216 protein-coding genes and 1 tRNA gene (2 of these 217 running past the window's edge) are annotated in these 225038 nt (G+C 70.8%); 76 read left to right on the top strand and 141 right to left on the bottom strand.

Annotation, left to right across the window (positions count from 1 at the left end):
* A protein-coding gene (locus tag ACH3VR_RS11680; RefSeq protein ID WP_397556463.1) for a hypothetical protein crosses the window boundary here: on the top strand, nt 1–69 show its 3' portion. The gene continues 1614 nt to the left of window position 1, outside the view; 69 of the gene's 1683 nt are visible here — the last part of the coding sequence; the start codon falls outside the window, past its left edge; its stop codon occupies nt 67–69.
* Here ACH3VR_RS11680 and metE read toward each other — a convergent pair.
* Together metE and ACH3VR_RS11670 are read right to left on the bottom strand one after the other, a co-directional pair.
* Complete coding sequence (metE, locus tag ACH3VR_RS11675; protein ID WP_397556462.1) at nt 66–2390, bottom strand: 5-methyltetrahydropteroyltriglutamate--homocysteine S-methyltransferase; 2325 nt, start codon at nt 2388–2390, stop codon at nt 66–68. The two genes, ACH3VR_RS11680 and metE, sit on opposite strands and share 4 nt — an antisense overlap.
* Nucleotides 2387–3346 (bottom strand): methylenetetrahydrofolate reductase, encoded by a 960-nt coding sequence (locus ACH3VR_RS11670; RefSeq protein WP_397556461.1) that lies wholly within the window; start codon nt 3344–3346, stop codon nt 2387–2389. The genes metE and ACH3VR_RS11670 overlap by 4 nt, the downstream gene beginning before the upstream one ends.
* 269 nt (nt 3347–3615) lie before the next feature.
* Here ACH3VR_RS11670 and ACH3VR_RS11665 point away from each other — a divergent pair, with 269 nt between their 5' ends.
* Nucleotides 3616–5523 (top strand): S9 family peptidase, encoded by a 1908-nt coding sequence (locus ACH3VR_RS11665; RefSeq protein WP_397556460.1) that lies wholly within the window; start codon nt 3616–3618, stop codon nt 5521–5523.
* Here the strand turns inward: ACH3VR_RS11665 and hflX are convergent.
* Entirely contained in the window at nt 5520–7037 is a 1518-nt protein-coding gene (hflX, locus tag ACH3VR_RS11660; RefSeq protein ID WP_397556459.1) for a GTPase HflX, read from the bottom strand. The two genes, ACH3VR_RS11665 and hflX, sit on opposite strands and share 4 nt — an antisense overlap.
* A 186-nt stretch (nt 7038–7223) precedes the next feature.
* On the opposite strand from hflX, the gene ACH3VR_RS11655 reads away from it, so the two are divergent.
* Nucleotides 7224–7865, top strand: a complete 642-nt coding sequence (locus ACH3VR_RS11655) for a class I SAM-dependent methyltransferase (protein WP_397556458.1) — start codon at nt 7224–7226, stop codon at nt 7863–7865.
* Nucleotides 7866–8047: 182 nt separating this feature from the next.
* On the opposite strand, the gene dapF is transcribed toward ACH3VR_RS11655, so the two are convergent.
* Both dapF and ACH3VR_RS11645 read right to left on the bottom strand, forming a co-directional pair.
* The gene (gene dapF / locus ACH3VR_RS11650) at nt 8048–8911 is read right to left on the bottom strand and encodes a diaminopimelate epimerase (protein WP_397556457.1); all 864 of its coding nucleotides are present in this window, start codon (nt 8909–8911) and stop codon (nt 8048–8050) included.
* A 125-nt stretch (nt 8912–9036) separates the two neighbouring features.
* Nucleotides 9037–9417 (bottom strand): nuclear transport factor 2 family protein, encoded by a 381-nt coding sequence (locus tag ACH3VR_RS11645; RefSeq protein ID WP_397556456.1) that lies wholly within the window; start codon nt 9415–9417, stop codon nt 9037–9039.
* 28 nt (nt 9418–9445) lie between these two features.
* Between ACH3VR_RS11645 and ACH3VR_RS11640 the strand changes: the two genes are divergently transcribed.
* Nucleotides 9446–9916, top strand: coding sequence for a MarR family winged helix-turn-helix transcriptional regulator (locus ACH3VR_RS11640; protein WP_397556455.1), 471 nt, complete (start codon nt 9446–9448; stop codon nt 9914–9916).
* A 3-nt stretch (nt 9917–9919) separates the two neighbouring features.
* On the opposite strand, the gene ACH3VR_RS11635 is transcribed toward ACH3VR_RS11640, so the two are convergent.
* The 13 genes from ACH3VR_RS11635 to dapA all read right to left on the bottom strand — a co-directional run bounded on the left by ACH3VR_RS11635 (nt 9920) and on the right by dapA (nt 22972).
* The gene (locus ACH3VR_RS11635; protein ID WP_397556454.1) at nt 9920–10345 is read right to left on the bottom strand and encodes a GNAT family acetyltransferase; all 426 of its coding nucleotides are present in this window, start codon (nt 10343–10345) and stop codon (nt 9920–9922) included.
* Entirely contained in the window at nt 10342–11271 is a 930-nt protein-coding gene (gene miaA / locus ACH3VR_RS11630) for a tRNA (adenosine(37)-N6)-dimethylallyltransferase MiaA (protein WP_397556516.1), read from the bottom strand. Before miaA ends, ACH3VR_RS11635 begins: the two co-directional genes overlap by 4 nt.
* Entirely contained in the window at nt 11268–12833 is a 1566-nt protein-coding gene (miaB, locus tag ACH3VR_RS11625) for a tRNA (N6-isopentenyl adenosine(37)-C2)-methylthiotransferase MiaB (protein ID WP_397556453.1), read from the bottom strand. The genes miaA and miaB overlap by 4 nt, the downstream gene beginning before the upstream one ends.
* 86 nt (nt 12834–12919) lie before the next feature.
* On the bottom strand, nt 12920–13654 hold the full coding sequence (locus ACH3VR_RS11620) for a regulatory protein RecX (protein WP_397556452.1): 735 nt from the start codon (nt 13652–13654) through the stop codon (nt 12920–12922).
* A gap of 60 nt (nt 13655–13714) precedes the next feature.
* Nucleotides 13715–14770: a recombinase RecA gene (gene recA, locus ACH3VR_RS11615; protein ID WP_397556451.1), complete on the bottom strand. Its 1056-nt coding sequence runs from the start codon at nt 14768–14770 to the stop codon at nt 13715–13717.
* 224 nt (nt 14771–14994) lie between these two features.
* Nucleotides 14995–15219 carry a DUF3046 domain-containing protein gene (locus ACH3VR_RS11610; protein ID WP_397556450.1) on the bottom strand — a complete coding sequence of 75 codons (225 nt, stop codon included), beginning with the start codon at nt 15217–15219 and terminating at the stop codon, nt 14995–14997.
* Between the two features lie 21 nt (nt 15220–15240).
* Nucleotides 15241–15558, bottom strand: coding sequence for a helix-turn-helix domain-containing protein (locus ACH3VR_RS11605; protein ID WP_397556449.1), 318 nt, complete (start codon nt 15556–15558; stop codon nt 15241–15243).
* A 176-nt stretch (nt 15559–15734) separates the two neighbouring features.
* Complete coding sequence (locus tag ACH3VR_RS11600) at nt 15735–16250, bottom strand: CinA family protein (protein ID WP_397556515.1); 516 nt, start codon at nt 16248–16250, stop codon at nt 15735–15737.
* 23 nt (nt 16251–16273) lie between these two features.
* On the bottom strand, nt 16274–16852 hold the full coding sequence (pgsA, locus tag ACH3VR_RS11595) for a CDP-diacylglycerol--glycerol-3-phosphate 3-phosphatidyltransferase (protein WP_397556448.1): 579 nt from the start codon (nt 16850–16852) through the stop codon (nt 16274–16276).
* Between the two features lie 111 nt (nt 16853–16963).
* Nucleotides 16964–19654 (bottom strand): FtsK/SpoIIIE family DNA translocase, encoded by a 2691-nt coding sequence (locus tag ACH3VR_RS11590; protein WP_397556447.1) that lies wholly within the window; start codon nt 19652–19654, stop codon nt 16964–16966.
* 48 nt (nt 19655–19702) lie between these two features.
* On the bottom strand, nt 19703–20197 hold the full coding sequence (locus ACH3VR_RS11585) for a GNAT family N-acetyltransferase (RefSeq protein ID WP_397556446.1): 495 nt from the start codon (nt 20195–20197) through the stop codon (nt 19703–19705).
* Between the two features lie 45 nt (nt 20198–20242).
* Complete coding sequence (locus ACH3VR_RS11580; RefSeq protein ID WP_397556445.1) at nt 20243–21919, bottom strand: ribonuclease J; 1677 nt, start codon at nt 21917–21919, stop codon at nt 20243–20245.
* A gap of 75 nt (nt 21920–21994) precedes the next feature.
* On the bottom strand, nt 21995–22972 hold the full coding sequence (gene dapA / locus ACH3VR_RS11575) for a 4-hydroxy-tetrahydrodipicolinate synthase (protein WP_397556444.1): 978 nt from the start codon (nt 22970–22972) through the stop codon (nt 21995–21997).
* Between the two features lie 84 nt (nt 22973–23056).
* Between dapA and ACH3VR_RS11570 the strand changes: the two genes are divergently transcribed.
* Nucleotides 23057–24634, top strand: coding sequence for a Na+/H+ antiporter (locus ACH3VR_RS11570; RefSeq protein WP_397556443.1), 1578 nt, complete (start codon nt 23057–23059; stop codon nt 24632–24634).
* Between the two features lie 34 nt (nt 24635–24668).
* On the opposite strand, the gene ACH3VR_RS11565 is transcribed toward ACH3VR_RS11570, so the two are convergent.
* The gene (locus ACH3VR_RS11565) at nt 24669–25433 is read right to left on the bottom strand and encodes an SDR family NAD(P)-dependent oxidoreductase (RefSeq protein ID WP_397556442.1); all 765 of its coding nucleotides are present in this window, start codon (nt 25431–25433) and stop codon (nt 24669–24671) included.
* A 1-nt stretch (nt 25434) separates the two neighbouring features.
* Nucleotides 25435–26178: an FAD-dependent thymidylate synthase gene (gene thyX, locus ACH3VR_RS11560; RefSeq protein ID WP_397556441.1), complete on the bottom strand. Its 744-nt coding sequence runs from the start codon at nt 26176–26178 to the stop codon at nt 25435–25437.
* A gap of 116 nt (nt 26179–26294) precedes the next feature.
* Between thyX and ACH3VR_RS11555 the strand changes: the two genes are divergently transcribed.
* The 4 genes from ACH3VR_RS11555 (at nt 26295) to ACH3VR_RS11540 (ending at nt 28738) form a co-directional block, all read left to right on the top strand.
* The gene (locus tag ACH3VR_RS11555) at nt 26295–26732 is read left to right on the top strand and encodes a TlpA family protein disulfide reductase (protein WP_397556440.1); all 438 of its coding nucleotides are present in this window, start codon (nt 26295–26297) and stop codon (nt 26730–26732) included.
* On the top strand, nt 26725–27261 hold the full coding sequence (locus tag ACH3VR_RS11550) for a DUF4395 domain-containing protein (protein ID WP_397556439.1): 537 nt from the start codon (nt 26725–26727) through the stop codon (nt 27259–27261). The genes ACH3VR_RS11555 and ACH3VR_RS11550 overlap by 8 nt, the downstream gene beginning before the upstream one ends.
* A 105-nt stretch (nt 27262–27366) precedes the next feature.
* Entirely contained in the window at nt 27367–27792 is a 426-nt protein-coding gene (locus ACH3VR_RS11545; RefSeq protein WP_397556438.1) for an OsmC family peroxiredoxin, read from the top strand.
* A 19-nt stretch (nt 27793–27811) separates the two neighbouring features.
* Complete coding sequence (locus ACH3VR_RS11540) at nt 27812–28738, top strand: TIGR01777 family oxidoreductase (RefSeq protein ID WP_397556514.1); 927 nt, start codon at nt 27812–27814, stop codon at nt 28736–28738.
* A gap of 91 nt (nt 28739–28829) precedes the next feature.
* Here ACH3VR_RS11540 and ACH3VR_RS11535 read toward each other — a convergent pair whose 3' ends face one another.
* Both ACH3VR_RS11535 and ACH3VR_RS11530 read right to left on the bottom strand, forming a co-directional pair.
* Nucleotides 28830–29282, bottom strand: a complete 453-nt coding sequence (locus tag ACH3VR_RS11535; RefSeq protein WP_397556437.1) for a hypothetical protein — start codon at nt 29280–29282, stop codon at nt 28830–28832.
* A complete protein-coding gene (locus tag ACH3VR_RS11530; RefSeq protein WP_397556436.1) occupies nt 29279–30091 on the bottom strand; it encodes a 4-hydroxy-tetrahydrodipicolinate reductase in 813 nt (270 codons plus the stop codon). The genes ACH3VR_RS11535 and ACH3VR_RS11530 overlap by 4 nt, the downstream gene beginning before the upstream one ends.
* A gap of 86 nt (nt 30092–30177) precedes the next feature.
* On the opposite strand from ACH3VR_RS11530, the gene ACH3VR_RS11525 reads away from it, so the two are divergent.
* Nucleotides 30178–30672 carry a GNAT family N-acetyltransferase gene (locus ACH3VR_RS11525; protein ID WP_397556435.1) on the top strand — a complete coding sequence of 165 codons (495 nt, stop codon included), beginning with the start codon at nt 30178–30180 and terminating at the stop codon, nt 30670–30672.
* Between the two features lie 9 nt (nt 30673–30681).
* On the opposite strand, the gene ACH3VR_RS11520 is transcribed toward ACH3VR_RS11525, so the two are convergent.
* The 4 genes from ACH3VR_RS11520 to ACH3VR_RS11505 all read right to left on the bottom strand — a co-directional run bounded on the left by ACH3VR_RS11520 (nt 30682) and on the right by ACH3VR_RS11505 (nt 35964).
* Nucleotides 30682–31641, bottom strand: a complete 960-nt coding sequence (locus ACH3VR_RS11520; RefSeq protein WP_397556434.1) for a quinone oxidoreductase family protein — start codon at nt 31639–31641, stop codon at nt 30682–30684.
* A gap of 34 nt (nt 31642–31675) precedes the next feature.
* Nucleotides 31676–32278, bottom strand: coding sequence for a histidine phosphatase family protein (locus ACH3VR_RS11515; protein ID WP_397556433.1), 603 nt, complete (start codon nt 32276–32278; stop codon nt 31676–31678).
* An 89-nt stretch (nt 32279–32367) separates the two neighbouring features.
* The gene (locus ACH3VR_RS11510; protein WP_397556432.1) at nt 32368–33408 is read right to left on the bottom strand and encodes an aldo/keto reductase; all 1041 of its coding nucleotides are present in this window, start codon (nt 33406–33408) and stop codon (nt 32368–32370) included.
* 276 nt (nt 33409–33684) lie between these two features.
* Nucleotides 33685–35964: a polyribonucleotide nucleotidyltransferase gene (locus ACH3VR_RS11505; protein WP_397556431.1), complete on the bottom strand. Its 2280-nt coding sequence runs from the start codon at nt 35962–35964 to the stop codon at nt 33685–33687.
* Nucleotides 35965–36275: 311 nt separating this feature from the next.
* Between ACH3VR_RS11505 and ACH3VR_RS11500 the strand changes: the two genes are divergently transcribed.
* From ACH3VR_RS11500 to ACH3VR_RS11490, 3 genes are read left to right on the top strand one after another with little or no spacing between them, the layout of a single operon-like run.
* On the top strand, nt 36276–36458 hold the full coding sequence (locus ACH3VR_RS11500; protein ID WP_397556430.1) for a DUF5302 domain-containing protein: 183 nt from the start codon (nt 36276–36278) through the stop codon (nt 36456–36458).
* A 15-nt stretch (nt 36459–36473) separates the two neighbouring features.
* A complete protein-coding gene (locus ACH3VR_RS11495) occupies nt 36474–36641 on the top strand; it encodes a hypothetical protein (protein WP_397556429.1) in 168 nt (55 codons plus the stop codon).
* Nucleotides 36642–36666: 25 nt separating this feature from the next.
* Nucleotides 36667–36846: a hypothetical protein gene (locus ACH3VR_RS11490; protein WP_397556428.1), complete on the top strand. Its 180-nt coding sequence runs from the start codon at nt 36667–36669 to the stop codon at nt 36844–36846.
* Between the two features lie 72 nt (nt 36847–36918).
* On the opposite strand, the gene ACH3VR_RS11485 is transcribed toward ACH3VR_RS11490, so the two are convergent.
* Complete coding sequence (locus tag ACH3VR_RS11485; protein ID WP_397556427.1) at nt 36919–38373, bottom strand: cation:dicarboxylate symporter family transporter; 1455 nt, start codon at nt 38371–38373, stop codon at nt 36919–36921.
* A gap of 174 nt (nt 38374–38547) precedes the next feature.
* Between ACH3VR_RS11485 and ACH3VR_RS11480 the strand changes: the two genes are divergently transcribed.
* Both ACH3VR_RS11480 and ACH3VR_RS11475 read left to right on the top strand, forming a co-directional pair.
* Nucleotides 38548–39807 carry a sensor histidine kinase gene (locus ACH3VR_RS11480; RefSeq protein WP_397556426.1) on the top strand — a complete coding sequence of 420 codons (1260 nt, stop codon included), beginning with the start codon at nt 38548–38550 and terminating at the stop codon, nt 39805–39807.
* A complete protein-coding gene (locus ACH3VR_RS11475) occupies nt 39804–40487 on the top strand; it encodes a response regulator (protein ID WP_397556425.1) in 684 nt (227 codons plus the stop codon). Before ACH3VR_RS11480 ends, ACH3VR_RS11475 begins: the two co-directional genes overlap by 4 nt.
* A 97-nt stretch (nt 40488–40584) precedes the next feature.
* Here the strand turns inward: ACH3VR_RS11475 and ACH3VR_RS11470 are convergent, their stop codons facing one another.
* On the bottom strand, nt 40585–42555 hold the full coding sequence (locus ACH3VR_RS11470) for a glycosyltransferase (RefSeq protein WP_397556424.1): 1971 nt from the start codon (nt 42553–42555) through the stop codon (nt 40585–40587).
* A gap of 139 nt (nt 42556–42694) precedes the next feature.
* On the opposite strand from ACH3VR_RS11470, the gene ACH3VR_RS11465 reads away from it, so the two are divergent.
* Nucleotides 42695–43291 (top strand): DedA family protein, encoded by a 597-nt coding sequence (locus ACH3VR_RS11465; RefSeq protein WP_397556423.1) that lies wholly within the window; start codon nt 42695–42697, stop codon nt 43289–43291.
* 514 nt (nt 43292–43805) lie between these two features.
* Here the strand turns inward: ACH3VR_RS11465 and ACH3VR_RS11460 are convergent.
* Complete coding sequence (locus ACH3VR_RS11460) at nt 43806–44582, bottom strand: fructosamine kinase family protein (RefSeq protein WP_397556422.1); 777 nt, start codon at nt 44580–44582, stop codon at nt 43806–43808.
* A 121-nt stretch (nt 44583–44703) separates the two neighbouring features.
* On the opposite strand from ACH3VR_RS11460, the gene ACH3VR_RS11455 reads away from it, so the two are divergent.
* Nucleotides 44704–45522 (top strand): DNA/RNA non-specific endonuclease, encoded by an 819-nt coding sequence (locus ACH3VR_RS11455; RefSeq protein ID WP_397556421.1) that lies wholly within the window; start codon nt 44704–44706, stop codon nt 45520–45522.
* Nucleotides 45523–45541: 19 nt separating this feature from the next.
* On the opposite strand, the gene ACH3VR_RS11450 is transcribed toward ACH3VR_RS11455, so the two are convergent.
* Nucleotides 45542–46357, bottom strand: a complete 816-nt coding sequence (locus ACH3VR_RS11450; protein ID WP_397556420.1) for an SGNH/GDSL hydrolase family protein — start codon at nt 46355–46357, stop codon at nt 45542–45544.
* Between the two features lie 299 nt (nt 46358–46656).
* Here ACH3VR_RS11450 and ACH3VR_RS11445 point away from each other — a divergent pair, with 299 nt between their 5' ends.
* Nucleotides 46657–47598, top strand: a complete 942-nt coding sequence (locus ACH3VR_RS11445; protein ID WP_397556419.1) for an SMP-30/gluconolactonase/LRE family protein — start codon at nt 46657–46659, stop codon at nt 47596–47598.
* A gap of 48 nt (nt 47599–47646) precedes the next feature.
* Here the strand turns inward: ACH3VR_RS11445 and ACH3VR_RS11440 are convergent, their stop codons facing one another.
* From ACH3VR_RS11440 to ACH3VR_RS11425, 4 genes are all read right to left on the bottom strand, one after another.
* The gene (locus ACH3VR_RS11440; protein WP_397556418.1) at nt 47647–48309 is read right to left on the bottom strand and encodes an FMN reductase; all 663 of its coding nucleotides are present in this window, start codon (nt 48307–48309) and stop codon (nt 47647–47649) included.
* Between the two features lies 1 nt (nt 48310).
* On the bottom strand, nt 48311–49510 hold the full coding sequence (locus ACH3VR_RS11435) for an LLM class flavin-dependent oxidoreductase (protein WP_397556513.1): 1200 nt from the start codon (nt 49508–49510) through the stop codon (nt 48311–48313).
* 128 nt (nt 49511–49638) lie between these two features.
* Nucleotides 49639–50520: an alpha/beta fold hydrolase gene (locus ACH3VR_RS11430; RefSeq protein ID WP_397556417.1), complete on the bottom strand. Its 882-nt coding sequence runs from the start codon at nt 50518–50520 to the stop codon at nt 49639–49641.
* A gap of 12 nt (nt 50521–50532) precedes the next feature.
* On the bottom strand, nt 50533–51984 hold the full coding sequence (locus tag ACH3VR_RS11425) for a carboxylesterase/lipase family protein (RefSeq protein WP_397556416.1): 1452 nt from the start codon (nt 51982–51984) through the stop codon (nt 50533–50535).
* Nucleotides 51985–52057: 73 nt separating this feature from the next.
* On the opposite strand from ACH3VR_RS11425, the gene ACH3VR_RS11420 reads away from it, so the two are divergent.
* Both ACH3VR_RS11420 and ACH3VR_RS11415 read left to right on the top strand, forming a co-directional pair.
* Nucleotides 52058–53230, top strand: coding sequence for an acyltransferase family protein (locus tag ACH3VR_RS11420; RefSeq protein WP_397556415.1), 1173 nt, complete (start codon nt 52058–52060; stop codon nt 53228–53230).
* A gap of 68 nt (nt 53231–53298) precedes the next feature.
* Nucleotides 53299–54321, top strand: coding sequence for an isopenicillin N synthase family dioxygenase (locus ACH3VR_RS11415; protein WP_397556414.1), 1023 nt, complete (start codon nt 53299–53301; stop codon nt 54319–54321).
* Between the two features lie 176 nt (nt 54322–54497).
* Here the strand turns inward: ACH3VR_RS11415 and rpsO are convergent, their stop codons facing one another.
* Nucleotides 54498–54767, bottom strand: coding sequence for a 30S ribosomal protein S15 (rpsO, locus tag ACH3VR_RS11410; RefSeq protein ID WP_397556413.1), 270 nt, complete (start codon nt 54765–54767; stop codon nt 54498–54500).
* A 173-nt stretch (nt 54768–54940) separates the two neighbouring features.
* Here rpsO and ACH3VR_RS11405 point away from each other — a divergent pair, with 173 nt between their 5' ends.
* Both ACH3VR_RS11405 and ACH3VR_RS11400 read left to right on the top strand, forming a co-directional pair.
* The gene (locus tag ACH3VR_RS11405; RefSeq protein WP_397556412.1) at nt 54941–56272 is read left to right on the top strand and encodes an MFS transporter; all 1332 of its coding nucleotides are present in this window, start codon (nt 54941–54943) and stop codon (nt 56270–56272) included.
* 83 nt (nt 56273–56355) lie between these two features.
* Nucleotides 56356–57297, top strand: coding sequence for a DMT family transporter (locus tag ACH3VR_RS11400; RefSeq protein ID WP_397556411.1), 942 nt, complete (start codon nt 56356–56358; stop codon nt 57295–57297).
* A gap of 47 nt (nt 57298–57344) precedes the next feature.
* On the opposite strand, the gene ACH3VR_RS11395 is transcribed toward ACH3VR_RS11400, so the two are convergent.
* Nucleotides 57345–57905, bottom strand: a complete 561-nt coding sequence (locus ACH3VR_RS11395; RefSeq protein WP_397556410.1) for a YceI family protein — start codon at nt 57903–57905, stop codon at nt 57345–57347.
* Nucleotides 57906–58027: 122 nt separating this feature from the next.
* Here ACH3VR_RS11395 and ACH3VR_RS11390 point away from each other — a divergent pair, with 122 nt between their 5' ends.
* The gene (locus ACH3VR_RS11390) at nt 58028–58909 is read left to right on the top strand and encodes a DNA-3-methyladenine glycosylase family protein (RefSeq protein ID WP_397556409.1); all 882 of its coding nucleotides are present in this window, start codon (nt 58028–58030) and stop codon (nt 58907–58909) included.
* Nucleotides 58910–58961: 52 nt separating this feature from the next.
* On the opposite strand, the gene ACH3VR_RS11385 is transcribed toward ACH3VR_RS11390, so the two are convergent.
* Both ACH3VR_RS11385 and ACH3VR_RS11380 read right to left on the bottom strand, forming a co-directional pair.
* Complete coding sequence (locus ACH3VR_RS11385; RefSeq protein WP_397556408.1) at nt 58962–59330, bottom strand: FKBP-type peptidyl-prolyl cis-trans isomerase; 369 nt, start codon at nt 59328–59330, stop codon at nt 58962–58964.
* 179 nt (nt 59331–59509) lie between these two features.
* The gene (locus tag ACH3VR_RS11380; protein WP_397556407.1) at nt 59510–60727 is read right to left on the bottom strand and encodes a PrsW family intramembrane metalloprotease; all 1218 of its coding nucleotides are present in this window, start codon (nt 60725–60727) and stop codon (nt 59510–59512) included.
* 41 nt (nt 60728–60768) lie between these two features.
* On the opposite strand from ACH3VR_RS11380, the gene ACH3VR_RS11375 reads away from it, so the two are divergent.
* Nucleotides 60769–61635 carry a fumarylacetoacetate hydrolase family protein gene (locus ACH3VR_RS11375; RefSeq protein WP_397556406.1) on the top strand — a complete coding sequence of 289 codons (867 nt, stop codon included), beginning with the start codon at nt 60769–60771 and terminating at the stop codon, nt 61633–61635.
* Nucleotides 61636–61703: 68 nt separating this feature from the next.
* Here the strand turns inward: ACH3VR_RS11375 and ACH3VR_RS11370 are convergent, their stop codons facing one another.
* From ACH3VR_RS11370 to ACH3VR_RS11345, 6 genes are all read right to left on the bottom strand, one after another.
* Entirely contained in the window at nt 61704–62171 is a 468-nt protein-coding gene (locus ACH3VR_RS11370) for a DUF4190 domain-containing protein (protein ID WP_397556405.1), read from the bottom strand.
* 152 nt (nt 62172–62323) lie between these two features.
* On the bottom strand, nt 62324–63775 hold the full coding sequence (locus ACH3VR_RS11365) for an aspartate ammonia-lyase (RefSeq protein ID WP_397556404.1): 1452 nt from the start codon (nt 63773–63775) through the stop codon (nt 62324–62326).
* A gap of 141 nt (nt 63776–63916) precedes the next feature.
* Nucleotides 63917–64894: an aldo/keto reductase gene (locus ACH3VR_RS11360; protein ID WP_397556403.1), complete on the bottom strand. Its 978-nt coding sequence runs from the start codon at nt 64892–64894 to the stop codon at nt 63917–63919.
* The gene (locus tag ACH3VR_RS11355; protein ID WP_397556402.1) at nt 64891–65286 is read right to left on the bottom strand and encodes a MerR family transcriptional regulator; all 396 of its coding nucleotides are present in this window, start codon (nt 65284–65286) and stop codon (nt 64891–64893) included. The genes ACH3VR_RS11360 and ACH3VR_RS11355 overlap by 4 nt, the downstream gene beginning before the upstream one ends.
* Nucleotides 65287–65382: 96 nt before the next feature.
* On the bottom strand, nt 65383–66288 hold the full coding sequence (locus tag ACH3VR_RS11350; RefSeq protein WP_397556401.1) for a phosphodiesterase: 906 nt from the start codon (nt 66286–66288) through the stop codon (nt 65383–65385).
* A gap of 10 nt (nt 66289–66298) precedes the next feature.
* The gene (locus tag ACH3VR_RS11345) at nt 66299–69706 is read right to left on the bottom strand and encodes an nSTAND1 domain-containing NTPase (RefSeq protein ID WP_397556400.1); all 3408 of its coding nucleotides are present in this window, start codon (nt 69704–69706) and stop codon (nt 66299–66301) included.
* 245 nt (nt 69707–69951) lie between these two features.
* Between ACH3VR_RS11345 and ACH3VR_RS11340 the strand changes: the two genes are divergently transcribed.
* Nucleotides 69952–70569 carry a hypothetical protein gene (locus ACH3VR_RS11340; RefSeq protein ID WP_397556399.1) on the top strand — a complete coding sequence of 206 codons (618 nt, stop codon included), beginning with the start codon at nt 69952–69954 and terminating at the stop codon, nt 70567–70569.
* A gap of 50 nt (nt 70570–70619) precedes the next feature.
* Here ACH3VR_RS11340 and ACH3VR_RS11335 read toward each other — a convergent pair whose 3' ends face one another.
* Nucleotides 70620–70904, bottom strand: a complete 285-nt coding sequence (locus tag ACH3VR_RS11335) for a peptidase (RefSeq protein ID WP_397556512.1) — start codon at nt 70902–70904, stop codon at nt 70620–70622.
* A 47-nt stretch (nt 70905–70951) separates the two neighbouring features.
* Complete coding sequence (locus ACH3VR_RS11330) at nt 70952–72172, bottom strand: inorganic phosphate transporter (protein WP_397556398.1); 1221 nt, start codon at nt 72170–72172, stop codon at nt 70952–70954.
* A 178-nt stretch (nt 72173–72350) separates the two neighbouring features.
* Here ACH3VR_RS11330 and ACH3VR_RS11325 point away from each other — a divergent pair, with 178 nt between their 5' ends.
* Nucleotides 72351–74480 carry a S9 family peptidase gene (locus ACH3VR_RS11325; protein WP_397556397.1) on the top strand — a complete coding sequence of 710 codons (2130 nt, stop codon included), beginning with the start codon at nt 72351–72353 and terminating at the stop codon, nt 74478–74480.
* A gap of 122 nt (nt 74481–74602) precedes the next feature.
* Here the strand turns inward: ACH3VR_RS11325 and ACH3VR_RS11320 are convergent, their stop codons facing one another.
* The 7 genes from ACH3VR_RS11320 to ACH3VR_RS11290 form a co-directional block, all read right to left on the bottom strand.
* Nucleotides 74603–75457 (bottom strand): hypothetical protein, encoded by an 855-nt coding sequence (locus tag ACH3VR_RS11320; protein ID WP_397556396.1) that lies wholly within the window; start codon nt 75455–75457, stop codon nt 74603–74605.
* 299 nt (nt 75458–75756) lie between these two features.
* A complete protein-coding gene (locus ACH3VR_RS11315) occupies nt 75757–76785 on the bottom strand; it encodes a 6-phosphofructokinase (protein WP_397556395.1) in 1029 nt (342 codons plus the stop codon).
* A gap of 97 nt (nt 76786–76882) precedes the next feature.
* Complete coding sequence (locus ACH3VR_RS11310; protein WP_397556394.1) at nt 76883–77086, bottom strand: hypothetical protein; 204 nt, start codon at nt 77084–77086, stop codon at nt 76883–76885.
* 129 nt (nt 77087–77215) lie between these two features.
* Entirely contained in the window at nt 77216–79384 is a 2169-nt protein-coding gene (locus tag ACH3VR_RS11305; RefSeq protein WP_397556393.1) for a DEAD/DEAH box helicase, read from the bottom strand.
* A 264-nt stretch (nt 79385–79648) separates the two neighbouring features.
* Nucleotides 79649–80551, bottom strand: coding sequence for a glycerophosphodiester phosphodiesterase (locus ACH3VR_RS11300; protein ID WP_397556392.1), 903 nt, complete (start codon nt 80549–80551; stop codon nt 79649–79651).
* A 115-nt stretch (nt 80552–80666) separates the two neighbouring features.
* Nucleotides 80667–81263: a type 2 periplasmic-binding domain-containing protein gene (locus tag ACH3VR_RS11295; RefSeq protein WP_397556391.1), complete on the bottom strand. Its 597-nt coding sequence runs from the start codon at nt 81261–81263 to the stop codon at nt 80667–80669.
* Nucleotides 81260–81583 carry a LysR family transcriptional regulator gene (locus ACH3VR_RS11290; RefSeq protein ID WP_397556390.1) on the bottom strand — a complete coding sequence of 108 codons (324 nt, stop codon included), beginning with the start codon at nt 81581–81583 and terminating at the stop codon, nt 81260–81262. The genes ACH3VR_RS11295 and ACH3VR_RS11290 overlap by 4 nt, the downstream gene beginning before the upstream one ends.
* 155 nt (nt 81584–81738) lie before the next feature.
* On the opposite strand from ACH3VR_RS11290, the gene ACH3VR_RS11285 reads away from it, so the two are divergent.
* Both ACH3VR_RS11285 and ACH3VR_RS11280 read left to right on the top strand, forming a co-directional pair.
* A complete protein-coding gene (locus tag ACH3VR_RS11285; protein WP_397556389.1) occupies nt 81739–82539 on the top strand; it encodes an alpha/beta hydrolase in 801 nt (266 codons plus the stop codon).
* A gap of 1 nt (nt 82540) precedes the next feature.
* Complete coding sequence (locus ACH3VR_RS11280; RefSeq protein ID WP_397556388.1) at nt 82541–83329, top strand: SDR family oxidoreductase; 789 nt, start codon at nt 82541–82543, stop codon at nt 83327–83329.
* 74 nt (nt 83330–83403) lie between these two features.
* Here the strand turns inward: ACH3VR_RS11280 and ACH3VR_RS11275 are convergent, their stop codons facing one another.
* The 11 genes from ACH3VR_RS11275 to ACH3VR_RS11225 form a co-directional block, all read right to left on the bottom strand.
* A complete protein-coding gene (locus tag ACH3VR_RS11275; protein ID WP_397556387.1) occupies nt 83404–84267 on the bottom strand; it encodes an aldehyde dehydrogenase family protein in 864 nt (287 codons plus the stop codon).
* Complete coding sequence (locus ACH3VR_RS11270; protein ID WP_397556386.1) at nt 84267–85706, bottom strand: aldehyde dehydrogenase family protein; 1440 nt, start codon at nt 85704–85706, stop codon at nt 84267–84269. Before ACH3VR_RS11270 ends, ACH3VR_RS11275 begins: the two co-directional genes overlap by 1 nt.
* A gap of 7 nt (nt 85707–85713) precedes the next feature.
* On the bottom strand, nt 85714–86721 hold the full coding sequence (gene deoC, locus ACH3VR_RS11265; protein ID WP_397556385.1) for a deoxyribose-phosphate aldolase: 1008 nt from the start codon (nt 86719–86721) through the stop codon (nt 85714–85716).
* 37 nt (nt 86722–86758) lie between these two features.
* Nucleotides 86759–87127: a hypothetical protein gene (locus ACH3VR_RS11260; protein ID WP_397556384.1), complete on the bottom strand. Its 369-nt coding sequence runs from the start codon at nt 87125–87127 to the stop codon at nt 86759–86761.
* 65 nt (nt 87128–87192) lie between these two features.
* Nucleotides 87193–88158: a bifunctional riboflavin kinase/FAD synthetase gene (locus tag ACH3VR_RS11255; protein WP_397556383.1), complete on the bottom strand. Its 966-nt coding sequence runs from the start codon at nt 88156–88158 to the stop codon at nt 87193–87195.
* Nucleotides 88155–88610, bottom strand: coding sequence for a hypothetical protein (locus ACH3VR_RS11250; protein ID WP_397556382.1), 456 nt, complete (start codon nt 88608–88610; stop codon nt 88155–88157). The genes ACH3VR_RS11255 and ACH3VR_RS11250 overlap by 4 nt, the downstream gene beginning before the upstream one ends.
* 142 nt (nt 88611–88752) lie before the next feature.
* A complete protein-coding gene (locus ACH3VR_RS11245; protein ID WP_396640874.1) occupies nt 88753–89121 on the bottom strand; it encodes a hypothetical protein in 369 nt (122 codons plus the stop codon).
* Nucleotides 89118–90032 carry a tRNA pseudouridine(55) synthase TruB gene (gene truB, locus ACH3VR_RS11240; protein WP_396640873.1) on the bottom strand — a complete coding sequence of 305 codons (915 nt, stop codon included), beginning with the start codon at nt 90030–90032 and terminating at the stop codon, nt 89118–89120. The genes ACH3VR_RS11245 and truB overlap by 4 nt, the downstream gene beginning before the upstream one ends.
* Nucleotides 90032–90715 (bottom strand): nucleoside/nucleotide kinase family protein, encoded by a 684-nt coding sequence (locus ACH3VR_RS11235; RefSeq protein ID WP_396640872.1) that lies wholly within the window; start codon nt 90713–90715, stop codon nt 90032–90034. Before ACH3VR_RS11235 ends, truB begins: the two co-directional genes overlap by 1 nt.
* Before the next feature lie 41 nt (nt 90716–90756).
* Nucleotides 90757–91422 (bottom strand): hypothetical protein, encoded by a 666-nt coding sequence (locus ACH3VR_RS11230; RefSeq protein ID WP_396640871.1) that lies wholly within the window; start codon nt 91420–91422, stop codon nt 90757–90759.
* A gap of 83 nt (nt 91423–91505) precedes the next feature.
* Nucleotides 91506–92171: a hypothetical protein gene (locus ACH3VR_RS11225; RefSeq protein WP_396640870.1), complete on the bottom strand. Its 666-nt coding sequence runs from the start codon at nt 92169–92171 to the stop codon at nt 91506–91508.
* A gap of 168 nt (nt 92172–92339) precedes the next feature.
* Between ACH3VR_RS11225 and ACH3VR_RS11220 the strand changes: the two genes are divergently transcribed.
* Entirely contained in the window at nt 92340–93206 is an 867-nt protein-coding gene (locus ACH3VR_RS11220; protein ID WP_396640869.1) for an HhH-GPD family protein, read from the top strand.
* A 106-nt stretch (nt 93207–93312) separates the two neighbouring features.
* On the opposite strand, the gene rbfA is transcribed toward ACH3VR_RS11220, so the two are convergent.
* The 4 genes from rbfA to nusA form a co-directional block, all read right to left on the bottom strand.
* Nucleotides 93313–93747, bottom strand: coding sequence for a 30S ribosome-binding factor RbfA (rbfA, locus tag ACH3VR_RS11215; protein WP_396640868.1), 435 nt, complete (start codon nt 93745–93747; stop codon nt 93313–93315).
* A gap of 71 nt (nt 93748–93818) precedes the next feature.
* Entirely contained in the window at nt 93819–96713 is a 2895-nt protein-coding gene (infB, locus tag ACH3VR_RS11210; protein WP_397556511.1) for a translation initiation factor IF-2, read from the bottom strand.
* Nucleotides 96714–96788: 75 nt separating this feature from the next.
* A complete protein-coding gene (locus ACH3VR_RS11205) occupies nt 96789–97061 on the bottom strand; it encodes a YlxR family protein (protein ID WP_396640867.1) in 273 nt (90 codons plus the stop codon).
* A 41-nt stretch (nt 97062–97102) separates the two neighbouring features.
* Nucleotides 97103–98089 (bottom strand): transcription termination factor NusA, encoded by a 987-nt coding sequence (nusA, locus tag ACH3VR_RS11200; protein WP_396640866.1) that lies wholly within the window; start codon nt 98087–98089, stop codon nt 97103–97105.
* Between the two features lie 187 nt (nt 98090–98276).
* On the opposite strand from nusA, the gene ACH3VR_RS11195 reads away from it, so the two are divergent.
* Nucleotides 98277–98918 (top strand): acetate uptake transporter family protein, encoded by a 642-nt coding sequence (locus tag ACH3VR_RS11195; protein WP_396640865.1) that lies wholly within the window; start codon nt 98277–98279, stop codon nt 98916–98918.
* Between the two features lie 31 nt (nt 98919–98949).
* Here the strand turns inward: ACH3VR_RS11195 and ACH3VR_RS11190 are convergent, their stop codons facing one another.
* The gene (locus ACH3VR_RS11190; RefSeq protein WP_396640864.1) at nt 98950–100767 is read right to left on the bottom strand and encodes a lipase family protein; all 1818 of its coding nucleotides are present in this window, start codon (nt 100765–100767) and stop codon (nt 98950–98952) included.
* 167 nt (nt 100768–100934) lie between these two features.
* Between ACH3VR_RS11190 and ACH3VR_RS11185 the strand changes: the two genes are divergently transcribed.
* A complete protein-coding gene (locus ACH3VR_RS11185; protein ID WP_396640863.1) occupies nt 100935–101954 on the top strand; it encodes an ion transporter in 1020 nt (339 codons plus the stop codon).
* A 16-nt stretch (nt 101955–101970) separates the two neighbouring features.
* Here the strand turns inward: ACH3VR_RS11185 and ACH3VR_RS11180 are convergent, their stop codons facing one another.
* The 4 genes from ACH3VR_RS11180 to ACH3VR_RS11165 all read right to left on the bottom strand — a co-directional run bounded on the left by ACH3VR_RS11180 (nt 101971) and on the right by ACH3VR_RS11165 (nt 105563).
* The gene (locus ACH3VR_RS11180) at nt 101971–102360 is read right to left on the bottom strand and encodes a type II toxin-antitoxin system VapC family toxin (RefSeq protein ID WP_396640862.1); all 390 of its coding nucleotides are present in this window, start codon (nt 102358–102360) and stop codon (nt 101971–101973) included.
* Nucleotides 102360–102581, bottom strand: a complete 222-nt coding sequence (locus ACH3VR_RS11175; protein ID WP_396640861.1) for a type II toxin-antitoxin system Phd/YefM family antitoxin — start codon at nt 102579–102581, stop codon at nt 102360–102362. The genes ACH3VR_RS11180 and ACH3VR_RS11175 overlap by 1 nt, the downstream gene beginning before the upstream one ends.
* A gap of 78 nt (nt 102582–102659) precedes the next feature.
* Nucleotides 102660–104456, bottom strand: a complete 1797-nt coding sequence (locus ACH3VR_RS11170) for a proline--tRNA ligase (RefSeq protein ID WP_396640860.1) — start codon at nt 104454–104456, stop codon at nt 102660–102662.
* Nucleotides 104457–104516: 60 nt separating this feature from the next.
* Complete coding sequence (locus ACH3VR_RS11165; protein ID WP_396640859.1) at nt 104517–105563, bottom strand: hypothetical protein; 1047 nt, start codon at nt 105561–105563, stop codon at nt 104517–104519.
* Between the two features lie 30 nt (nt 105564–105593).
* Here ACH3VR_RS11165 and ACH3VR_RS11160 point away from each other — a divergent pair, with 30 nt between their 5' ends.
* The gene (locus tag ACH3VR_RS11160; RefSeq protein ID WP_396640858.1) at nt 105594–105953 is read left to right on the top strand and encodes a GntR family transcriptional regulator; all 360 of its coding nucleotides are present in this window, start codon (nt 105594–105596) and stop codon (nt 105951–105953) included.
* A 176-nt stretch (nt 105954–106129) separates the two neighbouring features.
* Complete coding sequence (locus ACH3VR_RS11155; RefSeq protein WP_396640857.1) at nt 106130–106405, top strand: hypothetical protein; 276 nt, start codon at nt 106130–106132, stop codon at nt 106403–106405.
* A gap of 97 nt (nt 106406–106502) precedes the next feature.
* On the opposite strand, the gene ACH3VR_RS11150 is transcribed toward ACH3VR_RS11155, so the two are convergent.
* Both ACH3VR_RS11150 and ispG read right to left on the bottom strand, forming a co-directional pair.
* Nucleotides 106503–107063, bottom strand: a complete 561-nt coding sequence (locus ACH3VR_RS11150) for a pyridoxamine 5'-phosphate oxidase family protein (RefSeq protein WP_396640856.1) — start codon at nt 107061–107063, stop codon at nt 106503–106505.
* A 7-nt stretch (nt 107064–107070) separates the two neighbouring features.
* Nucleotides 107071–108201: a flavodoxin-dependent (E)-4-hydroxy-3-methylbut-2-enyl-diphosphate synthase gene (gene ispG, locus ACH3VR_RS11145; RefSeq protein ID WP_397556510.1), complete on the bottom strand. Its 1131-nt coding sequence runs from the start codon at nt 108199–108201 to the stop codon at nt 107071–107073.
* Between the two features lie 108 nt (nt 108202–108309).
* On the opposite strand from ispG, the gene ACH3VR_RS11140 reads away from it, so the two are divergent.
* Nucleotides 108310–109542, top strand: a complete 1233-nt coding sequence (locus ACH3VR_RS11140; RefSeq protein ID WP_396640855.1) for a low temperature requirement protein A — start codon at nt 108310–108312, stop codon at nt 109540–109542.
* 175 nt (nt 109543–109717) lie between these two features.
* Nucleotides 109718–111637: an anthranilate synthase family protein gene (locus ACH3VR_RS11135; protein WP_396640854.1), complete on the top strand. Its 1920-nt coding sequence runs from the start codon at nt 109718–109720 to the stop codon at nt 111635–111637.
* A gap of 208 nt (nt 111638–111845) precedes the next feature.
* Here the strand turns inward: ACH3VR_RS11135 and ACH3VR_RS11130 are convergent, their stop codons facing one another.
* The 3 genes from ACH3VR_RS11130 to ACH3VR_RS11120 form a co-directional block, all read right to left on the bottom strand.
* Nucleotides 111846–113084, bottom strand: coding sequence for an RNA polymerase sigma factor (locus tag ACH3VR_RS11130; RefSeq protein ID WP_396640853.1), 1239 nt, complete (start codon nt 113082–113084; stop codon nt 111846–111848).
* Nucleotides 113081–113449, bottom strand: a complete 369-nt coding sequence (locus ACH3VR_RS11125; RefSeq protein WP_396640852.1) for a YciI family protein — start codon at nt 113447–113449, stop codon at nt 113081–113083. Before ACH3VR_RS11125 ends, ACH3VR_RS11130 begins: the two co-directional genes overlap by 4 nt.
* 85 nt (nt 113450–113534) lie before the next feature.
* On the bottom strand, nt 113535–114827 hold the full coding sequence (locus tag ACH3VR_RS11120; protein ID WP_396640851.1) for a M50 family metallopeptidase: 1293 nt from the start codon (nt 114825–114827) through the stop codon (nt 113535–113537).
* 74 nt (nt 114828–114901) lie between these two features.
* Here ACH3VR_RS11120 and ACH3VR_RS11115 point away from each other — a divergent pair, with 74 nt between their 5' ends.
* The 5 genes from ACH3VR_RS11115 (at nt 114902) to pflA (ending at nt 121460) form a co-directional block, all read left to right on the top strand.
* Nucleotides 114902–115525, top strand: a complete 624-nt coding sequence (locus tag ACH3VR_RS11115; RefSeq protein WP_396640850.1) for a hypothetical protein — start codon at nt 114902–114904, stop codon at nt 115523–115525.
* Between the two features lie 110 nt (nt 115526–115635).
* Complete coding sequence (locus ACH3VR_RS11110; protein ID WP_396640849.1) at nt 115636–116355, top strand: DUF1775 domain-containing protein; 720 nt, start codon at nt 115636–115638, stop codon at nt 116353–116355.
* A gap of 80 nt (nt 116356–116435) precedes the next feature.
* Nucleotides 116436–118091 carry a Mur ligase family protein gene (locus tag ACH3VR_RS11105; protein WP_396640848.1) on the top strand — a complete coding sequence of 552 codons (1656 nt, stop codon included), beginning with the start codon at nt 116436–116438 and terminating at the stop codon, nt 118089–118091.
* Between the two features lie 181 nt (nt 118092–118272).
* Nucleotides 118273–120552, top strand: a complete 2280-nt coding sequence (gene pflB / locus ACH3VR_RS11100) for a formate C-acetyltransferase (RefSeq protein WP_396640847.1) — start codon at nt 118273–118275, stop codon at nt 120550–120552.
* Nucleotides 120553–120557: 5 nt separating this feature from the next.
* A complete protein-coding gene (gene pflA / locus ACH3VR_RS11095; RefSeq protein WP_396640846.1) occupies nt 120558–121460 on the top strand; it encodes a pyruvate formate-lyase-activating protein in 903 nt (300 codons plus the stop codon).
* A gap of 14 nt (nt 121461–121474) precedes the next feature.
* On the opposite strand, the gene dxr is transcribed toward pflA, so the two are convergent.
* Both dxr and ACH3VR_RS11085 read right to left on the bottom strand, forming a co-directional pair.
* Nucleotides 121475–122560, bottom strand: coding sequence for a 1-deoxy-D-xylulose-5-phosphate reductoisomerase (gene dxr / locus ACH3VR_RS11090; protein WP_396640845.1), 1086 nt, complete (start codon nt 122558–122560; stop codon nt 121475–121477).
* A gap of 63 nt (nt 122561–122623) precedes the next feature.
* Complete coding sequence (locus ACH3VR_RS11085) at nt 122624–123577, bottom strand: FKBP-type peptidyl-prolyl cis-trans isomerase (protein WP_396640844.1); 954 nt, start codon at nt 123575–123577, stop codon at nt 122624–122626.
* Nucleotides 123578–123690: 113 nt separating this feature from the next.
* On the opposite strand from ACH3VR_RS11085, the gene ACH3VR_RS11080 reads away from it, so the two are divergent.
* Nucleotides 123691–124464: a lysophospholipid acyltransferase family protein gene (locus ACH3VR_RS11080; protein ID WP_396640843.1), complete on the top strand. Its 774-nt coding sequence runs from the start codon at nt 123691–123693 to the stop codon at nt 124462–124464.
* Here ACH3VR_RS11080 and ACH3VR_RS11075 read toward each other — a convergent pair whose 3' ends face one another.
* Nucleotides 124465–124950 carry an OsmC family protein gene (locus ACH3VR_RS11075; RefSeq protein WP_396640842.1) on the bottom strand — a complete coding sequence of 162 codons (486 nt, stop codon included), beginning with the start codon at nt 124948–124950 and terminating at the stop codon, nt 124465–124467.
* A 51-nt stretch (nt 124951–125001) separates the two neighbouring features.
* Here ACH3VR_RS11075 and ACH3VR_RS11070 point away from each other — a divergent pair, with 51 nt between their 5' ends.
* Together ACH3VR_RS11070 and ald are read left to right on the top strand one after the other, a co-directional pair.
* Nucleotides 125002–125991, top strand: coding sequence for an asparaginase (locus ACH3VR_RS11070; protein ID WP_396640841.1), 990 nt, complete (start codon nt 125002–125004; stop codon nt 125989–125991).
* A gap of 34 nt (nt 125992–126025) precedes the next feature.
* Nucleotides 126026–127141: an alanine dehydrogenase gene (gene ald / locus ACH3VR_RS11065; RefSeq protein WP_396640840.1), complete on the top strand. Its 1116-nt coding sequence runs from the start codon at nt 126026–126028 to the stop codon at nt 127139–127141.
* 136 nt (nt 127142–127277) lie between these two features.
* Here the strand turns inward: ald and ACH3VR_RS11060 are convergent, their stop codons facing one another.
* From ACH3VR_RS11060 to ACH3VR_RS11030, 7 genes are all read right to left on the bottom strand, one after another.
* A complete protein-coding gene (locus tag ACH3VR_RS11060) occupies nt 127278–128822 on the bottom strand; it encodes an APC family permease (protein ID WP_396640839.1) in 1545 nt (514 codons plus the stop codon).
* Between the two features lie 96 nt (nt 128823–128918).
* Entirely contained in the window at nt 128919–131774 is a 2856-nt protein-coding gene (locus tag ACH3VR_RS11055) for an FtsK/SpoIIIE domain-containing protein (RefSeq protein ID WP_396640838.1), read from the bottom strand.
* Between the two features lie 66 nt (nt 131775–131840).
* Nucleotides 131841–132632 carry a PP2C family protein-serine/threonine phosphatase gene (locus tag ACH3VR_RS11050; protein WP_396640837.1) on the bottom strand — a complete coding sequence of 264 codons (792 nt, stop codon included), beginning with the start codon at nt 132630–132632 and terminating at the stop codon, nt 131841–131843.
* Nucleotides 132633–132683: 51 nt separating this feature from the next.
* Nucleotides 132684–134774 (bottom strand): ABC transporter ATP-binding protein, encoded by a 2091-nt coding sequence (locus ACH3VR_RS11045; RefSeq protein WP_396640836.1) that lies wholly within the window; start codon nt 134772–134774, stop codon nt 132684–132686.
* Complete coding sequence (locus ACH3VR_RS11040; protein ID WP_397556509.1) at nt 134771–136504, bottom strand: ABC transporter ATP-binding protein; 1734 nt, start codon at nt 136502–136504, stop codon at nt 134771–134773. The genes ACH3VR_RS11045 and ACH3VR_RS11040 overlap by 4 nt, the downstream gene beginning before the upstream one ends.
* Nucleotides 136505–136655: 151 nt before the next feature.
* Nucleotides 136656–137636, bottom strand: a complete 981-nt coding sequence (locus ACH3VR_RS11035; protein ID WP_396640835.1) for an aldo/keto reductase — start codon at nt 137634–137636, stop codon at nt 136656–136658.
* A gap of 87 nt (nt 137637–137723) precedes the next feature.
* Nucleotides 137724–138827 (bottom strand): hypothetical protein, encoded by a 1104-nt coding sequence (locus ACH3VR_RS11030; protein WP_396640834.1) that lies wholly within the window; start codon nt 138825–138827, stop codon nt 137724–137726.
* A 173-nt stretch (nt 138828–139000) separates the two neighbouring features.
* Between ACH3VR_RS11030 and ACH3VR_RS11025 the strand changes: the two genes are divergently transcribed.
* A complete protein-coding gene (locus ACH3VR_RS11025) occupies nt 139001–139474 on the top strand; it encodes a DUF4282 domain-containing protein (protein WP_396640833.1) in 474 nt (157 codons plus the stop codon).
* A 9-nt stretch (nt 139475–139483) separates the two neighbouring features.
* Here ACH3VR_RS11025 and ACH3VR_RS11020 read toward each other — a convergent pair whose 3' ends face one another.
* The 13 genes from ACH3VR_RS11020 to prmC form a co-directional block, all read right to left on the bottom strand.
* Nucleotides 139484–140233: a YaaA family protein gene (locus ACH3VR_RS11020; RefSeq protein WP_396640832.1), complete on the bottom strand. Its 750-nt coding sequence runs from the start codon at nt 140231–140233 to the stop codon at nt 139484–139486.
* Nucleotides 140234–140353: 120 nt separating this feature from the next.
* Nucleotides 140354–140614, bottom strand: a complete 261-nt coding sequence (locus tag ACH3VR_RS11015) for a F0F1 ATP synthase subunit epsilon (protein ID WP_396640831.1) — start codon at nt 140612–140614, stop codon at nt 140354–140356.
* Between the two features lies 1 nt (nt 140615).
* Nucleotides 140616–142064: a F0F1 ATP synthase subunit beta gene (gene atpD / locus ACH3VR_RS11010; RefSeq protein ID WP_396640830.1), complete on the bottom strand. Its 1449-nt coding sequence runs from the start codon at nt 142062–142064 to the stop codon at nt 140616–140618.
* A gap of 21 nt (nt 142065–142085) precedes the next feature.
* Nucleotides 142086–142979, bottom strand: a complete 894-nt coding sequence (locus ACH3VR_RS11005) for a F0F1 ATP synthase subunit gamma (RefSeq protein WP_396640829.1) — start codon at nt 142977–142979, stop codon at nt 142086–142088.
* Between the two features lie 21 nt (nt 142980–143000).
* Nucleotides 143001–144644 (bottom strand): F0F1 ATP synthase subunit alpha, encoded by a 1644-nt coding sequence (gene atpA, locus ACH3VR_RS11000; protein WP_396640828.1) that lies wholly within the window; start codon nt 144642–144644, stop codon nt 143001–143003.
* A 75-nt stretch (nt 144645–144719) separates the two neighbouring features.
* A complete protein-coding gene (locus tag ACH3VR_RS10995) occupies nt 144720–145511 on the bottom strand; it encodes a F0F1 ATP synthase subunit delta (RefSeq protein ID WP_396640827.1) in 792 nt (263 codons plus the stop codon).
* Nucleotides 145511–146071: a F0F1 ATP synthase subunit B gene (locus ACH3VR_RS10990; RefSeq protein ID WP_396640826.1), complete on the bottom strand. Its 561-nt coding sequence runs from the start codon at nt 146069–146071 to the stop codon at nt 145511–145513. The genes ACH3VR_RS10995 and ACH3VR_RS10990 overlap by 1 nt, the downstream gene beginning before the upstream one ends.
* Nucleotides 146072–146098: 27 nt before the next feature.
* Nucleotides 146099–146335 (bottom strand): ATP synthase F0 subunit C, encoded by a 237-nt coding sequence (gene atpE, locus ACH3VR_RS10985; RefSeq protein WP_345802015.1) that lies wholly within the window; start codon nt 146333–146335, stop codon nt 146099–146101.
* A gap of 44 nt (nt 146336–146379) precedes the next feature.
* Complete coding sequence (atpB, locus tag ACH3VR_RS10980; RefSeq protein WP_397556508.1) at nt 146380–147189, bottom strand: F0F1 ATP synthase subunit A; 810 nt, start codon at nt 147187–147189, stop codon at nt 146380–146382.
* Between the two features lie 143 nt (nt 147190–147332).
* Nucleotides 147333–147815: a hypothetical protein gene (locus ACH3VR_RS10975; protein ID WP_396640825.1), complete on the bottom strand. Its 483-nt coding sequence runs from the start codon at nt 147813–147815 to the stop codon at nt 147333–147335.
* Nucleotides 147812–148963, bottom strand: a complete 1152-nt coding sequence (locus tag ACH3VR_RS10970) for an MraY family glycosyltransferase (protein WP_396640824.1) — start codon at nt 148961–148963, stop codon at nt 147812–147814. The genes ACH3VR_RS10975 and ACH3VR_RS10970 overlap by 4 nt, the downstream gene beginning before the upstream one ends.
* The gene (locus ACH3VR_RS10965) at nt 148960–149685 is read right to left on the bottom strand and encodes an L-threonylcarbamoyladenylate synthase (protein WP_396640823.1); all 726 of its coding nucleotides are present in this window, start codon (nt 149683–149685) and stop codon (nt 148960–148962) included. The genes ACH3VR_RS10970 and ACH3VR_RS10965 overlap by 4 nt, the downstream gene beginning before the upstream one ends.
* A gap of 36 nt (nt 149686–149721) precedes the next feature.
* A complete protein-coding gene (prmC, locus tag ACH3VR_RS10960) occupies nt 149722–150603 on the bottom strand; it encodes a peptide chain release factor N(5)-glutamine methyltransferase (RefSeq protein WP_396640822.1) in 882 nt (293 codons plus the stop codon).
* A gap of 219 nt (nt 150604–150822) precedes the next feature.
* On the opposite strand from prmC, the gene cysK (ACH3VR_RS10955) reads away from it, so the two are divergent.
* From cysK (ACH3VR_RS10955) to epsC, 3 genes are all read left to right on the top strand, one after another.
* Nucleotides 150823–151761 (top strand): cysteine synthase A, encoded by a 939-nt coding sequence (gene cysK, locus ACH3VR_RS10955; protein WP_396640821.1) that lies wholly within the window; start codon nt 150823–150825, stop codon nt 151759–151761.
* Nucleotides 151762–151848: 87 nt separating this feature from the next.
* Complete coding sequence (gene cysK, locus ACH3VR_RS10950) at nt 151849–152793, top strand: cysteine synthase A (protein ID WP_396640820.1); 945 nt, start codon at nt 151849–151851, stop codon at nt 152791–152793.
* The gene (gene epsC / locus ACH3VR_RS10945) at nt 152790–153368 is read left to right on the top strand and encodes a serine O-acetyltransferase EpsC (protein ID WP_396640819.1); all 579 of its coding nucleotides are present in this window, start codon (nt 152790–152792) and stop codon (nt 153366–153368) included. Before cysK (ACH3VR_RS10950) ends, epsC begins: the two co-directional genes overlap by 4 nt.
* A 158-nt stretch (nt 153369–153526) precedes the next feature.
* Here epsC and ACH3VR_RS10940 read toward each other — a convergent pair whose 3' ends face one another.
* From ACH3VR_RS10940 to ACH3VR_RS10880, 13 genes are all read right to left on the bottom strand, one after another.
* Nucleotides 153527–154081 (bottom strand): P-loop NTPase family protein, encoded by a 555-nt coding sequence (locus ACH3VR_RS10940; RefSeq protein ID WP_396640818.1) that lies wholly within the window; start codon nt 154079–154081, stop codon nt 153527–153529.
* Between the two features lie 3 nt (nt 154082–154084).
* The gene (locus tag ACH3VR_RS10935; protein ID WP_396640817.1) at nt 154085–154486 is read right to left on the bottom strand and encodes a hypothetical protein; all 402 of its coding nucleotides are present in this window, start codon (nt 154484–154486) and stop codon (nt 154085–154087) included.
* 135 nt (nt 154487–154621) lie between these two features.
* The gene (gene prfA, locus ACH3VR_RS10930; protein WP_396640816.1) at nt 154622–155701 is read right to left on the bottom strand and encodes a peptide chain release factor 1; all 1080 of its coding nucleotides are present in this window, start codon (nt 155699–155701) and stop codon (nt 154622–154624) included.
* Nucleotides 155702–155713: 12 nt separating this feature from the next.
* Complete coding sequence (rho, locus tag ACH3VR_RS10925; protein ID WP_396640815.1) at nt 155714–158176, bottom strand: transcription termination factor Rho; 2463 nt, start codon at nt 158174–158176, stop codon at nt 155714–155716.
* Nucleotides 158177–158357: 181 nt separating this feature from the next.
* A complete protein-coding gene (thrB, locus tag ACH3VR_RS10920; RefSeq protein ID WP_396640814.1) occupies nt 158358–159305 on the bottom strand; it encodes a homoserine kinase in 948 nt (315 codons plus the stop codon).
* Entirely contained in the window at nt 159302–160387 is a 1086-nt protein-coding gene (gene thrC / locus ACH3VR_RS10915; protein WP_396640813.1) for a threonine synthase, read from the bottom strand. The genes thrB and thrC overlap by 4 nt, the downstream gene beginning before the upstream one ends.
* 1 nt (nt 160388) lies before the next feature.
* Nucleotides 160389–161705 (bottom strand): homoserine dehydrogenase, encoded by a 1317-nt coding sequence (locus ACH3VR_RS10910; protein WP_396640812.1) that lies wholly within the window; start codon nt 161703–161705, stop codon nt 160389–160391.
* Nucleotides 161702–163153, bottom strand: a complete 1452-nt coding sequence (gene lysA / locus ACH3VR_RS10905; protein WP_396640811.1) for a diaminopimelate decarboxylase — start codon at nt 163151–163153, stop codon at nt 161702–161704. The genes ACH3VR_RS10910 and lysA overlap by 4 nt, the downstream gene beginning before the upstream one ends.
* Nucleotides 163154–163355: 202 nt before the next feature.
* Entirely contained in the window at nt 163356–163616 is a 261-nt protein-coding gene (locus tag ACH3VR_RS10900; protein WP_396640810.1) for a hypothetical protein, read from the bottom strand.
* Between the two features lie 148 nt (nt 163617–163764).
* Entirely contained in the window at nt 163765–164040 is a 276-nt protein-coding gene (locus ACH3VR_RS10895; RefSeq protein WP_396640809.1) for a hypothetical protein, read from the bottom strand.
* An 80-nt stretch (nt 164041–164120) separates the two neighbouring features.
* Nucleotides 164121–164945: an LmeA family phospholipid-binding protein gene (locus ACH3VR_RS10890; RefSeq protein ID WP_396640808.1), complete on the bottom strand. Its 825-nt coding sequence runs from the start codon at nt 164943–164945 to the stop codon at nt 164121–164123.
* 3 nt (nt 164946–164948) lie between these two features.
* Nucleotides 164949–166616, bottom strand: a complete 1668-nt coding sequence (argS, locus tag ACH3VR_RS10885) for an arginine--tRNA ligase (RefSeq protein ID WP_396640807.1) — start codon at nt 166614–166616, stop codon at nt 164949–164951.
* A gap of 137 nt (nt 166617–166753) precedes the next feature.
* Entirely contained in the window at nt 166754–167644 is an 891-nt protein-coding gene (locus tag ACH3VR_RS10880; protein WP_396640806.1) for a transglutaminase-like domain-containing protein, read from the bottom strand.
* Nucleotides 167645–167826: 182 nt separating this feature from the next.
* On the opposite strand from ACH3VR_RS10880, the gene ACH3VR_RS10875 reads away from it, so the two are divergent.
* The 5 genes from ACH3VR_RS10875 to ACH3VR_RS10855 all read left to right on the top strand — a co-directional run bounded on the left by ACH3VR_RS10875 (nt 167827) and on the right by ACH3VR_RS10855 (nt 170833).
* Nucleotides 167827–168615 carry an SGNH/GDSL hydrolase family protein gene (locus ACH3VR_RS10875; RefSeq protein WP_396640805.1) on the top strand — a complete coding sequence of 263 codons (789 nt, stop codon included), beginning with the start codon at nt 167827–167829 and terminating at the stop codon, nt 168613–168615.
* Nucleotides 168616–168659: 44 nt separating this feature from the next.
* A tRNA-Arg gene (locus ACH3VR_RS10870) sits at nt 168660–168732 on the top strand.
* 178 nt (nt 168733–168910) lie between these two features.
* Nucleotides 168911–170020: an OpgC domain-containing protein gene (gene opgC / locus ACH3VR_RS10865; protein ID WP_396640804.1), complete on the top strand. Its 1110-nt coding sequence runs from the start codon at nt 168911–168913 to the stop codon at nt 170018–170020.
* A gap of 25 nt (nt 170021–170045) precedes the next feature.
* Nucleotides 170046–170540, top strand: coding sequence for a GNAT family N-acetyltransferase (locus ACH3VR_RS10860; RefSeq protein ID WP_396640803.1), 495 nt, complete (start codon nt 170046–170048; stop codon nt 170538–170540).
* 32 nt (nt 170541–170572) lie between these two features.
* Entirely contained in the window at nt 170573–170833 is a 261-nt protein-coding gene (locus ACH3VR_RS10855) for a hypothetical protein (RefSeq protein ID WP_396640802.1), read from the top strand.
* Between the two features lie 15 nt (nt 170834–170848).
* On the opposite strand, the gene ACH3VR_RS10850 is transcribed toward ACH3VR_RS10855, so the two are convergent.
* The 5 genes from ACH3VR_RS10850 to ACH3VR_RS10830 all read right to left on the bottom strand — a co-directional run bounded on the left by ACH3VR_RS10850 (nt 170849) and on the right by ACH3VR_RS10830 (nt 175733).
* Nucleotides 170849–171184, bottom strand: a complete 336-nt coding sequence (locus ACH3VR_RS10850; RefSeq protein ID WP_396640801.1) for a hypothetical protein — start codon at nt 171182–171184, stop codon at nt 170849–170851.
* Nucleotides 171185–171709: 525 nt separating this feature from the next.
* Nucleotides 171710–172639 carry a CPBP family intramembrane glutamic endopeptidase gene (locus ACH3VR_RS10845; protein WP_396640800.1) on the bottom strand — a complete coding sequence of 310 codons (930 nt, stop codon included), beginning with the start codon at nt 172637–172639 and terminating at the stop codon, nt 171710–171712.
* Nucleotides 172640–173881: an MFS transporter gene (locus ACH3VR_RS10840; protein WP_397556507.1), complete on the bottom strand. Its 1242-nt coding sequence runs from the start codon at nt 173879–173881 to the stop codon at nt 172640–172642.
* A gap of 104 nt (nt 173882–173985) precedes the next feature.
* Nucleotides 173986–174729 (bottom strand): tRNA (guanosine(46)-N7)-methyltransferase TrmB, encoded by a 744-nt coding sequence (trmB, locus tag ACH3VR_RS10835; RefSeq protein ID WP_396640799.1) that lies wholly within the window; start codon nt 174727–174729, stop codon nt 173986–173988.
* Nucleotides 174730–174899: 170 nt separating this feature from the next.
* Entirely contained in the window at nt 174900–175733 is an 834-nt protein-coding gene (locus ACH3VR_RS10830; RefSeq protein ID WP_396640798.1) for a DUF3097 domain-containing protein, read from the bottom strand.
* Between the two features lie 148 nt (nt 175734–175881).
* On the opposite strand from ACH3VR_RS10830, the gene ACH3VR_RS10825 reads away from it, so the two are divergent.
* From ACH3VR_RS10825 to ACH3VR_RS10810, 4 genes are all read left to right on the top strand, one after another.
* On the top strand, nt 175882–177891 hold the full coding sequence (locus ACH3VR_RS10825) for a TPM domain-containing protein (RefSeq protein ID WP_396640797.1): 2010 nt from the start codon (nt 175882–175884) through the stop codon (nt 177889–177891).
* 77 nt (nt 177892–177968) lie between these two features.
* A complete protein-coding gene (locus tag ACH3VR_RS10820; protein WP_396640796.1) occupies nt 177969–178730 on the top strand; it encodes a PspA/IM30 family protein in 762 nt (253 codons plus the stop codon).
* Nucleotides 178731–178857: 127 nt separating this feature from the next.
* Nucleotides 178858–179679 carry an arginase family protein gene (locus ACH3VR_RS10815; RefSeq protein WP_396640795.1) on the top strand — a complete coding sequence of 274 codons (822 nt, stop codon included), beginning with the start codon at nt 178858–178860 and terminating at the stop codon, nt 179677–179679.
* A gap of 22 nt (nt 179680–179701) precedes the next feature.
* Nucleotides 179702–180166, top strand: coding sequence for a Fe-S oxidoreductase (locus ACH3VR_RS10810; RefSeq protein ID WP_396640794.1), 465 nt, complete (start codon nt 179702–179704; stop codon nt 180164–180166).
* Here ACH3VR_RS10810 and ACH3VR_RS10805 read toward each other — a convergent pair.
* From ACH3VR_RS10805 to ACH3VR_RS10790, 4 genes are read right to left on the bottom strand one after another with little or no spacing between them, the layout of a single operon-like run.
* Nucleotides 180163–180729 (bottom strand): hypothetical protein, encoded by a 567-nt coding sequence (locus ACH3VR_RS10805; protein ID WP_396640793.1) that lies wholly within the window; start codon nt 180727–180729, stop codon nt 180163–180165. The genes ACH3VR_RS10810 and ACH3VR_RS10805 overlap by 4 nt on opposite strands.
* A 49-nt stretch (nt 180730–180778) precedes the next feature.
* The gene (locus ACH3VR_RS10800) at nt 180779–181243 is read right to left on the bottom strand and encodes an SIP domain-containing protein (RefSeq protein ID WP_396640792.1); all 465 of its coding nucleotides are present in this window, start codon (nt 181241–181243) and stop codon (nt 180779–180781) included.
* Nucleotides 181244–181293: 50 nt separating this feature from the next.
* Nucleotides 181294–182013, bottom strand: coding sequence for a tyrosine-protein phosphatase (locus ACH3VR_RS10795; protein WP_396640791.1), 720 nt, complete (start codon nt 182011–182013; stop codon nt 181294–181296).
* A complete protein-coding gene (locus ACH3VR_RS10790) occupies nt 182010–182486 on the bottom strand; it encodes a carboxymuconolactone decarboxylase family protein (RefSeq protein WP_396640790.1) in 477 nt (158 codons plus the stop codon). The genes ACH3VR_RS10795 and ACH3VR_RS10790 overlap by 4 nt, the downstream gene beginning before the upstream one ends.
* A 139-nt stretch (nt 182487–182625) precedes the next feature.
* Between ACH3VR_RS10790 and ACH3VR_RS10785 the strand changes: the two genes are divergently transcribed.
* The 8 genes from ACH3VR_RS10785 (at nt 182626) to ACH3VR_RS10750 (ending at nt 190224) form a co-directional block, all read left to right on the top strand.
* Nucleotides 182626–183564, top strand: coding sequence for an alpha/beta fold hydrolase (locus ACH3VR_RS10785; RefSeq protein WP_396640789.1), 939 nt, complete (start codon nt 182626–182628; stop codon nt 183562–183564).
* Nucleotides 183565–183701: 137 nt separating this feature from the next.
* On the top strand, nt 183702–185210 hold the full coding sequence (locus ACH3VR_RS10780; protein ID WP_396640788.1) for an ABC transporter substrate-binding protein: 1509 nt from the start codon (nt 183702–183704) through the stop codon (nt 185208–185210).
* Nucleotides 185207–186157 (top strand): ABC transporter permease, encoded by a 951-nt coding sequence (locus ACH3VR_RS10775; protein WP_396640787.1) that lies wholly within the window; start codon nt 185207–185209, stop codon nt 186155–186157. The genes ACH3VR_RS10780 and ACH3VR_RS10775 overlap by 4 nt, the downstream gene beginning before the upstream one ends.
* Before the next feature lie 26 nt (nt 186158–186183).
* A complete protein-coding gene (locus ACH3VR_RS10770) occupies nt 186184–187095 on the top strand; it encodes an ABC transporter permease (protein WP_397556506.1) in 912 nt (303 codons plus the stop codon).
* Nucleotides 187092–187880 (top strand): ABC transporter ATP-binding protein, encoded by a 789-nt coding sequence (locus ACH3VR_RS10765; RefSeq protein WP_396640786.1) that lies wholly within the window; start codon nt 187092–187094, stop codon nt 187878–187880. The genes ACH3VR_RS10770 and ACH3VR_RS10765 overlap by 4 nt, the downstream gene beginning before the upstream one ends.
* Nucleotides 187877–188704, top strand: a complete 828-nt coding sequence (locus ACH3VR_RS10760; RefSeq protein ID WP_396640785.1) for an ATP-binding cassette domain-containing protein — start codon at nt 187877–187879, stop codon at nt 188702–188704. The genes ACH3VR_RS10765 and ACH3VR_RS10760 overlap by 4 nt, the downstream gene beginning before the upstream one ends.
* A gap of 130 nt (nt 188705–188834) precedes the next feature.
* Nucleotides 188835–189905, top strand: a complete 1071-nt coding sequence (locus tag ACH3VR_RS10755) for a M4 family metallopeptidase (protein ID WP_396640784.1) — start codon at nt 188835–188837, stop codon at nt 189903–189905.
* Entirely contained in the window at nt 189883–190224 is a 342-nt protein-coding gene (locus tag ACH3VR_RS10750; protein ID WP_396640783.1) for a protealysin inhibitor emfourin, read from the top strand. The genes ACH3VR_RS10755 and ACH3VR_RS10750 overlap by 23 nt, the downstream gene beginning before the upstream one ends.
* A gap of 3 nt (nt 190225–190227) precedes the next feature.
* On the opposite strand, the gene ACH3VR_RS10745 is transcribed toward ACH3VR_RS10750, so the two are convergent.
* The 3 genes from ACH3VR_RS10745 to ACH3VR_RS10735 are packed head-to-tail and all read right to left on the bottom strand — an operon-like array spanning nt 190228 to nt 192056.
* Complete coding sequence (locus ACH3VR_RS10745; RefSeq protein WP_396640782.1) at nt 190228–190836, bottom strand: GNAT family N-acetyltransferase; 609 nt, start codon at nt 190834–190836, stop codon at nt 190228–190230.
* A gap of 10 nt (nt 190837–190846) precedes the next feature.
* Nucleotides 190847–191539 (bottom strand): uracil-DNA glycosylase, encoded by a 693-nt coding sequence (locus ACH3VR_RS10740; protein WP_396640781.1) that lies wholly within the window; start codon nt 191537–191539, stop codon nt 190847–190849.
* A gap of 4 nt (nt 191540–191543) precedes the next feature.
* Nucleotides 191544–192056 carry a phosphoribosyltransferase gene (locus tag ACH3VR_RS10735; protein ID WP_396640780.1) on the bottom strand — a complete coding sequence of 171 codons (513 nt, stop codon included), beginning with the start codon at nt 192054–192056 and terminating at the stop codon, nt 191544–191546.
* 37 nt (nt 192057–192093) lie between these two features.
* Between ACH3VR_RS10735 and ACH3VR_RS10730 the strand changes: the two genes are divergently transcribed.
* Entirely contained in the window at nt 192094–193590 is a 1497-nt protein-coding gene (locus tag ACH3VR_RS10730; RefSeq protein WP_396640779.1) for an MFS transporter, read from the top strand.
* A gap of 203 nt (nt 193591–193793) precedes the next feature.
* Here ACH3VR_RS10730 and ACH3VR_RS10725 read toward each other — a convergent pair whose 3' ends face one another.
* Nucleotides 193794–194660 carry an alanyl-tRNA editing protein gene (locus tag ACH3VR_RS10725; RefSeq protein WP_396640778.1) on the bottom strand — a complete coding sequence of 289 codons (867 nt, stop codon included), beginning with the start codon at nt 194658–194660 and terminating at the stop codon, nt 193794–193796.
* A gap of 6 nt (nt 194661–194666) precedes the next feature.
* Nucleotides 194667–195440 carry an SDR family oxidoreductase gene (locus ACH3VR_RS10720; RefSeq protein ID WP_396640777.1) on the bottom strand — a complete coding sequence of 258 codons (774 nt, stop codon included), beginning with the start codon at nt 195438–195440 and terminating at the stop codon, nt 194667–194669.
* A 148-nt stretch (nt 195441–195588) separates the two neighbouring features.
* Between ACH3VR_RS10720 and ACH3VR_RS10715 the strand changes: the two genes are divergently transcribed.
* Both ACH3VR_RS10715 and ACH3VR_RS10710 read left to right on the top strand, forming a co-directional pair.
* A complete protein-coding gene (locus ACH3VR_RS10715) occupies nt 195589–196911 on the top strand; it encodes a bifunctional o-acetylhomoserine/o-acetylserine sulfhydrylase (protein ID WP_396640776.1) in 1323 nt (440 codons plus the stop codon).
* Nucleotides 196912–197083: 172 nt separating this feature from the next.
* Nucleotides 197084–199423, top strand: coding sequence for a hypothetical protein (locus ACH3VR_RS10710; protein WP_396640775.1), 2340 nt, complete (start codon nt 197084–197086; stop codon nt 199421–199423).
* A 44-nt stretch (nt 199424–199467) separates the two neighbouring features.
* Here the strand turns inward: ACH3VR_RS10710 and ACH3VR_RS10705 are convergent, their stop codons facing one another.
* Entirely contained in the window at nt 199468–199719 is a 252-nt protein-coding gene (locus ACH3VR_RS10705) for a hypothetical protein (protein WP_396640774.1), read from the bottom strand.
* A 220-nt stretch (nt 199720–199939) separates the two neighbouring features.
* Between ACH3VR_RS10705 and ACH3VR_RS10700 the strand changes: the two genes are divergently transcribed.
* Nucleotides 199940–200131: a hypothetical protein gene (locus tag ACH3VR_RS10700; RefSeq protein WP_396640773.1), complete on the top strand. Its 192-nt coding sequence runs from the start codon at nt 199940–199942 to the stop codon at nt 200129–200131.
* A 593-nt stretch (nt 200132–200724) separates the two neighbouring features.
* Here the strand turns inward: ACH3VR_RS10700 and ACH3VR_RS10695 are convergent.
* Complete coding sequence (locus tag ACH3VR_RS10695) at nt 200725–201198, bottom strand: hypothetical protein (RefSeq protein WP_396640772.1); 474 nt, start codon at nt 201196–201198, stop codon at nt 200725–200727.
* 293 nt (nt 201199–201491) lie between these two features.
* On the opposite strand from ACH3VR_RS10695, the gene ACH3VR_RS10690 reads away from it, so the two are divergent.
* The 4 genes from ACH3VR_RS10690 to metX all read left to right on the top strand — a co-directional run bounded on the left by ACH3VR_RS10690 (nt 201492) and on the right by metX (nt 204859).
* Complete coding sequence (locus ACH3VR_RS10690) at nt 201492–201812, top strand: hypothetical protein (protein ID WP_396640771.1); 321 nt, start codon at nt 201492–201494, stop codon at nt 201810–201812.
* Nucleotides 201813–201882: 70 nt separating this feature from the next.
* Nucleotides 201883–202155 (top strand): hypothetical protein, encoded by a 273-nt coding sequence (locus tag ACH3VR_RS10685; RefSeq protein WP_396640770.1) that lies wholly within the window; start codon nt 201883–201885, stop codon nt 202153–202155.
* Between the two features lie 338 nt (nt 202156–202493).
* Nucleotides 202494–203261 (top strand): TIGR02391 family protein, encoded by a 768-nt coding sequence (locus ACH3VR_RS10680; RefSeq protein WP_396640769.1) that lies wholly within the window; start codon nt 202494–202496, stop codon nt 203259–203261.
* Nucleotides 203262–203653: 392 nt separating this feature from the next.
* The gene (metX, locus tag ACH3VR_RS10675; protein WP_396640768.1) at nt 203654–204859 is read left to right on the top strand and encodes a homoserine O-acetyltransferase MetX; all 1206 of its coding nucleotides are present in this window, start codon (nt 203654–203656) and stop codon (nt 204857–204859) included.
* On the opposite strand, the gene ACH3VR_RS10670 is transcribed toward metX, so the two are convergent.
* The 5 genes from ACH3VR_RS10670 to ACH3VR_RS10650 all read right to left on the bottom strand — a co-directional run bounded on the left by ACH3VR_RS10670 (nt 204856) and on the right by ACH3VR_RS10650 (nt 209632).
* Nucleotides 204856–205602 (bottom strand): NUDIX hydrolase, encoded by a 747-nt coding sequence (locus ACH3VR_RS10670; protein ID WP_396640767.1) that lies wholly within the window; start codon nt 205600–205602, stop codon nt 204856–204858. The two genes, metX and ACH3VR_RS10670, sit on opposite strands and share 4 nt — an antisense overlap.
* A gap of 273 nt (nt 205603–205875) precedes the next feature.
* A complete protein-coding gene (locus ACH3VR_RS10665; protein WP_396640766.1) occupies nt 205876–207093 on the bottom strand; it encodes an MFS transporter in 1218 nt (405 codons plus the stop codon).
* Nucleotides 207094–207162: 69 nt separating this feature from the next.
* Entirely contained in the window at nt 207163–207489 is a 327-nt protein-coding gene (locus ACH3VR_RS10660; protein WP_396640765.1) for a thiamine-binding protein, read from the bottom strand.
* A 17-nt stretch (nt 207490–207506) separates the two neighbouring features.
* A complete protein-coding gene (locus ACH3VR_RS10655; RefSeq protein ID WP_396640764.1) occupies nt 207507–208730 on the bottom strand; it encodes a glycosyltransferase 87 family protein in 1224 nt (407 codons plus the stop codon).
* A 74-nt stretch (nt 208731–208804) separates the two neighbouring features.
* Nucleotides 208805–209632, bottom strand: coding sequence for an ADP-dependent NAD(P)H-hydrate dehydratase (locus ACH3VR_RS10650; protein ID WP_396640763.1), 828 nt, complete (start codon nt 209630–209632; stop codon nt 208805–208807).
* A gap of 30 nt (nt 209633–209662) precedes the next feature.
* Here ACH3VR_RS10650 and ACH3VR_RS10645 point away from each other — a divergent pair, with 30 nt between their 5' ends.
* On the top strand, nt 209663–210736 hold the full coding sequence (locus ACH3VR_RS10645; RefSeq protein WP_396640762.1) for an NADH:flavin oxidoreductase/NADH oxidase: 1074 nt from the start codon (nt 209663–209665) through the stop codon (nt 210734–210736).
* 105 nt (nt 210737–210841) lie between these two features.
* On the opposite strand, the gene ACH3VR_RS10640 is transcribed toward ACH3VR_RS10645, so the two are convergent.
* Together ACH3VR_RS10640 and ACH3VR_RS10635 are read right to left on the bottom strand one after the other, a co-directional pair.
* Nucleotides 210842–211900: a hemolysin family protein gene (locus ACH3VR_RS10640; RefSeq protein WP_396640761.1), complete on the bottom strand. Its 1059-nt coding sequence runs from the start codon at nt 211898–211900 to the stop codon at nt 210842–210844.
* Nucleotides 211897–213222 carry a hemolysin family protein gene (locus ACH3VR_RS10635; RefSeq protein ID WP_397556505.1) on the bottom strand — a complete coding sequence of 442 codons (1326 nt, stop codon included), beginning with the start codon at nt 213220–213222 and terminating at the stop codon, nt 211897–211899. Before ACH3VR_RS10635 ends, ACH3VR_RS10640 begins: the two co-directional genes overlap by 4 nt.
* Nucleotides 213223–213439: 217 nt before the next feature.
* Here ACH3VR_RS10635 and ACH3VR_RS10630 point away from each other — a divergent pair, with 217 nt between their 5' ends.
* Nucleotides 213440–214525, top strand: a complete 1086-nt coding sequence (locus ACH3VR_RS10630) for a YihY/virulence factor BrkB family protein (protein ID WP_396640760.1) — start codon at nt 213440–213442, stop codon at nt 214523–214525.
* Here ACH3VR_RS10630 and guaB1 read toward each other — a convergent pair.
* Nucleotides 214515–215978 carry a GMP reductase gene (gene guaB1, locus ACH3VR_RS10625; RefSeq protein WP_397556504.1) on the bottom strand — a complete coding sequence of 488 codons (1464 nt, stop codon included), beginning with the start codon at nt 215976–215978 and terminating at the stop codon, nt 214515–214517. The two genes, ACH3VR_RS10630 and guaB1, sit on opposite strands and share 11 nt — an antisense overlap.
* Before the next feature lie 178 nt (nt 215979–216156).
* Between guaB1 and ACH3VR_RS10620 the strand changes: the two genes are divergently transcribed.
* Complete coding sequence (locus ACH3VR_RS10620) at nt 216157–219882, top strand: multifunctional oxoglutarate decarboxylase/oxoglutarate dehydrogenase thiamine pyrophosphate-binding subunit/dihydrolipoyllysine-residue succinyltransferase subunit (RefSeq protein ID WP_396640759.1); 3726 nt, start codon at nt 216157–216159, stop codon at nt 219880–219882.
* On the opposite strand, the gene ACH3VR_RS10615 is transcribed toward ACH3VR_RS10620, so the two are convergent.
* The 3 genes from ACH3VR_RS10615 to ACH3VR_RS10605 all read right to left on the bottom strand — a co-directional run bounded on the left by ACH3VR_RS10615 (nt 219857) and on the right by ACH3VR_RS10605 (nt 223667).
* Nucleotides 219857–221281 carry an APC family permease gene (locus tag ACH3VR_RS10615; RefSeq protein WP_396640758.1) on the bottom strand — a complete coding sequence of 475 codons (1425 nt, stop codon included), beginning with the start codon at nt 221279–221281 and terminating at the stop codon, nt 219857–219859. The genes ACH3VR_RS10620 and ACH3VR_RS10615 overlap by 26 nt on opposite strands.
* A gap of 230 nt (nt 221282–221511) precedes the next feature.
* A complete protein-coding gene (locus tag ACH3VR_RS10610; RefSeq protein ID WP_396640757.1) occupies nt 221512–223065 on the bottom strand; it encodes a glycerol-3-phosphate dehydrogenase/oxidase in 1554 nt (517 codons plus the stop codon).
* Complete coding sequence (locus ACH3VR_RS10605) at nt 223062–223667, bottom strand: TetR/AcrR family transcriptional regulator (protein ID WP_396640756.1); 606 nt, start codon at nt 223665–223667, stop codon at nt 223062–223064. The genes ACH3VR_RS10610 and ACH3VR_RS10605 overlap by 4 nt, the downstream gene beginning before the upstream one ends.
* 35 nt (nt 223668–223702) lie before the next feature.
* On the opposite strand from ACH3VR_RS10605, the gene ACH3VR_RS10600 reads away from it, so the two are divergent.
* Nucleotides 223703–225038, top strand: partial view of an FAD-binding oxidoreductase gene (locus tag ACH3VR_RS10600; protein ID WP_396640755.1) — the 5' portion only. 287 nt of this gene lie beyond the right edge of the window; the window shows 1336 of its 1623 coding nt (coding positions 1–1336); it begins with the start codon at nt 223703–223705; its stop codon lies off the right edge, out of view.

Raw genomic sequence — 225038 nt, 5'->3', positions numbered from 1 at the left:
CCGGCGGCGACCTCCGAGGAGGGCGCCGCCGAGGCATCCGGGTCTACGAAGACCAAGCCCCGTCGCTAGACCGCGACGCCCACACCCTGCCGCACGAGACGCGTCGCCTCGACGAGATTCTGGAGCGAGGCGACCGTCTCGGGGTAGGCGCGGGTCTTGAGCCCGCAGTCCGGGTTGACCCACACCTGTCGCAGCGGCAGCTCGTCGACGGCGCGGCGCAGGAGGTCGGCGATCTCGGCGACCGACGGCACGCGCGGCGAGTGGATGTCGTACACGCCGGGCCCGATGCCGTGCGTGAAGCCCGACGTCGCGATGTCCGAGATGACCTCGCCGCGGCTGCGGGCCGCCTCGATCGAGGTGACGTCGGCGTCGAGCGCCGCGATGGCGTCGATGACGACCGCGAACTCCGAGTAGCAGAGGTGCGTGTGCACCTGCGTCTCCGGCTGCGCACCCGCGGTCGCGAGGCGGAACGAGTCGACCGACCATTCGAGGTAGGCGGGCTGGTCGCCCTGCTTCAGCGGCAGCAGCTCACGCAGGGCCGGCTCGTCGACCTGGACGATGCCGATGCCGGCCGCCTCGAGGTCGGCGATCTCGTCGCGCAGTGCGAGCGCCACCTGGTTCGCCGTCTCGCCGAGGGGCTGATCGTCGCGCACGAACGACCACGCGAGGATCGTGACGGGACCCGTCAGCATTCCCTTGACCGGCCGGTCGGACAGCGACTGCGCGAACTGCGACCACGTCACCGTGATGGGGGCGGGGCGTGACACGTCGCCCCACAGGATCGACGGGCGCGTCGCGCGCGATCCGTACGACTGCACCCAGCCGTTGCGCGTCACGGCGAATCCGCCGAGGTTCTCGGCGAAATACTGCACCATGTCGTTGCGCTCGGGCTCGCCGTGCACGAGCACGTCGAGTCCCAGTTCCTCCTGCAGCCCGACGACGGCGGCGATCTCGAGGCGCAGCAGCTCCTCGTACTCGGCGGTCGACAGCTCGCCGCGGTCGTGCTGCGCGCGGAACCGGCGGATGTCGCCCGTCTGCGGGAAGGATCCGATCGTCGTGGTCGGCAGCACCGGCAGGTCGAGGGCGGCCTCCTGCGCAGCGAGACGGATCTCGTGGTCGTCGCGCGTGAAGTCGGCGGCGCCCAGCTGCGCCGCGCGGCCCCGCACGGCGCCGTCGCGCACGCCGGGTGCGCCGAGACGGTCGGCGAGGGCGAGGGATGCGGCAGCCATGTCGGCGTCGATCGCCGCGCGTCCTTCGGCGAGGCCGCGCGCGAGCGTCGCGACCTGCGCGACCTTCTGGTCGGCGAAGGCGAGCCACGACACGAGGCGGGTGTCCAGCTCGGGGTCGAGGGCGACGTCGTGCGGGACGTGCTGCAGCGACGTCGAGGTGCCGACGCTCACGCCGCCGGCGAGAGCCGCGAGCTCGCCGAGCTTCGCCCAGGCGGCTTCGAGGTCGCCGCGCCAGATGTTGCGGCCGTCGACGACACCGCCGACGAGCGTCTTGCCCGCGAGTCCGGGCGCGGCCGCCGGCACCGCGCCGCGTGTGAGGTCGAGCGAGAGCGCCTCGACGGGGGCGGCGGCGAGCGCGCGCCACGCAGCGGGGGTCAGCTGGGCGTACGGGGCCGCGACGAGGATCGCGGGACGGTCCGCGGCGGCGCCGAGCACGCCGTAGGCACGCGTCGCAGCAGCGGCGAGTTCGGCGGCATCCACCGGCAGGCTCTCGCTCACGAGCGCGGGCTCGTCGAGCTGCACCCATTCCGCCCCCGCCGTGCGGAGCGAAGCGAGCAGCTCGACGTACGCGGGGAGAAGGTCGTCGAGGCGGTCGAGCGGCGAGAAGCCCGCAGGAGCCGCGTCGGACGCCTTCGAGAGCGCGAGCAGCGTGACGGGCCCGACGACGACGGGACGCGTGACGTAGCCATCGGCGCGCGCCTCGGCGACCTGGCGCGCGAAGCGGTCGGTCGACAGCGCGAAGACGGTCTCGGGTCCGATCTCGGGCACGAGGTAGTGATAGTTCGTGTCGAACCACTTCGTGAGCTCGAGCGGGGCGAGTTCGCCCGCGCCTCGCGCGGCCGTGAAGTACGCCGCGAGGCCAATCGAGCCGTCGGCGTCGCGCAGGTGCGCGAACCGCTCGGGCAGAGCGCCGACGGCGACGGCGGCGTCGAGCACCTGGTCGTAGTACGAGAACGACTCGGGGATCGACGAGTCGTCACGCCCCAGCCCGAGGCCGGCGAGCCGCTCGCGCGTCGCGCTGCGCAGCCCTGCCGTCGTCGCCTCGAGGTCGGCCTGGCCGAGCGCCCCGGCCCAGTGGGCCTCGACGGCGCGCTTGAGCTCGCGGGCGCGCCCGATGCGCGGGTAGCCCAGGATCGTTCCGGTGGGGAAGGAAGTGGTCATCGTGCGACCTCCAGTTCGTAGGGGGTGAGGGCTCCCGCTTCGTGGAGCACCTCGAGGACGGTTTCGTGGTGATTGAACGCGTAGAGATGGATGCCGGGCGCTCCGCCGTCGACGACCTCGCGCACCAGCGTCGCGGCGTGATCGACGCCGACGGCGCGCTGACCCTCGGCGGTCGGCTCCGCCTCGAGCCGGGCGGCAAGGTCGGCGGGAAGCTTCTCGCCGGTCAGCTCGAGCACGCGGTGCAGACGCGCCGAGGAGACGATCGGCATGATCCCCGGCAGGATCGGGATGACGACCCCGGCCGCGCGCGACTCCTCCACGAACCCGAGGTAGTCGTCGGCGTGGAAGAAGAGCTGCGTGATCGCCGAGGTGGCGCCCGCCGCCTGCTTCGCGAGCAGCGCGTCGATGTGCTCGAGCGGGTGCCGCGACCGTGGATGCCCGTTCGGGAATGCGGCGACCGCGACCTCGGCGCGCGGACGCTCCGCGATGCGCGCGGCGACCGGCACGCCCGGGATCGACGCCTCCGTGAACGGCGTGCACTCGGCCTGGGCGCGGTGGATCAGCTGCACGAGCTGCGCGGCCGTCTCGAGGTCGCCGAGGAACTCGTCATCCTCGCTCGACCCCGCCGGCGGGTCGCCGCGCAGCGCGAGGAAGCTCGTGATGCCGGCGTCGAGGAACTCGCGGATGAGCCGCGCCGCACCCTCGTACGTGGTGCCGACGCACGTGAGGTGCGCGAGCGGCTGCACGTCGGTCGTGTCGAGGATGTGGCGGACGAGCTCGAGCGAACGACCGCCGGTCGACCCGCCGGCTCCGTACGTGACGGAGATGAAGCGGGGTCCGGCCGCGGCGAGGTGGCGGATCGTCTCGTGCAGGGCGGCGGTCGCGGCGTCGGTGCGCGGCGGGTAGAGCTCGAACGAGAACGGCACCTGATCGGTGGACGTCGGGTATGCGGGCATGAGCTGCACTTCGGTAGAGGGACGAGGAGGCCGGTCGGCCGCGGCCCGCGCATCCCCCCGAGGAGGGGCGCGGTGTCATCGCGGGCGGGTGCCGGGCTCGGCTGTCGCTCCACCGCCCGGGGGTCAGCCGGGCGACGATTCGACCACGGTAGAGCACTCGGCGGGCGCCAGGCGAGCAGTGTGACGATGTGTGTCGAGGTCGATTGCCGCAAAGGCATATCTCCATAGGGATGCCGAACGACACGGGAACGGGGCGTACGGTGGACGTCATGAGCCGAGAGCTCCCGTTCGGATCCTGGCCCTCTCCCGTCACCGCCGCGGCCGTCTCAGCGGCCTCTCCACGGCTGGACGGCGCCCGTTTCGTGGGCGACGAGATCTGGTGGGGCGAGAGCGTCCCCGAGGAGGGCGCGCGCACGACGGTGCGCCGCAGACAGCCCGGCGGACGCGTGGAGGAGCTGCTGCCGGCGCCGTGGAACGCGCGCTCCCGCGTGCACGAGTACGGCGGCGGGGTGTGGACGGCATCGGATGACGGCATCCTGTACTTCGTCGAGAAGGCCGACCAGCGCATCTGGGCCGTGACCCCCGGCGAGCCGCCCGTGCCGCTCACGCCCCCCGACGACGACGTGCGCTTCGGCGGGCTCACGTGGCAGGAGGGGCGCCTCCTCGCGATCCGAGAGGTGCACGGCACACGTGTGCCGCGACGCGACATCGTCTCGGTCGCGACCACCGGCCACTGGCGCGTCGTGCCGCTGACGGCGCACACCGACTTCGTCGCGCAGCCCGCTCTCTCGCCCGGCGGCCGTCACCTCGCGTGGGTCGCGTGGAACCACCCCGACATGCCGTGGGACCGCACCGAAGTACGGGTCGGCCGCCTCGAGGGCGGCATCGTCGCCGAGTGGACGACCGTGACGAGCGGCACGACATCGGCGCTCCAGCCGACCTGGGTCGACGCCGACGACCTGCTCTACGCCGACGATCCATCGGGTCGCTGGAACATCTGGCGCCTGCGACTGGACTTCGACCTCGACCACGAGGACGTGGCCCCCGCCGACGCCGACACGGGCGGCCCGCTGTGGGTGCTCGGCATGCGCTGGTTCGCGCCCCTCGACGACGGCCGCATCGTCGCGGTGCGCACGAACGGCGCCGATGAGCTCGTCGTGATCGACCCGGACAGCGGCGAAGTCCGCGCGCTCGACGTCGACGTCGTGGCGAACACGACGATCGAAGACGTGTCAGGTGCACGTCTGCTGGTCTCGGGCTCGGGCGCGGCTTCTCCCCCGGCGGTCTGGCTCGTCGACATCGACACGGGCGGAGTCGAACGCATCGCCGGCGCGGACGCGCCCTGGGACGCCGAATGGATGCCGCGCGCCCGCGCCGTCACGATCGACGGCCGCCACGGCCCCGTCCACGCCTTCGACTACCCGCCGACGAATCCCGCCGCGCACGCCCCCGCGGGCGAGCTGCCGCCCTACGTCGTGTTCGTGCACGGCGGACCCACGGGGCATGTCGGGGGCGCAGCATCCGGGAAGGTCGCCTACTTCACGAGCCGCGGCATCGGCGTGCTCGACGTCAATTACGGCGGATCCTCCGGCTACGGGCGCGAATATCGCGAGAGGCTGCGCGGCCAGTGGGGCGTCGTCGACGTCGATGACGTTGCGGCGGCCGCCGCGGGCCTCGCGGCGGAGGGACGGTCCGACGCCGCGCGCCTCGCGATCGAGGGTGGCTCGGCAGGAGGCTGGACCGTGCTCGCGGCCCTCGTCGGCACCGACGTGTTCGCCGCCGGCATCTCGCGCTACGGGGTCGGCGATGCCCGCATGCTCGCCGCCGAGACGCACGACTTCGAGTCGCACTACCTCGACGGGCTCATCGGTCCGCTCCCGCGCGCAGAGAGGCTGTACGTCGAGCGGTCACCGCTCGGCCGCCCGGAGCGATTCCGCGTGCCGGTGCTGCTCCTGCAGGGCTCGGAGGACGAAGTCGTGCCGCCTTCGCAGTCGGAGGCGATCCGCGACGCGCTCGCGGCGCGCGGCATCCGGCACGCGTATGTGCTCTACGACGGCGAGGGCCACGGTTTCCGCAGGTCGGAGACCATCGTGGATGCGCTCGAGAAGGAGGTCGCGTTCCTCGGCGCCGTGTTCGGCTTCGAGACGCCCGACGTGCCGCCGCTCGAGCTCAGCTAGACGCGGAAGGGCGCGAACTCTGCCGCGAGGCGCTCGGACACGTAGGCATGCAGCGCCGTGCCCTCGACCTCGTGCGTCTGCGAGAGGATGTGCCCCGTCTCGTGCGCGGCCGAGATGAGGTCGCCGCGGCCGTAGGGCACGAGCGCCCGCACCTCGACGGCCGGCAGCGGCAGCGCCGCCTCGATCGCCGCCCGCAGCTCCTCGATGCCTTCGCCCGTGCGCGACGAGACGAAGATCGCGTCGGGCTCGAGGCCGCGCAGCAGCATCCGCTCGTCGTCGCTCGCGAGGTCCGCCTTGTTGAACACGACGAGCTCACGCGTGTCGCGCGCGCCCACGTCGCCGATGACATCTCGCACCGTCTTGAGCTGCGCGCCCGGATCGGGATGCGACGCATCCACGACGTGCAGGATGACGTCGGCGTCGCCGACCTCCTCGAGCGTCGACCGGAAGGCCTCGACGAGCTGATGCGGCAGGTTGCGCACGAAGCCGACGGTGTCGGTCAGCGTGTAGACGCGCCCGTCGGTCGTCTCGGAGCGGCGCACCGAGGTGTCGAGGGTCGCGAAGAGGGCGTTCTCGACGAGCACTCCCGCGCGCGTGAGGCGGTTGAGCAGTGACGACTTGCCGGCGTTCGTGTAGCCCGCGATCGCAACGGCAGGGACGGTGTTGCGCTTGCGTTCGGCGCGCTTGGCGTCGCGCGCGGGCGCGAAGTCGCGGATCTGCCGGCGCAGCTGTGCCATCTTCGTGCGGATGCGGCGGCGGTCGAGCTCGATCTTCGTCTCACCGGGACCGCGCGACCCCATGCCCGCGCCGCCGGCGCCGACCTGGCCACCGGCCTGGCGGCTCATCGAGTCACCCCAGCCGCGCAGGCGCGGGAGGAGGTATTCGAGCTGCGCGAGCTCGACCTGCGCCTTGCCCTCGCGGCTCTTGGCGTGCTGGCTGAAGATGTCGAGGATCACGGTCGTGCGGTCGATGACCTTCACCTTCACGACATCCTCGAGCGCGCGACGCTGGCTCGGTGCGAGCTCGGTGTCGGCGATGACGGTATCGGCGCCGACCGACGCGACGATGTCGCGCAGCTCGGCGGCCTTGCCACGGCCCACATAGGTCGCGGGGTCGGGATGCGGGCGGCGCTGCAGCACGCCATCGAGCACGACGGCGCCCGCCGTCTCGGCGAGCGCGGAAAGCTCGCGCAGGGAGTTCTCGGCATCCTCCTGCTCGCCCTGCGGGTGCACGCCGACGAGCACGACGTTCTCGAGACGCAGCTGCCGGTATTCGACCTCGGTGACGTCTTCGAGCTCCGTCGAAAGGCCCGGGACGCGACGCAGGGCGGCACGCTCTTCGCGGTCCCACTGCTCGCCGTCGGTGTCGGCGCGCGAGATCGTCGTCTCGTCCTGAAGCGCCTGCGCAGCACCGAAGACCCGCACCCCCGAGCGTGCGTCCGCACGCGCCAGCACCCGATCCACCGGGTCGACCGGCGTATCTTCGGTGCTCTGAGGTGTGGTGGTATCGGTCATGTCTTCCTTCCGGGATGCCCCTGTCCGGTTACCCTGTCGAACGGGTTGCCAGGCCCCGAGGCAATCCGTAAACTCTACGCTTTTCCGTCGCGGGGAGTTCCCCGCGAGGGCTCGCTGACGCTCGTCGGCGGCTTCGCCGCGCCCCCGCTCCCGCACAGGGAAGCCTCTCCGCTACGCTCATGAGCCATGAGCGGCGACCATTACTTCAGCGCGTCGCCCTCCAGTCCCGAGAACCTCCGTCGCATCCGCGTTCAGCTCGCGGGGCGCGACGTCGAGGTCACGACTGCGCGGGGCGTCTTCAGCCCCGAGCACGTGGACTCGGGCACGGGCGTGCTGCTTGCGAACACTCCCCCGCCGCCCGCCAGCGGACACGTCCTGGACCTCGGCAGCGGCTGGGGACCGATCGCGCTGAGCATCGCGCTCGAGTCGCCGCACGCCACCGTGTGGGCGGTCGACGTCAACGAGCGGGCGCTCGACCTCGTGCGCCGCAACGCCGAGGCGCTCGGCCTCGCCAATGTGAACGCCGCGCTGCCGGATGATGTTCCCGACGACGTGTCGTTCCGCACGATCCGCTCCAACCCGCCCATCCGCGTCGGGAAGCACGAGCTGCACGGCCTGCTGGAGCGCTGGATCCCGCGGCTCGACGAGCGGTCCGACGCGTGGCTCGTCGTGCAGCGCAACCTCGGCTCGGACTCCCTGCAGCGCTGGCTCGCCGCCACGTTCGACGACGGCTACAGCGTGCACCGGGCCGCGACGGGTCGCGGCTTCCGGGTGCTCAAGGTGCGCAGGCACGGCTCGCCGCGCACGGAGCCCTTGCAGCTCCCCTGAGCCTGGGCTTCGGTGGGCGCGAATCGTCGCCTCCGGCGCGCGACGCGACGATTCGGGCCCACTCGACGCCGGCGCGGCCGGGGACGGCGCGCTCAGTGGGCGCAACTCGCCGCCGGGAGGGCGGATGCCGACACATCGCGCCCACTGAAACGCCGAGGTGTCTGGGTGCGGCCTCGCGGCCGTCAGGCGAGCGCGACCTCGCCCGAGAACACGAGCGTCGCCGGGCCTGAGAGGAAGACGTGCGGCTCGCCGCCGACCTGGGCCACGCGCACGCCGAGCCGCCCGCCGGGCACGTCGACGGTCCAGCGGTCGGGGGCGGCCTGACCGGCCCAGTGGCGCACGGCGAGCGCGGAGGCCGCGACGCCCGTTCCGCAGCTCAGCGTCTCGCCGACGCCGCGCTCGAAGACGCGCATGCGGATCGCCCCGACGCCGTCACGCACGAGCGGGTCGGACGGCACGACGAACTCGATGTTCGCGCCGCGCGGCGGCTCGGGCTGCAGCTGCGGCCGCACCGCGAGGTCGAGCCCGTCGAGCTCATCGTCGGCCGGGAGCGCCACCACGACGTGCGGATTCCCGACGTCGATGCCGAGCCCTGGGCGCGGCACCGACAGGCCCCGTGCCCGTACGAGCGTCTCGTCCTCCTCGACGCGGAAACGGCCCAGGTCGACCTCGAACCCCAGCTCGCTGCGCGTCAGCGGCAGCACTCCGTTGCGGGTGCTGACCGGCAGCGAGGCGCCGTCGTCGAGCGTCGCGAGTCCCGTCTCGAGGAGGTAGCGCGTGTAGACGCGGATGCCGTTGCCGCACATCTCGGCCTTCGAGCCGTCGGCGTTGCGGTAGTCCATGAACCACTCCGCAGCCTCGTCGCCCTCGTCGACGGCGGCCGAGCGCACGACGCGGAGCACGCCGTCCCCTCCGATGCCGAAGCGCCGGTCACAGAGCGCGGCGATCTGCTCGTCACTCAGGTCGAGGACGCCGTCGGGGTCGGGCACGATCACGAAGTCGTTGCCCGTGCCGTGACCTTTCGTGAACGGGATGGTCTGCGGCATCCTCCGATTCTACGGAGCGCACGAGTGGTGCGTCCCGTGCCGCATCTCGGCTGCCTCTGACGACACGCCGCGAGAGGGCGTCGGCGCAGCCTCACCAGCCGCACGCAGCCGAGATCCGGGCCAGGTCAGAGCGCGAACGGCTCGTAGCAGTCGTAGGTCTCGTGGGCGACGACGCGATCGCCGCGCACCGTGACGAAGCCCGCCATGTGCGCGACGATCTCGGTCTGACCCACCGTGCCGCGCCACGTCGAGCGGACCGCAGCGCGCTCGCCCTCGACGAGCACCTCATGGATCTCGATCGACTGGGCCGCCAGGCGCGCCTTGCCGGCTTCGAACCCGGCAACGGTCTCGTCGACGGTGCGCACGTGCCCGGAGGGCGAGATCGGGTTGGGCAGCTCGGTGAACACGGCGGAGGGATCCAGGATGCCGCGCAGCTCGTCGGTCGACGACGAGAGGTCGGCGACGATCGCGAAGTAGCGGCGGACGACGTCTTCCGTGCTTGTCATACGCGCGATGATACACAACCATGGTTGTGTGAATGTGAATCCGTCGATCATCGACCTGGTCTCGCTCGCCGGGGGCGCCGTCGACGCGCACGTCGTCCGCGCCCTCGAAGACGCCGGGTACGACGGCCTGCGCGTGCGCCACGGCTACGTCTTCCAGAGGCTCCTCGTCGAGCCGACGAGCATCACGCGGCTCGCGGATGCGCTGGAGGTCTCGCAGCAGGCGATGTCCAAGACCATCGCCGAGCTCGTCGACTTCGGCTACGTCGCGGCATCCCCTGACCCGGCGGACGCGCGGCGTCGTGTGCTCGCGCTCACGGATGCCGGACGCGGGGCCGTGGAGACCGCCCGCCAGGCGCGCAGGAGCCTCGAGGACGCCGTGACGCGCGCCGTCGGCACCGGGAGGCGAGACGATGCGCGCACGGCGCTGGAGGCCCTTCTGGCGACGCTCGGAGTCGGCGGCCGAGTCGGCAGCCGCTCGGTGCCGATACCGGCCGAGTAGAGGTCAGACGTCGGCGATCAGCCGCTTCCCCGTCGCCCACGTGTCGAAGGGCTCGTAGCCGATCGCGTCGTAGAAGCCGCGGGCTCCCTCGTTGTCGGGCCGCACCATGAGCTGCACCTTGGGGCATCCCATCGCGAGGAGTCGAGACTCCGCCTCGGCGACGAGCAGCCGCGCGATCCCCTCGCCGCGGCGCTCGGGCGCCGCTGCGAGATAGTAGAGCCAGCCGCGGTGCCCGTCGTAGCCTGCCATGACCGACCCGACGACCTCGTCGCCGTCGACAGCGACGAGGAAGAGCTCGGGCTGCACGGCGAGCTTGCGCTCGATGTCTCGATGCGGGTCGTTCCACGGGCGCGTGAGACCTGCCGCGTGCCACAGCGCGACGACCGCCTCCGTCTGGGCCGGTGCGAACGGGGTGATCTCGATCGTCATGCGCTCTCCTCCAGCAGCTGCGTACCGGGATGCCCCGGCCCGACCCAGGTCACGTCGGCATAGCGCTTGAACCACGAGACCTGCCGTCGCGCATAGCGTCGCGTGAGCTGCTGCGTCTGCGCGATCGCCTCGCGCTCGGCCAGCTCGCCACGCAGCTGTGCCAGCGCCTGGGCGTACCCGATCGCCCGTCGCGCCGTCAGACCGTGTTCGAGTCCGCGCTCGCGCAGCGCGACCACCTCGTCGAGGAGCCCGTCGCGCCACATTCCCTCGACCCGCTCGTCGAGCCTGCCCACGAGCTCTTCACGCGGCACGCCGACGCCGACGATCCGGGTCTCGGGATGCCAGAGCACCGGCTCGTCGGGAAGCGTCGCGCCATGCGTCTCGGAGCCCTGCTCGAGGACTTCGAGAGCCCGGACGATGCGTCGTCCGTTGCGGGAGTCCATGCGCTCCGCGGCCGCCGGGTCGGCGATGCGAAGACGTTCGAACAGGGGGCCGGGCCCGTGCTCCTCGAGCTCGGCCTCGAGCCGTGCCCGCACCTCGGCGTCGCGTGGCGGGAAGCGGAAGTCGAAGAGCACGCTCGACACGTACAGGCCTGAGCCGCCGACGAGCACGGCATCGGAGCCGCGGTCGTGGATGTCGGTGATCGCCGCGCGGGCGGCATCCTGATACCAGGCGACGGCGGCATCGTCCGTCACGTCGAGGACGTCGAAGAGATGGTGCGGGATGCCGCGCCGATCGCTGACAGGCAGCTTCGCGGTGCCGATGTCCATGCCGCGGTACAGCTGCATCGCGTCGGCGTTGACGATCTCGGCGGAGCGGCCGCGCGCGGCCAGTGCTTCGACGAGGTCGAGCGACAGCGCGGTCTTGCCCGTGCCGGTCGCGCCGACGAGGGCCCAGAGCGCGGGGCTCGCCGCCACAGCGGTCAGACGCCGACGCGCAGCGTGGGCAGACCCAGCGACACGGCGCGCTTGGCTCCCGCTGAGCCTGTCGACGCGTCGGCTGCGGGGGTCGGCACGCCACACGACTCGGCGAGCGACCGATCCCACGCGTCGCCCGCGCGCGTGCGGCGGATGCGCAGCGGCGCACCGTCGGGGGCGTCGGCGAGCAGGTGGAAGGGCGCGGCATGCGTCACGGCGACCGACACGACATCGCCCGGTCGCGGCACGACCGAGCCCGCCGGCACCTCGAAGTGCACGAGACGGTTGTCTTCGGCGCGGCCCGTGAGGCGGTGCGTCTCGGCGTCCTTCTTGCCCTCACCGGTCGACACCAGCACCTCGAGCGCACGGCCGAGCTGCTTCTGGTTCTCTTCGAGCGAGATGCGCTCCTGCAGTGCGATGAGCCGCTCGTAGCGCTCCTGCACGACCGCCTTGGGCACCTGGTCGGGCATCGTCGCGGCGGGTGTGCCCTCGCGGATCGAGTACTGGAAGGTGAAGGCGCTCGAGAATCGGGATGCCTCGACGACGCGCATCGTCTCTTCGAAGTCCTCGTCGGTCTCGCCGGGGAACCCGACGATGATGTCGGTCGTGATGGCGGCGTGCGGCATGCGCTCGCGCACGCGGTCGAGGATGCCGAGGAACCGATCGCTGCGATAGGAGCGGCGCATCGCGCGGAGGATGCGGTCGCTGCCGGACTGCAACGGCATATGCAGCTGCGGCATGACGGCGGGCGTATCGGCCATCGCATCGATGACGTCGTCGGTGAAGGCGGCGGGGTGCGGGCTCGTGAAGCGGATGCGCTCGAGGCCCTCGATCTCGCCCGCGGCGCGGAGGAGCTTGCCGAACGCCTGACGGTCGCCGAACTCCACCCCGTAGGAGTTCACGTTCTGGCCGAGCAGCGTGACCTCGATCGCCCCGTCGTCGACCAGGAGCCGGATCTCGTTCAGGATGTCGCCGGGCCGGCGGTCCTTCTCCTTGCCGCGGAGGCTCGGCACGATGCAGAAGGTGCAGGTGTTGTTGCAGCCGACCGAGATCGACACCCAGCCGCTGTAGATCGAGTCGCGCTTGGTCGGAAGAGTCGACGGGAAGATCTCGAGCGACTCGAGGATCTCGAGCTCGGCCTCGCCGTTGTGCCGCGCACGCTCGAGCAGGCTGGGCAGGGATCCCATGTTGTGCGTGCCGAAGACGACATCGACCCACGGCGCCTTCTGCTGCACGACGTCTTTGTCCATCTGGGCGAGGCAGCCGCCGACGGCGATCTGCATGCCCTCGTGGTGGTCCTTGCGCGACTTCAGGTGCCCGAGGGTGCCGTAGAGCTTTCCGGCCGCGTTGTCGCGGACGGCGCACGTGTTGATCACGACGACGTCGGCCTCTTCACCGAGTTCCGCGCGCACGTAGCCCGCGCTCTCCAGCGAGCCCGAGAGCCGCTCGGAGTCGTGGACGTTCATCTGGCAGCCGAACGTGCGCACCTCGTAGGTGCGCGCGTGCCCGTCGGCAGACGTCGCCGCGGGCGACGGCGCGATGAGCGTCGGGGTGGAGGAGGGGGAAGACATGATGGGGAACATTCTACGATCCGCAACATGCGCGGGGTCTGAGGGCGACCGCCCGATCCGATGCCGTGGACCCCCTCGGACGGGGGTCAGCGGAACCGCACGCCGCTCGACGCGGCCGGACTCTCGTCGAGCGCGATGCGGGCCGCGGTCATCGCGAGCGATCCGCCGTAGCCGCGACGGGCGAGCTGACCCGAAAGCCGGCGCAGCGCGGTGTCGCGGTCGAGGCTGCGCAGCGAGCGGGCCTTGCCCCGGGCGAACTCCAGGGCCCGCTCGAGATCGTCGTCGGGCAGTACCGCCAGTGCCGCGTCGGCGACGTCGCGCGGTATGCCCCGCTTCGCGAGCGTCTGGGCGATCGCCTGACGCCCCTGACCCTTCCGGTCGACCCCCGCGTGTATGAGCTGCTCGGCAAGGGCGGCGTCGTCGAGGTACCCGTAGTCCTCGAGCGACGCCAGCACGTGCTCCACCGCCGCGTCGTCGAGGTCGTGCTCGCGCAGCAGGCTGCGCGCCTCGGCGATCGAGAGCGAGCGGGTGCGGAGCTTCTTCAACAGCGCCTTCTCGGCAAGCTCGACACTCGGCGCCGGGAGCTCGCCGTCAGCCTCGCCCGGCCGGTCGGCCGTCCACATGGGGTGCCATGCGGCACCGTCGACCGCAGTCGCGTCGACGGCGGGAGCCTCGTCGGTCGGCCCGACGGCGTAGACACCGCCCTGCGCAGACTCGTCCCTGGGTTCGCTGGGCGAGTGTTCCGACTGCTCGGGCACCACCCCGCCGAACAGCGGGATCACGGGGGCGAGCGAGTCCTGCTCGCCCCCGTCGTCACGCACAGCTCACCCCGGTTGTTGAGCGCCGTCGAAACACGGTTGTTGAGCGCCGTCGAAACATCATCACGCCGGGCGGCGCTTGGCCAGCTCGTCTTCGGCGGGAGTCTCGGCGGCACCGCGGGGAACGCCGATGCCGAGCTTGGCCTTGATCTTCGTCTCGATGTCGGCCGCGACGTCTTCGTTCTTGAGGAGGAAGTTGCGGGCGTTCTCCTTGCCCTGACCGAGCTGCTCGCCGTCGTACGTGTACCAGGCGCCCGACTTCTTGACGATGGCGTGCTCGACGCCGAAGTCGATGAGGCTGCCCTCGCGCGAGATGCCGACGCCGTACAGGATGTCGAACTCGGCCTGCTTGAAGGGCGGAGCCATCTTGTTCTTGACGACCTTGACGCGGGTGCGGTTGCCCACGGCGTCGGCGCCGTCTTTCAGGGTCTCGATGCGACGGATGTCGAGGCGCACCGACGCGTAGAACTTGAGCGCCTTTCCACCGGCCGTCGTCTCGGGCGAGCCGAAGAACACGCCGATCTTCTCGCGCAGCTGGTTGATGAAGATCATCGTCGTGTTGGTCTGGTTCAGACCACCCGTGAGCTTGCGCAGCGCCTGCGACATGAGGCGCGCCTGCAGACCGACGTGCGAGTCGCCCATCTCGCCCTCGATCTCGGCCTTGGGCACGAGGGCGGCGACGGAGTCGATGACGACGAGGTCGATGGCACCGGAGCGCACGAGCATGTCGGCGATCTCGAGCGCCTGCTCACCCGTATCGGGCTGCGACACGAGCAGCTGGTCGATGTCGACGCCGAGCTTCTGCGCGTAGTCGGGGTCGAGCGCGTGCTCGGCGTCGATGAACGCGGCGATGCCGCCCGCGCGCTGCACGTTGGCGATCGCGTGGAGGGTCAGCGTCGTCTTACCCGACGACTCAGGACCGTAGATCTCGATGATGCGGCCACGCGGCAGGCCGCCGACGCCGAGGGCGACGTCGAGGGCGATGGAGCCGGTGGAGATGACCTCGACCGGGGCACGCTCGTCACTGCCCAGTCGCATGACCGAGCCCTTTCCGAACTGCCGGTCGATCTGTGCGAGGGCCGACTCGAGGGCCTTTTCGCGGTCTACTGCTGAGGGCATGACGTGCTCCTGATGCTCGCGTTCCGTCGCCTGTAGGCTGTCGCGCTCCGCTCCGGGTGGGGCGGATGCTGCGACAAGGCGTGGGTGTCGTTCGACGTGGTCCACGCTAGGGAAGGGCTCCGACATTCGCCTTCGCTCCGCCCGAAGCGGTGGACAAGCACCGTTCGACACCTGCTGTGCAGGAGACTACGCCTCTCTCGAACGCAAGTTCGATGACACGCCGATCAGTGGCGGCGCGGCTCCAGCCGTCCGACACCGTAGCGGCGGTCGAGAGGCACGTCGGCCTCTTCGCACAGCGCGAGCCAGATCTCGCGGGGCGGGATGCCGGCATCCATCGCCTGCTTGGCCGTGCGATCCCCCATCGAGGGCAGCACCAGGTCGGCCATCAGCGCGGCCGCGCGAGGACCGAACTCGGCCTCGACGGCGCGCTCGAACTCACTGCGACGCATGACTGCTGAGAAGAAGAAGCGTCAGCGCAGCGACAGCTCGGCCTGGAAATCGGTGTCGAGACCCGCGAGGTCGTCGGGGACGACGTCGGGGAAGCTCTGCAGGCCCTCGAGGACCGAGATGCGATCGCCCACTTCACGCATGATGGTGGAGATGGGCACGTCGAGCGCGTCGGCGACCGAGGCGAGGATCTCGCTCGACGCCTCCTTCTGACCGCGCTCCACTTCACTGAGATAACCGAGAGCGACACTTGCGCGGCCGGCGACCTGACGAAGGGTGCGACCCTTCTGCAGACGGAGGTCGCGCAACACTTCGCCGATCTCGTGACGAACCAGGATCATGCGGGCCCCCTCTACTCTTTCCGCCGTCATCCGGGTGGATAACAGTACAACACCGGATACGGTCAATCTAATCCCAGGCGCTGGGTAACGGGTGGGAATCGCGGAATGTAACCGACACGAAACCTCGCGCATTCCCGGCGACACACGTTTCCGTCGGAGAACGTGCTGCCCGAGGATTACAGGGCCTCCAGCGCCGTCCGCACGGCACGGCGGACGGTCTCGGCGCGGATCTCGTCGCGCGACCCGGTGAGCTCCAGCGAGTCGACGCGCGTCCCGAGGGGGGTGGCGACGCCGATGTGGACCGTGCCGACGGGCTGCCCGTCGGGCGAGTCGGGGCCGGCGATGCCGGTCGTGGAGATGCCGACGTCGCAGGGCCCGTCATCGAGGCCGAGTCGCATCCGGACGCCCTCGGCCATCTGCCGCGCAACGCGCGGATGGACGGGGCCGTGGGCATCGAGAAGCGTCGGGTCGACGCCGAGCAGCGTGTGCTTGAGCTCCGTCGCGTAGGCCACGATGCCGCCGCGCACGACGGCGGAGGCACCGGGCACCGCGACGAGGGTGGAGACGACGAGGCCGCCGGTCAGCGACTCCGCGATGCCGATCGTCCAGCCGAGCTCGCCCAGCCTGTCGAGGAGGCGCTCGGCGTCGGTGCGCCGATCGCGCTGCAGGGTGATCTCGGCGTCGTCGGGCAGTCCGGTGCCGTTCGATCGGAGCGTCACGCCGCGCGTCCTTCCTTCTTCGCGCGGCCCGCCCGCACTTCGCTCACGACCACGTCGATGCCGCTCGTGATCGTCAGGACGACGGCGATCGTCATGACGACGCCGTTGACCCACCAGATCCAGTCGCCGACGAGCGTCCAGAGGGGAAGGAGGGCCAGCGACAGCGCGACGCCCTGAGCGAGGGTCTTGAGCTTGCCCATCCACGCCGCCGCGAGCACGTGGTCGCTGACGACGACGAACCGGTAGACGGTGATGCCGATCTCGCGGATCAGGACGATGGCCGTGACCCACCACGGGAGCTCGCCGAGGATCGACAGGCCGATGAACGCGAAGCCCGTGAGCACCTTGTCGGCGATCGGGTCGAGGAGCTTGCCGAGGTTCGTGACGATGTCGTTCCGACGCGCGATCCAGCCGTCGATGCCGTCGGTCGCGATCGCGACGATGAAGAGCACGGCCGCCCACCACCGCAGCGGCCCGTCTGCGCCGTCGTCGGCGAGGAGCATCCACAGGAAGACCGGCGCGCAGAGAATGCGGACGATCGTGATGGTGTTCGGCAGCTGCCGCGGGATCGCCATGGCCTGAGCCTACCCGCGCCGTGCGAACCCCTGTGGAAATCCGAGCGCCTCGAAGGCGTCCTCGGCGCAACCTCCTGCGCCCCGCATGCAATTGCCGCGGCCGCAGGCGGATCAGTCCCGTCCGGTCAGGCCCCAGGCATCCTCGTCGCCGTCGCTTTCGACCACCGGGTAGCCCTCGTACTGCGACTCCACGGCGTCGGGGCCGTAGTCGAGAGTCCCCGGGTCGGACGCAGGCGCTGCGGGCGCGGCGACCGGCACATCGTCGCCGCGGAGCCGGGCGAGCACCTCGGGGAGCTGCTCCGGCGTGACGAGCACGTCGCGCGCCTTCGAGCCCTCGGAAGGGCCGACGATCTCGCGGGATTCGAGGAGATCCATGAGGCGCCCCGCCTTCGCGAATCCGACGCGCAGCTTGCGCTGGAGCATCGACGTCGAGCCGAACTGCGTCGAGATGATCTGCTCCGCCGCGGCGAGCAGGAGCTCGAGGTCGTCGCCGATGTCGGCGTCGATCTGCTTCTTCTCGGCTGCCGCCTCGACGTCGTCCCGGTACTCGGGGCGGGCCTGCTGCGTGACGTGCGCGACGACCTTCTCGATCTCCTGCTCGCTCACCCACGCGCCCTGCACGCGCAGCGCCTTGGAGGCGCCCATGGGGAGGAAGAGGCCGTCGCCCTGGCCGATGAGGCGGTCGGCACCGGGCTGGTCGAGGATGACGCGCGAGTCGGTGACGCTCGTGACGGCGAAGGCGAGACGCGACGGGACGTTCGCCTTGATGAGGCCCGTCACGACGTCGACGGACGGGCGCTGCGTCGCGAGCACGAGGTGGATGCCCGATGCGCGGGCGAGCTGCGTGATGCGCACGATCGAGTCCTCGACGTCGCGCGGGGCGACCATCATGAGGTCGGCGAGCTCGTCGACGACGACGAGGAGGTACGGGTAGGGCTTGAGCACGCGCTGGCTGCCCGGCGGCACGTTGACCTCGCCGGCGACGACGGCGCGGTTGAAGTCGTCGATGTGGCGGAAGCCGAACGACGCGAGGTCGTCGTACCGCATGTCCATCTCCTTCACGACCCACTGCAGCGCCTCGGCCGCCTTCTTGGGGTTCGTGATGATGGGAGTGATGAGATGAGGGACGCCCGCGTACGAGGTGAGCTCGACGCGCTTGGGGTCGATGAGCACCATGCGCACGTCGGCCGGCTTCGCCCGCATCAGCAGGCTCGTGATCATCGAGTTGACGAAGCTGGACTTGCCCGAGCCCGTGGATCCCGCGACGAGCAGGTGGGGCATCTTGGCGAGGTTGGCCACGACGTAGCCGCCGCCGACGTCCTTGCCGACGCCGATCGTCATGGGATGCGTCGACTGCTGCGCGGCGGGCGAGCGGAGGATGTCGCCGAGCGTCACGATCTCGCGGTCGGCGTTGGGGATCTCGACGCCGATCGCGCTCTTGCCCGGGATGGGCGCGAGGATGCGCACCTCGTTGGAGGCGACGGCGTAGGCGATGTTGTTCTGGAGGGCCGTGATGCGCTCGACCTTGACGCCGTGCCCCACCTCGATCTCGTACTGCGTCACCGTCGGACCGCGCGAGAAGCCCGTGACGCGCGCGTCGACCTGGAACTGCTCCAGCACGCTCGTGATGGCGCGCACGACCTCGTCGTTGGCCGCCGAGCGCGCCTTGTGCGGGCTGCCGGCCGCGAGCGCGTTGACCGACGGCAGGCGATACGGCGTCGACGGCGACGCGTGCGGCGCGTCGGTGCCGATGCCCGAGAGCCCGGGCAGCTCGCCGTCGATCGCGGCGTCGTCGTCGCGGAGCGCCGTGTCGGCCTTGCGGCCCTTCGGCGCGGGCGCCGCGAGGGCAGCGGCGTCGAAGAGCTCGGTGATCGCGTCGGGCGCCGCGGGCGCCGGCGCCGGCGTCGGCGTCGTGACGGCCTTGTCGAAGCCGCCCTGCGACGAGCCTGGCGGGAGGAGCTCCGTGAGGTCCTGCGAGCCGATCCCGCCTTCGGGATCCTGCTCGCGGCCCGTCTTGTTGCGCCGCCACCAGGGCACCGAGGCCTCGGCGTCGTCCGCAGCCGGGGCGGCCGCGGCCGCCTCGGACCGCTCGGGGCGCTCGTCGCCGAACATCCACGCGTACAGGTCGCCGAGGCGGCGCCCGATGCGGTTGGGCGGCGTCTTGGTGAGGATCAGGATGCTGAGCACGGCCAGCAGTCCGAGCACGATGCACGCGCCGACCTCCGTGAGCAGCATCGCGAGCGGCTCGCCGATCATCCAGCCGAGCACGCCGCCGGCCTGGCTCAGGGCGGGCAGTCCTTCGCGCGGCTGCGGGCGTCCGCCGAGCACGTGGCAGAAGCCCGCGATCGTCAGGACGAAGAGGCCGAAGCCGATGCCGATGCGCCCGTTGTCGTGGACGGAGGAAGGATGCCGGAACAGCCAGCCTGCCAGCAGCATGAGCAGCACGGGGAGCACGAACGCGACGCGGCCGACGAGCGCGCCCGCCGAGTAGGCGCTGATGGTCTGGGCGACCTCGGAGCCGATGAAGAACCACTCCACGACGGCGCCGGCGATCGCCAGCAGCACCAGCAGGAACGGGAAGCCGTCGCGACGCTGGTCCTTCTCGAGCGTCTCTGGCCCGAACGCGCGGAACAGTCCGCCGGTCGCGTGTGCGAGTCCGAGCCACGCCCGTGCGACGACGGGGGGCTTGTCCTGCTCGCCGACGTAACGCTTGGGTGCCGGTTCGGGCTTGCGGGCGCGCGACGACGAGCTCTTCGAGGGCGCGCGACCGTTCGAGGTCGGGCTGCTGGAGCTCCTGGCCATTCCTCCACGGTAGATCGCGTCGCCGACAATCGCGCGGAGCGACTCGGCTCAGCGCAGGCGCTTGACCATCGTGTCGCGCCCGAAGCCGCTCTGCGTGACGGCGAAACCCTCGCTGCGATACAGCGTCACGGCGAAGTTGCCGCGCTCGACGCTGAGGCTGAGGCGGGCGTATCCCTGCGCGCGCGCGTGGTCGCACAGCCGCTGCAGCAGGGCGCGACCGACGCCGTGCGCCCGCCAGATGGGCCGCACGCCGATGATGAGCTCGGGCACGCCGGTGCCGATGTAGCCGAAGCCGGGGTCGCTGCGGGGCAGCATGCGATACCACGCGGCTCCGATCGGCTCGCCGTGCGGATCCAGTGCGACGTACCCGGCGTCGCCCGGCCGCATCCAGCCCGACACGTAGCGGCTGTGCTCGGGGCTCGTCAGCACCTGGTGCCGCGGACGCGCTCCCCCGCTCCTCCAGTTGGCCGCCTCGACGACCATGTCGCCGAGGAAGGCGCCGTCCGACTGGCGAGCCGGGCGGATCTCGAACGAGGAGGGCATGCTCGGATTTTACCGGCGACGCCGGAATCGCCCGTGTCGGGGCTGTTACGCCTCGATGACGAGCGGCACGATCATCGGCCGGCGGCGCAGCGACTGGTTGACCCAGCGGCCGATCGTGCGGCGCACGACCTGCGACAGCGCGTGCTGGTCGCGGACGCCGGACTGCGCGGCCTCGGTCAGCGCCGCGGCGATCTTCGGCTTGACGCTCTCGAACACCGCGTCGTCCTCCGCGAAGCCGCGGGCGTGGATCTCGGGGCCCGAGATGATCTTGCCCGTCGCGGCGTCGACCACGACGATGACAGAGATGAAGCCCTCCTCGCCGAGGATCCGGCGGTCCTTGAGGTCGGCATCCGTGATCTCGCCCACCGTCGAGCCGTCGACGTAGACGAAGCCGAGGTCGAGCTGGCCGACGGCGCGCGCGACGCCGTCCTTGAGGTCGACGACGGTGCCATTCTCGGCGATCAGGGTGCGGTCCTCCCGCACGCCGGTGTCCTGAGCGAGGCGGGCGTTGGCGATGAGGTGCCGGTATTCGCCGTGCACGGGGAGCACGTTGCGGGGCTTGAGGATGTTGTAGCAGTAGAGCAGCTCGCCGGCGGCCGCGTGGCCCGACACATGCACCTTGGCGTTGCCCTTGTGCACGACGTTGGCCCCGTGCTTGGTGAGCCCGTCGATGACGCGGTAGACGGCGTTCTCGTTGCCGGGGATCAGGCTCGAGGCCAGGATCACGGTGTCGCCGGGCCCCGGCTCGATCTCGTGGTCGAGATTGGCCATGCGGCTCAGCACCGCCATCGGCTCGCCCTGCGAACCCGTCGACATGTAGACGATCTGGTCGTCGGGCAGCTCGCGCGCCTTCTTGTAGTCGATCAGGATGTCCTCGGGCACATGGAGGTACCCCAGCTCCTCGGCGATCGACATGTTGCGCACCATGCTCCGGCCGAGGAGCGCGACGCGACGGCCGTGAGCGGCCGCGGCATCCAGCACCTGCTGCACACGGTGCACGTGGCTCGAGAAGCTCGCGACGATGACGCGACGCGGCGCCTTGCCGATCACCTGATCGAGCACGGGACCGATCGACCGCTCGAGAGGCGTGAACCCCGGCACGTCGGCGTTCGTCGAATCGACGAGGAAGAGATCGACGCCCTCTTCCCCGAGGCGCGCGAAGGCACGGAGGTCGGTGAGCCGCCCGTCGAGGGGCAGCTGGTCCATCTTGAAGTCGCCCGTCGCGAGGACCAGCCCCGCGGGCGTGCGGATCGCGACCGCGAGCGCATCGGGGATCGAGTGGTTGACCGCGATGAAGTCGAGCTCGAACGGGTGGAGCTGCTCGCGCTGCCCCTCGGCCACCGTCAGCGTGTACGGCTTGATGCGATGCTCCTTGAGCTTCGCCTCGACGAGGGCGAGCGTGAGGCCCGACCCGACCAGCGGGATGTCGGGCTTGAGGCGCAGAAGGTACGGCACGGCGCCGATGTGGTCCTCGTGGCCGTGCGTCAGCACGACTCCGACGATGTCGTCGAGCCGGTTCTTGATCGGCTCGAAGTCGGGCAGGATCAGGTCGACGCCGGGCTGATGCTCCTCAGGGAAGAGCACGCCGCAGTCGACGACCAGCAGCTTCCCGTCGTATTCGAAGACCGTCATGTTGCGACCGACTTCGCCGAGGCCGCCGAGCGGCGTCACACGGAGCGTGCCCGGCTCGAGGGCGGGCGGGTCGTACACGGTGCTGGGCATGGGTGTCTTCCTCCGGATGCCGCGCACCAACGCGGCGGTCGTGCTCGCCGCGGCTCCGACCGGCCGCGGCGGGCCTCATCTCGTGGTTCCCGAGACCTTGGGCAGCGCGCCGCCGGCGGCGGCGTTGCGATCGGGGCGGAAGTTCGAGAAGTCGGCGCCGGGGACGTCCGTCACGAGCGCGAGCTCGTCCTCGATCTTCGCCGCCTCCCACTCTTCGGGCCCGACCAGCGGCAGCCGCACACGGGGGCTGCCGATGCGGCCGAGGCCGTGCAGGATGTACTTCGCCGACACCGTGCCGGGGACATGGGTCATGACGGCGCGCACGAGCGGCTCGAGCTGCTGGTGCGCCGCGGTCGCGGTCGCGAGATCGCCGGCGTTGACGGCATCCACGATCTGACGGTACGGCTGCGCGGCGATGTTGGCCGTCACGCCGATGAGGCCCGTCGCCCCGATCGCGAGGTGCGGCAGCACGTTGGCGTCGTCGCCCGAGAAGTACATGAGGTCGGTCTGGTTGAGCACGCGGCTCACCTCGCTGAAGTCGCCCTTGGCGTCTTTGATCGCGAGGATGTTGGGGTGCTTCGCGAGGCGCAGGATCGTCTCGTACCGGATCGGCACACCCGTGCGACCGGGGATGTCGTAGAGGATCACCGGAAGGTCGGTCGCATCGGCGACGAGCCGGAAGTGGGTCAGGATGCCCGCCTGCGTCGGCTTGTTGTAGTACGGCGTGACGATCATGATGCCGTCGGCGCCGACCTTCTCGCTCGCCTTGTAGAGCTCGATGGCGTGCGCGGTCTCGTTCGAGCCGCCGCCCGTGATGATCGCGGCGCGGCCGGCCGCGACATCCTTGCCGACCTCGACGAGGCGGATCTTCTCGGCGTCGGTGAGCGTCGAGGTCTCGCCCGTCGTGCCGGTCACGACGATGCCGTCGGCACCCGCCGTGATGACGTCGTCGATGTGCTTCTCGGTCGCGGGCCAGTCGACCTCGCCGTCGGCCGTCATCGGGGTGACGAGCGCGACGAGCACCTGTCCGAAGGGATTGCCCGTGTGCGTCATGCTCTCAGGCTATCGGTCGGGCGGCCCCGCCTCCTCCTCCTGTCGCTACGCTGACGACACACCCCCTGCCCCGAGGAGGTCGTCGTGCTCGCACTCGAAGCAATCGTCGCGATCGGCGCGGCGCTCGTCGCCGCCGCCGTGCTCGCGCCGCGGCTGCGCGTGCCGCTCGCGCTCGTGCAGGTCGTGCTGGGCGTGCTGCTGGGCTTCGTGCCGGCGCTGCGCGATGTGCAGCTGCCCTCCGAAGCCGTGCTGCTGCTCTTCCTCCCCGCGATCCTCTTCTCGGAGAGCCTCACGACATCCCTGCGCGAGAGCCGCCGGTTCGTGCGCGTCATCCTCATCAACGGCACGATCCTCGTCGTCGTGACGGCGTTCGCCGTCGCGGGCGTGGGATGGATGGCCGGGATGCCGTGGGCCATCGCCCTCGTCATGGGGGCCGCGCTCGCCCCGACCGACGCGACGGCGGTCGGCAACCTCGCGGGCGATCTGCCCCTGCGTCAGCGGACCGTCCTGCGCGCCGAGAGCCTCATCAACGACGGCACGGCGCTGGTGATCTACGGCCTCGCCGTCGCCGCCGCCGCAGGCACCGAGGCTCTGACCCCCCTCTCGGTCACATGGGATCTCACCCTCTCGTATGTCGGAGGCGTCGGGATCGGCCTGCTCATCGGGCTCGTCGGAACGTTCCTGCGCCGCATCCCGAACACGCTCGCGAGCAACGTCGGCATGATCGTCACGCCCTTCGCGGCCTTCCTCGCCGCCGAGCTCGTGCACGCATCCGGGGTGCTCGCGGTCGTCGTGTGCGGCCTCCTGATGGCGTGGCGCGGCCCGCGGGTCGCGCGTGCGGAGGCCCGCGACCAGGTCATGTCGTTCTGGACGCTGACCACCTACATCCTCAACGGCGCCCTGTTCGTGCTGATCGGCGTCGAGCTTCAGGTGGTCATGCGCGATCTTCCGGCGAGCGACCTCGGCTTCGGCATCCTGCTCGGAGTCATCGTGTGGCTCGCGCTCGTGGTCGTGCGACTCGTCTTCACGTTCGCGATGACGGGGCTCATCCGCGCACTCGATCGCCGACCGTATCAGCGCACGCTCCGCGCCCCGACCCGCGCCCTCGTGCTCAACGCGTTCGCGGGCTTCCGCGGGGCGGTTTCACTCGCGGCGGCGCTCGCGATCCCGCTCACCGTGATGGACGGCGGCCCGTTCCCGATGCGCGACCTCGTGGTCTTCGTGACGGCCGTCGTCATCGTGCTCACGATCGCCGTGCAGGGCCCGCTCCTCCCTCTCCTCGTGCGCTGGGCGAACCTCCCTTCCGACGATCAGCGCGACGAGCGGCTGCTCGCACAGCGCGAGGCATCCCGCGCCGCCCTCGACGCCCTGCCGCGCCTCGCCGGCGCACTCGGCATCGACGACGAGGTGCGCGACAAGATCGCTCGCGAGACGGAGCGGCACCTCGCGGCGCTCGAAGCCGACGGCGAGACGGAGGAGGGCGTCGAGACCGCCCGCGCGAAGGAGCAGTACGTGCGGCTCCGTCTGGCCGCGATGCAGGTCAAGCGCGACGCCGTGCTGCGGCTTCGCGACGAGCGGCGCATCGACGACACCGTCCTGCGGTCGCTGCAGGCGCAGCTCGACATCGAGGAGATCCGGCTGACGGGACGTCAGGTCGAGTAGCCGCGCCGGCTCGGCCCGAGCCCGCCCGGACCCGTCAGCGCCCGGTGCGTCCGAGCCGGGCCGCGACCGAGTCGGGCAGCACCCGCACGAGCCGTGTGAGCGCCTTGTACCGCGCCGACGGGATCGAGACGGCCTTGCCGCGCGCGGCGTCGCGGAGCGACTCGGAGACGACGTCGGAGGCCTGCAGCCAGAGGAAGTCGGCGATCCCCTCCTGACCGGGCGGGAGACCCGCGCGCTCGTGGAAGTTCGTGTGGGTGAAGCCCGGGCACACGGCCGTCACCGTCACCCCGCGGGGGCCGTACTCGGCGTTCGCCCAGCGGCTGAAGTCGACGACCCAGCGCTTGCACGCGCCGTAGGTCGAGCGCGGCATGAACGCGGAGACCGACGCGACATTGAGGACGCGGCCGCTCCCCCGTTCGAGCATCGGGCCGAGCGCCGCGTGCATGAGCCGCATCGTCACCTCGACGTGCAGCGCGAGGTGCCGCGCCTCGGCCTCGATCCCGTTGCCGGCGAAATCGAGGGGGAGCCCGAAGCCCGCGCTGTTGACGAGCACCTCGATGGGGCGGTCCGGCTCGGTCAGGCGGCGTTCGACCTTCTCACGCTGCCGCCGCTTGAGCAGGTCGGCCTCGAGCACCTCGACCCCGACGCCGAACCGGGCACGCAGCTCGGCGGCGCGCTCGTCGAGCGCGACCCTGTCGCGGGCGACGAGCACGAGGTCGGCGCCGCGGGCGGCGAGCTGACGCGCGTACTCGGCGCCCAGACCCGAGCTCGCGCCCGTGACGAGGGCCGTCCTCACCATGTCAGGGGGCGACGCGGCCGTTGGCGTTGAAGGCGGCGTGCGTGAGAGGCATCCGCTCCCGCCAGAACGTCTCCATCTTCTCGGCGCACATCTCGATCTCGCGCTGCGGGAACGACGGGAAATGCGTCCCCTCCACCTTGGTCCGCAGCGACAGGAAGTTCATGAGCGACCGCGCGTTCAGCGTGACGTACATCGACGAGTAGATGTTGAGCGGCAGGACGATGCGCGCGACCTCCCGCGCGACATCGGCATCGAGCATGCGCTGGTAAGCGGCGAACGCCTGGGTGGATGCCTCGCGCGTCGCGGCGTCGACGGTCTCGAACTGCTCGTCGCTGCCGGGCAGGAACTCGTAGGCGCCGGGCTTGCCGACCTGCACGAGGTTGCGCTCGCGCGCCGGCACATAGAACACGGGGCGCAGCTCGCGGTAACGGCCCGACTCCTCGTTGTACGACGCGATGCGGTGGCGCATGAACTCGCGGAACACGAAGATCGGCGCCTGCACGTAGAAGGTCATCGAGTTGTGCTCGAACGGCGAGCCGTGGCGGTCGCGCATGAGGTAGTTGATGAGGCCGCGATCACGGGCGGTCGCCTCGGTGCCGGCAGCGGCGGCATCCAGCGTCTGCTCGCCCTGCGTCGACACGCGCGCCGCGAAGAGCACGTCGGAGTCGGAGGCGCTCGCTCGCACCAGCTCGACGGTCACATCGCTTCGGAACTCGATCTCGGGAATGTCTGCGGCGTCGCTCACGCCTGCCACCCTACCGATGGTTCGTCGCGTCCCCGCCCGATGGTTTGTTACGGGGCCGGCGTCATACTCACAGCACCCGGGATCCATTCAGGTGAAACGGGTTACGCTGTTCAGTTGTGAATCTGGTAGGGGCCCTGATCGTTCTCGCCGTCTTGCTGACGGCGACGATCGCGCTCGGCGCCTTCCTGCAGTGGCGGCAGAATCGTCCGCAGCGACACATCCCCCACGAGGTCGTGCAGCCCGAGCGTCTCGGCGCCGACGGACTCGGCGAGGTCGCGACTCTGCTCCAGTTCAGCACCGAGCTCTGCGCACGCTGCCCCGGCGTGCACCGCAGGCTCTCAGCCCTCGCCGACGAGCATCCCGGCGTACGGCACCTGGACGTCGATCTCACGCATCGCCCCGACATCGCCAAGCACTTCCACGTGCTCCAGACACCGACGACGCTCATCCTCGACGGCGACGGCGTCGTGCAGACCCGGTTCGGCGGCGTGCCGAATCGCCATGTGCTCGAGCTCGAGCTCAACCGACTGACGGAAGAGGCCGCCAATGTCTAGCACGTCCGCCCCGACAGGCATCGACCCGCGTGGACTGCGCTTCGCCGCGGGCATCACGTCGCTGCTCCTCCTCGTCGACGTGCTGCTCGGACTCACGGGCCTGTCCACCGCGCACACCGCGGAGGGTGGCTGGGCGATCGCGCAGGCCTCCGTCGCCGAGCGTCTCCTCGACCCCGCCTTCCTGCTCCTGCTGGCCACGGCGCTGCTGTTCCTGTGGGGCGTCCTGTCGCCCCGCACGGCCCCCTGGGGCGTGCTCTACCGCGTCGTCGTGCAGCCCCGGCTCGGGCCGCCGGAGGAACTCGAAGACCCGCGCCCGCCGCGGTTCGCGCAGGGCGTGGGCTTCGTCGTGGTGGGCCTCGGCCTCGTCCTCCAGCTGCTCGGCGTGCCCTGGGCCCTGCCGATCGCGGCCGGCGTGGCGTTCGTCGCCGCGTTCCTCAACGCGGCCTTCGGGCTGTGCCTCGGATGCCAGATGTACCTGCTGCTGCAGCGTGTCGGCATCGTCGGCCGGCAGCATCCCGTCGCCGTCTGAGCGGCTCCCACGAGGTGGGCCGAATCCGTTCCCTCGTGTCGGAGCGGCCGTTAGGCTGACCGCGGGGGCCCTGGAGGGTCCTCGCACGCCGACACGGAGGACACGATGAGCGTTACGAGCGAAGCCAGCACCACGTGGAAGGGAACCCTCACCGAGGGAACCGGAGAGGTCGCCCTCGAGAGCTCCAACCAGGGCCCGTTCACGGTGAACTGGAAGGCCCGCAGCGAGGGGTCCACGTCGGTCACGACTCCCGAGGAGCTCATCGCGGCCGCCCACTCGTCGTGCTTCAGCATGGCGTTCTCCGCGGCCCTCACCGAGAACGGCACTCCCCCCGAGAGCATCGAGACGACGGCCTCCGTCACCTTCATCCCCGGCAAGGGCATCACGGGCAGCCACCTCAACGTCGAAGCCGTCGTACCGGGCCTGAGCCCCGAGGACTTCGCGACGCTCGCCGAGAGTGCGAAGAAGGGATGCCCCGTCTCGCAGGCCCTCGCGGGCATCGAGATCACCCTCGAGGCGTCGCTTGCCTGACCCTTCGGGGGAACAGCGGATGCCGCGCCGCGTCGTCGTGGCGGGCGCCTCGGGCTTCATCGGCTCGGCGCTCGTCGCGAGCCTGCGCGCCGACGGCGTCGAAGTGACCAGGCTCGTGCGCCGGGCGCCCCGCGCCGCGGACGAGGTCGAGTGGCTGACGGACGCCGCTCCTCTCGATCCCGGGGTGCTCGAGGGCGCCCAGGCCGTGGTCGGGCTCAACGGGGCGAGCGTCGGTCGCTTCCCGTGGACGGCCGCGTACAAGCACACGCTCGTATGGTCGCGGATCACGCCGACGCAGGTGCTCGCGCGCGCCGTGCGGGAGCTGGGGCCGGATGCTCCGGCTTTCGTCTCCGCGTCCGCGGTCGGCTACTACGGCGCGACACCCCGCGGCGTGCAGACCGAGCGCTCGCCGCGCGGCGAATCGTTCCTCGCCGATCTCTGCGGCGAGTGGGAAGGGGCGGCCCTCGCAGCCGGCCCGGCGACGCGCGTGGCGCTGCTGCGCACGGCGCCGATCGTGCACCCCGAAGGCGTGCTGAAGCCGCTCGTCCTGCTGACGAAGCTCGGAGTGAGCGGACCGATCGGAACGGGAACGCAGCTCTGGCCGTGGATCTCGCTCGACGACGAGATCGCTGCGATCCGGCACGTCATCGATCGCGACATCGAGGGGCCGGTCAACCTCACGGGGCCCACGCCGGCGCACGCCAACGACCTCGGATTCGCCCTTGCGATGCGGCTCAATCGGCCGTACCTCGTGCGCGCGCCCGAGTGGGGACTGCGGCTCGCCCTCGGCCCGGATGCGACCGAGGCGCTGCTCACGACGGATGCCGACGTGCGCCCGGCCGTGCTCGAGGCAGCCGGATTCTCCTTCCGGCATAGGACCGTCGAGGACGCGGTCGCGGATGCCGTACCCGCCGCGCAGCCGACGGAGATCGTGATCGGGCGGTAGCCCGGCGCGTCGCGTCGGTGCGGCTTCAGGCCGATCGGCGCTCGGCGGTCTCGCCGAGTCTCAGGCCGATCGGCGCTCGGCTCGCCGAGTCTCAGGCCGATCGGCGTTCGGCGGTCTCGAGTGCGATCGCCTTCCGTACGGCCTCCCGGGCACGGCGCCGGTCGCCGGCCGCGTCGTACGCGAGCCCGAGTCGGTACCACGCCCGCCAGTCGTCGGGATGCGCCTCGACGTCGGCGGCGTACGCGGGGAAGACGGCGTCTCCGTCGTCGCGGACGACACGTCCGCTGGGGCGGACCGAGACCTCGTCGTCGGGGAGCGAATCCTCCGCCTCGAGGCGGCGGCCCAGACGCTCCGCCCGCACGCCGAACCACAGCTCGCGACCGAGCGCCCACACGGCGATGACCGGCAGCACGAAGATCGCGACGCCCATCGCGACGCCGATCGGCTCACCGCTGGTCAGCAGGAGCCACCCGCGCTGCGCGACGAGCACGATGTACAGCGCGAGCACCGCCGCCATGACGGCGACGCCGATGCGCGCGCTCACGCGCTCGTCGCCCGCGCCACCTGGCCGGGCACGCCGCCCTCGTCGACAGGACTGTCGTCGGGCGCGCCGGGGACGCGCAAGCCGATGTCGAGGAAGCTGTCGAGCCCGACGACGACCTCTCGCGCGTCGCGCGCGGCGGCGAGCGCGAGCCGGATGCCGGGGCCATAGGCGAGCGCAGGCTCGATCGTGTCGTGGACGATCGTGACCGACTCCCCCGGCCCCGAGAGGATCGTCTCCTGGCGGGCGACGACGCCGGGGCGGCGCAGCGAGTGGATCGGCACGCTCGCGACCTGCTGTCCGCGCGCACGCTGGTCCACATGCGGCGACTCGACGGGACCGACGGCGGCGCGGGCCGCACCGATGAGCTCGGCCGTGCGCACCGCGGTGCCGCTGGGCGAGTCGATCTTGGTCTCGCGGTGCGCCTCGATGATCTCGATGGAGGGGAAGAAGCGCGCGGCGGCGGCGGCGAGCGCCGAGCCGATGACCGAGCCGAGCGAGAAGTTCGGGATGAACACGGCCCCCGTGCCGGCCGCCTTCGCGAGCGGCCGGATGAGGGCGATACGCTCCGCCGACCAGCCGGAAGTGCCGACGAGCACGTTCTGGCCGCGCTCGATCGCCGCACGCACGACGTCGATCGAGACGGCGGGGGTGGAGGCGTCGACGACGAGGTCGGCCCCGTCGAGCTCGCTGAGCGGAGAGCGCGACGAGAGCACGGCGACCAGCTCGAAGCCGGGCTCGGTCTCCACCACGTCGCGGATGATCCCGCCGAGCTTGCCGGTGCCGCCCACGAGGGCCACGCGCGTCGTCATGGGTTCCAGCCTAGATGGGGGTCGGATCCGCCGCCGCCGCGCAGGATCACCCGCCCGGCGGCGACGGCCGCGGTTAGGCTCGGGGCATGGTCGAACTGCGCCCCGTGCCCGTCGACGCCGCCGTCGCCCGCGGGCTGCTCACGGAGTACTTCGCACTGCGCGCCCAGACGTTCCCAGGCAACGCGTACACGACCGTCTTCCCCTCCGTGCAGACATTCACCTCGCCCGACGGCGTCTTCCTCGTGCTGTTCGACGACGGCGACCTCGCTGTCGGCTGCGGAGGCATCCGTCGCGTCGCCGACGGGCCGCACGGTGCGCGGTACGAGGTGAAGCACCTCTACCTCCGCCCCGAGACGCGCGGCCGCGGCTGGGGTCGGCTGCTGCTCGACGACCTCGAACGGCGCGCCCGCAACTGGGGGGCCGACGAGCTCGTGCTCGACACCCACCACACGCTCGAGGCCGCCGGCGGCCTGTACGCGAGCGTCGGCTTCATCGAGATCGAGCCGTACAACGACAACCCCAACGCCACCCGCTGGTACGGGCTGCGCCTCACCGCGGCCGACGACGACGAGCGGCTCTGAGCGCGTTCGTCAGGGGATGAGCGCGACCTTTCCGCCGGGATGCCCGCTGCGCACGTACTCGAGCGCCTCGACGGCCTGATCGAGCGGATACGTGCGGGCCATGGGCACGACGAGTTCGCCTGCGCCGGCCATCCGGATGAGCTCTGAGCGGATGCCGTCGCGGAACCGCTTGCTGTCGGGCATGGCGCCGCCGATGATCTGGAAGCCTTCGGCCTTCGCCCGCTGTCCCGCGACGATCGTCACGATGCGCGTGCGGTCGGCGACGAGCGCGAGCGAGACGTCGACCGCCTCGTCGGTGCCGACGCAGTCGAGCGCGGCATCGACGCCGTCGGGCGCGGCATCCCGAACCCGCTCGGCGAGTCCCTCGCCGTACTCGACCGGCACTCCGCCGAAGCGCTCGACGACCTCGAAGCCGCCCCGGCTCGCCGTGCCGATCGCGCGGGCGCCGAGAAGGCGCGCCTGCTGCAGGATGCTCACGCCGACAGCACCGGATGCCGCGTGCACGAGGATCGTGTCGCCTTCCGCGACCCGGGTGACGTGCAGCATCTCGGCCGCCGTGGAGCCGGCGAGCAGGAGGTTCGCGGCCTCGGGGAAGGGGAGGCCTGCAGGCTTGGCGAACACGTCGCGGGCGGGCACCGTCACGTCGGTCGCGTAGCCGCTCTTGATGCGGAACGCGAGCACCTCGTCGCCGACTGCGACATCGCCCGATCCGATCCGCGTCGAGCCCTCGCCGTCCTCGGCAGGGCCGAGCGCCGTCACGACGCCCGCGATCTCATACCCGATCGGGAGCGGCGGCTCCTCGGCGCCCGGCGCCCTCGGGCTGCGGATGTGCTTGAAGTCGGCGGGGTTGACGCCCGCCGCGCGAACGGCGATCTTCACCTCGCCAGGGCCGGGGGCCGGAGCCCCGTTCTCGACGAGCCGCAGCACGTCGAGGTCGCCGAAGTCGGTCGCGATCCAGTGTCTGGCCATGGCTCCATCCTGGCCCTCACCGCCGCCTGACGGGCTAGAACGGGAACTGCTCGGGAAGCCCCGTGCGCAGCTCGACGGGGAGGTGCGCGAGATCGTTGTGAGCGAGGAGCGTCCACGGCCGCCCCTGCTTCTGCGCGAGCACCGTCAGACCGCAGTGCGCCTGGTTGAGCGTCATCCATCGCCATTCGGGCGCCTGGAGCACTTCGCGCACGAACCATCCGATGACGAAGTTGTGCGTGATGAGCAGCTCGTGCACGTCGCCGGGCTTGCGCACGAGGAACTCGCCGACGGCATCCGCCATCTGCGCGCGCCCCGCCTCGACCTCGGCCTCGGTCACGGCGCCGAAGAACGGCTCGAACACCGAAGGCGTCTCGGGGGTCATGCCGGTCGGGACGCAGTCGAACAGCAGCGCCGTCGGCTCGGGAGACACGGAGGGGAGGCGGTCCGCGACGGCTCGCGCCGTCTGAGCGGCCCGCTCGAGCGGTGAGTGCCAGACGGCGTTGAGCGGCACGCCGGAGAGGCGATCGGCGAGGAGCGACGCCTGTCGGCGTCCGCGCGGAGAGAGGGGCCCGTCGACCAGGCCGTGCTCGGCATCCTGGTGCTCGCCGTGCCGCACGAGATAGATGTAGTGCGTCACTCGAGCTCGCTTCGTCGGGGGTTCTGACGTGCCCGAAGGGCACCACTCCACCCTACGTCAGCGCGAGGCGGCGACCCTCGGCGACGGGCCTACTCGGACGCGCGCGCGATGTCGGAGAGCTGCGCGCGGCTGAGCCGCACGCCGACGCCCTGCACGAGCTCCTCCACGTGCTCGGGCGCGTAGGCGTTGACGATCGGCGCCGTGACGAGCTTCTGCTGCAGCAGCCAGGCGACAGCGACCGCGGCATCCGGAACACCGAGTTCGGCGCCCACGGAGTCGAGCGCGCGCAGGGTGCGCGTGCCGCGACGGTTGAGGCTCGCGGCGAGCTGCGCGCCGCGCACCGACAGGCTGCCGCGCGTGCGGGTGCGGTGCCGGCCGGAGAGGAATCCGTGCTCGAGCGCGTGCGACGGCGTGAAGGCCATGCCCTGCGCGCCCGCCACCAGGCGCAGATCGGAGTCGAACTCGTGGCGGCGGAGGATGTTGAACGGCACGTCGAGCACCGTGATGCGGGGGTATCCCGCCGATGCGAAGATGCGGGCCTCGACGAGCTGCGCCGCCGTGTAGCCGATCGCGCCGAGATTGCGCGCCTTGCCCGACTCGATGAGCCACTCGGCCGTCGCGAGGGTGTCTTCCAGCGCTGCGGTGCCGTCGGAGGCGGCGTCGAGGTAGAGCACGTCGATGCGGTCGGTGCCGAGGCGGGTGAGGGATGCCTCCACCGCGCGCACGAGGTTGACGGGACCGAGCCCGGGGTTGTCGGGGTGGCCGCCGACGCGGACGCCGAGCACGACCTCGTCGCGCACGCCGCGCGACGAGAGCCACTGACCGATGATGTGCTCGCTGCGGCCGCCGGCGAAGCTGTCGGCCGTGTGAATCGCGTTGCCGCCGAGCTCGGCGTAGGCGTCGAGGATCGCATGGCTCGACTCGAGGTCGACGTTCCACCCGAATTCCGCGCCGCCGATGATGAGCGGGAAGATGCGGGGTCCGCCCTCGCCGAGCGCGACCCGGAGATTGCTGCCGAGCGGTGCCCCGAGCACGGGGATCGGGGCCGACGGATGCTGTGCGGGCACGGGTGCCGTCCTCGTCGCGGTGCGCGCCGATGAGGCGTTCGAGCCAACGCCGAAGAGAGACATGTGCCACCCCCTCACGACGATTCCCTGTGGGATCTTCGTGATCACTTCTTCCGCACCCCCCGGCACGGTACTTAGAGGGTAGGCCAGGCAGCGGACACTTCCTGCCAATCAGGCGGCGTCTCGGCGAACATTACATAACGCTTTCATCACGAACGGCCGCGGAAGCGCTCCCAGTCCCCCATTCGGCGGACATCTCGGAGGAATACGACGGATGCCCGCCCCCGCTTCATGCGGGAACGGGCATCCGGACAACCGAGTTGGACCCGGTCTGACAACTCAGCCTTCGGCGGGAGCCTCCGGGCCGGGGTTGGCCGCATCGCGACCCTCCTGGTCGGCGGCTTCCTCGAGCACGGGCTCGAGCGAGAGCTTGCCGCGGTCGTCGATCTTCGTGATGCGCACGAGGAGCTTCTGGCCGACCGAAAGGACGTCTTCGACGTTCTCGACGCGCTTGCCGCCGGCGAGCTTGCGGACCTCGCTGACGTGCAGGAGGCCGTCCTTGCCGGGCAGGAGCGAGATGAACGCGCCGAACGTCGCGATCTTCACGACGGTGCCGAGGAACTGCTCGCCGACCTCCGGGTTGGTGGGGTTGGCGATCGCGTTCACCTGCGCGCGGGCCGCTTCGGCCGAGGGGCCGTCGGTCGCACCGATGTAGACGGTGCCGTCCTCCTCGATCGAGATCTCGGCGCCGGTCTCGTCCTGGATCGCGTTGATCGTCTTGCCCTTGGGGCCGATGAGCTCGCCGATCTTGTCGACCGGGATCTGCACGCTGATGACGCGCGGAGCCGTGGGGGCCATCTCGTCCGGACCGTCGATCGCGGCGTTCAGGACGCCGAGGATCGTGATGCGGGCGTCGTGGGCCTGCTGCAGCGCGGCCGACAGCACCGACGAGGGGATGCCGTCGAGCTTCGTGTCGAGCTGGATCGCGGTGACGAACTCGCTCGTGCCGGCGACCTTGAAGTCCATGTCGCCGAGGGCGTCTTCGGCGCCGAGGATGTCGGTCAGCGCGGCGTAGCGCGTCTGGCCGTCGACCTCGTCCGACACGAGACCCATCGCGATGCCCGCGACCGGCGCGCGCAGCGGCACACCGGCGTTGAGGAGCGACAGGGTCGAGGCGCACACGGAGCCCATCGACGTCGAGCCGTTGGAGCCGAGGGCCTCGGACACCTGGCGGATCGCGTACGGGAACTCCTCACGGCCCGGCAGCACGGGGACCAGAGCGCGCTCGGCGAGGAAGCCGTGCCCGATCTCGCGGCGCTTGGGGCTGCCCACGCGGCCGGTCTCACCGGTCGAGTAGGGCGGGAAGTTGTAGTGGTGCAGGTAGCGCTTGTGCGTGACCGGCGAGAGCGAGTCGATCTGCTGCTCCATCTTGAGCATGTTCAGGGTCGTGACGCCGAGGATCTGCGTCTCGCCGCGCTGGAAGATCGCCGAGCCGTGGACGCGCGGGATGACCTGCACCTCGGCGTCGAGCGGACGGATGTCGGCGAGGCCGCGGCCGTCGATGCGGACGCCCTCCGTGAGGATGCGGCCGCGGACGATCTTCTTCGTGACCGACTTGTAGGCGGCCGAGAACTCGCTCGCCGCGATCGCGGGGAGCTGGCCGGCCTCGACCGCGGCGGCGAGCTCGCCCTTGACGCGGTCCTTGACGGCGTCGTCGGCGTTCTGGCGCTCGATCTTGTCGGCGATCTGGTACACGCCGACGAGGTCGTCGTACGAGCGCCCCGCGACGAAGTCGTACGTCTCCTGGCTGTAGGGAAGGAAGACGGGGTAGGGCTGGATCTCCTTCGCGGCGGTCGTCGCGACGGCGTTCTGCGCGCGGACGAGCTCCTGGATGAACGGCTTCGAGGCCTCGAGGCCCTGGGCCACGATCTCTTCGCTCGGCTTGGTGGCGCCGGCCTTGATGAGGTTCCAGCTGCCTTCGGTGGCCTCGGCCTCGACCATCATGATCGCGACGTCGCCGTCCTCGAGCACGCGGCCCGCGACGGTGAGGTCGAAGACGGCCTCTTCGAGCTGCTTCACGTTCGGGAACGCGATCCACTGGTCGGCGTGCTCGCCGTGGCCGGGGATGAGCGCGAGGCGCACACCCGCGATGGGGCCGGAGAACGGCAGACCCGAGATCTGCGTGGAGAGCGAGGCCGCGTTGATCGCCAGGGCGTCGTAGAACTCGCCGGGCGCGATCGAGAGGACCGTGACGACGATCTGGACCTCGTTGCGGAGGCCGTCGACGAACGACGGACGCAGCGGGCGGTCGATGAGGCGGCACACGAGGATCGCCTCGGTCGAGGGGCGGCCTTCGCGACGGAAGAACGAGCCGGGGATCTTGCCCGCGGCGTACGAACGCTCTTCCACGTCGACGGTCAGGGGGAAGAAGTCGAAGCCTTCGCGGGGCTGCTTGCTCGCACTCGTCGCCGAGAGGAGCATCGTCTCCTCGTCGAGGTAGGCGGCGACGGAGCCCTGCGCCTGCTGGGCGAGACGACCGGTCTCGAACCGGATCGTGCGGGTGCCGAAGCGACCGTTGTCGAGGACGGCTTCGGCGGCGGTGATTTCAGGACCTTCCAAGAGGTCTCTCCTTCTTTGTTTAGCCTCGCCGAGCCGTATGCCGGGCGAGGGTCAATCGAAGGAGCAGGAACAGGCAGATATGGGCGCGCGAGAATGCCGCGAGGTCCGCCTGCGCTGGCCACCAGTCGAAGATCACCCGCCGCCGCATGCGCGTCGGGGAACCCACCACAGGGGACCAGCTTCCTGCCGGGCCTGCTCCATGAGCTCAGTGTTGAATTGAGCGGATGCCAGAGGGCAACCTCCAAGAGCCTAGCAGGGAGGGCCTGAACACGACCCTGGCGGGTGTCGGAGCCCACCCGTATCGTGGGGGCATGAGCACCGACGACAAGACGACCAGTGCGACATCCGACGAGCTGAAGCGAAAGTTCAAGGAAGCCCTCGACAAGAAGAACGCTCAGCACCGCGATGGAGAGTCGCACCTCGACACGGAATCGGCGATCCACTCGACACATGGAGCCATGACCAAGCGAGAGTTCCGCCGCAAGAGCGGCTGACGGAAGGGAGACGACATGTTCGGCCGCCACCACAAAGACAAGCACGCCGAGGACGAGCGCGTCTTCGCGAACGACGACGACCCTGCCGCCGAGGAAGACGGCCTCGCCGAGTGGGAGAAGATCGAGATGCAGCGTCGGCTGCAGCTCGAGGTGCAGTCGTTCGAGAACGGCATCGAGGGCTGAGCCCTCCGCCGCGCGAGGAGGAAGCATGAGCGACTTCCGCGAGCGCATCCCCGACGACGAGCGCGAAGTGCCGTTCGACGACGAGGACGAGCCCCAGCCCGCACCGCCCACCCTCGACGCCTTCGAGGCCGTCGAGGACGACGTCGACGAACTCGACGACGAGGAGCGCGCCGCCGCGATCGAGGCAGGCGAGATCGAGCCCTGAACATGCACTGTCCCGGGTCGCCCTTCGGAGGGCGACCCGGGGCAGCAGGCTCAGGGACGAGCCCTCAGCGACTCATCGGGTGAGCGCCTCCTCACGCTGACGCGCGCGCTCCTCCTTGGCCGCGGCCTCCGCGACGGCGGCCTCTTCCAGCCCCTGGGTACCGACGGCATCCCTCGAGGCGGACATGCCGTCGTGATCGTCGCCCTGCATCGTCGTCTCGTCGAAGGGGATCTCGCCGCGGAGCACCGCCTTGGCACGTGCGCTGTCGATCTCCTTGACCCACGTCCCGATGAGGATCGTCGCGACGGCATTGCCGGTGAAGTTCGTGAGCGCCCGACCTTCGGACATGAACCGGTCGATGCCGACGATGACTCCGACGCCGTTGACGAGATCGGGGCGGTAGGCCTGCAATCCCCCGGCGAGGGTCGCGAGCCCGGCACCCGTGACGCCGGCGGCGCCCTTCGACGCGATGATCATGAAGACGAGCAGCCCGATCTGCTCGGGGATGGACATCGGCGCGCCCATGCCCGACGCGATGAACAGCGACGCCATCGTCAAGTAGATGGCGGTGCCGTCGAGGTTGAAGGAGTAGCCGGTGGGCACGGTGATGCCCACGACGGCGCGCTGGACGCCGAGGTGCTCCATCTTCGCGATGAGGCGCGGGAGCGCCGACTCGCTCGACGACGTGCCGACGATGAGCAGGTACTCGCGGGCGAGGTACTTCATGAGGCTGAAGATGTTGATCCGCGTGACGGTGTACAGAAGCGTGCCGAGGATGCCGACGATGAACAGGATGCACGTGATGTAGAACGCGACCATGAGCACTCCGAGGCTCCAGATCGCGGCGACCCCCGTCGAGCCCACGACCGCCGCGATCGCGCCGAACGCGCCGATCGGGGCGAGCCACAGGATCATGCCGAGGATGCGGAAGACGAGCGCCTGCAGGTACTTGACCGCGGACATGATCGGCGCCCCCTTCTCGCCCATCCCCTGCAGCGCGAAGCCGACGAGCAGTGCGATGAAGAGCACCTGCAGCACGCTCTCGCCCGTGAACGCCGAGAAGAACGTCACGGGGATGATGCCGAGCAGGAAGTCCTGCGTCGTCTTGGCCTCGACGGTCGTCGCGTCGTAGGTCGAGTTCGCCATGTTCAGCCCCTCGCCGGGGTGGATGATGTTCCCCACGACGAGGCCGATCGCGAGCGCGAACGTGGACATGACCATGAAGTAGAGGAGCGCGAGACCGCCGATCTTGCCGACCGTCGCCGCCTTCGCGATCGATCCGACGCCCACGACGATCGTGCAGAAGATGATGGGCGCGATCATCATCTTGATGAGCGCGACGAACGCCGTGCCGAGGGGCTTGAGCGCGACGCCCGCCTCGGGCCAGATGAGCCCGACCGTCGCGCCGAGCACGACCGCGAGGATCACCGAGACATACAGCCACGTGTGCTTGTCCCACGCGTGCTTGCCCCTGCGCCAGTTGTAGCCGGGGAGTCGGAACGAATTCGTCCGAGTCGAAAGAGCCATCGTCGCCTCCTTGAGAGATCCGCCGTCGGATGCCGCCACCCTGGCGGTGATGACAGCGTGCGCGCCTTCTGCCGCCCGGCCGACTTGTGGTCGTATTGGTCGTGACCGGGTCCGACCCCGGCGAGCCCGACGTGTGGTCATATGGGACACGACAGGCTCGGGAGGAGCGACGCGATGGCGGGTCGAGGACGGACGACGAGCGCGGCGACGCGCGTGTTCCTCGTGCTGCTGGGCGCCGTCGTCGTGGTGGGGGCGGTCGTGGCGCTGGTCCTCGTCTTCGAGGCGCAGCGCGCTGTGCGCGCCGAGGCCGAGCGTGTCACGCGCGCCGTCTCCGAGACGATCGCGACGACGGACGTCGTCGGCGAGGCGCTGACGTCGCCGGATGCCTCGACCCGCCTGCAGCCGTACGCCGAGCGCGTCATGGCGCAGGCCGGCGTCGACTTCATCACGATCATGACACCGGACGGCATCCGCGTGACGCACCGCGATCCCGGCGAGATCGGGAAGCACTACCTCGGCACGATCCCGGCAGATGCGCAGCCGCTGACCGAGGAGTTCGCCGGCACGCTCGGCCCTTCCGTGCGCACGATCACTCCCGTCGAGGCCGACGGGAAGGTGCTGGGCTGGGTGTCGGTGGGCGTCACCGTGGGTTCGATCTCGTCGGCACTCCTGCCGCGGCTGCCGTTCGCGATCGTGATCGCACTCGCCGTCGTCGCAGCCGGGTTCGTCGGGGCCCTCCTCGCGGGTCGGATCACCAAGCGCGTCACCGGGGACCTGCCTGCCGGGAGCGTGCGCGACGCGGTGTCGTCGTACGAATCGGTGCGCACCCTCGGCGAGGCGCTCCGCGCGCAGACACACGAGCACGGCAACCGCATGCACACCGCCGTGGCCCTGCTCGAGCTCGGCCGCACCGACGAGGCGATCGAGATCCTCACCGAGACCTCACGGCAGAGCCAGGCTCTCGTCGACCAGGTCACCGCTCGGCGCGACGGCGATCCCACCGTCGGCGCGCTCCTCCTCGGCAAAGCCGCGCAGGCGCGCGAGCGCGGGGTCGACTGGAGCGTCGCGATCGACCCCGGCGCGCCGCGCAGCGCGCTCAGCCCGGTCGACGCCGTCTCGGTCGTGGGCAACCTCATCGACAACGCCCTCGACGCCGCGGCCGCCGGCGCCGAGCCCCGGTGGGTGCGGGTCGAGCTGTCGCGGGTGCGTGACGACGCCCTCGCCATCGTCGTGTCCGACAGCGGCGACGGCATCCCGCCCGAGATCACCGACCGCGTCTGGGAGCACGGCTTCTCGACCAAGCCCGCCGACGCCACGGGCCGCGGGGTGGGGCTCGCCCTCGTGCGGTCGATCGTCGAGGGCGCCGGCGGATCGGTCGAGATCGAGGCATCCCCCACCGCATTCCGCATCGTGCTCCCGCGGAGGCCCGCGTGATCTCCGTGCTGCTCGTCGACGACGACGCCCTCACGCTCGAGCTGCATCGCTCCTACCTGGCGCGGATCGAGGGCTTCCAGGTCGTGGCCGAGTGCACGGGAGCGCGCGCGGCCCTGACGGCGATCCTCGAGCAGCCGCCACCCGGCGGCATCGACCTCGTGCTGCTCGACATGACGATGCCCGACGGCACGGGACTCGACGTGCTGCGGCGCGTCAGGGCGCGGGCGGGCGACGTCGACGTCATCGCCGTCACGGGGGTGCGCGACGCCGAAGTCGTGCGGCAGATGGCGTCCCTCGGCGTGGCGCAGTATCTCGTCAAGCCGTTCACGTTCGGCGTCTTCCGCGAGCGGCTCGAGCAGTACCGCGCGTTCCGGCAACGCGCTCAGGATGCCGCGGGCGAGGCCACGCAGGCCGAGATCGACGCCCTGCTCGGGTCGATGCGGGTCTCCGCCGCGGCGCCGCTGCCGAAGGGGCTGTCGGCCCAGAGCCTGCAGCTCGTCAGCGACGACGTGCGCACGCGAGGACCCGTGACGGCGAGCGAAGCCGCCGAGCGGCTCGGGATGTCGCGCGTCGCCGCCCGGCGCTACCTCGAGCACCTCGTCGAGGCCGGACGCCTCGAGCGCTCGGCGCGCTACGGCACGCCCGGCCGGCCGCAGTCGGAGTATCGCTGGCGCGGCTGAGCTCAGCGCGCCGGCCGGGTCCTCACGCGCGGCCGGGGTCAGCGCGCCGGCGCCGGGTCTGGGCGGCGCGCCCGTGTCCCGTTCGGCGCTGCCGGCTTCAGCGAGCCGGCGCCGGAGTCTTCGTCATGCCTCGGCCGGGCAGTTCGATGTACCCGTCGTGCTTGGCGCTGCGACCGTCGCCTGCGGTGCGGCCGCGAAGACGCCGCCACGCCCACGGCAGCGCGTCGCGGCGCAGCCAGGACGACGAAGGATGCACTTCGTCGTCGGCGTGGAGCGCGGCATCCAGATCGCCCAGCGCCTCGGCATCCCGCACGCCCAGCGCCTCGGCCGCGCGGTAGGCGAGGAACCGGTGGCCGCGTGAGCGGAGGTGCACCTTGTCGGCCGCCCACATCGCGAGGTCGCCGATCGACGGCTGCGCCTCGAGGTCGAGGAGGATCGCGCCCGTCTCGCGCGCGATGCGCCGCAGTTCGGAGTTGAAGACGGCGAACCGCCGGGCGAAGAGCATCGCGGCGCGCCGCCGCGGCAGGAACGGCGTCACGAGGAGCACGTCGGCGCCGCTCTCGCGGAGCGCGCGCACGTTCCGCTCGAGTTCGGCGGCGAGCGCGATCGGGGCCGCGCGACGGCTCACGAGGTCGTTCGAACCCATGAGGATCGAGACGAGGTCGGGCCGCAGCGCGAGCGCCTGCGGAAGCTGCTCGGTCGTGAGATGGTGCACCTTGCGGCTGCGGACGGCGAGGTTGGCGTACCGGAAGGTCGTCGAGCCTCCGGCGGCCAGCAGCTCGGCCAGGCGATCGGCCCAGCCGCGGAACTGGCCGGGAGGCATGCGCGACGTGTCGCAGAGTCCTTCCGTGAGGGAGTCGCCGAGCGCAACGAACCGGGTGTGCCGGCGCATCGGCGCAGACTCGGCGGCCGGCGGCATCCACGGCCGGGTGGCGCCGCGCGCGAACAGGGCGTCGTCGATGGGACGCAGCATCCGCGCCTCCCCGTAGTGGCCGAGGAGCTGACGCGAGAGCGCCTCCCACGTGCGGTCGCGCACCGACTCGCGGGCGGCGCGGCCGAAGGCGTGCCGCTTGGCCTGGTCGCCGACGAGGTCCTCGACGCGGGCGCGCAGGTCGGCCAGGTCGCCCGGACGGTAGAGCCAGCCGTCGATGCTGCTGCGCACGAGGTCGACGGGACCGCCGACGCCGGTCGCGACGACGGGCACGCCGCTCGCGAGCGCCTCCTGGATGGTCTGCCCGAACGTCTCGCTCTCACCGGGGTGCACGAACACGTCGAACCCGGCGACGGCCTCGGCGAGCGCCTCGCCGGAGAGGTGGCCCGTGAAGATGGCGTCGGGGAGCGCGCGCTCGAGCGCGGCGCGCGACGGGCCGTCGCCCACGATGACGAGTCGGATGCCGGGGATGCCGGCGAGGGCCCGCAGGTCTTCGACCTGCTTCTCCGGTGCGAGGCGCCCGACGTAGCCCACGATGAGCCCGTCGTCGGCGACCGAGCGCCGCCACGACTCCGTTCGCCGCTCGGGCGCGAACCGGGCGGCGTCGACTCCTCGTCCCCAGCGCCGCACGCGGTCGACGCCGAGGACGTCGAGCTGGGCGGCGGACGCCGACGACGGCACGAGGGTGAGCGTGGCGCGGCGGTGGAGGCGCGTCACGTGCGACGCGACGAGGGCGGTGGCCCGCGGCATCCCGTACTTCTCCGCGTAGGCGATCACATCGGTCTGATACACCGCGACCGACGGGATGCGCAGGGCGTCGGCGGCTGCCATCCCCTGCCAGCCGAGCACGAACGGCGACGCGAGATGCACGACGTCGGGCTTGAACTCGCGGAGGATCGCGGTCAGGCGGGCGGCGCGGGCGAACACGACCCGCACCTCGGGGTACGACGGCAGCGGCACCGAGCGCAGCAGCTCGGCTCGAGCGCCGTGCAGGTCGCCGGACGGATCGCCGGCGCGCGGCGCGATGACGAGGGTCTCATGCCCCTCGCTGGCAAAGTGCCGCAGGATCTGAAGGACCGATCCCGTGACACCGTTCATGTGCGGGAGAAAGGATTCTGCGAGGATCGCGACTCTCACGGTTCCAGGGTGACGGCCCGGACGCGACGTGATCTCGCGCAACCGCTCTCATCGCGGAGAGTTCACCCGATGCACGGCCTCACGTCACCTGTGATCCGCCGTTTCGTGGCCGTTCACCGGCGGGTGGTACCCAGGGCGTGTGACCGACGATTGGCTGACCGCCCTCGCGGCCGGTCCGTTCGCGCTCCCGCTGCTGTTCGCCCTCGTGCTCGGCGACGCGTTCCTGGTCGTCGTCCCCGGTGAGGCCGCCGTGACGGCGTTCGGGGCGCTCGCCGTGTCGACGGGATCGCCGCCGCTCGCGTCGGTCGTCCTCGTCGCGGCCGTCGCCGCCGCCCTCGGCGATGCGTGCTGCTACCTGCTCGGCCGAGTCGTGGGCCTGCATCGGTGGCGATGGATGCGGGCGCCTCGCACCCAGGCAGCGTTCGCGTGGGCTCGGACCCGGCTCGACGAGCGCACGGCGCTCGTGCTGTTCACGGCGCGGTTCATCCCGTTCGCGCGGCTCGCGGTCAACCTCGTCGCAGGCGCGTCGCGCCTCCCGGCTCCGCGCTACCTCGCCGTCGCTTCCTGCGCGGCGCTCGCGTGGGCCGCCTACCAGGCACTCCTCGGCGCGGCCGTCGCAGCGATCCTGCCAGGCGGCTCGGCGGCCGCCGTCGTGGTGTCGATCGTCGTCGCGGTCGGCACGGGGCTCGCGCTCGACGCTGTGCTCGCGCGCTCGCGGCGCCGCAACCCCCGCTGACACCTCCCGGGGCGTGGCACAACCGCGGGGAATGTGCGCGGCGCGCCGAGGCTCCTCGGCGCGTCGGTCGATCTCCCCGCAGCTGTGCACGCCGCCGTCGCCGTCCGGGCGTGCATAACCGCGGGGAATGTGCGTGGCGCGCCGAGGCTCACCGGCGTGTCGGTCGATATCCGCGGAGCTGTGCACGCCGCCGTCGTCGTTCGGGCGTGCACAACTGCGGGGGGTGTGCGCGGCGCGCCGAGGCTCCTCGGCGCGTCGGTCGATCTCCCCGCAGCTGTGCACGCCGCCGTCGCCGTCCGGGCGTGCATAACCGCGGGGAATGTGCGTGGCGCGCCGAGGCTCACCGGCGTGTCGGTCGATATCCCCGAAGCTGTGCACGCCGCCGTCGCCGGTCGGGCGTGCACAACCGCGGGGAATGTGCGCGGCGCGCCGAGGCTCGCCGGCGCGTCGGGCGATATCCCCGATGCTGTGCACGCGGCGCGCACCGGTCCGCGAGCTGGTCGAGCGAGCGACCTCAGGCCAGCGCGAGCGTCCGGCGGGCCGCGTCGACGAGCGCGGTGCCGTAGGACGGGCCATGGCCGACCGCGTGGACGGCGAGCGGGTGCAGCTGATGCACGGGCACACGCTCGCGCCATCCTTCTCGCAGCGGGTGGGCGTCGTCGTAGGCCGCGACGATGACGTCGAGGAAAGGGCATCCGAACAGCTCGAGCATCGCGAGGTCGGTTTCTCGGTGCCCGCCGTGCGCGGCGGGATCGATGAGGGCGACCCCTGCCGCCGACCACAGCACGTTGCCGTTCCAGAGGTCGCCGTGCAGACGCGCGGGCGGATCGTCGTCGTCGAAGGCTCCGCCGGCGATGAGCGCGCAGGCGTCACCGACGATCTGCGCCCCGTTCGCGGAGAGATTGCCGGCCGCGACCGCAGGCTCGACGAACGGCAGCACGCGGTCGCGGGCGTAGAACGCGCCCCACGTCGGCTCGTGGGCCGCCGGCTGGGGCAGCCGCCCGATGAAGAGCGGTCCCGTCCACCCGCCGGGAGGCGCGCCGAAGGCTTCGGCGCCCGCGTCGTGGGTCACGGCGAGCGCGCGCCCGAACACTTCCGCCGCCGCGCGGTCGGTGCGGCCGGAGGGGATGCGCTCGAGGGCGATCCTGCCCGGTGCGACGTCGACGACGCGGGCGATGCGAGCGCCTCCGGATGCCTCGGCATCGGCCAGCCACGCGAGACCCGCCGCCTCGGCCTCGAAGAACAGCGGCGGCGCGCCGGGCTTGGTCTTGACAACGGGGTCGAAGCTCACGGGTCAAGTCTGGCGGGCGGGGTTCTTCGCAGGTGCGGCCTCGACCCCTCGACAAGCTCGGGGACCGGATGAAGGTCCGGCGGTTCACGGGAGTGTCACCGGCCAGGGCCAGGATGGACGCATGGCGCAGCCGATCGACGACTGGACAGGATACGACCCGGACTTCCTCGGCATCCCGGTGCCCCTGCCGAAACCGCTCGGCGCCCAGGAGGTCGTCGACCTCGCCTATCCGCGGTTCACGGTGCTGCTCGAGCCCGCCCGGCGCCTCGCCGTCGTGACGGGCGTCAACATCGACGGCGCCTCGCTGCACGACCTCGAGCGTCGCGGCCGATGGGAGCTCGATGACCGCGTGCCCGTCGACGATCAGGCCGGTCCCGGCGTGTACGTCGACAACGACCTCGACCGCGGGCATCTCGTGCGCCGGCGCGACCCCGGCTGGGGCACCGTCGCGCAGGCCCAGGCAGCGACCGCCGCGACCTTCGTCTACACGAACGCGGCACCTCAGGCTGCGCACTTCAACCAGTCCAAGGAGCTGTGGCTCGGCCTGGAAGACCATGTGCTCGAGTACGCCGACACGACCGACCAGCGGCTGTCGGTGTTCACCGCGCCCGTGCTCGCGCCCGACGACCCGCCGTACCGTGGCATCCTGGTCCCCCGCCGGTTCTGGAAGGTCGCGGCATGGTCGCCCGCGGGCGACCAGCCGCTCGCGGCGGCGGGATTCGTGCTCGACCAGACCGACCTGATCGACACGGGCGAGGCGCGCGGGATCGCGCCGCTCGGCGGATTCCGCACGTTCCAGGTGCCGATCGCCGACATCGAGGCCCTTGCCCGCGTCGACCTCGGCGAGCTCGTCGAGGCGGACGTCCTCGGCCCCAAGGCGGGAGCACGAGGCGTCGAGTGGGAGCCGCTGCACGCCGCGTCGGAGATCGTGCTGGCCTGACATCCATAGGAACGTCCGCCTACTGCTGGTCGCCGTAGAGCACCTGCCACACGATCGCGGCCATCTTGGCGTGCCCTGCCTCCGAGAGGTGGTTGAAGTCGGGAGTGAGGTCGGCGGGTTCGACCTCCATGCCCTGCATGGCGCCACCGTCGGTCATGCAGTGCTCGTACTGCGAGCACACGTCGACGATCGTCGCGAAGTATTCGTCGACGAGGGCCTGCAGTCCCGCCTCCTTCTCGGGGACGATCTGCTGGGTCGCGGGGTCGACGGTGTCGCACGGGCCGGATCCCGCGACATGCGACGGCGCGACCTGCACGATCGCGGCGTCGTAGCGCTCGACCGACCCCCACTGCGACACGAACATCACGGTCGCATCGGGCACGCCGGCGGCGAGTGCGTCCATGACCTCGACGAGCCCCTCACGGTAGACCGGAAGGTGCTCGGCATCCGTCCCGTCGCACTGCATGTCGTTGTCGATGGACTGCACCAGGATGAGTTCGGGCTTCGGATCCATCGAGGCGAGCGCCTTCGCCTGGCGCAGCAGGTCGACGACTCCGGATCCGTCGACCGCGAGGTTGACGGCGTGGCCAGTCATCGCGGGGTTCTGCGCGACGATGCGCGCGTAGACGCTGTCGACGTCGGGATTGTCGCCCGTCGCCCACGAGTTGGACTTCGCGTCCACCCCTCGGTCCTTGCTGTCGTAGCCGGTCAGCCCGGAGTGGCCGATCGCCGCCATGGCGGAGGGCCAGCCCGGGACAGCCGTCACTGTCGCCGTCGGCGTCGCACGCGAGGCGGCGGCCGGTGCCGGTGCGGGCGCGGAGCACGCGGTCGTCAACCCCAGCACCGCGAGAACGAAGAGGGTGACCGCACGCCGTCGACCGCGTCGAGGAAATCCTTCCGGCATGGCCGGACTCCTGCCCGCGCGCAGTGACCCGTTCCCTGCGAGCCCACTCGCGCGCCCCGACCTGATGATGGACCCGCCGCGACGCGACGACAAGAGGCCCAGCCCCTGCGCACGACGACGGCGCGCCCGCCGTCTCAAGTCCCGCGCAGCACGGAGTGCTCTTGCGCCCTTCCGGACGCGGGCGCAGTGTGGGGAGTGTTCGTTCGCCGTCGCACGAAAGGACCCGACCCATGTTCCGGCGATCCCGCATCATCCTCGGGGCGGCCCTGACCGCCGCGCTCGCTCTGACGACTCCCGCGGCCGTGGCCTCCGCCGCTCCCCCGCCGGACGGCGCGTTCCCCTCGCCGATCGTCCTTCCCGACGGCTTCCAGCCGGAGGGCATCGCGATCGGCTCCGCACCTGTCGCGTACTTCGGCTCGCTCGTCGACGGCGATCTCTATCGCGTGGACCTCGTCAGCGGCGAGGGCGAAGTCTTCAGCCAGGGTCCCGGAACGAACTCCGTCGGCATGAAGGTCGACTCGCGCGGGCGCCTCTGGGTGGCCGGGGGCGGCGGCGGCGACGGACGGGTCGTCGACACCCGCTCCGGCGACGTGCTCGCGAACTACTCCTTCGCGAGCGCGCCGACCTTCGTGAACGACGTCGTCGTGACGAAGGATGCCGCCTGGTTCACGGATTCGTTCAATCCCGTGCTGTACAAGGTGCCCATCGGGGCGAACGGCGCACTCGCGGACCAGAATGCCGTCGAGACGATCCCGCTCACGGGGGACTACGTGCAGGAGCAGGGCTTCAACGCCAACGGCATCGCGCAGACACCCGACCGTGCGGCCCTGCTCATCGTTCAGACTGCGACGGGGAGCGTGTTCCGGGTCGACCCCGCGACCGGGGCCACGACCACCGTCGATCTCGGGGGATACAGCCTCACGGGCGGCGATGGCCTGCTCGTGGTCGGCCACACCTTCTACGCGGTGGAGAACGGCCTCAACCAGGTCGCGGTGTTCGATCTCGATCGTGACGGCACAGCGGGCACTCTTGTGAAGACGATCACGAACGGGGCGTTCGACGTCCCGACGACGATCGCCGCCTTCGGCAACCGCCTGTACCTGACGAACGCCCGGTTCACGACCCCGCCGACTCCCGACACCGAATACACCGCGGTCGGGGTGCGACGCTGACGCGACGGCGCCGGGCGACTCTCGCCGCCCGGCGCCGTTCACTGCGTCTTACTCGCCGGCAAGTCCGCCGAGCAGGTGGCCGAACGAGCGGCCCTCGCCGAGGTAGCTCGCCGGGTCGAACGGGTCGACGGATGCCTCGGGAGCCCGTCGCGCGATCGCCTCTGCCAGCTCGCGGGCTCCGCGCGTGATGCGCTCGCCGAGCGGGGCGACCTGGTCGCCCGACCCGCCCCAGTCCGCCGATGCTGCGAAGACACCCGTGGAGACGGGCTCGGCGTGCAGGTAGGTGAACAGCGGCCGGATGGCGTAGTCGATCGCGAGCGAGTGACGGGGCGTGCCCGCGTTCGCTCCGATCAGCACGGGCTTGCCCGTGAGGGCGTCGGGGTCGATGACGTCGATGAACGACTTGAAGAGCCCCGAGTAGCTCGTCGAGAAGATCGGGGTCACGGCGATGACGGCATCCGCCGACACGACCGCGCCGATCATCGACTCGAGGGCCGGCGGCGCGAAGCCCGTCAGGAGGTTGTTCGTGATGTCGTGCGCGTAGTCGCGCAGCTCGAACGTGTCGACCTCGACCTCGATTCCTTCTCCATTCGGTCCCTGAGCCTGTCGAAGGGCTGCGACGGTCGCGGCGGACAGGCGGTCGGCGAGCATCCGCGTGGACGACGGGTTCGAGAGTCCCGCCGAGACGACGGCGATGCGACGAGCGGTCATGTCACGCCTCCTTCCGGCTGAGGCCGAACGCGGCGCCCGCGGGTGCGGGCGTGTCCTGGTAGGGGCTGGCTCCGACGAGGTTGTCGCCGCGGTTCGCGCCGGGCACGGCCTGGCGCGGCGCCTCGTCGCCGTACTTCGCCTTCACGAGGTTCGCGTGGGTCGGGGCATCCGGAACCTCCGCCGGACGGTTCTTCGCGAGTTCCTTGCGCAGCACCGGCACGACCTCGCCGCCCAGGATGTCGAGCTGCTCGAGCACCGTCTTCAGCGGCAGACCCGCGTGGTCGACGAGGAAGAGCTGGCGCTGGTAGTCGCCGTAGTAGTCGCGCATCGCGGCGTACCGGTCGATGACCTGCTGCGGCGAGCCGACCGTGAGGGGCGTCATCTCGCTGAAGTCCTCGAGGCTCGGGCCGTGGCCGTAGACCGGCGCGTTGTCGAAGTACGGCCGGAACTGCGTGACGGCATCCTGAGACTTCGCAGCCATGAAGACCTGCCCGCCGAGCCCGACGATCGCCTGCTCGGGCGTGCCGTGGCCGTAGTGCGCGTAGCGCTGGCGGTACAGCGAGATCAGGCGCTGGTAGTGCTCCTTGGGCCAGAAGATGTTGTTCGCGAAGAAGCCGTCGCCGTAGTACGCGGCCTGCTCGGCGATCTCGGGCGTGCGGATCGAGCCGTGCCACACGAACGGCGCGACGCCGTCGAGCGGGCGCGGAGTGGACGTGAAGCCCTGCAGCGGGCTGCGGAACTTGCCCTCCCAGTCGACGACGTCCTCGCGCCACAGGCGGTGCAGCAGGTTGTAGTTCTCGATCGCGAGCGGCAGGCCCTGGCGGATGTCCTGCCCGAACCACGGGTAGACGGGGCCGGTGTTGCCGCGGCCGATCATGAGGTCGGCGCGGCCGCCCGCGAGGTGCTGCAGCATCGCGAAGTCCTCGGCGATCTTCACCGGGTCGTTCGTCGTGATGAGCGTCGTCGCGGTCGAGAGCACGAGGCGCTCGGTCTGGGCGGCGATGTACGCGAGGGTCGTCGTGGGCGAAGAGGACCAGAACGGCGGGTTGTGGTGCTCACCGACGGCGTAGACGTCGAGGCCCACCTCCTCGGCGTGCTTCGCGATGGTCACGGCCGCGCGGATCTTGTCCGCCTCGCTCGGGGTGCGCCCCGTCGTCGGGTCCTCGGTGACGTCGCTCACCGAGAAGATGCCGAACTGCATTCCGGGCCACGTTGTGGTCTCGCTCACGATCTCTTCCCGCTTCCCGGATGCTTCTGGCATCCGTTTCTATGCAAGTGAATGTATCTCGTGTAACGCGTCTCCCGCCAATCTATTCCCGCCGTCCGGGGTCAGGCTGAGGCGAACAGAGCGAGCATGTCGCGCACGAGCTGATGGGGGGCCGTCTCGCACGGAGCGTGCCCGGTGGGATAGATCGCGAGCCGCGCGCCGATGCGCTCGGCGTACTCGGCGTGCTGCGCCGTGGGCCAGAGATCCTGCTCCCCCACGGCGATGAGCTTCGGGATGGCGGTGCGCGCGACCTCGTCGGCGATGTCGGGCATCGTCATCATGAGGCCCACGACGTCGTCGATCGCCGGACGCCGCGTCGAGGCCATCCGCTCGCGCACGAACGCGATCCGCCGGGGCGGCGTGCGATTGAGGTTGTACCGGATGCCCCAGAGGATCAGCCCCGCTGCCCGGTGCGGCGGCATGTCGGAGATCGGACCGATGTGCTTGACCCCGCGGAAGACCTGACCCGTCGCAGGCGGCGCCGACATGAGCGTGAGGCTCGCGAAGAGGTCGGGCCGCTCGACGAGCGCGAGCTCGGCCAAGAGCCCGGCGAAGCTGTAGCCCAGCACGTGCACAGGCGTCGGGCCGTCTTCGAGGATCGCGACGAGGTCGTCGAGGAAGAGCCGGTAGTCGTAGTGGTCCCGCGGCGGCACGAGGTTCTCCGGACCCGCGTCGATCGACTCGAAGTGGCCGGAGAGGTCGAACGACTCGACGCGGAAGCCGGCGGCGGCGAACAGCGGGAAGAGCAGGACGAAGTCCTCCTTCGACCCCGCGACACCCGACACGAGCACGACGCGCGGGGCCGCGGCATCCCCCAGCCGTACGCGGGCGAGCCCGCCGCTGGGTGCGCGGAACACGTCGTGGACGGTTCCCTCCGGGAACACGCGCCAGTCGATGTCCGGGATCGCCCGGTCGCGCGCGAGGGCCTCGTCGATCGTCGTCATGGCGGCACGAGACTACCGCGTCGGCAGCCCGCGGAGCTCGTCGGCCCGCGGCGCGTATTCGAGGTGCGCCCCCTGGGCATCGAAGACCTGCACGGGATGCCGCGAGCTCCACGGTTCCCACCCCGGATCGCCGTCGACGACGAAGCGCACCCAGGCGTCGTGCATCGTCTCGGCGAGCGACTGCGGGCCGTCGGCGCCGCCGAACGCGATGGCGTCGGGAGTGCCGAGCCTGTCGAACACGAAGCCGAGCTCCATGCCGTGCGCGGCCCCGAGGTCGTCGACGGGACTGCGCCACCCGAACTCGTACATCCACGTCGGCGCGGCGCCCCGCAGCCTGCTGTCGGCGAAGCGGGTGTGCGGGCCGCGGAGGATCATGTCGGACACGATCTCGCCGAGGATCTCTCCGGGCAGCGCGTCGGGCCTGCGGCGTCGATGCGCCGCGACGATCCGTCGCGGCACGCGCGCCGAGGCGCGGGCGAGCTCGAGCGTCGTGCGCGTGACCTTCGTGAGCACGCCGGTGGGCACGAACCAGAGACGGTACTCCTCGCTCGTGGCGCCGATGAGCACCGGGATGCCGCGACCCGCGCCCGCCAGCAGCGCGCGGAGCGGATCGACCGGCGCCGCATCGTCGCCGATCGCGAGCGTGACGGTCGGTCCGCGCCCGAGGGGCGAGCCACCCGCCGCGACCTCGGTCTGCGCGGCGACGAGCCGCGCAGGCTCGACCGATGCGAAGCCCGCCTTGGTCGGCGTGATCCCCAGGCGCTTCGCGACGAGGCGCGACATACGCCCGGCCTTGCGCGGCGACTGCCCCGTCATCGGCCCGCTCTGCAGGATGACGCGGTCGAACAGGTCGCCGGCCTGCGGGAGGGCGAGGAGGGCCGTGAGCGTCGCCGCCCCGGCGGAGTGCCCCATCGCGGTCACGCGGGCGGGGTCACCGCCGAACGCCGCGATCTCACGGCGCACCCAGCGCAGCGCCGCCTGCTGGTCGAGCACGCCGAGGTCGAACGGCACGTCCTCGACGACGGCGAACCCCTCCTGGCCGAGGCGGTACTGGATCGAGACGTAGACGATGCCCCGGCGGGCGAACGACGCCCCGTCATAGGCGTCGATCGCGGCGGATCCCCTCGCGAGCGCACCGCCGTGCACGAACACGAGCACGGGGAGCGCGGCATCCGTCCGCTCTGCCGGCGTCCAGACGTTGACCGTCAGCACGTCGTCGCCCGGGATGTCGACCGTCGGGAGGTACTTCTCGAGGCCTCCGCCGTACGGCGCCTGCGGTGCCGTCGCGCCGAAGGAGGAGGCATCCCGTACCTCGTCCCAGGCGGCGGGCGGCCGCGGGGGCGCGAAGCGATCGTCGCCGACCGGTGGCGCCGCGAAGGGGATGCCGAGGTAGCGGTCGACGTCGCCGTCGCGCAGGCCGCGGAGGGCGCCGGTCGAGACGGACGCGACGGGGGCATCAGCCATGGGTGCTCTCCTTCGAGTCCGGCCGGTCGCCCGGGTTGGCCGGAACCCCAGGATAGGGTGGCAGGCGCCAGCCATGACCGATTCCGCGACACCCACGACGCCCCCCGCGACCGGGGGCGTGCCGCGTGCGCGGCGCCGCGTGCCGTTCTGGGACAACGCCCGCTTCGCGTGCATCGTGCTCGTCGTGCTGGGGCACGCGACGCAGCGGCTGACGTACGACTCCGACGTCGCGCTCGGGCTGTACCTGCTCGTCTACGCGTTCCACATGCCCGCGTTCGCGATCATCTCGGGCTACTTCTCCAAGTCGGGCTCGCCGCCGCGCCGGCAGATGGCGCGGGTCATCACCGACATCCTGCTGCCGTACGTCATCTTCGAGGCGCTCTGGACGCTCACGAAGTGGATCGTCGAAGGCGGAGCGACCCCGAATCTGACGAAGCCGTCGTGGACCCTCTGGTTCCTTCTCGCGCTCGGCATCTTCCGCCTCGTGCTTCCCTACCTCGCGCTGCTGCGCTGGCCGCTGCTGTGGACGATCGCGATCTCGATCGGCGCCGGCTACTTCTCCAACATCGACTCGACGCTGTCGCTGTCACGCACCCTCGGACTGCTGCCGTTCTTCACCCTCGGCTGGTGGCTCAAGGAGCACGACATCGTGGATCGCTTCGGCCTGCTTGCCCGGCGCCAGTGGTGGGTCTTCGCGGCGGCCATCGCGACCTTCGTGCTCGCCGGCTGGGTCGCCTGGTTCTTCGTCGACGACTGGCGCGCGATGCACCTCAACGAGTGGCTGTTCTACGACGACAACTACTCCGCGCTCGGCGGCACGCAGTGGTGGGCGGGCGGCGTGCGCCTCGCGCTCATGCTCGTGGCCATCGTCCTGTCGACCGCGTTCTTCGCCCTCGTGCCGCGGAGCACGCACTTCTGGACGCACTTCGGCCAGTACACGATGTACGTCTACCTGCTCCACTCGTTCGTGCTCTATCCGTTCCGCGAGACGGGGGTGCTGCGCGGGCTGGACCCCACGTGGCTGTGGCTGCCGATCATCGTCGTCGCGTCGGTGCTCATCGCCCTCGGCCTCGCGACGCGGCCCGTGCGGCGCGTCTTCCGCCCGCTCGTGGAGCCGCGGCCGGCGTGGCTGTTCGCCGATCCGTCGCTCGCCGCCCGCGAGGGCCATCGCTCCGACCCCACCGGGTCGCGGCGCCCGCGCGAGACGTCCTCGCCGCGGCATCCCGATCCCCGTCAGAACGGCTGAGCGACCGCGCGCGGTAACCCTCGGCAACAAACGCGAAGGGATGCCGCACCCCGGCCTAGCCTCGGGACATGAGCGAGCTGAACCTCCCCATCCTCGACCTGTCGCAACTCGATCAGGGCGTCGAGGCCGCGCAGCGCTTCCGCGACGAGCTGCGCGAGGCGACCCACGACGTCGGGTTCTTCTACCTCACCGGCACCGGGGTGACGCCCGAGCTCGAGGCACGCCTGCACCGCGCGGCGCGCGATTTCTTCGCGCTGCCCGAAGACGACAAGCTCGCGATCGAGAACGTCAAGAGCCCGCACTTCCGCGGATACACGCGCATCGGCGGCGAGCGCACGCAGGGCAAGGTCGACTGGCGCGAGCAGATAGACATCGGTCCGGAGCGCGAGGCGGTCGACGATCCCGAGGCGCCGGACTTCGCACGGCTCATCGGCCCGAACCTCTGGCCCGACGCACAGCCGGAGCTCCGGGACGTCGTCGCCGAGTGGCACGCACAGCTGTCGATCGTCGCGCGCAAGCTCCTTCGCGCCTGGGCGCTCTCGCTCGGTGCCGACGAGTCGTACTTCGACGACCACTTCGGCGAGCCCTCGACGCTCATCAAGATCGTCCGCTACCCCGGCAAGGACGACGAGGCGCCCCAGCAGGGCGTCGGCGCCCACAAGGACTCCGGCGTGCTGACGCTCCTGTGGATCGAACCCGGCAAGGGCGGGCTGCAGGTGCAGCGCGACGGCGAGTGGGTCGACGCGCCGCCTGTGCCCGGCGCCTTCGTCGTCAACATCGGAGAGCTGCTCGAGTACGCGACACAGGGCTACCTCGTCGCGACGAACCACCGCGTCATCTCGCCGGCCTATCCCGACGACCGCATCTCGGTGCCGTTCTTCTTCAATCCCGCGCTCGACACGCAGCTGCCGCTCATCGAGCTGCCCGCCGAGCTGAAGTCGCAGGCGCGGGGCGTCACGCAGGACCCGACCAACCCGATCCACTCCCTCTACGGCCAGAACGCGCTCAAGTCGCGCCTGCGCGCACACCCCGACGTGGCCGAGCTGTGGCACGCCGACCTCGTCGCGGCGCGGGCCGCGGCATCCGTCTGACCGCGTTCGGAGTCCGTGAGCCTCCACCTGACTGCCGAGGGCGCGGGTGACACCCACGTGCTCGGCAGTCCAGTGGAGGCTCACGGTCTGGAGCGCCCGGGAACGGCGAAGGCCTCCCCACACCGTGGGGAGGCCTTCTCAAGAATGTTCTGCGCGATTGAACGCTGGGCGCGTGCTTATCGACGGAGGCCGAGACGCTCGATGAGCGAGCGGTAACGGCTGATGTCGATGTCCTGGAGGTAGCCCAGGAGACGGCGGCGCTGACCGACGAGCAGGAACAGCCCACGACGCGAGTGGTGGTCGTGCTTGTGCTCCTTGAGGTGCTCGGTGAGGTCCTTGATGCGCTGCGTCAGCATCGCGACCTGCACCTCGGGGGATCCGGTGTCACCGGGGTGCGTCGCGTACTCTTCGATGATCGCCTTCTTGACGTCTGCATCCAGTGCCATAGGTGATCCCCTCTCTGTTCGTTGCGCGGCGCCCGACGCCTGATGCGTGGGCTCTCTTTATCCGCGGCCGATCAAACGGCAACCTCAAGAGTCTACCAGCCGGAATGACGCCTCCGCGAACCGGCCCCCTGATCGGGCGGTAGCCTCGGAAGGGTGCGCATCGAGAATCCTTCATGACGACTGAGAAGCCACGGAGGATGCCTCGGCTGCGCCGCGAGCACTTCATCGACCTGCGTCCCTTCCGGACGAGCCCGGCGTTCACGCGCATGTGGATCGGCTCGACGCTCTCCGGTCTCGGCGGCCAGCTCACGATCGTCGCGGTCATGCTGCAGATGTACGACCTGACGCAGTCGACGTTCGCGGTGTCGATGATCGCGGTCGTAGGACTCGTGCCGATGGTCATCGCGGGACTCTACGGCGGCATGCTCGCGGATGCCTTCGACCGGCGTCGCGTCGCGCTGATCGCGGCATCCATCACCTTCGCCGCGACGCTCCTGCTCGCGATCCTCGCGTGGGGCGGGCTCGAGACGGAATGGTGGCTGTACATCCTCAGCATCGTCATCTCGTCGGCGAACTCGATCGTGATGGCCGCGCGCGAAGCGATCGTTCCGCGGCTGCTCCCCCGTGATCTGCTGCCCGCCGCGGCCGCGCTGCACGGCATCACGGTCGGCATCATGGTCATGGCCGGCCCGGCGCTCGCGGGCGTGCTCGTGGCCTTCTCGGGATACGCGTGGACCTACACGCTGGACGTGCTGCTCATGACCTCGCTGTTCCTCGGACTGTGGACGCTCCCGTCGGTCCGCCCCGAGGGCGAGATCGTGCGCCCGGGGCTCGAGTCTCTGCGCGACGGCGCGCGCTTCCTCAAGCGCGCCGGCAACATCAGACTGCAGTTCATCCTCGACATCGTCGCCATGACGTTCGGCCAGCCGCTCGCACTGTTCCCCGCGATCGGCGCGGTGCTGCTCGGCGGCGGTGCCATCACGACGGGCATCCTGACTGCGGCGGTCGCCGCAGGCGCCTTCCTGTCGAGCCTCTTCTCCGGCCCCATCGGACGTGTGCGCCGCCAGGGCCTCGGCATCGAGCGGGCGATCCAGGTCTACGGCCTCTCGATCGCCGCGCTCGGCGTCGTCCTCCTGCTGGCGGCCCTCGGGACCGCCGCTCCCGCCGTCGTCGGCCCGGAGTCGCCGAACGTCGCCCTCATCGTCCTGGCCGTGCTGTGCCTCGCGGTGTCGGGGGCGTCCGACAACGTGAGCGCCATCTACCGCGGCACGATGATCCAGGCCGCCGTGCCCGACGCGATCCGGGGACGGCTGCAGGGCATCTTCATCGTGGTCGTCACGGGCGGGCCCCGCCTCGGGGCGCTCTATGCCGGCACGCTCGCGACCTTCACGGCGCTGTGGTTCCCGCCGCTGCTGGGCGGCTTCATCATCCTCGGGCTCGTGTCGCTGCTCGTGCGTCTCAGCCCGCGGTTCCGCACGTACGACGGCCAGCATCCCGTGCCGTAGCCGGACGGCCGACCATCAGCGGATTCCGGACGTGGCATCCCTGAACAGGTCACCACGATGGATGCCGTGGCTACCGTTGACGCGTGACCCACCCACCCGCCACCCGGCCCGCGCCTGCGGCCGACCTCGCGCGCACATCGTCGAACGCGTCGATCACGGCGCAGTTCGCGGCGACCGGCATCATCTGGGGCGCGAGCTTCCTCTTCATGAAAGTCGGACTCGAGGGACTCTCCCCCGCACAGATCGTGTGGAGCCGCGTCGTCCTCGGCGCCCTCACGCTCGCAGTCTTCGTGCTCGTGCGGCGCGATGCGCTCCCGCGCAGCCTGAGCGTCTGGGGCCACATGACGGTCCTGGCGGTGACGTTCTGCATCGCGCCGTATCTGCTCTTCTCCTGGGCGGAGCAGCACGTCAGCTCGGGCCTCGGCAGCATCTACAACGCGACGACGCCGATCATGACGGCGATCATGGCCGCGCTCGTCTTCCGGGTCGAGCGGCTCAATCGCGCGCAGGTCGCCGGGATCGCGCTCGGCATCGCGGGCGTCGTCGTCGTGATCGGCCCATGGCAGGGCGTCGACCTCGGCCAGAGCCTCGTGGCGCAGCTCGCTCTTCTCGGCGCGACAGCGTGCTACGGCTTCAGCCTCGCCTACATGAGGCGCTTCGTCTCGCACACGGGGATGAGCGCGCTGGTGTTCTCGTTCCTGAACATCGGCATCGCCGCCGTGATCATGCTCGCACTCACGCCCGTCGTCGCGGCGACGCCGGTGCGCCTCGACCCGTGGATCATCGCCAGCATGGTGCTGCTCGGCGCTCTCGGCACGGGCGTGGCCTACATCTGGAACCAGAACACCGTGCGCATGTGGGGTCCGACGCGCGCCTCGACGGTCACCTTCATCACGCCGGTCGTCGGCGTCGCACTCGGAGTCGTGGTGCTCGGCGAGAGCGTCTCGTGGAACGAGCCGGTGGGCGCGCTCATCGTCTTCCTCGGCATCCTGCTCGCACAGGACCGCCTGCGCAGGCGCGCATGACGAAGGGGGACGGATGCGTCATCCGTCCCCCTTCGTGGTGAAGTGCGTCAGGCCTGCAGCGCGCCCTGCAGGTCGAGCGTGATCGTCACGTCCTTGCCGACGAGCACGCCGCCGGTCTCGAGCGCCGCGTTCCAGGTGAGGCCGAAGTCCTCGCGGTTGATGACGGTCTTGGCCGTCGCGCCCGCCTTGTAGTTGCCCCACGGGTCGGCGCCGAAGCCGCCGAAGTCGAAGTCGAACGTGACCGGCTTGGTCACGCCGCGGATGGTGAGGTCGCCGTCGACGAGGAAGTCGCCACCCTCGATGCGAACGCCCGTCGAGACGAAGTCGATCGTCGGGTGGTTCTCGACATCGAAGAAGTCGGCCGAGCGGAGGTGGCCGTCGCGGCCCTCGTCCTTGGTGTCGAGCGACGTCGCGTCCACCTGAGCGGTCACGGTCGTCTCGAGGGGGTTCTCGGGCGCCACGAGCGTCGCGCTCTTGACGCCGAAGGCGCCGCGCACCTTCGAGATCATCATGTGGCGCACGCTGAAGCCCACCTCGCTGTGCGCGGGGTCGAGCACCCAGGTGCCCTGCTTGTAGCCGGGGATGTCGATCGCGGTCGTGTCGGTCATGTCGTCTCTTCTCGCTCAGGTCTGCCCGCTCTGCGCGGTCTGATCAGCACAACCGACCCTACCGGAGATCTATTCCCGTGAATGCAAAATTGGATGTCGCACCCTGGCGCGATGATCGGATCATGTCGACGACGACCTGGCCGATCGCCGGCCCGTACGACCTCGCGGAGGTCGCCCGCATGCGCTCCGGGTTCAACGAGCAGCGCACCTTCGACGGCGTGCTCCGGTTCGCCTTCTGCCTCGACGGCACCCTGGAAGATCCCGTCGCAGTCGCCGTGCGGCAGGACGGCGACATGCTGCGGATCGACTGCACATCGCGATCCGGGGTCGACGCGTCGCGCGTCGCACGCCAGGTCGCCCGCATCGTCTCGGCCGACCACGACGGCGATGCCTGGGCGCGTGTCTGCGCGGGTGATCCCGTGCTCGCGCGCCTGCACGCGGCGGCACCGGGCTTCCGGCCGTGGGTGTTCCACTCCCCTTACGAGGCGGCCGTGTGGTGCGTCTTGTCGGCGCGGCGCGCGCGGGCGCAGGGCATCACGCTGTGGCGGCGACTGTGCGACGCGCACGGCACGACGCTCGAAGTCGACGGCGCGACGCGCGCGGCACTGCCGACGCCGTCGCAGCTGCGGGAGGTCGAGTCGCTCCCCGGGCTCCCCGCGGACCGCATCCCCCGCCTGCACGCGATCGCCGATGCCGCGGCCGAGGGCGACCTCGACGTCGCGCGGCTCGTCGCGCTCGAGCCGCGCGAGGCGATGCTCGAGCTGCAGCGGCTTCCCGGGATCGGACCGTTCTACAGCGCCCTCATCGTCGTGCGCGCGTGCGGCCACGCCGACGTGCTGTCGCTCGACGAGCCGATGACGCGAGGGGCCGTGCGCGACCTCTACGGTCTCGACACCGAACCCGACGACGCGACGCTCGAGCGGATCGCCGAGGCATGGCGGCCGTTCCGCACGTGGGCGTGCGTCACGCTGCGGGCCGTCTCGCCACGGCTCGTCGAAGCATGACGAAGGGGGCGGATGCCGGCATCCGCCCCCTTCGGTGTCATGGGTTCTTCCGTCAGCCGACCGCGATGAGGTCGATGATGAAGATGAGCGTCTTGCCGCCGAGGAAATGGCCGCCGGCGGGGCCGTAGGCCAGGTGCGGCGGGATGACGAGCTCGCGGCGGCCGCCGACCTTCATCCCCGGGATGCCGTCCTGCCAGCCCTGGATGAGGCCGCGCAGCGGGAACTGGATGCTCTCGCCGCGGTTCCACGACGAGTCGAACTCCTCGCCCGATTCGTACTCGACGCCCACGTAGTGGACGGTCACGGTGTCGCCGGGCTTGGCCTCGGCGCCCTCGCCCACGATCACGTCGCGGATGACGAGCTCTTCGGGAGCCGGCCCTGCTGGTGCGTCGATTTCGGGCTTGGTGCGGTCATCAGTCATGACATCCATCCAACCCGACGCCGCCGACCGGGTCAAAGGCGCACCCGAAACAAAACTCAGCGCTCGGTGCCGCGGCGATGCCTGCGTGTCTACCGAGCGCTGAGCTGGTCTGAGACCAGCGTGCCAAACCCGGCGTGTGGAGGTCAAGACCCGATCGCCCGTCGGGGCGAATCCCTCGGCTAGACCGAGAGAAGCGCGGCGCGGGCGGCCGCCGTGCGGGCCAGGAGGTCGCGCTCGTCGTTCGCGGCGTTCGGGTCGCGACCCGTGACGGCGCGCTGGCGCGCCATCGCGAGAGCCGTGGCATCCGCGATGAAGCCCTTCATGATCGGCGTGCGGTCGCCGCGCAGCGTGCGCGCCCACGCGAGCCCTGCCTTCCGGCCCGCGGGCGTCGCGAGCATGTCGACCTCCTGCGGCGTGAACCAGCCCGCCGCCGCATACTCGCCGAGCCGCTTGCGCGTCAGACGCGACTCTTCGCGCCGCAGCGCCAGGACGCCGATGATGAACAGCACGAACAACGGCACCTGCAGGAGGAGGTAGACCGAGAAGAAGTCGGTGAAGACGGCCGTGGCGTTCCAGAAGGCGTGCAGCGCGATCGCGCCGACCAATCCGAGGAGCCACGGGCCAACCGCCTGGCCTGTCGTCGCGCCGCGGCGGGCGGCGAGCCCGACGGCGAATCCCGTGACGCTCGTGAACATCACGTGCGCGAACGGCGACATGATCCCGCGGACGAAGAACGTGACGGATGTCTCTTCGATGCCGCCCTCCAGATAGCTGATCGCGAAGTACTGGATGTTCTCGGTGAACGCGAACCCGGCGCCGATCAGCGCGCCGTAGACGATGCCGTCGACGGGGCCGTCGAACGCACGCCGGGCGATGGCGTAGAGGATCAGTACGCCGAGGCCCTTGGCGAACTCCTCGACGATGGGCGCCTGGAAGACCGTCTGGAAGATCTCGCCCGCTTCGGTGTCGCGCGGCCCGACCACGAGCGACAGCAGCAGGTCGACGCCGAGCGCGATCGCGACCGAGGCGATGGCGCCCCAGGCGAGCGCGAAGATGACGAGGCCGCGCGGCTCGGGCTCCCAGCGGTCGACGATGCGGATCGCGAAGAGCACGCCGGCGAGTGGGACGAGCGCCAGGATGGCGCCGAGCAGCGACGCGCCCGTCCCGATGAACGTGAGGAAGTAGCCGACGAGCGCGATGAGCAGCACCACGAGGATGCCGCCGATCCACAGCGGTGCGCTGCGGCCGGACCGAGCGGGCGCCTTGGCCTTCAGCGGAGCGGGCGAAGCGTGCGGCGCCTGGACGAGCGGCGGGGGCGGCGTCAGGCTCGGCTGCGCGAGCGGCGACGGGAACGCGGGAGGTCGACCATCGCTCTCGTTGAACTCAGCGTTCGTCATGGGCACAGCCTACGGATTCGGTCGGCCTGTAGCGTGGAGGGATGCGCTTCGCCCATGTGACCCGTCCTGGGGGCGAAGCTCCCCGTCTGGCGCTCATCCGCGACGGCGAGGCTCTCGTGGTCGAGGAGCTGCTTCCCCGAGGTCCCCGATTCCTGGAGGAGCTCATCGCGGGCGGCGACGAGCTGCTCGATCGTGTGCGGGATGCCGCAGACGGCGCCGGGCCGAGGCATCCCGTCTCCGACCTGGCGTTCGCCTCCGCGGTGCTCGCCCCGCCCGTCATCCTCGCGATCGGCCTCAACTACGCGGCGCACTCGAGCGAGCTCGGACTCAAGACCGACTCGACGCCCACGGTCTTCGTGCTGTGGCCCAACTCCCTGTCGGGCCACGATGCGACGACGAGTTGGCCGCGCTCGCTCAGCGAGTCGATCGACTACGAGGCCGAGCTCGGCGTCATCATCGGCAAGCCCGGGAAGGACATCTCCACCGAGACCGCGCTCGACCATGTGTGGGGCTACACGGTCGTCAACGACATCACGGCCCGCGACATCCAGTACTCCGAGGCGCAGTGGTCGCGCTGCAAGTCGTTCGACGGCTTCACCCCGACCGGTCCGTATGTCGTGACGGCCGACGAGGTGCCCGATCCGCAGAACCTGCACATCTGGACGGTCCTCGACGGACACACCCTGCAGGATGCGACGACCGGCCAGATGGTGCGGCCCGTCGCGACGCTCATCTCGCACCTCTCCCGGTCGGTGACCCTCCTGCCCGGCACGCTCATCTCGACGGGGAGCCCCGGCGGCGCCGGCTATTCGCGCGATCCGCAGATCTTCCTGCGCGACCGCTCGACGGTGACGGTCGGCATCGACGGCATCGGAGAACTGACGACGCACTGCCGCATCATCGACTGAACCCACCCCCGATCAACGACGACGGCGGCGGGCGCTCCTTCGAGCGCACCGCCGCCGGATCGTTCAGATCAGTTCGAGGGGCACTGCAGCGTCACGGTCACGCCGTTGATGTCGTGGACTCCCGAGCCGTACTCGGCGCACAGGCGCGCGTACTCCGCCGCGGCGGCACCGATTCCGATCGCGATGACGATTCCGACGATGACGCCGATCACGATCGCCACGGAGCTGATGATGATCGCCGCGAGGGCGAAGCCGTTCTTCTGGCCGGCTCGGCGGCTCTGCACGAGCGCGACGATGCCCAGGATCAGCCCGACGAGCGAGACGAAGAACGACAGGATGAACGCGACGATGCCCATCGTGCGTCCGGGGCTTGAAGGCGGCGGCGCCATGTACTGCGGCGTGGGCGGCGGCGCGGCCGAGTAGGCCGGGTAGCCGGGCTGGGCCGGGTAGCCGGGCTGGGCGGGCGGCGGCTGGTTGTAGCCGGGCGGCTGGTTGTAGCTGGGCGGCTGGGAGCCGTCAGGGGGCTGTGTGGACATGGTGCCTCCTCATCGGGGACGTCGATATCTCCGACGGTAGCGCTCCCCTCGCCCGCGCGCAGGAACCGACGACCGTGAGCCTCCACCTGACCGCCGAGAGCGCGGGTGTCACCCACGTGCTCGGCAGCCCACTGGAGGCTCACGGACTCGCGTCAAGCGCGCTCGGGCTCCACGATGGGGATCGCGGCCGTAATGGCCTCGAGGCCGGAGAGGCGCGCGGGCGACAGCTGCTTGGCGACCTCGTCGCGCGACATGAGGCCCGCCTCCACGACGAGGTCGGCGACGTTGCGGCCGGTGAGGAGCGCTGTCTTGGCGAGGGCCGCCGCGGCCGCGTAGCCGATGAACGGCGTCAGGGCCGTGATGACGCCGACCGACGAGCCGACCATCGCACCGAGGCGCTCGCGGTTGGCGGTGATGCCGTCGACGCAGTTGATGCGGAGCGTCCGCATGGCACGCCGCATCCACGTGATCGACTGGAAGATCGAGTGCGCGATGACGGGCTCGAAGGCGTTGAGCTGCAGCTGGCCGCCCTCGACTGCCATCGTGACGGTGAGGTCGGCGCCCGCGACGGCGAACGCGACCTGGTTGACGACCTCGGGGATGACGGGGTTGACCTTGCCGGGCATGATGCTCGACCCCGCCTGGCGGGCGGGGAGGTTGATCTCGCCAAAGCCCGCCTGCGGGCCCGACGACAGAAGGCGCAGGTCGTTGCAGATCTTGGAGAGCTTGATCGCGTTGCGCTTGAGCGATGCCGAGAACGACATGAACGATCCCGTGTCGCTCGTGGCCTCGACGAGGTCGTCGGCGGTCGCGAGGTCGAGGCCCGTGATCTCGCGGAGGTGGCGGAGCACGGCGCGCGAGTAGTCGGGGTGGGTCGTGATGCCCGTGCCGATGGCCGTCGCGCCCATGTTCATCTCGTAGAGGAGGTACGCGTTCTCGGTGAGGCGCTGGTGGTCGTAGCCGAGCGTCGTGGCGAAGCCGTGGAACTCCTGCCCGAGCGTCATGGGCACGGCATCCTGGAGCTGCGTGCGACCGATCTTCAGCACGTCGTGGAACTCGACGGCCTTGGCGAGGAACGCCCGCCGCAGCAGGTCCAGCTCGTCGAGCAGCGTCAGCAGGTCGAGGCTCAGGCCGACCTTGACGGCGGTCGGGTAGACGTCGTTCGTGGACTGGCTGCGGTTGGTGTGGTCGATCGGCGACAGGAACGCGTAGTCGCCCTTCTCCCGTCCGGCGAGCTCGAGCGCGATGTTGGTGATGACCTCGTTCGCGTTCATGTTGGTCGATGTGCCGGCGCCGCCCTGGATGACGCCCACGACGAACTGATCGTGGAACTGGCCGTCGATCACGAGCTGCGCGGCGCGGTCGATGAGCTCGGCACGCTCCTCGTCGAGCACGCCGATCTCGCGGTTGGCGCGCGCGGACGCCTGCTTGACCATGGCGAGGGCGACCACGAGGTCTCGGTACACGGAGATGGGCCGGTTCGAGATCGGGAAGTTCTCGAGCGCGCGGGCGGTGTGGATGCCCCAATACGCGTCGGCGGGGATCTCGAGGGATCCCAGCGAATCGGTCTCGGTACGGGTTCGCGTCGATGCGTCCTGAGCCATGGGGTGCAGTCCTTGTGGGTCGGTCACGGCGGTGTGAGGGATGCCTCGAGCCTACGCGCGAGCCCTCTGAAGGTCGCCGTACGCGACGGACAGCGGAATCGCCGCGGCTGTACACCGCGGCGATTCTGCTCCGCGCCCAGGTCAGCGGTTGACGGCGCTCATGTCCGCGTAGCGGTCGCCAGCCGCGGCATCCAGGTTCCCGAGCGTCGCGAGCTGCTCGGCGGACAGCACCACGGCATCGGCGCCCACATTCTCCTCGAGCCGCTCGACGCGCCGCGTGCCAGGGATCGGTGCGATGTCGTCGCCCTGCGCGAGGAGCCACGCGAGAGCGACCTGCGCGGGCGTCGCGCCGACCTCGTCGGCCACGGCGGTCACCTGGTCGACGAGCGCGAGGTTCGTGTCGAGGTTCCCGTCGGCGAAGCGGGGGTTGTGCTTGCGGAAGTCGGTGTCGTCGAGCTGGTCGAGCGATCGGATGGCGCCCGTCAGGAACCCTCGGCCGAGGGGCGAGTAGGGCACGAAGCCGATACCGAGCTCGCGGACCGTCGGCAGGATCTCCGCCTCGGGGTCGCGGCTCCAGAGCGAGTACTCGGTCTGCACGGCCGTGACGGGGTGGACGGCATGCGCGCGGCGGATCGTCGCGGGCGCCGCCTCCGAGAGTCCGTAGCCGCGGAGCTTGCCCTCCGCGATGAGCTCCGCGAGCGCGCCCACCGTCTCCTCGATCGGCGTGCTCGGGTCCATGCGGTGCTGGTAGTAGAGGTCGATGTGGTCGGTGTTCAACCGCCTGAGCGACCCCTCGACGGAGAGCCGGACGTTCTCGGCGCTGCCGTCGAGCCCGGGCTGGTCGCCGTGCGTGTGGCGGATCGTTCCGAACTTCGTGGCGATGACGACGTCGTCGCGGCGGCCCGCGAGCGCGCGGCCGAGAAGCTCCTCATTGAGGTACGGGCCGTACATCTCGGCCGTGTCGAGGAAGTTCACACCGAGCTCGAGGGCCCGGTGGATGGTGCGGATGCCGCCGTCGTCATCCTGCGTCGCGCCCGTGTAGAAGGCGCTGATGCCCATGAGGCCCAGGCCGATGCGGCCGATGACGGATCCGCCGGTGCCGAGAGTGATGTTCTTCATGCGTTCTCTGATTCCTTCTTGTGGAGCTGTTCGTAGAGGGCGATCTTGATGTCGATGGCGGCCAGGCTCCCGGTGATGTCGTCGAGCTGGGCGAGCACCGCGATGCGATGCCGCACGAGCAGTTCCCGCCGTGCGCCGACCGTCGCGTCGCCCTGCCGCACGAGCTCGGTGTACTCGCGGATCGTCGCGATCGGCATCCCGGTGGAGCGCAGTCGGGTGAGGAACTGCACCCAGGCGATGTCGGCGTCGCTGAACCGCCGATGGGTGGATGATGCCCGATCGACCGGTTCGAGCATGAGCCCGGCACGCTCGTAATAGCGCAGCGTGTGGGTCGACAGACCTGTCGCTGCGGCCGCCTCGGAGATCGAGACGCCTTCGTGGAGGAGGGTCATGTGCCCACGGTAGAACTTAGAGCGCACTCCAAGTCAAGCGGGAGCCCACCGTGAGTCGCGGACTTGCGCTAACCAGCGGGACGGGCTTGCGCCGACTCAGCGGGCCGGCTTGCGCGAGAACGCCTCGAGGCGCTCCTCGGGCGTGAGGAGCGCCATGCGCTCTACCCATTCCGCCGAGAAGTAATCGCCCGTCGGGGCGTCGACGACCGGCACGACGGCGTGCGTGATCGTGTCGTCGTAGACGTGCACGAGGTGGAAGGACTGCCCGGCATCCATGCCGTTGACCTCGACCGCGGGGAGCGTGAGGTTCATCGTGTAGCAGGTCGCCGCGGCGACGTTCACGGGGACGCCCGCGAACGTCCCGCTCGTCGAGTAGTGCAGGTGCCCCGCGAGGATGCCGCGCACGTCGGTTCCCCGGATGATCCCGGCGAGCCGGGACTGATCGCGCAGCTCGAGGATGTCGAAGAGCGGCAGGTGGCTGGGCAGCGGCGGGTGGTGCATGGCGAGAAGCGTTCCGAGGGGGGCCGGAGATTCCAGGATGCCGGCGAGCCACTGCAGCTGCGCCTCGTCGAGGTCGCCGTGGTGCCAGCCGGGCACCGATGTGTCGAGCGCGACGAGCCGGAGTCCGCCGAGGTCGTGGACGCTCGTGACGGGCTCCTCCGTGGCATCCAGTCCGAGCAGGTCTCGGCGCAGGGACGTGCGCTCGTCGTGGTTGCCGGCGACCCACACGACCGGCGCGCCGAGCCGCTCGGCCACGGGATCGACGGCCGCCTTGAGCGCCTGGTAGGCCTCCGGCTCGCCGAGATCGGTGAGGTCGCCGGTGAAGACGATCGCGTCGGGCCGCACGCCGATCCGTTCGACGGCCTCCAGGGTGCGCGCGAGGTTCGCCGCCGTATCGTAGCGCCCGCCGAGGGGGCGGTTGCCCGCGAGCAGGTGCGTGTCGCTCACGTGGAGGATGATGCGCCGCGCGGGCGGATACTGTCCGAACTGCACGGGCTCCATGCGGGCGAGTCTATTGCGGCTGCGCAGACGTGCCGGGTGCACAGGCGGGATCGTAGGCTCTGCCTCCGAACACAGCTCGCCACTCCTCCTCCGTGAGGGTGCGCCCCGCGACGGCGCACGCCCGCGCGAGCCAGATGTCGGGGTCGGCGGCGATGCCTGTGAACTCGCCGCTCGGCAGTTCGTACACGAGCGTGCTCTCGTCGCGCGGCACGAGCGACTCGTCGCCCGTCCGCTCCCAGTCCCGGAACGATTCCGTCCAGTCACCCATCGCCCACGTGATGACCGCGCCGTCCGCGCCCGCTGTCACGAGGTCGCCTTCAGGGCGGAACGCGGCAGAACTGACGGCGCCGAAGTGGCCCTCCAGTGTCTCGCGCAGGTCTCCCGTCGGCGCCCACCACAGCCACGCGCGATCATCGGCGGTCGTCACGACTTCCATTCCATCGGGGCTGAAGGCGCCGTCGATGACGACGGACGGCATCTCGAGCAGCACATCCTCTTCGGGATCGTAGAGGTGGACGATCCGCGCGGCCGTGCGACCCTCCCGGATGAGGAGCGAGTCACCGTCGGGGCTGACCGCCAGGATCCCGTCACCGGGGACCTCCCCGACGAGCTCGCCCGTCGCGGTGTCGAAGATGGCGGTGGGCCCGAAGCCGCTCGCGTAGAGGCGCAACCCATCGGGAGAGAATCGCACGCGCCCGAACGCGTTCGCCCAGTTCATCGCCCCGGGGTTCGACCCGGCGTGCGGGAGGTCGAGCAGGGTCGGCGCTTCAGGCGCGTCCACCCGCCAGATCGCGATGTTGTCGCCTTCGTCTTCGTACGGCAGTGGTGCGATGGCCGCGGCGAGCGCTTGATCAGGTGAGAACTCGAGGTCGATGGCGGGATAATCGAAACCCGGCAGGGCGAACATTCCCCCGCCGTCGCCCATGTCATCAGGGGCCACGGTGCGGCGCGCCGGCCTGTCGCACCAGGTGTTTTCATCGCACAAGCCCTCCATGAGGCTCAAGAGGATCCGACCGTCCGGTGCGGCGATCGCGTCGAGCACGACGTTCCCGTCGACCGCGTACTTGCCCACCTCGACGCGTTCGCCGAGATCCACCAGCCGGGCACCCAGGTTGTCGTCGACGACCACGGCGCTCTCGCCGTCGGGGGCGAGAGCCATCTGCTGCACGCTCGCCTCGCCGTTCAGACGGCTGATGCTCGTGATCCGAGGGCTGCGTCCCATGACACTGAGGAGGGCCGTGCGCGTCGTCGGCGAGTCCCACAGCCGGATCGCCTCCACGGACAGGAGGAGCGCCCGTTCGTACTCGTGCTCGGATTCGCCGAGAGCCGCGACGCGACGCGCGTCGTCGATGACGGCCTGCTTGTTCGCCTCCCCGACCTGGGCGGTCGCGACTGTACCAGCGGCGAGCGCGACGATGGCGAGCGATGCAGCGGCACCGGCGAGCCAGCGGAGGCGGCGCACGCTGCGCCGCTCGCGCTGCAGCTGGAGCCGGGTCGTCTCGGCCGTGGTCGCCTCGCGCCCGACGGAAGCGTCGAGGAACGCCGCCTCGACGGCGGACAGCGCGGGCAGCGCGCTATCGCGCCAATGCGCCGCGGCGCTCAGGCGCGCGCCGCGGTAGAGCTCGCTGTCGGCTCGATCCATCGCCTGCCAGAAGCCCGCCGCCGCACTCAGATGCCGCAGGATGCGCTGGCCCTCGACGTCGTCCGCGAGCCATTCCCGGAGCCGGGGCCATTCGCGCGCCACGGCCTCGTGCGCCAATTGGTACGACTCCTCGTCGCTCGTCACGAGCCGCGCATCGACGAGCCGTCCGGCGACCTGCTCGTGCTCCTCGTCGACGGCGACGGACGCGCGGGCCACCCGCTGGCAGATGACTCCCCCGCCGTCGGCCGGCTCGACGAGGCGGAGGAGGATGTCGCGGGCGTGAGCGCGCCCCTCCTCCGAGAGATCGCCGAACACCTCCTCAGCCGTCTGCGCGACGGCGCCCTCGATCTGACCTGCCGCCTTGTACGCGTCGACGCTCAGCACGCGCCCCTCGCGGCGCTGCCAGATCTGACGGAGGGCGTGCGAGAGGAGCGGGAGGCTCCGGCCGCCCGCGTCTCGCGTGAGCACTTCCACGAGCCCCGGCTCGAGGATGAGACCGGCCTGTCGGGCAGGCTCCTCGATGATCGTACGCAGCTCCTCGGCCGAAAGCGGCCCGAGCATGAGCAGGTGCGACTCGATGAGACCCGCGAAGCCCCGGTTCTCGGCGAGCTCACCGAGACGGTCGGCACGGATCGTCAGCACGACCGTCCCGCGGAAGACCTGCCTGCCGACTTCCTCGAAGAACCGCCGCACGACCGCTGGGTCGTCGTTCGCGAGCGCCTGCTCGCACTGGTCGATGATGAGGACGCCGTCCTGCTCTTCGGCGCCGGACTCTCGGAGCGCCTCGAGGGGATGCTCCCCCGGCGTGACGAGCGACACGCCGCGTCCGCGCGCGATCAGCCGGGCGCCGATCCCGGCCCGGACGAACGACGACTTGCCGACTCCCGACGACCCCGAGACGATGAGGACCCCATGCCGCTCGAGCGCCTCCAATGCGCGGCCGAGCTGCTCCTCGCGCCCGAAAAAGCGCTCGCCGTCGCCCAGGTCGGCCGGAGGAAGTCCGAAGTAGGGGCATTCGGCACTCGCCGCACGATACACCGCACCCGACTCCAGCTCGGGGTCGTGGCGCAGGATAGCCTGCTCGAGCGCGGCCAGCTCGGCGCCCGGGTCAAGGCCCAGTTCGTTCGCGAGCATCTCACGGCCGCGCCGCACGGTGGCGAGAGCCTCCGCCTGGCGTTCCTGCCGGTACTGGGCGAGGGCGAGGAGCACCCAGCGACGTTCGCGCATGGGGGACTCCGCTACCCGCGCGCGCGCCAGAGCCGCGGCATCCCGCAACTCGCCGGACTGCAGCCGGGCCTCGACGAGCGACTCCTCCGCCGAGAGGCGCAGCTCATCGAGCCGGAGGGACTCGATGAGGGCGGGCTCCCAGTCCGACAGCTCGGCGAACGGCTGATCGCGCCAGAGGACGAGCGCCTCGGAGATCGCGTGGACTGCCCGGTCCGGCTCGCCGAGCTCGAGCAGCTCCGCCCCGCGCGCGATGCACCTCTCGAACCTTTCGGCGTCGAGGTCGATTCCGTCCGCCGCGAGGCGATAGCCGGCGGCGGTCGTCTCAATCCGGGCGGGCGCGATCCGACGCCGCAGCCGCATGATGCAGCCCGGAATCACCTTCGACCACGAGGGCGGCAGGTCATCCCCCCACAGCGCCCTCGCGAGCGACTCAACGCTGACCGGCCTTCCGATGCGCACCGCGAGCGCGCCGAGCACCAGGCGGTCCCGCGGCGCCAGTGCCGCGCCGTCGCCGTCGATCGTCAGCGCCCCCAGAACGCGGAGGTCCATGACCACACTGTGAGACTCGCGGCGGTACGCGTCAAGTGCCCTGATATCGGGCTGATACCGACTCGCCCCCGCCCGTTATCGGCGTGATATCTGCCCACCCTGCAATGAATGCGACAGCAGCAAGGCTGTCCCTGACAAGGAGAGGACGCATCATGTCCACATCACATCGCGGCCTGACGATACCGCGCGAAGCGGTGGCTCTCTTGGCTGCTGTCGCCGTGTGCGGCGGGCTTGTCGGCTGCACCGTGTCCGCCCCTTCAGCGGCCCCCGCCGAGGAGGCCGCCGGAGCGGAGCGGCTGTCGTTGGCAGGCGAATCGTATTCACTCGAGCCCGGCACCTACGTGTTCACGGAGTTCGGCGTGCCGCTCCAGATCACCGTGCCCGAGGGCTGGGAGTACAACCCGGGTGGATGGTTCCTCAGCACTCCCGAGACGTTCGTGAAGCTCGCGACAGCGGCCACCGTGCCCGTCGACGCCTGCGCCTGGTCGACTCCACTGTCCGAGGTCGGCCCTTCCGTCGCCGATCTCGCCGGCGCGATGGCCGCGACCACGTCGACGACGACGACCGAGCCGACGGAGATCGAGATCGACGGCTACTCGGGCCTCCAGTTCGACGTCGCGGTCGAAGAGGGCGTCGTCATCGAAGACTGCCGCGACAGCCACATCTGCATCCACTCCGAATACCGGGGGGATTGCACCCGCTTCTATCACGAGGGCGTCGGCGAGCGTGAGACGTATCGCATCGTCGACCTCGATGGGGAGAGAGCTCTCCTCGCGGTCGGGCAGTGGGACGGTCAGGCCGATGCCGACGAGTGGCAAGAGGCACAAGCTGTCTTCCACTCCATCAGGTTCGCCGCGGAGTGACGCGTGGCGGCTGTTCAGTGACGACGAGTGCCGGGTCCCGGCACCCGTCGTCAGTGGTTGAAGAGGATCAGCAGGAGGCCGCCGAGCACGGCGAGCGCGCACACAGCGAACGACGCGTATGCGCCGACCAGCGCGAGGCGCTTCTGGCCCTCGGTGAGGGGGCTCTTCCTCGCGGCCTTGGCGGCCGCCTTCTCGGCGCGGGCGCGTTCCTTCTCGGTGATGACCGTGATGGCATCGGTGAATTCGGCCGGGGCCACGACGGGCGTGCGGCCCGCGCGCACGAGCATCCGAAGGCCCAGAGCGTAGAAGCTCACGATGAGGACCGACGAGATCATCGCGACGACGAAGACCTGGACGAAGGCGATCCAGTTGACGGTGATGTTCACTTCTTCGCCTCCCGGTCGCGGCGCGCCTGCCGCTCGAGCGCCCGCTGGCGCCGCGTGGGCGGCGGATTGCGCTTGACCTTGACGGCGAGTCCCGAATCGGCGACCTCGCTCATCGCGTTGGCGGCCGTGACCGCGTTGCGGCGTGAACGCAGGAACAGTCCGACGATGATGAGGACGGCCAGGACCGCGTCGATCGCGATGCCCCAGCCGCCGAGCCACACGACGAAGAGGGCGGCGAGCGCGCCGACGGCACCCGACGCGGGGAGCGTGAGCAGCCACCCGACCACGATGCGACCGACCGTCCGCCAGCGCACCTTCGAGCCGCGCCGGCCGAGACCGGATCCGATGACCGAGCCGGACGCGACCTGGGTCGTCGAGAGGGCGAACCCGAGCGCGCTCGAGGAGAGGATCGTGGCGGCGGTGGATGCCTCGGCCGAGAAGCCCTGCGCAGGCTTGACCTCGGTGAGGCCCTTGCCCAGCGTGCGGATGATCCGCCAGCCGCCGACGTAGGTTCCGAGGGCGATCGTGAAGGCGCACGCCAGGCGCACCCAGTCCTCGGGCTCCGTGCTCGTCTGCCAGCCGACCGAGATCAGGAGCAGCGTGATGACGCCCATCGTCTTCTGCGCGTCGTTGGTGCCGTGCGCGAGCGCCACGAGCGACGACGTGAAGATCTGTCCGACGCGGTAGCCGCCGCGTCCGTCGGGACGCCCGTCGTAGCGGCGCGTGATGACATAGGCGAGCTTCGTCGCGGTGAAGGCGATGATGCCGGCCGTGACGGGCGCGATGACCGCCGGGAGCACGACCTTCGAGACGACGACGCTGAAGTCGATCGCCATCGCCCCGACGCCGACGAGCGTCGCACCGATGAGGCCGCCGAAGAGCGCGTGCGACGAACTCGAGGGCAGACCCAGCAGCCAGGTGAGCATGTTCCACGTGATCGCCCCGATCAGCCCCGCGAAGATGATGGCGGGGAACAGGGTGGAGGAGATCTGATCCTCGTAGATGATCCCGCCCGAGATGGTCTTCGCCACCTCCGTCGACAGGAACGCGCCGCCGAGGTTCAGCAGTGCAGCGAGGAGTACAGCGACTTTGGGCTTCAGAGCACCGGTCGCGATGGGTGTCGCCATCGCGTTCGCGGTGTCGTGGAATCCGTTCGTGAAGTCGAAGAAGAGGGCCAGTGCGATCACCAGCACCACGAGCAGGCCTGCGGTTTCCACCGTTCGCTTTCCGTAAAGTGAGATCAAAGGATGCCGACGGGATCGGCGGTGCGAACGAACAGTTCAGCGAGGATTCATGCTCTGTTTACTGAGCTTCCCGGGTATCCTCGCACATCCCCCTGTGATCGGATAACCCTGACAGCGACCTGTGCGGAGTGGGCTCGGCTAGCGTGAACAGGTGACTGCTCACGACGCGCAGGGCGCGGCATCCACTCTCCCTCCCATCGCCTCCCGCAACCCCGCTTCGCGGACCCACCACGGCGACACGTTCGACGATCCGTACGAGTGGTTCCGGGCGAAAGAGGACGAAGCCGTCATCGCGCATCTCGAGGCCGAGAACGCCTACACGGAGTCGCGCACGGAGCACCTGTCGGGCCTGCGCGAGCGGATCTTCGACGAGATCAAAGGACGCACGCTCGAGACCGATCTCTCGGTGCCCTCGCGCCACGGCGAGTGGTGGTACTACGGACGCACCGTGGAGGGCAAGCAGTACGGCATCCAGTGCCGCGCGCCTCTCGCATCACCCGACGACTGGACGCCGCCCGAGCTCTCCCCCGACGTCGAGGTGCCTGGTGAGCAGGTGCTGCTCGACGGGAACGTCGAGGCCGACGGGCACGAGTTCTTCTCACTCGGCAGCTTCGAGGTGTCCAACGACGGCCGTCTCATGCTCTGGGGCGTCGACGTCGCAGGCGACGAGCGGTACACCGTGCGCGTGCGCGACCTCACGACGGGCGAGCAGCTTGCCGACGTCATCGAGGGCACGTTCGCGGGCGCCGGGTTCTCGCCCGACGGGCGTTTCATCGTCTACAGCACCGTCGATGACGCGTGGCGGCCCGACACAGTCTGGCTGCACGAGCTCGGGACGCCGGTCGCCGACGACGCGAAGCTCTTCCACGAGCCCGACGAGCGGTACTGGGTCGGCGCGGGTTTCACCCGCAGCGACCGCTATCTCGTGATCGGGCTGGGATCCTCGATCACGTCCGAGGAGTGGCTGCTGGATGCCGACGACCTCCGCGGCGAGCCGCGCGTCGTGTGGCCGCGGCGCGAGGGCGTCGAGTACGAGTCGCACCACGCCGTCGTCGACGACGAGGACGTGCTCTACATCGTGCACAACGACGGCGCGCTCGACTTCGAGATGGTGCGGGTCGCGGCATCCGCCCCCTCCGGCCCCCGTGCCGTGGTGATCGCGCACGAGCAGGGGCGCCGGCTGCTCGGCATGTCGACGTTCCGCGACTGGGGCGTCGTCGCCTACCGCCGGGGCGGCCTGCCGCGGCTCGGGCTGCTCTCCTACTCGTCCGGGGACGTGCGCGAACTGGCGTTCGACGAGCCGCTGTATTCGGTCGGCACGGGCGGCAATCCCGAATGGGCTCCCCCGCTGCTGCGCATCGGGTACGGGTCGTTCACGACGCCGGGCACCGTCTACGACTACGACATCGCGACGGGCGAGCTGCTGCTGCGCAAGCGCCAGCCGGTGCTCGGCGGGTACGAACCCTCCGACTACGCGCAGGAGCGCGTGTGGGCGACGGCGCAGGACGGCACGCAGATCCCGATCTCGCTCGTGTGGAAGCGCTCGTTCGGCGACGCGGGCGCGGCTCCCCGCCCCGTGCACCTCTACGGCTACGGGTCGTACGAGCACTCGATCGAGCCGGGCTTCTCGGTGGCGCGCCTCTCCGCCCTCGACCGGGGCGTGGTGTTCGCCGTGGCGCACGTGCGCGGCGGCGGCGAGATGGGCCGGCAATGGTACGAGGACGGCAAGATGCTGCACAAGCGCAACACCTTCACCGACTTCGTCGACTGCGCGCTGCACCTCATCGACAACGGGTTCACGTCCCCGGGGCTGCTGGTGGCGGAGGGTGGGTCGGCCGGCGGCCTGCTCATGGGCGCGGTCGCCAACCTCGCGCCGGAGCTGTTCGCCGGGATCCTCGCCGACGTGCCGTTCGTCGACGCGCTGACGACGATCCTCGACCCTTCGCTGCCGCTCACCGTGATCGAGTGGGACGAGTGGGGCGATCCGCTGCACGACGCCGACGTCTACGCCTACATGAAGTCGTACTCGCCGTACGAGAACGTGCGGTCGGATGTCGCGTACCCGCGCATCCTCGCCGTGACGTCGCTCAACGACACGCGCGTGCTCTACGTCGAGCCGGCGAAGTGGGTCGCGCGCCTGCGCGAGGTCGGGGCCGACGCGCTGCTCAAGTGCGAGATGGTCGCCGGCCACGGCGGGGTCTCGGGCCGCTACAACGCGTGGCGCGAGCGTGCGTTCGAGCTCGCCTGGCTGCTCGACGTGCTCGGCCTCGCCGACGCCTGACCCGGCGCCGGGGCCCGCCCGCGGCCGCGGGCGGCGCGCGCGGCGGCCCGCTCGCGGCATCCACTCCCTCGCCGAACCACGGGATTCTGCCGAGTCAGGGGGACGTGACCCCTGTCTCGGCGCTACGCCTTGTCTCGGCTTCGTGGGAACGATCGCGGGTTGGTCGCGAGGCTCGCGAGACCACGGGCGTCCGCGGGGCGGATCGGAGAGAGCCCGGCAGCGCGAAGCGCCCGATCGAGGGGACGCCACGCCAAGGTGTCCTTCCAGTCCCAGCGCGAGAATCCGCCCTCGTAGCGGCGGAGCCGATCTTCGCGCTTCTTCTCCGCGATGAAATGCTGTTTGGATGCCTCAGCATCGGTCGCGTCGTACTTGCCATACCCGTCCGACTCCCCGATGATCCGCCGGTGCTCGAAATAGAAGTCGACGCGATCCACGACGTCCTCGTAAGTGAACGTCACCTGGGTCAGGGGTGCCTCGTATCCGAGCCAATGGATCACCGCGCGGCTGCAGGACTCACCGACGGACTCGGCGGCTGGGTCGAGGTGCTGATCGATCCAGTCGAGTTGCCGGACGCCGCGCCGGTTCTTCTGGGCGCGCCCGCGTTCGCTCAGGGGCCCTGAGTCGGATGATCGGGACCGGCGCGCGACGTGATCCGCGACGGCCAGCGCGAACGCAGGTGGGAGCACTCGACAGAGATCGAGCATCGTGTCGTGCAGCGACGCCACAGTCATCCCGCCCACCATCGAGGTGAGGCGCTCATCACCGGTGCCATGGACCACGACATCGCCCTCGCGCCAGGAGGCGCCGCCCGGGTTGAGGAGATGAATCCAACGCGGTTCGCCGAACACCGGAGCACCCAGAACCGACGCGGCCGACTCGAGGCAGAACAGCGGGTCGGTCCAGGTACGGCCGACCGCCTCGACACGCAGGCGATAGCGTTCCCACGGCTTGAGCGCGTCCCACGCATCCTTCTTCACATAGACACCCGCCCGGACGCGCTGAAGTGCCGCGTTCCGATCCAGGCGAGGAAGCGTCGAAGGCTGCTCGCGAACGAAGTGAAGGCGAGGGAGAGGTTCGTTCGGCACGTTCCGAGCCTCGACCCGCGAGGCCGTCGCACCCCCTGCATCCCCTCATTCTGTGCACTCTTCACCCACCGTCCGCAGCGGTGGAGGAGCCGCCCGTCAGCGAAACAGGGGATCTCGCCGAGGCATGGGTACACGATCCCCAGGCTCGGCGAAAGCCCCTGTCTCGGCGAATTCTTCGCGCGAGGCGGGGGTCAGCCGAAGAGCGCGGCGGCCTCGTCGTAGCGGTACTGCGGCACGGTGTTGAGCTCGCCGAGGGCGTCGGCGAAGGGCACGCGCACGATGTCGGTGCCGCGCAGGGCCACCATCTGGCCCCACGCCTCGGACATGACGGCGTCGGCCGCGTGCAGCCCGAGGCGCGTCGCGAGCACCCGGTCGAAGCCCGAGGGCGAGCCGCCGCGCTGGATGTGTCCCAGCACGGTCGCGCGCGTCTCGATGCCCGTGATGCGCTCGATCTCGGGCGCGAGCACCTCGCCGATGCCGCCCAGGCGGGGGCGGTTGAAGGCGTCGAGGCCCTTGTCGCTGAAGGCCTCCTCCATGTCCGTCAGCGTGAAGCCCTCGGAGACGACGACGAGCGGCGCGCGACCGCGGTCGTGCGCCTTGGACACCTGGTCGGCGATCTGGGCGATCGACAGCGGCACCTCGGGGATGCAGATGACGTGCGCGCCCGCCGCGATGCCGGCGTGCAGCGCGATCCAGCCGACGTGGCGGCCCATGACCTCGGCGACCATGCAGCGCTGGTGCGAGTCGCCCGTCGTGCGGAGGCGGTCCATCGCGTCGGTGGCGATGTTGACGGCGGTGTCGAAGCCGAAGGAGTAGTCGGTCGCACGCAGGTCGTTGTCGATCGTCTTCGGGACGCCGAGCACGTTGATGCCGTCCTTCGACAGGCGCTCCGCCGCCGCGAGGGTGCCCTCGCCGCCGATCGCGATGATGCCGTCGATGCGGTGGCCGTAGAGCGTCTTGGAGATGTTCTCCGCGCCGCCGCGGGGACCCTCGTACGGGTTGGTGCGCGACGTGCCCAAGATCGTGCCGCCGACCTTCGACAGGCCCTTGACCTCGTGCCGGGTGAGCGGGAAGAAGTCGCCGTCGACCACGCCTCGCCAGCCGTCGCGGATGCCGACGAACTCGAGGTCGTAGGTCGTGGTCCCCTTGAGCACGACGCCGCGGATGACCGCGTTGAGTCCCGGGCAGTCGCCGCCGCTGGTGAGGATGCCGATCTTCATGTGTGGTCCTTAGGTCGGGGGATCGAAGCGGCGTCGCTGCCTCCCCCGACACTATCGCCGGATGCCTCGGCCCTGCCACACGCAGGACGGCCCCGGCTCAGCACCTCATGATGAATTGTCGGGGTCGCCCTTCGTCCCCTCGCGGGCCGCCTGCTCGTCGGCGGCGGCGCTGTCGATGTCGTCGGGGGTTCAGGTCCTCGTCGACGGGCTCGTCGGCCTGGTCGCCCACGACGACGTCGACCACGGCATCCGCGAGCGTCTCGTCGTCTTCGTCTCTCTTCGGCTGCGTCGGATCGGACATGGCAGCTCCTCTCGGCCTGTGCACGGACGCGCACCACTCCGGCGCCCACGACGCTAAAGTCGTGCGCCCCGGGAGGCGAGGACCTTGACGCTCCCGCCGCCGCGGGCTATCGGCAGCCCGCGGACGACCTCAGGAGTCCGCGCCGAGCGCTCGGCGCAGCAAGTGCATGAGCGCCGAGAGCTGCACCGAGTCGCTCGACTGCGGGTCGACGGCCTCGCCGTCGAGAGCGCGGGCCGCGAGGCCCTGCTTCGAGTCGATCAGCTCCGCGATCTTCGTGTCGATCGTGTGCGCTGCGATGATCCGCCACGCTGTGACGGGCTCATCCTGACCGATGCGGTGCACGCGGTCGATCGCCTGCGTCTGCTCGGCGGCGGTCCACGACAACTCGGCGAGCACGACGTTCGACGACGCCTGCATGTTGACGCCGACGCCCGCGGCCGTGAGCGAGCAGACCGCGATGCCGACGTTCGGATCGTTGTTGAAGGCGTCGATCGCGGCCTGGCGAGCGGTCGCGGCCTGGTCGCCGCGCAGCGACACGGTCTTCAGACCCGCCGACGCGAAGTGCGCCTCGGCCTGGTCCATGACGTCGATGTGCTTCGCGAAGAACACGACCTTGCCGACCGAGCGCTGCAGCTGCACGGCGTAGTCCGCCGCGAGCTGGGCCTTGGCCTGGCCGATCTTGCGAACCATCGTGAAGACGTTCTCGGCCCCGGTGCCCGCGGCCTTGGACTCCTCGAGCTCGTTGTGGGCGACGAGGCGCACGATGTCGCCGTCGATCTCGCCCGGCGCGAGCCCGCGGTCGCCGCGCGCCTCGATGATGCGGCGGTACTTCGCGGCGAGCCGCTCCCCGAGTTCCCGCTCGGCCTGCCGGATCGACCGGCCGAACTCGTCGTCCAGCTCGACCGGGAGGTCGGCGATGAGCTTGTCGGGCAGGTCGGCCGCGACATCCTTCTTCTTGCGCCGCACGATGCCCATCGAGATCACCGCGTCGCGCGCCTCGGGGTAGAACGACTTGTCGGCGGGCGTGAGGCCCGTCTCGTCGAGCTTCTCCATGAGGATCGGCCCGGGCTTCTCCCCGTTGGTCCAGCCGAGGTAGCGCCAGATGGCGTCGAAGTCCTCGACGTCGTTGATGAGCGGCGTTCCCGTGAGGGCGAGCAGCAGCGGGTCGCGCACCTGCTCGCGGATGCGCGTCGCGAGGGCGAGCACGTTCTGCGAGCGCTGCGATGTGAGGTTCTTGATGAAGTGGGCCTCGTCGACGACCATGCCCGCAAGTCCGATCGTCGAGAGCCAGGACAGGTGCCGGTCGAGGATCTCGTAGTTCACGATGAAGACGTCGGCGAACGCGTCGATGTTCTCGCCGTCGCCGTGGATGACCGTCGCTCGGCGCTGCGGCGTCCACCGCTCGACCTCGCGCGCCCAGTTCATCTTGACGACGTTCGGCACGACCGCGAGGAGCGGGTAGGCGCCTGCGACGGACGCCGCGAGCACCGACTCGGCCGTCTTGCCGAGGCCCGGCTCGTCGGCCAGCAGGAATGTGCGGTGCCCTTCGCGCACGGCCTCGAGGAACCGCGACTGGTGCGGCATGACCTCGAGCCCCTTGGGCGAGAGCCGGTCGAACTCGGGGACGACGGGAAGGTCCATCGTCGCGCTGCCGCCGCCGGCACCCGTCTCGAACGCCTTGTAGAGGGGGCCCATGAGCTCCCAGCCGTCGAGGCGACGGCGCGGGGTCTGCTTCGGCGCACGCAGGGAGAGGTCGGGGGCGAGGAACGGGTTGGCGTCGCGGCGCGACTCGACCTGCGGCGGCACGACCTGGCGCTCGGCGAGCGCTGCCGGCACGACCGGCGCAGCGACGGGCGCGGCGTCGGTGATGATGAGCTCATCCGGCGGCAGCTCGGCCCCCGACTCGAGCAGCCAGTCGCGGCGCATGCGGCGGGCGACCGGCGACGCGGCCTGGTCGACCTCGAGCAGCTGGATGAGGCTCGTGTCGCGGGCCGCGGTCTTGGCGAGGATCGTGGCCACGCCGTCGAGGCGCTTGAGCAGCTCGGCGCGCGAACCGTCGGCGATCTGCGTGTCGGTCTTGACGCGCGCGCGCTCCTCGCGGACGAGGAAGGCGATGACCTGGAACTTCACGCGGTTCGTGGGGCCCAGCTTGCCGCGCTGGGCCTTCGTCTCGACCTCGCGCACCTTGCGGGCGAGGATCGGGATGATGGGTGCCTCATCGTCGCGGCGCGACGACGAGGGCTTCCTGCGCCGCTGCGCCGCAGTGGCGGTCTGCGCGGCGGGTGCCGTGGTCGGCATGCTCCTCCTGAGCGTAGGGTGCCGGGATGCTCCGGCGACGACCGGTCGGGGGCGACCGGCGGTGGTCTGCACAGCTCCCGCGGGCGGCGCGTGCGCCGTCACGGACGCGGGACGGGATGACTCATCCCCCGGCCGCTGGCACTCGCTTCAGCGAGCCGCGGCGTGGGGTTCGTCGATCCCCGCGCCCCAGTCTAGCGCGATGAGGCCGCATCATCCCCAGAGCGTTGCGCCGGCGTTGCTAGGGAGCCGGTCGTCGGCTCCGGGTCAGCGGTCGTCATGCACGGTCGTCGCCTGCCACTCCATGAGCCGCGCGGGTTCGTCGGTCACGATGCCGTCGACCCCGGCCGTCGTGGTCTCCTGCCATTCGACGTCGGTGTTGAGCGTGTAGACCAGGACGCGCAGGCCCGCGTCGTGCAGCTCCGTGACGATCTCCGGGCGCTTGGCGACCGCGCGCCAGTCGACGAGGATGCCGCGCGCATCCGCGCCCTCGACCGCCTGCTCGATGTCGTGCGGCAGGCGCCGCAGGATGAGCAGCCGGTAGACGAGGTCAGAGGCGCCGCTCGTCGCCAGGAGCGACTGCGGGTTGAAGCTCACGATCGCGACGCGGCGCTCCAGGTCGTGCGCGCGCAGCGACGCGATCAGCGCTGCGCCGGCCTCGGCATCCCACACGCCCTTGAGCTCCACGAGCGCGCGGCGCCCCGAGGAGCCGAGCACCGCGAGGAACTCCTCCAGGGTCGGGACGCGCGTGCCCGCGTACGCGGGCGCGAACCACGAGCCCGCGTCGAGCTCCTTCACCTGCGCGAGGGTCAGCGATGCGAGCGAACCGTGGCCGTCGGTCGTGCGGTCGACGGTGCGGTCGTGCATGAGCACCGGGACACGGTCGGCCGTGAGCGCGACGTCGATCTCGACGTAGTCGAATCCGGCGTCGATCGCCGCTTCGACGGCGGGGAGCGTGTTCTCGGGCGCGAGGGCTCCCCCGCCGCGATGGCTCACGACGAACGCCGCGTCCTGCGGGGCGCGGGCGTCGCCGAGCAGCTCGGTCGCGCTCACGCGCGCGGGCGACGCGCCGAGGAAGGCGATCACGAGGCTCGCTATGGCGAGCACGCAGACGGTCACGAGGGCGGGCATCCGATCCTGCGAACGGTCGGATGCCGGTGAGGCGGGCATCGGGCATGTCCTCCGGCAGGTCACGTCATCGTCGACGTGACGGCCACTCTACATGCGCCGTTACCTTTCCGTTATCAACTGTTCAGAAGTGATTCAGGATGCCTCTCCCGGCGCCTCAGCCCGAAGACGGCTGCCACAGCGGCGCGGCCGCATCCGGTGAGAGCCAGCGGCGCTCCTCCGCCTGTTCCGCGGCGACTTCCAGGAAGTCGTTCACGGCGGAGGGGTTCGGTCCTTCCCGCCACACGATCGACCAGGGATAGACCGGCTGGAGCTCGGCAGCGCGGTGTATGGGCAGGCCGAGCCGCTGGTAGCGGAGCGCATACGACTCGAACTCCAGGAGGTACGCGGCATCCGTCGCCCGCCGCACGTGCGGGAGGCACTGGTCGAAGGTGCCGGGATTGCCGAGCCAGCGGAAGCTCATGCCGGCGTGCGCCTCGAGGGCGCGGAGGTAGGCGCCGTGCGCGTTGAACAGGGCAGACCCGAGGGGGTCGCTGAAGACCTCGATCGACCGCTCCCGCAGCGAAGCGGACTCGGCGACACGGCCACCGGGACGTCCCACGAGCCAGAACGGCTCGAGCCGCATAAGGCGGTGGCGCAGGCCCATCGGATGCTCCGCGACCATGGCAGGGGTCAGGCGGACGATCGCGACATCGAGAAGGCCGCCGATCAGCGCGTCGAACTGCCGACGGCTGTCCATCGAGCTCGCGATCACGGGCACCTCGGGATGGCGTTCGGCGAACGCGTCGGCGACGACGCGCCGGTGTCGAGGTCGAAGATGTGCGCGATCCTGATGCCGGGCTCGTCGCGATGCGTCAACCTGGCCGCCTGCGCGAGGAGCGGGCGCGCGTCCCTCAGGAAGCGCGCGCCCTGCGGCGTGAGGGCGACGTGACGACTGTCACGAACGAACAACGCGAAGTCCAGGTCGTCCTCGAGGCGGCGGATCTGCCGCGACAAGGCCGGCTGGCTGACATGCAGGCGTGCCGCCGCGCGCCCGAAGTGCAGCTCGTCGGCGACCGCGACGAAGGAGCGCACGAGCCGGAGATCGAGATCCAAAGGTCCTCCCAGAGGGAAGGCTCCCGCATGCGCGGCGATCGATGCAAGACGTGCATCGATTCGTGTCGAAGGGGTTCTGGACGGCGTCGGCTCCGGGGGTGTGTCCTGAGATCCCCGACTCCAGGAGCGCTCCCATGCCCGAAGGTTCCCGTCCCGTCGTCTTCATCCACGGCCTGTGGCTGCACGCCACGAGCTGGGGACCATGGATCGAGAAGTTCCGCGCCGCCGGCTACGACCCGGTCGCTCCCGGATGGCCGAACGAGCCGGCCACGGTCGCCGGGGCACGCGAGAATGCCGATGCCGTCGCCGACATCGGCATCGACGAGGCCGCCGGCCACTTCGCCGCGATAGCCGGCGGACTCGGCGACGACACCATCCTCATCGGGCACTCGTTCGGCGGACTGATCGCTGAGAAGCTGCTCGGCGAGGGCGTCGGCGCCGGCGCCGTGGCCATCGACCCCGCGCAGATCAAGGGCGTGCTGCCGCTCCCGCTCGCACAGCTGCGGTCGGGCTTCCCGGTGCTCGGCAACCCCGCGAACCGGCATAAGGCCGTCTCGCTGACGAAGGAGCAGTTCCGCTACGGATTCGGCAACGCGCTCGACCAGGCGGAGTCCGACGCACTTTACGAGCAATGGACGATCCCCTCGCCGGGGCGGCCGCTCTTCCAGGCCGCCGCGGCGAACTTCTCGATGCATTCGCCTGCGGCGGTCGACACCACGCGTGAACCGCGCGGGCCGCTGCTGCTGATCTCAGGTACCGCAGACCACACCGTGCCCGACGTCGTCACACGCTCGACGCTCAAGCAGTACCGCGACGCGATGACCGTCAACGAGCTCAGGCAGTTCGAGGGGCGCGGGCACTCGCTGACGATCGATCACGGCTGGCTCGACGTCGCCGACTCCGTGCTCGAGTGGCTCAAGGCCCAGGGACTCTGAGGTGGAGCTCGGGCTCGACGGCAGGGTCGCCATCGTCACGGGCGCGGGCCGGGGCATCGGCCTGGCCATCACCCGATGTCTCGTCGCCGAGGGATCACACGTGCTCGCAGCGTCCCGCACGGTGACGCCGGACCTCGCCCTGCTGGCCGACGGCGGCGCCGTGACCCCGGTGGAAGCGGATCTCACGGACCCGAGCGTGCCGGGCGACCTGGCCACGCAGGCGGCCGCGCTCGGCGGTGCGACCATCCTCGTCAACAACGTCGGCGGCGTACGCCCGCGCACGGGCGGATTCGCTGCGGTGACAGACGATGAATGGTTGGGCACGTTCCAGCTCGACGCCCTGAGCGCGATCCGCATGACGCGGGCCGTGCTCTCCGGGATGCGTGAGGCGGGCAGCGGTTCCATCGTCACCGTGGCATCGGTCAACGCACGCCTGCCCGACCCGGCTGTCATCGACTACAGCGCAGCGAAGGCCGCGCTCGTCAACTTCTCGAAGTCGCTGTCGAAGGAGGTCGGCCGTGACGGCATCCGAGTGAACACGGTGAGCCCGGGCCCCGTCGCCACCGACCTCTGGCTCGGCGAGGGCGGCGTGGCCGCGACCGTGTCGGCCGCCGCGGGTGCCGAGACCGCGCAGATCGTCGCAGGGGCCGAGGCCTCGATGGTCACCGGCCGCTTCACGAAGCCCGACGAGGTCGCCGCGCTCGTCGCGTTCCTCGCAAGCGACCTCGCGGCCGGCAACATCACCGGCGCCGACTTCGTGATCGACGGCGGCCTCACCGCAGAGCTGTGACCAGCCCCGCGCCGTCCAGACGTGCCAGGGCGGGAGCGCGGAGCGAAGTCCGGCAGATCACGGTCCTCCGACGTTCAGACGAGGCTCTTGGGGTGCCAGACGGTCTTCGTCTCGGTGAAGGCCGTGATGCGGTGCAGGCTCGGAGCCGCGGCATCCGCCCCCCGCTCGGGAGGCAGGACGCGCGTCAGCGTCTCCGCGGCCGCGATCTGCAGGTCGATCCACTCGAGGTCGCCGGCGCCGACGAGGTCGAGGCCGTGCACCTCGGGATGCGAAGCGAGCCACGGCGCGATCTCGCCGGGCGAGCCGGTGAGCACGTTGACCACACCGCCCGGCACGTCGGAGGTCGCGAGCACCTCGGCGAGGCTGATCGCCGACAGCGGGAAGCGCTCCGACGCGACGACGACGACGGAGTTGCCCGCCACGAGCGCCGGCGCGACGGCCGAGACGATGCCCAGGAGGGCGGTGTCCTGCGGAGCGACGATGCCGACGACGCCCGTCGGCTCGGGCACCGAGATGTTGAAGTACGGCCCGGCGACGGGATTGCCGTTGCCCGTGACCTGGCCGAACTTGTCGCACCAGCCCGCGTACCAGACCCAGCGGTCGATCGCCTCGTCGACCTCGGCCTGCGCGGCCGCCGTCGAGGCACCCGTCTGCTGCACGATCTCGTCGACGAACTGGGCACGGCGGCCCTCGAGCAGCTCGGCGACGCGGTAGAGCACCTGACCGCGGTTGTAGGCGGTGGCGCCCGACCAGCCCTTGACGGCGCCGCGGGCCGCGACGACGGCATCCCTGGCGTCCTTGCGGGAGGCGAGCGCCGCATTGGCGAGGAAGTCGCCCTTCGCCGAGAGCACCTGGTAGGTGCGCCCCGACTCGCTGCGCGGGAAGGCGCCGCCGATGAAGAGCTTGTAGGTCTTCGGCACGGTGAGTCGCTTGGCCATCACGCGGCCCCCTTCAGGTAGGCGAGGAGACCATGGCGGCCGCCTTCGCGGCCGTAGCCGGACTCCTTGTAGCCGCCGAACGGCGACGACGGGTCGAAGCGGTTGAACGTGTTCGCCCACACGACGCCGGCGCGCAGGCGGTCGGCGACGGCGAGGATGCGCGAGCCCTTCTCGGTCCAGATGCCGGCCGACAGCCCGTACGGCGTGTTGTTGGCCTTCTCGATCGCCTCGGCCGGCGTGCGGAAGGTCAGGACCGACAGGACGGGCCCGAAGATCTCGTCGCGCGCGATCCGGTGGCTCGTCTGGACGTTCGTGAACACGGTCGGCGCGAACCAGAAGCCCTTGTCGGGAATGACGCAGTCGGCCGTCCAGCGGTCGGCGCCCTCCTCGTCGCCGATGCGGCTGAGCTCGCGGACGCGGTTCAGCTGCTCGAGCGAGTTGATCGCGCCGATGTCCGTGTTCTTGTCGAGCGGATCCCCGAGGCGCAGCGTCGACAGGCGGGTCTTGAGCCGGTCGACGACTTCGTCATGGATCGCCTCCTGCACGAGCAGGCGGCTTCCCGCGCAGCAGACCTGGCCCTGGTTGAAGAAGATGCCCGTCACGATGCCGTCGACGGCCTGCTCGATCGGCGCGTCGTCGAAGATGATGTTCGCGGCCTTGCCGCCGAGTTCGAGAGTGACCTTCTTGTCGGTGCCCGCGACGGCCTTCGCGATCTCGCGGCCGACGGCGGTCGATCCCGTGAAGGCGACCTTGTCGACATCGGGATGCCGCACGAGCGACGCCCCCGTCGCACCCGCGCCCGTCACGATGTTCACGACGCCCGCGGGCAGGTCGGCCTGCTGCAGGATCTCCGCGAACAGGAGCGCCGTGAGCGGAGTCGTCTCCGCCGGCTTGAGCACGACCGTATTGCCCGCGGCGAGCGCGGGAGCGATCTTCCACGCGAGCATGAGGAGCGGGAAGTTCCACGGAATGACCTGACCCGCCACGCCGAGAGGCTTGGGGTCGGCGCCGAGCCCCGCGTAGTCGAGTTTGTCGGCCCACCCCGCGTAGTAGAAGAACCACGCGGCGACGAGCGGGATGTCGACATCCCGGCTCTCCTTGATCGGCTTGCCGTTGTCGAGACTCTCGGCCACGGCGAGTTCGCGGGCACGCTCCTGGATGAGGCGAGCGATGCGGAAGAGGTACTTGCCGCGGTCGCGTCCGCTCATCTTCGACCAGGTCTTGTCGAAGGCGCGTCGCGCGGCGGCGACGGCGGCGTCGACATCCGCTTCGCTCGCCGACGCGATCGTCGCGAGGTGCGACTCGTCGGCGGGCGAGATCGTCACGAACGAGTCGCCCGAGCCGGGGCGGAACTCGCCGTCGATGAAGAGGCCGTACTCGTCGCGCAGCGTGAGGATCGCGCGCGACTCGGGAGCGGGGGCGTATTCGAGGAAGCTCATCTCAGTCCTAGTCGATCGTCACGTAGTCGGCGCCGGAGTAGTGTCCCGTGCGGAGCTTCTGGCGCTGCAGAAGCACGTCGTTCAGCAGGCTCGAGGCGCCGTAGCGGAAGAGGTGCGGCTGGAGCCACTCCTCGCCTGCGATCTCGGCGACCGTCACGAGATACTTGATCGCGTCCTTCGAGGTGCGGATGCCGCCGGCCGGCTTGACGCCGATCTTCTCCCCCGTCGCGCGGTGCCAGTCGCGCACGACCTCGAGCATCAGGAGCGTCGTGGGCAGCGTCGCGGCGGGCTGCACCTTGCCGGTCGAGGTCTTGATGAAGTCGCCACCGGCGAGGATCGCGAGCCACGACGCGCGCTTGATGTTGTCGTACGTCGTGAGCTCGCCCGTCTCGAGGATGACCTTGAGTGACGCGTACGAGCCGTCGGCGCGACGACAGGCCTGCTTGACGCGGGCGATCTGGTCGAAGACGAGCCCGTACCGGCCGGAGAGGAACGCGCCGCGGTCGATGACCATGTCGATCTCGTCGGCGCCGTGCGCGACGGCCTCGGCCGTGTCGGCGAGCTTGATCTCGAGGGACGCGCGTCCGCTCGGGAACGCCGTCGCGACGGCGGCGACCGACACGAGTCCGTCGTCGGGATCGCCGTGCGCGGCGCCGAGCGCCTCGACGGCGTGCGGCACCATGTCGCCGTAGACGCAGACGGCGGCGACACGCGGACACGACGGGTCGGAGGCATCCGGATTCAGGGCCTTCGCGACGAGCGAGCGCACCTTGCCGGGGGTGTCGGCGCCCTCGAGCGTCGTGAGGTCGATGAGCTCGATGATCTTGTCGAGCGCCCACGCCTTGGAGGTCGTCTTGATGGAGCGCGTGCCGAGGTCGGCGGCGCGCTGCTCGAGGCCCACGGCGTCGACGCCGGGAAGGCCGTGCAGATAGCGGCGGAGCGTCGTGTCGTCCGGCTCCCCGCCCAGGAGCTCGACAGCCCGCTCGGGGAGCGTCTGCAGATCGGTCCGGCTCATGTTCTCCTCTTCTCGGTTCGCATCGGCTCGCGGCGGGTCATCCGCCGCCCGACATCCCGGTCACGCGTGCGTGCCTGACGAGCACGAGCAGGCCGATCGCGATGACGAACACGAACGCGATCGTGAGGGTCGTGAAGGCGAACCAGTTCTCGTCGAGTGCGAGGACGATCGCCGCTGCGACGACGGCGATCGCGGCGGCTGCGATCTTCGATGCGAACTTCAAGCCTACCGCCGGCGTGAGCCGGCCGGCCGGGGAGTCCGCTCGCGCGAGGATCCAGTCGGCGAAGGCATCGAGGGTCGCCAGCAGCGAGGCCGAGTACGCGACGGCGCAGCCGAGCGCTCCCCACAGGTTGACCGAGGGCGCCGCCGACGCGTCCGCGGCGGCGAGGAGGGCTGCGGCATCCACGCTGTCGATCGTAGGGCCGCGCCTCGCACGGGGTCTATGCGCGGGCGCTGGTCAGCTCGGCTGCGTCACGCGAGGAGCGTGCGGACCTGCTCGACGTCGTCGGTCATCTGCACGACGAGCGCGTCGACGCCCTCGAACGCGACCATGCCCCGCACGCGGGCGGTGAACTGCACCTCGACGATGCGTCCGTAGAGGTCGAGGTCGGTCTCGCCGAGCACGTAGGCCTCGACCTGTCGCGCGGGCACGTCGTCGAAGGTCGGGTTGGAGCCGACGCTGATGGCGGCGGGATACCGGGTCGTGCGGTGGGGCTCGACGTCGGTAGACGGTCCTTCCTCGACGAGCCACCCTGCATAGACGCCGTCGGCCGGGATGAACCCCTCGAGGTCCGGCGAGAGGTTGGCTGTCGGGAAGCCCAGGTCGCGCCCGCGCTTGGCGCCGTGCACGACCTCGCCGCGCACGGCGTGGGGACGCCCGAGCAGCTTCGCGGCCGTCTCGACGTCGCCCGCCGCGAGGAGCTCGCGGATCCACGTGGAGGACACGCGCCGGCCCGCGTCGAGCGAGCGCACGTCGTCGACGACGTCGACGCGGAACCCGAGCTCCTCCCCCAGCTCGCGGAGCATGTCGGGATTGCCGGCGCCGCCGCGACCGAAGCGGAAGTCGTGTCCCACGAGCACCGTCCGGGCCCCGAGCGCGTCGACGAGGATGCGCTCGACGAACACCCTCGGCTCGAGGGAGGCGAGGGCCGCGTCGAAGCGCAGGATGAGGGTCGCGTCGATGCCCGTGCCGGCGAGCAGGTGCTGCTTCTGCGTCACGCCGATGAGGTCTTCGGGGCAGATCTCGGGGCGCAGCACGCTGAGCGGATTGCGGTCGAACGTCACGGCGACGACCTTCGCACCCCCCGTCGCGGCGTCGACCTTGGCGCGCTCGAGGACGGCGCGGTGACCGGCGTGCACGCCGTCGAACTTGCCGATCGCCACGACCGACGGGCCGAAGCCCGCGGGCACCTCGGCCGGGTCGTGGAAGACCATCATCGCGTCACCGCGGCGGGCGAGGCATCCGCCCCCTGCTTCTCGTCCACGGGCGGGTGCGTGATGAGCCACCACAGCCCGAAGAACGGGAGCACGAGCGGGATGAAGAGGTAGCCGAAGCCGTACACCGACCAGACGGTCGGATGCTGGAACAGCTCGGGCAGCACGAGGCTCAGCGTGCCGATGACCAGCACGCCGACCAGCTCGAAGACGATCGCGACCCACGCCACGATGTACCAGCCGCGCCGGCCTGCGAAGACGAGCCCCAGCGTGGCGAGGATGTAGACGACCGCCGACATCGCCGACAGCGTGTACGCGACGGGCGCCTGGTCGAACTTCTCGACGATCTGCACGAAGGAGCGGCCGGTGGCGCCGAGCGCCATGATCGCGTAGACGATCACGAGGACGCGGCCGATGCCGGTCATCCGGCGGGGACGGGAGGTGGGGGAAGACATCGCCCGACGATTCTATTCCGCGGCAGCCGTGTGCCCGCCCGCGGCCCGCTTTCGCCGAAACCACGCTCTGGTGCGCGAAACCACCGACCGGAGTGGGTGGTCTCGCGCACCGGAGCGTGGTTTCGCGAGCCAGAGCGCGGGGTCAGGCGAGCTGCACGGTCCAGATGACGTGCATGCGCCACACCATGACGGCGATCGAGAGCCCCACGACACCCATGATGACGGTGCTCCAGCGGCTGCGTTCGAGCAGGGCCCACCCGACGGCGAGGGGCGGCAGGAGCACCGCCGAGACGAGGTACACCCAGAACTCGAGCAGCGACCCCGTCGGCGGATTGCCCACGAACGGCGCGATGATCGCGATGACGACCTGCGCGATGAGCAGCAGTTCGAGCAGGGCGAGGGATCCCACGGTCAGGTCGCTCGGGCGGCGCCCTGCGAGCCCGAGCACGAGACACAGGACACCGGCGAGCACCGCGACGCCCACCTCGACGTAGGTGAACCACAGGATCATCGGGGCTGCTCCTCGGGCATGTTCATGGCGCTCTTGAGGTCGTCGCCGCGCCGCTCGACGATCCCGACGAGCGATCCGTCCGGCGCGATCGCGGCGGCACGTCCGCCGTCGAGGCGCGTGGCGGCGCCCGCCAGGCGCTTGCCGTGGCGCAGGTCGCGGGCCTCGTCGTCGGTGACGTCCAGCCTTCCCAGCACGGCTGCCGCGACGACGGCCGGGCTCAGCGTGGAGGCATCGGCGAGGCCGTCGAGGGATGCCGCGCCCGCGACGTCGAACGGACCGATCCGGGTGCGACGGAGCGCCGTCAGGTGCCCGCCGACGCCGAGCGCGGCGCCGAGGTCGCGTGCGAGCGCCCGGATGTACGTTCCGCTCGAGCAGTCGACGACGACGTCGAGGTCGACCGCCTGGCCGTCACGCCGCTCGGCGAGCACATCGAACCGTGCGACCGTGACCTCGCGCGCCTTCAACTCGACCTCGATGCCCTGCCGGGCGAGGTCGTATGCGCGCTTGCCGTCGACCTTGATGGCCGAGACGCGCGTCGGGACCTGCGCGATCGTGCCCGTCAGCGGCTCGATCGCGGCCAGGATGTCGGCGGACGCGAGGGACGAGGCATCCCGCTCCTCGATGATGACGCCGTCGGCGTCGTCGGTGTCGGTCGCGGCGCCCAGCCGGATCGTGGCCTCGTAGGTCTTGTCGAGGCCGACGATGAAGGTCAGCAGGCGCGTCGCACCCTCGACGCCGAGCACGAGCAGCCCGGTCGCCATCGGGTCGAGCGTGCCCGCATGTCCGATCTTGCGCGTGCCGAAGGCGCGGCGGGCGCGCGCGACGACGTCGTGACTCGTCATGCCGCCGGGCTTGTCGACGAGCACGATCCCCGCGGCGGGGCGAACCGCGGCGGGTCGGTCTGCGGGCATCAGCAGAAGTCCCGGTAGCTGCGGACGGGATGCTGGAGGTCGGTGTTGTCGACGATGGCCGACGCCGCGTGGCGCGGATCGCCGTCGCGGAGGTAGAGCTCCTGGCCGTCGCGGTAGCGCGCGTTGGACGCCGCGAGGAAGTCGGGGTCGGTGCCGTCGCGTTCGGCCATCCGCTGGAAGGCGACGTCGACGGGTACGTCGAGCCACACCGACCAGTCCCAGATCCCCCGCAGGTGCGGGCGGTTGAGGAAGATGCCGTCGACGATGAGTACGGCGTCGCGCGGAGCCGTGACCCAGGTCGCCTCGACGGGGGCGTCGCGTCCGAGGTCGAACGCCGAGAGCTGGAAGCCGGTCGCCGTCGTCTGACGCCCGGCGCGGAACGGGTCGATCAGCACGCGACGGAAGGTGGCGTAGTCGAACGAGTCGAGGTAGAAGCCCTCGGGCGACATGCGACCTCGGGCGTAGCGCTCGGCGCGGGGCCGGTGGAAGTCGTCGATGCTCGCGCGGAAGACGGTCGAGCCGTCCTCGGCGAATGCTGCGGCGAGCCCGTCGGCGAAGACGGTCTTGCCCGCGCCGTCGCGGCCGTCGACCGCGACGATGACCCGTCCGGCCCGGTAGTGCTGGCGCACTTCGTCGCGGAGCTCCCGCCACAGGGACGTGACGGGCGTGGTGGGAAGGCGCATGCCACCAGCCTACGGTCGCGGCGCGCGACGGATGGCGGCTCTCAGCCGCAGTATTCCCCTGGGGGTGGGGAGCCGTCGGTCACGGTCACAGCGCTCACGATGTCGGAGTCCGGGCGGTAGCGGAAGAACACGTTGCCCACCTGGAGGTGCGAGCTCGCGATGTGGTCATCGCCGGGCACGGCATCGGGGTGCTGAGCGAGAACCTCGCCGAGGCCCGAGCCGACACCGAGCCCGTCGTCCGTCATGGGTCCCGCGGGAGCAGGGTGCTGTTCGTCGATCCCCCAGTCGGCCCAGGTCGCCTCGACGAGTGGGCTCGAATCGTCGCCTTCCCACGAGCGGCTGATCACGAGCGATCCTCCCTCCGGATCCGCCTGCCAGAACACGGCGTGCGTGCAGACTTCGGGGTCGCGGTCGACCGGTGACGGCAGCGCCGCGACGGCATCCGTGAAGGGCTCGCCGATCACGAACGGTCCGAGCGCGCCGTCGGTCACGATCCAGGTCGAGGGATCCTCGGGATCCGCCGGGGGTCCACTCGGCGTGGCTGAGGATGTCGGGGTCACGACTGCCGCGGGCGCGGACGTCGCTGTCGACGTCGATGGCGGACCGCCTGCATCCGCCGGCCCGGCGGCGCAGCCGGCGAGCAGGATCGCGGTCGACGCGAGGGCGAGAACGAATGCGGCCGAGCGCATGCGCGAGTTGCGGATCACTTCCGAAGTCTAGGGTTCGCCGCAGACCCTCCGCGGTGCGGCTGTGGACGACCCGGATCGGACCGATCCGCTGGCCACGCGTATCAGCCGCAGGCCTCGTACGGCGGTTCGGGCAGCAGGGTCGAGGTGACCGCCCACACGACGTCCTGCCCGGCCGTGTAGGAGAAGAAGACGGCAGCGTCGCCGACCGCGAGTGCCTTGAGGTAGTGACGGTCGCCCGTCGACGCGATGTCTTGGACGCCGGAGTAGGCGGCCTTGACCTCGGCGACGGTCGACCCGATGCCGATGCCCTCGGTCGTGGTCGGGCCGATGGCCGACGTCTGGTCGGCCGGCACCGACGCCGACACCAGCACGACGGGCGACGCGGCGTCGCCGTCGGGCTGGCGCTGCACCGTCAGCGTGTAGCCGCCGGCGTCGGCGGAGCCGACCCACGCGCACTCGGCGGCGGGCGTCGCGCCGATCGCGGAGAGCGCGTTCTCGAACGCCATCGCGAGCTCGACGGGTTCGATGCCGCCCGGGGAGACGGCACCGAGCGGCGCGTCCCGCGCGGGCGGCGGGGCCTTCGTCGGCGCGCCACCGGGCGTCGCGGATCCGCTCGGCGTCGCAGACCCGCTGGACGACGCCGCCGGCTTCGGTGTCGTCGATCGCGACGGCGACGCCGCATCGTGTGCGGCGGGCGCGCAGGCGGTGAGCGCCGCGAGCGCGAGGAGCGCCGCGGCGGCGGCGAGGGTCCGGGTGCGAGAAGTCATGGAGCCTCCAGGCATCGTGGTCCTGCCTCGACGCTACCCCCCGCCGGCCGCACCCGTGCCGGACCTCGGCAGCGCGTGACGGTTGAGGCGTGGGGACGGCGTGTCGCGTCTCGTCCGCCCCGGGCAGCCGAGGTCCGGGACGGCGACGAGGTGCCTAGGGTGGAAGGCATGCCCGACCTCGCGCCGCCGCTCATCGCGTGGTACCGCGAGAACGCCCGAGACCTCCCGTGGCGGCGTCCCGGGTTCGGGGCGTGGGGCGTCCTGGTGAGCGAGTTCATGCTGCAGCAGACGCCCGTGAACCGCGTCATCCCGCATCTCGAGGCATGGCTCGAGCGCTGGCCGACGCCCGCAGACCTCGCGGCCGAGGCACCCGCCGAGGCTGTGCGGCAGTGGGCCAATCTCGGCTATCCGCGCCGGGCGCTGTGGCTGCACCGTGCGGCTGTCGAGATCCGCGACCGCCACGGCAACGTCGTCCCGAGCGACGTCGATGCGCTCCTCGCGCTGACGGGCGTCGGCGACTACACGGCGCGCGCCGTGTCGGTCTTCGCCTACGGGATGCGGCATCCCGTCGTCGACACGAACACTCGGCGCGTGCTCGCGCGCGCCGTCGACGGACGCTCGCAGCCCGGGCCGCCGTCGCGCCGCGACCTCGCCGCGATGGACGCGATCCTGCCCCACGACGACACCGAAGCGGCGATCGTGAACGCCGCGATGATGGAACTCGGCGCGACTGTCTGCACGGCCCGCGCGCCGCGATGCGCCGCATGCCCTCTGGCGCATATGTGTGCGTGGCGCGCCGCCGGCTCACCCGACACCGGCGACGGGCGGCGCAAGCAGGCGCGCTACGAGGGCAGCGACCGCCAGGCGCGCGGCGCCGTCCTGCGCGTGCTGCGGCATGCCACCGTGCACTCCGTGCCGCTCGATGCCGTCATCGCGGACTGGCCCGACCCGCTGCAGCGCGACCGGGCGATCGACTCGCTCATCGCTGACGGGCTGGCCGAGGCATCCGAGGGGATGCTGCGACTCCCGCGCTGAGCCTCGACGATGCACCACAGCGTCGGAGAACACCGCAGCGTCGGACGCGGAAGGCTGTTCCGATCCGACGCTGCGGTGATCGCCGAGGCTGCGGCGACGTGAGGATCTAGTCCTCGTCGTCGAGTTCGCGCGGCTTGATGTAGGGGTCGGCCTCGCCCGCATAGTGCGCACCCGCAGCGATGCCCGCCACGGCGGCATCCCGCTCGCGAGCCTCACGGAGGAGGTCCTCGATGTGGGCCGAGTTCTCGGGGATCGCGTCGGGGATGAACTCGAGCGAAGGCGTGAGTCGCACGTTGAGGTGCTTGCCCACTTCGGTGCGCAGCATCCCGGTGGCGGCTTTGAGGGCCTTCGCCGAGTCCTCCCGTTCCTCAGACGAGCCGAGGACGGTGTAGAACACCGACGCGTGCTGCAGGTCGCCCGTCACGCGGACATCCGTGATCGTGACGAAGCCGAGCCGGGGGTCGCGCAGACCCTTCTCGAGACGCTCCGCGAGGATGACACGGATGCGGTCGCCGAGGCGCGCTTGACGTTCGCTGGCCATGACTGTTCCTTTCGACAGGTGAGGGACGCGCTGTGCTGTTCGGACACAGCGCGTCCCTCACCGGTTGCGCCTCAGGCGCGAGGCTTCTCCACCATCTCGGTGGTCTCGATCTCGTCGCCGATCTGGATGTCGTTGTACTTGCCGAGGCCGATACCGCACTCGAAGTCCGTGCGGACCTCGGTGACGTCGTCCTTGAACCGTCGCAGCGACTCGATGGCCAGGCCATCGGCGATGACGACGCCGTCGCGGATGACGCGCGCCTTGGCGTTGCGCGTGATCGTGCCCGAGCGGACGATGACACCCGCGATGTTGCCGAACTTCGAGGAGCGGAACACCTCGCGGATCTCGGCGACACCCGACTGGACCTCTTCGAACTCCGGCTTGAGCAGGCCCTTCAGCGACTGCTCGACGTCGTCGATCGCGTTGTAGATGACCGAGTAGAACCGGACGTCCACGCCCTCGCGGGCGGCGCGCTCGCGCGCCTTCGTGTCGGGGCGGACGTTGAAGCCGATGACGATCGCGTTGTCGATCGTCGCCAGGTTGATGTCCGACTCGGTGATGGCGCCGACGCCGCGGTGGATGATCCGCAGCTGGACGGAGTCGTCGACCTCGATCTTGAGGAGCGACTCCTCGAGCGCCTCGACGGCGCCCGACACGTCGCCCTTGATGATGAGGTTGAGCGACTCGACCTTGCCCTCTTCGAGAGCGCGGGTGAAGTCCTCGAGCGAGATGCGCTTGCGGGCCTTGGCGAGCTGGGCGTTGCGCTCGGCCGCTTCACGCTTCTCGGCGATCTGGCGGGCCGTGCGGTCCTCTTCCGTGACGATGAACGTGTCACCGGCGCGCGGGACCGAGTTGAGGCCCTGCACCTGGACGGGACGCGACGGGTAGGCCTCTTCGACCGCATCGCCGTTCTCGTCGATCATGGCGCGCACGCGGCCGTAGGCCGTGCCCGCGACGATCGCGTCGCCGACACGCAGCGTTCCGGACTGGATCAGGACGGTGGCGACCGATCCGCGGCCCTTGTCGAGCTTCGCCTCGATCGCGACACCGCGCGCGTCCTTGTTCGGGTTCGCAGTGAGGTCCAGGCCCGCGTCCGCCGTCAGGAGGACGGCGTCCAGGAGCTCCTGGATGCCCGTGTTCTGGCGTGCCGACACGTCGACGAACATGACGTCGCCGCCGTACTCCTCGGCGACGAGGCCGTACTCGGTGAGCTGCTGGCGCACCTTGGCCGGGTTGGCGTCAGGCTTGTCGACCTTGTTGACCGCGACCACGATCGGCACCTCGGCCGCCTGGGCGTGGTTCAGCGCCTCGACCGTCTGCGGCATGATGCCGTCGTCGGCGGCGACCACGAGGATCGCGATGTCGGTCACCTGCGCACCACGGGCACGCATGGCGGTGAACGCCTCGTGACCCGGGGTGTCGATGAAGGTGATGGCGCGCTCGATGCCGTCGTGCTCGGTCCAGACCTGGTACGCACCGATGTGCTGCGTGATGCCGCCGGCCTCGCCCGCCACGACGTTCGTCTGACGGATCGCGTCGAGCAGTCGCGTCTTTCCGTGGTCGACGTGACCCATGACGGTCACGACGGGAGGCCGGATCTCGAGGTCGTCCTCGCTCTCCGCCTCCAGCTCGGCCTCGAGGTCGAGACCGAAGCCCTCGAGGAGCTCTTTGTCCTCGTCCTCGGGCGAGACCATCTGGATCTTGTAGCCGAGCTCGGCGCCGAGCACCTCGAACGTCGCCTCGTCGAGCGACTCGGTCGCTGTGGCCATCTCACCCAGGTTGAACAGGATGGTGACGAGCGTGCCGGGCTGCACGGTGTAGCCGCGCAGCGCCTCGAGCTTGTCGGCGAAGTCGGCGATGGACGCGCCGCGGCGCAGGCGGATGATCTCGCCGTTGCCCTTCTGGACGTTGACGCCGCCGACGACGGGCGCCGACCGCATCTCGAATTCCTGGCGCTTCGCCCGACGCGACTTGCGCTGCTTGGACTTGCCGCCGCCCTTGCCGAACGCACCTGCGGTGCCGCCGCCGGGACCACGGCCACGGCCGCCGCCACCACCGGGACGACCGGCGAAGCCGCCGGCCGGCGCACCCGCACCGGGAGCACCACCGGGACGCTGGAAGCCGCCGCCGGCACCGCCGGGACGACCGGGGCCGCCGGGACGCTGCTGGAACGGCGCACCGGGACGACCGCCGCCACCGGGACGACCCGCACCACCCGGACGCGGGGCGCCGGGACGCGGGGCGCCGGGCCGCGGAGCCTGCGGACGCGGGATGTTGCCGGGGTTGGGACGCTGGCCCATGCCCTGTGCCGACGCGAAGGGGTTGTTGCCCGGACGCGGGCCCGAGGGGCGCTGGCCCATGCCCTGCGAGGACGCGAAGGGGTTGTTGCCCGGACGCGGCGCGCCACCGGGTCGCGGCGGCTGCGGCGTGGGTCCGGCGGGGCCGGGCTTGGGTGCGGCACTCGGCGCGGGCGCGGCAGGAGCCGCTGCAGCCGGAGCGGCCGCATTCGGGGTGACCGGGGCCGGAGCGGCCGGGGCCGGAGCGGCGGGAGCCGCCGGGCCCGGCTTCTTGGCCGAGGGCGCCGCGGGCGCGGCCGGTGCCGCGGGAGCGGCCGCAGCCGGAGCCGCGGGGGCCGCCGGAGCGGCGGGAGCCGCTGCCTCAGCCGGCTTCGCGGGTGCGGCCGGTGCCGGGGTGGGCGCCGACGGACGCGGCGCGGAGGTCGAAGGCGCCGCGGGAGCGGCGGGGCGCACCGGGCCGGGACGGCCGGCCGGGCGCGCCGAATGCGCCGGCTTCTGCTCGGCGGCAGCAGGCGCTGCGGCTCCGTCCGCCTCGAGGGCGGCGCGGAGCTTGCGAGCCACGGGGGGCTCGATCGTCGACGAGGGGCTCTTGACGAACTCGCCGAGCTCCTTCAGCTTGGCCAGAGCGACCTTGCTGTCGACGCCGAGTTCCGAGGCGATCTCGTGCACACGTGGTTTGGCGTTTGCCACAATTCTCCTGTCTAGGGCCTACCCAGACAGGGCAGACCGATCAGCGGACGGGTCTCATTTCGAGCCGTTCACTTTGTTTCCATAGCCGTTCAGCCGTTTCTCGATGGTCTGCGTGTCAAGCGGGCCTGACACACGCAATGCCCGCACGAAGGCGCGGCGCCGCATGGCGGCATCCACGCACTCGGGCGTCTCGTGCACCCACGCGCCCCTCCCCGGCATCACTGCGCGCTCGTCGGCGACGAGGACGGAATCGATGACGACCACCCTGAGCAGGGTGGAGCGGGAAGCACGCGTGCGGCATCCGACGCACGTTCGTACAGGGTCCATGTTACACCTCGAACCTGAGCGCCCGTCCCGGCGCCGGGCTCCTACGACTCGAGGATCGAGTCGGGCTGGATGTCGATCTTGGCGCCCGTCAGCTTGGCGGCCAGGCGCGCGTTCTGGCCTTCCTTGCCGATCGCGAGCGACAGCTGGTAGTCGGGCACGAGCGCGCGGACCGCCTTGCTGTTCGCGTCGAGGATGAACGCCGAGGTCACCTTGGCCGGCGACAGGGCGTTCGCGACGAACTTCGCCAGCTCGGGGTCGTAGTCGACGATGTCGATCTTCTCGCCGCCGAGCTCCTCCGTGACGGCCCGCACGCGGCGGCCGAGCTCGCCGATGCACGCCCCCTTCGCATTGATGGTCGGGTCGTTGGCCTTCACGGCGATCTTGCTGCGGTGTCCGGCTTCGCGCGCGAGCGAGACGATCTCGACGAGCCCCGAGGCGATCTCGGGCACCTCGAGCGCGAACAGCTTGCGGACGAGGCCGGGATGCGTGCGCGAGACCGTGATCGCGGGGCCTTTCGTGCCCTTCGCGACCGACGTGACGTAGACGCGCAGGCGCGCGCCGTGCGCGTAGTCCTCGCTGGGGACCTGCTCCTCGGGCGGGAGGATCGCCTCGACCGAGCCGAGATCGACGTGCACCATGCGCGGGTTCGGGCCCTGCTGCACGACGCCGGCGACGATGTCGCCCTCCTTGCCGCGGAACTCGCCGAGGACGGCGTCGTCGGCGATGTCGCGCAGGCGCTGGCTGATGACCTGCTTGGCGGCGAACGCGGCGATGCGCCCGAAGTCGTCGGGGGTGGTCTCCTCTTCGCCGATCACCGCACCCTCGTCGTCGGTGAGCGGCACGAAGATCGCGACGTGTCCGGTCTTGCGGTCGAGCTGGGCGCGTGCGCCCTCGGGGAGTTCGCCGGTCGGGGAGGCGTTCTTGGCGTAGGCGGTCAGGATCGCCTGCTCGATGATCCGCACGAGCTCGTCGAAGGGGATCTCCTTCTCACGCTCGATCGTCCTCAGCAGTCCCAGATCGATGTCCACGAATGACCTCCCTATTCAGCTCTCACCGGCGCGTCTCGCACGCCGACAACCCCAATACGTTACCCGATGCGCCGTCCGCCGGGCTGGGAGCCCGCTGGTCGCGGGAGCCGGATGCTCGCCATACTGGTGACACGCGGAGCCGCGGCTGCAGCGCCGCGACCGGCACGCACCGAGGGGGCATCGGGACATGACCGACGGGACGACCAACATCGCGATCACGGATGCGATCCGTGTGCCGCACCGGGGCGGTCTGCGAGTCGCCGACCCCGGTCTCATCGGTCTGCTGGGATTCGTCATCGCGACGCTGACAGCCCAGCTCGCACACCTCGGTCTTCAGGACGACGCGCCCGTCTTCTGGGTGGGCGCCGTCTTCGGCGGCGTCGTGCAGGTGACGGCGGGGATGCTGTCGTACTTCGCCGGCGACAACTTCCACTTCATCGTCTACAACGCGTTCGGGTGGTACTGGATCGTCGTCCCGGGATTCCTCCTGGGCGAGGAGCTGGGCTCCTTCGCGGTGACGGCTCAGGCGCGCGGCCTGTTCTCCCTCGCGTTCGCGATCCTCGCGCTCATGTTCGCCCCCGCGGGATCGGTGCACAACACGGTGCTGCCGGTGACGCTCCTCTGCGTCTCGGCGGGACTCGGCCTGCAGTCGGTGGCCGCGTTCACGGGCGCGGACGGCACGGCGACCGTCGGCTCGATCATCCTGCTCGTGGCGGCGGCGCTGGCGGCCTACATGCTCGTCGAGAAGTTCTACTGGCGCACGATGGGGCGGCGCGTCGTGCCCCTCGGACCGCCGTGGATCACGGGCGACCCGAACCCGGAATCCTGACTCCGAGCCCGCAATCCCGACATCGTCGGGCTCAACGGCCGCAGTCGTCGTCGGGGTCGCCGCGACCCGTGAAGCGGGCATCCGTCCACCGCACGAGGGTGGGGAGGAAGCCGGAGCCCGGCAACAGCACGCCGAGGTGGTCGTAGCCCTGCATCGCGACCCAGCGCAGGTGCGTGCCTTCCTGGCACTGCGTCGTGACGAAGGCCTCCTGCAGAGCCGGCGGGACGACTTCGTCGGCGGTCCCCCACGTCATGAGCACCGGCTCGGTGAACGGGCCCTTCACGATGTTCTGCGCGAGCCGACGCCCCAGGGCGCCCGCCATGAGATCGCCGGAGTACAGCGGGCGGTCCTCCGACACCCCGAGCGCCGAGACGACCGACACGATCACGCCGGGCTCGGACGGACAGCGCTGCGTCATCTCGCGCACGATCGCGCGCGCGCCGGGCGCGATGTAATCGCCCAGCTCGACCTCCGGATAGGTGTCGGCATAGGGCACGAGCACCCACGAGATGAGCACCGACAGGAGCGCGTTCGCGTCGCCCGTGATCAGCCGCCGGGCGAGCGCTACGGGATCGGTGACGGGCGACAGGACGGCCGTGCCCTTGACGCGCAGAAGGGGCGCGTACTCGGGCGCGAGCTGCGTCTCCCACAGAGCGGCGTGCCCGCCTTGCGAGTGCCCCCACGCGACGACGTCGCGCGAGAGCCACAGCCCCTTCAGCCGGCGCGCCGCCAGCACGGCGTCGAGCGACGACTTCGCCTCGCCCTTTCCGATGAGGTACGGGAAGACGCCGGGCGCACCCTGCCCCGAGTAGTCCGACGCGACGATGATCCAGCCCTTGTCGAGCGCGTCCTCCAGCGCGGGGATCGCCCACTTCGTCGCGGCATCGTTGCGCAGGCTCGGCGCGCAGGCGCGGGCGACGCCTGTCGTCCCGTGGTTCCACGACACCACCGGCCGAGGGCCGGGATGCGCATCGGTCGGAGAGATGACGAGCGCGCTCGCGACGGCGGGTCGGCCGACGGCATCCCGCGTCGTGTAGAGGATGCGGATGACGTCGCCGTTCGAGGGATGCCTGCCGCCGTAGTCGTCGAAGCGGATGAGCTGTCCGTGGTCGGCCGGCACGTCGGACGGCGGATCGTAGAACGCGTCGACGACGGGTGCGCCGCGCGACAGCCAGTCGTCGACGGCCCAGCCCGCCGCCATCACACCGACGAGCACGACGGCGAGCGCGAAGCGTCCCGCGTCGGCCCAGCGACGCGCCCGGCGCTCGGAGCGCGGCGAGCGCTGCGGCGGCGGACCGAGGATGGCCTGCAGCCCGCGCACGAAGAGCACGACGCCGAAGACCAGCATCCACACTCCGAAAACGAGCGCCGCGAGCAGCACCGTGACGTCCAGGTAGGTGAGGGCCAGGATGCCGAACACGAGCTGCGCCGCACCCCACGTCGCCGACAGCACGCGCTCGCTCACGCGACCCTCGAACAGTGCGTGGCCGATCGACCCCAGCCCGCCGAGGATCAGCAGGAGCGAGAGCGCGAGGGGAAGGAAGTCGAGACTGCGGCCGAGCCAGACGAGCACGACGATCCCGAAGGCGATCCAGACGATCGCGATCGCCCTCGACCACCAGACCTTCGAGGGGCTGCGCAGCTCGATCAGTCCCGACACGATCGCGCTCGCGCCGACGTAGATGCCGAGCACGAGCAGCGATGTGAGCGGCCGTGCCACGAGCACCATCGCGAGCGCGACCATCGCGACCCCGACGACCAGCAGCAGGCGCGGAGGCGCGTCGGAGACGAGCCGCGGCAGCACGCTCCAGCGTCGCCACCGCCGCACGGATCCCACGCCGTCGGCCATCCTCAAGAGTAGGCCGCAGACAGCTCTCCGGTCGCGAACCGGCCTCTGTTCGGCGCAGTGGGCCGATCACCCCCAAGTCGTGAGCGCGACTCCCGCCGGCGGAACGGGTGCTGAACAATGGTGCCGCGGCCGTCGATCGCGGGCGGCCCCGACCCGGGAGGGCTGAGATGGCCAGGTCACGCAAACCGAAGGTGCGCTCGGAGCTCAAGAACGTCTCGTACGAGCTGTTCATCGGAGTGCTCTCGGTGCTCTCGATCTTCAACCTCGTGCTGCTCTACGTGATGCAGGGCAGCTCGTCGATCCAGCTCGTCCTCTACGTCATGAACGCCCTCTTCAGCGCGATCTTCCTCGGCGACTTCACCTACCGCATCGTCACCGCGCCCTCGGCGAGCCACTACTTCTTCCGGAGCTACGGCTGGGCGGACCTCCTCGCGAGCCTGTGGTTCCCGCAGCTCAAGGTGCTGCGCGTCTTCCGACTCCTGCGCGTCTTCCGGCTCATGCGCGAAGTCGGCCCCCGCAAGCTCTGGGACACCCTCATCCACGATCGCGCCAACAGCGCCCTCATGACGCTGCTGCTCATGGGCATCCTCGTGATGCAGTTCGGCAGCCTCTCGATCCTCTACGTCGAGGAGGACGCCCCCGGTGCGAACATCACTTCGGCCTCGGACGCCCTGTGGTACACCATCGTGACCATTTCGACAGTCGGCTACGGCGACAAGTACCCCGTGACGAACGCCGGCCGGCTCATCGGCACGCTCATCATCGTCGTCGGCGTCGGCATCTTCGGCACCTTCACGGGCTACCTCGCGAACCTGTTCCTCGGTCCCAGCAGGAGCGAGTCGCACGATGAGGAGACGGATGCCGCAACAGCGACCGACGATGCGGCGTCGGCGTCCGCACCGGCCACCACCGGGCCGCTGCCGCCGGTCACGACCGAGCACACCGCGAAGGGTGTGTCTGCCGGCGCCGTCGCAGGGGCGGTCACCTCGGGGGCGAAGGCAGCCTCCGGCGCGGGCGCGGCCTCCGGCGCGGGTGCGGCCTCCGGCGCGGGTGCAGCCTCGGTCGCCGTGCCGCCCGCCTCGACGGAACACCTGACGCAGCTGCTCGAGCAGTACGAGCGCGTGACCGCAGAGCTGCGCGAGCTCGTCGGCTCGACGCCTCGAGGCGGGGCCTCGTCTGACGGCTGACGCGGGACTTCCTGCGTTACCAGCGCACCCGCATGCCAGCGAGGGAGGCGAACACCTCGTCGGCGCTGACGAGCGGAATCGACTCGAGGACGCTCTGCGCGGCGAGAACGCGGTCGAAGGGATCGCGATGCTCCCACACGAGCGAGCCGGCGTAGAGCGCGTGACGCGCGCTGATGGCGATTTCGACCGCTCCGAGCCGGCCGATCACTCCCGCCCAGTCGTCGACGAGCACCGCCGCATCGGGAAGCTTGCCGAGCCGGAACTTCGTCGCGACTTCCCAGGCCGACGCCGACGACACGACGAGTTCGTTGGCCCGATCCTCAAGGAGTTCGCGAGCCTCCGCGCTCAAGCGGGCGGGCGCGCCCACCGCCCACAGCAAAGCGTGCGTGTCGAGCAGGAGGCGCATCAGTCCCAGGCATCCAGTTCGGCCCCGGGGAGGGGTTCGAAGAACGAGTCCGGCACGTCGAGATCGAGGAACCCCAGCTCGCGAGGTCCGCTGTCATCGATCGGGGAGAGCCTGGCGATGGGATGCCCGCCTCGCGCGATCGTCACGGTCTCCCCGCGCTCGACACGCGCGAGGAGACGCGAGAGATGCGTCTTGGCGTCCTGCACATTGACCTGCTCCATCAGGCCAGTTTAGCTGGTCTGGTCTTGCTGGTCACCCAGTGAGGAAGTCAGTCTCGACGGCCGGAGAATCCGTGACGACTACGCCGTGAGGCGTGCGACGGCGCCTGCCACCGGAAGCACCTCGCGGTCTCCGCTGCGGCGGTCCCAGAGCTCGACCTGGCCGTCGGCAGCGCCGCGGCCGACGATGAGGATGCGCGGCACTCCGATCAGCTCGGCGTCGGCGAACTTCACGCCGGGCGAGACCTTCGCGCGGTCGTCGTAGAGCACGTCGAGACCGGATGCCTCGAGCTGGGCCGACACCGACTCGGCGAGGTCGAACGCCACGGCATCCCTCCCCGTCGCGACGACCTGGACGTCGAAAGGCGCGACCGATTCGGGCCAGACGAGCCCCTTGTCGTCGTTGTTGAGCTCGGCGAGGATCGCGAGGATGCGCGTCACGCCGATGCCGTACGAGCCCATCGTGACCGTGACGAGCTTGCCGTTCTCGTCGAGCACCTTGAGCCCCAGCGTCTCGGCGAAGAACCGCCCGAGCTGGAACACATGGCCGATCTCCATGCCGCGGGCGAGCTCGACCGGACCCGAGCCGTCGGGCGCCGGGTCGCCGGCGCGCACGTTCGCGACCTCGACGAATCCGTCTCCCGTGAAGTCGCGGCCCGCGACGAGGGTGTGCACGTGCTTCTGGTCGATGTTCGCGCCTGTGACCCAGGCCGTGCCGTCGACGACGCGCGGGTCGAGCAGGAATCGGATGCCGGTGGCCGACTCCTCGCCGAGCACCGCGCCGGTCTCGGACCAGGGTCCGATGTAGCCCTTCACGAGCAGCGGGTTGTTCTCGAAGTCCTGCTCGGTGGCGGGCTCGACGGCGGCGGGGGCGAACGCCACCTCCACGCGCTTGTCGTCGACCTCGCGGTCGCCCGGAACGCCGATGATGACGAGCTCACGCGTGCCGTCGAGGTGCCTGAGCGCCAGCACGACGTTCTTGAGAGTGTGCGCGGCGGTCCATTCCGTGGCATCTGCGGTGTCAGGGCCGGCGACACCCGGCGCCGGGGCGTCGAGGTGCGCGTTCGAGTGGTCGACCAGGGTCTGGATCGTCGGGGTGTTCGGCGAGTCGAAGATGACCGGCTCGCCCAGCCCGTCGAACGGGATCGCGTCAGGGATCGTCGTGGTGTACGCCTCGACGTTGGCCGCATAGCCGCCCGCCGAACGCACGAACGTGTCTTCGCCGACCGCGATCGGGTGCAGGAACTCCTCCGACCGGGCGCCGCCCATGAGGCCGTTGTCCGCCGCGACGATCACGTACTCGAGCCCCAGGCGCTGGAAGATGCGCTCGTAGGCGTCGCGCTGCGCCTGGTACGAGGCATCCTGCCCCTCGTCCGTGTAATCGAACGAGTAGGCGTCCTTCATCGTGAACTCGCGCCCGCGCAGGAGGCCGGCGCGCGGCCGGGCCTCGTCGCGGTACTTGTCCTGGATCTGGTAGATCGACAGCGGCAGGTCCTTGTACGACGAGTACAGGTCTTTCACCAGGAGCGTGAACATCTCCTCGTGCGTCGGGGCGAGGAGGTAATCGGCGCCCTTGCGGTCGTGCAGGCGGAAGATGCCGTCGCCGTAAGACGTCCACCGGCCCGACTGCTCGTAGGGCTCCCGCGGCAGCAGCGCCGGGAAGTGCACCTCGTAGGCGCCCGCGTTCGCCATCTCGTCGCGGATGATCGCCTCGATCTTCGCCTTGACCTTCAGGCCGAGCGGCAGCCACGTGAAGATGCCGGGCGCGGCACGGCGGATGTAGCCGGCGCGCACGAGCAGCCGGTGGCTCGTGACCTCGGCATCTGCCGGGTCTTCGCGGAGCGTGCGGAGGAAGAAGTGCGACAGACGGGTGACCACGAGGGTCAAGTCTAGGGCGGGTGGATGCCGCGCCCCGGCGCGAGTCGGACCCCGACCGGTTCAGCCGTAGGTGAGGGCGGGCACGCCGTGCGGAAGCATCGGGATCAGATCCACGTGCAGAGTCGTGTCGAGGTGCCGACGCGCATACCTGTGGTCGAGGCCGTGGGTATCCGCCCAGCCGGCCGAGACGAGCGCTGCCGCAAGCGACACAGCGTCGTCCGCCGACACGTGCCGACACGAGCCTTCGACATTGGGGAGCGTGTGGTCGCCGTAGAGTCGGTCGGCGTCGACGGAAACGGTCGGGATGTTCGGCTGGGCGGCGAGGATGGTCGCCGCCGGGGGTGGGAGGAGGGCCTCGGCCTGGCCCTGACTGTAGGGAAGCACCTCGATGGAGGATTCGTCCGTGGCACTCGCGCACACAGCGAAGCTGTCGGGCCGATACCGGGTCGGATCCTTGTCCAGCCACATGTCGTCGGGAAGCCATGCCGGCAGTGTCATCAGTCGATCGACGACGAGGTCGTACGACGGCGCGACGCGGTACCACGTCGGCATCCCGTCGGCGCCTGTGTCGGGCCGCACGCTGTGCGGCAGGACGACGAGGGTACCGTCCACGCGTGCCTGGATGTCGCCGCAGCACGGCTCGTACCCTGAGCGCCCGCCGAGCTCCGCCTGGTCGAACACACCTTCCGCGACCATCATGTCGCGTACTGCGATCGCGCCTTCCGGGGTGAGCTGCCTCAGCTCCCAGTCCGCCCCGTTCAGAACGAGCCTGCCGTCGTCGTAGACGTACAGCCACACGTCGCCGTACCTCGAGACCGAGTGATGCAGGTGCATCGAGACGAGGAGTTCCGCGTGCGACCCCGTGATGGGAGCGGTCGGCGCATCGTCGGCCTGCGCCATTTCTGCGGCCGGCGCCGTCGGCTCATCCCGCGATGCAGCGGATGCCACGAACCCCGCGACGACAGCCGCGGTGACGACGGCGATGACCACCGCCATGACCGCGCGACGACGCCGAGCGTGCCGGCGCGCTTCCCGGATGAGGGCTTCGAACTCCGCGTCCGTGGCAGCAGTCGCGTCGATCGGGCGAGGAGGAGCGGCAGTCGCCATGATTGCCTCCTAGAACTATATGACGCTATTATGACTAGCACCATGATCCCCGTCAAGATCGATTACTCGGATCCCACCGACCTCTACGAGCAGGTCGCGGGGCAGATCCGGCGTGCGATCGCAGACGGCGAAGCAAAGCCGGGCGAACGACTCCCTCCAGCGCGGGATCTCGCCGCGGTGATGTCGGTGAACACCAACACGGTGCTCCGCGCCTTGCGCGTGCTCCGAGACGAGGGCCTGCTCGAGTTTCGCCGCGGCCGGGGCATCTCTGTCACTGCCGCCCCGGAGCACGGGGCAGTGCAGCACCGCACGCGCGAGCTCGTCGAGTTCGCGCGGATCAACGGCTACTCGATCGAGGAGCTCGTCGACATGGTCCGTGCGGCGCGCTGATGCCGGCGTGCCGGTGCGCCGGGCGGAACCAGAGCGCAGGAGAAACCACTGTGCAGGACCCTCGAGCCGCGAATCGTGCGGCGAGCCGGCGATCTCGCGAGGAACGCCTCCCCGACGGAATTTCCGCGAGCGGCGCGCGTTGCATGCGACGTCGTACTCGCCGCTCGACCAGAAGGATGCCCTTGACCGACACCGCCGCCACTCGGGCCCTCCGTCCGTCACGCCCTGCACCGTCGACTCACGTGCGGGCTCTCCTCACGTGGGTGGCGATCTTCCCCCTCGTGACGATCGGCTCGATGCTGCTGGCGCCGATCACCGGGTCGTGGCATCCTGTGCTGCGCACTGCGCTGCTGACGGCGCTGGTGGTGCCGGCCGCGTTCTACGTCGCCGTGCCCCAGCTCGTCCGCCTCTACGGTGTGATCGCGCACCGGCTCACCCGCGACCGCGACTGAGCGCGAGCACAACTGCGGGCGGATCCGCCGGCGCGCCGGAGCGCCGCAGGCGTGTCGCCCGGAATCCCCGCAGCTATGCACGCGGGAAGGGCGAGAGTCAGACCTCGTCGAGGGTCAGGGCGGGGAGCCCGTCGAGGCTCTCCAGGTTCTTCTGCGCGCGGTAGCGGGCGAGGCCCTCTGGGCCCTTCTTCTCGGCCCACGGGCCCATGATGCCCCGCTCGCCGTCGTCGACGAGCTGCATGCGCGGCACGCCCCATCCGCACGAGTCGGAGATGCGATCGACATCGACGACGATGACGGCTCGAGGCCCGATGAGGGCGGGATGCCTGGCCGCGACGTCGTCGAAGAGCTCGTCCCCCGCCAGCACCACGCGACCCCGGCCGTGCAGGCGCACGATGCGCGGCTGCTGGTCGACCGAGGCGAACATGAGGCAGATGCGGCCGTTCTCGCGCAGGTGCGCGATCGTCTCGGCGCCGCTGCCGGTGAGGTCGACCCACGCGACGGTGTGCTCGTCGAGCACGCTGAGGCAATCGAGGCCGCGCGGCGACACGTTGACGTGTCCGTCGGCGGCGAGCGGCGCCGTCGCGACGAAGAACATCGGCTGACGCGCGATCCAGCGCGCCAGCTTGTCGTCGATCGCCTCGAAGATCGCGCCCATGCCGGTCTCAGGCGGTGAGGACCTGCGCGGTGCCGACCGGGGCGTCGGGGCCCAGTTCGTCGGCGATGCGGTTCGCCTCTTCGATCAGGGTCGCGACGATCTCCGACTCGGGGACGGTCTTGATGACCTGGCCCTTCACGAAGATCTGACCCTTCCCGTTGCCCGAGGCGACGCCGAGGTCGGCCTCGCGCGCCTCGCCCGGACCGTTGACGACGCAGCCCATGACGGCGACGCGCAGCGGCACCGTCATGTCCTTCAGGCCCTCCGTGACGTCGTCGGCCAGCGTGTAGACATCGACCTGGGCGCGGCCGCACGAGGGGCACGACACGATCTCGAGCTTGCGCTCGCGCAGGTTGAGCGACTGCAGGATCTGATGTCCGACCTTGACCTCTTCGGCGGGAGGAGCCGAGAGCGAGACGCGGATGGTGTCGCCGATACCCTCGCCGAGGAGGATGCCGAACGCCGTCGCCGACTTGATCGTGCCCTGGAAGGCGGGCCCCGCCTCGGTCACGCCGAGGTGCAGGGGCCAGTCGCCCCGCTCGGCGAGCAGGCGGTACGCCTTCACCATAACGACGGGGTCGTTGTGCTTGACCGAGATCTTGAAGTCGTGGAAGTCGTGCTCTTCGAAGAGGGATGCCTCCCACACGGCGCTCTCCACGAGCGCTTCGGGCGTCGCCTTGCCGTACTTCTCGAGCAGGCGCCGGTCGAGCGAGCCGGCATTGACGCCGATGCGCAGCGACACGTCCGCGGCCTTCGCGGCCGCCGCGATCGCGCCGACCTGGTCGTCGAACTTGCGGATGTTGCCTGGGTTCACGCGCACGGCGCCGCAGCCCGCGTCGATCGCCTGGAAGACGTACTTCGGCTGGAAGTGGATGTCGGCGATCACGGGGATCTGGCTCTTCGCGGCGATGATGTGCAGCACGTCGGCGTCGTCCTGCGACGGCACCGCGACGCGCACGATCTCGCAGCCCGAGGCCGTGAGCTCGGCGATCTGCTGGAGCGTCGCGTTGATGTTCGTCGTCGGCGTCGTGGTCATGGACTGCACGCTCACGGGCGCGTCACCGCCGACCAGCACTTTGCCGACCTTGATCTGGCGGCTCTTGCGTCGCGGGGCGAGCACGTCGGGGACTTTCGGCATCCCGAGATTCACTGCTGGCACGGCTGACAGCCTACGCCGCGCGAATGACGCGAGGCTGGGAGGGGATGCCGCGCCCGGGCGTCGCCCGGCGCTGGTATCTTGCCCCGCATGAGCCTGAGCCACCGCCTCGGACGGATGACGGGGCGCGACCCGCACGAGGAGAACCGCGCGTCGACGCCGCTGGAGCTGCTCTTCGACCTCACGTTCGTCGTGGCGTTCAGCCAGATCTCGTCGGAGACCGCGCACTTCCTCGAGATCGGCGACCTCGGAACAGCGCTCAGCGGCTTCCTCTTCTGCACGTTCGCCGTCACATGGGCGTGGATCAACTACTCGTGGCTCGCCTCGGCCTACGACAACGACGACATCTTCTTCCGCCTCGCCACGATGGTCGAGATGATCGGCGTGCTCATCGTCGCGCTCGGCGTTCCGCCGATCTTCGAGTCCCTCGCGCACGGCGAGCACATCGACAACGGCGTCCTGGTGGCCGGATACGTCATCATGCGCGTGGCGGCGATCGCGCTGTGGCTCCGCGCCGCGAAGAACGACCCCGCGCACCGGAAGACTGCGCTGGCCTACGCGATCAACATCTCGATCGCGCAGGTCTTCTGGATCCTGCTGATCTTCGTCAACCTGCCGATCGCCCCGACCTTCGCCATCGTGGTCGTGCTCATCCTCTTCGAGCTCGCGGGTCCGCTCTACGCGGAGCTGAAGTACGGCCGGACACCCTGGCACGGACACCACATCGCGGAGCGCTACGGGCTGCTCACGATCATCACGCTCGGCGAGATCGTCCTCGGAACGATCCTCGCGATCTCCGCCGTCGTGCAGGAGGAGGGCTGGAGCTTCGAGGCCGGTGTCGTCGCGCTCGCCGGGACGGCGCTCGTCTTCGGACTGTGGTGGGTGTACTTCATGATGCCGTCCGGCCGCATCCTCCATCGCTACCGCGAGCGCGGGTTCACCTGGGGGTACGGGCACATCTTCGTGTTCGGGTCGCTCGTCGGCGTGGGCACGGGCCTGCACGTCGCCGCGCAGGTCATCTCCGGCGAGGCCCACGTCGACCCGGCCTTCGCGCTGCTCACGGTCGCGATCCCCGTGCTCCTCTTCGAGGTCTTCGTCTTCACGCTCTACTCGATACTCCTGAGGGTCTTCGACCCGTTCCACATCTGGCTGTTCGTCGGAGGCGTCGCCGTGCTCGCTCTGAGCGTCGTGGCAGCGGCGATCGGCGCCTCCATCGGCACGTCGCTGCTCCTTGTGGCGGCATCCCCGTTCGTCATCGTCGTCGGCTACGAGATCGTGGGCTTCCGCCACCAGGAGGCCGCGCTCGAGCGCAACGGAGTGTGACGGCGGCCGGCGGGGCGCGGCATCCGCTCGTCTGCTATCGTGACCGCATGTCCGCGAACCTCACCACGTGGTGGCCCGCCCGCTGACGGCGGTGTGTTCGCGTTCCCAGACCACAGACCGCCCGAGGGCGGTCTTTGTTTTTGAAGCGACCGCCTGACCCGATGAAAGGCCGGCGATGACACCGAGCCCCACTTCCCTGCCCGACGCGCTGGCTCGCCACGAGTCGTTCGCCCTCATCGCGCGCGACGGCGTCTCGGTCGAGCTGCTGACGGGCGACATCGTCGACGTCGAGAACCTCGCGGACATCCCGCTCACCGTCCAGGGAGACCGGCGCGAGGTGCTGGCGCTCGTACCGTTCCGGCAGGTCGTGGAGCGCGGCTTCGAGTGCCACGACGACCGCGCGCCGCTCCGGTGCCTCGTCGTGTCCGAGCACACCTCATTCGCGCGCGATGAGGCGCTCACAACGCTTCCGTCCGCACCGATCCCGCTTCAGGATGCCGGCTTCGACGTCGCCGACGAGGACTACGCCGAGATCGTGCGCCACGTCATCGCCGACGAGATCGGCCGCGGCGAGGGTGCGAACTTCGTCATCCGTCGCGACTTCACCGCGGGCGTCGAGGCCGACGCCCGCACCGCAGCGCTCACGTGGTTCCGCGCGCTGCTGGAGTACGAGCGCGGCGCGTACTGGACCTTCGCGATCGTCACGCCCGGGCACATCGCAGTCGGCGCGAGCCCCGAGGCGCATGTCAGCGCCCAGGGCGGCGTCGTGACCATGAACCCCATTTCGGGCACGTTCCGCCACCCCGCCGGCGGCGCGACGGCCGCGACGCTGAGCGAGTTCCTCGAGTCGACGAAGGAGACCGAGGAACTCTTCATGGTCGTCGACGAGGAGCTCAAGATGATGAGCGCCGTCTGCTCCGACGGCGGGCGCATCACGGGGCCGCACCTCAAGGAGATGTCGCGCCTGACGCACACCGAGTACGTGCTGCGGGGTCGCAGCAAGCTCGATCCGCGCGACATCCTGCGCGAGACGATGTTCGCGCCCACCGTGACCGGCTCGCCGATGCAGAACGCGTGCACGGTCATCACGAGGCATGAGGGCACGCCGCGCGGGTACTATTCGGGCGTCGCGGCGCTGTTCACCCCGCGGGCCGACTCCGCCTTCGAGGACGAGCCGACGCACGACCTCGACGCGCCGATCCTCATCCGCACGGCCTACCTGGTCGACGGACGGCTGCGCGTGCCCGTCGGAGCGACCCTCGTGCGCCACTCCGACCCGTACGGCGAGGTCAGCGAGACGCACGGCAAGGCCGCGGGAGTGCTCGGTGCGATCGGCGCGATCCCCCGCGACACGCCTGTCCCGTCCGCGATCGACGAGGACGAGCCGACGGCCGAGCCTGCCCGCCTGGCTGACGACCCCGAGATCGCGGCGCTGCTCGAGTCGCGCAACGCGCGCCTCGCCGCGTTCTGGCTGAACCCGCAGGATGCCGCGGGCACGGGCCCGTTCGCCGGGCGCTCGGCCCTCGTGGTCGACGTGGAGGACCGCTTCACGACGATGCTCGCGCATCAGCTGCGCCACCTCGGCCTCGATGTGCGGATCGTGCCGTGGAGCCAGGTGTCCGACGAGCAGGTCGACGAGGCCGAGCTCGTCGTGTGCGGCCCCGGTCCCGGCGACCCCCGCGACACCTCGAGCGCGCGCATCTCGCGCATGCGCGAGATCGTGGCGCGGCGCCGCGCGTCGGGCCGGCCCCTGCTGACGGTGTGCCTCAGCCACCAGATCCTCTCCGACTCGCTCGGGATCGACCTCGCGCCCCTCGCGCGGCCGCATCAGGGCATGCAGAAGACCGTCGACCTGTTCGGGATGCCGGCATCGATCGGCTTCTACAACACGTTCACGGCGCGCGTCGCCCCGGGCACGACCCGGCTCGGCGAGGTCGACGTCGCCGCCGAGCCCGCGACGGGAGACGTCTACGCGCTCCGCGGCCCCGGGTTCGCGTCGGTGCAGGGACACCTCGAGTCGATCCTGTCGCGCGACGGCATGACGACCCTCGAGCGGCTCGTCTCGCACGCCCTGACGCCGGCCCCGGCCCGGTAGCCCGGGACCGTCCACCCCGGTCGCTGCGCCCGTCGAACGTGCGCCCGTCGAAGCGTCGTGCCCCGGCGCACCCGCGAGCTGGGTTTGGGGCGTCACGCGTCGCCGACACGCGGGGGCGCTCGGCGTGTCGGGACCGGAATGCGCCCCAAACCCCGCGGAGTGCACACCGCACCGAGTCGACGCCAGCGCGCCGACCAGGACGTCGCGATCAGCGGGCCAGCCGCGCCGAGATGAGGCGACGCTCGGCCTCGTTGGCCGTGAGCTCGAGTGCCCGCAGGTCGGCCTCGGTCGCCTCGGCGTCGCGGCCCAGGCGCCGCAGCAGGTGGGCGCGCACCGCGTGCCACAGGTAGTAGCCGCGCAGGTCCAGCGCCTCGACCTCGGCGAGCGCCGGTGACGGCCCCTCCACCTCGGCGAGCGCGACGGCGCGATTGAGCCGCACGAGCGGAGACCGGTCGTAGGCGAGCAGCATGTCGTACAGCGTCAACACCTGGAGCCAGTCGGTGTCGGCCGGCGACGCGGCATCCGAGTGGCACGCGGCGATCGCGGCGTGCAGCTGCCAGCGCCCGGGGCGGCGCAGCCTCGCGGCGCGCTCCAGCGTGCGATGCGCGTCGGCGAGCAGCATCCCGTCCCACTTGCGCCGGTCCTGATCGCCCAGCAGCACGAGCTCGCCGTCGACGGCACGCGCGTTCTCCCGCGCGCGATGGAACAGGAGCAGCGCGCGCAGTCCGTGCGCCTCCGCCTCGCGCGGCAGGGCGTCGGCAACCACGCCCGCGAGCCACAGCGCGTCTTCGGCGAGGTCGCGATCGGCCGACGCATCGCCGCCCGCGACGAGATGCGCCTCCGTGTACATCACCGACACGACGGTCAGCACGATGTCGAGGCGCTCCGCGCGGTCGGCTTCCTCGGGGATGCGGATCGGGATGCCCGCCGCCCCGATCTTGCGCTTCGCCCGCACGATGCGCTGCCCGACCGTCGCCGGCTCCGACAGCGTCGCACGCGCGATCTGCGCCGTCGTGAGGCCGCAGACCGCGCGCAGCGTCAGCGCGAGCTGCGCGTCGGGCGACAGCGCGGGGTGACAGCACCCGAACAGCAGCGGAAGCCGCTCGTCGGCATCCGCCAGCTCGGCCGAGACCGGCGCGTCGGCAAGCAGCGCGAGCTTGGCGCGGTACCGCTTCTCACGCCGCAGGCGATCGAGCGCGTTGTGCCGCGCGGCCTGCGTGAGCCATGCACCCGGATTGGGCGGGATGCCTCTCCCCCGCCACTCCCGCAGCGCCTCCTCGATCGCCTCGGCGACGGACTCCTCGGCGAGGTCGAGATTGCCGAGCGCCACGGTGAGCGACGCGACGATGCGACCCGACTCCTCGCGCACGACGCGCGCGAGCGCGGAGTCGGAGGATGCCGCGCCCCCGCCGGCGGGATCGCCCGGGGACGCGGCATCCCGAATCACTGTTCGAACTGGCTGTAGTCGGTGACCATCGGCCGGATCTCGACCGAGTTGCCCGGCAGATCGAGCATCGGCCACGTGCGCACGATGGCGATGGCCTCGTCGAGGTCGGCGACGTCGAGCACGCTGAAGCCGCCGACGACCTCCTTGGCCTCGGAGAACGGACCGTCGGCGACGACCGGGCCGCCCGCTCCATGCGTGACGGTCGTCGCGGTGTCGACGGGCTGGAGTTCGGCGCCGCCGTCGGAGATCTTCGCGTCGTGCTCGCCGAACCATTCGTACACGCGCGTGTAGACCTCCTGCGCGCGCTCGGGCGGAACCGCCGCGTCGAGCTCGGGCGTCGAGGTGAACATGATGACGTACTTCACGGTCGTGGTCCTTTCCTCAGGGGAACCGTTTCACCTCGACAGCGAACGGACAACCCCGATTTCGACACCCGACCGGGAATTCGTCCTATTGGATGATCGACACCGGGTTGAAGATGTCGGCGAGGATCAGCACGGCGCCCATCACGATCAGGCCGATGACGACGACGAAGGTGACCGGCACGAGCTTCGTCGCGTCGACGGGCTTGGGCGCGGGTCGCTTGAAGAGCTTCGCCCACGCGCGCTTGAGGCCGTCCCACAGCGCGACGACGACGTGTCCGCCGTCGAGGGGAAGCAGCGGGATGAGGTTGAAGACGAACAGCGCGATGTTGAGCGACGCGAGCAGGCCCAGCATCGCCGAGACCCGGTTGACGATGGGAGCGTCGACGGCGGCGACCTCGCCCGCGAGGATGCCCGCGCCGACGACGCTGAGCGGCCCATTGGGGTCGCGCTCCTGCCCCGTCACGAGGTCGGCGGCGGTCTGATAGACCTTCACCGGCAGCTGCCAGATGATCGACGCGACCTGGCCGACGTTCTCTGCGGCGGTCTGCACTCCGGTCCAGATCGGCTGACGCACGTACTGGACATCCGGCCGGATGCCGACGAACCCGACCTCCGTCGCGGCCGTCGAGTCGGTCGCGGGCGACTGGATCGTCGCGGGCGTGACGGTCAGCGTCTGCTGCTCGCCGCCTCGCTCGACCACGATCGGGATCGACTGCCCGGGAGACTGGCGGATGATGGCGGATGCCTCGGCGAACGTCGAGACGGCGGTGCCGTCGACCGACACGATGACATCGCCGGGCTCGATGCCGGCGGCTTGGGCCGGCGCCGGCGGGTCGGCGGCCGTGCACTCGGCCGAGACCGAGGCCGGCACGCACTCCGACAGCCCCGCGACCGTCGTGGTCGCGGTCTGCACGCCGATGCCGCTGAAGATGATGGTGAAGAGCACGACCGCGAGAAGGAGGTTCATGACGGGGCCGCCGAGCATGACGACGACGCGCTTCCACACCGGCAGCTTGTAGAAGACGCGATCGTCGTCGCGGCCGTGCAGCGTCTCGTCGTTCGCCGAGCGGGCGTCCTGCACCATCGTCGCGAAGAAGCCGCCGCCCGCGCGCCCCGGCTTGCCCGCGGTCTCGCGCGGCGACGGCGGATACATGCCCGCCATCGAGATGTAGCCGCCGAGCGGGATCGCCTTGAAGCCGTACTCGGTCTCGCCCTTGCGCCGCGACCAGATCGTCGGACCGAAGCCGATCATGTACTGGCCGACGCGCACGCCGAATCGCTTGGCGGGCAGCAGATGCCCCAATTCGTGCAGCGCGATCGACACGGCGAGCCCGACGACGAGCACGACGACGCCGATGACGAAGGCGATGGCGGTCACAGGGGCAACGGTACTCGCGCAACCCTTTGAGTTCGCCGTCAAGCCGCCGGGTGCGGTGAGAGGATGAGGGAACCATGCCCACCCGCCGCGACGCCACGCCTCCTCGCGTGGACCGGCGGGCCCCTCGTGCGGCACGGGCCGTGCGCGGCGTCGCGGCGGCATCCGTCGCCTCGCTCGTCGCCGCCACGGCACACACGCTCGCCGGCGGCGGCGCACCTCCACCGCTCCTCGTCGCGGCCGTCGTGCTGCTCGCGGCGCCCGTCGCCGTCGCGCTCGCGGGCCGCCGACTGGCGCTGTGGCGTCTCGCGCTGACGGTGATCGCGAGCCAGGTGCTCTTCCATCTCTCGTTCGCCGTCGCCGACGGCGCGACGGGCAGGTCGATCGGCCACCTCCACCACGCCGAGCTCATCGACCTGGCACCGGCACACGTCGCCGCGTGGCCTCCCGATCCGCTCATGATCGTCGGGCACGCCGTCGCGACCGCGATCACGATCGTCGCCCTCTACCGCGGCGAGCGGATGCTTCGCGCCCTCGCCCGCGGCATCCTGCGGCTCGTCCGCCACCCGGTCGAAGCCCCGCACGCCCACTTCCCGCGCTCACTCGCGCCCGTCACCGTCGCCGAGCCGGTCGTGCGCGTCTTCCTCACGTCGGAGATCTCGCGCAGGGGCCCGCCGGCCCCGCGTCTCGCGACGGCCTGAGCCGCCGCATCCCGAGACTCCGACGCCGCGCGCGCTGCGCCGCGTCGCCCTTCTTCGCGCCGCGACCGGCCGATGCCGCCGCGCGCACCGACGCAGAAAGACGCATCCGCATGACCATCTCCCGCACCCCTCGCCACGCCGCGCGCACGCCTCGCCGCCGCACCGCGCTCGCCTTCGTGGGGGTCGCCGCCGGCGCGGCCCTCGCCCTCGCGGCCCCGCTGGCCGCCTCGGCCCACGTCCACGTCGACCCCGCAACGGCACCCGCCGGCGCGAGCCAGACCCTCACGTTCTCGTTCTCGCACGGCTGCGACGGCTCGCCCACGACGGCGCTCGTGATCGACATCCCCGACGGCGTCGCCACGACGACTCCCGTCGTGCAGGGCGGCTGGACCATCCAGCGCGAGCTCGGTGCCGACGAGCAGCCGACAAGGGTCACCTTCACGAGCGACGCTCCCGTCGAGTCGGGGCTGCAGGCATCCGTCGCGCTCGTCGTGGCCTTCTCGAAGGATGCCGCGAACTCGACGGCCGCCTTCCCCGTGACGCAGGAGTGCGTCGACGGGTCGACGGCGTGGACGCAGATCGCCGCGGCCGGCGAGGATCCCGAGTCGCTCGACGCTCCCGCGCCCACGGTCGCCGTCGGCGACGCCGTCGCGACCGACGACGACGGGCACGCCGCCACGACAGACCACGCCGCCGCAGACGGCGCTTCCTCACACGAGTCGACCGAGGCAGCCGGCGACCCCGTCGCGAGGCTGATCGCCGGCGGCGCGCTCGCCGTCGCCGTCGGCGCGCTGGTCGTCGTGCTCGTGCGCGGCCGCCGGAGGGCGTGAGACCCGAGGGGGCGGGCGCGAGCCCGCCCCCTCCATATCGGCGGGACCGGGCGGCGCCTCGATGAGAGGATGGAGGCGACATGTCGACTGACGCGCCTTCGAACCTGCCCCCTGTTCTCCGCCCCGAGAACCCGCCCGCCCGTCCGCTTGCGGCGCTCGCCGATCGCTTCGCAACCGAGGTGCGCGGCGACGTCGCCGGCGTCGCCGTGAGCGGCGTCACGCTGGCGACCGCCGACCTCCGCCCCGGCGAGGCCTTCGTCGCGATCCGCGGCATCAATCGGCACGGCGCCGAGTTCTCCCGCGTCGCCGCCGAGAAGGGCGCCGTCGCGATCGTGACGGATGCCGCCGGGGCCGACATCGCCGAGGGCTCGGGGCTGCCTGTGCTCGTCGTCGACGATCCCCGCGCCCTGCTCGGCGACCTCTCGGCGTGGGTGTACGGCACGGGCCCCGACGACGCGCTGCCACTGCTGTTCGGCACCACCGGCACGAACGGCAAGACGAGCGTCTCGCACCTCCTCGAGGGCATCCTCGGCCAGCTCGGTGTCGTGACGGGCCTCTCGTCGACGGCGGAGCGGCACATCGCGGGCGAGGTCATCGTCTCGCGGCTGACGACGCCCGAGGCATCCGAGTTCCACGCCCTCCTCGCGCTCATGCGCGAGCGCGGTGTCGAGGCTGTCGCCGTCGAGGTCAGCGCGCAGGCGCTCAGCCGGCACCGCGTCGACGGCCTGCTGTTCGACGTCGCGGGCTTCACGAACCTCAGCCACGACCACCTCGACGACTACGCCGACATGCGCGAGTACTTCGAGGCGAAGCTGCCGCTGTTCCGCCCCGATCGCGCCCGTCGCGCCGTCATCTCGCTCGACTCGACGCCGGGCTTCGAGGTCGTCGAGCGCTGCGAGGTGCCGTACGTCACCGTCGGCACGCCCGCCATCGCGGCGGATCGGGATGCCGCGGCCGACGCCGACTGGACCGTCGAGATCCTCGACGAGCGCCCCCAGGGCACGCGCTTCCGCCTCGCGGCCAAGGACGGTCGGTCGCTCACGACGGTCGTCCCCGTCATCGGCCGGCATATGGCCGCCAACGCGGGCCTCGCGATCGTCATGATCCTCGAGGGCGGCTACGAGTGGGGCGCCCTCGTCGATGCGCTCGACGAGGGCCGCATCGAGGCCTACCTTCCGGGCCGGACGCAGCTCGTCTCCGGCGAGCGCGGACCCGCCGTCTACGTCGACTTCGGCCATTCCCCCGACGCATTCGAGAAGACACTCGCCGCCGTGCGGCGCGTGACGCCCGGCAAGGTGCTCATGCTCTTCGGCGCCGACGGCGACCGCGACGCGACCAAGCGGCACGACATGGGGCGAACCGCGGTCGAGGGGAGCGACATCCTGGTCGTCACCGACCACCACCCGCGCTTCGAAGACCCCGACTCGATCCGGGCGACCCTCCTCGAAGGCGCGCGGCGCGCACAGCCCGATGCCGAGATCCTCGAGTTCTCGCCCCCCGAGCGCGCCATCATCGAGGCCGTCCGCCTCGTCGGCGACGGAGACGCGATCCTGTGGGCCGGGCCCGGGCACCAGGACTATCGCGACATCCGCGGCATGCGCACCCCGTACTCGGCCCGAGAACTCGCCCGTCGTGCCCTCGCGGCGGAGGGCTGGCCCGTGCCGGAGCCTCACTGGCCGGTGCCGTATCCCGCCGACGAGACGCCGCTCTCCGACCCGACGCGGCCCGTCGACTGAGCCGAACCTGTGGTCTGACCACAAAGCCCGCCCCTCTCGCAGGGACGGGCTTTGTGCATCCCGTGCAGCTTTCGTCTGTGGTCTGACCACAGGGATAGCGTGATCTCAGCGCGCCGGACATTGCCCCCTCAGTGAGGGGCTCGCCCGGCGCGCACTGTCTTCTCTGAGGAAGGAACGGATCATGGGCGCTCTCCGCACGGCTGCTGCACAGGACTCAAGGGAGCGCTCGGATACGCCCCCGGTCGAGTGGGACGGATTCGCCCCGGGTCCCTGGCAGGACGCCGTCGACGTCCGGGACTTCATCCAGCGCAACTACGCGCCCTACACGGGAGACGGCGCCTTCCTCGCGGGTCCGACTCCGCGCACGACGCGGCTATGGGGCATCCTGACCGCGATGTTCCCCTCCGAGCGCGAGCGCGGCGTCTACGACGTCGACCCGCACACGCCCGCCGGCATCACGGCCCACACCCCCGGCTACATCTGCATCGAAGACGAGCTCATCGTGGGTCTGCAGACCGATGCTCCGCTCAAGCGCGCGATCATGCCGAACGGCGGCTGGCGCATGGTCGAAGGCGCCCTCGACACATACGGCTACGAGGTCGACGAAGAGGTGCGCCGCATCTACACGTACCGCAAGACCCACAACGAGGGCGTCTTCGACGTCTATCCGCCGTCCGTGCGCAAGGCCCGCAGCTCGCACGTCATCACGGGCCTGCCCGACGCCTATGGCCGCGGCCGCATCATCGGCGATTACCGCCGGGTCGCGCTCTACGGCGTCGACGCCCTCATCGACGCGAAGAAGCTCGACAAGCTCACCCTCGACACGGCTCCGTTCGGCGAGGAGGTCGTGCGGCAGCGCGAGGAGCACGCCGAGCAGCTGCGTGCTCTCGCCGAGCTCAAGGAGATGGCCGCCTCGTACGGGTTCGACATCTCGCGGCCGGCTCACACCGCCCGCGAGGCCGTGCAATGGCTTTACTTCGCCTACCTCGCGGCCGTGAAGGAGCAGAACGGCGCCGCGATGTCGCTCGGCCGCACGTCGACCTTCCTCGACATTTTCATCGAGCGCGACCTCGCCGCCGGCACGCTGACCGAGGCCGAGGCACAGGAGATCATCGACGACTTCGTCATCAAGCTGCGCATCGTCCGGTTCCTCCGCACGCCCGAGTACGACGCCCTGTTCTCCGGCGATCCGACGTGGGTGACCGAGACGATCGGCGGCATGGGCGAGGACGGCCGACCGCTCGTCACGAAGAACTCGTTCCGCTACCTGCAGACGCTCTACAACCTGGGCCCCGCGCCCGAGCCGAACATGACGGTCTTGTGGAGCCCGTCTCTGCCTAAGGGGTTCAAGGACTACTGCGCGCGGGTCTCCATCGACACGTCGGCCGTGCAGTACGAGTCCGACGAGCTGATCCGCGCCGCGTGGGGCGACGATGCGGCGATCGCCTGCTGCGTCTCGCCCATGCGCGTCGGCAAACAGATGCAGTTCTTCGGCGCACGCGTCAACCTCGCCAAGACGCTCCTCTACGCGATCAACGGCGGTCGCGACGAGGTGACGGGCAAGCTGGTCTCCCCCGCCGAGCCGCCCGTCGGCGACGGTCCGCTCGAGTTCGACGACGTCATGGCGCGCTTCGACCGCACGATGGACTGGCTCGCGGCGACATACGTCGAGGCGCTCAACTGCATCCACTGGTCGCACGACAAGTACGCGTACGAGCGCATCGAGATGGCGCTCCACGACAAGGACGTGCTGCGCACGATGGCGTGCGGCATCGCCGGGCTCTCCGTCGCGACCGACTCGCTGTCGGCGATCAAGTACGCGACAGTCACCCCGGTGCGCGACGAGCGCGGCATCGTCGTCGACTACACGACGGAGGGCGCGTTCCCCGTTTACGGCAACGACGACGACCGTGCCGACGCGATCGCCGTGGACCTCGTCGAGCGCTTCATGGCCAAGGTGCGCACGCACCCCATGTACCGCGACGCCGTCGCCACCCAGTCGGTCCTGACGATCACCTCGAACGTCGTGTACGGCAAGGCGACGGGCTCCACACCCGACGGCCGTCGCGCAGGCGAGCCGTTCGCGCCGGGCGCGAACCCCATGAACGGACGCGACACGCACGGGATGCTGGCATCCGCGCTCTCCGTCGCGAAGCTGCCGTACGACCAGGCGCAGGACGGCATCTCGCTCACCAACACCGTCGTGCCCGCCGGTCTCGGACGCACGCCGGACGAGCGGGTCGCCAACCTGACGGGTCTGCTCGACGCCTACATCGGGTCGAGGGGGTACCACATGAACGTCAACGTGTTGAACCGGGAGACGCTGGTGGACGCCATGGAGCACCCGGAGGACTACCCGCAGCTGACGATCCGCGTCTCGGGGTACGCCGTCAACTTCGTGCGCCTGACCCGCGAGCAGCAGCTCGACGTGCTCTCCCGCACGTTCCACGAGGCGGTGTGACGACCATGGCGCTCCCCCTGGCGCCGTCGCCGCTCCCGCATGCCGCAGTGCGGCTCGACGCGCCGCTGCAGATCGACCGGCGCCGGGCGGATGCGGGTCTCGACGGGCTCGAGATCGCCGACGTGCCACGCGCCGAGCGACTCGCAGCGATGCGCGAGGGACGGTTGGGCTCGCTGCACTCGTGGGAACTCGTGACGGCGGTCGACGGACCCGGAACCCGCATGACCGTGTTCCTCGCCGGCTGCCCGCTGCGGTGCCTCTACTGCCACAACCCCGACACGCTCGCGATGCGCGACGGGCATCCCGTCCTCGCCGAGGAGGTGCTCGCGCGCATCGCGCGCTACGCCCCGATCTTCCGCGCGACGAGCGGCGGCATCACGCTGTCGGGTGGCGAGGTGCTCATGCAGCCCGGCTTCGCGGCGCGACTCCTCCGCGGCGCGAAGGAGCTGGGTGTGCACACGGCCCTCGACACGTCGGGCTACCTCGGCGCCCACGCGACCGACGCGATGCTCGACGACACCGACCTCGTGCTGCTCGATGTGAAGTCGGGCGACCCCGACACGTATCGGCACGTCACGGGCCGCGACCTCGAGCCGACGCTCGAGTTCGGTGAGCGCATCGCCCGCCGCGCGAGCGGCCCGGAGCTGTGGATCCGGTTCGTGCTCGTGCCCGGGCTGACCGACGATCCGCACAACGTCGAGATCGTCGCCGACTACGCCGCCTCGCTGGAGCGCATCCGGCCCGGGGCCGTGGCGCGTGTCGAAGTGCTGCCGTTCCATCAGATGGGCCGCGCGAAGTGGGAGGCGATCGGGCGCCCCTACGAGCTCGGCGACACGCAGCCTCCCGCGCCCGAGCTGACCGAGCAGGTGCGCGAGGTGTTCCGCGCGCGGGGCCTCACGACCTGCTGACGAGCGGCCCCTGCCTACTGGCGAGCGGCGATCGCCCGGTCTGCGGCATCCCTCGCCCACGACTCCGCCGCGGCGAGCGACTCGCGCGTGAGCTGGGCGGGGGCCTCGTGCGCGTCGACGACGCGCTCGATCGTCTCCACGATGCCGGGGAACGAGAGCGCCCCCTCGTGGAAGGCGTCGACCGCCTGCTCGTTGGCCGCGTTGAAGACCGCCGGGAACGTGCCGCCGGCGACTCCGACCTGCTTCGCGAGCCGGACCGACGGGAACGCGCGCTCATCGAGGGGCTCGAAGGTCCAGGATGTCGCAGTCGACCAGTCCAGCGGACGTCCGACGCCCGCGACGCGGCGAGGCCAGTCCAGTCCGAGCGAGATCGGCAGCCGCATGTCGGGCGGCGAGGCCTGCGCGATCGTCGAGCCGTCGCTGAACTCGACCATCGAGTGGACGATCGACTGCGGGTGCACGACGACGTCGATGTGGTCGAACGGCACGTCGAACAGCAGATGCGCCTCGATGACCTCGAGGCCCTTGTTCACGAGCGTCGCCGAGTTGGTCGTGACGACGCGGCCCATGTCCCAGGTCGGGTGGGCCAAGGCCTCGGCGGGCGTGACGTCGACGAGCGACTCGCGCGTCCGGCCGCGGAACGGACCGCCGGATGCCGTCAGCACGAGCCTGCGCACCTCTTCCGGCGCCCCCGCCCGCAGCGCCTGCGCGATGGCGGAGTGCTCGGAGTCGACGGGCACGATCTGGCCCGGCTGCGCCCGGTCGGTCACGAGGTGGCCGCCGACGATGAGCGACTCCTTGTTGGCGAGCGCGAGCGTGCGCCCGCACTCGAGCGCCGCGAGGGTCGGGCCGAGGCCGACCGAGCCCGTGATGCCGTTCAGGACCACGTCGGTCTCGACGTCGCGGACGAGCTGCTCCGCCTCGGCGGCGCCGATCGCCGTGTCGTCGACGTCGAACTCGTCGGCCTGCGCCGCGAGAAGGTCACGATTGGAGCCGGCCGCGAGGCCCACGACCTCGAAGCGCCCGGGGTTGGCCCGGATCACATCGAGAGCCTGGGTGCCGATCGATCCGGTGGAGCCGAGGATGAGGACGCGCCGCACCCCGTCAGCCTAGACGCCGGGAGCCCGCCACCGTGAGGTGACGGGCTCCCGTGCGAGAAGGTGTTACTGCGCCGCGGGCTTGGCGGCCGCGAGGATGTCGACGACGAACACGAGCGTCTGGCCCGTCAGGTCGGACTCGTTGATCTCGCCCTCGCCGTAGGCGGCGGAGGGGGGCAGGACCGCGATGACCTGCGAGCCGACCGTCTCACCCGTCACGGCGTCGGAGAAGCCCTGCACGACGCCGCTTCCGACCGTGAAGGTGAAGGGCTGCTTGCCCCACGACTGGTCGAACACGTCGCCCGAGTTCCACGAGACGCCGTGGTACTGCACGAGCACCGAGTCGCCGGCCTCGACGACCGCGCCGTCGCCCTTCTTGAGCGTCGCCTTCTTGAACTCGGTGGGCATGTCGCCGTCGGGCAGTGTCACGGTCGGGGAGCCGTCCTTGGCGGTCTCCACCGTGGGCATGCCGTCGACGGGCGCCTGCGGGTCGCCCCACGCGGCCGACGGGACGGTGCCGAACACGTCGATGACGTACACCTGCGCGGGCGTGCCCTGGTCTTCGGACGCCGGGAAGGTCACGGCGTAGCGCGAGCCGGGCTTGGCGCAGCCGACGACCTGGCCGAGCGCGCTGTCCGGCGAGATCTGCTGCGGGAGGAGGTCGTTGTTGTAGCCCTGCGCGCCGAGCTTCTCCCCGGTCTCGGCGTTGTACGCCGACAGCGCGAACTGCACGATGTCACCGGCCTGGAGCGGGTCGCCCGAGCCCTCGGCGATCTGCGTCGACTGCAGGTCTTCCACCGTGAGGGGGAATGTGAAGCTGGCAGTCGACTCGGTTCCCGGGTCTCCCGTCACGGTGACGGCCTCGGACGCGGCACCAGAAGCGACCTGGGCGCTGCACAGATCGGCGGACGCGCTGGCCGAGGGCGACGCCTCGGATTCCGACGGAGAGGCCGAGCAGCCGGCCAGGATCAGCGCCGAGAGTGCGGCGACGGACAGGAGAGCGAGCGGGCGTGTGCGCACGGAAAGACCTCTGTGTAGAGAAGGGGACTCTCCATCTTGCCCTGACTTTCCTAGGTCCGCGCTGGGAAACGGCCATGCCATCGGGGGAATAGACCGGGGAGTACCCTCTACGGGTGACTTCTGCGGAGACCTCCGACATCCCCTCGACCGACGAGGCTCCGTCGCCGACCGGCATCGGCTTGACCTACGCCGTAGGCCGGATGATCCTGTCACCGCTCGGCCGGCTCATCTACCGTCCGCACATCGAGGGCAAGGCCAACGTGCCGAGATCGGGCGCCGTCATCTTCGCGAGCAACCATCTCTCGTTCATCGATTCGATCGCGATCCCCGTCGTGGCGCCGCGACCCGTCCACTTCCTGGCGAAGGCGGCCTACTTCGACGGCAAGGGCTTCTCCGGCTGGCTCTCGCGCGAGTTCTTCACGGCGATCGGCGCGATCCCCGTCAAGCGCGGCGCGGGCCAGGCCGCCCTGGATGCGCTCGACCAGCAGCGCCAGCTCCTCGACGAGGGACGCGCCGTCGCCCTCTACCCCGAGGGCACGCGCTCTCTGGACGGACGGCTCTACAAGGGCCGTACCGGAGTCGCCTTCCTCGCGCTCCAGACGGGTGCCCCCGTCGTTCCGGTGGGGCTCATCGGCACCGACCGCGTCATGCCGGTCGGAGCGAAGATGCCCTCGCTGAAGGAGAAGGTCACGGTGCGCTTCGGCGAGCCGCTCGACCTCTCGCATCACGGCACCGCCGACTCGGGCAAGGCGCGCCGTCTCGCGACCGACGAGATCATGGCGGCGATCCACGCCCTGTCGGAGCAGGAGCTCGCGAACGCCTACAACGAGGCGCCCGCGCACGGCATCGACCGCATCAAGCAGGTGCTCCCGCACGAGCGCCGATGATCACGCCCCCGGCGTGCGGGCGACCGTGATGGTCGGCTCGTGCAGCACGGGGAAGTTCACCGAGTTGGCGATGAAGCACCAGGCGTGCGCCTGCACATGAGCGGCGGTCGCGGCATCCCTCATCGACTCATCGGCGATCGTGACGTGCGGACGCAGCACCACCTGAGTGAATCGCCCCCCGCCGCGGCCGTCTTCGACCATCAGACCGGATGCCTCGTCGCGGTAGCCGACGACGACGACCCCGGCCTGCACGCAAGCGTGCAGGTAGGAGAGCAAGTGGCACTCGCTGAGGGCCGCGACGAGCATGTCCTCGGGGTTCCACTTCGACGGGTCGCCGCGGAACGGCTTGTCGCTCGAGGCGTGCATCGCGGGCTTGCCCGGGATCTCGATCGTCGCGGACCGGTCGTAGTCGCGGTAGCCGCTCGTACCCGACCCTCGGTTGCCGGTCCAGGTGGTGTGCAGATGGTACCGGTGCTCGCCGAACATGCGGACAGTCTGTCACGGAGAACGACCGCCGCCCGACGGTAGGCTGGCGGGGTGCCGCAGACCTTCGCCGCAGCCGCAGCCGTCGAGCTCGCCGTCGTGGAACGCAGCGGCTTCGTCGAGTCGCGGCACTCCGGGTCGGCGATCGTGCTCTCGCCCGACGGCGTGGTCGTCGAGCGACTCGGCGATGTGACCGCGCCGATCCTTCCCCGGTCGAGCCTCAAGCCGGTCCAGGCGCTCGCGTGCCTCACGGCGGGCGCTCCGCTCGAGGACGAGCGACTCGGGCTCGCGACCGCGAGCCACACGGGCACCGATCGCCATGTCTCAGTCGTCCGGGACATCCTCGACGCCGCCCGGCTCGGCGAAGAGGATCTCGCGTGCCCGCCGGCGTGGCCGACCGATCAGAGCGCCCGCGACGAGATGGTGCGCGACCACTACGAGCCCGCCCGCATCCGCATGAACTGCTCGGGAAAGCACGCCGCGATGCTGCTGACCTGCTCGGTCGCCGGCTGGGATCATCGCGGCTACCTCGACCCCGAGCATCCCCTCCAGGTGCACATCCGCGACGTCGTCGAGCGACTCATCGGCGAGAAGGCGTCGGCGACGGCGATCGACGGATGCGGCGCCCCCGTCTACGCCATGAGCCTTTCGGGTCTCGCGAAGGCCATCCATCGCATCGGCACGGCCTCGCTGACCTCCCCCTTCGCGCTGCACCGCTCCGCCGGCACGCTCGTGCGCGCCGTGCGCGAGCACCCATGGACGATCGAGGGTCCGGGACGTCCCGACACGGTCGTCACGGAGCGCCTCGGCGTGTTCGCGAAGACCGGCGCCGAGGGTGTGCTCGTGATGGTGGCTCCGAACGGCACGACCGTCGCGCTGAAGATGCTCGACGGCAGCGGCCGCGCCGCCACTGCCGTCGCGCTGCGGCTGCTCGAGCGCGCGGGGGCGCTCTCGTCGGCCGACGTGTCCGACACCATGACGAGGCTTCCGCTGTCGGTCTCCGGCGGCGGCCGCGATGTCGGGGCGATCCGCCCCGCCTTCTAGCACTGCTCCCACAAGGAGCCGAAAGGAGCGATCGATGAGGATCTGCGTACCCACCGAGGTCAAGAACAACGAGTACCGCGTCGCGCTGACGCCGTCGGGCGTCCACGACCTCGCCGCCGCCGGACACGAGGTGTTCGTGCAGCGCGGCGCCGGAGCCGGGTCGTCGATGCCGGACGCCGAGTACGAGGACGCCGGTGCGACGCTCCTCGACGATGCTGCCGAGGTCTGGGCCCGCGCGGAACTGCTCCTCAAGGTGAAGGAGCCGATCTCGAGCGAGTACGGCTACTTCCGCGACGATCTCGTGCTCTTCACGTATCTGCACCTCGCCGCCGACCGGCCGCTCACGGACCGGCTCGTCGCCGATGGCGTGACCGCCATCGCGTACGAGACGGTGCAGCTTGCCGGAGGCGGGCTGCCGCTCCTGGCGCCCATGAGCGAGGTCGCGGGCCGGCTCGCGCCGACGGTCGGCGCCGCGACGCTGATGCGATCGGCGGGCGGGCTCGGGCTGCTCATGTCCGGCGTGCCGGGCACTCGATCCGCTCGCGTGACGGTGATCGGCGGCGGCGTCGCCGGCGCGAACGCCGCGGTCATCGCGGTGGGCCTCGGCGCCGACGTGACGGTGTTCGACACCAACGTGCAGCGGCTGCGCTACCTCGACGACCACTTCCAGGGTCGCGTCAAGACCGCGGCATCCAATCCGCTCGACCTCGACCGCGCCGTCGTCGAATCCGATCTCGTGATCGGATCGGTGCTGATCCCCGGGGCGAAGGCGCCCAAGCTCGTGACGAACGACATGGTGAGTCGCATGCGCCCGGGCAGCGTGCTCGTGGACATCGCGGTCGACCAGGGCGGCTGCTTCGAGGACACCCACCCCACGACCCACGCCGATCCGACGTTCCCCGTGCACGGCAGCATCTTCTACTGCGTCGCGAACATGCCCGGAGCCGTGCCCAACACCTCGACGTCGGCGCTCACCAACGCGACGCTCCCCTACATCCGGCAGATCGCGCGGCGGGGGTGGAAGGACGCGCTGCGCGCCGACGCGGCGCTCGCGGCGGGTCTCAACACGGTCGGCGGAGCGATCGTGAACGCGGGCGTCGCGACGGCGCACGGACTCGAGCTCGCGCCCCTCGCCGACGCGCTGGCCTGACCCGCGCGGTTCGACCTCAGCGGCTCCCGCCTCCCTTCGGGGATGCGGGAGCCGCTCGCGTTCGCGCGCCGGCGCGGTTCAGGCGAGCCCGTCCCGGCCGCCGCCGCTCAGGCGAGCCCGTCGCGGCCGCCGCCGCTCAGGCGAGCCCGCCGTCGACCGAGCGGCTGAACTCCGCTGGGTCCTCCGGGACGAGCACGGGCGTCTGCTCGTTGAGGCTCTCACCGCGGAAGAACGCTTTGGCCCGCGGGAAGAAGAACCACAGGAGCATGAGAAGCACGCCGAGAGCGAGTGCGCCGATGCCCATGACGAACGAGCCGCCGACGCCGAGGAGCACCGAATAGCCGTAGTCGGGGTCGAACATGTCGATCGCCGACCGGACGAACGCGTAGGTGAGCATGAGGGCGCCGAGCAGGGGGAAGAAGAACTTGTAGAAGAAGCTCCTCGCCGACGTGAACAGCTCGCGACGGTAGTACCACACGCAGGCGTACCCGGTGATGGCGTAGTAGAACGCGATCGCGAGCCCGAGCGAGAGGATCGAGTCCTGCAGGATGTTGTCGTTGATGAGCGTGAACCCGACGTAGTAGACGATCGCGACGACACCCATGACGAGTGTCGAGAACGACGGGGTCTTGTAAGCGGGGTGCACGTGCGCGAACCGCTTGGGCAGCGCCTTGTAGGCCGCCATCGCGAGCGTGCCGCGGGCGGTGGGGAGGATCGTGGTCTGGGTCGATGAGATCGCCGAGATCATCACGGCGACGACGAGCAGCCAGCCGAGCGGTCCGAGGAGGCCGTCCTTGATGCCGAGGAAGAAGTCGTCGGCATTCGCCTCGTTTCCCAGACCCGTGCCGGTGTCGCCGAGGCCGGCGTACATCATGGCGGCGACGGTGACGCCGACGTAGGTGATGAGCAGGATGACGGTCGTCAGCAGCGCGGCACGCCCCGGGATGCGCTTGGGATCCTTCGTCTCCTCGTTCAGCGCGAGGCACGTGTCCCATCCCCAGTAGATGAACAGCGCGAGCAGGATCGCCTCGATGAACCCGCTCGAGTCCGTGAAGCCGAACGGGTTGAACCACGACCACTCGAACGGCGTGGGGTCGGGCGCCGAGCCCGTGAAGAACTGCCACAGTGCGGCGACGACGAAGATCGCGAGGGCGAGGTACTGGATGCCGAGCAGCACGTTCTGGATGCGCTCGCCGATCTCGACGCCGCGCCACGACACCCATGTCATGGCGGCGATGAAGATCACGCCGACGAGGATGACCCGCCAGTCGTTGTTGGCCTCGAACTCCACGCCGAAGAGGTTCCAGAAGTAGATCGACGCGATCTGTGCGAGGTTGGCCAGCACGACCATGCCTGCGACGGCGACGCCCCAGCCCCCCATCCAGCCGACCCAGGGCCCGAACGCCTTGGTCCCCCAGGTGAAGGTCGTGCCGCAGTCGGGCACTTCGTTGTTGAGCTCGCGATAGGCGAACGCGATGAAGAGCATCGGGATGAAGGCGATGATGAAGGCGATGGGCGCCTGGGCGCCGACCGCCAGCACGACGAAGCCGAGGGTGGCGACCAGGGAGTAGACGGGTGCCGTCGATGCGAGCCCGATGACGGTCGAGCCGAACAGTCCGAGCGCGCCCGCCTTGAGCCCCTTCCCGTCGGGTCGGTCGAGGTTTATCGGGGTAGTTGACACATGGTGAAACGTAGGCGTCCCTCTCGTGAACGGTCAAGAGCCCGTCATCACCGCGGTGCGAGGTGTCGCGTGCGCGGCCCCCGCCCGGACGATCCGTCATGCCGCGCCGCCGGGGTCGAGCGGGGGCAGCGTGATCCGCGCCGCGGGAAGCGCATCGCGGCACAGCCACGCGCGCGATCTTCCGGGTGCGCAGTACGGCGGCAGGGCGCGGTCGGCGCTCAACGCGCGGAAGTCGGCCGCGACGGAGCTGTCGATGACGAGCGCGTGCCGGCTGCGGACGGCCGTGAGCGTCTGCCACTGGCGCTGCCAGTCCTCCGCGTCGCCGACGAGCACGAGCCGGTCGCGGATGTCGGCGCCGCCAGGCGGGCCTTCCCCGAGATCGGAGAGCACCGCCTCGTCGCCGACCCGCGCGATCCGCGCTCCCGCCTCCTCCCACGCCGTGAGCGCGGCCCTCGCGGCAGGCGACCTCCGCGCGGCGAACCCGGTGACCCCGTCGACGGGGAACCACGCGGCCCGCGCGGTCTCTGGAGTCGCAGGCAGTGGCGGACCGACCGCGATCTGCACGGCTCGTCCGCCCAGCCTCGCGCGACCCGGCGGCTGATCCGGGCTGAAGTGCGCCGCGTCTCCGCCGAGCGCGAGATACTCCGAGCGCGTCGACGCGCCGAGGACGACGCGGCGCGGCAGCAGCTCGCCGATCCGCCCCGCCGCCCCGGTCAGGCGCTGCGCGGACGCCGCCACGAAGACGCCCAGGTCGCCGGCCGTGCGCACGACCCGCTCGAGCCGGTCGTGCAGCTCGGCGGCGTAGTCGTGCGGGAAGCGCGCGGCGAGCGCATCGAGGTCGTCGAGCACGACGAGCGTGCCCCGGGGCGGCGGCGCATCGCACAGGCGCGCGACGGCGTCCCAGGCCTCCTCGGCGTCGGCGGGCACGACGATCCGGCGATCGGCCTGCGCCGCGAGCGTGCGCAGCGCCGTGGACTTGCCCGTGCCCGCGGCACCCACGACGAGGACACCGCGATCGTCCGCCATGATCGCGGCGGGCACCTGGCGCTGCCGGTCGGGCTCGTCCGCGAGCCCGAGGATCAGCCCGCCGCCCTCGGCCGGTGGCAGCTCGGCGAGGTCGATCCGGCGCGGAAGGTCGGGCAGCCACGGCCGGCGAGGAAGATGCCCGTCGGCCGTCGCGGCCGCGGCCAGGACGTCGCCGGGTGAGGACAGCGCGACCCGGACCCGCCGTGGCACGGCATCCCCTGCGCGACGCACGAGCGCGACGCCACGACCCGCTTCACCTCCGGCGAGGCCCGCGGCCTCGTCGGAGCCGATCACGGCCCGACTGTCGGCGGCGTCCGCGACACGAAGGCTCACCCGCAGCGGGCAGTTGGCCAGCAGCGCGTCGCGCACGACGCCCGACACGCGCTGCGTGCCGAGCACGAGATGCACCCCGAGGGCTCGGCCGCGCGCCGCGATGTCGGTGAAGACGGCGTGCAGCTCGGGGTGATCTCCGAGCAGCGCCGCGAACTCGTCGACCACGACGACGAGCCTCGGCAGCTCCACACGGGGATCGAGGATGTCGCGCGCACCCGCGCGGGCGAGCTCGCCCTCGCGCCACCGCACCTCCGCGCGCAGGCTCTCCAGCGCCCGGCGCGCGCCCGCACCGTCGAGATCGGTGATGACGCCGGTCACATGCGGGAGGTCGGCGAGCGCGTCGAAGGCCGTCCCTCCCTTGAAGTCGGCGAGCAGGAAGCTCACCTCCCGCGGCGAGCGCGTCGCGCACAGCGCGAGCACCCACGTGATGAGCAGCTCGCTCTTTCCCGTGCCGGTCATCCCGGCGACCACGGCATGCGGACCGTCGGCGACGAGATCCACGATCGCCGGAGCGCCGTTCTCGCGGCCGATCACGGCCGCCAGCCCCGTCGACGGCGCATCGGAGAGGAGGTCGGTCAGCGCGACCGGCGGCGCTGCCGCTGCGAGCGCGCCGGGAAGACCCGACGCCCGCTCCTCGAGCCGCTCCGCCGCGATGAGCGCCTGCGCAAGCGAGACGCCCTCGACCGCGAGGTCGACGACCTCGCCACCGGCGTCGAGCCGCGCGCGGCCGGGCGACGCGACCGTCAGGACCGCGGCGCAGCCGGTCGGTGCCGGCGCCGCGGGATCGCCGCGCACGATCGCCGCCTCGGCCTCGGGTGGCCATGCGTCCCCCGCTGCGACGATCGCGAGGGCGGTGCCCGTCGCGGCGCGCCGATGCGGCAACTGCTCCGCCCACGCGTCGTCGGGATGCAGCGTCCCGACGATCCGCAGCTCGCCGGGCGGGCTCGCGAGGCACGCCTGCAGCACGAGCGCTCGCGACACCGCGACCGCGAGCGCGGGTCGCGCGACCACCGCGATGCCGCCGGCCGCGGGCACGCAGACGGGCACATCGCGCACGGTGCGCGCGCGACGACGCAGCGCGACGCTGCGCTCGTCGGCGCCGCCGCCCGTCACCTGGAGCCCGCTGGGCGACGAGCCCGAACCCACGACGATCATCTCGGCGCGCCCGGGTGAGGGGCGCCAGATCTCTGCCTCGCCGGCGAAGAAGCCGTTCACGTCGGGATGCCGCGCACGCCGTCTCGCGCGTTCGCGATCGTGGCGGGCGTCGATGGCGGAGCCGACCCGATCGTGCGCGGCATCCGCATCGACCGCCGCCTTGCGACCGTCCCGCCGCGACGCGCGCAGGCCGTCGAGGAGCGTCGCACCCGCGATGAGCGGACCGAGCAGCGCGAGCCACAGCGACAGCATCGACCCCGTCACGAGCCACAGCACGACGGCTCCGGCCAGCGGCACCGTCATCGCGAGGATCGGCACCGGCGGGCGGCCGTGCGGAGTCCGTTCGGGCGGGAGTGCGAGCGGCTCGTCGACGAGATCGGCGAACGACACGTCGCCCGCGGTGAAGGGGGCGGCACCGGGTGCGAGCGGAAGCGGCATCCCGTCAGTCAACGCGCGACGATCGGCGTCGAAGCGCCCGGCCGCTGCGGCTGGGGAGAGTCCGCGTCAGCGGGCGGATGTGGAGGAGAGCGCGACGTCGAGCACGATGATCGTGATGTTGTCGCGGCCGCCGTTCTCGAGCGCGGCGTCGAGCATCGACCTCGCGGCATCCGCCGGGTCTTCGTTCTCCTCCAGGAAATGCCGGATGCCGTAGTCGGTGAGCTCTTTCGTGAGGCCGTCGGAGCAGATGACGAACCGGTCGCCGTCGGAGACGTCCAGCCGCACGTAGTCGGGCGTGACGCTGTCGCTCGGCCCGACGGCGCGCGTGATGACGTTGCCGTACGGGTGGTTCTCCGCCTCTTCCGGGCTCAGCCGGCCCGCCGCGACGAGTTCCTGCACGACGGAGTGGTCGGTCGTGATCTGCGCCAGCGTGCCGTCGCGCAGCAGGTACACGCGGGAGTCGCCGATGTTGAGCGTCACCCAATGCGGCGGCTTCTCCGAGAAGTCGAGGTACACGCCCGTGAGGGTCGTGCCGGTTCCGTCGTCGGTCGCGTCGGGATGCGACGCGATGTCCTTGACGGCGCGCGCGAGACCCTTCTCGATCGCCTTCGGGTTCACCGACCCCGCTTCGACGACACCCTGCAGCCGCTCGACCGTCGACGAGCTCGCGATCTCGCCGCCCAGGTGCCCGCCCATGCCGTCGGCGACGACGAAGAGCGGGAACGCCGTCAGCAGCGCATCCTGATTGACGTCCCGGCGACGACCGGTGTCGGTCACACCCGCCCAGGCGAGCTCGATCGTCTTGCCCGAGTCATCGCCGACCTGCACAGAGCGATGCTGGGTGGATGCTTCGGACACGCCGCTATCCTCCCGTGAGCCAGACGCGGACCGACCGGCCCGCAGATGTGCTCACATACTAGTGGAACCGGTCTCGCCCGCCTCGATACCCTCGTCGGCGATGAGCTCGCCGACCGTGGGAATCGGGGGCGCGCCGACCAGTACGGGGACCTGTGCCTCTTCGTCGTCGATCGCCGCCTCGAACTGCGCGTTGTAGAGACGCCAGTACGCGCCGCGGGCGCGCAGCAGCTCGTCATGCGAGCCCTGCTCGACGATCGAGCCGTTCTCCATCACGAGGATCAGGTCGGCGTCCCGGATCGTCGACAGGCGGTGCGCGATGACGAACGCCGTGCGATCGGCGCGCAGCCGCGACATGGCCCGCTGGATCAGCAGCTCCGTGCGCGTGTCGACGGAGGACGTCGCCTCGTCGAGTATCAGGATGCGGGGATCGGCGAGGAACGCGCGCGCGATCGTCACGAGCTGCCGCTCCCCCACGCTGAGGTTCGTCGCCTCGTCGTCGAGCATCGTCTCGTAGCCGTCGGGCAGCGCGTGCACGAATCGGTCGACGTAGGCGGCGGTGGCCGCCTCGACGATCTCCTCCTCGGTGGCATCCGGTCGCCCGTACGCGATGTTCTCGCGGATCGTGCCGGCGAACAGCCAGGTGTCCTGCAGCACCATGCCGGTGCGCGCGCGCAGGTCGTCGCGCGACATCGTGCGGGTGTCGACGGCGCCTGCGCCGAGGTCGGTCGAGGCATCGAGCGTGATCCGCCCCGCGTCGACGTCGTAGAACCGCATGATGAGGTTGACGAGCGTCGTCTTGCCGGCGCCGGTCGGGCCGACGATCGCGACGGTGCTGCCGGGGTGCGCCTCGAGGGAGAGGTCCTCGATGAGCGGCTTGTCGGCGACGTAGCGGAACGAGACGTCCTGGAAGGCGAGGTGGCTCGCCGACTCCGGCGCCGTCTCGGCGGGATCCGGGTCGGGCGTCTCCTCCGCCTCGTCGAGCAGCTCGAACACGCGCTCGGCGCTCGCGACGCCGGACTGCAGGAGGTTCGCCATCGAACCCAGCTGGCTGAGCGGCTGCGTGAACTGGCGCGAGTACTGGATGAACGCCTGCACGTCGCCGATCGACATGAGGCCCGCGGCCACCTGCAGACCGCCGACGACGGCGATCGCGACGTACACGAGGTTCCCGATGAACATCATGGCGGGCATGATGATGCCCGAGATGAACTGCGCGCCGAAGCTCGCGCGGTAGACCTCTTCGTTCTCGTCGCGGAAGGCCGCCTCGACCTCCTTCTGGTGGCCGAACACCTTCACGACGGAATGGCCCGAGTAGGTCTCCTCGACACGCGCGTTCAGGATGCCGGTGGCCTTCCATTGCGCGACGAAGAGCTTCTGCGAGCGCTTGGCCACGAGCACCGTCACGACGAGGGTCAGCGGGATCGTCACGAGGGCGATGACGGCGAGCAGCGGCGAGATGAGGAACATCATCACGAGCACGCCGATGACGGTGAGCAGCGAGATGACGACCTGCGAGAGCGTCTGCTGCATCGTCTGGCCGATGTTGTCGACGTCGTTCGTGACGCGGCTGAGGAGCTCACCGCGCTGCACCTTGTCGAAGTACGACAGCGGCAGCCGGTGGACCTTCTCCTCGACGTGCAGCCGCAGCCGGTTCATCGCGCGCTGCACGACGCCGTTCAGGATGCGCGCCTGCAGCCAGCCGAAGATGCTCGCGAAGACGTAGACGAGGAGCACGGCCATCACGATCATGCCGAGCTGCGAGAAGTCGATGCCGGCGCCCGGCACGAAGTCCATCGTCGAGATCATGTCGGCCTGCTGCTGGTTGCCCTGGGCGATGAGCCCGTCGATCACCTGCTGCTTCGTCATCCCCGCGGGGGTCTGCAGCGACACGAAGCCCGCGAACACGACGTTCGTCGCCTCACCGAGGAGCTTCGGCCCGATGACCGACAGCCCGACGCTCAGCACGGCGAAGACGAGCACGACGATGAGCTGCGGCACGTCGGTGCGCAGCGTCCCGAGGAGCCGCTTCGCGCTCGGGCCGAAGTTCTGCGCCTTCTCACCCGGGGCCACCTGGCCCATGGGCCCGCGGCCCACCGGCATGCGGCGGGGCGCGGCGGTCTGGGTGTTCGAGGAGCCGCTCATGCTGCCGCCTCCGCCGCGAGCTGCGAATCGACGATCTCGCGGTAGGTCTCGTTCGACTCCACGAGCTCGTCGTGCGTGCCGACGCCGACCATGCGGCCGTGGTCGAGCACGATGATCTGGTCGGCGTGCTGGATCGTCGACACGCGCTGCGCGACGACGACGCGGGTCGCCTCGGGCAGATGCGTGTCCAGCGCACGCCGGAGCTCGGCGTCCGTGCGCAGATCCAGGGCCGAGAACGAGTCGTCGAAGATGTAGATGCCCGGCCGCTTCGTGAGCGCCCTCGCGATCGCGAGGCGCTGACGCTGGCCGCCCGACACGTTCGTGCCGCCCTGGGCGATCGGCGCCGCGAGACCCTCCGGCATCGCCTCGACGAAGTCCTTGGCCTGCGCGAGCTCGAGGGCCTCCCAGAGCTCGTCGTCGGTGGCCTCCTCGTCGCCGTAGCGAAGGTTCGACGCGATCGTCCCCGAGAACAGGAACGCGCGCTGCGGGATGAGCCCGATGCGCTTCCAGAGCAGGTCGGGCTCGTAGTCGCGCACGTCGACGCCGTCGACGCGGACGCTCCCCGCCGTGACGTCGAACAGGCGCGGCACGAGGCCGATCAGGGTCGTCTTGCCGGCGCCCGTCGATCCGATGATCGCCGTCGTGGTCCCCGGCTCGACCGTGAAGGACAGGTCGTGGAGCACTGCCTCGTCGGCTCCCGGGTACGCGAAGTCGACGTGGTCGAACTCGACCCGCCCGATCGCCGCGGGCGCCGCCTTGGGGTCGACGGGGGCGGCGACGGAGGGCTCGGTGTCGAGCACCTCGCCGATGCGGTTCGCGCAGACCGCCGCGCGCGGAATCATGACGAACATGAAGGTCGCCATCATGACGCCCATGAGGATCTGCATGAGGTAGCTCAGGAAGGCGATGAGCGTGCCGATCTGCACGCCGTTGTCCTGCACCTGGAACGCGCCGAACCAGATGACGGCGACGCTCGAGACGTTCATGACGAGCATGACGGCCGGGAACATGAGCGCCATCAGGTTTCCGGCCTTCAGCCCCGTCGCCATGACGTCCTCGCTCGCGGTGGCGAACCGGGCGCGCTCCTCGCGCTCGCGCACGAACGCGCGGATGACGCGGATGCCGGTCAGCTGCTCGCGCATGATCTGGTTCACCCGGTCGATCTTCTTCTGCATCTGCGTGAACGCCGGCACCATGCGCCAGACGATGAGCCCGACGATGATGAGCAGGATCGGGATCGACACCGCCATGAGCCAGGACAGTCCGACGTCCTGCCGCACGGCCATGATGACGCCGCCGATCGCGAGCATGGGCGCCGAGACCATGAGCGTGGCCGACACCTGCACGAGCATCTGCACCTGCTGCACGTCGTTCGTGTTGCGGGTGATGAGCGACGGCGCACCGAACTGGCCGACCTCGCGCTGCGAGAAGGCGACGACGCGATGGAACAGGTCGCCGCGCAGCTCGCGGCCCATCCCCATCGCGAGCCGCGACCCGAAGTAGACGGCGACGATGGCGCACACCACCTGGACGAGGCTGACAAGGAGCATGACGCCGCCGGTCTGCCAGATGTAGTCGATGTCGCCCGTGACGACACCGTTGTCGATGATGTCGGCGTTGAGCGTCGGCAGCATGAGGGATGCGATCGACTGGGCGAGTTGGAAGACGACGACGGCGATGATGAGCAGCCACGCGGGGCTCAGATATCGCTTCAGGAGCTTGCCGAGCACGGAGATCCTTTCGAGCACGGCGATCCCCGCCCCCGGGGCGGAGCCGCACGTCGAACGACGCTACGCCCGTTGACGGCTGTCAACCAAACGCCTCGGGTGCGCTGAGAGCGAACCGACTCCCGGGATGCCGCGACCGCCCGGGTCGGCGGCGCTACACGTCCGCCGCAGGCGACGGCGGGAAGATCTCGTCGATCGCGGCGAGGTCGTTGGCGCCGGGCGTCCACGCCGTCGCGGCGGCCGCGTTGGCGCGCACCTGCTCGGGGCTGGTCGCCCCGGCGATGACGCTCGCAATGACCGGCCGCGCGAGGAACCAGCCCATCGTCGCGTCGAGCATCGAGATGCCGCGTTCGTCGCAGAACGCCTGGTAGGCCTCGAGCCTGTCCCACGGCGCGTTCTCGTACAGATGCGGACGCTGGCGCATGATCCGCGTGTCGGCGGGCGCGGCATCCCGGGTGAACTTGCCCGTCAGAAGCCCGTTGTGGAGCGGGAAGAAGGGGAAGAACCCGAGGCCGAAACGCTCGGCGGCCCGCAGGACGTTCCGCTCGGCGCCGCGCGCGAGGAGGCTGTACTGGTTCTGCGACGACACGAACGGGACCGCGCGGCGCTCCCGCGCGATGAAATGCGCCTCGGCGATCTGCCAGCCCGAGAGGTTCGAGTGGCCGATGTAGCGCACCTTGCCCTCGCGCACGAGGTCACCGAGCACGTCGAGGGTCTCCTCGATCGGCGTCTCGGGGTCGGGCGTGTGCAGCTGGTAGAGGTCGATCCAGTCGGTCTGCAGACGGGTGAGGGATGCCTCGACCGCCCGCTTCACGTGGATGCGCGACGCCTTCGACCCGCCCAGCACGCCCGTCGCGAAGTCGGCGTGCCCGAACTTCGTCGCGAGCACGACCTCGTCGCGGCGACCCTTCAGCGCCTGGCCCATGAGCGTCTCGGAGAGCCCGAACTCTCTGCCGTAGATGTCGGCCGTGTCCAGGAACGTGACACCGGACTCGATCGCGGCGTCGAGCACGGCGCGCGTGCCTTCGAGCGACTCGGTGCGCGTGTCCTTGCGCCCGAAGTTGTTGCAGCCGAGCCCGATGGCGGAGACGAGGAGGCCGGACGCGCCGACACGACGCTGGGGAACGGAGGTCATGTCTCCCACGCTAATGGCCGCCGCGCGCGACGGTGCCGGCAGAGCAGGAACCCCCGCCGGTGGGGCGGGGGTTCCTCCAGGAGCTGACTACGCCTTCGTCGCGTCCGGGTCTTCCGGCTTCGGCTCCGACGGCGAGCCGAAGTCGATGGCGGGACCATCGGCCTGCGGCTCAGGCGTCGCCGGCGGCTCGGGCGAGACGGGCGGCTCGGGCGTCACGGGCGGCGCGGGCTCGGGCGTCACCGGCGGCGCGGGCTCGGGCGTCACGGGCGGCGCGGGCTCGGCCGGGGGTGTCGACGGCGGCTCGGGCGAGGCGGGTTCTTCGGGCGCGATCGGCTCGCTCGGCGCGGCGGACGGCTCCGGCGCGGCCGGAGGCTCCGGAGCCGACGCGGCGGCAGGCGCCGCTGCAGCGGCGGGCGGAGGCGTGTAGCCGGCGGGAGGCTCCGGCGCCGATGCGGCGGGCGGAGGGGTGTAGCCCGCGGGGGGCTCGGGCGCTGCGGCCGGGGGCTGGGTGTAGCCCGCAGGGGGCGGCGCGTAGCCGCCGGCCGGAGGCTGCGTGTAGCCCGCAGGGGGCGGCGCGTAGCCGGCGGGAGGCGCGGCATAGCCGGCGGGAGGCTGAGTGCCGGGAGCAGGCGGCGGGTAGGCGCCGGGCGCGCCGTAGGGTGGCGCTGCCGCGTAGCCGCCGACGGCCGTCTGGGCCGGGATGCCCGCCCAGTTGGTGCGGTCGCCGAGGAAGCCGTTGCCCGCCCACGGTGCAGGGGGAACCGCGTTGTTCCAGCGCGACTTGTCGAAGCCCAGGATGCCGAGCCACACGAGCGAGAGGAAGAAGTACAGGATGACCCAGACCGCCTCCTTCTGGAGCTTGAGGCCGACTCGCCAGGCCGCGAGGACGCTGACGATGAGCGGCAGCAGGCCGATGATCCAGCCGATGAGCGGAATCCAGCTCAGGACGGCCGCCGCTCCCCAGGCGATCAGGATCAGCCAGGGGTTGAGGTCGCCGAGCTTCGTGAAGACCATCGTGTTGTAGACCGGCACCCAGGCGCGCCACCGGCCCTGGACACCCGCCTTGTCGAAGATCTTCATGAGGAACCACGAACCGAGGATGTAGAACGCGATACCGAAGACGAAGAATATGGGAACCAGCAGGAGCCAGAACGCGAGCAGGCCCCCGGTCCCGTAGTCGTTGTAGTCCATGGAACGAACTCCCAGAGAGTCGAAAGACGGACGCATCGCCTTCGCGCCCACGAGGCCCTCGGCCCCGCCGAGTCACATGCTAGCGATGGCGGGCACGCGTGTCAGTCCCGTGGCCCCCGGCGCGCCGCGCACTAGCCTGGCGATGACCGCACCCGGATCGCGGAAGGAACACCATGAGCGACTCGACTTCCCCCACCCCGCCTCCCCTGCCCGAGCAGCCCGCATCGGAGGCCGCCGCGAACCGTGCGTACGACCCCGGGACCGATCCCGACGACACAGGGGTTCCGCGCGTCGTCGGCGAGGCGTCCGACGTGGGGCGCGGCTTCCTGCGGGCGCTGTTCGACGTCTCATTCCGCACCTTCATCACGCGGCGACTGGCGAGCGTGTTCTACATCGTGGGGCTCATCGCGATCGCGATCGGCTTCCTCGTGTACTTCGTGCGCGGAATCGTCACGGCGATCAACCTCATGTCGTTCAACCTCGGCGGAGGCATCTCGCTGCTCGTCGCGACGCTCATCCTCGTGCCGCTCGCGACCTTCATCGGGATCGTGCTGCTCCGCTTCCTGATCGAGGCGGTCGTCGCGCTCATCGCGATCGCCGAGAACACGCAGCAGACCGCCGACAACACCGAGCGCGCGCGGAGCTGATCCCTCCCGTCAGGCGAAGAGCTCGAGCTCGCCCGGAGCGCCGCCGCGGACGCGCAGGCCCGCGGCATCCGCCCATCGCAAGAAGCCGGCGAGGGACCCGATGCGCGGCCGCTCCTCGGCGAGGCGCCGCACGAGGGCGCCCTTGGCGTGCTTGTTGAAGTGGTTGAGCGCCCGCACGGCGCCGCCCTGGCCCTCCGACACGACGCGCACGTAGATCGAGGGGACGGATGCCGGCACCGGCCCGAGCGCCGCGTACGCCTCGGAGCGCAGGTCGAGCGCGAACCCCTCTCCGGCGTTCGCGAACGCGTCGGAGACGGCCGCCGACCACAGCCGCCTCAGCGGAGGGATGCCGGGAAGCGACGTCGTCGCACCGAGCCGGTACGTCGGGATGCGGTCGAGCGCGCCGACCGGTCCCAGGGGCGCCGAGTGGATCACGACGTTGCGGCCGAGCCACGCGCGGGCTCCCGAGTCGAGGGATGCCGCGTCCAGGGCGTCGTAGAGCACCCCGGTGTAGCGGTCGATCGCGGGCATCGTGGGAGCCGAGCGCACGCGGGCGTTGTCGTCGACGTCGCCGAGCTGAGTGGCGCCGAGCTTGAGCACGCGGGCCGCGCTGGCGGCATCCGTCGACAGCTCTTCCAGGGCCGAAAGGACCTGTTCGCGCTGCGCGGCCAGCTCGGGGTACGCGAGGCTCTCGAGATCGAGCGTCCGACGCGCGCCGCCGGGCTTCTTGGTCTCGGACGGAGGCAGCAGCACGAGCACGGGGCATCCTTCCTCGCTGGACCCACGGGAAAAGAGCGAACCCACACTCCCCGACGGTGCGGGGAGTGTGGGTTCGGACAGATGGAGTGCCCTTCGACTGGCTCAGGGACCGTCCAAAGGTCAGGAGATGAGTGCGGCGTTGCCGGCGACGATCGAGACCTCGTCGCCGTCCATCGACAGGAAGCCGTCCTGCGCGTTGGCGACGATCTTGGTGCCGTCGAGCTGCGTGATGCGCACCTCGCCCTGGGCGAGGACCGCGAGCACGGGCTCGTGACCCGGCATGAAGCCGATCTCGCCGAGCACGGTCTTGGCGACGACGAGGGATGCCTCGCCACCCCACACCTCGTTCTCGGCCGAGACGAGGCTCACCTTGAGCGGCATGTCAGCCGTTCTCCTTCTGGATCTGCGCCCACTTCTCCTCGACGTCGGAGATGCCGCCGACGTTGAAGAACGCCTGCTCGGCGACGTGGTCGAAGTCGCCCTTGACGATCGCGTCGAACGACTCGATCGTCTCCTTGATCGGCACCGTGGAGCCCTCGACACCGGTGAACTTCTTCGCCATGTAGGTGTTCTGCGAGAGGAACTGCTGGATGCGGCGCGCGCGGGCGACGACGACCTTGTCCTCTTCGGAGAGCTCGTCGACACCGAGGATCGCGATGATCTCCTGCAGTTCCTTGTTCTTCTGGAGGATCTGCTTGACGGCGGTGGCCACGCGGTAGTGGTCGGCGCCGATGTAGCGCGGGTCGAGGATGCGGCTCGTCGACGACAGCGGGTCGACGGCGGGGTACAGGCCCTTCGACGCGATCTCGCGGCTGAGCTCGGTCGTCGCGTCGAGGTGCGCGAACGTCGTGGCCGGCGCCGGGTCGGTGTAGTCGTCGGCGGGCACGTAGATCGCCTGCAGCGAGGTGATCGAGTGGCCGCGCGTCGAGGTGATGCGCTCCTGGAGGATGCCCATCTCGTCGGCGAGGTTCGGCTGGTAGCCCACGGCGGAGGGCATGCGGCCGAGCAGCGTCGACACCTCGGAGCCCGCCTGCGTGAAGCGGAAGATGTTGTCGATGAACAGGAGCACGTCCTGCTTCTGCACGTCGCGGAAGTACTCCGCCATCGTCAGAGCCGAGAGGGCGACGCGAAGACGCGTCCCCGGCGGCTCGTCCATCTGGCCGAAGACGAGGGCCGTCTTGTCGAAGACGCCCGCCTCCTCCATCTCGTGGATGAGGTCGTTGCCCTCACGCGTGCGCTCGCCGACACCGGCGAACACCGACACACCACCGTGGTCCTGCGCGACGCGCTGGATCATCTCCTGGATGAGGACCGTCTTGCCGACGCCTGCACCGCCGAAGAGGCCGATCTTGCCACCCTGCACGTAGGGGGTGAGCAGGTCGATGACCTTGATGCCGGTCTCGAACATCTGGGTCTTCGACTCGAGCTGGTCGAAGCTCGGCGCCTGGCGGTGGATGCCCCAGCGCTCGGTGATCTCGATCTTCTCGCCCGGCTCGGCGTTGAGGATCTCGCCGGTCACGTTGAAGACGCGGCCCTTGGTGACGTCGCCGACGGGGACCGAGATGGGGCCGCCGGTGTCGCGCACCTCCTGACCGCGGACGACGCCGTCGGTCGGCTTGAGGGCGATGGCGCGCACGAGGTCGTCGCCGAGGTGCTGGGCGACCTCGAGCGTGAACTCGGTGGTCACGCCCTCGACCGTGACGGTCGTCGTGAGCGCGTTGTAGATGTCGGGGATCGAGTCGTGCGGGAACTCGATGTCGACGACGGGGCCCGTGACTCGGGCGACACGCCCGATGACGGGGGCGGCCGTCTTCTCAGCGGTGAGGCTCATGGCTTCTTCTCTTTCGTAGGTCTACTTGCCCGACGCCAGCGCGTCGGCGCCGCCGACGATCTCGGCGATCTGCTGCGTGATCTCGGCCTGGCGCGCATTGTTGCGCAGGCGCGTGTAGTCGGTGATGAGCTTGTCGGCGTTGTCGCTCGCGGACTTCATCGCCTTCTGCGTCGCGGCGTGCTTGGCCGCCGACGACTGCAGAAGGGCGTTGAAGACGCGGCTCTGGATGTACACCGGCAGGAGCGCATCGAGGACGACGTCGGCTTCCGGCTCGAACTCGTACAGGGGATACACCTGCGTGCTCGATGCGTCGGCCTCGACGACCTCCAGCGGGAGGAGGCGCACCGTCTCGGGCGTCTGCGTCATCATGCTGACGAAGCGGTTGTAGACGAGGTTGATCTCGTCGACGCCGCCTTCGTTCCCGCCGCGGTCGTAGGCGTCCAGCAGCACGCCGGCGATCTCCTCGGCCGTGTGGAAGTGCGGCGTGTCGGTGTCACCCGTCCACTCGGCCGCGCTCTGCATGCGACGGAACTGGAAGTACCCGACGGCCTTGCGACCGACGAGGTAGAACACCGGCTCCTTGCCCTGCGAGCGCAGCAGCTCGGAGAGCTGCAGGCCCTCGCGGAGGATCTGCGAGTTGAACGCGCCGGCGAGGCCGCGGTCGGAGGCGAAGATCACCACCGCCGAGCGGCGGATGGTCTCGCGCTCCGTCGTCAGCGGGTGGTCGACGTTCGAGTGCGTCGCCACGGCGGAGACGGCCCGCGTCACGGCACGCGCGAAGGGAGCGGACGCGCGCACGCGCGCCATCGCCTTCTGGATGCGCGAAGCCGCGATGAGCTCCATCGCCTTCGTGATCTTCTTGGTCGTCTGAGCAGAAGCGATCTTCTGCTTGTAGACCCTGAGTTGTGCTCCCATGGTTGCAGTCCAGGCGAGCCGTTACCGGCGGCCCTTGACGATCTGCTCCTGGTTGACGTCGTCGGCAGCGGCCGCCGCGATCTCCTCGTGGCCGGGCTTGTCGATCGCCTGACCGCCCTTGCCCGACTGGAACTCCAGGATGAACGTGTCGGTGACCTTCTCGAGCTCGGCGGCGGTGTCGTCGTCGAGCACGTTCGTGTCGCGCAGCGTGTCGAGGATCGTCGTGTTGCGACGCAGGTAGTCCAGCAGCTCGCGCTCGAAGCGCAGCACGTCCTCGACCTCGATCGTGTCGAGCTTGCCCTTCGTGCCGGCCCAGATCGAGACGACCTGCTCCTCCACGGGGTACGGCGAGTACTGCGGCTGCTTGAGCAGCTCGGTCAGACGCGCGCCGCGGGCGAGCTGGCGACGCGACGCGGCATCCAGGTCGGACGCGAACATCGCGAACGCCTCGAGCGAGCGGTACTGGGCCAGCTCGAGCTTGAGCGTGCCGGAGACCTTCTTGATCGACTTGACCTGGGCGTCACCGCCGACGCGCGACACCGAGATGCCCACGTCGACCGCGGGACGCTGGTTGGCGTTGAACAGGTCGGACTGCAGGAAGATCTGGCCGTCGGTGATCGAGATGACGTTCGTCGGGATGTACGCCGAGACGTCGTTGGCCTTCGTCTCGATGATGGGCAGACCCGTCATCGAGCCGGCGCCCAGCTCGTCGGACAGCTTCGCGCAGCGCTCGAGCAGACGCGAGTGCAGGTAGAAGACGTCGCCCGGGTATGCCTCGCGGCCCGGCGGGCGGCGAAGGAGGAGCGACACGGCGCGGTAGGCCTCGGCCTGCTTCGACAGGTCGTCGAAGATGATCAGGACGTGCTTGCCGTCGTACATCCAGTGCTGACCGATGGCCGAGCCGGTGTACGGGGCGAGGTACTTGAAGCCCGCGGGGTCGGAGGCGGGAGCGGCGACGATCGTCGTGTACTCCAGCGCGCCGGCGTCTTCGAGGGCGCCCTTGACGGACGCGATCGTCGAGCCCTTCTGGCCGATGGCGACGTAGATGCAGCGCACCTGCTTGTTCGGGTCGCCCGACTCCCAGTTGGCGCGCTGGTTGATGATCGTGTCGATCGCGATCGCGGTCTTGCCCGTCTGGCGGTCGCCGATGATGAGCTGACGCTGGCCGCGGCCGACGGGGATCATGGCGTCGATCGCCTTGATGCCGGTCTGCATGGGCTCGTGCACGCTCTTGCGCTGCATGACGCCGGGCGCCTGCAGCTCGAGGGCGCGGCGGCCGTCGAGCGGCGTGATCTCGCCGAGGCCGTCGATCGGGTTGCCGAGCGGGTCGACGACGCGGCCGAGGAAGCCGTCGCCGACGGGCACCGACAGCACCTCGCCGGTGCGGGTGACCTGCTGGCCGGCCTCGACGCCGGAGAAGTCGCCGAGCACGACGACACCGATCTCGTGCTCGTCGAGGTTGAGGGCGAGGCCCTGCGTGCCGTCCGCGAACACGACGAGCTCGTTGGCCATGACGCCGGGCAGGCCCTCGACGTGGGCGATGCCGTCGGCGGCGTCCACGACGGTGCCGACCTCGGTGGCCGCAGCCCCCGTGGGCTCGTATGCGGCGACGAAGTCCTTCAGCGCGTCACGGATGACGTCGGGGCTGATGGTGAGTTCTGCCATTGTCTTCCTTCGTTCAGTGAGGCCGTCCGTGAGTCGGGCCCCGAAGCCTCCGCCCATCGGGCGGGAAATCTTGAGTTAGCCGGCGATCCGCTGGCGGAGATCGGCGAGGCGTGCGGAGACGCTCGCGTCGATGACGTCGTCGGCGATGTGCACGCGCACTCCGCCGACGACCTTCGGGTCCACGACGGCGTTGAGCGCCACCGTTCCCCCGTAGCGCTTCGACAGCGCGGCGGACAGCCGCTCGGTCTGAGCGGAGCTCAGCGGGACTGCCGAGACGACCGTCGCGACAGTGCGGCCGCGCTGCTCGGCGACGAGGTCCATCGCGCGGTTGAGCAGCTGTCGCACGCGGCGCTCCCGGGGCTGCTGCACGAGCGACGAGACGATCAACGTCGTCGCGTCGCTGGCGCGGCCCTGCAGGAGCGTGCGCACGAGGGCGCCCTTCGCGCTGTCGTCGCCGAGGCGGCTGCCGAGCGCGAGCTCGAGCTCCGGGTTGGCCGCGACCGTGCGCGAGAACCGGAAGAGCTCGCCCTCCACGTCGGCGCCGGCGGCCGAGTGCGCCGCGCCGCGCACGGCGAGCTCCTCGACCGCGTCGACGAGGTCGTCAGGCGACGACCAGCGCTGCTCGACAGCTGTCGTGAGGAGCTTCACCGTCGTCGGCTGGAGCGCGGCGCCGAAGACGTCCGCGACCACCTTCGCGCGGGCCTGCGTCGAAGCAGCGGAATCCGCGAGCGCGCCCGCGAGCTGCGACGACTGGCCGAGCGCGCGAGCGGCGGCGAAGAGCTCGCCGGCGACCGCGAGGTCGATGCCGGCGGCGCCGTCGAGCGCCGCCGTCGTCGCGGCGAGCGCCTGAGTGGTCGCGCTTCCCATTACTTCGACGCCTTCGCGGTCTCGGACGCCTCGAGCTCCGCGAGGAAGCGGTCGACGACGCCCTGGGCCTTCTTGTCATCGGTGAGGGATTCCCCGATGACGCCGCCGGCCAGGTCGATCGCGAGCGTGCCGACCTCGCTGCGCAGCGACACGAGCGCCGACTGGCGCTCCGCCTCGATCTGCGAGTGGGCGGACGCCGTGATGCGCGCGGCTTCGGACGATGCGGTGTCCTTCGCTTCGGCGATGATCTTCTTGCCGTCCTCACGGGCGGCATCGCGGATCTCACCGGCCTCCTTGCGGGCACCGGCGAGCTGCGCCGTGTACTCCTCGAGGGCGGCCTCGGCGCGTCGCTGGGCCTCGTCGGCCTTGGCGATGTTGCCTTCGATGGCGGTGGCACGCTCGTCCAGCAGCTTCTTCAGGCGCGGCAGCGCGACCCTCCAGAAGATGATGAGGATGACGATGAAGCACACCGACGACCAGATGATGTCGTACCAGGCCGGGAGGAGCGGGTTCGGGGTCTCACCCTCTTCAGCGGCGAGTGTGACAAGAGCGCTGAGCATCCTGTCTCCTTACGTCGGGAAGATCGATCAGTAGCCGAAGATGAAGGCGGTCGCGATGCCGATGAAGGCCAGCGCCTCGGTGAAGGCGATACCGATCCACATCAGGACCTGCAGGCGACCCGCGAGCTCGGGCTGACGAGCCACGCCCTCGATGGTCTTGCCCACGACGATGCCCACGCCGATGGCGGGGCCGATGGCGGCGAGGCCGTAGCCGACGGTCGCGATGGAGCCGGAGACATCGGCGAGAACCGTAGTTGCGTCCACGGGGGTGTTTCCTTTCGGTTATGGGCGGCGCTGGGCCGACCCGCTCAGTGCTCTTCCGCCACCGCGAGCTGGATGTAGACCGCGGTGAGGAGGGCGAAGACGTAGGCCTGGAGGACGGCCACCAGGATCTCGAACAGAGTGAAGGCGAAGCCGAACGCGAGGCTGCCGGCCGCGAGAATGCTCCACCAGCCGCCCATCGTGAGAAGGAAGAACGACGTCGCAGAGAAGAAGAGAACCAGCAGCAGGTGGCCGACCATCATGTTCATGAGGAGTCGGAGCGTCAGCGTGATGGGCCGGATGATGAAGGTCGAGATGAACTCGATCGGCGTCACGATGATGTAGATCGGCCACGGGACGCCCGCCGGGAAGAGCGAGTTCTTGAAGAAGTTGCCGGGGCTCTTCTTGATGCCCGCGTAGATGAACGTCACGTAGCTCACGACCGCGAGGGTCATGGGCACGGCGATGATCGCGGTTCCTGCGATGTTCAGGAACGGGATGATGCCCGTGATGTTCATGAACAGGATCATGAAGAACATCGTCGTGAGGATCGGGAGGAACCTCTCGCCGTCCTTCTTGCCGAGCAGGTCGTACGCGATATTGGTGCGCACGAAGCCCAGGCCCATCTCCACGAGGCTCTGGAACCGGCCCGGGACGACGCGCATCTTGCGCGTGCCGAGCCAGAAGACCAGGACGACGGCGATCGTCGCGAGGATCTGGATGATGTGGATTCGGGTGATCGGAACTCCGAACACCGTCGTGATGACATCGGGGAAGAACTCGTTGATCGAGGGGGCGTGGAATTCGCCGCCGTCTTCAGCGGTCTTGGCGATCAGGGTCGCAGCTTGAGTAAACAGCGCTGGCTCCAGCTTCGGGGCATCGGCGTGAACCGTTGCGACGATGGTCGGTGAGCGTCACTCCGCAAGGGCTCGCAGGGCGAGCGGGGCGGGCGCAAGACCACCCTACCAAACTCGGGAGGCTCCTGAATCCGCCCTGAGTGTCAGCTGATGGTCTTGTCCGACGCATCCCCCGCGTCGGGGTCGGTCGGAAGCTCCACGTCGCTCACGTGCGGCACGCGCATGCGCGTCACGACGACGACGTCGACGACGAGCGACGCGAGCACGCTGACGACGACGGAGAGGAAGAACACGGTCGGATCGATCCACGGCTGCCCGCGCAGCAGGAGGAGCGCGACGATGAAGATGACGAACTTCAGGATCCATCCGCCGAGCACGATCCCGAAGAAGACCGGCACGTAGAGGTCGTCGCCGTACCAGCGGTTGGCGATCAGGATGCTGGCACCCGTGATCGCGAGGAACACCGCCGCGATGACCACCCCGGCAAGGCCGCTCCACAGTCCCGTCGTGCCGGCGACGAGATATCCGACGACGCCGGCGAGCACGGCGAGCACGCCCGTCACGATGCCCGACCAGATGAGAGTCGTGCGCAGGATCGGCGTGCTGGAGACGGGGCTGGGGCTCATGGGACGGGCTCCAAGACGGGTTTGGGCGCCGTGCGGCGCGAGGGCAGAAGAGTCACGACGAGGCACGCGGCAGCGCCGACGACGCCGTAGACGAGGCCGATGAGGTAGTCGCCCGGCCAGCCCGCGGTCGTGCCGATGTACATGAGGAGGACGCTCAAACCCACGATGGCCGTCCACGCGTAGAAGATGAGCACGGCGTCGCGGTCGGTGTGCCCCATGTCGAGCATGCGGTGGTGCAGGTGCTTGCGGTCGGGTGAGAACGGCGACTTGCCCGCGCCCATGCGGCGCACGACCGCCATCGCGAAGTCGAGCAGCGGCAGGAGCACGACGACGACCGGCAGCAGGATCGGGATGAAGGCGCCGAGCAGCTGCGAACGGCCGAAGTCCTCGGGGTCGAGCATCGTCGGGTCGAGCTGGCCGGTGATCGCGATCGCGGAGCACGCCATGAGCAGGCCGAGCATGAGCGCGCCGGCATCCCCCATGAAGAGCTTCGCCGGGCTCCAGTTGATGGGGAGGAACCCGAGGCACGCCCCGATCAGCACCGCGGCGAGGAAGGTGGCCAGCGAGAAGTTGCTGGCCGTGTTGTCGCGCAGGAGCAGGTAGGAGTAGGCGAAGAAGATGCCGTTCGTGATGAGACACACCCCCGCGACGAGGCCGTCGAGGCCGTCGATGAAGTTGACGGCGTTCATGACGACGACGATCGCGAAGACCGTGAGCGTGAAGCTGACCCAGCCCGAGCCGACGGTGAGCCCCCCGATCGGCAGCGAGTAGATCTGCAGCTCGCCGAACCACGCGATGATGCCCGCCGCGAGGAACTGCGCGCCGAGCTTGATGAACCAGTCCAGGTCCCAGAGGTCGTCGGCGATGCCGACGAGCACGATGATGACGGTCGCCGCGAGGATCGCGTACACCTGCTGCGGCTCGACCCAGAAGATCGCGAAGAACTCGTTGGCCGCCGACACCCCGATGGCGGCGACGACGCCGAAGAACATCGCGATGCCCCCGAGGCGCGGGGTCGGCGTCTTGTGCACGTCGCGCTCGCGGATGCCCGGGTAGAGCTTGTACTTCATGCTCAGCCGCCATACCGCCCACGACAGCGCGAACGTCACGATGGCCGTGAAGAGGATCGTGAAGACGTACTGCTTCACTCGGCGCCGCCGTCGGCCGGTGCCGACACCTCGGCGGGCGGGGCCGAGGCATCCTGCGGGTCGTCCTCGAGCAGGTCGCCCAGCACTTCGCGCAGCCGCACGCGGGAGATCGCCCCCTCGCGCAGCACGCGCACCTTCGGGTCGGCGCCGCCCACGAGGCTTGTCGCGTCGACGATCGTCGAGGCCACGCCGGTGTCGCTCGAGCCGTCGTCGAGGTACACCTCGATGCTCTCGCCGAGCATGTCGCGGGCGTCCTGGACGCGCACGGCCGCCGGCCGGCCGGTCAGATTCGCGCTCGAGACGGCGAGCGGACCGGTCTCCTCGAGCAGCTCCAGCGCGATGCGGTGCGCCGGCATGCGCACGGCGACCGTTCCGTGGGTGTCGCCGAGATCCCACGAGAGCGAGGGCTGCGAGGGCAGGACGATCGTGAGGCCGCCGGGCCAGAAGGCGTCGACGAGCCGCTCGACCGGCTCGGGCACCTCCGCCACGAGCGCGCGGAGGGTGGTCGCGCCCGCGACGAGCACGGGCGGCGGCGATTGGCGCCCGCGCCCCTTGGCGTCGAGCAGGCGCTGCACGGCGCGCGCGCTGAACGCGTCGGCCGCGACGCCGTACACGGTGTCGGTGGGAAGCACAACGAGCTCGCCGCGGCCGATCGCCTGGCGGGCCTGGCGCATGCCGGGGAGAAGCTGCGCCTCGTCACGGCAGTCGAAGACGGAGGACATGTCGCCGTCCAGTCTAGTCGCGGCGCCCGGGACGCCTCACGGATGCAGCGCCGTCGTCGCGCGGTCGCGCAGCGTGAGGTCGGGGTGCGTCGCGGCGGCGCGCCATCCGTCGGCGGTGAGGATGTCGCGGATCGGCGCACCCTGCCATTCGCCGTGCTCGATCACGAGCATCCCGCCCGGATGCAGCAGGCGCAGGCCCACGCCGCTCAGCACGCGCACGACGTCGAGGCCGTCCTCTCCCCCGTAGAGGGCGCTGGGCGGATCGAAGAAGCGCACCTCCGGATCGCGCGGGATCGCGGCATCCGGAACGTACGGCGGGTTCGAGACGAGCACCGAGACCGTGCCGTCGAGCTCGGGGAAGGCGTGTTCGAGGTCGACGAACGCGAGTCGCGCATTGTCGGCGCCTGTCTCGCGGAAGTTCTCCTCGGCCCAGACGTAGGCGTCGACCGAGTTCTCGGCGGCATGCACGCGGGCATGCGGCACCTCGGTCGCCAGCGCCAGGGCGATCGCGCCGCTGCCCGTCCCGAGATCCACGGCGATCGGGGAGGGGGATGCCGCGGCCCGGAGAGCGTCGATGGCGAGCTGGGCGACGATCTCGGTCTCGGGCCGCGGGACGAAGACGCCGGGGCCCACCCGCAGCTCGAGGTGACGGAAGGGCGCGCGGCCGGTGAGGTGCTGCAGGGGCTCCCGCGTCGCACGGCGCGCGACGAGCGCGTCGAGGCTGGCGGCATCCGCTTCGCTCATCGTGTCGCCGCGGAGCGCGCGCGCCTGCAGCTCGCCGCGCCCTCCCCCGAGCACGTGCGCCGCGAGGAGCTCGGCGTCGACCTGCGGATCGGAGACGCCCGCCTGCGCGAGGCGCTCGGCGGCGTGTCGGAGTGCGAGGGACAGCGGTACGGAGGGCTGGAGTTCGGGCGACATGGCGCCCTCAGCCTACGTGCGCCTCCGTGGGCGCCGTGCCCGCGGGCGCGAGGGCCCGCGGGAGCGCCCACGCCGCCCCGCGCGACCCCGGGCGTCACATGCCGTAATCCGCACAGGCCGCTCTCTTAGGCTGAACCCCATCGGGCGCGGGGGCGCCCGTACACGGACAGACAGAAATCCCGACCCGACCCGCCCCTCCCCGAAAGGCCGTCAAAGCATATGCCCGGCATCCACTCCGACATCACGAGCGCGTTCGGCAACACCCCGCTCGTCCGCCTCAACCGCGTGACCGACGGCGCCGACGCCGAGGTGTACGCGAAGCTCGAGTTCTACAACCCCGGGTCGAGCGTCAAGGACCGCCTCGGCATCGCGATCGTCGACGCCGCGGAGGCCTCCGGCGCGCTGAAGCCCGGCGGCACGATCGTCGAGGGCACGAGCGGCAACACCGGCATCGCTCTCGCCCTGGTCGGCGCCGCGCGCGGCTACAAGGTCGTCCTCACGATGCCGTCGTCGATGTCGGTCGAGCGCCGCCAGCTCCTCAAGCGCTTCGGCGCGGAGCTCGTCCTCACCGACCCTGCCGGCGGCATGAAGCTCGCCGTCGCCGAGGCCGAGCGCATCGTCGCCGAGACGGAGGGCGCGGTCCTCGCGAAGCAGTTCGAGAACGAGGCGAACCGCCAGATCCACCGCAAGACGACCGCCGAGGAGATCTGGCGCGACACCGACGGCGAGGTCGACATCTTCGTCGCGGGCGTCGGCACGGGCGGCACGATCACGGGCGTCGGTCAGGTGCTCAAGGAGCGCAAGCCCGAGGTGAAGATCGTCGCCGTCGAGCCCACCGCCTCGCCGCTGCTGTCGACCGGCACCCCCGGACCTGCCAAGATCCAGGGCATCGGGCCGAACTTCGTCCCCCCGATCCTCGACACCGACGTCTTCGACGAGGTCGTGACGGTCGAGTTCGAGGACGCCATCTCGACCTCCCGCGACGTCGCCGCCAAGGAGGGCATCCTCGTCGGCATCTCGAGCGGCGCCGCCGTGTGGGCAGCGCTCCAGCTCGCCGCGCGCCCCGAGAACGCCGGCAAGAAGATTGTCGTCGTGACCCCCGACACGGGCGAGCGCTACCTCTCGACGGCGCTCTTCGAGGATCTGCGCGAAGATTGACACGTCACGACGGGGCGCCTGCAGTCCGACCCGCTCGGGCGCAGGCGCCCTGTCGCCTTTCCTGACCCTCGATCCTGGGAGCACCCTTTGCCCGGCATCCATCCCGACATCACGACGGCCTTCGGCGACACCCCTCTGGTGCGGCTGAACCGACTGACGGAGGGCCTCGGCGCTGAAGTGCTCGCCAAGCTCGAGTTCTACAACCCGGGCTCGAGCGTCAAGGACCGCCTCGGCTTCGCCCTCGTCGAGGCGGCCGAGGCCTCGGGCGAGCTCAAGCCCGGCGGCACGATCGTCGAGTCCACGAGCGGGAACACGGGCATCGCCCTCGCGCTCATCGGTGCGGCGCGCGGCTACAAGGTCATCCTCACGATGCCGGCCTCGATGTCGAAGGAGCGGCGGACGCTGCTCAAGGCGTACGGCGCAGAACTCGTGCTGACCGACCCGTACAAGGGGATGACCGAGGCCGTCGACGCGGCGAAGCGGATCGTCGCCGAGACGCCCGGCGCGATCCTCGCGCGGCAGTTCGAGCACCCCGCCAACCCCGAGATCCACCGTCGCACGACCGCCGAGGAGATCTGGCGCGACACCGACGGCCGCGTCGACTGGCTCGTCGCCGGCTCGGGCACGGGCGGCACGATCACGGGCGTCGGGCAGGTGCTCAAGGAGCGCAACCCCGACGTGCGGATCGCCCTCGTGGAGCCTGCGGACTCCCCCGTGCTGACGGAAGGCCGCGCCGGCGGCCACCGCATCCAGGGCATCGGCCCCAACTTCGTGCCCGATGTGCTCGACCGCGACATCGTCGACGAGATCTTCGACGTCGAGTTCGACGACGCGATCCAGGTCGCCCGAGCGCTCGCGACCGACGAGGGCATCCTCGCCGGCATGTCGGCGGGCGCCGCCGTGTGGGCGGCTCTGCAGATCGCCGCGCGGCCCGAGGCCGCGGGCAAGCGCATCGTCGTGGTCATCCCCGATTCGGGCGAGCGGTACCTCTCGACCGCCCTCTACGAGCACCTGCGCGAGGACGCCTCATGATCGGCTCCGCTGCTCTCGCCGCCGTCCGCGAAGACCTCGCGGCCGCGAAGCTCCGCGATCCCGCCGCCCGGAGCGGCCTCGAGATCGCGCTCCTCTACCCCGGCCTGCACGCCATCTGGGCGCACCGCGTCGACCACTGGCTGTGGCAGCGCGGCTACCGCTTCGTGGCGCGCGCGGGGTCGCAGATCACCCGCTGGCTCACCGGCATCGAGATCCACCCCGGCGCGACGATCGGCCGGCGCTTCTTCATCGACCACGGCATGGGCGTCGTGATCGGCGAGACCGCCGAGGTCGGCGACGACGTCATGCTGTACCACGGTGTCACGCTCGGCGGCCGCACTCGGGACAGCGGCAAGCGCCACCCCACGATCGGCGACGGCGTCGCGGTCGGCGCTGGTGCGAAGGTGCTCGGTCCGATCACGATCGGCGCGGGCTCGGTCATCGGCGCGAACGCCGTCGTGACCAAGGACGCCCCCGCCGACAGCATCCTTGTCGGCGTCCCCGCCAAGCCCCGTGCACGCCGCATCGGCGAGGACACCCGCGCGCTCCTGACGGTTCCCGAGTACTTCATCTGATCCGGGATGCCGGGCGCGCGGCGCTCCTCCCTCCCGGCTCCTTGCGTCCATAGCCCGTGCTCTGGTCGAAAGCCCACGATCTGTGCTGTCGTTTTCGTGGGCGTTGGGTGACAGCACGGGCTCTGGACACGACAAGGAAGGCAGCGCGATCCCGCGCCTCACCTGTCGAGCGATGCGAGCCAGGCGTCGACGTCGCGCTGACCCGACAGCCGCAGGACGGGCCAGCCCTCATCGGCGCGCGCGAGCCAGGTCCGGCGGCTCTCGGCGTGCTGCGTCCACGTCCACAGCATGATGTTCTGGTCGGGGTCGAGCCGGATCCACGTCGACGGCCGTTCGCGGTTGCCGTGCCAGAGCTCCTGTCTCAGGATGCCGCGGCGCAGGGTCCTCGAGACGATCCGGCGCATCACGACCGCGCGCGGATGGTCCAGCCAGACGACGACGTCGGGGCCGGCAGGGGCACCGGGCTCGAGCTGCCCGTCGAGCCGCGACAGCCAGTTGCCGTCGATGACCCAGCCGTCGGGATGTGCCGCGACGAACGCGCGCACGATGTCCTGCGCCTCGTCGAGGTCGCGCAGCGTCCAGTCGGCGTCCCAGAACACGGCATCGAGCTCGAGCCGCGGCAGGGCGAGCCGCTCGGCCGACCTCGGCAGCGAGACTCGATTTGCCCGACCCCGAGATGCCGACGATCCGGATGCGGCGCGGGGATGCGGCATCCATCAGCCGTCGCGGCGCGCGTCGACCTTCTTCTTGATGAACAGCGGCGGGAGCAGCCAGGTCGCGAGCGCCGTCACGAGCCACACGATGAACGTGCCGATGATCCAGGCGACCGGTCCGTCGATGCCGATGCCCGCTGCGGGGATGAGCACGGCGATGAGCAGCGCGACGAAGGTCGAGACGATCCCGATGCCGCCGATGAGCGCGTGCGCGTGCCGGCGCGCGACCTTCAGGAGCCACGGCGCGAGCACGCTCTGCAGCACGGCGAAGATCACGACGGCGACGAGGATGCCCCACCAGTCGTTCCAGTGCAGGGAGAACCCGTCGAGGATGAGGTCTGCCGCGACGAGCCCGACGAAGGCGGATGCGAGGAAGATCACCGCGCGGATCAGGAAGTTGATCACGCGCCCACCCTAGCGCCGGGCGCGACCGCTCATCCGGCGCCGCGCAGACGCCGAGACAGGGCTTCCCGCCGAGACCGGGTGTCACGATCCCCCGCCTGGGCGAGACCCCTTGCCTCGGCGACGTGGAGCGACGGGTCAGGCGTCGGTGCCGAGGGCGGCGAGACGCGCCTCCTCGTCGGCCGCGATGGCCGAGTCGATGATCGGCTCGAGGGCGCCGTCCATGACCTGGTCGAGGTTGTACGCCTTGTAGCCCGTGCGATGGTCCGCGATGCGGTTCTCAGGGAAGTTGTACGTGCGGATGCGCTCCGAGCGGTCCATGCCGCGGATCTGCGAGCGGCGGGCATCGGATGCCGCGGCATCCAGCTCCTCCTGCTGCTTCGCGAGCAGCCGGGCCCGCAGCACGCGCATGCCGGCCTCGCGGTTCTGCAGCTGCGACTTCTCGTTCTGCATCGAGACGACGATGCCGGTCGGCACGTGCGTGATGCGCACGGCCGAGTCCGTCGTGTTGACCGACTGGCCACCCGGGCCCGAGGAGCGGAAGACGTCGATCTTCAGATCGTTGGGGTCGATCTGGATCTCTTCGGGCTCATCGACCTCGGGGAAGACGAGCACGCCCGTCGTCGAGGTGTGGATGCGCCCCTGCGACTCGGTCGCCGGCACGCGCTGCACACGGTGCACACCGCCCTCGTACTTGAGGTGGGCCCACACGCCCTGCGCCGGATCCGACGACGACCCCTTGATCGCGACCTGGACGTCCTTGTAGCCGCCGAGGTCGGACTCGTTGCGCTCCAGGAGCTCTGTCTTCCACCCCTTCGACGCCGCGAACTGCAGGTACATCCGCAGGAGGTCGGCGGCGAACAGCGCCGACTCGGCGCCGCCCTCGCCCTGCTTGATCTCCATGATGACGTCGCGCGCGTCGTCGGGGTCGCGCGGGATCAGGAGGCGCCGGAGCTTCTCCTGAGCCTGAGCGAGCTGCTCCTCGAGCACCGGAACCTCGTCGGCGAACGCGTCGTCTTCCTTCGCGAGCTCACGGGCGGCGTCGAGATCATCGGATGCCGCGACCCACGCGTCGTGGGCCGCGATGATCCTCGACAGCTCCGCGTAGCGTCGGTTGACGCGCTTCGCACGGGCGGCGTCGGCGTGCACGGCGGGGTCGGAGAGCTCCTCCTGGACCGCCTTGTGCTCGTCGATCAGCCCTTTGACGGACTCGAACACGGGCGGCCCGGGTCAGCGGATGCTGTTCTCGTGGCCGTGGCTGTGGCCACCGCCGTGCGCAGGCGTCGGGATCGACTTCTGCATCTGCACGAGGAACTCGACGTTCGACTGCGTCTCCTTGAGCTTGCCGAGCACGACCTCGAGGGCCTGCTGCGGGTCGAGACCCGCGAGCGCGCGACGGAGCTTCCAGGTGATCTTCACCTCGTCGGGCGACAGCAGCATCTCTTCGCGACGCGTCGACGACGCGTTGACGTCGACTGCCGGGAAGATGCGCTTGTCGGCGAGCTGGCGGTTCAGGCGCAGCTCGCTGTTGCCGGTGCCCTTGAACTCCTCGAAGATGACGTCGTCCATCTTGGAGCCGGTCTCGACGAGCGCCGTCGCGAGGATCGTGAGCGATCCACCGTTCTCGATGTTGCGCGCGGCGCCGAAGAAGCGCTTGGGCGGGTACAGCGCCGACGCGTCGACGCCACCCGTGAGCACGCGGCCCGAGGTCGGCGCCGAGATGTTGTACGCGCGACCGAGGCGGGTGATCGAGTCGAGCAGCACGACGACGTCGCGGCCCAGCTCGACGAGGCGCTTGGCACGCTCGATGGCGAGCTCGGCGACCGTCGTGTGGTCCTCGGCGGGGCGGTCGAAGGTCGAGGCGATGACCTCGCCCTTCACCGTGCGCTGCATGTCGGTGACCTCTTCGGGGCGCTCGTCGACGAGCACGACCATGAGGTGCACCTCGGGGTTGTTGATCGCGATGGCGTTGGCGATCTGCTGCAGCACGATCGTCTTTCCGGCCTTGGGCGGCGCGACGATGAGGCCGCGCTGGCCCTTTCCGATCGGCGCGACGAGGTCGATGATGCGCTGCGTCAGCTTCTCGGGCGCCGTCTCGAGGCGCAGGCGCTCCTGCGGGTAGAGCGGCGTGAGCTTGCCGAACTCGACACGCGCTGCGGCGTCGTCGACCGACAGGCCGTTGATCGCGTCGACCTTGACCAGCGCGTTGTACTTCTGGCGGCTGGACTGCTCGCCCTCGCGCGGCTGCTTGATCGAGCCCACGACCGCGTCGCCCTTGCGCAGGTTGTACTTCTTGACCTGGCCGAGCGAGACGTAGACGTCGCTCGGGCCGGGCAGGTAGCCCGTCGTGCGCACGAACGCGTAGTTGTCGAGCACGTCGAGGATGCCGGCGATCGGGATGAGGACGTCGTCCTCGCCGATCTCGGTCTCGAACTCGTCACCCGTCGTCTGGCCGCGGCGCTTGTTGCGCTGGCGGTTGCGGTTGCCCGCAGGGCCCTCGTCATCCTGCTCGGCCGGCTGCTGACCGCCCTGGGGGGCGTTCTGCTGCTGCCCGCCCTGCTGCTGGCCGCCCTGCTGCTGGCCGCCCTGCTGCTGGCCGGTCTGGCCGTTGGCGTTGCGATTGCGGTTGCGGCTGCGCGAGCGGCTGCGCGAGCGAGACGGGGTCTCGTCGCCGGCGGACTCCGAACCGGATGCCTCGCCCTCGGCCTGCTCGCCTTCGGCCTGCTCGCCTTCGGCCTGCTCGCCGTCGGCCTGCGCGGCGACGGCCTGCTCACCTTCGGCCTGCGCGGCCTCGGGCTCAGCGCCCTCGGCGGGCGCCTGTGCGGCGGCCTCCGGCTGCGCTTCGGCGGGCGAGGAGGCCGCGACCTCGGCGACGGCCTCCGGCTGCGCCTCGGCCTCGGCGGGGGCGGCGGTCTCGGGCTCGGCGCCGGCGGTGCCGGTGCTCTTGGCCCGGCGCGGAGCACGCTTGCGGGGCGCACGCGCCGGCGCGGCGGCGGGCTCCTCGGCGGCGGCCTCCGGCTGCGCTTCGGCGGGCGAGGAGGCCGCGACCGCGGCGACGGCCTCCGGCTGCGCCTCGGCCGCGGCGGGGGCGGCGGTCTCGGGCTCGGCACCGGCGGTGCCGGTGCTCTTGGCCCGGCGCGGAGCACGCTTGCGGGGCGCACGCGCCGGCGCGGCGACGGGCTCCTCGGCGGCGGCCTCCGGCTGCGCCGGGACTTCGGCCTCGGGGGCGGGCTGCTCGGCGGCGGCCTCGGCGGGCTGTTCGGCCGCGACCTCGGCGTCCGGCTCGGCCGGCGCCGCGTCGGCGGGGTCGGTGGGCTGTTCGCCCGCGACCTCGGCGGTCGGCTCGGCCGGCGCCCCGTCGGCGGGGGCTTCCTCGGCCTGCGCCTCAGCGGGTGCCTCCTCGACCGGAGCCTCGGCGGGTGCCTCCTCGACCGGAGCCTCCTGCGCGTCGGCGGGGGCCTTCTCGGCCGGCGCCTCCTGCGCTTCCTCGGCGGGCGCCTGGTCGGCGGCAGCCTCAGCGGGCGCCTGGTCGGCGGGCGCCTGGTCGGCGGGCGCCTCGTGCGCCTCGTGCTCGACGGGTGCGGCGTTGTCGGCGGCGATCTCGCCGTCGACGACCGTCTCGGTGCCCTCAGGCGCTTCGGTGCGCTCGTCGGCGGGCGTGTCGACGGTGTGGATCTCGGAGATGGACTCCACGAGTTCTCCCTTGTGAAACGAACGGAATGTATGCACGAACGCACAGTCACTGCGCGCGGCAGGATGCTGCCCGCGCGACCCCGACGAACAGCTCAGATACCGATTGGCCGCTCAGCGTTCGGACGGGGCGGTGGGTGTGGCAGGGTTTCGCAGAATTGCGACGGAGGCCAGATTCACGTGCTTACGTGGAACCCTCCGCGTACTCCCTCACTGTACCACCCTTGAAGTCGACGGCGAGCATGAGCGCCTCCCACGGGGTGTCGGTCGCGGTGCGCGCGAGCTCGGCCGCTTCCAGGCGCTGACCAGGGCCATCCGCGAGCACGAGCACGCTCGGGCCGGCCCCGGAGACGACCGCCGCGAACCCTTTCTCGCGCAGCGCGCGCACGAGCTTGTCGGTGTCGAGCATGGCCGGTGCACGGTAGTTCTGGTGGAGCTTGTCCTCGGTCGCGGCGAGCAGCAGCTCGGGGCTCTGCGTGAGCGCCGCGATGAGCAGCGCCGAGCGCGACACGTTGAAGACGGCGTCCTCGCGCGGCACCTGCGTGGGCTGCAGGCTGCGCGCGAGCTTCGTCGACATCGTGAACTCCGGCACGAACACGAGCGGCGAGACGCCCCGATGCACGAGCAGCTTCTTGTGCTGCGGGCCGGTCTCGTCCATCCATGCGATCGTGAGGCCACCGAACAGGGCCGGCGCGACGTTGTCCGGGTGACCCTCGAGCTCCGTCGCGAGCGAGAGCAGCGTCTCGTCGCCGAGCAGGACGTCGCCCTCCAGAAGGCCCTTCGCGGCGAGCAGCCCCGACACGACGGCGGCGCCCGACGATCCCATGCCCCGGCCGTGCGGGATGACGTTCTTGGCCTCGAGGCGGAGCCCCGGCAGGCGTCGGCCGACCGCCTCGAACGCGTACGCGATCGAGCGGACGACGAGGTTCGAGGCATCCCTCGGCACGTCGTCGGCGCCCTCGCCGGTGACCTCGACCTCGAGTCCGTCGTACGGCAGCGCCGTCACGACGAGCTCGTCGTACACGCTCAGCGCGAGCCCGAGCGTGTCGAAGCCGGGGCCGAGGTTCGCACTCGTCGCCGGAACGCGCACGACGACGCTGCGACCGGGCGCGACAGCGGGGGCTGCGCTCACGCGTGCGCCTCAGCGGCGAGGCCGAGGACGGATGCCACCTCCGACGTCGCGGCGTCGACGACCGTCGGCTCGACCTTCGAGCCGTCGGCGTTGCGGAGGGCCCACTGCGGGTCCTTCAGGCCGTGGCCCGTGACCGTCAGCACGACGCGCGCGCCCTGCGGCACGACACCGGCCTCGACGCGGTCGAGCAGGCCCGCGACGCTGATCGCCGATGCGGGCTCGACGAAGATGCCGACCTCGCCCGCGAGGAGCTTCTGCGCCGCCAGGATGCGGTCGTCGTCGATGGCGCCGAAGTAGCCGTCGGTCGCCTCGCGCGCGTCGAGGGCGAGGTGCCACGAGGCGGGGTTTCCGATGCGGATCGCGCTCGCGACCGTCTCGGGGTTCTTCACGACCGCGCCCGTCACGAGCGGCGCCGAGCCCTCGGCCTGGAAGCCGAACATGCGCGGCACGCGCGTCGAGACGCCGGCCTCGGCCTCCTCGGTGTAGCCGCGGGTGTACGCGGTGTAGTTGCCCGCGTTCCCGACCGGGATGAAATGGAAATCGGGGGCGTCGCCGAGCTGCTCGACGATCTCGTACGCCGCGGTCTTCTGGCCATCGATGCGGTCGGGGTTGACCGAGTTGACCAGGTGCACCGGGTAGTGGTCGGCGAGCTCGCGCGCGATCTCGAGGCAGTCGTCGAAGTTGCCGCGGATCTGGATGAGGCGGCCGTTGTGCGCGACGGCCTGGCTCAGCTTGCCCATCGCGATCTTGCCCTCGGGCACGAGCACGGCGGCGGTGATCCCGGCGTGGGCCGCATAGGCGGCGGCCGAGGCCGACGTGTTGCCGGTCGAGGCGCAGATGACGGCCTTGGCGCCGTGCTCGATCGCGCGCGACACGGCGACGGTCATCCCGCGGTCCTTGAACGACCCCGTCGGGTTCATGCCCTCGAACTTCACCCACACGTCGGTTCCCGTGCGGCGCGACAGCGCCGGCGCCGGCAGGAGCGGCGTGCCGCCCTCGCCGAGGGTGACGACGGTCGAGGCATCGGTGACGCCCAGTCGATCTGCGTACTCGCGGAGGACTCCGCGCCAGACGTGTGCCATGTCAGTCTCCTTCTACGCGCAGCACCGAGACGACGCGCTCCACGACGCCGCTCGCCGCGAGCCGCTCGACGGTCTCGCTCAGGTCCTGCTCCCTGGCCTTGTGGGTTCCGATGACGAGCCGGGCGACGCCCGGCCCGCCGTTCGCCTCGTGGACGACGGTCTGCTCGACGGTCGCGATCGAGACGCGCCCGTCGCTCAGGATGCCGGCGATCGTCGCCAGCACGCCCGGCTGGTCGTCGACCTCGAGGGTGATCTGGTAGCGCGTCGTCACGCGGCCGATCTCGACGATCGGGAGATTCGCGCGCGTCGACTCGCCGACGCCGACACCGCCCGCGATGTGGCGGCGGGCCGCCGAGACGACGTCGCCGAGCACGGCTGAGGCCGTCTGCACGCCGCCCGCGCCCGCGCCGTAGAACATCAGGTTGCCGGCGGCCTCGGCCTGCACGAAGACGGCGTTGTTGGCGCCATGCACGCTCGCGAGCGGGTGGGCGCGGTCGATGAGGGCGGGGTACACCCGCACCGAGATCGACTCAGCACCGTCTGCCTCGGTGATGCGCTCGCAGACCGCGAGCAGCTTGATCACGTAGCCGGCGTGGCGGGCGGCATCCATCATCGCCTTGTCGATGCCCGTGATGCCCTCGCGGTGCACCGTCTCGAGCGGCACCGTCGTGTGGAAGGCGAGGCTCGCGAGGATCGCGGCCTTCTGTGCGGCGTCGAAGCCCTCGACGTCGGCCGTCGGATCGGCCTCGGCGTATCCCAGGCGCTGCGCGTCGGCCAGCACGTCGGCGAAGTCAGCGCCCTCGGTGTCCATGCGGTCGAGGATGTAGTTCGTCGTGCCGTTGACGATGCCCATGATGCGCTGCACGCGGTCGCCGGCGAGCGAGTCGCGCAGCGGCCGGATGATCGGGATGGCTCCCGCCGCGGCGGCCTCGTAGTAGACCTGCGCGCCGACCTGGTCGGCGGCGTCGAAGATCTCGGGGCCGTGGGTCGCGAGCAGCGCCTTGTTGGCGGTCACGACATCGGCGCCCGAGTTGATGGCCTGCAGGAGGTGCGCACGCGCCGGCTCGATGCCGCCCATCAGCTCGATGACGATGTCGGAGCCGACGATGAGGGGCTCGGCGTCCGTCGTGAACAGCTCGCGCGGGAGGTCGACGTCACGCTTCGCGTCGGGGTCGCGCACGGCGATGCCCACGAGCTCGAGCGTCGCGCCCGCACGGTCGGCGAGCTCGTCCCCGTGGCGCAGCATGAGCGCGGCGACCTGCGAGCCGACGGCTCCGGCCCCGAGCAGCGCGACGCGCAGTCGGCGGTAGTCGGTCACTTCGACTCGCTCCGCTCGCTCAGTACAGGCATGCGTACTTTCCCTTCCGTAGGGGTGGGAGTGAGACCCGCGTCACGCGCGAGCAGGTCCTCGACCGTCTCGCCGCGCACGATGACGCGCGCCTCTCCCCCGCGCAGCGCCACGACGGGCGGGCGGGGGACGTAGTTGTAGTTGCTCGACAGCGAGAAGCAGTAGGCGCCCGTCGCGGGCACGGCGACGAGGTCGCCGGGCGCGATGTCGCCGGGGAGGTGCTCCGCGTCGACGACGATGTCGCCCGACTCGCAGTGCTTGCCGACGACGCGCACGAGGGCGGGATCGGCGTCGCTCGTGCGCGACGCGATGCGCGCGGAGTACCGCGCGCCGTAGAGCGCAGGGCGCGCGTTGTCGCTCATGCCGCCGTCGACGCTGACATAGAGGCGCGTCAGCGTCTCGTCGACCTGCACGGGCTTTGTCGTGCCCACCTCGTAGAGGGTGACGCCGGCCTGGCCGACGATCGCGCGGCCAGGCTCGAACGCGAGATTGGGTACGGGGATGCCGCGCACGGCGCACTCCTGGGCCACGGCATCCGCGATCCCGGTCGCCAGCTCTTCGATCGGCGTAGGGTCGTCTTCCGGCCGGTAGGCGATGCCGAAGCCGCCGCCGAGGTTGAGCACCGGGATGTCACCGCCGGCGAGGAGGGCCGCGTGCAGCTCCACGACGCGGGCGGCCGATTCCCGGAAGCCCGCGCTGCCGAAGATCTGCGAGCCGATGTGGCAGTGGAGGCCGACGAAGACGAGCCCGTCGATCTCGCGGATGCGCGCGACCGCGGCCGGGGCATCCTCCAGCGTGAAGCCGAACTTCTGGTCCTCGTGCGCCGTCGCGAGGAAGTCGTGCGTCTCGGCGTGCACGCCGCTGTTGACGCGGATGAGCACCGCCTGCTGCGCGTCGCGACGCTCGACGATCGCGGCGAGGCGCTCGAGCTCGATGAGGCTGTCGATGACGATCGAGCCGATGCCGATCTCGACGGCGCGCTCGAGCTCGGCGACGCTCTTGTTGTTGCCGTGGAAGCCGAGGCGCGAGGGATCGGCGCCGGCCGCGAGCGCGATCGCGAGCTCTCCGCCGGTGCAGACGTCGACGGCGAGGCCCTCCTCGGTGACCCAGCGCACGACCTCGGTCGAAAGGAACGCCTTGCCCGCGTAGTAGACGCGCGCCTGCACGCCGTGCGCGGCCGCGGCCGAGCGGAAGGCCGCGAGGGTGCGGCGCGCGTGCGCGCGGACGTCGTCCTCGTCGAGGAGATAGAGGGGCGTGCCGAAGCGATCGCGCAGCTCGGTCGCCGGGATTCCGCCCACTCGCAGCACCCCGTGCTCGTCACGATCGGCACCTGCCGGCCACAGCTTCTCGTCGAGGGCGTTGACGTCGTCCGGGGCCGCAGGAACGTCGGCGGCTCGACTCTGCGGGGCGGCGGACACGGATAGACCAATCGGTGGGGGCTTCGGCGCGATGTCGTCGGGCGGGCCTGATCGACGGATGCCGCGGCCGGATGACTCACGAGCCGGGCAGTCCTTGCAGTCTAGGGCACGCCGCATGCCCCTTCCGGACTGCATTGCGGCACTCGTGCGGGAGAGGTCGCCGGCGGTGCCGGCACCACTCGAGATCTCGGTCGCGCGTCGATCAGCCTGACGCGAGCATGACGATGCCCCAGATGATCAGCGCGAGCGCCGCGAGGAAGACGACGATCGTGACGATCCAGGCGACCGTGCGACTCTCGATGCGCAGGAACGTGTACGTCTGCCTCACACGCCCGCGCCCCGGCGATTCGACGCCGGCAGCCTCGGCGCCGGCGCCCAGGTTCTGGCGGAGGTCGACGACGAAGCTGATGCCGATGCCGGCGAGCGCGACGCCGATCACGATGAGGACGATTGCACCGACCATTGGAACCTCCCGAACAGGCTCCCCCTCGTGGACGAGGCCATGGTAGACCCGCGGTGTCCCCGGCAACAGGGAGACCCCCGTGCGGGAGGAAGGCCGGCTTCTCCCGCCGGGGGTCGGTCCGCGGACTCGTCGCGGGGGACCGATTCGGTCAGCTCGCGAGCACCACGATGCCGCCGATCGCGGCGCCCGCCGCGAGAAGGAACGTCACGACCGTGATGATCCACGCCACCGTCTCGCTCTCGACCCGCAGGAACGTATAGGTCCGCCGGCGGAGTGCCGCCGGATTGCCCGGGGACTCGACGGTGGCGCCCTCGAGCACCGGGCCGTTTCCCCTCTTGATGTCCGCGATGAAGCTGATCCCCATGACGATCAGCATCGCCGCCGCGATGAACAGGAACACCGCCAAGAACACGTCGCCGTTCATTTCCGTACCTCCTCTGAGTGGTTCCCCCTCATGAACGAGGCCGGGCGTGCTCCGGTGATACGCGGCGCGGGGTGCGATCTTCAGGCGGGGCAGGTGCCGTTCTGCTGCAGCGCGGGGTCGCTCACGATGCGGCCGTCGATGTCGACGTCGGCCACGACGTCCTGCCCCTCCACCTCGACGCCCGTGAGCGTGATGCCCGCAGGGATGTACTGCGCGATGCACACGGTGTAGTCCTTCAGCACGGTGTCGGCGATGCTGCCGAAGCGGCTGCGCAGGTCGTCGGCCGAGACATCGGCACCCGCGAGCTGAAGCTGCGAGGGGGTCAGCACGAGCGCGCCGTCTGCCACCGAGGGCGTGAGCGAGACGCCGACAGGCACCGAGAGCCCGAGAAAGGTGAGGTTCGTCGACATCGTGACGTCGGGCTGGGCGAGGCCGAGCGAATCGACCGGGAAGCCCTGGACGTCGCTGAGGAGCTTCTTGACCTGGCTCTCGTCGAGGCGGACGGTTGCGGTCGCTGAGTCGGCCGTGGCATCCCCCTGGATCCCGATGCCGTGGGCGTGCACCGTGACGTCTCCCGTCACCTCGCCGACCGGGACGTCGTCCGACGACACCGTGACGCTGTCGAGCTTGCCCGCGATGAGCTGCGGGATGACGGTGCCCTCGACGGTGACGTCGACCTGCTGGTCGGCGGGGAGGGCGAGGTTCGTGATGACCTGCTCGCGGATCGTGCGCTCGACGAGACCACGAGCCATCCACTCCGCGACGAACCACGCCGCAATGGCCAGGCCGACGACGATGAGCGCCGTGATGATCCACGGCCACGGGCTGCGGCGCTTGCGCGGCTCCGGCGGCGCCGTCGACCAGTCGGGCAGAGGCTGGGTCGGGTAGGTGTCGCCGGTGCTCATCGGTTACATCCGTTCCGGTGCTTGGACGCCGAGCAGGTCGAGGCCGTTGCGCAGCACCTGACCCGTCGCGTCGTTGAGCCAGCGGCGCGTGCGGTGCACGGCCTCGACGGGGTCGTCACCCTGCGGGATGACGCGGCAGTTGTCGTACCAGCGGTGGTACAGGCCCGCGAGCTCCTCGAGGTAGCGGGCGACACGGTGCGGCTCGCGCAGCTCGGCGGCGAAAGCCACGATGCGCGGGAACTCCTGCAGCGCGCCGAGCAGCGCCGACTCGGTCTCATGGTCGAGCAGCTCGGGGGCGAACTCCGAGCGGCCGACGCCGGCGGCCTCGGCATTGCGGGCGACGTTGTGCGTGCGGGCGTGCGCGTACTGCACGTAGAAGACCGGGTTGTCGTTCGTGCGCTTGCGCAGCAGCTCGGGGTCGAGCGTGAGCGGCGAGTCGGCGGGGTAGCGCGCGAGCGAATAGCGCAGGGCGTCGGTGCCGAGCCACTCGCGAAGGTCGTCCATCTCGATGATGTTGCCCGCGCGCTTGCTGAGCCGCGCGCCGTTGACCGACACGAGCTGCCCGATGAGCACCTCGATGTCCTTGTCGGGGTCGTCGCCGGCCGCACCCGCGAGCGCCTTGAGACGGTGCACGTAGCCATGGTGGTCGGCGCCGAGGAGATAGATCTTGCGCGCGAAGCCGCGGTCGCCCTTGTTGAGGTAGTAGGCCGCGTCGGCGGCGAAGTACGTGTACTCGCCGTTGGAGCGGCGGATGACGCGGTCCTTGTCGTCGCCGAAGTCGGTCGTGCGCACCCAGACGGCGCCCTCTTCGTCGAAGACGTGACCCTGCGCGCGCAGGCGGTCGACGGCCTCGTCGACGAGGCTCGCGTCGCCGCCTTGGCCCTGGGCATGCAGGACGCGCTCGGAGAACCACACGTCGAAGTGCACGTTGAACTGCTCGAGCGAGGACTGCAGTTCGGCGAGCTGGAACTCGTAGGCGAGGTCGCGGGCTGTCGTCAGCTGCGTCTCGGGGTCGAGCGTCAGGAGGTCGGGGCGCTTCGCGGTCACACGGCGCGCGAGCTCGGCGATGTAGTCGCCCGCGTAGCCGTCCTCCGGAGTCGGCTCGCCCTTGGCCGCCGCGAGCACGGAGCGCGCGAAGCGCTCCATCTGCGCGCCGGCGTCGTTGATGTAGAACTCTCGCGCGACGGTCCCGCCGCTCGCGAGGAGGAGGCGCGCGATCGAGTCGCCGAGGGCGGCCCAGCGCGTGTGGCCGATGTGCAGCGGGCCGGTCGGGTTCGCACTGACGAACTCGAGGTTGATCGTGTTGCCGCGCTGGCTCTCGTTGGTGCCGAACGCGGCTCCCGCCTCGACGATCGTCCGAGCGAGCGCGCCGGCTGCGGCGGCATCCAGGCGGATGTTGATGAATCCGGGTCCGGCGACCTCGACGCTCGCGACGCCGGGCGTCTCGGCGAGCTTCGCCGCGATCTCGCCGGCGAACTCGCGCGGATTGGCGCCGACGGCCTTCGCGAGCTTGAGCGCCGCGTTGGACGCCCAGTCGCCGTGCTCCCGGTTCTTCGGGCGCTCCAGCGGCAGATCGGCGGCCGTGAGCCCTGCAGCCGAGCCCGGGCGTCGCGTCTCGGCGAGGGGGACGATGACGGCGGCGAGGGCGGCGGAGAGGGCGTCAGGAGTCATAGCCGCACCAGTCTACGTTTCAGCGCCTGTGCGCCCCGTGCGCGAGCGACCCGTGAACCTCCACCGGGCTGCCGAGAGCGTGGGTGTCCCCCGCGTGCTCGGCGGTCAGGTGGAGGCTCACCGTTCCGGGGCAGAGGTCAGGCGAGCTGGATGAGCGCGGCGGGGTCATCGGCCGCCGGGTCGTCGGCATCGGCCCACGGCGACTCGGGGCGCGACTCGGCGCCGATCATGTCGGGACGAGTCTCCGCACCGAGCACCTCGGGCGACGCGTCGTCGGGCATGACCCACGCGTCGACGCGCATGCGGGCGAGGCCGACGTGACCGCCGTGGTAGCTGAGGAAGGCGCAGTCGGCGGCATCCCGTCCCGTCGCGATGCGCACGAGCGACCGGCGGTTCGCGAGACGGGTCGCGTCGATGACGTACCAGGCGCCGTCGTAGTAGGCCTCGGCGACGGCGTGGAAGTCCATGGGGCGCAGGCCCGGCGCGAAGCACGCGGCGTAGCGGGCCGGCATGTCCATCGCCCGGAGCAGCGCGATGACGACGTGCGCGTAGTCGCGGCACACGCCCTGGCCCGTCATGAGGGTCGTCACGGCGCTGTCGGTGCCCTGGCTGAGGCCGGGGGTGTAGGTCGTGCTCGTCGCGACGAAGTCGCTCACGGCGGCGATCAGCTCGTACCCGTGCAGACCCTTGAACTGGCGGCGCGCCTGCGAGAACACCTCGTCGGACTGGCAGTAGCGGCTCGGGCGCAGGTAGGTGATCGCCTCGAGGTCGCTCGTGCGGCTCGCCGACATCTGCCCCTCGACGGTGGCCTCGTACCGCACTTCGAGGCGTCCCGCCTCGCCCGTGAGGCGGTGCAGACGGCTGCCGGACTGGTCGACGATCTCGGTCGGCGTGTACACGCGCTCACCCTGCGTGAAGGTCAGCTGCTCGCTCACGACAGGCACTTGCTGGGCCGCCGTGATCTGGAAGATGAGGTCGACGGACGACCCCAGATCGAGGTCGAGTTCGGCGGTCACGAGGCGTTGCACCGAAGTATCCTCGCACGCCGCATCCCCTTCTCTCTGCGGGGATGTGGAACGGATGCCGGGAGGTCGCCGAGAGCGCTTCCACGGGGTCGCCCCGTCCCGGCGGATCGCAGGCTTCCGACCTGGGTTTTCCCGTGTCTCGAGACGGATGCGGCGATCCGGAGTTCTTGACGTACACTCGCCGCGTGAACCCGCACGGACGCCCCCGCGCGCGGCGTCCGAGACGGCTCCTCTTCGCCTGTCTCGCCGCCGTCGCGATCGTGTGCGCCGTCGCGGTCTGGCGGGCATGGGCGACGCCCGCCGAGCCGGTCGCTCCCGTCGCACGGGCCGAGTCGGCGGCGGTCGCGCCGGCGGCCCTCGCCCTGCCCGACCACCCCACGGTCCTGATCTTCGGCGACTCCTGGACCTATGGTTCCGCGGCGACCGTGCCGACGCTCGGCTACGCGTACGTCATCGGCGAGCGCCTCGGATGGAACACCGTCGTCGACGGCGTGCGCGGAAGCGGCTACCTGAAGCCCGGAATGGACGGTCCCGCCTACGGCGAGCGCATCGCGGCGCTCGACCCCGGCCTCGACCCCGACCTCGTGATCGTCGAGGGGTCGATCAACGACCGCACGCTCTATCCGACGGGCTACGCCGATGCCGTGAACGCCGCGTGGGACCAGCTCGCCGCGCTCTACCCCCACGCCCGGATCGTGATCCTCGGGCCGGCGCCGCAGGTGCTCCCCGTCCAGAAGGCGACCGCTGCGATCGATGCCGACCTCTCGCGTCTCGCCGCCGCACGCGGCTGGTGGTACGTCTCCCCCATCGCGGAGGACTGGATCACGCCGGACGACTATCCGTCGGTGATCGACACGAGCGACGTCGGCCGGAATCACCCCTCGACCGCCGGCCACGCCTATCTCGCGCAGCGCCTCGCCGACGACATCGAGCGGATGGCGCAGCCGAGCGCTGTCACGGCCGACGCCGGCTGACGCGTCGGGACAGGGGATGCCGCGGTGATACCCTCGATCGGTACGCCTCCGTAGCTCAGGGGATAGAGCGTTGGTTTCCGGTACCAAAGGTCGCAGGTTCGATTCCTGTCGGGGGCACGATGTGTGAAGGGGCCGCCCGAAGGGCAGCCCCTTCACGCATCTCGACTGCTGAGCCAGGAATCGAACAGCCGGCGCAGCGGGCGTGTTCGCCGGCCCCACGCGCCAGAGGCTCCGCGCGCCGCGAAGCGGTGGGTGGAGGGCGCGAGGGATCCTGTCGGGGGCACAAGAAATGACGATGGGGCGCGATCGCGCGATCGACGTGATCCGCACGCTGTGCATCGTCAGCATGACGACGGCTCACCTCGCCGCGAAGAGCTTCGCCTGGGAAGCGAGCCACGTCCTCGTGTGGTTCGACGGTGCCATGGGATTCGTCCTCCTGTCCGGCTTCGTCGTCGCGATCGTCCAACGCCGCACGGTCGAACGCCTCGGCCTGCGCGCGGGCCGGTCGAAGGCACTCCGGCGCGGCGCCGTCGTCTACGGCGCCCACCTGGGCATCTGCGCGCTCGCGTTCATCGTCGCATCCATCAGTCCGGCCCTCGATGTCCGGTACGCGGGCGCGAACGACTTCTCCTCGTGGTGGGAGCCCCTCGTGGCTGCACTCACGCTGCAGATCAATCCGAAGTTCGCGTCGATCCTCTCGCTGTACGTCATCCTCCTTGTCTTCACGCCGCTGGCCTCGTGGGCCCTGGCGAGACGGCGCGCATGGGTCCTTGCCGTCGGAGTCGCCGTGCTCTACGCGGCCGGGATCCTGTGGCCGACGTCGTTCACCCTCCCGCGTGTTCCCGGCGTCCCCGGCCAGATCAACTGGGCCACATGGCAGCTCCTGTACTTCGCGGCCTTCTTCGTCGGCTGGCACTGGTCGCGGATGCGCGGGATGCTGCTGCGTCCCGCCGTGTGGATCGGCCTGCTCGGCGTGAGCGTCGTGGTCGCGATCGCTGCGCACGCGCGCATCGACTCCGCGGCGGCACCGGGCGAAGGTGCGCTCGCTGTCATCGACCGATTCTTCGACGACGGCACGCTGGGCGTGGGCACGATCGTCTTCGCCTTCGTCGTCGTGGCCGCCCTCTACGGTGCGCTCACCCCGCTCGCTGAGCGGTTCCCCATCGTCGCCTCCGAGATCGGGCGGATCGGTCGACGCAGCCTGGACTGTTACGTCATCCTCTGCATCCTCGTCATCGTGACGCCCTTGTTCTGGACCTATGACACGACGGGCCGGAAGGCGATGGTCTACGCGGCGGTCGCTCTCCTCGTCATGTACGGCTGGTGCCGGTTTCGCGATCGGCGCGAGGGCACCCGTGAGCAGCAGCCGCAGCATCGAGAAGGTGCCGGTGCTTCGAAATCCTGAGAGAGCCGATGTACGGGGTGCGCCGATGCCGGACCGGACGTCGCTCACCGTGCGCGCGGCCGACCTCGACGGACCCGATGCGACCGCCGTCGGGCGGCTTGTCGGCGACTACCTGCAGCAGACGGAGCGCGAGAAGGCCGAGCACCTCCGCGGAGCGGCGCCGACCGGCGACCTCCCTGCGGCGTACCGCCGCGAGGTCGAGGATCCCCGCACCGCCTTCGCCGCGTGCGAGGTGTTCGTCGCGGAGGTCGATGCCGCCCCCGTCGGCGTCGCCATCGTGAAGCACGACGGCGACGCCGTGGAGATCAAGCGGCTCTGGGCCGATCCGAGCGCCCGGGGCCGCGGCGTCGGATCGGCGCTCCTCGACACCGTTCTGGCCGACCGTGCCGGAGTCGTGCGTCTCTCCGTGTGGGAGTGGCGGCACGGCGCCGCCCGCCTCTACGTCGCGCGCGGCTTCACGCAGGTGCCGTCGTGGGACGCGCGTGATCAGCTGGTCTGCATGGAGTGGCGCCGCCCATAGCCGACGTCCCGGCGTGCGCGTAGCGTCGAACCGTGGAGGCGGGTCTGATGCTGCTCGCCGGCGTGGTGCTCCTGGTCGCCGGCATCGGCGGCGCGCTCAGCCGGAACCGATTGGCCGGCCTCGTGGTCCAGCGCCTCGGGCCGTCTCCTGGCGGACAGCCGCGCAATGCCGGCTCGATCGCGATGATCATCCTGGTCATCGGCGTCGTCGTCGCATTCTGGGGAGCGAGCCTCATCGTCTGGGGCTGGCTCGAGACCGACTTCATCCAGGTACCGGAAGGCGCGAGCGGCTGAGGCCGCCGGCGACGGCTACCCCTCCGACCCGTCGAAGTCCTCGAGCGACATATCGCCCTCCGCGGCGGGGTAGGCGACCGGGTGCAGCGATCGCGTGAGCCGGCGAAGCCGGTCCACGACCTCTTGGTCGGTGAGCTCCTCGGTACCGGGATCCGCCGGGGTCACGACGATCTGACTGGAAGGTCCGACGAGGAACGCCGCGCGTGCGCGCTGCCCGTGCGCATCGACGATGGGGATCTCCATGTGCGCGGCCGACCCGGCTCCAGCCAGGGCCTCGCTGTACTCGAGGAGCGCTTCGGCGATCTCGTCCCCCGTGACGTATTCGCCGCCCGCATACGCGATGACCTTCACACGACATTCCTACCGCCGATCGGGAATCGGCTCTGAGGGGTTGCCTTCGGCAGAAGCGGGCGCTATCGGAGGTCATCGGTTCGGCTGAGCGACGGGGATGCGGCGGCATCCCTTGCATCCCTCGGGCACAAATGAAGATCGCCTCGGGGCCGAAGCCTCGGGGCGATCGTCAGTGCAGATTTTGGTTTCCGTGTCTGATCCTCTTTCGAGGGTCTCGTTTCTGATTTCCGTCTACAGAAGTGAAGATACTCCGACGCGTCGCGGCGTCAAGTGTTCACCCGAAAGTCACTTCAACGTCATGATGAAGGTTTGGGATGCCGCGCCGCGCGCACCCGGAAGGACTCGACGACAGCAGTCCTGCCTGCCAGAGCCCGTGCTCTCACCGAAAGCCCACGCTCCGCGCAGCACGCAACACGGGCGCTCGGTGAGAGCACGGGCTATGGACACCCAGAGTGAAGCACGTCGACGCGGGAAAGGGGATGCCGCGCACCGGGCCACCGGCCGGGTCGCGGCATCCCTTCCCCGTCAGACGAGGAAGAGGCGGTCGAGCATTCCGGGGTTGTGCGCGTGCACGAGCACGAGGAAGACGATCGCGTCGAACAGCAGATGCACGGTCACGACGTAGCCGAGCGACCGCGTCACGATGAAGATGAAGCCCTGCAGCAGAGCGAACGGGATCGTCAGCAGCGGACCCCACGCCTGATACCCGAGCTCCCAGAGGAACGACACGAACACGACGGCCTGCAGCACGTTCGACTGCCAGTCGGGGAAGTGCCGGCGCAGGAGGGCGAACACCGTGCAGATGAAGAAGAGCTCGTCCCAGATGCCGACGGTGCCGACGCCGACGAACAGGCGCGCGATGAGCTCGGGCGTGTCGACGACGGGCCAGTTCGTGTAGACGCCCGACGTGATGAAGTAGAACGGCAGGATCAGCCAGGCAAGGGCGAGCACGACGACGAGCCACGTCCACTGGAACGCCGTCCACCGGCCGCCGCCGCGCCACGGGAACCGGACCGCGCGGTCGCGGTAGACGAACCGCGACACGAGGTAGGGCACCGCCACGGCGCCGCCGAGTCCGACCGCGAACCGCAGGATCGCGGCGTCGTCGAGCTCCGCCTTCAGGGGGATCGCGCTCACGACGAGCAGTCCCGCCGCGACGAGCGACAGGTCGCGCACGAGGCTCGGAGGGCGCTGGATGCCGATGAGGCGTGCCGTCTCGATCCTCGAGCCCGCCCGCACCTCGACGTCGGCGGCAGGCCGGGCCGCGGCATCCGTCCCCCGCGGCCCCGGGCGCTCGACGATCCACGCACCGACGAGGGCGAGGGCGAGCAGCACCCATCCGAGCCACGGCACCCGCAGGACGAAGAAGGCGGGGGCGGCGAGGCACGCGAGCAGGGCGGGCGCGAGGCCCCACGACCACGCCGGGCGGGGCGACGACAGCGGGGCGGCCGGCACTCAGTCCCCCAGCGGATGCTCGAGCTCGTCGCGCGGCATGCGCGCGACCCACATGACGAGGAACGACAGGACGAACGGCACGAGTCCCGCGGCGAGGAAGATGACGGGGATCGGCACGACCTCCGCGAGAGGACCGGCGAGCGCCATCGAGACGGGCATGAGCGCGAGCGACACGAAGAAGTCGAGGCTCGAGATGCGCCCGAGCATGTGCGTGGGCACGCGCCGCTGCAGGAGAGTGCCCCAGATGACGTTGCCGTAGCTGAAGCCGAACCCGACGGTGAAGACCGAGAGCACCATGAGCCAGTACGCGTCGGTGACCCCGATCACGATGAACGGCAGCGTGCTGAGGCCCCACACGCCGATCATGACCGTCAGGTAGCGCCGCGGAAGCCGGAACGACGACACCACGATCGAGCCGAGCACGCCGCCCAGCCCGTAGGCCGCCAGGAGGAAGCCGAACCATCGGGGGTCGTCGCCGATGCGCTCCCGCGTGACGAACGGAAGGAGCACCTCTTCGGGTCCCATCCAGACCAGCACCCAGATGGTCGCGTAGAGAAGGGTCCACAGCAGCCACGGGGTGCGCACCGTGAAGGAGACGGCTTCGCGGAGGTCGTGCAACACGCTGCGCGGAGTGGATTCCTCGTCTCCGGGCTGCTTCTCGATCGCGGGCTCGGGCCGCACGAACATGAGGAGCAGCAGGGCCAGCGCGTGCGCCGTCGCGATGACCCACGCGGCGTGGGCGGGCGCGACGACCGCCGCGACCACGACACCCGCGACGGCGGGACCCGCCGCCTGCTGCAGCGCGGGGCGGATCGCGCCCTCGAGGCCGTTCGCGGCGAGCAACTGGGCAGGCGGCAGGATGCGCGGCAGGATCGCGCTGTACGCGGGGAAGAAGAAGCCCGCGCCGGCGCCGAGCGCGAACGCGACGATCGCGAGGTGCGGGACCGTGACGGTGCCGAGCATCCCGGCGACGGCGATCGACGTGACCGCGACGACGTTGACGAGCTCGACGACGCGCAGGATGAGTCGCCGTGAGACCCGGTCGGCGACAATGCCGCCCGGGATGGCGCATGCGAGCAGGCCGACGGCGTTGCACGCGGCGACGAGCGACAGCTCGACCGGCCCGCCGCCCGCGTCGATGACCGTGTAGACCATGACGACGGCCCACATGCCGGCGCCGAAGATCGACAGCACGACGGCGGAGAACAGCATCCGGAAATCGCGATGCGACAGCGGGCGCACAAAGCGCCAGCGGTCGCGGCCCGGGGATGCCGCAGGGGCGGCGCCGACGACCGCATCGGCGGGGGCGGACTCCAGCCCGCGGCCGAAAGGGTCGTCGGGTGTGGTCACGCGCGCGCCCGCCGCCGATACGTCAGGTCGCGGATCGAGCGGCCGGCGCGGGCGCCCTTGCGCTCGAAGGCCGTGAGCACGCGCCCATCGAAGCGCTCGGCCCACTCCCCGTCGAAGTCGCGCTCGAAGGCCGGCGCCGCATCGAGCACCTCGCGCATCTGCAGCGCGTATTCCTCCCAGTCGGTCGCGAGCCGCAACACTCCCCCGTCGCGCAGTGCTCGGGCGCCGGTCGCGGCGAACTCGGGCGTCACGAGCCGCCGCTTGGTGTGCTTCTTCTTATGCCACGGGTCGGGGAAGAACACCCAGAGCTCGTCGATGGAGGCCTCGGGAAGCAGGTGCTGCAGCACCTCGGGCGCGTTCGCCTCGACGAGCCGCAGGTTGCGCGCGCCGGCCTTGTCGGCGTCGAGCATCGTGCGGGCCAGGCCCGCCTTGAAGACCTCGATCGCGAGGAAGTCGCGGTCGGGCGCCGACGCGGCCGCATGCACGATGGCGTGGCCCTGACCCGAGCCGATCTCGGCGACGAGGGGCGCCTCGCGTCCCCACACGGCGACGGGATCGACGGCGACGCCCGGCCGCACGCTCGTCGCCGCGGCATCCCGTTCCACCGTGAGCACGTAGTGCGGGGCGAGCTCGGTCCAGGCGCGCTCCTGCGCCTCCGACATCCGGCCGCTCCGCCGCACGAACGACACCGGCCGCTCTCGGAAGGTGCGGGAGGTGGTTTCGGCGGCGGGGTCGGACATCCCTCCAGGCTACCGAGCGGCGCTCGGCGTGTCGGGGGCCACGAACATCGGCATCCTTTTTCGCCGAGACGGGGGATTCCGCCGAAACGGAGCGACACGATCCCGTGTCTCGGCGACATCCCTTGTCTCGGGGTATGGGAACGGAGCGCGGGGCCGGAGGATGCCGTGCGTCAGGCGGTGACGTAGTCGATGAGCTCCTCGACGCGGCCGAGGAACGAGGGCTCGAGGTCGCGGTAGCTCTTCACCGACGCGAGGATGCGCTGCCATGCGCGGGCGAGGTCGGCCTGGTCGCGCGCCGGCCAACCCAGAGCGCGGCACACGCCGATCTTGAACTCGATGCCCCGCGGCACCTCGGGCCAGGCCGCGATGCCGACGGCGCGCGGCGTGACGCACTGCCACACGTCGATGTAGGGGTGGCCGACGATCCGCACGTGCGCGCCGTGCGGGCCGCGGGCGACGGCGTCGGCGATGCGCGACTCCTTCGACCCCGGGACGAGGTGGTCGACCAGCACGCCGTAGCGGCGCTCGGCCGACGGCGGCTCCTCTTCGAGCGCGGCGTCGAGCAGGTCGACGCCCTGCAGGTACTCGACGACGACGCCCTCGACGCGCAGGTCGTCGCCCCACACCTTCTCGACGAGCTCGGCGTCGTGCCGCCCCTCGACGAGGATGCGACTGGGGCGCGCGACGCGCGCGCGGTCGTCGGCGACGGCGAACGACCCGGACGCCGTGCGAGTGGGGCCCTTCGGTGCGACGGGAGCGGGCGGGACGAGCACGACATCCTCGCCGTCCACGAGGAATCCGGCGCCCATCGGGAAGACGCGCCGGCGCCCGTGGCGGTCCTCGAGCTCGACCGTGCCCGACCGCACGACGGTGACGGCGCCGCAGTATCCGTCGTCGGCGACCTCGACGACGAGGTCGCGCTCGGCGGGCACGCGGCGCAGCTCGCGCTGGAACTGCTTCTTCCATCCCGCCGCGAGCACGTCTGTGCCGTATCGATCGTCCATTGCGCCCTCCCGGACCCGCCAGCGTACCGGCGACGCCGGCTCCGGACGGGCAGCGACCCGCAGTCCACGCTTCCCTACCGATGCATGCCGGGCCCTGAATAGACTCGGCGAGGGGGCGGCTCCACGGGCTCCCGAGGAGGGGGAAGCGATGCGCGCGCGGCGGACTCTCGCGCTCTCGGCGGCTCTCGCGCTGCTGCTCGGCGGCGGCGGCGCCGCGGCCTCGGCGACCGCGCCCGTCGAGTTCGGGACGAGCCATGTCGTCGATCAGGCGGGGGTGCTGTCCAGCTCCGAGGAGGCGACGGCGGAAGCCCGCCTCCAGCAGCTGTCCGACGAGACGGACGCCGACCTCTGGGTCGTCTTCGTCGACGAGTTCACCGATCCGACGGCGGCGGAGGATTGGGCGAACCAGACCGCCGAGGACAACGGCCTCGGCTCGAACCAGCTGCTCCTCGCCGTCGCCGTCGACAGCCGGCAGTACTTCCTCTCGACCGATCCGTCCGGGCCGATCAGCGTCGAGCAGGCCACGACCATCGGGCAGCAGCAGGTGCAGCCGAAGCTGGCAGCCCAGGACTGGGTCGGCGCGGTCGACGCCGCCGCCGACGGCATCACATCGACACTCAACGGCAGCACGAACACCGCGTCGGGCGGAGGCGGCGGGTTCACCGGCATCCTGATCCTCGTCCTGCTCGCGGCGATCGTGGGCGTCATCATCTGGCTGCTCATCCGCCGTCGGCGCAAGGCGAAGGCCGGCCCCGCGGGTCAGCCGCCCGTCGCGCAGGTGAGCACGAAAGACCTCGAACGCCAGGCGGCGGCCGCCCTGGTCGACACCGACGACGCCGTCAAGACGAGCGAGCAGGAGCTCGGTTTCGCGAAAGCACAGTTCGGCGACGCCGCGACGGTCGAGTTCGAACAGGCGCTGCAGACCGCGAAGGACAACCTCAACAAGGCCTTCATGCTTCAGCAGCAGCTCGACGACTCCACCCCCGACACCGAGGAGCAGGTGCGCGCCTGGAACACGCAGATCATCTCGCTGCTCGAGGCGGCCAATCAGGGCCTCGATGAGAAGGCCGAGGCGTTCGACGAGCTGCGCAAGCTCGAGCAGAACGCGCCCGAAGCGCTCGCCCGCGTGCAGGAGGAGCGTGCGAAGGCCGCGGGCGCCCTCGACGCCGCGGCGCAGCGGCTGGGCGAGCTGGGGCAGTCGTACGCGCCCGAGGCGCTGTCGACAGTGCACGACAACCCGGACCAGGCGCGCGACCGCATCACGTTCGCCGACACGCAGCTGGCCGCGGCGCAGACCGCGATCGGAGCGGGCGACGGCGGCCAGGCGGCCGTCAGCATCCGCGCCGCGGAGGAGGCGGTGGGCCAGGCGGCGCTCCTCGAGCAGGCGATCGACAAGCTCGCGGACGACCTGGCGGAGGGTGAGCAGAAAGGTCAGGCGCTCGTCGCCGAACTCGAGCAGGACATCGCCGCGGCATCCGCCCTTCCCGACCCCGACGGACGCGTCGCTGCCACGGTGACCGCCACCCGGCAGCAGGTCGACGCGTCGCGCGCCCTCCTGACCGGCGCGCAGAAGCGCCCCCTCGCGGCGCTGCAGGGTCTGGAGGCCGCGAACCAGCAGATCGACGCCGTCATCGCGGGGGTTCGGGATGCCGCCGCCAAGGCGCAGCGCGCGCAGCAGCTGCTCGGGCAGGTCATGCTGCAGGCGCGCGCGCAGGTGTCGGCCGCCGAGAACTACATCACGGCCCGGCGCGGCGCCGTCGGGGCGGAGGCCCGCACGCGACTGGCCGAGGCCGGCGCGTCGCTCGTGCAGGCCGAGCAGCTCCAGGCGGCCGATCCCGACCGTGCGCTGCAGTACGCGCAGCGTGCCGACCAGCTCGCCGGGCAGGCGATCCAGTACGCCCAGAACGACGTCGGGTCATTCGGGGGCGGAGGCGGGCTCGCCTCCTCGGGCGGCGGCGGCGGCATGCTCGGCGCCGTCCTCGGCGGCATCGTGCTCAACTCCGTCCTGAGCGGCGGGAGCCGTGGCGGCGGCATGGGGGGCTTCGGCGGGGGAGGCGGCATGGGCCGCATCCCCGGCGCCGGCGGCGGCTTCAACCCGGGAAGCTTCGGCGGCGGCGCGACTCGCGGTCGGCGCGGAGGCGGGGGCGGTCGCTTCTGACGAGTCCGCACAGCGCCGCGGCAGGCGGCATCCCGAACCCGACAACACGCGAACACTTCTAAAGGAAGGAAGAACCGATGGCAAAGCAGTCCATCTTCGGTCGCATCTCCACGCTCGTCCGAGCGAACATCAACGCGCTTCTGGACTCCGCGGAGGACCCCCAGAAGATGCTCGACCAGCTGGTCCGCGACTACACCAACAGCATCGCCGACGCCGAGGCCGCGATCGCCGAGACGATCGGCAACCTGCGACTGCTCGAGCGCGACCACCAGGAGGACGTCCAGGCGGCTGCCGAGTGGGGCAACAAGGCCCTCGCGGCATCGCGCAAGGCCGACCAGCTGCGTGGTCAGGGCAGCACGACCGACGCCGACAAGTTCGACAACCTCGCCAAGATCGCGCTGCAGCGCCAGATCAGCGAGGAGAACCAGGCGAAGGCCGTCGAGCCGACGATCGCGGCGCAGACGGAGGTCGTCGACAAGCTCAAGGACGGCCTCAACGGCATGAAGCAGAAGCTGGAGCAGCTGAAGGCCAAGCGCTCCGAACTGCTCGCCCGTGCGAAGACCGCCGAGGCGCAGAACAAGGTCGCCGACGCCGTCAAGTCGATCGACGTGCTCGACCCGACAAGCGAGCTCGGCCGCTTCGAGGACAAGATCCGCCGCCAGGAGGCGCTCGCCCAGGGCAAGCAGGAGCTCGCGGCGTCGAGCATCGACGCGCAGTTCAACCAGCTCGAGGACGTCGGCGAGCTGACCGAGGTCGAGGCCCGTCTCGCCGCTCTGAAGGGCGGCGCGCAGCCGGCCCAGGCGGCGATCGACGCGCCGAGCGTGCCGTACACGCCGTAATCCCGACCGTCGATCGGGCGCCGCGACCTCCGGGTCGCGGCGCCCGATCGCCTCGTCGCGTGCCGTTCGCCGACCGTTCGCGGCGAGCGGACGCCGCGCCTCCCGGCGCCTACGCAATGATGGGCTCATGGCGCGTTTCGTGATCGTTCCCCAGTGGCAGGGCTCGCCGTCGGCGCGCGCGATGCAGCTCATCGACGGCGCACAGGCGATCGCGGGCGACCTCCCCCGCACGGCCTGCACGACGATCGACGTCCCGCTCGAAGCCGGCGAGGCTCTGGACACGGGCGTGCTGCGCTACAGCTCGATCCTGCGCACGCGCGACGCGCTCGAGGACGAGCTCGCCCGCACGGAGCCGCCCGTCATCGTCGTCGGGGGCGACTGCGGCGTGAGCATCGCGGCGATCGGCGCTGTCGCCGAGCGCGAGCCGTCGCTCGCCGTCGTCTGGTTCGACGCGCACCCCGACCTGCACACGCCGCCGACGTCGAACTCGGGCGCCTTCGGAGGCATGGCGCTCAGCGCCGTGCTCGGCGAGGGCCCGGCGAGCCTCGCGCTCGCCCCCGGGACGATCGCCCCCGAGCGCGTCATCCTCGCCGGCGCGCGCGACTACGAGACCGACGAGGAGTCCCGCGTCGCCGACCTCGACATCGTCGCGATCGACTCCGCCGACCTCGCCGAGCCCGGCGCGATCGCCGAGGCCGTCGCCGCGACCGGCGCTGCCGGCGTGTACATCCACGTCGACCTCGACGTGCTCGACCCCGCCGTGCTCACCGGGGTCACGGCCGCCGTGCCGTTCGGGCTCACGGTGGCACAGCTCGTCGCCGCGATCGGCGCGATCCGCGCGACGACGCCGCTGCTGGGCGCGACGATCGCGGGCTTCGCGCCGCCGACCCCGGCCGCGGCCGTCGACGACCTCGGCGCGATTCTGCGGGTGGTCGGAGCCCTCGCGTGAGCCGGACCGGCGGAGCGCTCCGATGAGCCCGATCCCGACGCCGCCCCCGGGCTGGGAGGCCGCCGCCGAGAGTGCCGTCGCACGCGGCCGCCGCTTCGACCGCGTCATCCCGCGCTTCCTGCTCGATTCCCCCGTGAGCCGCGTCGGCTACTGGTACGGCACGACGATCGGCTTCCTGTGGGGCGGTCTGTGGAGCACGGGCGAGGTCGAGCAGCGCAGCGGGCTGTGGGTGTTCCGCGGGATGCCGCGCTGGACCTTCGCGCGCGGCGGGGTCTGCGTCGGCGGGTGCTTCCTGACCGGCGACGGCGTCGTCTCGGCGCGCCTGCTCGAGCACGAGGCCGTGCACGCGCGCCAGTGGCGGCGCTACGGCTTCCTCATGCCGTTCCTCTACCTGTTCGCCGGCCGCGATCCGCTGCGCAACCGCTTCGAGATCGAGGCGGGACTCGAGGCGGGCAACTACATCCCGCGCGGAGCCTCGACGCGCTAGGCGACCGGCTCGGCGGTGGGGGTGGATGCCGCGACCGCCGTCGCCGCCGCGCGGCCGACGCGGTGCACCTGTCGGCCGAGCACGATGACGACGGCGAGCGGGAAGACGATCCAGAAGAGGTTCGGCAGCACCGCGACGGCGAGGAACCCGGCGAGGTCGCCGCGTTCGAGCGACTGCCGCGTCATCTCGAGTCCGCTGGAGGCTTCGACGAGGAAGTAGATGACGGTCTTCCAGAAGGTGGCGACCGTCACGATGAGCCCCACGACGACGCCCGACCACTTCCGCGCGTGGAACAGCGCCCACACGATGAAGACGACCTCGACGAGGTTCGCCCAGCTCTGCGCACTGCCGAAGGCGTCGAACTGCGCGTAGCGGTGGTCGAAGCTGCCGTAGAAGACGTGCCCCGGCCACAGGCCTGCGAGCGGACCGCCCGCGTGGGACAGCGGCCCGAGCAGCACGTAGCAGGCGTCGTAGGTCTGGACGACGGCGGAGACGGTGAGCCACACGACGACCCAGACGGGCATGCGGAGGTCGCGCGGATCGACGGCGAGCGGGCTGGTCATGCGCGCGAGCGTACTGAGCGCCGGGCGCGGGCCCCTCGCGGCGCGCGGGTCAGCGCGCGGTGCTGAGGTTGTACTCCGCGGGCGCGTGGATCGACTGGGCGTCGATTCCGAGGCGCTCGGTGAGGTGGTCGACGATGTCCGCCGTGCCGAGATACCCGCCGAGGAGATGGATGCGGGTGTGATCGTCGTCGGCGCACAGCATCTCGTTCGCCCACGCCGTGACCGCGCGCGTCAGCGCCTGCCCGGGCGCGCACGCACGTCCGGTGCCCGGATCGCCGGTGCGCTGCGAGCGGTCGAGCCACGTCACGACCATGCGGGCCGGCGCGACGAGATCGGCGTGCCACGAGGCATCCGGGATCTCCACGAAGACGCGACCCGTCGAGCAGATCGGCAGCGTCGCGAGCAGCGCCTCGAGCTCGGCGAGCGAGGACTCGTCGGCCGTGATCAAGTGCTGCACACGCGTGTGCCGCGACGCGCGGCAGGCGGCGGCGTTGTGCTCGGTGGTCTGGGACATCTCGCGACCACTATACCGCGAGGATAGGGTTGCCTAACCTGAGTATGACCTTATGAGTCCGAGATCAGGATGCCGCGCAGCTCGTCGAGCTCGTCGTCGCGCAGGTCGTGCGCACGGAGGTAGTCACCGATCGACCCGTACCGCGCCGCGACTCCCGCGAGGAGTGCCGCCATGACGGGCGCGGGCGATCGGGTCGCGAGGTCTTCCAGGTTCACGGCGCCCGGGTGCAGGCGGCGCAGGGTCTCGACGACCTTGCGGTTGCGCCATTCGGGCAGGAGCCCCTCGGTGCGCGCGTAGTCGGCGACGACAGCCTCCTCGTCGACCCCGGCCGCCGCCAGGGTGAGCGCGACCGTGACGCCGGTGCGGTCCTTCCCCACCGTGCAGTGGACGAGCACCGGCTGGTCGGCGATGATGCCGCGGACGACCTCGACCACGCGATCGGCCGACTCCTCCACGATGCGGCGATACATCTCGTCGAGCGGGATGTCGTCCTCGAAGAACGACGCGACGGAGCCGAGGAAGAGGGGCGCGCGCTGCGTCGTGACGGTCAGGTCGCCGAGCCTGCTCGGCGCGTGCGCGACCTCCTCGTCGTCGCGGAGGTCGATGATGCGGCGCAGCCCCAGGTCGCCGAGCGCCGCGACGCCGGGGTCCTCGAGGTGCGCGAGATTGCCCGACCGGTAGAGCACACCGGAGCGCGTGCGCCCCGACCGTGCCGGCAGGCCGCCGACGTCGCGCAGGTTGACGGCGCCCGGGACGAGCACGCCGGTCATGCCGGGGCCGCGTGACGGGGCGGCACGGGGTAGCGACCCGCGATCGCGATCCGGTTGAAGGCGTTGATCGACACGAGGATCCAGCTGAGCGCGACGTACTCGTCTTCGCTCAGGATGCCGCCCACGTGGTCGTAGACCTCGTCGGCCACGCCCCCGTCGTGGATGAACGTGAACGCCTCGGCGAGCTCCAGCGCTGCACGCTCCCGATCGGTGAACACTCCGGACTCACGCCACGTCGGCAGCTGCGCGATGAGATCGGCGTCGAGGCCCCCCTTGACGGCGCGGTCGACGTGCACGCGCACGCAGAATGCGCAGCCGTTGAGCTGCGACGCATGGATCTGCACGAGCTCCTTGAGCCGGTCGTCGATCCCCGCCTCGCCCGCGATCCGGCCGACGGTCTTGGAGAAGGCATCGAGCGTCTTGTACGCGTCGGGCGCTGACCGCGAAAGGTGGACGCGTCGTTCTTCGCTCATGCCTTTCACCCTATGACGGGCCCGGATGCGCCCGCCCCGCGCGCGAGACTTCACTGATGTCACGCGACCATGCGCCGCGCGTGACATTCGTGAAGTCTCGCGGGGCGCCGCCCCCCGCGCGGAGCGGCAGAATGGCCGGGTGAGCGACCCCATCGACGAGTTCTCCTTCCTGTCCGAGCAGGCTGCCGACGCCGGCATCGGCGGCCCGATCCCGCGCGGCGAGCGCGTGTCGATCGCGCTGCCCGACGGGCGCAGGCTCAGCGCGCTGCGGTATGGGGGCGGATCCCCGGAGGTGACGTTCCTGCACGGCGCGGGCCTGAACGCCCACACGTGGGACACGACGATCCTCGCGCTCGGCCTGCCCGCCCTCGCGATCGACCTCCCCGGCCACGGGGACTCGTCGTGGCGCGACGACTTCGCCTACACGGGCGGATCGCTCGCGCCCGACATCGTCGCAGGCATCGAAGCGTGGACCGAGCGTCCGCAGGTGCTCGTGGGGCAGTCGCTCGGCGGCCTCACGGCGGCGGCGGTCGCGGCATCCCGTCCCGATCTCGTGCGCGACGTCGTCGTCGTCGACATCACGCCCGGCATCGACCCGGACGGCGGCCCGTCGCAGCTGCGCGACTTCTTCGCAGGCCCGACGGACTGGGCGAGCCGCGACGAACTCGTCGAGCGCGCGCTCTCGTTCGGCCTCGGCGGATCGCCGAGGGCCGCGGCGCGCGGCGTGTATCACAACAGCCGCTTCCGGCCCGATGGCCGCGTCGAGTGGAAGCATCATTTCGCGCATCTCGCGAATGCGATGTCGGCATCGCCGGCGCTCGCCGAGGCCGCCGCGGCGCAGCAGGATGCGCTCGCCGCCGTGCTGTCCGAGAGCGGATGGTCCGACCTCGGAGCCGTCGCCTCGCCGTTGACGCTCGTGCGCGGCACGCGCGGCTACGTCAGCGAAGGGGATGCCGCGACCTTCCGGGAGCGCGTGCCCGCGGCGTCCGTCGTGGAGCTGGACTCCGGGCACAACGTGCAGGAGGAGCGCCCCGTGGAGCTCGGACGCCTCGTCGCGGAGCGCGCCGGGAAGGATTAACACTTCTGTTTCGTTGCGCGTAGCGATGGCGATCGGCCCCTCGCGGGTTCCCTAGGCTGGGAACGCCACGCGTATCCCGCCGACTCCCCCCTCGGCACGCGTCCATCCGCACCGGATGCCCCTCGGAAAGGACAGTCATGCTCCGCCGCACAGCTCTCGCCGCCTCCGCCCTTCTTGCCGCGAGCGCCCTCCTGCTCGCCGCCTGCACGGCAGGCGGCTCCTCGGCACCGAGCGCGACGGGCAACCCGAACCCCGACGCGTCGGCGGTCATCCGGCTCGTGCTCGAGCCGAGCAACCTCGACATCCGCCAGACGGCCGGTGCGGCGCTCGACCAGATCCTGATCGACAACGTCTACCAGGGCCTCGTCGCCCGCACGCCTGAGCAGGACATCGTGCCGGCGCTCGCGAGCGACTACAAGGTCTCCGACGACGGCCTCACCTACACGTTCACGCTCCGCGAGGGCGTGAAGTTCCACGACGGTCAGGACCTCACGCCTCAGGACGTCGTCTGGTCGCTCACGACCCGCAAGAACACCCCGGGATGGAGCGACTCCGCGCGCCTCGCCAACGTCGCCACGATCGCCGCCGACGGTCAGACGATCACGCTCACCCTGAGCGCGCCCGACTCGACGCTGCTGTGGAATCTCACGGGGCGCGCCGGCCTCGTCTTCAAGGAAGGCGACACGGTCGACTACAAGACGAAGACCAACGGCACCGGCCCGTTCGTCCTGGACAAGTGGAAGCAGGGCGACAGCATCAGCTACGCCCGCAACGACGCCTACTGGGGCGACAAGGCCAAGGTCGCAGAGGTGGTCTTCGACTACATCCCCGACAACCAGGCTGCGCTCAACGCCGCGCTCGCGGGCGAGGTCGACGTCGTGACCGGCTTCGACGCGACGCTCAAGGACCAGGTCGAGGCGAACGGCGACTTCCACCTCGTGCTCGGCAAGTCGACCGACAAGGGCACGCTCGCCTTCAACCAGACCTCGGGACCGCTGGCCGACAAGCGCGTGCGGCAGGCGATCCGCCAGGCCATCGACCACGAGTCGATCGTGGAGGCCCTCGGGTCGGGTGACACGCTGTACGGCCCCATCCCCTCGCTCGACCCCGGCTACGAAGACCTCTCCGACGTCGCGCCGTACGACCCCGAGGCGGCGAAGGCCCTCCTCAAGGAGGCGGGCTACGAAGACCTGACGCTGACCCTCACGATCCCGAGCTTCTACTCGACGACGATTCCTCAGATCCTCGTCTCCGACCTCAACAAGGTCGGGATCACCCTCGAGGTGAACTCGGTCGACTTCCCGACGTGGCTCAACGACGTCTACATGAACAAGGACTACGAGCTGAGCTTCGTGCTGCACACCGAGGCACGCGACTTCGAGAACTGGGCCGACCCCACCTACTACTTCACATACGACAACCCCGAAGTGCAGAAGCTGTACGAGGAGTCGGTCGCCGCGACCGACCCCGACAAGGCCGCCGATCTGCTCAAGCAGGCCGCCAAGATCGTGTCGGACGACGCGGGCGGCGACTGGCTCTTCAACGGCGCGTCCGTCGTCGCGGTCGGCACTAACATCACGGGTATGCCCTCGATCAACGTGAACGAGCGCCTCAACCTCGCAGAGCTCTCCAAGAGCGACGGGTGATCCGATACGCGCTGACGCGCCTGGCCCTGCTCCTGCTCGGGCTCCTCGTCGCCAGCGTGCTGATCTTCCTGACGCTCCGCGTGCTCCCCGGTGACGTCGCCCAACTCGTCGCAGGCACCAACAGCACGCCGGATCAGGTCGACGCGATCCGCCGAGACCTCGGACTCGACCAGCCGCTGGTCTCGCAGTACATCGACTGGATCGGCGGGGTGCTGCACGGCGATCTCGGCACGTCGCTCCTGACGGGCTCGAGCGTGACCGACGAGCTGCTGCAGAAGGCGCAGGTGACGGTGCCCCTCGGCATCTTCGCCCTGACGATCGCGCTGCTGTTCAGCCTGCCGCTCGGCGTCATCTCGGCGATGCGCCGCAGCCGCGCGTCGGGCACGGCGCTCAACGTCGGCTCGCAGGCCCTCGCGGCTGTCCCCGTCGTGTGGGCGGGGATGATGCTGGTCGTCGTCTTCGCCGTCTGGCTCGGCTGGCTGCCGGCGCAGGGGTTCCCGCGCTCGGGGTGGTCGGACCCCGCCGCGGCGATCCGTGCGCTGATCCTCCCCGCGCTCACGATCGGCATCGTCGAGGGAGCGATGCTGCTGCGCTTCGTGCGCAGCGCGACCCTGCAGGCCGTCGGGCAGGACTATGTGCGCACCGCCGCCGCGAAGGGACTCACCCGCGACGCGGCCCTCATCCGCCACGGCCTCCCGAACGTCGGGCTCTCCGTGATCACCGTGCTCGGGCTCCAGGTCGCGGGCATCATCGTGGGCGCCGTCGTCATCGAGCAGCTGTTCACCCTTCCCGGCATCGGACGGATGCTCGTCGCCGACGTGAGCGCGCGCGACCTGCCCAAGGTGCAGGGTGAGCTCCTGGCCCTCACCGGGTTCGTCCTCGTCGTGGGCTTCGTCGTCGACCTCGTGCACCGTGCGCTCGACCCGCGCCAGCGGGAGGCGTCATGACCGAGCAGACGCGCGCTGCGCGCCGGATGGATGCCGCGGCCCGCCGCCGCGCGTCGCGCTGGGGGTGGCTCGGCCGGCTGTGGGCGCTGTCCACGGGCCGGTTCGGGCTCATCGTCGTCGCCGTCGTCGTCGCGACCGCGATCGTGGCATCCTTCTGGACGCCGTTCGACCCGCAGCAGGTCGACGTCCGGAACCGCTGGGCACCGCCGGGCTGGCCGCACCTGCTGGGAACCGACGGCACGGGTCGCGACATCCTGAGCCTGCTCATGGCGGGCGCACGGACGACGGTCTTCGTCGCCGTCGGCGCGGGCATCGTCGCGACGATCGTCGGCATCGCGCTGGCCGCCCTCGGGGCGCTCACGGCGCGGTGGCTGCGCGAGTCGGTCGCCGTGTTCGTCGACATCCTCATCGCGTTCCCCGTGCTCATCATCGCGATGATGATCGCGGCCGTGTGGGGCGGGTCGCTGTGGGTCGTGATCTGGGCCGTCGGCATCGGCTTCGGCGTCAACATCGCCCGCGTCACACGCCCCGAGCTCCGACGCGTGCTGCACAGCGAGTTCGTGCTCGCCGGGCGCATGGCGGGTCTCACGCCCACGCAGAACCTCGTGCGGCATCTGCTGCCCAATGTCGCGCCCGTCTTCATCGTGCAGCTGTCATGGGGCATGGCCGTCGCGGTCCTCGCCGAGGCGGGCCTGTCCTACCTCGGGTTCGGCGCGCCCGTGACCGAGCCCTCGTGGGGCCTGCTGCTGGCCCAGCTGCAGCAGTTCATCACGGTGCACCCGCTCTCGGTCGTGTGGCCCGGTCTCGCCATCACCTTCACGGTGCTCGGCCTCAACCTGCTCGGGGACGGGCTCCGCGAGGCGACCGACCCGACCCTCACCCGCCGCGGCGGGTCGGCGCGCACGGCCCGCACCCACGTGCCGGAGGTCGTGTCATGACGCTCGAAGTGCGTGATCTCACGATCGACGTCTCAGGCCGCCGCATCGTCCACGGCATCTCGTTCGACGTGCCGGACGGCGCTCGCGTGGGCCTCATCGGCGAATCCGGCTCGGGCAAGTCGATGACCGCCCTCGCCATCCTCGGACTGCTGCCCGACGGGGCGTCGGCCGGCGGCTCGATCCGGTGGAACGGCCGGGAGCTGCTGGGCCTGGCCGACCGCGAGCTCGCCGAACTGCGCGGCGACGACATCGGGATCGTCTTCCAGGAGCCCCGCACGGCCCTCAACCCCATCCGCACGGTCGGACGTCAGATCGCCGAGTCGGTGCGCATCCACCAGCGCGTCTCGCGCGCCGAGGCCAAGCGCCGTGCGATCGAGGAGGCGGCTCGCGTCGCCCTCCCCGACCCCGAGCGGATCGTCGATCGCTATCCGCATCAGCTCTCCGGCGGGCAGCGGCAGCGCGTCGCGATCGCGACGGCGCTCGCGTGCCGGCCGCGGCTGCTCATCGCCGACGAGCCGACGACGGCGCTCGACGTCACGATCCAGGCCGAGATCCTCGACCTGCTGCTCGAGCTCGTCGAGCGCGACGGCATGTCGCTCGTCTTCATCACGCACGACCTCGCGGTGCTGTCGCGCATCGCGACGCACGGCATCGTGCTCGACGAGGGCCGCATCGTCGAGGAGGCGCCCGTCGCGACCCTGCTGACGGAGCCGGCGTCGCCGGTGACGCAGGGCCTCCTCCGCGATGCGACGGCGACGCTGTGGCGCCCGGGAGGTGTCGCGTGACGGCCCCTCTCGTGCGGGCGCGCGGCCTCACGCGCCGGTACCCCATCCCCAAGGCGACGCTGTTCGAGCGTGCGCGCACCTCGACGGCGCTCGACGACGCCGACCTCGACGTGCGCGCCGGCTCGTCGGTGGGCATCATCGGCGAGTCCGGCTCGGGCAAGTCGACGCTCGTGCGACTCCTCCTCGCGCTCGACACTCCTTCCGAGGGCACGGTCGAATTCGACGGACGGAACGTGGATGCCTCGGCCGGCGCCCGCGCACTGCACTGGCTGCGCCGCGACACGGGCATGGTCTTCCAAGACCCGTATGCCTCTCTCGACCCGCGCATGAGCGTGGGCCGCATCGTCGGCGAGCCGCTGTGGGCGCTCGGTCTCGGCGGCGACGGCCAGCCGGGAGGCGCGGGTCGCCGCGACCGCGTGCGCGAGGTGCTCGTCGACGTGGGTCTCGAGCCGGACATGGCCGACCGCTTCCCGCACGAGTTCTCGGGCGGGCAGCGGCAGCGCATCGCGATCGCCCGCGCCATCGTGCACCGGCCGCGCCTGCTGGTCGGCGACGAGCCGATGTCCGCGCTCGACGTCACGGTGCGCGCACAGGTGCTCGAGCTGCTGGCCGATCTCCGCCGCCGCGACGACCTCACGCTCATTCTCGTGTCGCACGACATCGGCGTCGTGCAGAACCTCTGCGACGAGGTCGTCGTGATGAAGGACGGCCGCATCGTCGAGGAGGGTCCGACCGAGAAGGTGCTGCTCCAGCCGCATGCGGCCTACACGCGGCGCCTTCTGGCGTCGATCCCCGTGATCGACCCCGGCTCCGCGGCATCCTGACCCCCTCGATGGACGTCGGAGGATCGCGCGGAGGTCGGAGCATTCGTCCGGAATCCTCCGACGTCGGCGTGAATCTCCGACGCGCGGGCGCGCCGACCCGCGTGTCGGCATCGGCGGCTAGGTTCGGAGCATGAGGCACCCGATCGTTCCGCCGTATCTGCTCGCCCGCATCGCCGCGGCGACCGAGCCGCACCTCCAGAACGCGGCGGAGGCGGCGCGGGCGACCCTTGCCGTCGATCGCGACTACCGGCCGAGCCGCGAGCGCCTGCGCCTGTCGATCGACGAAGCCGGCAGCCTCGTCGCGGAGACGGGTCCCGCGCCCGATCGCACGATCTCCGACGCGCACAACCGGGAGACGCTCCCGGGTGTCAAGGTGCGCGGGGAGGACGACCCGCCCACGGGCGACGAGGCGGTCGACGAAGCGTTCGACGGGCTGGGCGAGACGTTCGACTTCTACTGGGACGCCTACGGCCGCAACGGCATCGACAACGCGGGCGGTGAGCTGCTGGCGACCGTGCACTACGGCAGGAAGTACGACAACGCGTTCTGGAACGGCACGCGCATGGTCTTCGGCGACGGGGACGGCGAGGTCTTCACGGGCTTCACCAACTCGATCACGGTCATCGCGCATGAGCTCACACACGGCGTGACGGAAGCCTCGGGCGGCCTCGAGTATCAGGGGCAGTCCGGAGCGCTCAACGAGTCGATCTCCGACGTTTTCGGGGCGCTCGCCGAGCAGCATCAGCGGGGGCAGACCGCTGACGAGGCGAGCTGGCTCATCGGCGAGGGCATCTTCACGCCCGCCGTGCAGGGCAAGGCCCTGCGCTCGATGATCCACCCCGGCACGGCTTACGACGACGACGTCCTCGGAAAGGACCCGCAGCCCGCGCACATGCGCGACTACGTCGTGACCAGCGGCGACAACGGCGGCGTGCACATCAACTCGGGCATCCCGAATCGCGCCTTCGCACTCGCGGCGACCGCGCTCGGCGGGCACGCCTGGGAACGCGCGGGCCTCATCTGGTACAAGACGGTGACGTCGGGCAAGCTCTCCCAGACGGCCGACTTCGCCGAGTTCGCCGCCGCCACGATCGCCACGGCGGAAGCGGAGTACGGTGTGAACTCTGAGGAGGTCGCCGCCGTCCGCGCCGGATGGAGGGACGTCGGCGTCATCGAGGATGAACCAGCCCCGAAGTCCTGACGACTCCCCCGAGCCGTCGCCCACGCTCGTCGTCGCCGTGACCCGCACCGGCGGGTTCGCGGGACTCACGAAGCGCTGGCGGGCCGAGCCGCGCCAGGAGGAGGCATCCGTCTGGATCGCCCTCATCTCGCGCTGTCCGTGGGACGATCCCGCCCAGCGCGATCAGCGCGGCGCCGACCGCTTCCAGTGGAGCATCCACGCCCGCTGGGGCGAAGACGGCGACCGGGAGGCCGATCTCGCCGACAGCGCCGTGACGGGGCCCTGGCGCGAGCTCGTCGACGCCGTGCGCGATTGGAGCGACGGCACCGCGGAGCGCTGAGCGTCAGCGGCTGAACAGCCCCTTCTTCTTGACGGGCTTGAGGCTCTTCTGCAGGTAGATCGTGCCGAGCCAGCGGCCGAACTTGAACCCGACCCGGCCCATGCGCCCGACCTCGACGAAGCCGAGCTTCTCGTGCAGGGCGACGGATGCCTCGGCCCCCTTGTCGCTGATGACGGCGACCATCTCGCGGATGCCGGCCTCCTCGCACGCCGCGATGAGCGCCTCCAGCAGCGCGCGGCCCAGGCCCTTGCCCGTCGCCGCCTGGCCGAGGTAGATCGAGTTCTCGACCGAGAACCGGTAGGCGGTCTTGGTCGACATGGGCTGCACGAGCGCGTAGCCGAGGATCTGCCCGGTCGGCGCCTCGGCGACGATGAACGGCATCTTGAGCTTGCGCAGGTGCTCGAGCTTGGACCGCCACTGGGCGAGCGTCCACTTCTTCTCGTCGAAGGTCACGACGGAGTTGGTGACGTAGTAGTTGTAGATCTCGCGGATGTCGGGGATGTCGCGGTCTTCGACGGGGCGGATCGTGAACGAGAACGGCCGCTCGGTCTCGGGCTTGCGCAGGTGGAGCGGGAGACGTCGACGCGTCTTCTCGTACTCCTCCTCCAGCATGCGGCCCAGCCTACGCGGGCAGCGCCCAATCGATCGCGGCCGCTCCCTGCTGCTCGAGGAGCGCGTTGGCGCGGGAGAACGGCCGCGAGCCGAAGAATCCGCGGCTCGCCGACAGCGGCGACGGGTGGGGCGACTCGATGATCGGGGTCGATCCGAGCATCGGACGCAGGTTGGCGGCATCCCTCCCCCACAGGATCGCGACGAGCGGCTCGTCGCGTGCCGCGAGGGTGCGGATCGCGTGCTCCGTGACCTTCTCCCAGCCCCAGCCGCGGTGCGACGCGGGCGAGCCGGGTGCGACGGTGAGCACCCTGTTCAGGAGCATGACGCCCTGGTCGCTCCAGCCCGACAGGTCGCCGTGGACGGCCGGCGGGATGCCGAGGTCGGCGCCCAGCTCCTGGTAGATGTTCGACAGGCTCCGCGGGAGCGGGCGCACCTCGCGGTCGACGGCGAACGACAGGCCGATGGGATGCCCCGGCGTGGGGTACGGGTCCTGCCCGACGATGAGCACGCGGACATCCGAGAGGGGCCTCTGGAAGGCCCGCAGCACGCGGTCACCCGCGGGGAGGTAGTGCCGGCCGGCCGCGACCTCGGCGCGGAGGCGCTCGCCGAGCGCCGAGATGTCGGGAGCCACGGGCGCGAGGGCCGTCGCCCACCCCGGGTCGATGAGCCCCGCGTCGGCGAGCTCGGGGAGCGTCATCGCCATGCCGCTACGCCGACCTCTCCACGGCGCGGGAATCCTCTTCCACGACCGAGCCCTGGAACGACCACGGGAAGTCGATCCACAGCGAGGTCGCCTTCCAGGAGTAGTCGGGGTCGATGACCGTCGTGGGCTTGGTGAAGATCGTGACGGAGCGCACGTCGGCGCCGCGATCGCGGAGGAGCCCGACGGCGAGGTCGAGCGTGCGGCCGCTGTCGGCGACGTCGTCGACGAGGAGCACCCGGCGGCCGCCGAGGTAGCTCATGTCGAGCTCGGGCGGCAGCACCGCGGGGGCGTCGAGCACCGTGCCGATGCCGGTGTAGAACTCGACGTTGATCGCGCCGCAGTTCTTGACGCCAAGGCCGTAGGCGATCGCGCCCGCGGGCAGCAGCCCGCCGCGGGCGATCGCGACGACCACCTCGGGCACGAAACCGTCGGCCAGGATCGCCCGGGCGAGATCGCGGCACGCCTCACCGAAGCCGTCCCAGGTCAGTCGTTCGCGCTCCACAGGTGCATCCGTCACGCCCGTAAGCCTAGGCCGTGGGGAGTATCCTCCCCTCGTGTCATCGTCGCCCACCGAGCGCCTGCGCGGCTCGGCCCTCGGCATCACCGCCGGCCTCATCGGATGGTTCGTCCTCGTCGAGCTCACGAGCGGCATCCTGCAGGGGTACTACGTGCCGCTGTTCAGCGACATCGTGAAGCAGCTCGGCATCCACGACTCCGACGTCAACTGGTTCGAGGCCGCCCAGCTGCTGCTGTCGGCGCTCGTGCTGCCCGTGCTCGCGAAGCTCGGCGACATGTACGGGCACAAGAAGATCCTCCTCATCGCCGCGATCGTCACGGCCGCGGCATCCTGGTGGCTCGTCTTCGCCGGCAACTTCTGGACCTTCCTCATCGCGTGGGCGCTGCAGGGGTTCTACGTCGTGTGGCTGCCGCTCGAGATCGCGCTCATCTTCGAGCGCGGCCGCCGGCGCAATCACGGCGTCTCGATGACGCGCCGCGCGGCCGGCCTGCTCGTCGTGGCGCTCGAGGCGGGCGCCATCCTCGGGGCGCTCGCGGCGGGACGCGTCTTCACCGCGACGGGCGGCGATCTCGCGGTGACGCTCATGGTGCCGGCGATCGCGGTGACGATCATCGCCGTCGTCATCTGGCTCGGTGTGCCCGAGTCCGAGCCGCTGCCCGGCCGTTCGCTCGACACCGCGGGGTTCGTGATCCTCGCGTGGGGACTCCTCCTCGTCACGGGAGCGCTCGTCTACATGCGCATGATCGGCTCGCTCGGGCTGGGACCTGCCGCCTGGTGGTGGGTCGTCGGGCTGCTGGGCGCGGGAGCGGCGGTGTTCTGGTGGTTCGTCCGCTACGAGCTGCGCCAGGACGATCCCGCGATCGACATCCGCGTGCTGCGGCGGCCCGAGATGTGGCCCGTGCAGGCGACGGCGTTCCTCATCGGCATCAGCCTGCTCGGCGCGCAGGGCGCGCTGTCGACGTACGCGGGCACCGATTCCTCGCTCGGGTACGGATTGGGATTGGATGCCACGGCCCGCTCCAACGTCATCGGCGTCTACCTCGTGTCGCTCATCGTGGGCGCCGTGCTGTTCGCCGTCACCTCACGCCGGGCCAACCCCCGCGTCATCCTCATCGTCGCGAGCGCGCTCGTCGGCGTCGGATACGCGCTGTTCCTGCCGTTCCACGTCGAGCTCTGGCAGGTGCTGCTCAACCTCTCGATCGCCGGCATCGGGTGCGGTGCCCTGGTCGCCGCTCTTCCCGCGGCCGCCGCGGCCGCCGCGCCGCGCGGGCAGACCGGCATCGCCTCGGCCCTGACGAACACGACGAAGACGATCGGCGGCACGTTCGCGTCGGCCGTCTTCGGCGTCGTGCTCGCGACGGGCGCGGGCGCCGTCGCGAGCCAGACCGCCGCGTCGCTCGGCGGCTACATGACGGTGTGGGCGATCTGCGCGGGCGGCGGATTCCTCGCGGCGGCGCTGCTGTTCTTCGTGCCCAAGGTCGCATTCGCCGATACGGAGGGCGAGGCGGCCGCCGCCGAGGCCCAGATCGTCTGACCCCTCCGCCGGCCGGGATGACACAGACCCGGCCGGTGAGCTTGTCGAAGCGTCGGAGCCTCACCTTGCGAGGAACGCGGCGCGGGCCCGGCGTGCCGTAGCTCGGCTCGATGCGACGGGAGTGGCGTCGGAGGCCCGCGACGACGGCGTGTCGTCACAGCCCGCCGAGATGCGGGACGGGTCCGGCGCCGCCGAGGGCGTTGTCAGGCGCGGACGGCCGCCGTCGTCATGACGAGCTCGAGACCGCCCTCGACCGAGTGGGCCTCCAGCGACACGACCGCCGACCGCAGCTCGGCGAGCGACGAGACGTGCGTGCCGCCGCACGGGATGCGCGCCTCGCCGCCGGGAAGGGCGCACACCCACGATCGGCGCGCTGCCAGCGTCTCGCCGGGCGCCTCGACGTGGACGGGCGCGCCGGTGGCGATCCATGCGGCGAGCAGCCCGTTCGCGCGGGCCGCGATCGACGCGACGTCGTCCAGGACCGCGGGGTCGAAGCCCTTCCTGCGCAGCGACTTGCCGACGCGATAGACGTCGCGCGAGCCGTCAGGCACGATGCGCGACTCCTGGATCGCCAGCGAGTCGAAGGCCGGCGCACCCAGCGCGTCGGTGGGCGCGGGCTTCGTCCACGCCTCGGCGAGCGCCGCGTCGAGCGCGAGCGAGGCGAGGTGGCACGCCGTGTGACCGGCCGACAGCGCGGCGCGGTACGCGGCGTCGACCTCGACCTCGACGGGGTCACCGAGGGCGATGGCCGAGTCCTCGACGAGGTGCGCGACGACGAACGTCCACCCCTCGGTGCCGGTGCGCACGGGCACGTCGGGCCCGAGGAGCAGTCCGTCACCCTGGGTCGCGCCGATCACGGCATCGACGACGTCGTACACCGCGTCCCCGACCCGGAGCATGCCGCGGTCGGCCGGCTGATCGGGCCAGGCGGTGTCGACGGGGTGGAAGGCCGTCGCGTCGAGCACGATCGCCGTGCGCCCGCCACCGGCATCCATCACCCCGGCGACCGTGCCGGTCGACGTCGTCGCGCCGGCGGGGTAGGTGACGACGGTTCCGTCGGAGAGGCTCATCGGGGTCTAGTCGCGCGGGCGCAGCGGACCGCGCGCGAGGAGGTGCTGCGCCGACTGGGCGACGGGGCGCATCGTGATGAGGTCGAGGTTGACGTGGCCCGGGGCGTTCAGCGCGTAGGCGATGACGTCGGCGACATCGTCGGCCGTGAGGGGCGCCTCGACGTCCTGGTAGACCTTCTCGGCCGCGTTGCGGTCGCCGCCGAGGCGGTTGAGCGTGAACTCCTCCGTGTAGACCATGCCGGGCGCGACCTCCACGACTCGGATCGGCTCGCCGTTGAGCTCGAGCCGCAGCGCGTGGGCGATCATCGCCTCCGCGGCCTTCGCCGCGTTGTACCCGCCGCCGCCCGGGTAGGCCGTCTGCGCCGCCGTCGAGGTCACGAACACGGTGTCGGCGTGGCCGCCGCCGGTCGCCGCGCGACGCAGGAGCGGCAGCACCGCCGCGACGAGTCGCTGCGTGCTGAGCACGTTGACGTCGAACATCCACTGCCAGTCGTCGGGCTTGCCGTCCTCGACCCGGTCGGTGCCGCGCGCGCCGCCCGCCACCTGCACGAAGGCGTGCAGCGGCCCCGTCTCCTCGAGCCAGGCGGTCAGCGCCTCGACATCGGCGGGGCTCGTGAGGTCGGCCGCGAAGGCGACGGCTCCCGTCTCTGCCTCGAGCGCCTCGAGCCGGTCGGCGCGCCGCGCGACGGCGACGACATCCCATCCCGAGGCGCGCAGCGCCCGCGCCGTCGCCTCGCCGATCCCCGAGCTCGCTCCCGTCACCAGTGCACGTCGTGTCATGGCATCCACGGTAGCCGGATGCCCCTCCCGCCCGCGCCGCGCTCGATTACGTAACATTTCCCGGTCGTTGTCGCCCGCGATGCCGGAATCTAACCTCGGACGAGGCAGCGGTGCCCGCCGCAGCCCCCACAGACCCGCAGGAGCAGTCATGACGGCACCCGAGAACTGGCGTTTCGAGACCAAGCAGATCCACTCGGGCGCACAGCCCGACCCGGTGACGAAGGCTCGTGCCACCCCGATCTACCAGACGACGTCGTATGTCTTCGACAACACCGACCACGCCGCGAACCTCTTCGCGCTGGCCGAGTTCGGCAACATCTACACGCGCATCATGAACCCCACGCAGGAGGTCGTCGAGCAGCGTCTCGCGGCCCTCGAGGGCGGCACCGGAGCCCTCCTCGTCGCGTCGGGTCAGGCGGCAGAGACGTTCGCCGTGCTCAACATCGCGCAGGCCGGCGACCACATCGTCTCGTCGAGCTCGATCTACGGCGGCACCTACAACCTGTTCAAGTACACGCTCGCCAAGCTCGGCATCGAGACGACGTTCGTCGAGAACCAGGACGACCCCGAGGAGTGGCGCACCGCCGTGCGCCCGAACACGAAGCTCTTCTTCGCCGAGACGATCGGCAACCCGAAGATCAACGTCCTCGACATCCAGACGGTCGCCGACGTCGCCCACGCCGCAGGCGTGCCGCTCATCGTCGACAACACGATCGCGACGCCGTACCTCATCAAGCCCTTCGAGCACGGGGCCGACATCGTCATCCACTCGGCGACGAAGTTCCTCGGCGGCCACGGCACGGTCATCGGCGGCGTCATCGTCGACGGCGGGACGTTCGAGTGGTCGAAGAACGTCGACAAGTTCCCCGGCCTCACGGTGCCGGACCCCTCGTACCACGGCGCCTCGTACACGGCCGCGGTCGGCGACGGCCTGGCCTACGTCATCAAGGCGCGCGTGCAGCTGCTCCGCGACCTCGGCGCCGCCATCTCGCCGCAGAGCGCATGGCTGCTCATCCAGGGCATCGAGACGCTGTCGCTGCGCATCGAGCGCCACGTGCAGAACGCGCAGGAGATCGCGGAGTGGCTCGAGAACCACCCCGACATCGCCTCGGTCAACTACTCGGGTCTGCCGACGTCGCCGTGGTACGCCGCCGCCAACAAGTACGCGCCCAAGGGCGTCGGCGCGGTCCTGTCGTTCGAGCTGAAGGGCGGTGTCGAGGCCGGTCGCGAGTTCGTCAACAGCCTCAAGCTGTTCAGCCACCTCGCCAACATCGGCGACGTGCGCTCGCTCGTCATCCACCCCGCGTCGACGACCCACTCGCAGCTCACCCCCGAGCAGCAGCTCACGACCGGTGTCACGCCGGGCCTCGTGCGCCTCTCGGTGGGCCTCGAGAACATCGAGGACCTCAAGGCCGACCTCGAGCAGGCACTCGGCGCCGCGCGTCGCGTCTCGGAGGCCGCTCGCGCCTGATCCGCCGCAACGAGCACCAGGGCGGATGCCCCGGACCGCACCGGTCCGGGGCATCCGTCGTTCCCGGCGGGTCCGCATCGAGCGCCTGGCGTCGTGTATCAGCCCGGCTCCGGCATCCCTCTTCCTCCTGTACGGTGCGGCATCCCGCTGCGCCCTGGACGAGGAGGCGGACATGTCACTCGGAGGCGACACGAAACCCCAGCCGATCAACGGTCGGGTCACGAAGGTGGGAGCGAAGGAGCTCGGGCTGCGCGGCAACGCCAAGGCTCTGCTGCTCGCGAATCCGAACTACTTCGGCACGGCGCCGGACACGCCGTTCCCTGTGGTCGAGAAGCTGGCCTTCAGCACGACGTTCGAACAGGTGACCTGCGTGGGGCTCAACCCCACGATCGATCAGCTCGAAGCGGTTGTGCGCATCAACCAGACCGGCGGGTACGGCGGCGCGCTGTGCAGCGCGGGCACGCGCGAATACGTCAGGTTCTTCGTCAGCTACGACGGAGGCGCGACCTGGACGGATGCCGGCATGGACTCGTTCGGCGTCCACGACTCCACGGGGACGCGGCCGCTCGACTTCGCCGTCAACGTCGTCGCGCCGCTGCACCACTACTGGTGTCTGTTCGCGCGGCCCGCTCTGGTCCGCGCGATCCTGTCGTGGAACGTCCCGCCGACGGCGGGCGATCCCGACTTCCCACCCGTGTGGGGCAACGTCGTGACCGTGTCGGTCGCACCGCGCACCAGCAAGCTCCCGCCGTGGTCGGAGTTCCTCGAGTCGACCAAGATCAAGCTGCCGGAGGCCGTGCTCGCGCAGATCGACCCCGACGCACCTGTGAGCCTCAAGCCCGCCGCGGCCCTCTCGGTGGCGGAGCTCGCGAAGACGTACGCCGGGACGGATGTCGCACCGCACCGGTTCCTCGCGCCGGCGCTCTTCGAACAGATCGGGGTGGATGCCGGGCAGGCGAGCATCGGCATAGCGCCCGTCGTGCCCGTTCCGCCCGTCGTGCCGGTCGGCCCCGTCGGACCGCTGACCCACGGCGGCATCGGCCGACTCGGACCGATCCCGCCCCTTGGACCCGTCGGCCCCGTCGGACCCGTCGGCCCCGTCCCGCCGGTTCCGCCCTCGGCCCCCGGTCCGAAGCTTCCGCCGATCTTCGGCATCCCCGAGCTCAAGGACATCGACCTCTCCGCGATCATCGCCACGCTGCTCAAGACCGACGGCGACACGTCGTACGAGGAGCTGGGATGCGTCGGCTACGACCCGGTCGAAGACGCGCTCGTCGGCGTGCTCACGGTGAAGAAGCCGAACGGCTACAGCGGCGGCCCGTGCACGGCCGGCAGCGTCGAGTACGTCGCGTTCTGGATCGACTGGGGCGGCGGATGGTCGTACGTCGGGACGGCCGGCGTCGTCGTGCACGACGAGGCGGTGCCCGACGGCGGACTGCGGTTCGCCGTCTACCTGCCCCTGGCATCCACCGCTCATCGACGCGACTGCGCGGAGGGACCGGTCGAGCCGAAGGTGCGCGCAATCCTGTCCTGGAGCACTCCGCCGCCCGCCGGCAACCCGAACTGGGTGCCGACGTGGGGCAACCGCGAAGAGACGACGATCCAGCTGCCCGTCGGCGCCCTGTCGCCGCTGCGCCCCGTCTTCGACTTCGTCAGCGGCGTGAGCGTCTGCGACGTCGACCAGTCCGATGGCCGGACGACAGGCGGCGACAGCCCGTTCGGCGGCGTCGTGACGATCTCGGGCTTCATCCCCGATGCGCCTGACGTCGCGGCACCGCAGATGCGGTACCGGGTGCGGGTGGCTCCGTCGGGGACGGGCTCGTGGACGACCCTCAGCGATCCCTTCTGGGTGAGCGGCACGCGATGGATCGGCACGACCTTCCCCGAGGCGTACAGCCAGCTGCAGACGGCGGACGCCGACGGGTTCTTCCCGTACCTCGTCGACCGCAACCTCGCGGGCGCGGGCTATCGCACGGTGTACGGCGACGTGCTGTATCCGTGGCAGACGATCGCGCTCGGCGCCGGAATGTGGGACATCGAGGTGGTGTCGAAGGATGCCGGCGGCACGGTGTACCCCGCGCAGATCCTGCAGTGCTCCGACGGCACGATCCGCACGACGGTCACGATCCGCCTCGACGAGACGGCTCCGGCTGTGACGCTCGCGATCACCGAGGTCGAGCACGCCGACGGCACGGTGAACCCGACCGGCCCCTGCAGGCGGTTCAAGATCGGCGACAAGCTGCGTGGCACGTACGACGTGTCCGATCAGCACCTGTCGCAGATCTGGTTCGAGCTCGAGCCGGCGTCTTCGGCTCTGGGCGCGCTGCCGACGTTCTCGGGCCCGACCGCGTTCCCGGCCATCACGACGACGGCGAACGGCACGTGGGAGCTGGACACGAGCATCATGGCGGCCTGCGGCTACGTGCTCACGCTGTGGGCGCAGGACCGCACGATCACGCCGGGCGGCCCGTGGCGCAACCGCGACCTGTTCGGCTTCTCGCTCGAGGCCTGACGGTCGGAAGGGATGCCCCGGACCGGACTGGTCCGGGGCATCCCTCATTCCGGCTGCTCGGCGCCCGTCTCGTCGGCTCCGAGCTCTTCGGCGAGCTGATCGTGGGTCAGATGCGCGCCGGCGACAGGTCGGCGGAACGGCGGAAGCGGCGCCTCGGGATGCACGGCCGGGCCGTCCGGCACCTCCTTGCCCGCGTCGCCCGGGAACACGTCGACGTCGGTGTCGATGTCGCGATCGGTGTCGGGCTTGGGCGGGGGCGGCTCATGGGCGGGCATGAACGGTTCGGCGCTGGACATGCGGGCATGTTCTCACGCCGAGATGACGCACCGGCTGTAACACGACGCCCCACGCGAGACCGACGGGCGAGAATGGACCGATCCTCCTCACGGCATGCGGCTTGGTCGCATATGCCCTGCACATGGCCTCGTCGCTCCTCATGCGCCCCAACGCGGGAAGCATCCGAGAGCTTCGCGACTTCATCGCCGGCCACGGCTACCGCCTCGAGGCGGTCCCCTCGTGAGCGTTGACGAGGCCATCGACGCGGCCATCGAGGCGCTCCCCGCCGACGTCGCTGACGCCATGGCAAGCCTCGACCAAGCGCGCGCTATCGGCTCCGCCTCGCCATCCGGCGCCGACTGGTCCGTATCGGCGAAGGCGGAGGCTACGACCACGAGCGCACCGTCTGCGGCCTTCAATGGCACCACATGACGCCCGAGGCCCGTATGGCTCACACGGCGCCCTCGTCGCCCGCGCGAGCCTCGCCCGACGCGACGCCGGCCAAAGCGCGGCAAGGTCGCCCGCCCGCTTCGCCCGCCGTCAGCAAGCCACCTGCCCCAAGGCCCGAGCCCGCGCTCGCTACATCGTCGTGTGCGGCTCGTGCGACGAGTCCCGCCCCACCACGAGCCCGCGCACCACGCCCGGCTACTGCCCGCCGTGCGCCGAGGATGCCGCCGTCCGTCGTGAGCAATCTGCCGCCCGAGCACGCAAGCGTGCCGCCTAGGGCCCCCGCGCTCTCGCCCTCGGGCGAGTAGCTCGCGCCGCGCCCACATCTTTAGCAAGGGCGCCCGCGAGAGGACGCGGCACGGCTGGGAACCGTTGCGCGGCGTCCCCTTCCACTCCTCTGCCATCACCCGTCATCGAAGCGGGCGGCAGAGTGCTCGCGGCTTGTGTGTGCAGGCGCGGCGAGAGTACGCCGCGGGTCACTCTTTCCCCGCGTGGCGTGAGCACCTGTTGCGTAGGAACCCGGCGAGGTGAGCGCACGGTCGGACGGGAATCCGGCGCGGCGCGCACGGCCCGCTCACCTAATGCTCAAGGTGGGCGGGCCCGCCTTCTCCTGCCTCAACCGTCTGAGCCGGCGCTTCGCTCTCGTGAGCTTCTTCGGCTGCGCTTGTCGCCGACAGTTCTCGCGGTTGTTCGGAGCGCACCGCTACGAGGGTTACCTCTTGGGGCGGCTCGTACGGATCGGCGAACGCCGTCACCACAGGCCCGAGAATGACGATCCCGGCAACTCCGCCAACGATCCAAAGAACGGCGGTCGGCGCCAGCCCGAACTGGTCCGAATTCACAAGGCGTTGCAACGCATCCTGCATTACGACGACGGCCCCGAGGCCGGCGAGGCCGTACACGATCCCCTGCGAGACCTTCAACGACTTGGGCGTCGCATCATGCCACTTCTTTACTGCCACGCGAGCCTCAAGAACGAGGGTCAGCGCGAGCACGGGCGCAATCTGAGCGACGGCGCCCCAGAATGCTCCCGGCGCACCTGAGGTTCCCATGGGGAGACCCTATCGGCCCCGTTCGGTTTCAACCCGACCCCTCCCGTTCGGCTCCCGGGGCGGCATAGCTTGTCCCCGTCGATCCGCATGGCCTCTGCTTTTGCCGCCCGCCCACTCCCTGCCCGCGCGCGCCCTCGAGCAGCAGGCGCCGTTCCGCGTTGTCCCTACCCAGCCGCCGATGCACTCGCAACATGCCCGATTCGCCTGGTCGCATCCCATACTCCGAGCGATATGGTCTTCGCCCTGCCGTGAGACTCGAGCGCCAGTTTCGCGCGCTGGACGACGACACTCGCGTGGGACTCTGGAACGCGATCTACGAGACGTTCGAGGAGGCTCACCAGAGTGCGCAGCACGCCATCTGGCTCGCCGCGCTCCGACGTCTTTACACGGATCACTACGGGGACCAGCTCGGACGGCCGGCCGAGGAGTACCAGCAAGATGCCTTCGAGCGGCTCCACATCGATATTGCGGGCGTCGACTGGGCGGACACCGCCGACGCTCTCGAAGCGCTCTACAACGCCCTGGCTGGGGCGAAGACCCGCACCCCCCTCCGCCGCCGTCCCAAGTTGGGGTCCCGGCGTGGGCGTGATTTCTCCTGGGCAAACACTCGCTAACACGTTCAAGTCTCGCGTCAACGCCGTCTTTGAGCGCTACCGAGTCGACCACCGCATGCGCAGAGGCGCGATGGATGACATCGGTGACGCCGTCGAGGTTAAAGCCGTGGACGTCGCGCTAGAAAGCCTGAACTCCTTCGACACAGCCCGCCGTCACCTCGAGGAGGCCATTCGCGACTTGAGCAATCGCGTGCCGCCGAGGCCGCTCAAGGCCGCGCGTGAGGCGGTCTTCGCCGACGAATCGGCCGCCCGTTGTGTGACAGGCGCCAGGAATCTCAGCGACGCCCTTGGTGATCTCAAGAGGCTCCGACCAGACCTGCACCCTGCACTCTTGGACGGCTGAAACAAGCTGTATGGCTGGAGAAACGACGGCGGCGGGCTCGGACAAGGCAACACTGAACTTACCGCGCGTCGCATGCACTCGCCCGATGGATGATCTGAGCGCCGCCGCATTCATCACGTACCTCGAGACTGACTACGAGCCCGTCAATATTGAATTGCCGAAGGCACCGTAGGCGCGAAGGCACTGTTCGCTCGACCCCAAGGGCCCATCGCCAACGCACTAATCAACACATCGGCCCGGGCCCCCTCGCCTTGAGGGGCGGAGGCTTTTCGAGGTTTTGCGGGCCGGGCAGCGGCGCTGCGCCGGAACCGTCGGCGCCGGCCGATAGTGTCCAATTCATGGACGTCGAGTGGGCCCTCGAGCAGCTTCGCAACTATCTGCATCTCAAGGAGCGAGTACCGCTCCCGAAGGAAGAACAGTCTCACAACCGAAAGACGCGCGCCCGTGGATCGGCGGAAGAGCTCCGGAACGCAGAACTCATCGTCGAAGCGATTTCACGCGCGGTCTACGAGGGCAGCCGGTTCTATGTGAACCCCGCGCTCGCAGAGCGGCTCGTCTGGGAATTGACGCAGGGCGACTCGGTACGCGAAAAGCTCGGCCTCGACGCCCCCCCGGCACCTACGATCAACGCGCACGGCCTTCATCCCTGGGTATGGGACGCCGCAATGCCACATTGGCAGAGCGGCAACCACCGCGCCGCTCTTTGGGCCGCCTCGATCAACGTGAACAGTCGCACGCAACGCAAGGTTGCCCGGCCGGAGATAGGCGAGAGCAAGCTCCTGCAAGAGGTCTTTGGCATCACGGATCCCGCACCTGGTCGGCCTCGACTCAGGCTCACCGACAAGAGCAACCCCGACCACTTCAAGGACGTCCACCTCGGCGCCAGCGCGCTGGGCCAGGGGCTGTACTCCGCTGTGCGAAACCCCATCAACCACATTGCCGAGGAGGACCATGACATGAGCGAGGCGGAAGCGCTCGAAGCTCTAGCGGGATTCAGCCTTCTTGCGCGCTGGATCGACCGCGCTGAGGTTGTTTCCGTAGATAAGTCACCGTCCTCCAATCCGGGGAGCGTCGAGAGTCATTCGCCTCTTCTTCCCCCTCGCTAACAATTAGCCCGCGCCGCCTGAACTCGGCTACCCGCGAGACGAAGGCCTCGCGCCGCGCGCGCTGGTACGGCGCCCACTCGTCGGGCCGGTCGGTTATGTCCACGCGGTCGCGATGCGGTCTCTCCCCCTGCGGGTCCCAGCCGCTCCGCAGCCCGGCCAACTCCGCCGATTCGTTGACCCGGTCGAGGTACTCGCACGCCTGCGCGTCGAGGCTCCCGCTTGCCGTTGCCTGCCTGCCTGCCACACTCTGGGCCTCCCATCCGCCTCGGGCCGGCCCGGCGAGGCTCTCAGGCTAGCGCCGTGGCCCGCGCAGTCGCCCCCCGTAACAGGCGCCGTCGCGCGTAACCCTCGGGATACCCTCGTTAACAGCCCGACACGAATGGGAGCCTGAGTTGGACTGGCAGACCTCCGAAGACACGGTGCCCTCGGCGCCTGTGACGGAGGCCGATGCGCGGCTCCTGCTCGGCCGTCCACCCGCCACCGGCGCGTGGCGCGACGGCGATCCCGCCGGCTACCGGCACTTCGCCGCGTTCGGCGCCTTCCGCACCGAGGGCGGCCGCGAACTTCCCGGGTACCGTCTCGCCTACGAGACGTGGGGCGAGCTCAACGCTGCGCGCGACAACGCCGTGCTCGTCCTCCACGCCCTCACCGGCGACAGCCACGTGCGGGGACCTGCCGGGCCGGGGCATCCCACCGCCGGCTGGTGGGGCGACATCGTCGGGCCGGGTGCGCCCATCGACACCGACGAGTGGTTCGTCATCGCACCGAACATGCTCGGCGGATGCCAGGGCTCGACGGGGCCCGCGAGCATCTCGCCCGACGGCTACGAGTGGGCGTCGCGGTTCCCGTACCTGACGATCCGCGACCAGGTCACGGCGCAGGTGCGCCTCGCCGACGCGCTCGGCATCGACCGCTGGGCGGCGGTGCTCGGCGGCTCGATGGGCGGCATGCACGCCCTGGAGTGGGCCGTCTCGCTCCCCGAACGCGTCGCGCGCGTCGGCATCCTGTCCGCCCCGCCCGTCAACACGGCCGACCAGATCGCCCTGAACTCCGTGCAGCTCGAGGCGATCTCCATCGACCCGCGCTTCCACGGCGGCGACTACTACGACGCCGACGCGGGGGACGGCCCGCACCGCGGCCTCGCCCTCGCGCGGCGCATGGCACTGCTCAACTACCGCAGCCCCACCGAGCTCAACCAGCGCTTCCAGCGCTCCTGGCAGTCGGGAGTCTCACCACTCGGCCACGGCGGCCGGTTCGCCGTCGCCTCGTACCTCGATTTCCACGGCAACCGATTCACGCGCCGCTTCGACGCCAACACCTACATCACGCTCGTCGAGGCGATGAACTCTCACGATGTCGGCCGCGACCGCGGCGGCGTCGAGGACGCCCTCGCGGGCGTCACGGCGACGGCCCTCGTGCTCGGCATCGACAGCGACCGGCTGTTCCCCATCGACGGGCAGCATCGCATCGCCCGCGGCATCCCGAACACTCTCGACGGCGATCGCGCCGTCGTGCTCACCAGCGACTTCGGCCACGACGGGTTCCTCATCGAGACCCACGCCGTCGGCATGCACCTGCGGCGGCTGCTCGCGGCCTAATCGGTGCGAGTGTAGATCCAGGGCAGGCTTCCGACCTCGAGCCGGTGGCGGGATGCTCCGCCCGCGGCGTCGCCGAGATACTCCGCGTCCTCCTGCCACAGCAGCATCGTGCCCGTCTCGCCCTTGCGTGCGACCGTCTCGAAGCGGCGGAGCCCGGCGAGGCGCAGAGCACCGACGAGCGCCTCGACATCGGGCTGACCGGCGAGCGTGTGCAGCGTGACCCAGGTCGGCGGGTACAGCGTGACCTCGCCGCGTCCGTGCCGCTCGAGGATCGCCGACGGGGCGACCCATTCGGCGTTCACGGCCTCGTCCGGCGAGAGCACGATCTCACCGGACCCCGCGCGCACGGCGAAGAACCACGTGCGGATGCGCAGCGGCAGGCCCGGCGGCGGATCCCAGACCGAGATCGTCCGGAGCGCATCGGGGTCGATCGTCAGCCCCGACTCCTCGAACGTCTCGCGCACGCCCGCGCGGCGCGCGGCATCCTCTTCCTCTTCGGCCCCGACGCGATCGCCGTCTTCGAGCTTGCCGCCCGGAAAGACCCACGCGCCGGCGAACGAGCCGCGATCGGGACGCTCGAGCATGAGCACCTCGGGCCCGGCAGGGCCGTCGCGCAGCACGACGACTGTCGCGGCGACGGGGACGTCGGGATCGGCGCCGTCCTCCGGAGTGCGCGGGCGCGCGGCGTCCGCGGCCTCGGCGAGGGCGCGCAGCGCCCGTTCTGCGGACGTCGGCTCTGACACCCGCTCAGCCTACGTCGGCGGCCGCCGGGGCTGCGGTCCGGAAAGCGCAGGCTTGCGGCATCCCGAATCTGCTGAACCCGGACCGCACGCGAAACCACCGACCGCGCTGCGCGCCTGAGGTCCAGCAAACCTCAGCGTCGCGGCATCCCGAACCTGCTGAACCCGGACCGCACCGGCGCGCGCGACGCCGGGCCGTGGCATCCCTCCGCATACAGGTCAAGGGGTGGATGCCGGGGCACAGGCGACGGCGCCGGCGTCAGACGACGGGCGGGCTCAGGCGACGGCGACGACCGGCCGCCGCGCGAGCGAGAAGCTGACGACGGCGAGCAGGAAGCCGGCTCCGGCGAGCGCGACGCCGACCCAGGCGGGCGCGACGAAGCCCCAGCCGACCGCGATGACCGCGCCGCCGAGGAAGGCGCCGAGGCTGTTGCCCATGTTGAGGGCGGAGTGGTTGAGCGCGGCGGCGATGGACTGGTTGTCTTCCGCGACGTCCATGAGGCGGGTCTGGATGGCGGGGCTCAGGCACGACGAGATGAATCCCGTCGCGAAGACGAAGACCGCGAGCGCCCAGATCCCCTGCGCCGACAGGGCGAGCGCCGTCTGCACGATCGCGAGCGCGATGAACCCGCCCAGCAGCGTGCGCTTGAGGTCGCGGTCGGCGACGACCCCGCCGACGAGATTGCCGGCGGTCATACCCAGACCCATGATGACGAGCACGATCGGCACGGTCCATGCGGGCGACCCCGCGACCTCGGTGACCATGGGCGCGACATAGCTGTAGACGGCGAAGAACCCGCCGAATCCGATCGCGCCGACGGCGAGCGTCAGCCAGACCTGGCCGATCTTGAAGACCCGGAGCTCGGCGCGGAACGTGCGGGCCTTGTCACCCTCGTGCTCGGGCACGAAGAACGCGATGCACACGGTCGCGAGCGCGAAGATCGCCGCGACGACGATGAAGGCGGCCCGCCAGCCGACCTGCTGCCCCAGGTAGGTGCCGAGCGGCACGCCGACGACGTTGGCGATCGTCAGTCCCGTGAGCACGAACGCGACGCCCTTGGCCCGTTTGCCAGGGCCCAGCACGTCGGCGGCGACGAGCGCGCCGATGCCGAAGTAGGCGCCGTGCGGGAGGCCCGCGAGGAACCGGGATGCCGCGACCAGGCCGAAGCTCGGAAGGATGAAGGTGAGCGCATTGAAGACCGTGAGGGCCAGCGCGAGCCCGATCATGACGCGGTGGCGCGGGTACTTCGCGACGGCGCCCGCGATCGTGGGGGCACCCACGACGACGCCGAGGGCGTAGAGCGAGATGAGCCAGCCGGCCTGGGCGATGGCGTCTTCCTGATTCGCCGCCCACTGCACGGGGAGCAGGTCCTGCGCGATGTTCGGCAGCAGGCCCATGACGACGAACTCGGTCATGCCGATGCCGAAGCTGCCGACGGCGAGGGAGAGGAGCGCCCACGTCGCCGCCCCCCTCGAGAGAGTCGAGGAGGTCATGCGGTCATGCTACCGGCGGACGAGGCATCCTGTCGAATCGATTCGAGCGGGTGCCGCGGCGCCGGGTCGTCACGCCTCTTCGAGCGAGGATCCCTCGTCGGCGAGCGCCTCCTCGAGGCGGTCGATCTTCGCGTCGAGCTCGCCGGTGAAGCCCGGCCGGATGTCTGCCTTCAGCACGAGCGAGACGCGCGAGCCGAAGGGCAGCACGGCCTCGGTCGCACGCTTGACGACGTCGAAGACCTCGTCCCACTCCCCCTCGATCTCGGTGAACATCGACGTCGTGCGCGACGACAGCCCGCTCTCGCGGACGATGCGCACGGCCGCCGCGACGGCGTCGTGCACCGAGCCGTCGGCGCGGCCGGTGCCGCTCGGAGCGACGGAGAAGGCGACGAGCATGGGTTCCTCCCGAGGGGTCAGGCGAGGGCTTTGGCGCGACGCGCGGCGTGCACGTGCGGATGGATCTGCACACGCGTGAGGCGAGCGACCATCCACACGAACAGCACCACGAGCAGCGCGTTGCGGATCGTGAGCAGCGATGCGGGGAACGGCCACGCGAGCAGGAGCGAGTAGTACGCGAGGGGGTACACCCCGAGCGTGAAGCCGGCGATGACCAGGCCCAGCGTCGCAGGCTTCCACCACCGGTGCCGGTCGATGACGAGGCCGACCACGAGCGGCGCGGCGATCCAGGTCATGTACTGCGGCGAGCCGACCTTGTTGAAGACGATGAAGGCGAGCACGAGGCCGAGCGAGAGGGCGGGGAAGAGCGCCGCGAAGCTCGCTCCGCGCCACGCCTTGTAGGCGCCGATCGCGGCAACGGTGCCGACCGCGAGCACGAGGAGGGGCGTCATGACGGCGATGAGCGCGTCGACCCCGGGGCCCGTGACCTGGAAGGTCAGCAGATCCTGGTCGTAGTAGATGAACGAGCCGGGCATACTCGCGACGGCCTGCCACAGGTAGAACGAGCTGATGGGCGCCTCGAGCTGCAGACCGCGGTCGGTCTGATCGCCCACGAAGCCGAAGAGATTGGCACCGCCGCCCGCCGCGAGGACGACCGCGATGACGGCGGCCGAGACGGCGATCGCGCCCCCGAGCACGGCGAGGCGTCGCCGCACGGCGATGAGGGCGGCGGCGATGAGTGCCGCGGGCCAGACCTTGATCCACGTCGCGACCGCGAGCAGGGCAGACCCGAGCCACGGGCGGCCGACGAGCCACAGCGACCCGGCGAGCGCGAGGGGCACCGTGATGCCGTCGAGCCGGTACATCCCGACCGGACCGAGCACGGCGATGAAGGCGAGCCAGAACCAGGCGCCGACCCAGCGTCCCGTCGATCGTCCGCGGCCGACGAGCATCGCGAACGCGAGGGCGTCACTGAGGGTGACGAGGATGGCCCAGCCGACCTCGTATCCCGCGATCCAGGCGAACGCGTGCGCGAGCACCATGGGCACGAGGGCGAGCTGCGGATACACCCACGACTCGGTGATCCCGACGATTCCGCGGCCCTCGATCGCCTCCAGGGACCACGGCTCGTAGACCCGGTAGACATCGCCCATCGGCTCGTTCGGAAGGAGGAATCCGAGCACCGCGACGGACACATGCACGACGACGAACGCGATCCACAGCACGGCCCGCCTCGACACCCGTCCATCCTACGGTGGGCACCCCAGCGTTCCCTGACCGGCCCGGGCGGCGAGGGATGCCTCACCCGGGCGCGTCAGGCGCGGGCCAGCACCTCCGCGACGGCGCGGGGCAGCGCATCGGCGACGTCGAGCGCCGTGATGGGACCGCCGACGGAGTCGAACCGGGCGGCGAGGGTCGCGGCGCGGCCGTGCAGCCACGCGCCGGATGCCGCGAGCGGGCCGAGGGACTCGGCATCCACGTCTCCCCCGGCGGCTGCGCCGGCCACGAGGGCGCCGATCACTCCACCCAGCACGTCGCCCGTGCCGGCGGTCGCGAGCCACGGCGTGCCGGCGTCGACGACGGCGGTCCAGCCCGACGGCGTCGCGACGATCGTCTCGGAGCCCTTGAGCAGCACGGCTCCGCCGAGCGCGGCCGCCGTCTCGCGGGCGGCGACCGCCCGGTCGTCGACGTCCTCCGAGAGCCCCAGCGCCGAGCGGAGCTTCGCGTGCTCGCGTGCGTGCGGCGTCACGACGACCGGCGCCGTCGCGGCGACGACGAGGTCGAGGGCGCCCGCATCGACGACGACGGGTGCGTCGCCGGCGAGAATGCCGCGCAGGGCATGCGTCTCGTCGCCTCGTCGTGAGGAAGCATCGGTTCCCGATCCGATCAGCCACGCCTGCACACGGCCGTCCTGGGTGACGGTCTCGGGGCGCCGCTGCAGCACGAGGTCGCGTGCGGATCCGACGTAGCGGACCATCCCGAGGCCCGTGCGCCACGCGGCCTCGACGCCGAGCACCGCCGCACCGGGGTACTCGGCCGAGCCCGTCCTGATGCCGAGCACGCCCCGGGAATACTTGTCGTCGGCGGCCGTTGGCCTCCGAAGGGCCCCGGCGACGTCCGAGGCCGTCCACGATCCGACCATGGCCACACCCTATCCGCGCAGGAGCGCCCAATGACCTCCCTCCTCTTCTCGCCCGTCACGATCCGCGGACTCGACGTTCGCAACCGGCTCTGGGTGGCGCCGATGTGCCAGTACAGCGCCGTCGAGGGCGTCCCGCAGGAGTGGCACCACACTCACCTCGCGCAATTCGCCTCCGGCGGTGCGGGCATCGTCGTCGCCGAGGCGACCGCCGTCTCGCCCGAGGGTCGCATCTCCCCGGAGGACACCGGCATCTGGACCGACGAGCAGCGCGACGCCTGGGCACCGATCGCGGCGGCCATCAAGGCGCGCGGCGCCGTTGCGGCGCTGCAGCTCGCCCACGCGGGACGCAAGGCCTCGACGTGGTCGCCGTTCTCGGACCACCACGGCTCGGTGCCCGTGGAGCAGGGCGGGTGGCCGACGGTGGCGCCCTCCGCCATCGCCTTCGAGGGGTATGCGGAGCCCGCCCAGCTCGACGAAGCCGGAATGGACCGGGTCGTCGCGGACTTCGAGGCCGCCACGCACCGCGCCCTCGACGCCGGCTTCGAGCTGCTCGAGATCCACGCCGCGCACGGCTACCTGCTGCACCAGTTCCTCTCGCCGCTGTCGAACCTCCGCACCGACGAGTACGGCGGCTCGCTCGAGAACCGCGCGCGGCTCCTCCTGCGGGTCGTGGATGCCGTGCGCGCGGCCGCTCCCGACGTGCCGCTGTTCGTGCGCTTCTCCGCGACCGACTGGGCCGAGGGCGGCTGGACCGTCGACGAGACCGCCGTCGTCGCGGGGTGGGTCGCCGAGCGCGGCGTCGACTTCTTCGACATCTCCAGCGGCGGCAACGTCGCGCACCAGCGCATCGTGCCCGGCCCCGGGTACCAGGTGCACCTGGCCGACCACGTGCGCAAGACCGCCGGGGTGCCCGTGAGCGCGGTCGGTCTCATCGACGACGCGCGCCAGGCCGAGGCGGTCCTCCAGCGCGGCGAGGCCGATGCGATCATGGCCGCGCGGGAATGGCTCCGCGATCCGCACTTCGCGCTGCGCGCCGCCGGTGAGCTCGGCGCCGACATCGACTACTGGCCGAAGCAGTACGTGCGGGCGCGCCCGCGTCGCTGAGCTCGCCTCCCCAGAATCGGGCCATTCCACCGGATTCGGATGCCTCACGGCATGTCGGTCCGAATCCGGTGGAATCGTCCGGGGTTCGGGGACGCGGTCGCCGGCTCAGCGCCGGCCGCGCCGCGTCGCGTCCTGGATCTCGCCGATCAGCTCTTCGATGATGTCCTCGAGGAAGAGCACGGCCGTCGTCCGGCCCGTGGTGTCGCGCACCTGCGCGAGGTGACGGCCTGCCCGGCGCATGAGCGCGAGGGCGTCTTCCAGGTCCGTCGTCTCGAGCACCGGCACCATGTGGTGGATGCGCTTGGCCGGAAGCGGCCGAACGACGTCGGTCTCGGCATCCGGTCCCTCCGCCGCCCGGAGGACGTCCTTGAGGTGCACATATCCGCGCGGTGCGCCGTCGTCGCCGACGATCACGTACCGCGAGAATCCATGCTTCGCGACGGCGCGCTCGATCTCGTCGGCGGTCGTCAGCTCCGGGAGCGTCACGAGGTCGGCGAGGGGCACCGCGATGTCCTTGGCCTTCTTGTCTGTGAACTCCACCGCCGCCGCGACGGTTCCTGTCGCGTCGTCGAGCACGCCCTCGATGCGCGACTGGTTGACGATCGTCGCGACCTCGTCGAGCGTGAAGGTCGAGCTCGCCTCGGCCTTCGGCTCGACGCGGAACAGCCGCAGCACGCTGTTGGAGATCCAGTTGAGCGACACGATGACCGGGTGGAAGATCTTCGACACCCACACGAGCGGGGTCGCGAGCATCAGCACGGCGCGGTCGGGCAGCGAGAACGCCATGTTCTTCGGCACCATCTCGCCGAACACGACGTGCAGGTACGACACGAGCACGAGCGCGACGATGAACGCGATGACATCGACGGCGGCTTCGCTGAGGCCGGTGAGACCCAGCGGCGCGGCGAGCAGATGGTGGATCGCCGGCTCGGAGACGTTCAGGATCAGCAGCGAGCAGATCGTGATCCCCAACTGCGACGTCGCGAGCATGAGGGTCGCGTGCTCCATCGCGAACAGGGCCGTCTTGGCCGACCGCGACCCCTTCTCGGCGAGCGGCTCGATCTGCGATCGGCGCGCCGAGATGACGGCGAACTCCGCGCCCACGAAGAAGGCGTTCGCGACGAGCAGCACGAACAGCCAGGCAAGGCCGGCCCAGTCGCTCATCGGTCGCCCCCGTCCTCATCGGCCCCTTCGGGCATGGGCGTGGGGGTGAAGCGCACGCGGTCGACGCGGCGGCCGTCCATGCGCTGCACCGCGAGGGTGCCGTCCTCGATCTCGACGGCGTCGCCGACGGCCGGGATGCGCTCGAGCTCGCTCATGAGATAGCCGCCGACGGTGTCGTAGACCTCGCCTTCGGGCACGCGGATGCCGGTGCGGTCGAGCAGCTCGTCGGGCCGCAGCTCGCCCGGGAAGACGACGCCTCCGTCGATCCGCACGATGCCCGCGCGGCGCCGGTCGTGCTCGTCGAGCACTTCCCCGACGATCTCCTCGACGAGGTCTTCCAGCGTCACGACGCCGGCCGTCCCGCCGTACTCGTCGACGACGATCGCCATCTGGTAGCCGCGGGCGCGCAGCTCCGACACGAGGGCGTCGAGGTGCACGGCTTCGGGCACGCGCAGCGGCTCGCTCGCGAGCGCCGCGACAGGCACGTCCGATCGGCGCTCTCGCGGGACGCCGACGGCGGCCTTGAGGTGCACGATGCCGACGATGTCGTCGAGCGAGTCGTCGTAGACGGGGAAGCGGCTGTGGCCCGTGCGGCGTGCGAGCTGGATCGCATCCTCCGCCGAGTCGCCCGCCGCGAGCGCGTGCAGGCTCGGGCGGGGGGTCATGACGTCGGCGGCCGTGAGGCGTGCGAACGTGAGGCTGCGATCGAGCAGCGTCGCCGTGTCCTCCTCGAGCACGCCGGCGCTCGCGGAGCGGCGCACGAGGCTCGAGAGCTCCTCGGCGGTGCGGGCCCCGGACAGCTCCTCCTTGGGCTCGATGCCGATCGCCCGGAGCACTCCGTTCGCGCTGCCGTTGAGCACGACGATGGCCGGCCGGAAGACCGTCGTGAAGCCCACCTGGAACGGCAGCACGAGCTTCGCCGTCTGGCGGGGGAGCGCGAGGGCGAAGTTCTTCGGCACGAGCTCGCCGAGGATCATCGACAGGACCGTCGCGACCGTGATGCCGATGAAGACCGACACAGGCCCGACGACGCCCGCGGGCAGCCCCCACGCAGTGAAGACGGGGGCGAGCAGGCTCGAGATCGCCGGCTCCATCGTGTAACCCGTGAGCAGCGTCGTGAGGGTGATGCCCAGCTGCGCGCTCGACAGGTGCGTCGAGGTGATCTTGAGGGCGCTGATGGTGAGCGACAGGCGGGATTCACCGCGCTCGCGTCGCGCTTCGAGGTCGGCTCGGTCGAGGTTGACGAGGGCGAACTCGCTCGCGACGAAGAGTCCGGTGCCGATAGTGAGCAGAAGCCCCACGCCCAGCATGACGTACTCCATCACGCATCACCCCCCATCGTGGTGGGTGCGGGTCGGTGGGGCGATCGTCTGTGACTAGGAGGGTCGTCCATCGTGCGCCTCAGTCTACGGCAGGCCGTTCCGCGGCGCTTCGGTGCGGGACGGGGCATCCGCCTGTCAAGCCCCGTGTTGCGGGCGAGGCGCTCTCGCAGACTGGAGTTCCTCGCCATCCGAGCACGTGCGGCGACCAGGAGGAGCGATGAGCACGACGGACCAGCGGCAGAACACGCGCGAAGGAGAAGCGCCCGATGCCGAAGCGCGCTCGAAGCCCGACCGGCTGGGAGAGATCGAGAAGCGTTCGTGGAAGTACGTCTTCGGCAAGACCCTCCGGGAGTTCTCGGACGACCAGTGCACCGACATCGCGGCTGCGCTCACGTATTACGCCGTGCTCTCGTTCTTCCCCGCGCTCATCGCGATCTTCTCGATCCTCGGCGTGCTGGGGCAGGGCAAGGACGCCGCGCGGCAGATCACGGGCGTCGTCCAGAGCGTCGCGCCAGACGCGGCGGACGCGCTCAGCGGTCCGATCCACGACATGGCGACCTCGAATGCCGCGGGGTTCGCGCTCATCACGGGCGTCGTCCTGGCCATCTGGGCCGCCTCGGGGTACGTCGGGGCGTTCAGCCGCGCCATGAACCGGATCTACGAGATCGACGAGGGCCGTCCGTTCTGGAAGCTCAAGCCGGCGCAGCTGCTCGTGACGATCATCGGGATCGCGATGGTCACGGTCGCGATGATCATCCTCGTCGTCTCCGGACCCGTCGCTCAGTCTGTGGGCGATGTGCTCGGAGTCGGGGATGCGGCGACCACGGCGTGGGAGATCGTGAAATGGCCGGTCCTCGCGTTCATCGTCGTGCTGATGGTCGCGATCCTCTATTACGCGACCCCGAACGCGAAGCAGCCGAAGTTCCGATGGATCAGCATGGGCGCGCTGCTCGCGATCCTCATCCTGACGCTCGCGACCGTGGCATTCGGCATCTACGTCACGAACTTCTCGCATTACGACCGCACCTACGGCTCACTCGCGGGCGTCGTGATCTTCCTTCTCTGGCTCTACATCGCGAACCTCGCCCTGCTGTTCGGGGCGGAATTCGACGCAGAGCTCGAGCGCGGCCGCCAGCTGCAGGGCGGCATCGCCGCGGAGGAGAACATCCAGCTGCCGCTGCGGGACGACCGCAACGTGAAGAAGGCCGAGAAGACCGAGCGGAAAGAGGTCGAGGAGGGGCGGGAGATCCGCGAGGCCCACTCGGAAGGCGATGACGATGGGCCGCGCGACACTACCAGCTGACCGGGAGCGCCTTGCCCTCCTCGTAGCCGGCCGCCGACTGCAGACCCACACGCGCACGCTCGTGGAACTCGGCGACCGTCGCGGCACCCGCATACGTGAACGACGAGCGCACGCCCGACGTGATCATGTCGAGCAGGTCCTCCAGCCCTGGGCGCAGCGGGTCGAGGTAGATCCTCGACGAGGAGATGCCCTCCGCGAAGAGCTCCTTGCGCGCGAGCTCGTACGGGTCGAGGCGTCCGAAGCGCTCGTGCACGGCCTTCGTCGAGGCCATGCCCCACGACTCCTTGTAGGCACGCCCGGACCCGTCGACCTGAAGCTCTCCCGGCGCTTCGATCGTGCCCGCGAACCACGAGCCGATCATGACCGATGCCGCGCCCGCCGCGAGCGCGAGCGCGACGTCGCGCGGGTAGCGCACGCCTCCGTCCGCCCACACGTGCGCACCCATGATGCGCGCGGCTTCGGCGGTCTCGAGCACGGCCGAGAACTGGGGGCGGCCCACGGCCGTCATCATGCGGGTCGTGCACATCGCCCCGGGACCGACGCCGACCTTGAGGATGTCGGCGCCCGCCGTCACGAGGTCGTGCACGCCTTCGGCGGAGACGATGTTGCCTGCGGCGATCGGGATGCCGAGACCGAGCTCCGACACGATGCGCAGCGCCGCGAGCATGCCCTCCTGGTGACCGTGCGCCGTGTCGACGACGAGCACGTCGACGCCCGCCGCGGCGAGCGCCTGCGCCTTCGACGCGACGTCGCCGTTGATGCCGACGGCGGCGGCCACGATGAGCCGCCCGTCCGCGTCGACGGCGGGACGGTAGATGTTCGAGCGCAGCGCGCTGCGACGCGACAGCGTGCCGACGAGGAAGCCGTGATGGAGCACGCAGACGGTCTCAGCGTCCGCGCCCACGATGAGGTCGAAGGCGTGCCGGGGCGTCTCGACGTCGTCGGCGTCGATCGACGCGACGCGCGCGCGGGCGAGGTCGCCGAGGCGCGCGTCGGGCAGAGCCGTGCCGAGGCGGGTCGCGGGCACGACGCCGAGGATCTCCTCGATCCTCAGGCCCTCGGCGTGCGAGGGGGCGGAGGCGACGACGATGCCGTGGCCCTCCGTCGCCGGCAGCAGTCGCGCGGCGTCGGCGACGGTCGCCTCGGGCGGCAGGACGAGCGGGGTGTCCCACACGGCGGGCTGCGCCTTGACCCAGCGGATCGCGGCATCCAGCTCCTGCAGGGGCATGTCCTGCGGCAGCACGCCGAGACCGCCCCGGCGCGCGAGGGTGGCCGCGAGGCGGGCCCCCGTGACCGAGTTCATGTTCGCCGACACCAGCGGGATCGTCGCGGGGGTGCCGTCGCCGGGGGCGAGGTCGACGTCGAGCCGACTCGTCACCGCCGATCTGCGCGGCACGAGGAAGACATCCGAATAGGTCAGATCGACGTCTGGCCGCTCACCATAGAACTCCACGCTCATAAAGGGTAGTGATTCTTCGCTGTGCGAATAATGATGTCGATTCCTGCGCCCCCAGGCCTTCTGACCCCGGGGAAGGGACAGCAGACTGGGTTAGGCTTAACAGTCGTGCGTGTGGGCGGCGAGCTGCCCCGCACGTTCAGCAATCTTCACCGATGAAAGCAGGCGATCCAGCGTGTCTAGCCAGGTGACGGGCGTCGGGGTTTCGAACGAAGGCGAGTTCGGAGCGAACGAATGGCTCGTCGACGAGCTTTACGAGCAATTCAAGATCGACAGGAACTCCGTCGACAAGGCGTGGTGGCCGATCCTCGAGAGCTACCACCCGGTCGACGAGTCGGCACCCGCGGTCCCCGCGGCTCCGACGGAGCCCCGCAGCGAGGCGGCCCCGCCGTCGCCGCAGGCGCCCGCCGTGTCCGAGCCCCGGCCCGTGACGGCGCCCATCCCGGTCATCGGCGCCCAGCCGGTCGCCCGCACGACGGCGAAGCCTGCGAAGAGCCAGCCGATCCCCGCGCAGGCGCCGAGCGTCGTGCCGTCGACGGGCGAGGCATCCTCCGAGGAAGACCAGATCACGGTCCTCCGCGGCATGACGAAGACGCTCGCGGCCAACATGGACCAGTCGCTCACCGTGCCCACCGCCACGAGCGTTCGCACCGTGCCGGCGAAGCTCATGATCGACAACCGCATCGTCATCAACAACCACATGGCCCGCACGCGCGGCGGCAAGGTCAGCTTCACGCACCTCATCGGCTGGGCCATCATCCGGGCGCTCCAGGAGTTCCCGAGCCAGAACGTGTTCTACGCCGAGATCGACGACAAACCCTCGGTCGTCGCGCCGGCGCACGTCAACCTCGGCATCGCGATCGACCTGCCCAAGCCCGACGGCACGCGGTCGCTGCTCGTGCCGAGCATCAAGCGCGCCGAGACGCTCACGTTCGGCGAGTACCTCGCGTCGTACGAAGACCTCATCACGCGTGCCCGCGGCGGCAAGCTCACTGCGGCCGACTTCCAGGGCACGACGATCTCGCTGACCAACCCCGGCGGCATCGGCACGGTGCACTCCGTGCCGCGCCTCATGAAGGGCCAGGGATGCATCGTGGGCGCGGGCGCCCTCGAGTACCCCGCCGAGTTCCAGGGCTCGAGCGACAAGACGCTCGTCGAGCTCGGCATCGGCAAGACGATCACCCTCACGAGCACCTACGACCACCGCGTCATCCAGGGCGCCGGTTCGGGCGAGTTCCTCAAGAAGGTGCACGAGCTGCTCATCGGGCAGCGCAGCTTCTACGAGGACATCTTCGCCGCGCTGCGCATCCCCTACGCGCCCATCCACTGGGCGAGCGACATCAACGTCGACATCGCCGAGCGCGTCGACAAGACCGCGCGCGTGCAGGAGCTCATCAACTCGTTCCGCGTGCGCGGACACATGATGGCCGACATCGACCCGCTCGAGTACGTGCAGCGCACGCACCCCGACCTCGAGATCGAGAACCACGGCCTCACGTTCTGGGACCTCGACCGCGAGTTCGTGACGGGCGGCTTCGGCGGCAAGCGCCTCATGAAGCTCCGCGACATCCTGGGCGTCCTGCGCGACTCGTACTGCCGCACGATCGGCATCGAGTACATGCACATCCAGGACCCGGGGCAGCGCGCCTGGTTCCAGGAGCACGTCGAGATCAAGTACCAGAAGCCAGGCCACGACGAGCAGCTGCGGGTCCTGGGCAAGCTCAACCAGGCCGAGGCGTTCGAGACGTTCCTGCAGACGAAGTACGTCGGGCAGAAGCGCTTCAGCCTGGAGGGCGGCGAGTCGCTCATCCCCCTGCTCGACGAGATCCTGCAGGGCGCGGCGCAGGTCGGCCTCGACGGCGCCGCGATCGGCATGGCCCACCGCGGCCGCCTCAACGTGCTGACCAACATCGCCGGCAAGACGTACGGCCAGGTCTTCCGCGAGTTCGAGGGCGCCGTCGCCGTGGGCAGCAAGAGCGGCTCCGGCGACGTCAAGTACCACCTCGGCACGGAGGGCACCTTCGTGGCCGACCGCGGCGAAGAGCTCCCCGTCCTCCTCGCGGCCAACCCCTCGCACCTCGAGACCGTCGACGGCGTGCTCGAGGGCATCGCGCGCGCCAAGCAGGACCGCAAGCCCGTCGGCACGTTCTCCTGGCTGCCGATCCTCGTGCACGGCGACGCGGCCTTCGCGGGCCAGGGCGTCGTCGTCGAGACGCTGCAGATGTCGCAGCTGCGCGGCTACCGCACGGGCGGCACGATCCACGTCGTCGTGAACAACCAGGTCGGCTTCACGACCGTCCCCGCGGACGGCCGCACCTCGATCTACTCGACCGACGTCGCCAAGACGATCCAGGCGCCGATCTTCCACGTGAACGGCGACGACCCCGAGGCCGTCGTCCGCGTCGCGCAGGTCGCGTTCGCGTACCGCGAGGAGTTCCACCGCGACGTCGTGATCGACCTCGTCTGCTACCGCCGCCGCGGACACAACGAGGGCGACGACCCGTCGATGACGCAGCCCCTCATGACGAACCTCATCGAGGCCAAGCGCTCGGTGCGCCGCCTCTACACGGAGGCTCTCGTCGGCCGCGGCGACATCACCGAGGAGGAGTACGAGAAGGCGAAGCTCGACTTCCAGAACGGGCTCGAGATCGCCTTCGCCGAGACCCACGCGGCGCAGACCGGCACCAACGCGGTCGTGGCGAGCACCGCTCCCGCAGCCGCCGAGGTCCTCGGAGCGCCCGACACGACCGGCGTGTCGGACGAGATCGTCCACCTCATCGGCGACGCGTTCGTCAACAAGCCCGACGGCTTCACGGTGCACCCCAAGCTGCAGCAGCTGCTCGACAAGCGCCTCGACATGAGCCGCAACGGCGGCATCGACTGGGCCTTCGGCGAGCTGCTCGCGTTCGGCTCGCTGCTGACCGAGGGCACAAACGTGCGCCTCGCGGGTCAGGACGCGCGCCGCGGCACGTTCGTGCAGCGTCACGCCGTGCTCCACGACCGCGCCAACGGCCAGGAGTGGATCCCGCTCACCAACCTGTCCGACAGCCAGGGTCGCTTCTGGGTCTACGACTCGCTGCTCAGCGAGTACGCCGCGATGGGCTTCGAGTACGGGTACTCGGTCGAGCGGCCCGACTCGCTCGTGCTGTGGGAGGCGCAGTTCGGCGACTTCGCCAACGGCGCGCAGTCGGTCATCGACGAGTACATCTCGGCGGCCGACCAGAAGTGGGGCCAGCAGTCGAGCGTCGTGCTGCTGCTCCCCCACGGCTACGAGGGCCAGGGACCCGACCACTCGTCTGCCCGCATCGAGCGGTACCTGCAGATGTGCGCGCAGGACAACATGACGGTCGCGCGGCCCTCGACGCCGGCGTCGTACTTCCACCTGCTGCGTCGCCAGGCCTACGCACGTCCGCGTCGTCCGCTCATCGTGTTCACGCCGAAGGCGATGCTGCGCCTGCGCGGTGCGACGAGCCCCGTCGAGGACTTCGTGGGCGGAACGACGTTCCAGCCTGTGCTCGACGACGATCGCAATGTCGAGAAGTCGAGCGTCAAGCGCGTGCTGCTGCACGCCGGCAAGATCCACTGGGATCTGCGCGCCGAGCTCGACAAGAACCCCAACCCCGAGATCGCCCTCGTGCGCCTCGAGCAGTTCTACCCGGCTCCCGTCGACGAGCTCAACGCCGTCATCGACAGCTACCCGAACGCCGAGCTGGTGTGGGTGCAGGACGAGCCCGAGAACCAGGGCGCCTGGCCGTTCATCGCGCTCGAGGTCGTCAAGCACCTGCATGGCCGCACGATCCGCCGCGTCTCGCGTGCGGCCGCCGCGTCGCCGGCGACCGGATCGCCGAAGGTGCACGCGATCGAGCACGCTCAGATCATGCAGAAGGCGCTGACGCTCTGACGCTGTCGGATGCCTCGGGGCGCGGCCGGTTCTCCGGTCGCGCCCCTTTCTGTTCGGGCGCGGGGCCCGCCGGCTCCGCCGCCAGGGGCACCGGCACGGGCTCCGCGGACGCTGGGCCCCCGGATTCCTGCGCACGGCTCGCGCGGACGCGACGCACCACCGTCACGACGACGGCGGCGGCGGCGAGGAGCGCGGCCGGAAGCAGCGAGCCCAGGGCGAGGATCAGCATCCCGCCGCACAGCACAGCCGCGACGACCGCGAGCCACCAGCCGATCGACCACCGCTCGAGCAGCCGCACGGCGGCCACCATGCCGAGCGCGTAGATCGACACCATGCTGCTGGTGTGCACGAGGATGAACGGCGTCAGCTCGAGCCCCGACCACACCATGAGGGCGAAGTAGATCGCGACGACGCCTGCCGTCAGGGCGAGCGCCCGACGCGGCACGGCACCGGACTCGAGGCCCTTCGAGAACCAGCGCGGCAGGTCGCCGTTGGAGGCCAGGGATGCCCCGAGCTTGGCGAAGGCCGCGAGGTAGGCGTTCATGACCCCGAGCGCGACGATCGCGGCGATGACGCCGACCGCGATCGTGCCGAATCCGGGCGAGCCGAGGCGGGCGAGCTCGAGCAGCGGCACCTGGCCCTCACCCGCCGCGCCGCCGAGCGCGCCGACCGTGATGATCTGCAGGACGAGGTAGCACGCGCCCGTCACGACGAGCGCGATGCCGGTCGCGATGGGGATGGCGCGGCGGGGGTCTCGGAACTCACCCGAGATGTGCGTGCCGACCTCCCAGCCGGCGAACGCCCACACGAAGAGGCTGATGGCCGTGCCGACGCCGGCCCACCCGTGCGGCAGGAACGGCTGGAAGTTCTGCGGCAGGGCGGCGGGCGCCGCGAGGGCGACGACGGTCACGACGACGGCGAGGAGGAGCGCGGTCAGCACGAACTGCACCCAGCCCGCGACGCGCACGCCGAAGGCGTTCGCGACGAACGGCGGCACGAAGATCGCGGCCGCGATGACCGGCACCATGGAGCGGTCGATGCCCGCGATGGCCGAAACGTACTCTCCTCCGAGGACCCCGACGACCGGCGCTCCCGCGCACACCCCGAACATGAACCAGTAGCCGGCCGCCCGTGCCGCGGTGTCGCCGAGGGCCCGCCGCACGTAGCTCGCGACGCCGCCCGGGTCGGGGTAGCGCGACGCGAGCACGGCGAAGGTGCCCGCGAGCGGAACCGAAAGGAGCAGCACTGCGAGCACCGACACGATGCTCGCGGGGCCGGCGACGTCGGCGGCGAGACCCGGCAGCACGAGCAGGCCCGTGCCGAGGACGGACGCGATGTACAGGGCCGTCCCCTGCACGACGCCGAGACGGCCGTGCGAGGGAGCGAGCGTGGATGCCACCGTCACAGTCTTGCGCGGGCCGCCGACAACGCCGACCTGGCGGGCAGACGGCGACCGACGGATTCCTGCCAGAGTGCGCGGTCCGGCGATCGCACGTTCACGGCCGCCGGAACCTGTGGAACCCGGACCGCACGGACCACCGGTGCGACAACGTCCGGGAATCGCAGGGTCGCAGGCCCCGGAACGTGCGGAACCCGGACCGCCTCGGCGCCACGCCGTCGCGCCGGGGGTCAGAGCGCGTCGACGCCGGCCCGCGTGAAGGCGGCGGTCGCGGCATCCATCGACTCGTCGCGGTCGGATTCGACCAGGCCGAGTCGCGTGCGGCGATCGAGCAGATCGTCGACCGTGAGAGCACCCTCGACGGCGACGCCCCACTGCAGCTCCTGCGCCGTCACGCCGCGCGCCGCCTCGGGGCCCGAGGGAAGGGCCGCCGCGAACGGAGCCTCGGCGCCGAAGCGGCGGACGAGCCGCGAGGGCGCCGCGATCTCGCCGAGGCGCGCCCGCGGCCACGCGCCGACGAGCGGGATGCTCCGCGTCGACGAAGGCCGCGCCACGGGCAGCACACGTCTTCGCACCGCCTCGTCGATGCCGTCCTGCGCCATGCGGCGGTACGTCGTGAGCTTGCCGCCCACGACGCTCAGCACGCCGTCGGCCGACTCGAGGATCGCGTGCCGGCGCGAGAGGTCGCTCGTCTCGTCGCCCTCGCGCACCGAGGTGAGCAGCGGTCGCAGCCCCGCGAACGTGCCGACGACGTCGGACCTCGTGAGCGGCACGTCGAGCGCCGCGCCCACGACGTCCAGGAGCATCCCGATCTCGTCTTCGGTCGCGTGCGGCACGTCGGGGATGGGTCCGTCGGCGGGCACGTCGGTGAGGCCGATGTAGGTGCGCCCGTGCTGCGCCGGCAGGGTGAAGACGAATCGGCTGCGCGAGCCCGGCACGGGCACCGTGAGCGACACATCCGATCCGCCGAGCCGGGCCGTCTCGACGACGAGGTGCGTGCCGCGGCTGGGCCGGAGGCGCACGCCGGGGTCGAGCGTGCCCGCCCACACTCCGGTGGCGTTGACAACGGCGCGCGCCCGCACGTCGAGCACCTCGCCGGTGAGCGTGTCGCGCAGGAGGGCTCCGTAGCCGGTCGCGGCGAGCGCCTCGACGCGGGTGAGCAGGGATGCGCCGTACCCGGCGGCGGTCCGCGCGACCGCGACGACGAGCCGCGCGTCGTCGATGAGCTGCCCGTCCCATCCGCGCAGCGCGCCGCGGAGGGCTTCGGTGCGCACGGCGGGGGCGAGCCGCAGCGTCTCGGCGACGCCGATCGCGCCGGGCGAGCGCAGCACCGCGTCGGGAGTGCCGACGGCGCGCCGCAGCACGTCGCCCATGCCGTAGCCGGCGCCGATGAGCGCGCCCTGGCTCACATGGCCCGGCGCGTACAGCGGCAGCACCTGCGCGAGCGGGCGGGTGAGGTGGGGGGCGAGGCGGGTGAGGAGCAGGTGACGTTCGGCGGCGCTCTCGTGCGCGATGGCGATCTGACCCGAGGCGAGGTACCGCAGGCCCCCGTGCACGAGCTTCGAGCTCCAGCGGCTCGTGCCGTGCGCGAGGTCGTGCCGCTCGACGAGCACCGTCCGGAAGCCCCGGCTCGCGGCATCCAGGGCGAGCCCGGCGCCCGTGATGCCGCCGCCGATCACGAGCACGTCGACCTCGGGGGCGTCGCCGAGTCGCGACAGCTCGGTGCGGCGGCGTGCGGCGTTGAGGGCCGAGGGGTAGGGCGTGCGGCCCACGATCCGCGTCATGACGCGCCGCCGAGGTATCCGGCGAGCGCGGCGTGCAGTTCGCGTGCCCAGCTCGACTCGGGCAGCCACTCGGCGACGAGCGGGGCGGACTGCACGGCCGACTGCGCGATGAGCAGCACCATCGCGGCGAGCTCGCCGGGATCCCCGGAGCGCACGAAGCCGGCGGCCTGGCCCCGTGCGATGCGCGCGGCGACATCGGCGTGGATCGCGCGCTGGCTCGCGCCCAGCCGCGTCAGGACGTAGCGGCCGAACAGCTCCGGATCGGTGTCGCGCAGCCGGACGAGCAGCGGCATCCCCCTGATCGCCTCCGCCGTGCGGACGAGCAGCCCGACGAGCTCGTCGAGGCGAGAAGGCTCGGCGGCCGTACGAGGCAGCGCGGCGACGAGCTCGCGGGTGACGAGCGCCGCGAAGACGGCCTGCGCGTCCGGCCAGTACCGGTAGAGCGTCTGGCGCGAGATGTCGGCTCGGCGGGCGATGTCGGAGACCGTGGTGCGGCGGATGCCGTGCGCGAGCAGTTCGCCGAGCGCCGCGTCGAGGATCGCGGCCTCCGTCTCGGGCGTGCGCGGCGCGCTCTCGCGCACCGTCTTCGGCGTCGATGCCATGTGACAACCATACAGAATGTGTCATACTGTCGCGCATGTCATCGTCGACGCCGCTCGCCGTGCCGGAACCCGCAGGCCGCTCGGAGTGGGACGCGTGGGGCGACGAGCCCGCGCACCTGCCGCCGGGCGCCCGGGCGATCGTCACGGCGCTGCTGCCCGGCAAGGCGCATCCCGTCCCCCGCCGGGCGCGCCCGACGCTCACGGCGTCGCGGCTCGGCAACGACGACCTCGCGGCGCTCCGCGGCGTGGTGGGCGCCGATCACGCGACGCGCGACGACGACGTGCGGATGCTGCACCTCGGCGGCAAGAGCACGCTCGACCTGCTGGCACGCCGGCTCGACGACCCCCAGCGCGCACCCGACGCGGTGGCCTTCCCGGCCGACCACGAGCAGGTCGCCGGCATCCTCGACGTGTGCGTCGGGCGCGGCATCGCCGTCGTGCCGTTCGGCGGCGGCACGAGCGTCGTGGGCGGCGTCGACCCCGAGTCCGGCGCGCACCGCAGCGTCATCGCGCTCGACCTCTCGCGCACCGCCGCGCTTCAGAGCCTCGACGAGACGTCGCTGCTGGCGACCTTCGGCGCCGGCACGACCGGCCCCCAGGCCGAAGAGCTGCTCGGCGCCCGCGGCTACACGCTCGGCCACTTCCCGCAGAGCTTCCGGTACGCCTCGCTCGGCGGCTTCGCCGCGACCCGCTCGAGCGGCCAGGCGTCGCGCGGGTACGGGCGCTTCGACGACCTCGTGCATGCGCTGCGAGTCGCGACGCCCGCCGGGGAGCTGCGGCTGGGACGCGCCCCGGCGAGCGCCGCGGGCCCCGATCTGCGCGAGCTGTTCCTCGGCTCGGAGGGTGCGTTCGGCGTGCTCACCGAGGTCACCGTGCGCGTCCGCCCCGTGGCCGCCGCGACGGCGTACGGAGCCTGGACCTTCCCCGACTTCGCGTCGGGCGCGGCCGCGCTCCGCGAAGCGACGCAGCGCGGCATCCGGCCCACCGTGCTGCGACTGAGCGACGAATCGGAGACGCGCGTCAACAGGGCGATGGGCGGCCACCTCACGCGCCTGCGCGGCGCCCTCGCGGTCGCGACGTGCGAGGGGACGGCGGACGAGGCCGACGCGAACCTCGCCGCGCTCGACGCGGTCTTCCGGGGCCACGCCGCCAAGGCGCGCGGGGAGGATCCGGCGCGCTCGTGGGAGCGCGGACGCTTCGCGTCGCCCGCTCTGCGCGACACGCTCCTCGACATCGGCGTTCTCGCCGAGACGCTCGAGACGGCGACGACGTGGGCGCAGCTGCCCGCGCTCAAGCGCGCCGTCACGGACGCGCTGGTCGACACGCTCGCGGGCGAGGGGTCGAAGCCGATCGTCATGTGCCACATCTCGC

Origin of the sequence: Microbacterium alkaliflavum (assembly GCF_044325405.1) — a bacterium.
Taxonomy (GTDB): Bacteria; Actinomycetota; Actinomycetes; order Actinomycetales; family Microbacteriaceae; genus Microbacterium; species Microbacterium alkaliflavum.
The sequence above is the reverse complement of the archived record's forward strand: the minus strand, read 5'-3'. Positions and strand labels throughout refer to the sequence as shown.

Coding starts and splice junctions, on each gene's coding strand:
- ACH3VR_RS11345 (WP_397556400.1), bottom strand. CDS start 69,706: ATGGACCTCCGCGTTCTGGGGGCGCTGACGATCGACGGCGACGGCGCG.
- ACH3VR_RS11045 (WP_396640836.1), bottom strand. CDS start 134,774: ATGAGCGGCTCCTCGAACACCCAGACCGCCGCGCCCCGCCGCATGCCG.
- trmB (WP_396640799.1), bottom strand. CDS start 174,729: ATGTCCGACCCCGCCGCCGAAACCACCTCCCGCACCTTCCGAGAGCGG.
- argS (WP_396640807.1), bottom strand. CDS start 166,616: ATGACTCCTGACGCCCTCTCCGCCGCCCTCGCCGCCGTCATCGTCCCC.
- ACH3VR_RS11190 (WP_396640864.1), bottom strand. CDS start 100,767: ATGGCCGACGGCGTGGGATCCGTGCGGCGGTGGCGACGCTGGAGCGTG.
- ACH3VR_RS11075 (WP_396640842.1), bottom strand. CDS start 124,950: ATGTTCGGCGAGCACCGGTACCATCTGCACACCACCTGGACCGGCAAC.
- ACH3VR_RS10750 (WP_396640783.1), top strand. CDS start 189,883: ATGAACCAGCCCCGAAGTCCTGACGACTCCCCCGAGCCGTCGCCCACG.
- ACH3VR_RS11135 (WP_396640854.1), top strand. CDS start 109,718: ATGACACCGAGCCCCACTTCCCTGCCCGACGCGCTGGCTCGCCACGAG.
- atpA (WP_396640828.1), bottom strand. CDS start 144,644: ATGGCAGAACTCACCATCAGCCCCGACGTCATCCGTGACGCGCTGAAG.
- ACH3VR_RS10790 (WP_396640790.1), bottom strand. CDS start 182,486: ATGAGCGAAGAACGACGCGTCCACCTTTCGCGGTCAGCGCCCGACGCG.
- ACH3VR_RS10830 (WP_396640798.1), bottom strand. CDS start 175,733: ATGGACGATCGATACGGCACAGACGTGCTCGCGGCGGGATGGAAGAAG.
- ACH3VR_RS10995 (WP_396640827.1), bottom strand. CDS start 145,511: ATGGGAAGCGCGACCACTCAGGCGCTCGCCGCGACGACGGCGGCGCTC.
- ispG (WP_397556510.1), bottom strand. CDS start 108,201: ATGCCGAAAGTCCCCGACGTGCTCGCCCCGCGACGCAAGAGCCGCCAG.
- dapF (WP_397556457.1), bottom strand. CDS start 8,911: ATGCCGCAGACCATCCCGTTCACGAAAGGTCACGGCACGGGCAACGAC.
- ACH3VR_RS10695 (WP_396640772.1), bottom strand. CDS start 201,198: ATGGGAACCTCAGGTGCGCCGGGAGCATTCTGGGGCGCCGTCGCTCAG.
- ACH3VR_RS11390 (WP_397556409.1), top strand. CDS start 58,028: ATGTCGACGACGACCTGGCCGATCGCCGGCCCGTACGACCTCGCGGAG.
- ACH3VR_RS10665 (WP_396640766.1), bottom strand. CDS start 207,093: ATGACCTCCTCGACTCTCTCGAGGGGGGCGGCGACGTGGGCGCTCCTC.
- ACH3VR_RS10635 (WP_397556505.1), bottom strand. CDS start 213,222: ATGGAGTACGTCATGCTGGGCGTGGGGCTTCTGCTCACTATCGGCACC.
- ACH3VR_RS11175 (WP_396640861.1), bottom strand. CDS start 102,581: ATGGAGCAGGTCAATGTGCAGGACGCCAAGACGCATCTCTCGCGTCTC.
- ACH3VR_RS10610 (WP_396640757.1), bottom strand. CDS start 223,065: ATGACGCGGATCGTGGGCCGCACGCCCTACCCCTCGGCCCTCAACGCC.
- ACH3VR_RS11670 (WP_397556461.1), bottom strand. CDS start 3,346: ATGCCCGCATACCCGACGTCCACCGATCAGGTGCCGTTCTCGTTCGAG.
- ACH3VR_RS11495 (WP_397556429.1), top strand. CDS start 36,474: ATGTTCGGCCGCCACCACAAAGACAAGCACGCCGAGGACGAGCGCGTC.
- ACH3VR_RS10725 (WP_396640778.1), bottom strand. CDS start 194,660: ATGAGCCTCTCCGACGGAACCGTCGTCACCTACCCCGCCGGCGCGACG.
- ACH3VR_RS11250 (WP_397556382.1), bottom strand. CDS start 88,610: ATGTCTTCCCCCACCTCCCGTCCCCGCCGGATGACCGGCATCGGCCGC.
- ACH3VR_RS11105 (WP_396640848.1), top strand. CDS start 116,436: ATGTCGACTGACGCGCCTTCGAACCTGCCCCCTGTTCTCCGCCCCGAG.
- deoC (WP_397556385.1), bottom strand. CDS start 86,721: ATGAGCCGGACCGATCTGCAGACGCTCCCCGAGCGGGCTGTCGAGCTC.
- ACH3VR_RS11220 (WP_396640869.1), top strand. CDS start 92,340: ATGCCCGACCTCGCGCCGCCGCTCATCGCGTGGTACCGCGAGAACGCC.
- ACH3VR_RS11510 (WP_397556432.1), bottom strand. CDS start 33,408: ATGTCTCTCTTCGGCGTTGGCTCGAACGCCTCATCGGCGCGCACCGCG.
- ACH3VR_RS10780 (WP_396640788.1), top strand. CDS start 183,702: ATGCTCCGCCGCACAGCTCTCGCCGCCTCCGCCCTTCTTGCCGCGAGC.
- ACH3VR_RS10895 (WP_396640809.1), bottom strand. CDS start 164,040: ATGAACGGCGACGTGTTCTTGGCGGTGTTCCTGTTCATCGCGGCGGCG.
- ACH3VR_RS11315 (WP_397556395.1), bottom strand. CDS start 76,785: ATGAAGATCGGCATCCTCACCAGCGGCGGCGACTGCCCGGGACTCAAC.
- ACH3VR_RS10860 (WP_396640803.1), top strand. CDS start 170,046: ATGCCGGACCGGACGTCGCTCACCGTGCGCGCGGCCGACCTCGACGGA.
- thrC (WP_396640813.1), bottom strand. CDS start 160,387: ATGGCACACGTCTGGCGCGGAGTCCTCCGCGAGTACGCAGATCGACTG.
- ACH3VR_RS11310 (WP_397556394.1), bottom strand. CDS start 77,086: ATGTCCGATCCGACGCAGCCGAAGAGAGACGAAGACGACGAGACGCTC.
- ACH3VR_RS11610 (WP_397556450.1), bottom strand. CDS start 15,219: ATGCGTCGCAGTGAGTTCGAGCGCGCCGTCGAGGCCGAGTTCGGTCCT.
- ACH3VR_RS11385 (WP_397556408.1), bottom strand. CDS start 59,330: ATGACTGATGACCGCACCAAGCCCGAAATCGACGCACCAGCAGGGCCG.
- ACH3VR_RS10815 (WP_396640795.1), top strand. CDS start 178,858: ATGGCGCGTTTCGTGATCGTTCCCCAGTGGCAGGGCTCGCCGTCGGCG.
- ACH3VR_RS11305 (WP_397556393.1), bottom strand. CDS start 79,384: ATGCCGACCACGGCACCCGCCGCGCAGACCGCCACTGCGGCGCAGCGG.
- ACH3VR_RS11635 (WP_397556454.1), bottom strand. CDS start 10,345: ATGACGATCGAGATCACCCCGTTCGCACCGGCCCAGACGGAGGCGGTC.
- atpD (WP_396640830.1), bottom strand. CDS start 142,064: ATGAGCCTCACCGCTGAGAAGACGGCCGCCCCCGTCATCGGGCGTGTC.
- ald (WP_396640840.1), top strand. CDS start 126,026: ATGAGGATCTGCGTACCCACCGAGGTCAAGAACAACGAGTACCGCGTC.
- ACH3VR_RS11445 (WP_397556419.1), top strand. CDS start 46,657: ATGTTCCGGCGATCCCGCATCATCCTCGGGGCGGCCCTGACCGCCGCG.
- ACH3VR_RS10965 (WP_396640823.1), bottom strand. CDS start 149,685: ATGTCCTCCGTCTTCGACTGCCGTGACGAGGCGCAGCTTCTCCCCGGC.
- ACH3VR_RS11140 (WP_396640855.1), top strand. CDS start 108,310: ATGAGCCTGAGCCACCGCCTCGGACGGATGACGGGGCGCGACCCGCAC.
- ACH3VR_RS10820 (WP_396640796.1), top strand. CDS start 177,969: ATGGCAAAGCAGTCCATCTTCGGTCGCATCTCCACGCTCGTCCGAGCG.
- ACH3VR_RS11275 (WP_397556387.1), bottom strand. CDS start 84,267: ATGGCCAAGCGACTCACCGTGCCGAAGACCTACAAGCTCTTCATCGGC.
- ACH3VR_RS10800 (WP_396640792.1), bottom strand. CDS start 181,243: ATGTCCCAGACCACCGAGCACAACGCCGCCGCCTGCCGCGCGTCGCGG.
- ACH3VR_RS10645 (WP_396640762.1), top strand. CDS start 209,663: ATGACCTCCCTCCTCTTCTCGCCCGTCACGATCCGCGGACTCGACGTT.
- ACH3VR_RS11255 (WP_397556383.1), bottom strand. CDS start 88,158: ATGATGGTCTTCCACGACCCGGCCGAGGTGCCCGCGGGCTTCGGCCCG.
- ACH3VR_RS11580 (WP_397556445.1), bottom strand. CDS start 21,919: ATGCCCAGCACCGTGTACGACCCGCCCGCCCTCGAGCCGGGCACGCTC.
- ACH3VR_RS11420 (WP_397556415.1), top strand. CDS start 52,058: ATGACCGATTCCGCGACACCCACGACGCCCCCCGCGACCGGGGGCGTG.
- ACH3VR_RS11035 (WP_396640835.1), bottom strand. CDS start 137,636: ATGACCTCCGTTCCCCAGCGTCGTGTCGGCGCGTCCGGCCTCCTCGTC.
- ACH3VR_RS11425 (WP_397556416.1), bottom strand. CDS start 51,984: ATGGCTGATGCCCCCGTCGCGTCCGTCTCGACCGGCGCCCTCCGCGGC.
- ACH3VR_RS11180 (WP_396640862.1), bottom strand. CDS start 102,360: ATGCGCCTCCTGCTCGACACGCACGCTTTGCTGTGGGCGGTGGGCGCG.
- ACH3VR_RS10890 (WP_396640808.1), bottom strand. CDS start 164,945: ATGAGCACCGGCGACACCTACCCGACCCAGCCTCTGCCCGACTGGTCG.
- ACH3VR_RS11185 (WP_396640863.1), top strand. CDS start 100,935: ATGGCCAGGTCACGCAAACCGAAGGTGCGCTCGGAGCTCAAGAACGTC.
- metE (WP_397556462.1), bottom strand. CDS start 2,390: ATGACCACTTCCTTCCCCACCGGAACGATCCTGGGCTACCCGCGCATC.
- ACH3VR_RS11550 (WP_397556439.1), top strand. CDS start 26,725: ATGTCTAGCACGTCCGCCCCGACAGGCATCGACCCGCGTGGACTGCGC.
- ACH3VR_RS11110 (WP_396640849.1), top strand. CDS start 115,636: ATGACCATCTCCCGCACCCCTCGCCACGCCGCGCGCACGCCTCGCCGC.
- ACH3VR_RS11665 (WP_397556460.1), top strand. CDS start 3,616: ATGAGCCGAGAGCTCCCGTTCGGATCCTGGCCCTCTCCCGTCACCGCC.
- ACH3VR_RS11545 (WP_397556438.1), top strand. CDS start 27,367: ATGAGCGTTACGAGCGAAGCCAGCACCACGTGGAAGGGAACCCTCACC.
- ACH3VR_RS10900 (WP_396640810.1), bottom strand. CDS start 163,616: ATGGTCGGTGCAATCGTCCTCATCGTGATCGGCGTCGCGCTCGCCGGC.
- ACH3VR_RS11605 (WP_397556449.1), bottom strand. CDS start 15,558: ATGATCCTGGTTCGTCACGAGATCGGCGAAGTGTTGCGCGACCTCCGT.
- ACH3VR_RS10770 (WP_397556506.1), top strand. CDS start 186,184: ATGGATGCCGCGGCCCGCCGCCGCGCGTCGCGCTGGGGGTGGCTCGGC.
- ACH3VR_RS11005 (WP_396640829.1), bottom strand. CDS start 142,979: ATGGGAGCACAACTCAGGGTCTACAAGCAGAAGATCGCTTCTGCTCAG.
- ACH3VR_RS11530 (WP_397556436.1), bottom strand. CDS start 30,091: ATGACGACGCGCGTGGCCCTCGTGGGCGGCACCGGCAAGCTCGGCGGG.
- ACH3VR_RS10940 (WP_396640818.1), bottom strand. CDS start 154,081: ATGCCGCATCCCCGCGCCGCATCCGGATCGTCGGCATCTCGGGGTCGG.
- ACH3VR_RS11355 (WP_397556402.1), bottom strand. CDS start 65,286: ATGACCCTCCTCCACGAAGGCGTCTCGATCTCCGAGGCGGCCGCAGCG.
- ACH3VR_RS10715 (WP_396640776.1), top strand. CDS start 195,589: ATGACGGCACCCGAGAACTGGCGTTTCGAGACCAAGCAGATCCACTCG.
- ACH3VR_RS10740 (WP_396640781.1), bottom strand. CDS start 191,539: ATGGCGATGACGCTCCCCGAGCTCGCCGACGCGGGGCTCATCGACCCG.
- miaB (WP_397556453.1), bottom strand. CDS start 12,833: ATGTCTTCCCCCTCCTCCACCCCGACGCTCATCGCGCCGTCGCCCGCG.
- ACH3VR_RS11375 (WP_397556406.1), top strand. CDS start 60,769: ATGCGCTTCGCCCATGTGACCCGTCCTGGGGGCGAAGCTCCCCGTCTG.
- ACH3VR_RS11370 (WP_397556405.1), bottom strand. CDS start 62,171: ATGTCCACACAGCCCCCTGACGGCTCCCAGCCGCCCAGCTACAACCAG.
- pflA (WP_396640846.1), top strand. CDS start 120,558: ATGGCGCTCCCCCTGGCGCCGTCGCCGCTCCCGCATGCCGCAGTGCGG.
- rbfA (WP_396640868.1), bottom strand. CDS start 93,747: ATGGCCAGCGAACGTCAAGCGCGCCTCGGCGACCGCATCCGTGTCATC.
- ACH3VR_RS10745 (WP_396640782.1), bottom strand. CDS start 190,836: ATGCTGGAGGAGGAGTACGAGAAGACGCGTCGACGTCTCCCGCTCCAC.
- ACH3VR_RS11165 (WP_396640859.1), bottom strand. CDS start 105,563: ATGGCGACTGCCGCTCCTCCTCGCCCGATCGACGCGACTGCTGCCACG.
- ACH3VR_RS10990 (WP_396640826.1), bottom strand. CDS start 146,071: ATGCTCAGCGCTCTTGTCACACTCGCCGCTGAAGAGGGTGAGACCCCG.
- ACH3VR_RS11405 (WP_397556412.1), top strand. CDS start 54,941: ATGACGACTGAGAAGCCACGGAGGATGCCTCGGCTGCGCCGCGAGCAC.
- ACH3VR_RS11520 (WP_397556434.1), bottom strand. CDS start 31,641: ATGGCCAGACACTGGATCGCGACCGACTTCGGCGACCTCGACGTGCTG.
- ACH3VR_RS11115 (WP_396640850.1), top strand. CDS start 114,902: ATGCCCACCCGCCGCGACGCCACGCCTCCTCGCGTGGACCGGCGGGCC.
- ACH3VR_RS11380 (WP_397556407.1), bottom strand. CDS start 60,727: ATGACGAACGCTGAGTTCAACGAGAGCGATGGTCGACCTCCCGCGTTC.
- ACH3VR_RS11490 (WP_397556428.1), top strand. CDS start 36,667: ATGAGCGACTTCCGCGAGCGCATCCCCGACGACGAGCGCGAAGTGCCG.
- ACH3VR_RS11285 (WP_397556389.1), top strand. CDS start 81,739: ATGCCCGAAGGTTCCCGTCCCGTCGTCTTCATCCACGGCCTGTGGCTG.
- ACH3VR_RS11155 (WP_396640857.1), top strand. CDS start 106,130: ATGCCCTTGACCGACACCGCCGCCACTCGGGCCCTCCGTCCGTCACGC.
- ACH3VR_RS11585 (WP_397556446.1), bottom strand. CDS start 20,197: ATGCCCTCCTCGTTCGAGATCCGCCCGGCTCGCCAGTCGGACGGCGCC.
- ACH3VR_RS11270 (WP_397556386.1), bottom strand. CDS start 85,706: ATGAGCTTCCTCGAATACGCCCCCGCTCCCGAGTCGCGCGCGATCCTC.
- epsC (WP_396640819.1), top strand. CDS start 152,790: ATGATCGGCTCCGCTGCTCTCGCCGCCGTCCGCGAAGACCTCGCGGCC.
- ACH3VR_RS10640 (WP_396640761.1), bottom strand. CDS start 211,900: ATGAGCGACTGGGCCGGCCTTGCCTGGCTGTTCGTGCTGCTCGTCGCG.
- ACH3VR_RS11205 (WP_396640867.1), bottom strand. CDS start 97,061: ATGGACCCTGTACGAACGTGCGTCGGATGCCGCACGCGTGCTTCCCGC.
- ACH3VR_RS11645 (WP_397556456.1), bottom strand. CDS start 9,417: ATGACAAGCACGGAAGACGTCGTCCGCCGCTACTTCGCGATCGTCGCC.
- ACH3VR_RS10650 (WP_396640763.1), bottom strand. CDS start 209,632: ATGGTCGGATCGTGGACGGCCTCGGACGTCGCCGGGGCCCTTCGGAGG.
- ACH3VR_RS10710 (WP_396640775.1), top strand. CDS start 197,084: ATGTCACTCGGAGGCGACACGAAACCCCAGCCGATCAACGGTCGGGTC.
- ACH3VR_RS11565 (WP_397556442.1), bottom strand. CDS start 25,433: ATGGTGAGGACGGCCCTCGTCACGGGCGCGAGCTCGGGTCTGGGCGCC.
- ACH3VR_RS11030 (WP_396640834.1), bottom strand. CDS start 138,827: ATGGACTACAACGACTACGGGACCGGGGGCCTGCTCGCGTTCTGGCTC.
- pgsA (WP_397556448.1), bottom strand. CDS start 16,852: ATGGCGATCCCGCGGCAGCTGCCGAACACCATCACGATCGTCCGCATT.
- ACH3VR_RS10705 (WP_396640774.1), bottom strand. CDS start 199,719: ATGTCCAGCGCCGAACCGTTCATGCCCGCCCATGAGCCGCCCCCGCCC.
- ACH3VR_RS10680 (WP_396640769.1), top strand. CDS start 202,494: ATGGACGTCGAGTGGGCCCTCGAGCAGCTTCGCAACTATCTGCATCTC.
- ACH3VR_RS10720 (WP_396640777.1), bottom strand. CDS start 195,440: ATGACACGACGTGCACTGGTGACGGGAGCGAGCTCGGGGATCGGCGAG.
- ACH3VR_RS11360 (WP_397556403.1), bottom strand. CDS start 64,894: ATGAAGAACATCACTCTCGGCACCGGCGGATCCGTCATCGGCCGCATC.
- ACH3VR_RS11590 (WP_397556447.1), bottom strand. CDS start 19,654: ATGGCCAGGAGCTCCAGCAGCCCGACCTCGAACGGTCGCGCGCCCTCG.
- ACH3VR_RS11440 (WP_397556418.1), bottom strand. CDS start 48,309: ATGACCGCTCGTCGCATCGCCGTCGTCTCGGCGGGACTCTCGAACCCG.
- ACH3VR_RS10765 (WP_396640786.1), top strand. CDS start 187,092: ATGACGCTCGAAGTGCGTGATCTCACGATCGACGTCTCAGGCCGCCGC.
- ACH3VR_RS10825 (WP_396640797.1), top strand. CDS start 175,882: ATGCGCGCGCGGCGGACTCTCGCGCTCTCGGCGGCTCTCGCGCTGCTG.
- ACH3VR_RS10660 (WP_396640765.1), bottom strand. CDS start 207,489: ATGCTCGTCGCCTTCTCCGTCGCTCCGAGCGGCACCGGCCGCGCCGAC.
- recA (WP_397556451.1), bottom strand. CDS start 14,770: ATGCCCTCAGCAGTAGACCGCGAAAAGGCCCTCGAGTCGGCCCTCGCA.
- ACH3VR_RS10685 (WP_396640770.1), top strand. CDS start 201,883: ATGGATGACATCGGTGACGCCGTCGAGGTTAAAGCCGTGGACGTCGCG.
- ACH3VR_RS11300 (WP_397556392.1), bottom strand. CDS start 80,551: ATGCCCGCCTCACCGGCATCCGACCGTTCGCAGGATCGGATGCCCGCC.
- ACH3VR_RS11150 (WP_396640856.1), bottom strand. CDS start 107,063: ATGGGCGCGATCTTCGAGGCGATCGACGACAAGCTGGCGCGCTGGATC.
- ACH3VR_RS11435 (WP_397556513.1), bottom strand. CDS start 49,510: ATGCAGTTCGGCATCTTCTCGGTGAGCGACGTCACCGAGGACCCGACG.
- ACH3VR_RS11430 (WP_397556417.1), bottom strand. CDS start 50,520: ATGACGACGATCGACGAGGCCCTCGCGCGCGACCGGGCGATCCCGGAC.
- ACH3VR_RS11525 (WP_397556435.1), top strand. CDS start 30,178: ATGGTCGAACTGCGCCCCGTGCCCGTCGACGCCGCCGTCGCCCGCGGG.
- ACH3VR_RS11245 (WP_396640874.1), bottom strand. CDS start 89,121: ATGATCCTGTGGTTCACCTACGTCGAGGTGGGCGTCGCGGTGCTCGCC.
- prmC (WP_396640822.1), bottom strand. CDS start 150,603: ATGTCGCCCGAACTCCAGCCCTCCGTACCGCTGTCCCTCGCACTCCGA.
- ACH3VR_RS10795 (WP_396640791.1), bottom strand. CDS start 182,013: ATGACCGGCGTGCTCGTCCCGGGCGCCGTCAACCTGCGCGACGTCGGC.
- dapA (WP_397556444.1), bottom strand. CDS start 22,972: ATGACGCACACGGGCAATCCCTTCGGACAGGTGCTCGTCGCGCTCGTC.
- ACH3VR_RS11655 (WP_397556458.1), top strand. CDS start 7,224: ATGAGCGGCGACCATTACTTCAGCGCGTCGCCCTCCAGTCCCGAGAAC.
- ACH3VR_RS11335 (WP_397556512.1), bottom strand. CDS start 70,904: ATGATCTCGTCGGTCCTCATCGTGAGCTTCTACGCTCTGGGCCTTCGG.
- ACH3VR_RS11350 (WP_397556401.1), bottom strand. CDS start 66,288: ATGGAGCCCGTGCAGTTCGGACAGTATCCGCCCGCGCGGCGCATCATC.
- ACH3VR_RS10975 (WP_396640825.1), bottom strand. CDS start 147,815: ATGAGCCCCAGCCCCGTCTCCAGCACGCCGATCCTGCGCACGACTCTC.
- ACH3VR_RS11025 (WP_396640833.1), top strand. CDS start 139,001: ATGAGCGACTCGACTTCCCCCACCCCGCCTCCCCTGCCCGAGCAGCCC.
- ACH3VR_RS11235 (WP_396640872.1), bottom strand. CDS start 90,715: ATGCGCCTTCCCACCACGCCCGTCACGTCCCTGTGGCGGGAGCTCCGC.
- ACH3VR_RS10630 (WP_396640760.1), top strand. CDS start 213,440: ATGAGCACGACGGACCAGCGGCAGAACACGCGCGAAGGAGAAGCGCCC.
- ACH3VR_RS11055 (WP_396640838.1), bottom strand. CDS start 131,774: ATGCCGCTTCCGCTCGCACCCGGTGCCGCCCCCTTCACCGCGGGCGAC.
- ACH3VR_RS10805 (WP_396640793.1), bottom strand. CDS start 180,729: ATGACCAGCCCGCTCGCCGTCGATCCGCGCGACCTCCGCATGCCCGTC.
- truB (WP_396640873.1), bottom strand. CDS start 90,032: ATGCCCGCAGACCGACCCGCCGCGGTTCGCCCCGCCGCGGGGATCGTG.
- ACH3VR_RS10605 (WP_396640756.1), bottom strand. CDS start 223,667: ATGGCATCGACGCCGAAGACGGTGCGCGAGAGCGCGCCGCGCACGCCC.
- ACH3VR_RS11160 (WP_396640858.1), top strand. CDS start 105,594: ATGACTAGCACCATGATCCCCGTCAAGATCGATTACTCGGATCCCACC.
- ACH3VR_RS11540 (WP_397556514.1), top strand. CDS start 27,812: ATGCCGCGCCGCGTCGTCGTGGCGGGCGCCTCGGGCTTCATCGGCTCG.
- ACH3VR_RS11225 (WP_396640870.1), bottom strand. CDS start 92,171: ATGACTTCTCGCACCCGGACCCTCGCCGCCGCCGCGGCGCTCCTCGCG.
- ACH3VR_RS10755 (WP_396640784.1), top strand. CDS start 188,835: ATGAGGCACCCGATCGTTCCGCCGTATCTGCTCGCCCGCATCGCCGCG.
- ACH3VR_RS11015 (WP_396640831.1), bottom strand. CDS start 140,614: ATGCCGCTCAAGGTGAGCCTCGTCTCGGCCGAGAACGAGGTGTGGGGT.
- cysK (WP_396640821.1), top strand. CDS start 150,823: ATGCCCGGCATCCACTCCGACATCACGAGCGCGTTCGGCAACACCCCG.
- hflX (WP_397556459.1), bottom strand. CDS start 7,037: ATGACCGATACCACCACACCTCAGAGCACCGAAGATACGCCGGTCGAC.
- rpsO (WP_397556413.1), bottom strand. CDS start 54,767: ATGGCACTGGATGCAGACGTCAAGAAGGCGATCATCGAAGAGTACGCG.
- ACH3VR_RS10810 (WP_396640794.1), top strand. CDS start 179,702: ATGAGCCCGATCCCGACGCCGCCCCCGGGCTGGGAGGCCGCCGCCGAG.
- ACH3VR_RS11195 (WP_396640865.1), top strand. CDS start 98,277: ATGACCGACGGGACGACCAACATCGCGATCACGGATGCGATCCGTGTG.
- ACH3VR_RS11485 (WP_397556427.1), bottom strand. CDS start 38,373: ATGGCTCTTTCGACTCGGACGAATTCGTTCCGACTCCCCGGCTACAAC.
- ACH3VR_RS11455 (WP_397556421.1), top strand. CDS start 44,704: ATGGCGCAGCCGATCGACGACTGGACAGGATACGACCCGGACTTCCTC.
- ACH3VR_RS11395 (WP_397556410.1), bottom strand. CDS start 57,905: ATGACCGACACGACCGCGATCGACATCCCCGGCTACAAGCAGGGCACC.
- ACH3VR_RS11365 (WP_397556404.1), bottom strand. CDS start 63,775: ATGGCTCAGGACGCATCGACGCGAACCCGTACCGAGACCGATTCGCTG.
- ACH3VR_RS11415 (WP_397556414.1), top strand. CDS start 53,299: ATGAGCGAGCTGAACCTCCCCATCCTCGACCTGTCGCAACTCGATCAG.
- pflB (WP_396640847.1), top strand. CDS start 118,273: ATGGGCGCTCTCCGCACGGCTGCTGCACAGGACTCAAGGGAGCGCTCG.
- opgC (WP_396640804.1), top strand. CDS start 168,911: ATGGGGCGCGATCGCGCGATCGACGTGATCCGCACGCTGTGCATCGTC.
- ACH3VR_RS11500 (WP_397556430.1), top strand. CDS start 36,276: ATGAGCACCGACGACAAGACGACCAGTGCGACATCCGACGAGCTGAAG.
- ACH3VR_RS11480 (WP_397556426.1), top strand. CDS start 38,548: ATGGCGGGTCGAGGACGGACGACGAGCGCGGCGACGCGCGTGTTCCTC.